Origin of the sequence: Pseudomonas sp. Z3-6, from assembly GCF_051131985.1 — a bacterium.
In the GTDB taxonomy this organism is placed as follows: Bacteria; Pseudomonadota; Gammaproteobacteria; order Pseudomonadales; family Pseudomonadaceae; genus Aquipseudomonas; species Aquipseudomonas zanjanensis.
In genome coordinates, this window is record NZ_CP071644.1 from 2,181,983 (window position 1) to 2,407,744 (window position 225,762).

General features: G+C 60.1%; 218 protein-coding genes, 10 tRNA genes and 6 pseudogenes (2 of these 234 only partly in view). 146 read left to right on the top strand and 88 right to left on the bottom strand.

All coding sequences use genetic code 11. From position 1 onward, the window contains the following. The 12 genes from J3P88_RS09840 to J3P88_RS09895 form a co-directional block, all read left to right on the top strand. On the top strand, positions 1-834 hold the 3' portion of the coding sequence (locus J3P88_RS09840) for a lysine N(6)-hydroxylase/L-ornithine N(5)-oxygenase family protein (RefSeq protein ID WP_434574935.1). 501 nt of this gene lie to the left of the window's left edge; 834 of the gene's 1,335 nt are visible here — the last part of the coding sequence; the start codon falls outside the window, past its left edge; its stop codon occupies positions 832-834. 336 nt (positions 835-1,170) lie between these two features. Next, positions 1,171-4,389 carry an ATP-binding protein gene (locus J3P88_RS09845; protein ID WP_434574937.1) on the top strand — a complete coding sequence of 1,073 codons (3,219 nt, stop codon included), beginning with the start codon at positions 1,171-1,173 and terminating at the stop codon, positions 4,387-4,389. A 280-nt stretch (positions 4,390-4,669) separates the two neighbouring features. Further along, positions 4,670-5,104 carry a response regulator gene (locus J3P88_RS09850; RefSeq protein WP_434574939.1) on the top strand — a complete coding sequence of 145 codons (435 nt, stop codon included), beginning with the start codon at positions 4,670-4,672 and terminating at the stop codon, positions 5,102-5,104. Positions 5,105-5,218: 114 nt separating this feature from the next. Further along, positions 5,219-5,833 (top strand): response regulator transcription factor, encoded by a 615-nt coding sequence (locus J3P88_RS09855; RefSeq protein WP_225917599.1) that lies wholly within the window; start codon positions 5,219-5,221, stop codon positions 5,831-5,833. Positions 5,834-6,089: 256 nt separating this feature from the next. Then, the gene (locus J3P88_RS09860; protein WP_434574941.1) at positions 6,090-6,956 is read left to right on the top strand and encodes a pirin family protein; all 867 of its coding nucleotides are present in this window, start codon (positions 6,090-6,092) and stop codon (positions 6,954-6,956) included. 185 nt (positions 6,957-7,141) lie between these two features. After that, complete coding sequence (locus tag J3P88_RS09865) at positions 7,142-8,584, top strand: mechanosensitive ion channel family protein (protein ID WP_186708697.1); 1,443 nt, start codon at positions 7,142-7,144, stop codon at positions 8,582-8,584. 290 nt (positions 8,585-8,874) lie between these two features. Continuing rightward, the gene (locus J3P88_RS09870; RefSeq protein WP_053123536.1) at positions 8,875-9,315 is read left to right on the top strand and encodes a carboxymuconolactone decarboxylase family protein; all 441 of its coding nucleotides are present in this window, start codon (positions 8,875-8,877) and stop codon (positions 9,313-9,315) included. A gap of 245 nt (positions 9,316-9,560) precedes the next feature. Beyond that, positions 9,561-9,983 carry an HPF/RaiA family ribosome-associated protein gene (locus J3P88_RS09875; protein WP_186730762.1) on the top strand — a complete coding sequence of 141 codons (423 nt, stop codon included), beginning with the start codon at positions 9,561-9,563 and terminating at the stop codon, positions 9,981-9,983. A 10-nt stretch (positions 9,984-9,993) separates the two neighbouring features. Further along, the gene (locus J3P88_RS09880; protein ID WP_434574943.1) at positions 9,994-11,169 is read left to right on the top strand and encodes a hypothetical protein; all 1,176 of its coding nucleotides are present in this window, start codon (positions 9,994-9,996) and stop codon (positions 11,167-11,169) included. A 204-nt stretch (positions 11,170-11,373) separates the two neighbouring features. Then, positions 11,374-11,874, top strand: a complete 501-nt coding sequence (locus J3P88_RS09885) for a sigma-70 family RNA polymerase sigma factor (RefSeq protein ID WP_186708703.1) — start codon at positions 11,374-11,376, stop codon at positions 11,872-11,874. Between the two features lie 37 nt (positions 11,875-11,911). Then, positions 11,912-12,895: a FecR family protein gene (locus J3P88_RS09890; protein WP_186708705.1), complete on the top strand. Its 984-nt coding sequence runs from the start codon at positions 11,912-11,914 to the stop codon at positions 12,893-12,895. Positions 12,896-12,992: 97 nt separating this feature from the next. Then, positions 12,993-15,431, top strand: coding sequence for a TonB-dependent siderophore receptor (locus J3P88_RS09895; protein ID WP_434574945.1), 2,439 nt, complete (start codon positions 12,993-12,995; stop codon positions 15,429-15,431). A gap of 208 nt (positions 15,432-15,639) precedes the next feature. Here the strand turns inward: J3P88_RS09895 and J3P88_RS09900 are convergent, their stop codons facing one another. Then, positions 15,640-16,791 carry an MFS transporter gene (locus tag J3P88_RS09900; RefSeq protein WP_186730766.1) on the bottom strand — a complete coding sequence of 384 codons (1,152 nt, stop codon included), beginning with the start codon at positions 16,789-16,791 and terminating at the stop codon, positions 15,640-15,642. 189 nt (positions 16,792-16,980) lie between these two features. Between J3P88_RS09900 and J3P88_RS09905 the strand changes: the two genes are divergently transcribed. Beyond that, positions 16,981-17,973: a diaminopimelate epimerase gene (locus J3P88_RS09905; protein WP_434574947.1), complete on the top strand. Its 993-nt coding sequence runs from the start codon at positions 16,981-16,983 to the stop codon at positions 17,971-17,973. Positions 17,974-18,181: 208 nt separating this feature from the next. Here the strand turns inward: J3P88_RS09905 and codA are convergent, their stop codons facing one another. The 5 genes from codA to J3P88_RS09930 all read right to left on the bottom strand — a co-directional run bounded on the left by codA (position 18,182) and on the right by J3P88_RS09930 (position 23,580). Continuing rightward, positions 18,182-19,429, bottom strand: coding sequence for a cytosine deaminase (codA, locus tag J3P88_RS09910; RefSeq protein WP_434574948.1), 1,248 nt, complete (start codon positions 19,427-19,429; stop codon positions 18,182-18,184). A gap of 12 nt (positions 19,430-19,441) precedes the next feature. Then, positions 19,442-20,713 carry a cytosine permease gene (gene codB, locus J3P88_RS09915; RefSeq protein WP_186708713.1) on the bottom strand — a complete coding sequence of 424 codons (1,272 nt, stop codon included), beginning with the start codon at positions 20,711-20,713 and terminating at the stop codon, positions 19,442-19,444. 279 nt (positions 20,714-20,992) lie between these two features. After that, positions 20,993-21,823, bottom strand: a complete 831-nt coding sequence (locus J3P88_RS09920; RefSeq protein WP_434574950.1) for an alpha/beta fold hydrolase — start codon at positions 21,821-21,823, stop codon at positions 20,993-20,995. Positions 21,824-22,061: 238 nt separating this feature from the next. Next, the gene (queD, locus tag J3P88_RS09925; RefSeq protein ID WP_003203918.1) at positions 22,062-22,418 is read right to left on the bottom strand and encodes a 6-carboxytetrahydropterin synthase QueD; all 357 of its coding nucleotides are present in this window, start codon (positions 22,416-22,418) and stop codon (positions 22,062-22,064) included. Between the two features lie 82 nt (positions 22,419-22,500). Beyond that, positions 22,501-23,580, bottom strand: coding sequence for a patatin-like phospholipase family protein (locus tag J3P88_RS09930; protein ID WP_186708715.1), 1,080 nt, complete (start codon positions 23,578-23,580; stop codon positions 22,501-22,503). A 228-nt stretch (positions 23,581-23,808) separates the two neighbouring features. Here J3P88_RS09930 and J3P88_RS09935 point away from each other — a divergent pair, with 228 nt between their 5' ends. The 6 genes from J3P88_RS09935 to J3P88_RS09960 all read left to right on the top strand — a co-directional run bounded on the left by J3P88_RS09935 (position 23,809) and on the right by J3P88_RS09960 (position 29,896). Next, on the top strand, positions 23,809-24,117 hold the full coding sequence (locus tag J3P88_RS09935; RefSeq protein ID WP_186708716.1) for a PepSY domain-containing protein: 309 nt from the start codon (positions 23,809-23,811) through the stop codon (positions 24,115-24,117). Beyond that, positions 24,117-24,428 carry a PepSY domain-containing protein gene (locus tag J3P88_RS09940; protein WP_434574953.1) on the top strand — a complete coding sequence of 104 codons (312 nt, stop codon included), beginning with the start codon at positions 24,117-24,119 and terminating at the stop codon, positions 24,426-24,428. Before J3P88_RS09935 ends, J3P88_RS09940 begins: the two co-directional genes overlap by 1 nt. Further along, a complete protein-coding gene (locus J3P88_RS09945; protein WP_053123507.1) occupies positions 24,428-25,096 on the top strand; it encodes a response regulator transcription factor in 669 nt (222 codons plus the stop codon). The genes J3P88_RS09940 and J3P88_RS09945 overlap by 1 nt, the downstream gene beginning before the upstream one ends. Then, positions 25,093-26,406: an ATP-binding protein gene (locus J3P88_RS09950; RefSeq protein ID WP_186730956.1), complete on the top strand. Its 1,314-nt coding sequence runs from the start codon at positions 25,093-25,095 to the stop codon at positions 26,404-26,406. Before J3P88_RS09945 ends, J3P88_RS09950 begins: the two co-directional genes overlap by 4 nt. 247 nt (positions 26,407-26,653) lie before the next feature. Then, positions 26,654-27,970 (top strand): Na+/H+ antiporter family protein, encoded by a 1,317-nt coding sequence (locus tag J3P88_RS09955; RefSeq protein WP_434576400.1) that lies wholly within the window; start codon positions 26,654-26,656, stop codon positions 27,968-27,970. 246 nt (positions 27,971-28,216) lie between these two features. Continuing rightward, on the top strand, positions 28,217-29,896 hold the full coding sequence (locus J3P88_RS09960; protein ID WP_186708719.1) for a methyl-accepting chemotaxis protein: 1,680 nt from the start codon (positions 28,217-28,219) through the stop codon (positions 29,894-29,896). Between the two features lie 272 nt (positions 29,897-30,168). On the opposite strand, the gene yegQ is transcribed toward J3P88_RS09960, so the two are convergent. Next, positions 30,169-31,494 (bottom strand): tRNA 5-hydroxyuridine modification protein YegQ, encoded by a 1,326-nt coding sequence (yegQ, locus tag J3P88_RS09965; protein WP_434574955.1) that lies wholly within the window; start codon positions 31,492-31,494, stop codon positions 30,169-30,171. A gap of 148 nt (positions 31,495-31,642) precedes the next feature. Between yegQ and J3P88_RS09970 the strand changes: the two genes are divergently transcribed. Continuing rightward, positions 31,643-32,704: an AI-2E family transporter gene (locus J3P88_RS09970; protein ID WP_186708721.1), complete on the top strand. Its 1,062-nt coding sequence runs from the start codon at positions 31,643-31,645 to the stop codon at positions 32,702-32,704. On the opposite strand, the gene J3P88_RS09975 is transcribed toward J3P88_RS09970, so the two are convergent. The 3 genes from J3P88_RS09975 to J3P88_RS09985 form a co-directional block, all read right to left on the bottom strand. Continuing rightward, positions 32,701-32,883, bottom strand: a complete 183-nt coding sequence (locus tag J3P88_RS09975) for a hypothetical protein (protein WP_434574957.1) — start codon at positions 32,881-32,883, stop codon at positions 32,701-32,703. The genes J3P88_RS09970 and J3P88_RS09975 overlap by 4 nt on opposite strands. 89 nt (positions 32,884-32,972) lie before the next feature. Beyond that, entirely contained in the window at positions 32,973-33,167 is a 195-nt protein-coding gene (locus tag J3P88_RS09980; RefSeq protein WP_434574959.1) for a hypothetical protein, read from the bottom strand. Positions 33,168-33,415: 248 nt separating this feature from the next. Further along, positions 33,416-33,491: transfer RNA gene (locus J3P88_RS09985), tRNA-Asn, on the bottom strand. Between the two features lie 235 nt (positions 33,492-33,726). Here J3P88_RS09985 and J3P88_RS09990 point away from each other — a divergent pair. Then, the gene (locus J3P88_RS09990; protein WP_014337443.1) at positions 33,727-33,954 is read left to right on the top strand and encodes a hypothetical protein; all 228 of its coding nucleotides are present in this window, start codon (positions 33,727-33,729) and stop codon (positions 33,952-33,954) included. A gap of 293 nt (positions 33,955-34,247) precedes the next feature. Here the strand turns inward: J3P88_RS09990 and J3P88_RS09995 are convergent, their stop codons facing one another. Next, positions 34,248-35,444, bottom strand: a complete 1,197-nt coding sequence (locus J3P88_RS09995) for an amino acid aminotransferase (protein WP_250965490.1) — start codon at positions 35,442-35,444, stop codon at positions 34,248-34,250. Between the two features lie 332 nt (positions 35,445-35,776). On the opposite strand from J3P88_RS09995, the gene uvrB reads away from it, so the two are divergent. The 11 genes from uvrB (at position 35,777) to J3P88_RS10050 (ending at position 44,284) form a co-directional block, all read left to right on the top strand. Beyond that, positions 35,777-37,792: an excinuclease ABC subunit UvrB gene (uvrB, locus tag J3P88_RS10000; protein ID WP_186708725.1), complete on the top strand. Its 2,016-nt coding sequence runs from the start codon at positions 35,777-35,779 to the stop codon at positions 37,790-37,792. A gap of 229 nt (positions 37,793-38,021) precedes the next feature. After that, positions 38,022-39,503, top strand: a complete 1,482-nt coding sequence (gltX, locus tag J3P88_RS10005; RefSeq protein ID WP_434574961.1) for a glutamate--tRNA ligase — start codon at positions 38,022-38,024, stop codon at positions 39,501-39,503. A gap of 146 nt (positions 39,504-39,649) precedes the next feature. Beyond that, positions 39,650-39,725, top strand: a tRNA-Ala gene (locus J3P88_RS10010). Positions 39,726-39,804: 79 nt separating this feature from the next. Further along, positions 39,805-39,880: transfer RNA gene (locus J3P88_RS10015), tRNA-Glu, on the top strand. Positions 39,881-39,933: 53 nt separating this feature from the next. Beyond that, positions 39,934-40,009: transfer RNA gene (locus tag J3P88_RS10020), tRNA-Ala, on the top strand. Positions 40,010-40,084: 75 nt separating this feature from the next. Next, a tRNA-Glu gene (locus J3P88_RS10025) sits at positions 40,085-40,160 on the top strand. Between the two features lie 179 nt (positions 40,161-40,339). Continuing rightward, complete coding sequence (locus J3P88_RS10030; protein WP_434574963.1) at positions 40,340-40,879, top strand: TetR/AcrR family transcriptional regulator; 540 nt, start codon at positions 40,340-40,342, stop codon at positions 40,877-40,879. A 28-nt stretch (positions 40,880-40,907) separates the two neighbouring features. Next, positions 40,908-41,741 (top strand): alpha/beta fold hydrolase, encoded by an 834-nt coding sequence (locus J3P88_RS10035; RefSeq protein ID WP_186708730.1) that lies wholly within the window; start codon positions 40,908-40,910, stop codon positions 41,739-41,741. Between the two features lie 45 nt (positions 41,742-41,786). Beyond that, a complete protein-coding gene (locus J3P88_RS10040; protein ID WP_186708733.1) occupies positions 41,787-42,236 on the top strand; it encodes an acyl-CoA thioesterase in 450 nt (149 codons plus the stop codon). A 515-nt stretch (positions 42,237-42,751) separates the two neighbouring features. Further along, a complete protein-coding gene (locus J3P88_RS10045; RefSeq protein WP_434574965.1) occupies positions 42,752-43,711 on the top strand; it encodes a tRNA dihydrouridine synthase in 960 nt (319 codons plus the stop codon). A gap of 120 nt (positions 43,712-43,831) precedes the next feature. Further along, positions 43,832-44,284 (top strand): Hsp20 family protein, encoded by a 453-nt coding sequence (locus tag J3P88_RS10050; protein WP_186707433.1) that lies wholly within the window; start codon positions 43,832-43,834, stop codon positions 44,282-44,284. A 230-nt stretch (positions 44,285-44,514) separates the two neighbouring features. Here J3P88_RS10050 and J3P88_RS10055 read toward each other — a convergent pair whose 3' ends face one another. Further along, entirely contained in the window at positions 44,515-47,793 is a 3,279-nt protein-coding gene (locus tag J3P88_RS10055; protein ID WP_434574967.1) for a PAS domain S-box protein, read from the bottom strand. A gap of 71 nt (positions 47,794-47,864) precedes the next feature. Next, positions 47,865-48,755: a LysR family transcriptional regulator gene (locus tag J3P88_RS10060; protein WP_186707435.1), complete on the bottom strand. Its 891-nt coding sequence runs from the start codon at positions 48,753-48,755 to the stop codon at positions 47,865-47,867. 157 nt (positions 48,756-48,912) lie between these two features. Here J3P88_RS10060 and leuC point away from each other — a divergent pair, with 157 nt between their 5' ends. From leuC to J3P88_RS10155, 19 genes are all read left to right on the top strand, one after another. Beyond that, the gene (leuC, locus tag J3P88_RS10065; RefSeq protein WP_186707436.1) at positions 48,913-50,331 is read left to right on the top strand and encodes a 3-isopropylmalate dehydratase large subunit; all 1,419 of its coding nucleotides are present in this window, start codon (positions 48,913-48,915) and stop codon (positions 50,329-50,331) included. An 11-nt stretch (positions 50,332-50,342) separates the two neighbouring features. Then, positions 50,343-50,987, top strand: a complete 645-nt coding sequence (gene leuD / locus J3P88_RS10070; RefSeq protein WP_003203864.1) for a 3-isopropylmalate dehydratase small subunit — start codon at positions 50,343-50,345, stop codon at positions 50,985-50,987. Positions 50,988-51,143: 156 nt separating this feature from the next. Beyond that, positions 51,144-51,908, top strand: a complete 765-nt coding sequence (locus J3P88_RS10075; protein ID WP_186707437.1) for a class I SAM-dependent methyltransferase — start codon at positions 51,144-51,146, stop codon at positions 51,906-51,908. Between the two features lie 66 nt (positions 51,909-51,974). Further along, positions 51,975-53,057, top strand: a complete 1,083-nt coding sequence (leuB, locus tag J3P88_RS10080; protein ID WP_207966796.1) for a 3-isopropylmalate dehydrogenase — start codon at positions 51,975-51,977, stop codon at positions 53,055-53,057. 54 nt (positions 53,058-53,111) lie between these two features. Beyond that, entirely contained in the window at positions 53,112-54,224 is a 1,113-nt protein-coding gene (asd, locus tag J3P88_RS10085; protein ID WP_053185893.1) for an aspartate-semialdehyde dehydrogenase, read from the top strand. Between the two features lie 311 nt (positions 54,225-54,535). Then, positions 54,536-55,546, top strand: a complete 1,011-nt coding sequence (locus tag J3P88_RS10090; RefSeq protein ID WP_434574971.1) for an aspartate-semialdehyde dehydrogenase — start codon at positions 54,536-54,538, stop codon at positions 55,544-55,546. A 209-nt stretch (positions 55,547-55,755) separates the two neighbouring features. Beyond that, positions 55,756-58,353 (top strand): FimV/HubP family polar landmark protein, encoded by a 2,598-nt coding sequence (locus J3P88_RS10095; protein ID WP_434574973.1) that lies wholly within the window; start codon positions 55,756-55,758, stop codon positions 58,351-58,353. A 308-nt stretch (positions 58,354-58,661) separates the two neighbouring features. After that, complete coding sequence (truA, locus tag J3P88_RS10100; RefSeq protein ID WP_003203852.1) at positions 58,662-59,486, top strand: tRNA pseudouridine(38-40) synthase TruA; 825 nt, start codon at positions 58,662-58,664, stop codon at positions 59,484-59,486. 63 nt (positions 59,487-59,549) lie between these two features. Next, a complete protein-coding gene (locus J3P88_RS10105; RefSeq protein WP_434574975.1) occupies positions 59,550-60,173 on the top strand; it encodes a phosphoribosylanthranilate isomerase in 624 nt (207 codons plus the stop codon). Between the two features lie 265 nt (positions 60,174-60,438). Next, positions 60,439-61,359, top strand: coding sequence for an acetyl-CoA carboxylase, carboxyltransferase subunit beta (accD, locus tag J3P88_RS10110; RefSeq protein ID WP_003179765.1), 921 nt, complete (start codon positions 60,439-60,441; stop codon positions 61,357-61,359). Continuing rightward, the gene (gene folC / locus J3P88_RS10115; RefSeq protein WP_434574977.1) at positions 61,356-62,663 is read left to right on the top strand and encodes a bifunctional tetrahydrofolate synthase/dihydrofolate synthase; all 1,308 of its coding nucleotides are present in this window, start codon (positions 61,356-61,358) and stop codon (positions 62,661-62,663) included. The genes accD and folC overlap by 4 nt, the downstream gene beginning before the upstream one ends. Continuing rightward, a complete protein-coding gene (locus tag J3P88_RS10120; protein WP_186707443.1) occupies positions 62,647-63,318 on the top strand; it encodes an SPOR domain-containing protein in 672 nt (223 codons plus the stop codon). Before folC ends, J3P88_RS10120 begins: the two co-directional genes overlap by 17 nt. 89 nt (positions 63,319-63,407) lie before the next feature. After that, positions 63,408-63,968: a CvpA family protein gene (locus J3P88_RS10125; RefSeq protein WP_030142022.1), complete on the top strand. Its 561-nt coding sequence runs from the start codon at positions 63,408-63,410 to the stop codon at positions 63,966-63,968. Between the two features lie 40 nt (positions 63,969-64,008). After that, positions 64,009-65,514, top strand: a complete 1,506-nt coding sequence (gene purF / locus J3P88_RS10130) for an amidophosphoribosyltransferase (protein ID WP_186707444.1) — start codon at positions 64,009-64,011, stop codon at positions 65,512-65,514. 57 nt (positions 65,515-65,571) lie between these two features. Next, positions 65,572-66,783 carry an O-succinylhomoserine sulfhydrylase gene (locus J3P88_RS10135; RefSeq protein WP_186707445.1) on the top strand — a complete coding sequence of 404 codons (1,212 nt, stop codon included), beginning with the start codon at positions 65,572-65,574 and terminating at the stop codon, positions 66,781-66,783. After that, a complete protein-coding gene (locus J3P88_RS10140) occupies positions 66,780-67,553 on the top strand; it encodes an SDR family oxidoreductase (RefSeq protein ID WP_434574980.1) in 774 nt (257 codons plus the stop codon). Before J3P88_RS10135 ends, J3P88_RS10140 begins: the two co-directional genes overlap by 4 nt. A 169-nt stretch (positions 67,554-67,722) precedes the next feature. Next, positions 67,723-67,798 (top strand) — tRNA-Val (locus J3P88_RS10145). Positions 67,799-67,856: 58 nt separating this feature from the next. After that, positions 67,857-67,933, top strand: a tRNA-Asp gene (locus J3P88_RS10150). Positions 67,934-68,022: 89 nt separating this feature from the next. Continuing rightward, positions 68,023-68,099: transfer RNA gene (locus J3P88_RS10155), tRNA-Asp, on the top strand. A gap of 191 nt (positions 68,100-68,290) precedes the next feature. On the opposite strand, the gene J3P88_RS10160 is transcribed toward J3P88_RS10155, so the two are convergent. Beyond that, positions 68,291-69,574, bottom strand: a complete 1,284-nt coding sequence (locus tag J3P88_RS10160; RefSeq protein WP_186707447.1) for an NAD(P)/FAD-dependent oxidoreductase — start codon at positions 69,572-69,574, stop codon at positions 68,291-68,293. Positions 69,575-69,757: 183 nt separating this feature from the next. On the opposite strand from J3P88_RS10160, the gene J3P88_RS10165 reads away from it, so the two are divergent. Further along, positions 69,758-69,834: transfer RNA gene (locus J3P88_RS10165), tRNA-Val, on the top strand. A 109-nt stretch (positions 69,835-69,943) separates the two neighbouring features. Here the strand turns inward: J3P88_RS10165 and J3P88_RS10170 are convergent. From J3P88_RS10170 to J3P88_RS10190, 5 genes are all read right to left on the bottom strand, one after another. Next, positions 69,944-71,080 (bottom strand): tyrosine-type recombinase/integrase, encoded by a 1,137-nt coding sequence (locus tag J3P88_RS10170; protein ID WP_434574982.1) that lies wholly within the window; start codon positions 71,078-71,080, stop codon positions 69,944-69,946. Continuing rightward, positions 71,080-71,313, bottom strand: a complete 234-nt coding sequence (locus J3P88_RS10175) for a hypothetical protein (protein WP_434574984.1) — start codon at positions 71,311-71,313, stop codon at positions 71,080-71,082. The genes J3P88_RS10170 and J3P88_RS10175 overlap by 1 nt, the downstream gene beginning before the upstream one ends. Before the next feature lie 80 nt (positions 71,314-71,393). After that, the gene (locus tag J3P88_RS10180; RefSeq protein WP_434574986.1) at positions 71,394-71,723 is read right to left on the bottom strand and encodes a hypothetical protein; all 330 of its coding nucleotides are present in this window, start codon (positions 71,721-71,723) and stop codon (positions 71,394-71,396) included. Positions 71,724-71,907: 184 nt separating this feature from the next. Next, positions 71,908-72,213: an Arc family DNA-binding protein gene (locus J3P88_RS10185; RefSeq protein ID WP_434574987.1), complete on the bottom strand. Its 306-nt coding sequence runs from the start codon at positions 72,211-72,213 to the stop codon at positions 71,908-71,910. Beyond that, the gene (locus J3P88_RS10190) at positions 72,210-72,452 is read right to left on the bottom strand and encodes a hypothetical protein (protein WP_434574989.1); all 243 of its coding nucleotides are present in this window, start codon (positions 72,450-72,452) and stop codon (positions 72,210-72,212) included. The genes J3P88_RS10185 and J3P88_RS10190 overlap by 4 nt, the downstream gene beginning before the upstream one ends. A 402-nt stretch (positions 72,453-72,854) precedes the next feature. Here J3P88_RS10190 and J3P88_RS10195 point away from each other — a divergent pair, with 402 nt between their 5' ends. Beyond that, positions 72,855-73,601, top strand: a complete 747-nt coding sequence (locus tag J3P88_RS10195; protein ID WP_434574991.1) for a HipA family kinase — start codon at positions 72,855-72,857, stop codon at positions 73,599-73,601. Next, complete coding sequence (locus J3P88_RS10200) at positions 73,598-74,431, top strand: DUF3037 domain-containing protein (protein WP_434574993.1); 834 nt, start codon at positions 73,598-73,600, stop codon at positions 74,429-74,431. Before J3P88_RS10195 ends, J3P88_RS10200 begins: the two co-directional genes overlap by 4 nt. 51 nt (positions 74,432-74,482) lie before the next feature. On the opposite strand, the gene J3P88_RS10205 is transcribed toward J3P88_RS10200, so the two are convergent. The 6 genes from J3P88_RS10205 to J3P88_RS10230 form a co-directional block, all read right to left on the bottom strand. Next, complete coding sequence (locus tag J3P88_RS10205; protein ID WP_434574995.1) at positions 74,483-75,076, bottom strand: hypothetical protein; 594 nt, start codon at positions 75,074-75,076, stop codon at positions 74,483-74,485. Between the two features lie 414 nt (positions 75,077-75,490). After that, positions 75,491-76,720, bottom strand: a complete 1,230-nt coding sequence (locus J3P88_RS10210; protein WP_434574997.1) for a hypothetical protein — start codon at positions 76,718-76,720, stop codon at positions 75,491-75,493. A gap of 286 nt (positions 76,721-77,006) precedes the next feature. Then, positions 77,007-77,669: a hypothetical protein gene (locus J3P88_RS10215; protein WP_434574999.1), complete on the bottom strand. Its 663-nt coding sequence runs from the start codon at positions 77,667-77,669 to the stop codon at positions 77,007-77,009. A 361-nt stretch (positions 77,670-78,030) separates the two neighbouring features. Beyond that, entirely contained in the window at positions 78,031-78,546 is a 516-nt protein-coding gene (locus tag J3P88_RS10220) for a hypothetical protein (RefSeq protein WP_434575001.1), read from the bottom strand. A 99-nt stretch (positions 78,547-78,645) separates the two neighbouring features. Further along, positions 78,646-79,020: a hypothetical protein gene (locus tag J3P88_RS10225; protein ID WP_434575002.1), complete on the bottom strand. Its 375-nt coding sequence runs from the start codon at positions 79,018-79,020 to the stop codon at positions 78,646-78,648. 112 nt (positions 79,021-79,132) lie between these two features. Beyond that, positions 79,133-79,534, bottom strand: a complete 402-nt coding sequence (locus J3P88_RS10230; RefSeq protein WP_434575003.1) for a hypothetical protein — start codon at positions 79,532-79,534, stop codon at positions 79,133-79,135. Positions 79,535-79,661: 127 nt separating this feature from the next. On the opposite strand from J3P88_RS10230, the gene J3P88_RS10235 reads away from it, so the two are divergent. Next, entirely contained in the window at positions 79,662-80,306 is a 645-nt protein-coding gene (locus J3P88_RS10235) for a hypothetical protein (protein ID WP_434575005.1), read from the top strand. 106 nt (positions 80,307-80,412) lie between these two features. Here the strand turns inward: J3P88_RS10235 and J3P88_RS10240 are convergent, their stop codons facing one another. Then, positions 80,413-80,871 carry a helix-turn-helix transcriptional regulator gene (locus tag J3P88_RS10240; RefSeq protein WP_434575007.1) on the bottom strand — a complete coding sequence of 153 codons (459 nt, stop codon included), beginning with the start codon at positions 80,869-80,871 and terminating at the stop codon, positions 80,413-80,415. A 142-nt stretch (positions 80,872-81,013) separates the two neighbouring features. On the opposite strand from J3P88_RS10240, the gene J3P88_RS10245 reads away from it, so the two are divergent. From J3P88_RS10245 to J3P88_RS10255, 3 genes are all read left to right on the top strand, one after another. Beyond that, the gene (locus J3P88_RS10245) at positions 81,014-81,175 is read left to right on the top strand and encodes an Arc family DNA-binding protein (protein ID WP_434575009.1); all 162 of its coding nucleotides are present in this window, start codon (positions 81,014-81,016) and stop codon (positions 81,173-81,175) included. A gap of 66 nt (positions 81,176-81,241) precedes the next feature. After that, complete coding sequence (locus J3P88_RS10250) at positions 81,242-81,553, top strand: DUF3077 domain-containing protein (RefSeq protein WP_434575010.1); 312 nt, start codon at positions 81,242-81,244, stop codon at positions 81,551-81,553. Continuing rightward, positions 81,550-82,401 (top strand): phage antirepressor KilAC domain-containing protein, encoded by an 852-nt coding sequence (locus tag J3P88_RS10255; protein ID WP_434575012.1) that lies wholly within the window; start codon positions 81,550-81,552, stop codon positions 82,399-82,401. The genes J3P88_RS10250 and J3P88_RS10255 overlap by 4 nt, the downstream gene beginning before the upstream one ends. Positions 82,402-82,445: 44 nt before the next feature. Here the strand turns inward: J3P88_RS10255 and J3P88_RS10260 are convergent, their stop codons facing one another. After that, entirely contained in the window at positions 82,446-82,871 is a 426-nt protein-coding gene (locus J3P88_RS10260; RefSeq protein ID WP_434575013.1) for a hypothetical protein, read from the bottom strand. A gap of 99 nt (positions 82,872-82,970) precedes the next feature. On the opposite strand from J3P88_RS10260, the gene J3P88_RS10265 reads away from it, so the two are divergent. From J3P88_RS10265 to J3P88_RS10315, 11 genes are all read left to right on the top strand, one after another. Next, positions 82,971-83,216, top strand: coding sequence for a transcriptional regulator (locus tag J3P88_RS10265; RefSeq protein WP_434575015.1), 246 nt, complete (start codon positions 82,971-82,973; stop codon positions 83,214-83,216). Then, positions 83,140-83,706, top strand: a complete 567-nt coding sequence (locus tag J3P88_RS10270) for a phage regulatory CII family protein (RefSeq protein WP_434575016.1) — start codon at positions 83,140-83,142, stop codon at positions 83,704-83,706. The genes J3P88_RS10265 and J3P88_RS10270 overlap by 77 nt, the downstream gene beginning before the upstream one ends. A 111-nt stretch (positions 83,707-83,817) precedes the next feature. Further along, positions 83,818-84,255, top strand: coding sequence for a hypothetical protein (locus J3P88_RS10275; RefSeq protein ID WP_434575018.1), 438 nt, complete (start codon positions 83,818-83,820; stop codon positions 84,253-84,255). Then, on the top strand, positions 84,252-84,725 hold the full coding sequence (locus J3P88_RS10280) for a hypothetical protein (RefSeq protein ID WP_434575020.1): 474 nt from the start codon (positions 84,252-84,254) through the stop codon (positions 84,723-84,725). The genes J3P88_RS10275 and J3P88_RS10280 overlap by 4 nt, the downstream gene beginning before the upstream one ends. Next, complete coding sequence (locus tag J3P88_RS10285; protein ID WP_434575022.1) at positions 84,722-85,303, top strand: hypothetical protein; 582 nt, start codon at positions 84,722-84,724, stop codon at positions 85,301-85,303. The genes J3P88_RS10280 and J3P88_RS10285 overlap by 4 nt, the downstream gene beginning before the upstream one ends. A gap of 217 nt (positions 85,304-85,520) precedes the next feature. Further along, complete coding sequence (locus tag J3P88_RS10290; protein WP_434575024.1) at positions 85,521-86,249, top strand: helix-turn-helix domain-containing protein; 729 nt, start codon at positions 85,521-85,523, stop codon at positions 86,247-86,249. Further along, a complete protein-coding gene (locus J3P88_RS10295) occupies positions 86,233-87,036 on the top strand; it encodes an ATP-binding protein (RefSeq protein WP_434575026.1) in 804 nt (267 codons plus the stop codon). Before J3P88_RS10290 ends, J3P88_RS10295 begins: the two co-directional genes overlap by 17 nt. Next, positions 87,033-88,421, top strand: coding sequence for a replicative DNA helicase (locus J3P88_RS10300; protein WP_434575028.1), 1,389 nt, complete (start codon positions 87,033-87,035; stop codon positions 88,419-88,421). Before J3P88_RS10295 ends, J3P88_RS10300 begins: the two co-directional genes overlap by 4 nt. Then, positions 88,414-88,701 (top strand): hypothetical protein, encoded by a 288-nt coding sequence (locus tag J3P88_RS10305; protein ID WP_434575030.1) that lies wholly within the window; start codon positions 88,414-88,416, stop codon positions 88,699-88,701. The genes J3P88_RS10300 and J3P88_RS10305 overlap by 8 nt, the downstream gene beginning before the upstream one ends. Further along, positions 88,698-89,081, top strand: a complete 384-nt coding sequence (locus tag J3P88_RS10310) for an antiterminator Q family protein (RefSeq protein ID WP_434575032.1) — start codon at positions 88,698-88,700, stop codon at positions 89,079-89,081. The genes J3P88_RS10305 and J3P88_RS10310 overlap by 4 nt, the downstream gene beginning before the upstream one ends. 534 nt (positions 89,082-89,615) lie before the next feature. After that, positions 89,616-89,882 carry a hypothetical protein gene (locus tag J3P88_RS10315; RefSeq protein WP_434575034.1) on the top strand — a complete coding sequence of 89 codons (267 nt, stop codon included), beginning with the start codon at positions 89,616-89,618 and terminating at the stop codon, positions 89,880-89,882. A gap of 276 nt (positions 89,883-90,158) precedes the next feature. On the opposite strand, the gene J3P88_RS10320 is transcribed toward J3P88_RS10315, so the two are convergent. Both J3P88_RS10320 and J3P88_RS10325 read right to left on the bottom strand, forming a co-directional pair. Next, a complete protein-coding gene (locus J3P88_RS10320; RefSeq protein WP_434575036.1) occupies positions 90,159-90,560 on the bottom strand; it encodes a type II toxin-antitoxin system HicB family antitoxin in 402 nt (133 codons plus the stop codon). A 37-nt stretch (positions 90,561-90,597) separates the two neighbouring features. Next, positions 90,598-90,780: a type II toxin-antitoxin system HicA family toxin gene (locus J3P88_RS10325; RefSeq protein WP_434575038.1), complete on the bottom strand. Its 183-nt coding sequence runs from the start codon at positions 90,778-90,780 to the stop codon at positions 90,598-90,600. A gap of 111 nt (positions 90,781-90,891) precedes the next feature. On the opposite strand from J3P88_RS10325, the gene J3P88_RS10330 reads away from it, so the two are divergent. The 9 genes from J3P88_RS10330 to J3P88_RS10370 all read left to right on the top strand — a co-directional run bounded on the left by J3P88_RS10330 (position 90,892) and on the right by J3P88_RS10370 (position 97,592). Continuing rightward, positions 90,892-91,221, top strand: a complete 330-nt coding sequence (locus J3P88_RS10330; RefSeq protein ID WP_028236772.1) for a hypothetical protein — start codon at positions 90,892-90,894, stop codon at positions 91,219-91,221. Continuing rightward, positions 91,218-91,538, top strand: a complete 321-nt coding sequence (locus J3P88_RS10335) for a hypothetical protein (protein WP_434575040.1) — start codon at positions 91,218-91,220, stop codon at positions 91,536-91,538. Before J3P88_RS10330 ends, J3P88_RS10335 begins: the two co-directional genes overlap by 4 nt. A 179-nt stretch (positions 91,539-91,717) precedes the next feature. Further along, a complete protein-coding gene (locus J3P88_RS10340) occupies positions 91,718-91,906 on the top strand; it encodes a hypothetical protein (protein ID WP_434575042.1) in 189 nt (62 codons plus the stop codon). 319 nt (positions 91,907-92,225) lie between these two features. After that, positions 92,226-92,696, top strand: a complete 471-nt coding sequence (locus J3P88_RS10345) for a proteasome subunit beta (RefSeq protein WP_434575043.1) — start codon at positions 92,226-92,228, stop codon at positions 92,694-92,696. Further along, positions 92,662-93,285, top strand: a complete 624-nt coding sequence (locus J3P88_RS10350) for a putative metallopeptidase (RefSeq protein ID WP_434575045.1) — start codon at positions 92,662-92,664, stop codon at positions 93,283-93,285. The genes J3P88_RS10345 and J3P88_RS10350 overlap by 35 nt, the downstream gene beginning before the upstream one ends. A 31-nt stretch (positions 93,286-93,316) precedes the next feature. Continuing rightward, positions 93,317-93,778: a DUF2280 domain-containing protein gene (locus J3P88_RS10355; protein WP_434575047.1), complete on the top strand. Its 462-nt coding sequence runs from the start codon at positions 93,317-93,319 to the stop codon at positions 93,776-93,778. Next, positions 93,765-95,066 (top strand): terminase large subunit domain-containing protein, encoded by a 1,302-nt coding sequence (locus J3P88_RS10360; RefSeq protein ID WP_434575048.1) that lies wholly within the window; start codon positions 93,765-93,767, stop codon positions 95,064-95,066. The genes J3P88_RS10355 and J3P88_RS10360 overlap by 14 nt, the downstream gene beginning before the upstream one ends. Beyond that, complete coding sequence (locus J3P88_RS10365) at positions 95,063-96,523, top strand: DUF4055 domain-containing protein (RefSeq protein WP_434575050.1); 1,461 nt, start codon at positions 95,063-95,065, stop codon at positions 96,521-96,523. The genes J3P88_RS10360 and J3P88_RS10365 overlap by 4 nt, the downstream gene beginning before the upstream one ends. Continuing rightward, positions 96,498-97,592, top strand: coding sequence for a minor capsid protein (locus J3P88_RS10370; RefSeq protein ID WP_434575052.1), 1,095 nt, complete (start codon positions 96,498-96,500; stop codon positions 97,590-97,592). Before J3P88_RS10365 ends, J3P88_RS10370 begins: the two co-directional genes overlap by 26 nt. Here J3P88_RS10370 and J3P88_RS10375 read toward each other — a convergent pair. Beyond that, on the bottom strand, positions 97,586-98,047 hold the full coding sequence (locus J3P88_RS10375; RefSeq protein ID WP_434575053.1) for a hypothetical protein: 462 nt from the start codon (positions 98,045-98,047) through the stop codon (positions 97,586-97,588). The two genes, J3P88_RS10370 and J3P88_RS10375, sit on opposite strands and share 7 nt — an antisense overlap. Positions 98,048-98,203: 156 nt before the next feature. Between J3P88_RS10375 and J3P88_RS10380 the strand changes: the two genes are divergently transcribed. From J3P88_RS10380 to J3P88_RS10490, 23 genes and pseudogenes are all read left to right on the top strand, one after another. Further along, positions 98,204-98,911 carry a hypothetical protein gene (locus J3P88_RS10380; protein ID WP_434575055.1) on the top strand — a complete coding sequence of 236 codons (708 nt, stop codon included), beginning with the start codon at positions 98,204-98,206 and terminating at the stop codon, positions 98,909-98,911. 11 nt (positions 98,912-98,922) lie between these two features. After that, on the top strand, positions 98,923-99,891 hold the full coding sequence (locus tag J3P88_RS10385) for a major capsid protein (RefSeq protein ID WP_434575057.1): 969 nt from the start codon (positions 98,923-98,925) through the stop codon (positions 99,889-99,891). Between the two features lie 53 nt (positions 99,892-99,944). Continuing rightward, positions 99,945-100,247 carry a HeH/LEM domain-containing protein gene (locus J3P88_RS10390; RefSeq protein WP_434575059.1) on the top strand — a complete coding sequence of 101 codons (303 nt, stop codon included), beginning with the start codon at positions 99,945-99,947 and terminating at the stop codon, positions 100,245-100,247. Positions 100,248-100,250: 3 nt separating this feature from the next. Next, positions 100,251-100,754 carry a DnaT-like ssDNA-binding protein gene (locus J3P88_RS10395; protein WP_434575060.1) on the top strand — a complete coding sequence of 168 codons (504 nt, stop codon included), beginning with the start codon at positions 100,251-100,253 and terminating at the stop codon, positions 100,752-100,754. A 124-nt stretch (positions 100,755-100,878) separates the two neighbouring features. Then, positions 100,879-101,127 carry a hypothetical protein gene (locus J3P88_RS10400; protein WP_434575062.1) on the top strand — a complete coding sequence of 83 codons (249 nt, stop codon included), beginning with the start codon at positions 100,879-100,881 and terminating at the stop codon, positions 101,125-101,127. 58 nt (positions 101,128-101,185) lie between these two features. After that, a complete protein-coding gene (locus J3P88_RS10405) occupies positions 101,186-101,554 on the top strand; it encodes a hypothetical protein (protein WP_434575064.1) in 369 nt (122 codons plus the stop codon). Beyond that, positions 101,551-102,207 (top strand): hypothetical protein, encoded by a 657-nt coding sequence (locus tag J3P88_RS10410; RefSeq protein WP_434575066.1) that lies wholly within the window; start codon positions 101,551-101,553, stop codon positions 102,205-102,207. The genes J3P88_RS10405 and J3P88_RS10410 overlap by 4 nt, the downstream gene beginning before the upstream one ends. Then, entirely contained in the window at positions 102,204-102,620 is a 417-nt protein-coding gene (locus tag J3P88_RS10415) for a DUF4128 domain-containing protein (RefSeq protein ID WP_434575068.1), read from the top strand. Before J3P88_RS10410 ends, J3P88_RS10415 begins: the two co-directional genes overlap by 4 nt. Before the next feature lie 69 nt (positions 102,621-102,689). Next, positions 102,690-103,337 carry a phage tail protein gene (locus tag J3P88_RS10420; RefSeq protein WP_431145040.1) on the top strand — a complete coding sequence of 216 codons (648 nt, stop codon included), beginning with the start codon at positions 102,690-102,692 and terminating at the stop codon, positions 103,335-103,337. Between the two features lie 9 nt (positions 103,338-103,346). Next, positions 103,347-103,730, top strand: coding sequence for a phage tail assembly chaperone (locus J3P88_RS10425; protein ID WP_149632443.1), 384 nt, complete (start codon positions 103,347-103,349; stop codon positions 103,728-103,730). A 47-nt stretch (positions 103,731-103,777) separates the two neighbouring features. Then, positions 103,778-104,050 (top strand): DUF1799 domain-containing protein, encoded by a 273-nt coding sequence (locus J3P88_RS10430; RefSeq protein WP_149632442.1) that lies wholly within the window; start codon positions 103,778-103,780, stop codon positions 104,048-104,050. A gap of 27 nt (positions 104,051-104,077) precedes the next feature. Further along, positions 104,078-107,125 carry a phage tail tape measure protein gene (locus J3P88_RS10435; protein WP_434575071.1) on the top strand — a complete coding sequence of 1,016 codons (3,048 nt, stop codon included), beginning with the start codon at positions 104,078-104,080 and terminating at the stop codon, positions 107,123-107,125. Then, positions 107,125-107,463 (top strand): phage tail protein, encoded by a 339-nt coding sequence (locus tag J3P88_RS10440; RefSeq protein ID WP_434575073.1) that lies wholly within the window; start codon positions 107,125-107,127, stop codon positions 107,461-107,463. The genes J3P88_RS10435 and J3P88_RS10440 overlap by 1 nt, the downstream gene beginning before the upstream one ends. Before the next feature lie 9 nt (positions 107,464-107,472). Then, positions 107,473-108,222 carry a phage minor tail protein L gene (locus J3P88_RS10445; protein ID WP_434575075.1) on the top strand — a complete coding sequence of 250 codons (750 nt, stop codon included), beginning with the start codon at positions 107,473-107,475 and terminating at the stop codon, positions 108,220-108,222. Positions 108,223-108,224: 2 nt separating this feature from the next. Next, on the top strand, positions 108,225-108,980 hold the full coding sequence (locus J3P88_RS10450; RefSeq protein ID WP_434575077.1) for a C40 family peptidase: 756 nt from the start codon (positions 108,225-108,227) through the stop codon (positions 108,978-108,980). Between the two features lie 244 nt (positions 108,981-109,224). Next, positions 109,225-109,725, top strand: coding sequence for a hypothetical protein (locus J3P88_RS10455; protein WP_434575079.1), 501 nt, complete (start codon positions 109,225-109,227; stop codon positions 109,723-109,725). Positions 109,726-110,081: 356 nt separating this feature from the next. Then, the gene (locus J3P88_RS10460) at positions 110,082-110,423 is read left to right on the top strand and encodes a hypothetical protein (protein ID WP_186707490.1); all 342 of its coding nucleotides are present in this window, start codon (positions 110,082-110,084) and stop codon (positions 110,421-110,423) included. 45 nt (positions 110,424-110,468) lie between these two features. Next, positions 110,469-111,065, top strand: a complete 597-nt coding sequence (locus tag J3P88_RS10465) for a tail assembly protein (RefSeq protein WP_186707491.1) — start codon at positions 110,469-110,471, stop codon at positions 111,063-111,065. A gap of 57 nt (positions 111,066-111,122) precedes the next feature. Further along, a complete protein-coding gene (locus J3P88_RS10470) occupies positions 111,123-114,689 on the top strand; it encodes a host specificity protein J (RefSeq protein ID WP_434575082.1) in 3,567 nt (1,188 codons plus the stop codon). Positions 114,690-115,014: 325 nt separating this feature from the next. Beyond that, positions 115,015-115,695, top strand: coding sequence for a hypothetical protein (locus J3P88_RS10475; RefSeq protein ID WP_434575084.1), 681 nt, complete (start codon positions 115,015-115,017; stop codon positions 115,693-115,695). Between the two features lie 12 nt (positions 115,696-115,707). Beyond that, positions 115,708-116,217 (top strand): annotated as a pseudogene (locus tag J3P88_RS10480) (tail fiber domain-containing protein); the annotation flags it as partial. A 912-nt stretch (positions 116,218-117,129) separates the two neighbouring features. After that, a complete protein-coding gene (locus J3P88_RS10485) occupies positions 117,130-117,555 on the top strand; it encodes a cell wall hydrolase (protein WP_434575086.1) in 426 nt (141 codons plus the stop codon). After that, positions 117,552-118,067 carry a lysis protein gene (locus J3P88_RS10490; protein WP_434575088.1) on the top strand — a complete coding sequence of 172 codons (516 nt, stop codon included), beginning with the start codon at positions 117,552-117,554 and terminating at the stop codon, positions 118,065-118,067. The genes J3P88_RS10485 and J3P88_RS10490 overlap by 4 nt, the downstream gene beginning before the upstream one ends. A gap of 389 nt (positions 118,068-118,456) precedes the next feature. Here the strand turns inward: J3P88_RS10490 and J3P88_RS10495 are convergent, their stop codons facing one another. After that, positions 118,457-119,170 (bottom strand): SOS response-associated peptidase family protein, encoded by a 714-nt coding sequence (locus J3P88_RS10495; protein ID WP_434575090.1) that lies wholly within the window; start codon positions 119,168-119,170, stop codon positions 118,457-118,459. 2 nt (positions 119,171-119,172) lie between these two features. Continuing rightward, entirely contained in the window at positions 119,173-119,913 is a 741-nt protein-coding gene (locus J3P88_RS10500; RefSeq protein ID WP_434575092.1) for a hypothetical protein, read from the bottom strand. Between the two features lie 285 nt (positions 119,914-120,198). Here J3P88_RS10500 and J3P88_RS10505 point away from each other — a divergent pair, with 285 nt between their 5' ends. The 6 genes from J3P88_RS10505 (at position 120,199) to J3P88_RS10530 (ending at position 125,056) form a co-directional block, all read left to right on the top strand. Beyond that, positions 120,199-122,247, top strand: a complete 2,049-nt coding sequence (locus J3P88_RS10505) for an acyltransferase family protein (protein ID WP_434575094.1) — start codon at positions 120,199-120,201, stop codon at positions 122,245-122,247. A 114-nt stretch (positions 122,248-122,361) separates the two neighbouring features. Then, positions 122,362-122,490: transfer RNA gene (locus J3P88_RS10510), tRNA-Ser, on the top strand. 200 nt (positions 122,491-122,690) lie between these two features. Further along, positions 122,691-123,092 (top strand): hypothetical protein, encoded by a 402-nt coding sequence (locus J3P88_RS10515; protein WP_434575096.1) that lies wholly within the window; start codon positions 122,691-122,693, stop codon positions 123,090-123,092. Positions 123,093-123,477: 385 nt separating this feature from the next. Next, the gene (locus tag J3P88_RS10520) at positions 123,478-123,609 is read left to right on the top strand and encodes a YHYH domain-containing protein (protein ID WP_208666147.1); all 132 of its coding nucleotides are present in this window, start codon (positions 123,478-123,480) and stop codon (positions 123,607-123,609) included. A gap of 204 nt (positions 123,610-123,813) precedes the next feature. Then, complete coding sequence (locus tag J3P88_RS10525) at positions 123,814-124,302, top strand: hypothetical protein (RefSeq protein ID WP_434575099.1); 489 nt, start codon at positions 123,814-123,816, stop codon at positions 124,300-124,302. Then, complete coding sequence (locus J3P88_RS10530; RefSeq protein ID WP_208666149.1) at positions 124,295-125,056, top strand: DUF1828 domain-containing protein; 762 nt, start codon at positions 124,295-124,297, stop codon at positions 125,054-125,056. The genes J3P88_RS10525 and J3P88_RS10530 overlap by 8 nt, the downstream gene beginning before the upstream one ends. Positions 125,057-125,129: 73 nt before the next feature. Here the strand turns inward: J3P88_RS10530 and J3P88_RS10535 are convergent. Together J3P88_RS10535 and J3P88_RS10540 are read right to left on the bottom strand one after the other, a co-directional pair. Next, positions 125,130-125,380: pseudogene (locus J3P88_RS10535) on the bottom strand (type II toxin-antitoxin system RelE family toxin). Continuing rightward, positions 125,370-125,655: pseudogene (locus J3P88_RS10540) on the bottom strand (type II toxin-antitoxin system Phd/YefM family antitoxin). The pseudogenes J3P88_RS10535 and J3P88_RS10540 overlap by 11 nt, the downstream one beginning before the upstream one ends. Before the next feature lie 975 nt (positions 125,656-126,630). On the opposite strand from J3P88_RS10540, the gene J3P88_RS10545 reads away from it, so the two are divergent. Then, entirely contained in the window at positions 126,631-127,062 is a 432-nt protein-coding gene (locus tag J3P88_RS10545) for a hypothetical protein (RefSeq protein ID WP_434575101.1), read from the top strand. 280 nt (positions 127,063-127,342) lie between these two features. Continuing rightward, the gene (locus J3P88_RS10550; protein WP_434575103.1) at positions 127,343-127,615 is read left to right on the top strand and encodes a hypothetical protein; all 273 of its coding nucleotides are present in this window, start codon (positions 127,343-127,345) and stop codon (positions 127,613-127,615) included. Between the two features lie 138 nt (positions 127,616-127,753). Here the strand turns inward: J3P88_RS10550 and J3P88_RS10555 are convergent. From J3P88_RS10555 to J3P88_RS10565, 3 genes and pseudogenes are all read right to left on the bottom strand, one after another. Then, positions 127,754-128,062, bottom strand: a pseudogene (locus tag J3P88_RS10555) (addiction module antidote protein). Positions 128,063-128,195: 133 nt separating this feature from the next. Then, positions 128,196-128,720: a DUF2867 domain-containing protein gene (locus J3P88_RS10560; protein WP_186707503.1), complete on the bottom strand. Its 525-nt coding sequence runs from the start codon at positions 128,718-128,720 to the stop codon at positions 128,196-128,198. Positions 128,721-128,744: 24 nt separating this feature from the next. Continuing rightward, positions 128,745-129,389 (bottom strand): DJ-1/PfpI family protein, encoded by a 645-nt coding sequence (locus J3P88_RS10565; RefSeq protein ID WP_434575105.1) that lies wholly within the window; start codon positions 129,387-129,389, stop codon positions 128,745-128,747. Positions 129,390-129,515: 126 nt separating this feature from the next. On the opposite strand from J3P88_RS10565, the gene J3P88_RS10570 reads away from it, so the two are divergent. The 4 genes from J3P88_RS10570 (at position 129,516) to J3P88_RS10585 (ending at position 132,314) form a co-directional block, all read left to right on the top strand. After that, positions 129,516-130,076 (top strand): TetR/AcrR family transcriptional regulator, encoded by a 561-nt coding sequence (locus tag J3P88_RS10570; RefSeq protein WP_186730732.1) that lies wholly within the window; start codon positions 129,516-129,518, stop codon positions 130,074-130,076. A gap of 113 nt (positions 130,077-130,189) precedes the next feature. Beyond that, positions 130,190-130,951 carry a hypothetical protein gene (locus J3P88_RS10575; RefSeq protein WP_434575107.1) on the top strand — a complete coding sequence of 254 codons (762 nt, stop codon included), beginning with the start codon at positions 130,190-130,192 and terminating at the stop codon, positions 130,949-130,951. A 481-nt stretch (positions 130,952-131,432) separates the two neighbouring features. Beyond that, positions 131,433-131,978, top strand: coding sequence for a DUF4410 domain-containing protein (locus J3P88_RS10580; protein ID WP_186707507.1), 546 nt, complete (start codon positions 131,433-131,435; stop codon positions 131,976-131,978). Positions 131,979-132,113: 135 nt separating this feature from the next. Further along, a complete protein-coding gene (locus J3P88_RS10585) occupies positions 132,114-132,314 on the top strand; it encodes a hypothetical protein (protein ID WP_013693816.1) in 201 nt (66 codons plus the stop codon). A 30-nt stretch (positions 132,315-132,344) separates the two neighbouring features. Here J3P88_RS10585 and J3P88_RS10590 read toward each other — a convergent pair whose 3' ends face one another. Next, positions 132,345-132,560 carry a DUF6434 domain-containing protein gene (locus J3P88_RS10590; RefSeq protein ID WP_186707508.1) on the bottom strand — a complete coding sequence of 72 codons (216 nt, stop codon included), beginning with the start codon at positions 132,558-132,560 and terminating at the stop codon, positions 132,345-132,347. A gap of 29 nt (positions 132,561-132,589) precedes the next feature. Then, a complete protein-coding gene (locus J3P88_RS10595) occupies positions 132,590-133,447 on the bottom strand; it encodes an AraC family transcriptional regulator (RefSeq protein WP_434575109.1) in 858 nt (285 codons plus the stop codon). 141 nt (positions 133,448-133,588) lie between these two features. Between J3P88_RS10595 and J3P88_RS10600 the strand changes: the two genes are divergently transcribed. Further along, a complete protein-coding gene (locus tag J3P88_RS10600) occupies positions 133,589-134,095 on the top strand; it encodes an AAA family ATPase (protein WP_434575111.1) in 507 nt (168 codons plus the stop codon). Between the two features lie 106 nt (positions 134,096-134,201). Here the strand turns inward: J3P88_RS10600 and J3P88_RS10605 are convergent, their stop codons facing one another. From J3P88_RS10605 to J3P88_RS10620, 4 genes are all read right to left on the bottom strand, one after another. Then, positions 134,202-134,396: a hypothetical protein gene (locus J3P88_RS10605; RefSeq protein WP_434575113.1), complete on the bottom strand. Its 195-nt coding sequence runs from the start codon at positions 134,394-134,396 to the stop codon at positions 134,202-134,204. 202 nt (positions 134,397-134,598) lie between these two features. After that, positions 134,599-134,931: a type II toxin-antitoxin system HicB family antitoxin gene (locus J3P88_RS10610; RefSeq protein ID WP_053123417.1), complete on the bottom strand. Its 333-nt coding sequence runs from the start codon at positions 134,929-134,931 to the stop codon at positions 134,599-134,601. Then, complete coding sequence (locus J3P88_RS10615) at positions 134,928-135,191, bottom strand: type II toxin-antitoxin system HicA family toxin (protein ID WP_331716618.1); 264 nt, start codon at positions 135,189-135,191, stop codon at positions 134,928-134,930. The genes J3P88_RS10610 and J3P88_RS10615 overlap by 4 nt, the downstream gene beginning before the upstream one ends. A gap of 195 nt (positions 135,192-135,386) precedes the next feature. Further along, a complete protein-coding gene (locus J3P88_RS10620; RefSeq protein WP_434575116.1) occupies positions 135,387-136,271 on the bottom strand; it encodes a LysR substrate-binding domain-containing protein in 885 nt (294 codons plus the stop codon). Positions 136,272-136,373: 102 nt separating this feature from the next. On the opposite strand from J3P88_RS10620, the gene J3P88_RS10625 reads away from it, so the two are divergent. The 3 genes from J3P88_RS10625 (at position 136,374) to J3P88_RS10635 (ending at position 138,256) form a co-directional block, all read left to right on the top strand. Continuing rightward, on the top strand, positions 136,374-136,823 hold the full coding sequence (locus tag J3P88_RS10625) for a PACE efflux transporter (RefSeq protein ID WP_186707512.1): 450 nt from the start codon (positions 136,374-136,376) through the stop codon (positions 136,821-136,823). A gap of 159 nt (positions 136,824-136,982) precedes the next feature. Continuing rightward, a complete protein-coding gene (locus J3P88_RS10630; protein ID WP_434575119.1) occupies positions 136,983-137,654 on the top strand; it encodes a hypothetical protein in 672 nt (223 codons plus the stop codon). Positions 137,655-137,662: 8 nt separating this feature from the next. Continuing rightward, positions 137,663-138,256, top strand: a complete 594-nt coding sequence (locus J3P88_RS10635) for a hypothetical protein (RefSeq protein ID WP_186707514.1) — start codon at positions 137,663-137,665, stop codon at positions 138,254-138,256. 199 nt (positions 138,257-138,455) lie between these two features. On the opposite strand, the gene J3P88_RS10640 is transcribed toward J3P88_RS10635, so the two are convergent. After that, the gene (locus J3P88_RS10640) at positions 138,456-139,232 is read right to left on the bottom strand and encodes an APH(3')-II family aminoglycoside O-phosphotransferase (protein WP_434576403.1); all 777 of its coding nucleotides are present in this window, start codon (positions 139,230-139,232) and stop codon (positions 138,456-138,458) included. A 266-nt stretch (positions 139,233-139,498) separates the two neighbouring features. Here J3P88_RS10640 and J3P88_RS10645 point away from each other — a divergent pair, with 266 nt between their 5' ends. Next, on the top strand, positions 139,499-139,651 hold the full coding sequence (locus J3P88_RS10645) for a hypothetical protein (RefSeq protein ID WP_434575121.1): 153 nt from the start codon (positions 139,499-139,501) through the stop codon (positions 139,649-139,651). Between the two features lie 99 nt (positions 139,652-139,750). On the opposite strand, the gene J3P88_RS10650 is transcribed toward J3P88_RS10645, so the two are convergent. Further along, complete coding sequence (locus J3P88_RS10650; protein WP_434575123.1) at positions 139,751-140,179, bottom strand: DUF2628 domain-containing protein; 429 nt, start codon at positions 140,177-140,179, stop codon at positions 139,751-139,753. Positions 140,180-140,482: 303 nt separating this feature from the next. Here J3P88_RS10650 and J3P88_RS10655 point away from each other — a divergent pair, with 303 nt between their 5' ends. Further along, positions 140,483-141,193: an AzlC family ABC transporter permease gene (locus J3P88_RS10655; protein WP_186707517.1), complete on the top strand. Its 711-nt coding sequence runs from the start codon at positions 140,483-140,485 to the stop codon at positions 141,191-141,193. Then, positions 141,190-141,498: an AzlD family protein gene (locus J3P88_RS10660; RefSeq protein WP_186707518.1), complete on the top strand. Its 309-nt coding sequence runs from the start codon at positions 141,190-141,192 to the stop codon at positions 141,496-141,498. The genes J3P88_RS10655 and J3P88_RS10660 overlap by 4 nt, the downstream gene beginning before the upstream one ends. Positions 141,499-141,551: 53 nt before the next feature. On the opposite strand, the gene J3P88_RS10665 is transcribed toward J3P88_RS10660, so the two are convergent. After that, positions 141,552-141,758 (bottom strand): hypothetical protein, encoded by a 207-nt coding sequence (locus tag J3P88_RS10665; RefSeq protein WP_434575125.1) that lies wholly within the window; start codon positions 141,756-141,758, stop codon positions 141,552-141,554. A gap of 222 nt (positions 141,759-141,980) precedes the next feature. Beyond that, complete coding sequence (locus J3P88_RS10670; RefSeq protein ID WP_434575127.1) at positions 141,981-143,192, bottom strand: MFS transporter; 1,212 nt, start codon at positions 143,190-143,192, stop codon at positions 141,981-141,983. Positions 143,193-143,320: 128 nt separating this feature from the next. Between J3P88_RS10670 and J3P88_RS10675 the strand changes: the two genes are divergently transcribed. Further along, positions 143,321-143,866, top strand: coding sequence for an anti-virulence regulator CigR family protein (locus tag J3P88_RS10675; RefSeq protein ID WP_186707520.1), 546 nt, complete (start codon positions 143,321-143,323; stop codon positions 143,864-143,866). Between the two features lie 127 nt (positions 143,867-143,993). Here the strand turns inward: J3P88_RS10675 and J3P88_RS10680 are convergent, their stop codons facing one another. Beyond that, positions 143,994-145,838 carry a sigma-54-dependent Fis family transcriptional regulator gene (locus tag J3P88_RS10680; protein ID WP_411385157.1) on the bottom strand — a complete coding sequence of 615 codons (1,845 nt, stop codon included), beginning with the start codon at positions 145,836-145,838 and terminating at the stop codon, positions 143,994-143,996. Positions 145,839-146,259: 421 nt separating this feature from the next. Between J3P88_RS10680 and J3P88_RS10685 the strand changes: the two genes are divergently transcribed. The 6 genes from J3P88_RS10685 to J3P88_RS10710 are packed head-to-tail and all read left to right on the top strand — an operon-like array spanning position 146,260 to position 152,213. Next, on the top strand, positions 146,260-147,354 hold the full coding sequence (locus J3P88_RS10685; protein WP_186730993.1) for an ABC transporter ATP-binding protein: 1,095 nt from the start codon (positions 146,260-146,262) through the stop codon (positions 147,352-147,354). Then, entirely contained in the window at positions 147,354-148,463 is a 1,110-nt protein-coding gene (locus J3P88_RS10690; protein WP_186707523.1) for an ABC transporter ATP-binding protein, read from the top strand. Before J3P88_RS10685 ends, J3P88_RS10690 begins: the two co-directional genes overlap by 1 nt. Continuing rightward, on the top strand, positions 148,460-149,326 hold the full coding sequence (locus J3P88_RS10695) for a carbohydrate ABC transporter permease (RefSeq protein ID WP_030142069.1): 867 nt from the start codon (positions 148,460-148,462) through the stop codon (positions 149,324-149,326). Before J3P88_RS10690 ends, J3P88_RS10695 begins: the two co-directional genes overlap by 4 nt. A 10-nt stretch (positions 149,327-149,336) precedes the next feature. Next, entirely contained in the window at positions 149,337-150,137 is an 801-nt protein-coding gene (locus J3P88_RS10700) for a carbohydrate ABC transporter permease (RefSeq protein WP_434575131.1), read from the top strand. A gap of 10 nt (positions 150,138-150,147) precedes the next feature. Beyond that, positions 150,148-150,420: a DUF2160 domain-containing protein gene (locus tag J3P88_RS10705; protein WP_186707524.1), complete on the top strand. Its 273-nt coding sequence runs from the start codon at positions 150,148-150,150 to the stop codon at positions 150,418-150,420. A gap of 50 nt (positions 150,421-150,470) precedes the next feature. After that, positions 150,471-152,213 carry an ABC transporter substrate-binding protein gene (locus tag J3P88_RS10710; RefSeq protein ID WP_186707525.1) on the top strand — a complete coding sequence of 581 codons (1,743 nt, stop codon included), beginning with the start codon at positions 150,471-150,473 and terminating at the stop codon, positions 152,211-152,213. Positions 152,214-153,420: 1,207 nt separating this feature from the next. On the opposite strand, the pseudogene J3P88_RS10715 reads toward J3P88_RS10710, so the two are convergent. Continuing rightward, positions 153,421-153,942 (bottom strand): annotated as a pseudogene (locus tag J3P88_RS10715) (methyl-accepting chemotaxis protein); the annotation flags it as partial. 387 nt (positions 153,943-154,329) lie between these two features. Then, a pseudogene (locus tag J3P88_RS10720) lies at positions 154,330-155,364 on the bottom strand (cache domain-containing protein); the annotation flags it as partial. 289 nt (positions 155,365-155,653) lie between these two features. Between J3P88_RS10720 and J3P88_RS10725 the strand changes: the two are divergent. After that, a complete protein-coding gene (locus J3P88_RS10725) occupies positions 155,654-156,697 on the top strand; it encodes a GlxA family transcriptional regulator (RefSeq protein ID WP_186709725.1) in 1,044 nt (347 codons plus the stop codon). Between the two features lie 159 nt (positions 156,698-156,856). On the opposite strand, the gene J3P88_RS10730 is transcribed toward J3P88_RS10725, so the two are convergent. Together J3P88_RS10730 and J3P88_RS10735 are read right to left on the bottom strand one after the other, a co-directional pair. Further along, positions 156,857-157,270, bottom strand: coding sequence for a hypothetical protein (locus J3P88_RS10730; protein WP_186709726.1), 414 nt, complete (start codon positions 157,268-157,270; stop codon positions 156,857-156,859). Positions 157,271-157,668: 398 nt separating this feature from the next. Next, the gene (locus J3P88_RS10735) at positions 157,669-158,391 is read right to left on the bottom strand and encodes a pirin family protein (RefSeq protein ID WP_186709727.1); all 723 of its coding nucleotides are present in this window, start codon (positions 158,389-158,391) and stop codon (positions 157,669-157,671) included. Between the two features lie 334 nt (positions 158,392-158,725). On the opposite strand from J3P88_RS10735, the gene J3P88_RS10740 reads away from it, so the two are divergent. After that, entirely contained in the window at positions 158,726-159,676 is a 951-nt protein-coding gene (locus tag J3P88_RS10740) for a GlxA family transcriptional regulator (protein ID WP_186709728.1), read from the top strand. A 184-nt stretch (positions 159,677-159,860) separates the two neighbouring features. Beyond that, entirely contained in the window at positions 159,861-161,339 is a 1,479-nt protein-coding gene (locus J3P88_RS10745; RefSeq protein WP_434575133.1) for an ATP-binding protein, read from the top strand. Here the strand turns inward: J3P88_RS10745 and J3P88_RS10750 are convergent. Further along, positions 161,286-164,090 carry an ATP-binding protein gene (locus J3P88_RS10750; protein ID WP_434575135.1) on the bottom strand — a complete coding sequence of 935 codons (2,805 nt, stop codon included), beginning with the start codon at positions 164,088-164,090 and terminating at the stop codon, positions 161,286-161,288. The two genes, J3P88_RS10745 and J3P88_RS10750, sit on opposite strands and share 54 nt — an antisense overlap. A gap of 357 nt (positions 164,091-164,447) precedes the next feature. Here J3P88_RS10750 and J3P88_RS10755 point away from each other — a divergent pair, with 357 nt between their 5' ends. The 7 genes from J3P88_RS10755 to J3P88_RS10785 all read left to right on the top strand — a co-directional run bounded on the left by J3P88_RS10755 (position 164,448) and on the right by J3P88_RS10785 (position 171,285). Then, positions 164,448-165,269, top strand: coding sequence for an alpha/beta fold hydrolase (locus J3P88_RS10755; RefSeq protein ID WP_411387047.1), 822 nt, complete (start codon positions 164,448-164,450; stop codon positions 165,267-165,269). Positions 165,270-165,401: 132 nt separating this feature from the next. Then, positions 165,402-166,343, top strand: a complete 942-nt coding sequence (locus J3P88_RS10760; RefSeq protein WP_186730306.1) for a LysR substrate-binding domain-containing protein — start codon at positions 165,402-165,404, stop codon at positions 166,341-166,343. After that, the gene (locus J3P88_RS10765) at positions 166,340-166,753 is read left to right on the top strand and encodes a DoxX family protein (protein WP_186709749.1); all 414 of its coding nucleotides are present in this window, start codon (positions 166,340-166,342) and stop codon (positions 166,751-166,753) included. Before J3P88_RS10760 ends, J3P88_RS10765 begins: the two co-directional genes overlap by 4 nt. Next, a complete protein-coding gene (locus J3P88_RS10770; protein ID WP_434575138.1) occupies positions 166,746-167,384 on the top strand; it encodes an antibiotic biosynthesis monooxygenase in 639 nt (212 codons plus the stop codon). Before J3P88_RS10765 ends, J3P88_RS10770 begins: the two co-directional genes overlap by 8 nt. Before the next feature lie 118 nt (positions 167,385-167,502). Continuing rightward, positions 167,503-169,341: an amidohydrolase gene (locus J3P88_RS10775; RefSeq protein ID WP_434576406.1), complete on the top strand. Its 1,839-nt coding sequence runs from the start codon at positions 167,503-167,505 to the stop codon at positions 169,339-169,341. A gap of 142 nt (positions 169,342-169,483) precedes the next feature. Further along, on the top strand, positions 169,484-170,113 hold the full coding sequence (ycaC, locus tag J3P88_RS10780; protein ID WP_186709752.1) for an isochorismate family cysteine hydrolase YcaC: 630 nt from the start codon (positions 169,484-169,486) through the stop codon (positions 170,111-170,113). A gap of 293 nt (positions 170,114-170,406) precedes the next feature. After that, positions 170,407-171,285: a LysR family transcriptional regulator gene (locus J3P88_RS10785; RefSeq protein WP_186709753.1), complete on the top strand. Its 879-nt coding sequence runs from the start codon at positions 170,407-170,409 to the stop codon at positions 171,283-171,285. A gap of 54 nt (positions 171,286-171,339) precedes the next feature. On the opposite strand, the gene J3P88_RS10790 is transcribed toward J3P88_RS10785, so the two are convergent. From J3P88_RS10790 to J3P88_RS10825, 8 genes are all read right to left on the bottom strand, one after another. Further along, entirely contained in the window at positions 171,340-171,816 is a 477-nt protein-coding gene (locus J3P88_RS10790; protein ID WP_053123224.1) for a hemerythrin domain-containing protein, read from the bottom strand. A gap of 230 nt (positions 171,817-172,046) precedes the next feature. Next, entirely contained in the window at positions 172,047-172,253 is a 207-nt protein-coding gene (locus J3P88_RS10795) for a CopG family ribbon-helix-helix protein (protein WP_434575140.1), read from the bottom strand. Next, a complete protein-coding gene (locus tag J3P88_RS10800; protein WP_434575142.1) occupies positions 172,250-175,579 on the bottom strand; it encodes an ImcF-related family protein in 3,330 nt (1,109 codons plus the stop codon). Before J3P88_RS10800 ends, J3P88_RS10795 begins: the two co-directional genes overlap by 4 nt. Positions 175,580-175,588: 9 nt before the next feature. Continuing rightward, positions 175,589-176,710, bottom strand: a complete 1,122-nt coding sequence (locus tag J3P88_RS10805; RefSeq protein ID WP_434575144.1) for a hypothetical protein — start codon at positions 176,708-176,710, stop codon at positions 175,589-175,591. A 113-nt stretch (positions 176,711-176,823) separates the two neighbouring features. Beyond that, positions 176,824-177,087 carry a PAAR domain-containing protein gene (locus tag J3P88_RS10810; RefSeq protein ID WP_434575145.1) on the bottom strand — a complete coding sequence of 88 codons (264 nt, stop codon included), beginning with the start codon at positions 177,085-177,087 and terminating at the stop codon, positions 176,824-176,826. 101 nt (positions 177,088-177,188) lie between these two features. Beyond that, the gene (locus J3P88_RS10815; protein WP_434575147.1) at positions 177,189-178,442 is read right to left on the bottom strand and encodes an SEL1-like repeat protein; all 1,254 of its coding nucleotides are present in this window, start codon (positions 178,440-178,442) and stop codon (positions 177,189-177,191) included. Further along, complete coding sequence (locus tag J3P88_RS10820) at positions 178,442-180,256, bottom strand: phospholipase D-like domain-containing protein (RefSeq protein ID WP_434575149.1); 1,815 nt, start codon at positions 180,254-180,256, stop codon at positions 178,442-178,444. Before J3P88_RS10820 ends, J3P88_RS10815 begins: the two co-directional genes overlap by 1 nt. Further along, positions 180,253-182,970 carry a type VI secretion system Vgr family protein gene (locus J3P88_RS10825; RefSeq protein ID WP_434575151.1) on the bottom strand — a complete coding sequence of 906 codons (2,718 nt, stop codon included), beginning with the start codon at positions 182,968-182,970 and terminating at the stop codon, positions 180,253-180,255. The genes J3P88_RS10820 and J3P88_RS10825 overlap by 4 nt, the downstream gene beginning before the upstream one ends. Before the next feature lie 610 nt (positions 182,971-183,580). On the opposite strand from J3P88_RS10825, the gene J3P88_RS10830 reads away from it, so the two are divergent. Next, positions 183,581-184,048, top strand: coding sequence for a GNAT family N-acetyltransferase (locus J3P88_RS10830; protein WP_434575152.1), 468 nt, complete (start codon positions 183,581-183,583; stop codon positions 184,046-184,048). Between the two features lie 137 nt (positions 184,049-184,185). On the opposite strand, the gene nuoN is transcribed toward J3P88_RS10830, so the two are convergent. From nuoN to J3P88_RS10940, 22 genes are all read right to left on the bottom strand, one after another. Next, positions 184,186-185,649: an NADH-quinone oxidoreductase subunit NuoN gene (nuoN, locus tag J3P88_RS10835; protein WP_003203388.1), complete on the bottom strand. Its 1,464-nt coding sequence runs from the start codon at positions 185,647-185,649 to the stop codon at positions 184,186-184,188. 7 nt (positions 185,650-185,656) lie between these two features. Beyond that, on the bottom strand, positions 185,657-187,189 hold the full coding sequence (nuoM, locus tag J3P88_RS10840; protein WP_053123219.1) for an NADH-quinone oxidoreductase subunit M: 1,533 nt from the start codon (positions 187,187-187,189) through the stop codon (positions 185,657-185,659). A gap of 39 nt (positions 187,190-187,228) precedes the next feature. Then, the gene (nuoL, locus tag J3P88_RS10845) at positions 187,229-189,082 is read right to left on the bottom strand and encodes an NADH-quinone oxidoreductase subunit L (RefSeq protein ID WP_186709762.1); all 1,854 of its coding nucleotides are present in this window, start codon (positions 189,080-189,082) and stop codon (positions 187,229-187,231) included. Beyond that, positions 189,079-189,387: an NADH-quinone oxidoreductase subunit NuoK gene (nuoK, locus tag J3P88_RS10850; protein WP_003180046.1), complete on the bottom strand. Its 309-nt coding sequence runs from the start codon at positions 189,385-189,387 to the stop codon at positions 189,079-189,081. The genes nuoL and nuoK overlap by 4 nt, the downstream gene beginning before the upstream one ends. A gap of 4 nt (positions 189,388-189,391) precedes the next feature. Next, positions 189,392-189,892, bottom strand: a complete 501-nt coding sequence (gene nuoJ, locus J3P88_RS10855; RefSeq protein ID WP_053123215.1) for an NADH-quinone oxidoreductase subunit J — start codon at positions 189,890-189,892, stop codon at positions 189,392-189,394. A gap of 9 nt (positions 189,893-189,901) precedes the next feature. Next, entirely contained in the window at positions 189,902-190,450 is a 549-nt protein-coding gene (gene nuoI / locus J3P88_RS10860; protein WP_003180051.1) for an NADH-quinone oxidoreductase subunit NuoI, read from the bottom strand. An 11-nt stretch (positions 190,451-190,461) separates the two neighbouring features. Then, on the bottom strand, positions 190,462-191,469 hold the full coding sequence (gene nuoH, locus J3P88_RS10865; protein ID WP_053123213.1) for an NADH-quinone oxidoreductase subunit NuoH: 1,008 nt from the start codon (positions 191,467-191,469) through the stop codon (positions 190,462-190,464). Then, positions 191,466-194,180 carry an NADH-quinone oxidoreductase subunit NuoG gene (nuoG, locus tag J3P88_RS10870; protein ID WP_186709764.1) on the bottom strand — a complete coding sequence of 905 codons (2,715 nt, stop codon included), beginning with the start codon at positions 194,178-194,180 and terminating at the stop codon, positions 191,466-191,468. Before nuoG ends, nuoH begins: the two co-directional genes overlap by 4 nt. Before the next feature lie 140 nt (positions 194,181-194,320). Continuing rightward, positions 194,321-195,679: an NADH-quinone oxidoreductase subunit NuoF gene (gene nuoF / locus J3P88_RS10875; protein ID WP_053123209.1), complete on the bottom strand. Its 1,359-nt coding sequence runs from the start codon at positions 195,677-195,679 to the stop codon at positions 194,321-194,323. After that, positions 195,676-196,173 (bottom strand): NADH-quinone oxidoreductase subunit NuoE, encoded by a 498-nt coding sequence (gene nuoE, locus J3P88_RS10880; RefSeq protein ID WP_186709765.1) that lies wholly within the window; start codon positions 196,171-196,173, stop codon positions 195,676-195,678. The genes nuoF and nuoE overlap by 4 nt, the downstream gene beginning before the upstream one ends. 2 nt (positions 196,174-196,175) lie before the next feature. Beyond that, the gene (gene nuoC / locus J3P88_RS10885) at positions 196,176-197,960 is read right to left on the bottom strand and encodes an NADH-quinone oxidoreductase subunit C/D (protein WP_434575155.1); all 1,785 of its coding nucleotides are present in this window, start codon (positions 197,958-197,960) and stop codon (positions 196,176-196,178) included. Between the two features lie 72 nt (positions 197,961-198,032). Then, entirely contained in the window at positions 198,033-198,707 is a 675-nt protein-coding gene (locus J3P88_RS10890; protein WP_030141322.1) for a NuoB/complex I 20 kDa subunit family protein, read from the bottom strand. A 10-nt stretch (positions 198,708-198,717) separates the two neighbouring features. Beyond that, on the bottom strand, positions 198,718-199,131 hold the full coding sequence (locus tag J3P88_RS10895) for an NADH-quinone oxidoreductase subunit A (protein WP_003203367.1): 414 nt from the start codon (positions 199,129-199,131) through the stop codon (positions 198,718-198,720). 662 nt (positions 199,132-199,793) lie between these two features. Further along, a complete protein-coding gene (gene aceA / locus J3P88_RS10900; RefSeq protein ID WP_014337679.1) occupies positions 199,794-201,119 on the bottom strand; it encodes an isocitrate lyase in 1,326 nt (441 codons plus the stop codon). A 458-nt stretch (positions 201,120-201,577) separates the two neighbouring features. After that, positions 201,578-202,339, bottom strand: a complete 762-nt coding sequence (locus J3P88_RS10905; protein WP_434575157.1) for a secretin N-terminal domain-containing protein — start codon at positions 202,337-202,339, stop codon at positions 201,578-201,580. 255 nt (positions 202,340-202,594) lie between these two features. Continuing rightward, positions 202,595-203,020: a GNAT family N-acetyltransferase gene (locus tag J3P88_RS10910; RefSeq protein WP_186709768.1), complete on the bottom strand. Its 426-nt coding sequence runs from the start codon at positions 203,018-203,020 to the stop codon at positions 202,595-202,597. Next, positions 203,013-204,179: a JmjC domain-containing protein gene (locus J3P88_RS10915; protein ID WP_434575159.1), complete on the bottom strand. Its 1,167-nt coding sequence runs from the start codon at positions 204,177-204,179 to the stop codon at positions 203,013-203,015. The genes J3P88_RS10910 and J3P88_RS10915 overlap by 8 nt, the downstream gene beginning before the upstream one ends. A gap of 84 nt (positions 204,180-204,263) precedes the next feature. Beyond that, positions 204,264-205,634: an adenylosuccinate lyase gene (gene purB / locus J3P88_RS10920; RefSeq protein WP_186730311.1), complete on the bottom strand. Its 1,371-nt coding sequence runs from the start codon at positions 205,632-205,634 to the stop codon at positions 204,264-204,266. A gap of 258 nt (positions 205,635-205,892) precedes the next feature. After that, a complete protein-coding gene (hflD, locus tag J3P88_RS10925; protein WP_434575162.1) occupies positions 205,893-206,516 on the bottom strand; it encodes a high frequency lysogenization protein HflD in 624 nt (207 codons plus the stop codon). Then, positions 206,513-207,637: a tRNA 2-thiouridine(34) synthase MnmA gene (mnmA, locus tag J3P88_RS10930; protein ID WP_434575164.1), complete on the bottom strand. Its 1,125-nt coding sequence runs from the start codon at positions 207,635-207,637 to the stop codon at positions 206,513-206,515. Before mnmA ends, hflD begins: the two co-directional genes overlap by 4 nt. 59 nt (positions 207,638-207,696) lie before the next feature. Then, complete coding sequence (locus tag J3P88_RS10935) at positions 207,697-208,143, bottom strand: NUDIX hydrolase (protein ID WP_434575166.1); 447 nt, start codon at positions 208,141-208,143, stop codon at positions 207,697-207,699. Between the two features lie 200 nt (positions 208,144-208,343). Beyond that, positions 208,344-210,569, bottom strand: a complete 2,226-nt coding sequence (locus J3P88_RS10940) for an NADP-dependent isocitrate dehydrogenase (RefSeq protein WP_434575168.1) — start codon at positions 210,567-210,569, stop codon at positions 208,344-208,346. A 482-nt stretch (positions 210,570-211,051) separates the two neighbouring features. On the opposite strand from J3P88_RS10940, the gene icd reads away from it, so the two are divergent. After that, complete coding sequence (gene icd, locus J3P88_RS10945; protein WP_053123183.1) at positions 211,052-212,308, top strand: NADP-dependent isocitrate dehydrogenase; 1,257 nt, start codon at positions 211,052-211,054, stop codon at positions 212,306-212,308. An 81-nt stretch (positions 212,309-212,389) separates the two neighbouring features. Here the strand turns inward: icd and J3P88_RS10950 are convergent, their stop codons facing one another. Continuing rightward, entirely contained in the window at positions 212,390-212,665 is a 276-nt protein-coding gene (locus J3P88_RS10950) for a cold shock domain-containing protein (protein WP_434576408.1), read from the bottom strand. A 242-nt stretch (positions 212,666-212,907) separates the two neighbouring features. Here J3P88_RS10950 and clpS point away from each other — a divergent pair, with 242 nt between their 5' ends. Together clpS and clpA are read left to right on the top strand one after the other, a co-directional pair. Further along, on the top strand, positions 212,908-213,270 hold the full coding sequence (clpS, locus tag J3P88_RS10955) for an ATP-dependent Clp protease adapter ClpS (RefSeq protein ID WP_003180089.1): 363 nt from the start codon (positions 212,908-212,910) through the stop codon (positions 213,268-213,270). Between the two features lie 29 nt (positions 213,271-213,299). Beyond that, the gene (gene clpA, locus J3P88_RS10960; RefSeq protein ID WP_024616766.1) at positions 213,300-215,570 is read left to right on the top strand and encodes an ATP-dependent Clp protease ATP-binding subunit ClpA; all 2,271 of its coding nucleotides are present in this window, start codon (positions 213,300-213,302) and stop codon (positions 215,568-215,570) included. 884 nt (positions 215,571-216,454) lie between these two features. Here clpA and infA read toward each other — a convergent pair. From infA to trxB, 4 genes are all read right to left on the bottom strand, one after another. Further along, the gene (gene infA, locus J3P88_RS10965) at positions 216,455-216,673 is read right to left on the bottom strand and encodes a translation initiation factor IF-1 (RefSeq protein ID WP_002553999.1); all 219 of its coding nucleotides are present in this window, start codon (positions 216,671-216,673) and stop codon (positions 216,455-216,457) included. A 122-nt stretch (positions 216,674-216,795) separates the two neighbouring features. Further along, positions 216,796-217,503: an arginyltransferase gene (locus J3P88_RS10970; protein ID WP_186710162.1), complete on the bottom strand. Its 708-nt coding sequence runs from the start codon at positions 217,501-217,503 to the stop codon at positions 216,796-216,798. A 57-nt stretch (positions 217,504-217,560) separates the two neighbouring features. Further along, positions 217,561-218,241, bottom strand: a complete 681-nt coding sequence (gene aat / locus J3P88_RS10975; protein WP_186710169.1) for a leucyl/phenylalanyl-tRNA--protein transferase — start codon at positions 218,239-218,241, stop codon at positions 217,561-217,563. Positions 218,242-218,317: 76 nt separating this feature from the next. Then, positions 218,318-219,277 (bottom strand): thioredoxin-disulfide reductase, encoded by a 960-nt coding sequence (gene trxB / locus J3P88_RS10980; RefSeq protein WP_186710171.1) that lies wholly within the window; start codon positions 219,275-219,277, stop codon positions 218,318-218,320. A gap of 319 nt (positions 219,278-219,596) precedes the next feature. Between trxB and J3P88_RS10985 the strand changes: the two genes are divergently transcribed. The 5 genes from J3P88_RS10985 to serS form a co-directional block, all read left to right on the top strand. Further along, positions 219,597-222,002, top strand: a complete 2,406-nt coding sequence (locus tag J3P88_RS10985) for a DNA translocase FtsK (RefSeq protein WP_434575170.1) — start codon at positions 219,597-219,599, stop codon at positions 222,000-222,002. Between the two features lie 58 nt (positions 222,003-222,060). After that, the gene (gene lolA / locus J3P88_RS10990; RefSeq protein WP_434575172.1) at positions 222,061-222,684 is read left to right on the top strand and encodes an outer membrane lipoprotein chaperone LolA; all 624 of its coding nucleotides are present in this window, start codon (positions 222,061-222,063) and stop codon (positions 222,682-222,684) included. A 153-nt stretch (positions 222,685-222,837) separates the two neighbouring features. Next, complete coding sequence (locus tag J3P88_RS10995; protein WP_186710181.1) at positions 222,838-224,163, top strand: replication-associated recombination protein A; 1,326 nt, start codon at positions 222,838-222,840, stop codon at positions 224,161-224,163. Continuing rightward, on the top strand, positions 224,160-224,534 hold the full coding sequence (gene crcB, locus J3P88_RS11000; RefSeq protein ID WP_434575174.1) for a fluoride efflux transporter CrcB: 375 nt from the start codon (positions 224,160-224,162) through the stop codon (positions 224,532-224,534). The genes J3P88_RS10995 and crcB overlap by 4 nt, the downstream gene beginning before the upstream one ends. A gap of 15 nt (positions 224,535-224,549) precedes the next feature. Then, positions 224,550-225,762, top strand: the 5' portion of a protein-coding gene (gene serS, locus J3P88_RS11005) for a serine--tRNA ligase (RefSeq protein ID WP_053185694.1). 68 nt of this gene lie beyond the right edge of the window; 1,213 of the gene's 1,281 nt are visible here — the first part of the coding sequence; its start codon is at positions 224,550-224,552; its stop codon lies off the right edge, out of view.

Here is a 225,762-nt window from a genome sequence, read left to right on the forward strand (position 1 = left end):
GCCGGCGGTACCGCGCGCATCCCCGAGGCGTTCAAGGCGTTCAGGGATGATGCGCGGGTGTTCCACCATTCCCAGTACCTGGAGCGCATGGCGAGCCAGCCGTGCGGGAAGGGCCAGCCGATGAACATCGCCATTATCGGCGGCGGGCAGAGCGCGGCGGAGGCCTTTATCGACCTCAACGACAGCTTCCCTTCGGTACAGGTCGACATGATCCTGCGCGGCTCGGCCCTCAAACCGGCGGATGACAGCCCGTTCGTCAACGAAGTGTTCTCTCCGGAATTCACCGACCTGGTGTTCCAGCAACCCCACAGCGAGCGCGAGCGGTTGGTCAACGAGTACCACAACACCAACTATTCGGTAGTGGACATCGATTTGATCGAACGCATCTACGGGATTTTTTACCGCCAGAAAGTCTCCGGCATCGCCCGTCATGCGTTCCGCACCCTCACCACGATTGAGAAAGCCACGGCCACCGACGCGGGCGTGGAACTGGCGGTGCGCAACAACGCCACGGGCGAGCTGACGGTGCGCCGTTATGACACCGTGGTCTTGGCCACCGGTTACGAGCGGCAGATGCACCGCACCCTGCTGGAGCCGCTGGCGCAGTACCTGGGGAATTTCGAGGTGGATCGCAACTACAAGCTGATCACCGACGAGCGCTGCAAGGCGGCGATCTACATGCAGGGCTTCTGCCAGGCCAGCCATGGCCTGAGCGACACCCTGTTATCGATCCTGCCGGTGCGTGCCGATGAAATTGCCGGCTCGCTGTATGAACATGGGAACAATCGTGGGCAGGCGCGTCCGGTGCGCGATCGGTTGCTCGCCGCTGTGTAGGCCAGACCTGCGCCAAGTGTCAATCAATGCAAAACCCCCTGTGGGGGCGGGCTTGCTCGCGAAGGCGGTGTGACAGTTGGCATCAATGTCACTGACCCACTGCCTTCGCGAGCAAGCCCGCTCCCACAGGTCATAGGTTTGGCCCTGAAGGGGGCGACCTGGGTCACTCGCAGGAAATTTTTCAGAAACTTCCTACACTCATGTCATGCGTCTGTTCGACAGGCGCATCGACGGTTCGCTGTTCCCTCGTATTGGCAGTCTGAACCCCCAACCGGTCACCCTGACTGAAGTCGGTGGTTTCCGGGCCGACTACGCCATGCGAAACACCTCGAACAGATGAAGCTCCTTCTACGCACGGGCCTGGTGGCGCTGCTGGGCTCATTGAGTATGGCGCCACAGGTGGGCGCGGCGCCTGAGTCGTTGCAGGTGCTCGGGCGCTCCCATGTGGATGATTATTCGGTGTCCCTCGCCGCCGCCGACTGGGGCTGGTTGCGCCAGAAGGGCACGTTGCTGCTGGGCGCCTCGGCGCCGGACTATGCGCCTTTCAGCATCACCGGCAATGGCCGCGACTACGAAGGCCTGACCGCGGACTACGCACAATTGCTGGGGCAACTCCTGCACATCAAGGTGCAGGTCCAGCGCTACCCGTCCCGTGCCGAATCGCTCCAGGCCCTGCGCGGCGGTGAGATCGACCTGCTCGGCACCGCCAATGGCTTCGAAGCCGCCGATCCGGACCTGGCGATGTCCCAGGCCTATGCCGATGACCTGCCCACCCTCGTGGCCCGCATCGACGACAGCCAGGATTTGCCCACGGACCTGGCCGGCAAGCGCGTGGCGATGCTCTATCACTACTTGCCGCCGGAGACGGTCGAGGCGTTTTATCCCGACGCTGCCTTTCAATTGTTCCCCTCGACCTTGGGCGCCATCGGAGCCGTGGCGTTCGGTCAGGCCGACGTCTACCTGGGAGACTCGATCAGTTCCAACTACCTCATCAGCAAGAATTACCTGAACAACGTCCAACTGGCCGATTTCTCGCGCCTGGAGGTGCAGCCGTTCGCCTTTGCGGTCAGCCGCGACAATGCGCGGATGCTGCGCATCGTCAACGCCGCGCTGCAAGCCATTCCTGCCAGCGAACGCATGATCATCCTGCGGCGCTGGAGCGCTGGCGGGGCGAGCATGCCGAGGCAGCAGGCCTTGCATTTCAGCGTCAAGGAACAGCGTTGGCTAGACGCCCATCCGCGGATCAAGGTGGCGGTCAACGAAAACTTCCTGCCGCTGACGTTCTTCGATGAACAAGACCATTTGCGCGGTATCGGCGCCGATGTGCTGGCCCGGATCAGCTTGCGCACCGGTTTGAAATTCGATGTGCAGCGGGGCGATTCGGTTGACGATTTGATCGGCCAGATCAAGAGCGGCAAGGCCGACGTCTTGGCCACCGCCATCCCCAGCGCCGAACTCGAAGATGAGTTGCGTTTTACCCGACCCTACCTGGCGAACCCGTTCGTGCTGGTGGTGCCGCTCAAGGCCAAGGCGCTGACCCTGGACCAGATGGCCGGCAAGCGCCTGGCGCTGGTGCGTGGCAACGTGCTGCGCGAATTCCTGCTGGAGCAGTTCCCCCGGGTGCAGTTGGTGGCGGCGCAGAACGCGGCCGACGCCATGGCCATGGTCGCCGCCGGCACGGCGGATGCGGCGATCAATCCGCTGATCAGTGCCCGCTACATGATCTCCCGCCAGTACCGCGACACCCTGCAAGTCACCAGTACCGTGGGCACCTTGCCCGCGTACGTTGCCCTGGCGACGAACCGGGACGCCTTGGCGCTTCATTCGATCCTGGACAAGGCGCTGTTGAGCATTTCGCCCGAGGAAATGGACGAGCTGACCAACCGCTGGCGCAGTGAAGTGGTGATCGACAACAGTTATTGGCTGCGCAACCGCACCACGATTCTGCGAGGGTTTACCGTTGCTGCGTTGCTGTTGCTGGTGGCCTTTGGCTGGGGCGTTTATCTGCGGCGGCTGCTGGAACAGTTGCGCGTGGCCAAGGAAAGCGCCGACGAAGCCAATCGGGCCAAGACCACCTTCGTGGCGACCATGAGCCATGAGATCCGCACGCCGATGAATGCGGTGATCGGCCTGCTGGAGCTGGCCCTGAAAAAAGCCGACCAGGGCGTCGTGGACCGCTTCGCCATCGAAGTCGCGTCGGGCGCCGCCCATGGCATGCTGGACTTGATCGGCGACATCCTCGACATCGCCCGAATCGAGTCGGGCAAGCTGTCGCTGGCGCCGCAACGGGCCAATCTACGCGGGTTGATCGAGTCGGTGGCGCGGATCTTCGAGGGCCTGGCCTGGCAGAAACACTTGCGTTTGCACTGGGTACTGGATGCTACGGTCGATTGCGACGTGTTGGTCGATCCGTTGCGTTTCAAGCAGGTCGTCTCGAACCTGCTGAGCAACGCCATCAAGTTCACCGACCAAGGCGAAGTGCGCCTGAGTGTGCGCGGCGAGTTGAACCCTGAGCACAAGCACTTGGGCATTTGCCTGCGGGTCGAGGACACCGGTTGCGGTATTTCCCCCGAGGACCAGCGCCGTCTGTTCAGCCCCTTTACCCAGGCCGGCCATCACCCCCAGTCGGCCCGCAGCGGTTCCGGGTTGGGGTTGGTCATCAGCCGCACGTTATGCGAAATGATGGGCGGCACCCTGGCATTACACAGCGTGCCAGGGGAGGGCACGCAGGTCGAAGTCTTGCTGGAGTTGCCCATGCTCGACGCGCTGTCGACGCTGCCGCCCAGCCAGGACGAGGCGCCGCCGGCGGTCCGGGCGCTGAGTATCCTGGTGGTCGACGACTACCCGGCCAACCGCTTGCTGCTGTCTCAGCAACTGGGCTACCTGGGTCATCGTGTCCAGGAGGCACAGAACGGTATCGACGGCCTGCAGGCTTGGCGCAGCGAACATTTCGATGTGGTCATCACCGACTGCAACATGCCCTTGATGAGCGGCTACGAACTGGCCCGGGCCATTCGCGACGAAGAGCGCGAGCGCAATTTGTCGCCCGTGGTGATCCTGGGGTTCACGGCCAACGCCCAGCCTGAGGAAAAGCAGCGCTGCGCCGAAGCCGGGATGGACGATTGCCTGTTCAAGCCCATCGGCCTCAGGGAGCTCAATGCGTGCCTGGCCTCGGTCACGCCGGATGCACTGGCGCCCCGGCCCCGCGATGGCATCGACTTGGCCGGCCTGGAACAACTGACCGGCAGCGACACGAGCGCCATGAAGGCGTTGTTGGAAGAACTGGTCAGCAGCAATGCCGAAGATCTCGTGCGACTGCTGCACTTGGCCACCCGACAAGACTTGCCGGGCCTGGCGGACCTGGCGCACCGGATCAAGGGCGGGGCGCGGATCATCCAGGCGCAACGCCTGATTGCTGCCTGCGAGGCGCTGGAAGAGGCTTGCCGAGAAGGCAACGTGTCGCTGCTCACCGAAGCCGTGGAAAACCTACGCCAAGCCATCGACCACCTGGCCGAACAACTGAAAACCTACATGGAAGGGGTAAAAACTGAGTAGGAGCTGTAGGAACTGTAGGAGCCGTAGGAGCTGACGAGTGCAACGAGGCTGCGATCTTTCCCCTGACACTTGAGTCCCAAGCGAAAGATCAAAAGATCGCAGGCTTCGCCAGCTCCTACAGAATCCGAGCAAAAAGATAAATGTCTTCGCCACAAGGGCTTCGTCTGGCTTCATTTTAGGAATAGTCCTACATCGCCCTTCAAACGCTTCCTCTAGCCTGAGCGCCCTTAATGTTCTTGAGCCGGTGCCTACCTGGCGCGTTGCTATTGGAAAGCTTGCCATGCCGAACAAAGCACTTCGTATCCTGATTGCCGATACCCAACACACCCATCGAATCGTGCTGGAACGTCTGTTCAATCAACAAGGCTACTTCCGGATTGTCCCCGTGAGCCATTTGCAAGAGTTGCTGACGCTGGTGGAGTACGGCAGCGAGCCGTTCGACCTGATTGTCGTCAACGCGCAGTTGGCAGGCGAGGCGCTGGATTTGCACGATTTTGTTGTCTATAACCCACAGGTTCGCCACGGGATGCTTTACAACGCGCAATCGGCCAGTCAGTCGCCGGTGCCTGTCGCGCGTCGATCGAACCTGCATCTGAGCCCGGCGCCACTGCCGGACCTGGCTTCGCTGCGGCGTTTGATGGAGCGGGTTGATCCTCAGGTCCATGAGCCGTTGCAGGCGTGGGCGCGCGCCCTCAGGCAGGGTCATGGACACTGAACCCGACCGTCGGTCCGCACTGTCAGGTCTGACAGGTGGCAAGGCCAGGCACTTGTGCAAGAGTCCGGTGCGGTCATGGCGCCGGTGCCGTTTGTATTGTTTTGGGGAGTTGCCTTGAAAGACGTGTTGATCGTGGATGACCACCCTGTCATACGAGGGGCGCTGCGGCTCATTTGCCAGAATGAGGCATTCACCCACATCCGGGACGCCAGCGGGGCGGCCGATGCCAGGGCCATCATCAAGGAGGGCGCGCCGGACCTGGTGATCCTGGACCTGGTGATGAACGGTTTCGATGGCCTCGACCTGCTGGTCTGGATCATGGCCCAGTTTCCTGAATGCAGCGTGTTGGTGTTCACCTCCCAGGACGCTCAGCACTTCTGCAACCGCTGCATCTCGGCCGGGGCCCGGGGGTTTGTGACCAAGAAAAGCGACTTGAAGGAGCTGACCAAGGCCATCCAGGCGTTGAAGTCCGGTTATGCCTATTTTCCCCAGACATCCGTCCGGCTGGATTTCCAACAACGCAGTGAACAGCAGGCCCTGGAAAGCCTTTCCACCCGAGAACTGTCCATCTTGCGCATGCTGGCCATGGGCATGCGTGGCAAGGACATCGCCGAAAGCCTGTTCTTGAGCCCGAAAACCGTCAGCACCTACAAGACGCGCCTGTTGGAAAAACTCGGCTTGCAATCCCTGGTGGGGCTATCGGAGTTTGCCAAGCGCAATCACCTTTGAATGAGTGACACCGAAACCTGTGGGAGCGGGCTTGCTCGCGAATGCGGTGTGTCAGCAAGCATTTACTTCACTGACACTCCGCATTCGCGAGCAAGCCCGCTCCCACAAGGGGAACTGTGGGGACATTGTAGTTTTTCCAGATGCTTAATCGTTCTCTGGATAGAACGCTATAGTCGGTTTTTGCCGTCTAGTGCTTCAAGGGTGTCGGTTTTAAGCTATCTCCATCGAGTTGCAACACCTGATTTGGAGACACGGCATGAAAAACATCATCGGCCTCTACACCAGCCCGCGGCCCCATTGGGTCGGCGATGGCTTCCAGGTGCGCACGCTGTTTTCCTACGACAACCTGGGCAAGCACATCAGCCCGTTCCTGCTGCTGGACCACGCCGCCCCCACCGAATTCACGCCCACCACCGAGCGGCGTGGCGTCGGCCAGCACCCGCATCGTGGGTTCGAAACCGTGACCATCGTCTACCAGGGCGAACTGGAGCACCGTGATTCCACCGGCAGCGGCGGCAAGATCGGTCCCGGCGACGTGCAATGGATGACTGCCGCTTCCGGCATCATCCACGAAGAGTTCCACTCCGAAGCCTTCGCCCGGCAGGGCGGCTTCATGGAAATGGTCCAGCTGTGGGTCAACCTGCCCGCCAAGGACAAAATGGCCCCGGCCGGCTACCAAACGATCCTCAAGGGCGACATTCCGAACATTGCCCTGAAGGACAACGCCGGCAGCCTGCGCCTGATCGCCGGGCGCTTCGAAGGGCATCAAGGCCCGGCACGGACCTTCACGCCCATCGACGTCTGGGACATTCGCTTGAATGCCGATAAGAACCTCACCCTTGACCTGCACGAAGGGCACAACACCGCCCTGGTGCTGCTGCGGGGCTCGGTCCAGGCCAATGGCCGCGAACGGATCGAGGCCGGACAGATGGCCCTGTTCGACCGGGCCGGCGACCAATTAAGCCTGCAAGCCAATAATGACGCGGTGGTGCTACTGCTCAGTGGCGAGCCGATCGACGAGCCCATCGTCGGCCATGGTCCGTTCGTGATGAACAGTGAACAGGAAATCCACCAGGCCTTCGAGGATTTCCATTCCGGACGCTTTGGCCGGATGCAAGACTGACGCTAGCCACGCAGGGCCAATGTGGGAGCGGGCTTGCTCGCGAAGGCGGTGTGTCAGTGAAGTAAATGTCTGCTGACACACCGCCTTCGCGAGCAAGCCCGCTCCCACAGGAGTCTTGTGGGGGATCTCTACAGCGTCTTCAATCTGTGCCAATCTTCGCCAATCGCCCTCCTGGAGCTGTTCCGATGCTGTTTCTGATCTCCGAGCACCCGTTGCTCTGTGCCCTGGCACTGCTGGTGTTCGACTTGTTGATGTGGCACTTGGTCAGTGCGGATCGGATCTATTGGAAAGTCGGTGCAAGGCTGGTGATTTTTTCGCTGTTCAGCGTGCTGCTGTTCAACGAAGGCCTCAACCCCATGGTGCCGGCGCAGTGGGTCGACGATGTGCCTCGGCACCTGGCGGCGACCGGTTTGCAGATCACCTGGTGGCTGTTCGCCGCGCGAACCCTGACCGTGCTGATCGTGGCGGCGTTGATGCAACGGGTCGGCCACACCGGGCGCTTGTTGCAGGATTTGCTCGGCGCGGTGATTTTCCTCATCGCCGTCATCGCGGCACTTGCCTATGTGCTGGATCTGCCGGTCAAGGGCGTGCTGGCGACGTCCGGCGCAATGGCGATCATCGTTGGCCTGGCCTTGCAGAGCACACTCAGCGACGTGTTTTCCGGCATCGTGCTCAATACCACCAAGCCCTACCAGGTCGATGATTGGATTTCCATCGATGGCACCGAAGGCCGGGTCACCGACATCGACTGGCGTGCCACGCGATTGCAAACCTCCCAAGGCAGCATGGCGGTGATCCCCAACTCGCTGGCGGCGAAAGCCAAGATCGTCAACTTCAGCCGACCCAGCGACATGCATGGCTTGGCCATCAGTCTCCAGGTCAGCCCCCATGCGCGTCCGCAAAAGGTGATCGACGCGTTGGAGCGGGCAATGATCGGTTGTCGTGCGCTGCTTGCCACTCCGGCGCCCTGTGTCACGCTCAAAAGCACCGGTAGCGGCGGGGCGGAATACGAGATCAGCGGATTCGTGGCGTCGATGGGGCAGAAGCGGGAGGTGCGCAATCAACTATTCGACCTGGCGTTCCGGCATTTGCAAGCGTCGGGCGTGAGTCTGTTGTCCACCAGCGAAAGCACGGCCTCCATCGGCGTGTCGCGCCCTCGGGCGCTGCTGGAAAGCTCGAGCATTTTTTCGACGCTACGCCCGGACGAAAAAGATGTTTTCAGCCAGAACATGACATTACAAAGCTTCCGCGCCGGCGATGTGATCCTGGCGGCGGGAGAGGTCAGCGATCATCTGTTCATCATTGAATCCGGGGTGGTCAGCGTGACCCTCATGCGCAACGGCCAGCCACTCGAGGGCGGGCGCATGGGGCCAGGGGAGGTGATCGGCGAAGCCGGGATCGTCGCCGAGCAGGCGGCGCTGGCTAATTTTAACGCCAAGACCTTCTGCACTCTTTACCGCATCGAGAACAGCTACCTCAAGCCGTGCCTCGAAGCCCGCCGCGACATCAACGACGCGATGAAAAACCTGCTGGACGTGCGCATGCACCTGGCCCAGAACCTGACCCGCGAAGCCCCCAAGCCGATCGCCAAGAAGCGCTTTTTGCAATGGTTGCGTAGCCGGGCCTGAAGCACTCTCGAACGCTCACGGCCCCCTGTGGCGAGGGAGCTTGCTCCCGCTGGGTGGCGCAGCCGCCCCAAATGACCTGACACCGTTTCCCTGTCGGACCGTGTCGGCTGGGTTACGACTGCTTCGCAGCCGAGCGGGAGCAAGCTCCCTCGCCACAAAGGCTTGCGTCCATTTCCAGGTTGAGCCTCGGCCTTCATTGGCCACCCGAACTTCCCAACAATTGGCTATTTGTACCGCGCCCCTGCACCGCTAACGTAGCGCTATACCCAATTGCTGTCCTGGAGTTCACCATGCAACCGCGCATCGATTTCTACACCGCTTCCCCCGACGCTTTCAAAGCCATGCTGGCCCTGGAAAATGCCGCCTCGAACCTGGGCCTGGAGAAGTCCCTGCTGGAGCTGGTCAAGCTGCGTTCCTCACAGATCAACGGCTGCGCCTTCTGCATCGACATGCACACCGCCGATGCCCGCAAGGACGGCGAGACCGAACGTCGCCTGTACGCCGTGACCGCCTGGCGTGAAGCGCCATTCTTCACCGGCCGCGAGCGCGCCGCGCTGGCCTGGACCGAAGCCCTGACGCGCCTGAGCGACACCCACGCGCCGGACGCCGACTATGCCTTGCTGAGCGAACATTTCAGCCCCAAGGAAATGGTCGACCTGACCGTAGCGATCAACGCCATCAATGGTTGGAACCGCTTGGCGGTGGGCTTTCGCAAGATGCCTGAGGCCTGAGACGCCTCGATCCAGAAAGGATGAGCCCTGTGGGAGCGAGCCTGCTCGCGATAGCGGTCTGACAGTTCATGCACCATTGACTGACACACCGCCATCGCGAGCAGGCTCGCTCCCACAGATTGATCATCGATAGGCTCTTTCCTAGGCGCCCAGGCTCCAGTCATCCCGCGCTGGGAACTTCGCCCGTTTGATCTTCTTCTACCTACAACAGGCGGCGTCAGCCGTCTTTTGCAAAGGAGTCGATCATGCAAGTTCAAGTCAATAGCAACGATATCGAAGGCAGCGCCCGCCTGCAGGAGTGGGTGGGCGGTACGGTGGTGGACACGCTGCAGCGTTTCGAGGGGCAACTGGCCCGGGTTGAAGTTCATGTCAGCGATGAGAATGCCCAAAAGGGCGGCGCTGCCGACAAGCGCTGCCAGATCGAGGCACGCCTGCAAGGGCTCTCGCCGATGTCTGTCTCCCACAAGGCCGCAAGCCTCGAACTGGCCGTGGAGGGCGCCGCCGATAAAATGCTGCACGCGCTCGATCATCAGATCGGCAAACTCAACCCCGCCATCGAACCGATGGGACGCGTGACTGCGCCCACTGATGAAGCACCACCCGAGGTGGTGGACGCGATGCTGGAGGAAGATTTCCTCGAAAACCAAGAGGCGCGTGGCAAAGAATAAGGAGGCGATCATGACCGCTCATCAACCTTTCAACCGGCAGGTATTGGCCGAACTCCTGGCGTTCGACGAACAGCCGAGTCTTTCGTTGTACATGCCCACGCACCGTACATTCCCTGAACGCAGCCAGGACCCGATCCGCTACAAGAACCTGGTTCGCGACCTGCAGGCGCAACTGGAACAACAGCACCCGGACCTTGACGGTGCGCCGTTGCTCCAGTCTTTTCACGCGTTGGTGGACGACCAGGACTTCTGGAACTCTAATCGGGACGGCATTGCGGTGTTCGGCGCCCGCGACTACTTCAAAGTCATTGCGGTGAATCAACGCTTGCCGCAACGCGCCGTTGCCAACAGTCACCCTTATCTCAAGCCGTTGTTGCGGCTGGTCCAATCCACCGACCGTTATCAAGCGCTGTGCCTGACCCGCAACGAAGTCTGGCTGTATGAAGGCTCCTCGGAGCAGCTAGAGAAAATCGAGCTGGCCGAGCAGGTGCCGCGCAACCAGAACGAGGCCCTGGGCGACGAGCTGACCCCGGGCAACCAACAGGGTTTTCCTAACGGTTTCAGCCGCAGTGGCGAGCGTGGCGATGCGATGATGCATGAGGCCGCCGGCGGCGGTAAGCAGGACGAAATCAACCTCGACCGCGAGCGCTTTTTCCGCGTCGTGGATAAAGCGATCCTGCAATACCATTCACAACCTTCAGGGCTGCCCATGATCCTGGTGGCCCTGCCGGAAAACCAGGCCGTGTTCCGTGCCGTCAGCCACAACTCGCAACTGCTGCCCCAGGGGATCGAGATTGACCCGTCCAGGCTTGGCGTCGAGGCGTTGCGTGTCCACTGCTCGAAGCTCATGGCCCACAGCTATGCCGATCACGTTGTCGACAGCTTGAATCGCTACGGCATCGCGGTGGGGCAGGGACGGGCACTGGATAACCTGGCCGACATCGCCAAGGCCGCCAGGGAAGGCCGCGTCGCGCTGCTGCTGGTGGAGGCCGAGCGCCAGGTTCCTGGCCAGCTCGACTTGGACAAGGGACGGTTGCTGATTGACGAGAGCGGCGATGAACTGGCCCCGGATGTACTGGATGAACTGATCCTGGCCGTGACCCGGCAGGGGGGCGAAGTGGTGGTGATTCCACCCGAGCATGTGATGCCGACCGGCACGGGCGCGGCGGCGGTGTGCCGGTTCTAGTTCAATCGTGGTTTAGCGCTAAACCCTGTGGGAGCGGGCTTGCTCGCGAAAGCGGCGTGTCAGGCGACATCATTCTCGAATGTGCTGCCGCCTTCGCGAGCAAGCCCGCTCCCACATTATTTTTATGTCAGGCGGTCGGACGGCGTTTGCTTCCTATTAATAGGAAGCATTACTATTCACGCCCCGTTTCCACAGCGCGCCGTGATGACCCCCAAGCTGCCCCGCAGACCCGGCTTTTTCGAGCATTACGAAGAGTTGATCGGCACCTGGACCCGTCGCCTGCGCAATCGCCAGCAGGCCGAGGACCTGGCCCACGACACCTTCGTACGGGTGCTTGAGGCCGATTCGAGCGGGGTCGAGCTGCCGCGGGCCTATTTGCATCAGACGGCGCGCAACATTGCAGTGGATGGCTATCGGCGCGAAGATCGACGGGGGGCCATGGAAGAGGCTGTCATCGACCCTGGTCAGTCGTTTTCGGGCGACCCGGAGCATTTCATGCACGCGATCCAACTGGCGGACTCCATCGAGCGGGCGCTTGCCGAGCTGCCTGCCAACTGCCGCACGGTGTTCGTCTGGCAGAAGATCGAAGGCCTGACCCAGGCGGAAATCGCCGAGCGCCTGGGCCTGTCAAAAAACATGGTGGAAAAGTATATGATCCGCACCCTGCGGCATCTGCGCGATCGCCTGGACGGACCAGGCCAATGATCCGTCGCCCTCTTTCACCTGAGCCACAGGACCTTCCATGATGGATAGCCGTGAATGCCCGTGCGGGCAGGACAGGGTTCGCGACGCGGCGGCGCATTGGTTCGTGCGTTTGCAAGCGCCCGCCATGAGTATCGAGGAGCGCCAGGCTTTCAACGCCTGGCTGGACGAACATCCCAACCACCGCGACGAAATCCAGTTGCTCCAGGGCATCTGGAGCGCCACCGACCTGCTGCCCAAGGAACGCCTGCAAGCCTTGTGCGAACCACCTGCCGAACGTCCCAAGCGTCGGCCGCTGTTGCGCTACGCCGTTGCCGCCGGATTGTTCGCGGTGGCCTTGGGGTTGGGGCTGTTCAGCGGCTTGAGTTCTTCCACCGACTACAGCGGCGAATACGCCACCGCCTTCGGCGAGCGTCGGCATATTGCCCTGCCGGACGGCTCGGTGATCGACCTCAACAGCCGCAGCCGCGTGCGGATTGAATTCGCACACCGTCAACGCCGGGTGGAACTGGCCGAAGGCGAGGCCTTGTTCACGGTCGAGCATGATGCGGGCCGGCCCTTCACCGTCGAGACGGGCAACGGCCAGGTGACGGTGACCGGAACGCGCTTCGATGTGCGCCGTGACGCCGACAGGACTCGGATTGCGGTGGCGCAGGGCAGCGTCAAGGTCCAGGGACGCGCCGCGCCGCCGGCTCGGTTCGTCAGCCTGACGGCGGGCCTGGGCACCCAGATTGATGCCCAGGGCCAAGTCGCCACGCCTTACGCGGTCAACGCCGAGGCGCTCACCGCCTGGCGCAGCGGCAAACTGGTGTTCGACAACGCGCCGCTCAAGGATGTGGTTGAAGAAGTTTCCCGCTATCGCACCCAGCCCCTGCGGGTCGGCAGCGCGGCGGTGGGCAACCTGCGCCTGACCAGCGTGTTCCGCGCCGACGATCCCGAGGCACTGCTCAAGGCGCTGCCGAACATTCTGCCGGTGGCCGTGCGCACGCTGGATGACGGCAGCCAGGAAATAATTTCGAAATAAATTCAGGTTTTTTCCGAGTTCATCGTCTTCTTGTCCAACTGCAACTGGTTTGCATTAACAGACGCGTATTCTTGCGATCAACAGGACAAGGTTCGACGTGAAAAAAACCGCCAAACACCACAACCGTACCCCGGCACGCTGGCTGCCGCTGGCCCTGACCCTGGCGGTCAGCGCCGCAGTGCCCCAGGCGTTCGCCGCCCAGGCCGCCACCGCCATTCACATCCAGGCGCAGCCGTTGGGCCAAGCCTTGAGCCAGCTCGGCCAGCAAACCGCGTTGCAGGTGTTCTTCAGCCCCGAGCTGGTGGCGGGCAAGCAAGCGCCGGCGGTGGACGGCAACCTGTCCCCGGAGGCGGCCTTGCGCCAATTGCTCCAGGGCAGCGGCCTGCAATACCAGATCGATAATGGTTCGGCGACCGTGTTGCCGGCGCCCTCGGCCTCCAGCGCTGGCCCGCTGGAACTGGGTGCCACTGAGATCCAGGTGGTCGGTGACTGGCTCGGCGACGCCAATGCCGAGGTGGTGCAGAACCACGCCGGTGCGCGTACGGTGATCCGCCGCGAAGCGATGGTGGAGCAGGGCGCCATGAATGTCGGCGATGTGCTGCGCCGCGTACCGGGTGTGCAGGTCCAGGACGCCAACGGCACCGGCGGCAGCGATATTTCCCTGAACGTCGGCGTGCGCGGCCTGACCTCGCGCTTGTCACCACGCTCCACGGTGTTGATCGACGGCGTACCGGCGGCATTCGCGCCCTACGGCCAGCCGCAACTGTCCATGGCGCCGATTTCCTCGGGCAACCTGGACAGCATCGACGTGGTGCGCGGCGCCGGTTCCGTGCGCTACGGGCCGCAGAACGTTGGCGGGGTGATCAACTTCGTGACCCGTGCCATTCCGGAAAAAGCCACCGGTGAAATCGGCACCACCCTGGAAACCTCCCAGCGCGGTGGTTGGAAACACATCGACACGGCTTTCCTCGGTGGCACTGCCGACAACGGCCTGGGCGTGGCGCTGTTGTATTCGGGCGTCAACGGCAACGGCTATCGCCAGAGCAACAACGGCAACGACATCGACGACGTGATCCTCAAGACCCATTGGGCACCGACCGACGTCGACGACTTCTCGCTGAATTTCCACTATTACGACGCCAAGGCCGACATGCCCGGCGGTCTGAAACAGGCCCAATACGATGCGGACCCGTACCAGTCCGACCGCGACTGGGACAACTTCAGCGGCCGGCGCAAGGACGTGTCGTTCAAATGGATCCGCGAGATCAACGAGCGCACCCAGGCCGAGGTGCTGACCTATTACTCCGACAGCTACCGTGGCAGCACCATTGCCTCCCGGGACCAGCGCAACCTGGTGTCCTACCCGCGCACCTATTACACCTTCGGCATCGAGCCTCGGGTCTCCCACGTGTTTGACCTGGGGCCCACCACCCAGGAAGCCAGCGTCGGTTATCGCTACTTGAAGGAAGGCATGCACGAAGAGGCTAGCCGCCTGGCGTTGGTGGATAACAAGCCAGTGGTGGGCCCGGGTTCCGACGGCCACGTCTACCAGGACCGTACCGGCGGCACTGAAGCCCACGCGGTGTATATCGATGACAAGATCGATGTCGGCAAATGGACCATCACCCCGGGCATCCGCTTCGAAAGCATCAGCACCGAATGGCACGACCGTCCGGTGCTCGACACCGCCGGCCGTCCCGTGGAGGAAAAACGCCGCAGCATCGACAGCAACGAGCCGCTGCCGGCCCTGAGCGTGATGTATCACCTGTCGGACGCCTGGAAGCTGTTCGCCAACTACGAAACCTCGTTCGGCAGCCTGCAATATTTCCAGCTCGGCCAAGGGGGCGACGGCAACAACACCGCCAACGGCTTGAGCCCGGAAAAGGCCAAGACCTACGAGATCGGTACGCGTCACAACGATGACGTGTGGGGCGGGGAAGTGACGCTGTTCTACATCGACTTCGACGACGAGCTGCAGTACATCAGCAACGACGTGGGCTGGACCAACATGGGCGCCACCAAGCACCAAGGCCTGGAAGCTTCCGTGCACTACGACATGGCCGCGCTCGACCCTCGCCTCGAAGGCCTCACCGCCACCGCCGGTTTCACCTACACCCGGGCGACGTATGAAGGTGAGATCCCCAGCTTCAAGGGCCGTGACCTGCCGTTCTATTCCCGCCAGGTGGCCAACATGGGCCTGCGGTACGAGGTCAACCGCTGGACCTACAACCTCGACGCCTTCGCCCAGTCCAAGCAACGCTCACCGGGCAACAGCGTGAACGCCGATGGCAGCTTCAGCGGCGACTACATCACCGATGGCACCGCCGATGGGCAATACGGCGACATGCCGGGTTACGTGCTCTGGAACGTGCGCGCCGGCTATGACTTCGGCGAGCAACTGTCGAACCTGAAAGTCGGCGCCGGGGTGAAAAACCTGTTCGACCACCAGTACTACACCCGCTCCAGCGACAACAACTCGGGCATCTACGTCGGCGCACCGCGCACGTTCTTTGTGCAGGCGAGTGTGGGGTTCTGATCTGGAACCCAGATTCCAGGGGCTGAAAACAGCTTTTGCAGCTCAATACCCTCCTGTGGCGAGGGAGCTTGCTCCCGCTGGGCCGCGAAGCGGCCCCAAAACCTACTGAACACCGCATCCACAGGTTTACGACTGCTTCGCAGCCGAGCGGGAGCAAGCTCCCTCGCCACAGGGAATGGGATGAGGCCTCAACAAGCGGTGCCAGGCCTCAGACCTTCAACACTTTCCCACTGGCCGCCACCGCCACCAGCGATAGCGCAATCAGCCCGAAGGCAATGCTCAAGCTGCTGCCATGGGCAACGAAACCGATCAGCGCCGGGCCGGCGAGGATGCCGGCGTAGCCGATGGTGGTGATGGCCGGCACGGCGATCGCTTCCGGCATCAGGGTCTGTTTGCCGACAGCGGTGTACAACACCGGCACGATGTTCGAACAGCCGGCGCCCACCAACGCATACCCCAGCAACGCTGCTTGCCACATCGGTGCGAGGGTCGCCAGCAGGAACCCCGCCGCAGCGATCGACCCGCCGTAGATGATCACGCGTCTGGCGCCCAGGCGATGCACCACCGCGTCGCCGGTCAGGCGGCCTACGGTCATGGTCAGCGCGAACGCGGCATAACCCAACCCGGCATAGGCGGTATCCACCGCGCGCTCGGTGGTCAGGAACACCGCGCTCCAGTCCAGCACCGCGCCTTCAGCCAGGAACACGATGAAACACAGGATGCCGATAAACAGCACCACGCCATGGGGAATGGCAAACGCCGGTCCCGAGCTTTCACTGCCATACGGCAACAGGTGCGGCGCCGCCTTGAACAACGCCACCAACAGCACCCCATTGACCACCAACGTCGCCCCCAGCGGCGAAAGTCCCAGGCCGAGCAGGGCGCTCACTCCGGCTGCGCCAATGATCCCGCCAAGGCTGAACATGCCGTGGAAACCCGACATCATGGTCTTGCCGCTGGCCCGCTCGACGATCACCGCTTGCAGGTTCACGGTCGAGTCCACGGTGCCGAGCCCGGCGCCAAACAGGAACAGCGCAGCCACCAGCCAGGGCAGGGAGGTCATCGTCGCCAGCAATGGCAACGCCAGGCAGATCAGGATCGTGCCGCCGCTGAGCACCCGACGGCAGCCGAACCGCGTCGCCAGCGCGCCGGAAATCGGCATCGCCAGGATCGACCCGACCCCAAGGCATAGCAGCAGCAAGCCGAGGGTGCCTTCATCCAGGTTCGCCCGCACCTTGGCGTAAGGCACCAGCGGCGCCCAGGCGGCGATGCCGATGCCGGCGATGAGATAGGCGATGCGGGTGGACATTTGTTCCAGGCGTCCGGGGACAAAGGTAGGCGGGGGCGTGATGGCAGTCATGAAACGTCCTTGGCTTTCGTGCGGTGCGGTGCGGTGATGCAGGCAGGGGGCCTATGCTTGCATATCCACTGACCGCACCGCGACCCCAAGGTGCCGACGGGAATGGCCGGGTTGCCCAGCCAACTTTGCTCCCCCGGCCTTTGCCGACATAAAGTAGCGGCCCTTGCTGGTTGATATTGGGTCTGGTCCATGACGCAGTTTTATGACGCACGCGGAAATATTTATGGGGTCGTTTCACCGCAGCAGGTGCGTGATCACGGCATTGCTCTGCCCCAGTCAGCCGCCCAGGCCGCACAGGCTCGCGAATCCTGGGCAACGGCGGTCGTGCACGCCTTCTGCGCCTGGGCGCCGGGCGAAGCGCCGCCGGATGCCAAGGCCCATCGCAGTGATGGTTTGCTGATTGGCCCGTTCCAGAACGAGCCACCCTTTGATCTGTTGATCGTCAATACCGACGGGACATTGGCCGAGCGCAGTGGCAATGGCTTGACGATTTTCTCCCAGGCCCTGCAAGAACAAGGCTTGATGGCGGCGCCTGGTGATTGCGTGCTGCAGGTTCATCACGATAAACCCGACGGCGTGTCACCGCTGCAAACCTCGGTTCGCGCCGCTGGATTCGAAGGGGTGCAAGGTTTCTGGCTGGACCTGGGCAAACCGCTGTTCGGGCCCCAGGCCGTTGGCGCCCAGGAGGTCGAGCGGGTGATGTTCAACCAGCGTGATGTCAGCCGTGTGGCGGCGCTTGAAAGGTTGGACCCGGCGTGGGGCAACAGTCAGTTCGTGAACATGGGCAATCCGCATTGCGTGACGTTGGTGGAGGGGGGCGAGGCGTTGCCAAGCAATGCGCAGATGCGTGCTGCGGCGCTGTCACGGGGCTTGACCCGCATCGCTTATGCGGTGCCCGGTGGGGCTGGTGTTCCATGCACCAGGGGGGTGAATCTGCAATGGGCCCGGCTCGAAGCCGAAGGGCAAATCGCCGCCCGGGTGTTTGAGCGGGGCGAAGGCCCTACCGCGTCCTCGGGCACCAGCGCCAGCGCCGTGGCCAGTGCCGCCTGGCGGGTGGGTTGGGTGAAGGCGGGGGCGGTGAGGGTGGTGATGCCCGGCGGTACTGCGCCGATCTTGTTGGAGGAAGAGGCGGGGGAACTGGTGCGGGTCAGGTTGTTTGGTGCGGCGCGGCTTGTGCCATAAGCGCTTCTGGAAGTTTTGCGGTGTGGCCGAGGCCGTCTTCGCGAGCAAGCCCGCTCCCACAGTGGACCGGTGTCGGACACAACATTTGTGATCACCGAAGGCCCCTTGTGGGAGCGGGCTTGCTCGCGAAGACGGCGGCACATCCAACCTTGATGCAACTGACCCACCGCCATCGCGAGCAGGCTCGCTCCCACAAGGTATTGGGGAGTCAGCCTGGCTGCTGGGCAAACTCCACCACCGGCATCTGCCGCTTCATCAGCACTTCGCCATTGCGAATCGAGTAGAGCGGCAACCCTTGGCTGCGAATCACTTCGTAATCGCTGTCCGCTGAAAGGATCAGCAAGTTCGCCGGGCGGCCCGGTTCCAGTCCGTAGCGCTCGCCCAGGTTCATGGCCTTGGCGCTGTTGTCGGTGACCAGGTCGAGGGCGCTTTGCAGGTTGCGATAGCCGAGCATGTGGCAGATATGCAGCCCCGCTTCCAGCACCCGCAGGATGTTGCCGTTGCCCAATGGGTACCACGGGTCGACGATGGAGTCCTGGCCGAAACACACATTCATCCCGGCTTCGAGCAGCTCATTGACCCGGGTGACGCCGCGGCGTTTGGGAAAGGTGTCGAAGCGGCCTTGCAGGTGGATGCTTTCGGTCGGGCAAGAGACAAAATTGATGCCCGAGTGCCCGAGCAGGCGGAACAGCTTGGCGCAATAGGCGTTGTCGTAGGAGCCCATCGCCGTGGTATGGCTGGCGGTGACGCGGGCGCCCATGTCGCGGCTGCGGGCTTCTTCGGCGAGCACTTCGAGAAAGCGCGAATGCGGGTCGTCGGTTTCGTCGCAATGTACATCCACCAGGCACCCGGTACGTTCGGCCAGGTCCATCAGGAACTTCACCGAGCTGACGCCTTGGTCGCGGGTGTATTCGAAGTGGGGAATGCCGCCCACCACGTCGGCACCCATGCGGATCGCTTCTTCCATCAGCTCGCGGCCGTTGCGGTAGGACTCGATGCCTTCCTGGGGGAACGCGACGATCTGCATGTCGATCAAGTGACGGCTTTGCTCGCGCACCTCCAGCATTGCCTTGAGGGCGGTGAGTTCGGGGTCGGTCACGTCGACGTGGGTACGCACATGCTGGATGCCATGGGCGGCGAGGGCCTGGATGGTTTTCTTGGCGCGGGTGCTGGTGTCTTCCTGGGTGATGGTGGCCTTGCGTTCGCCCCAGCACTCGATGCCTTCGAACAACGTGCCGCTCATGTTCCAGCGCGGCTCGCCGGCGGTGAGGGTGGCGTCCAGGTGGATGTGCGGTTCGATGAAGGGCGGGACCACCAGGTTGCCGCCGGCATCGAGGTCTTCCGGGCCGAGGCTGGGGGCCTCGGTCTGGCGGGCGATGCTGGCGATCAGGCCGTTTTCCAGGTGCAGTTCATGCAAGCCTTCGCGGTTGCGCAGGCGGGCGTTGATGATGTGCATCGGGCGAATCCTTTATAGGTCTTGTAGGGGCGCGTCAGCGGTGCGGGTACCCATTACGCCGATCAATAGCACATACGTTAGCGCGCCGGTGGCGATTCCTACCAGTGGCGCGACCCACGGCGAATTGAACGCGGCGAGCGTGCCGAGCCCATAGGCCGCCAGCCCCGGCCAGTTGAACGCTGGCAACCGGGCTTCGGCCAGGCGCGGATAACGGCCGCGCCAGCGGAAGAAGAAATCGGCCATGATCACCCCGCCAATGGGCGGGATCACGGTGCCCAGCAGAATCAGGTACGGAACCAGCAGGTCATACATGCCCAGCAGCGCCAGCAACGTGCCGATCACCGCGCCGCCGAGGGTCACGGCTCTGCGCCGGCGGGTGCGCAGCAGGTTGCAGCCGGCCACGGCGAAGTTGTAGATAGTGTTGTCCTGGGTGCTCCAGATGTTGAGCAGCAGCATCGCCATCGCCGCCATGGCGAAGCCCTGCAGCAGCAACACTTCGACCACGTCCGGTTGTTGATAGACGATGGCCCCGTAGGCGCCGATCAGCACCATCAAACCGTTGCCCAGGAAAAAACCGATCAGGCTCGCCAGCACCGCGACCTTCGCCGAGCGGGAGAACCGCGTCCAGTTGGTCGCCTGGGTCGCGCCGCTGACGAAGGTGCCGAACACCAGGGTGATGGCGGTGGACCAATCGAGGCTGCCGGTGGGCACCACCGCCAGCAAGCCCTCGAAGCCACCGACCTTCACCGTGGCGACCCACATCGACAGCATCAGCAGCAACATCATGGCCGGCACGGCGAGATACGAGAGAATTTCCAGGCCACGATAACCAACATAGGCCGTGGCACAGAACCCCAGGCCGAACAGCACCATCAGCCACAGCACCGTGCCCTGGCCCAATTCGAAATACTTGCCCAGCACCACCGCGGCTGTCGCCGTGCCCCAGGCGTACCAGCCGATCTGGGTGAACCCCAGGATCAAGTCACTGAGCTTGCTGCCCACCTCGCCGAAACAGAAACGGCCCATCAATACCGAATTGAGTCCGCTCTTGAAGGCGATGTAACCCAGGCCGGCGGCATAGAGACCCAGCAGCAGATTGCCGATGACGATGACCGTGAGCATCTCGGCAAAACTGAACGCCACGCCGAGCTTGCCACCGGCAAACATCGTGGCGGTGAAAAAGGTGAAACCCAGCAGCACCATGGCCGTGGAAGCCAGGCCCTTGCGCGCGTGCAGCGGTACTTCGCTCAGGGGATAGTCATTGCCCGGATCGTTCTGAGTCATGTGGCGGTCCTTGCGGAAGAGGGGATGTCGCAAGCGTGCAGCGGCCGTGCCAAACGGGTGAGCGTGAGGTTATTTATAGACAATCCTGGGGATTGGGTGGGCGAAGGGGGCGAAAGCGGTGCAGTGGTGATTCAAGTTGGAACACAGTTCTCTCAGTCTACGATCTCTCCCTTGTGGGAGCGGGCTTGCTCGCGAAGGCGGTGTGTCAGCCGATGTATTCATAACTGATACACCGCCTTCGCGAGCAAGCCCGCTCCCACAGGGGGAATGCAGTGTTCTTCAGGTCGGGGAACGCAACGCCAGAAACCGCAACACCGCCGCAACCACCGCTTCCGGCGCATCTTCCTGGACCAGATGCCCGGCATTCGGCACCGGGTGCAGTTGCGCCCCTGGAATCAGTTGGTGCAGGGCCCGGCCGCGCTCGATGGGGATCCACGGGTCCTCCTCGCCCCAGAGGATCTGGGTCGGGCAGCGCACGGTCGGGTACAGGCCTTCGACCTCGCGGGTATAGCGCTCGTCCATCTGGGCGATCTGCCGGTAGAGCGCCGCCTGGCCCGGTTCGCCAAGCCATGGTTGCACGTAGGGCGCCAGTTCGGCGTCCGGGATGTCCCGTTTGATCGCGCCGCGAATATAGGTCGGCACGATGGCCCGTTGGATGTAGTCGGGCAGGCCGCTGAAGGCCGCTTCGTGCTGACGGACATGCTGCACGAAGGGCGAACCCCAGGGCGATAGCGCCACAGGATCGATCAGGGTCAGGCTGCGATAGTCCTTGCCGTTGAGCAAATGCGTACGCAGGACCGTGGCGCCGCCGAAGTCATGGGCCACCACGTCCGGGCAATCCAGGCCCCAGTGCTCCAGCAATTGCGCAAGCAGATGGTTTTGCACACCGAGGGACACGTCGGCATCGGGCTGGGCGGACTGGCCATACCCCAGCAGGTCGAAGTAATGCACCCGGTGGGTGGCGAAGAACAGCGGGGCGATGCGGTGCCACACGTAGGAAGAGAAGGGCGTGCCGTGGACGAACACCAGCGGCGGGCCATCGCCGTGGATGGCATAGCGGATGGGGTGTCCGTTGAAGTCGTAAGTTTGATCCAGCGGCCAGTGGGTCATGCTTGATACTCCCCTGAAAATGGCTCAGGGGACCAAGCATAGGCCAATGCGATTCAGCAGGGGAGACACCTTTGTGGCGAGGGAGCTTGCTCCCGCTGGGGCGCGAAGCGGCCCTGAAACCTGGCGGCGCGGTGTTTCAGGCGGATTGAGTGGCCTTTTGGATGGGGCTGCTTCGCAGCCCAGCGGGAGCAAGCTCCCTCGCCACAGAAGGCTCCCAGGCCAGGAAGCAGCACCTGTCTTATTCGCCGTGGTAAATGCAACCGCTGGTGCAGGTCTCGTGGATGCGGATGGCGCTGAGTTCCGGCAGCAACGGCTTCAACTCATTCCAGATCCACTTGGCCAAGACTTCACTGGTGGGGTTTTCCAGGCCAGGGATGTCGTTGAGGTAGTTGTGGTCCAGGCGTTCGTAGAGCGGTTTGAAGATCGCCTTGATCTCCGAGAAGTCACGAATCCAGCCGGTGTGCGGATCGATATCGCCGCTCAGGTGGATCGCCACCTTGAACGAGTGACCGTGAAGGCGGCCGCACTTGTGGCCGTCCGGCACGTGGGGCAGGCGGTGGGCGGATTCGAAGGTAAACTCTTTGAAGATTTCCACAGGTTCGGGCTCTTTAGATATCGGTCGCGAGGCAGGCGGCGGAGTTTATCAGTTTGATCACGGCGTTGCGCGACCGTGCTGACTAAAGGGTCAGCAAACGCTCGCCCAAGCCACCGTTGGCCGTCAGCTCCAGAAACTCATCACCGAGCCGCCGGCTCTCATCCATCGCCGTGCGCCAATACTTGCGGCGGCTCGAGTCATCGCCCATGAAACGCTTGAAATCGTTGCGGTCCGGCAGCTTGCCGTAGGGCAGGCGCGCCAGGTATTCCCGGGACGGTGCCAGCAGCAACACGTCTTGCAGGCGTTCGACGTTGCCCCGGCGCCACGGCAGGCCCTTGTCGAACCAGCCGGGAATGACCCGGTCGGTGAAGTGCGGGTACAGTACGATATCCTCGCCGCTGTACGGCAAGTCCAGGTGATAGTCCAGCAAACCGCCGTCGCGAAAGGTGCCGGCACCGGCACCCGGCAGGTCGCGCACGCCTTCCATGACCATCGGGATCGAGCCCGAAGCCAGCAGGGCCTGGCGCAGGTTGCCGGCCGCCAGGGGCACGAAGCGCGACGGAAAGTCATTCAGCGGATGCAGGGGTGGGGCCAGGCGCGGGTCATGGATGATCAACCGTTCGAAATGCCGCGACAACCGCCCACGGCCCCGCAGGTTGTCGGCGATCACCGACGACAATCCCAGGCCCAGCCGGCCGCGATGATCCTGGGCGAGCAGACCATGGCTCTTGACGACCATGATGTTGAGCCGGTATCGCGGGTTGTCGAGGATCGAAGTGTCGCGGCCGTCGAGCAAGTCATCGAGCATGCGCTGCGAACTCTGGCTGACCCCGGCCATGGTCACGCCTTTGGCGAAGCTTTGTTCGTTGTACAAAGTGCCCAGGCGTCGGATCCCTTCGGCGGCATCCGGCAGGCAGGCGCTGGCGAAGCGCCACGCCCCCACCGAGGCCCCGATCAGCGAGCGCTCCCGGGGCGCGGCGGGTAGCCATTCGCCGAACAGCGCAAGATCGAGCCCCTGGATGCCCAGGGCCTTGGGGCCGCCGGCGGCGCCCGGCAGGATGCCGACGTCGACGGCGTTCAAGCCGGCCTGGCGAATCCGTCCGAACGCACGGGGGCCGGCCTTGAGGGTGAGGGCGGGAAACTTGATGTGGATAGCGGTCATACCGGGCTCGAATACGGGTAGGCGGCTGATTATAACGACACAAGTCAATGTGGGAGCGAGCCTGCTCGCGATAACGTCGGTTCAGCTACATCGATGCCAGGCAGAGAGACCGCTATCGCGAGCAGGCTCGCTCCCACAGAGGATTTTTCACGCATGATGGCCATTCAGTTTCAGTTAAGTTCACCCCGATACAGTCCCCGGGCAAAGATTATAAAAAGGAGACAACCCATGAACCGCCTGACTGCCTTTTTCATCGCGACCCTCATGGCCCTCGGTACGAGCCTGGCTCACGCACGAGACCTGGGCGTGGACGAAGCCCGTAAGCTGCAAGACGCTGGTACCATCCTGTCCGTCGAAAAGCTCGATGCCGCCGCCCTGGCCAAGCACCCTGGCGCCACCTTGACCGAGACCGAGTTGGAAGAAGCGTACGGCAAGTACATTTACCAGGTGGACCTGCGCGATACGAAGGGCATCGAGTGGGATCTGGAATTGGACGCCACCAATGGCAAGGTACTCAAGAATCATCAGGATCTGTAATGAAGCTTAATTTATGCGCCCGCAGCCGATGGGCGCTGGCGTTGCTGGCGTTTTGTTCGCTGGCCATGGCCCGTGACCTGGACCAGGACGAGGCCCTGCAACTGCGCCAGCAGGGCGTTATCCTGCCGCTGGAGCATCTGTTGCAACAGGCGCTGGACCGCCACCCGGGCGCCAAACTGCTGGAAGCCGAGTTGGAGGAGAAACACGGCGTCTATATTTACGAAGTCGAGCTGCTGGACACCGACGGCGTCGTGCGCGAACTGGACCTGGAGGCCACGACCGGCCGTTTACTCAAAGATAAGGAAGACTGATGCGCCTGCTTCTGGTGGAAGATCACGTGCCCCTGGCGGACGAATTGATGGCCGGGCTTGCACGGCAAGGGTACGCCGTCGATTGGCTCGCCGACGGGCGCGACGCGGTGTACCAAGGCAGCAGCGAGCCCTACGACTTGATCATCCTCGACCTCGGCCTGCCAGGTGTGCCGGGGCTCGACGTGTTGGCCCAGTGGCGTGCTGGTGGCCTGGCGACGCCGGTGTTGATCCTCACCGCCCGAGGGTCCTGGGCCGAGCGCATCGAGGGGCTCAAGGCCGGCGCCGATGACTACCTGACCAAGCCGTTTCATCCTGAAGAACTGCACTTGCGGATCCAGGCACTGCTGCGCCGCTCCCATGGGCAGGTCAACCAGCCGACGCTAAAGGCCGCCGGGTTGCACCTGGATGAGAGTCGCCAGTGCGTGGTCCGCGACGGCACCGACATCCAGCTCACGGCGGCCGAGTTTCGCCTGTTGCGCTATTTCATGCTGCATCCCGAACAGATCCTTTCCAAAAGCCATCTCGCCGAACACCTGTACGACGGTGAGACCGAGCGCGATTCCAACGTACTGGAAGTTCATGTCAATCACCTGCGGCGCAAGCTGGGACGCAGCGTGATCGAAACCCGTCGCGGCCAGGGTTACCTGTTCGGCGGGCAGGCGCAGTGAGATCCATCCAGCGGCGCCTGAGCCTGGGCCTGATCGGTGTAATGCTGGTGGTCGGCCTGATCCTGGCGCAAACCAGCCTGTGGCTGTTCGAGCTGGGCTTGCAGCGTTACCTGGAAGCCGGCCTGCGCAACGACAGTGAAAACCTGCTGGTGGCCCTGGTGCGCGGCCCGCTGGGCTTGCAACTGGATGAACGGCGCCTGTCGCCGGCCTATCAGCGACCGTTCTCCGGGCATTATTTCCGCATCGATTTTGCCGATGTGCATTGGCGTTCCCGCTCGCTGTGGGACCAGGAGTTGCCCCGGCTCGACCACCCAGGCTTGCACAGCAATCTGCAACTGGGCCCGGAGGGCCAGAAGCTGCTGGTGCTGCGTACCGACTATCGGCGGCTGGGCCAGGCGATTTCCATCAGCGTGGCCCAGGACTATACGCCGGTGCGTGACAGCTTTCGCCGGATGCAACAGGTTGGCCTCGGGCTCGGGTTGGCGGGGCTGTTGCTGATCCTGTTGCTGCAACGCCTCACCGTGCGCCGGGCCTTGCGTCCGCTGGACCGGGCCCGGGAGCAGATTGCCCAGTTGCAGCGCGGGCAGCGCACGCAACTGGACGAACAGGTGCCACGGGAGCTTGAACCGTTGGTCGCGCAAATCAACCATCTGCTGGCCCACACCGAAGACAGCCTCAAGCGTTCGCGCAACGCCCTGGGCAACCTCGGCCATGCCTTGAAAACCCCATTGGCGGTGCTGCAAAGCCTGGCATCGAACGAGAAGCTCGACCCCTATCCCGAGCTGCGCAAACTGTTGCTCGACCAATTGGAGCAGGTCCGCCAGCGCCTCAACCGCGAACTCAACCGTGCCCGGCTGTCCGGCGATGCCTTGCCCGGCGCGCACCTGGACTGCGACGCCGAACTGCCAGGGCTGCTGGCCACGCTGAACATGATCCATGGCGAGCACCTGCACCTGAGCTACGTCGCCCCACCGGGCCTGCACCTGCCCTGGGACCGTGAAGACTTGCTGGAACTGCTGGGCAACCTGCTGGACAACGCCTGCAAATGGGCCGATGCCGAGGTGCGCCTGACCCTGACCGAAACCGCCGAAGGGTTCAGCCTGGCGGTGGAGGACGATGGCCCGGGCATTCCCGCGGACCGCCGCGAGCAGGTGTTCAGCCGCGGCACGCGATTGGACGAACAGACCGATGGCCACGGCCTGGGCCTGGGCATCGTGCGGGACATCGTCGACACCTGGGGCGGGCTGTTGGCGTTGGATGACAGCGAGTGGGGTGGGTTGAAGGTTGTGATCGAGTTGCCCAGGCGCTGACAACTACTTCATGGCACCGCCCTCCTGTGGGAGCGGGCTTGCTCGCGAAAGCGGAGTGTCAGTCATGAGTTTTTAGCTGACACATCGCATTCGCGAGCAAGCCCGCTCCCACAGGGGGAGTGGTGGCTGCAAACATTGCGAGACTTGAAAACCCGCCCCAGGGCCCTTGCAGCTTGCCGCCGCTTGCTGCAAAGTCGCGACCTTTTTGTCCGGTGGCTTTCCATCGCTGTGCGTTGAGGTAACGATGATAAATGCAGTAATTGCCGCGGTTGGCGTCATGCTCGTGCTCAGCCTGTCTCGTGTGCACGTGGTGATCGCGCTGATTATCGGCGCGTTGGTGGGCGGCCTGACGGGCGGCCTGGGGATCGAGGCGACGCTCAAGGCGTTCAATGCCGGCCTGGGTGGCGGTGCGACGGTGGCATTGTCCTATGCCTTGCTCGGCGCCTTCGCCGTGGCGATTGCCAAGTCCGGCATGGCCCACGCCCTGGCGGACAAAGCCCTGGCCCTGGTGGATCGCCAGGACGTCGCCGGTGGCTCGGGCGTCAAATGGGTGCTGATCGGTATGCTGGGCACGGTCGCGGTCGCTTCCCAGAACATCCTGCCGATCCACATCGCTTTCATCCCGCTGCTGGTGCCGCCGCTGCTCTACGTGCTGACCAAGCTGCAGCTGGACCGTCGCTTGATCGCCTGCGTCATGACCTTCGGTCTGATCACCCCCTATATGTTCCTGCCGGTGGGCTTCGGCAACATCTTCCTCAATGAAATCCTGCTGGCCAATGTCGCCCGCAGCGGCGTCGACATCAGTGGCATCAATATCACCCACGCCATGGGCATCCCGGCGCTGGGCATGGTGTTTGGCCTGGCGCTGTCGTTCATCACGTACCGCAAGAAACGCGTCTATGACCTGAAGAAGATCGCCAAGGCCGAGCAAGTGGCCGTGCGCTACAACCCGCTGAGCCTGATCGTGGCCGGGGTTGCGGTGGCGGCGGCATTCGCGATCCAGCTGCTGGTGGACTCGATGATCATCGGCGCCCTGGCCGGGTTCCTGATTTTCTCGCTGTCGGGGGTGGTGCGCTGGCGTGAGACGGACGACCTGTTCACCGAAGGCATGAAGATGATGGCGATGATCGGCTTCATCATGATCGCCGCCTCAGGGTTCGCCGAGGTGATGAAGGCCACCGGTGAAGTCCAAAGCCTGGTGGAAGCTTCGGCGGCCTGGATCGGCCACAACAAGGGCATCGGCGCGCTGATGATGTTGCTGGTGGGCCTGCTGGTGACCATGGGCATCGGCTCGTCGTTTTCCACGGTGCCGATCCTGGCGACGATTTTCGTGCCGCTGTGCCTGCAGCTGGGCTTCAGCCCGCTGGCAATCGTCTGCATCGTCGGCACCGCCGGCGCCCTGGGCGATGCCGGCTCGCCTGCCTCGGACTCGACCCTGGGCCCGACCTCCGGCCTGAACATCGACGGCCAGCATCATCACATCTGGGACACCGTGGTCCCGACCTTCATCCACTACAACCTGCCGCTGCTGGCGTTTGGTTGGGTGGCGGCGATGGTGTTGTAAGGCTGATTCAACAAGACTCTAGGACTGAGTCGCAACCTTCGCGAGCAAGCCCGCTCCCACACTGGATCTGCTGTGAACACGGAATGTGTGCACACCAGCAATCCCTTGTGGGAGCGGGCTTGCTCGCGAAGAGGCCCTTGAATCCAGCGACTCTGCCAACTGACTGTTCACCTTGTCCTACAGTTTTGCCGTGCGCTGCCGTTAATACAGCTAACCACGCCAATAACACCAACAAGAGTGAACAGCATGCGCCTGAGCCTGAAGGCTAAAGTCCTGTCCCTTGCGATACTGCCGGTATTGCTGTCCGCCGTGATCATCAGCCTGACCACGGCTTTCATCTTGAAGGAACAAGCGAGTAAAGAAGTCCAGCAAACCCGCGAGCGCCTGCTCAGCGAGGCCAAGGCCACGCTGCAGAACTACGTGGCGGTGGGCCTGACCGCGATCAAGCCGCTCTACGATGCCGCCGCGCCGGGTGATAACGAGGCGCGCGCCCAGGCCATCAAGCTGCTGTCGAACATCAGCTACGGCAAGGACGGCTATTTCTTCGGTTACGACTCCGAGACCATTCGTCTGTTCAAGGCCAACAGCCCCGATGGCGTGGGCAAGAGCTTCAAGGACAACCGCGATCCGAACGGTGTCTATGTCAACCGCGACCTGGTGAAAGTCGCCAAGGACGGCACGCATTACCTGGAATACAGCTCGCCGCTGCCCGGCAGCAAGGACCTGGTGCCCAAGCTCGGCTACACCGAATACCTGCCCAAGTGGGACTTGGCGGTCGGTAGTTCAGTCAACCTGGACGGCATCGAAGCCCAGGTGGCGCTGGTGGAAGCCAAGGTCCACGATCGCCTGCAAGGCGTGGTACTGAGCATCGTCGGGATCGCCGCCGTGGTGTTGCTGGTGATTGCGGTGGTGGGCCTGGTGCTCGCCAACACGATCCTGCGCCCCCTGCACCTGATGAAAGACAACCTCGATGACATCGCGGCGGGCGAGGGTGACCTGACCCGGCGCCTGGCGATTACCAGCCAGGATGAACTGGGCCAACTGGCCGGTTCGTTCAACCGCTTCGTCGACAAGATCCACGGCCTGGTGCGGCAGATCACCGACATGACCTCGCAACTGACCGGCCTGGTGACCCAAGTCTCCGAGCAGGCCCAGCGCTCCGAACAGGCGATGGAGCGTCAACGCCACGAAACCGATCAGGTCGCCACGGCGATCAACGAGATGTCCTCGGCGGCCCAGGAAGTCGCTCGCAGTGCCCAGGGCGCTGCCGTCGCGGCCCAGCAGACCGACGAAGAAGGCCAATCGGCCAAGCGCGTGGTGGCAGGCAGCATCCAACAGATTCATGCGCTGGTGAACGATATCCGCAGCAGCGGCGTGTCCTTGGACAGCCTGCAGCAAGACGTGGCCTCGATTGTCAGTGTGCTCGGGGTGATTCGTTCGATCGCCGAGCAGACCAACCTGCTGGCCCTCAACGCCGCCATCGAGGCCGCGCGTGCCGGCGAGGCGGGGCGTGGGTTCGCGGTGGTGGCCGATGAAGTGCGGGCCCTGGCCAGCCGGACCCAGCAAAGTACCCAGGAAATCCAGGGCATGATCGACCGGCTGCAATCGGGCACCCACGCGGCAGTGGAAGCGATGCGTCGTTCCAGCGAGGCCGGCGATGGCACCTCGGAACGGGCCAACGAGGCGGGCGCGTCCCTGGACACCATGGCGCAGCTGATCGGCACCATCAACTCGATGAACGCCCAGATCGCCAGCGCCGCCGAAGAACAGACTGCCGTGGCCGAAGAAATCAACCGCAGCGTGCATCAGATCGCCGTGGCCGTGGACAGCGTCGCCGACGAAACCCAACTCGGCGCCCAGACGTCCCGCAGCCTGGCCGACCTGGGCCAGCGCCTGGGTCAACTGGTGGGGCAGTTCCGCATCTGACCCGGAGCAGCAGGAGCTGCCGAAGGCTGCGATCTTTCGCTCTCGATCCAGATGTTTTCGCCTGGGCTACCAGGCCCTATCGGAAGCGGAGGATCGCAGCCTTCGGCAGTTTCTGCCGGGAGCTAAAGATTTGTGGCATGCAGAATCTTGTGTCCATCACAAATCCCCTGTGGGAGCGGGCTTGCTCGCGAATACAGTGTGTCAGCCAATGTATTCACTTCTGACACACCGCCTTCGCGAGCAAGCCCGCTCCCACATTTGTTCGGTGGCGACTATGGCTCACGCACATCCCGCATCAACAACCCAAACCGCAGATCCACCGCATCCGGGATCGGCACGTACACCACATGCCCATCCCCCGGTGCCACTTCGATGGCCTGGCCCTTGATGTCCTGCAACTGATGCAGGTCGAAGTGAAAGTTGCCCTTGGGGGTCATCAGTTCCATGTGATCACCCAGGCCAAAACGGTTCTTCACCCGCACTTCGGCCAGGCGTTCGCGCCGTTCGCCGGTCAGTTCGCCGACGAACTGCTGGCGCTCCGACACTGAGCTGCCGTTCTGGTAGTTCTGGTATTCGTCATGCACGTGGCGTCTCAGGAAGCCTTCGGTGTAGCCACGCTGGGCCAGGGACTCCAGGTCGGTCATCAGGCCGCGATCGAATTCCCGGCCGGCCACCGCATCATCGATGGCCCGGCGATACACCTGGGTGGTGCGCGCGCAATAGAAGTGCGACTTGGTGCGGCCTTCGATCTTCAAGGAATGCACGCCCATGCGCGCCAGGCGCTCGACGTGTTGCACGGCCCGCAGGTCCTTGGCGTTCATGATGTAGGTGCCGTGCTCATCCTCGAAGGCCGGCATGGACTCGTCCGGGCGATTGGCTTCCTGGAGTAGAAACACCTGGTCGGTGGGCGCGCCGAGGCCCAGGGTCGGTTCGGGCTGATAGCTCTGCACAATGTCGCCCACGGCATTTTCCACCGCCGGCTGCGCCGAGTATTTCCAGCGGCAGGCGTTGGTGCAGCTGCCCTGGTTGGCATCGCGCTTGTTCATATAACCGGACAGCAGGCAGCGCCCCGAATAGGCCATGCACAGCGCCCCATGGACGAACACTTCCAGCTCCATGGCCGGGACTTGCTCGCGAATCTCGGCGATTTCTTCCAGGGACAGTTCCCGGGACAAGATGATCCGACACAGACCTTGCTGCTGCCAGAACTCAACGCTCGCCCAGTTCACCGTGTTGGCTTGCACCGACAGGTGAATTGGCATCTGCGGAAAATGCCGGCGAACCAGCATGATCAACCCCGGGTCGGACATGATCAGCGCGTCCGGTGCCATGGCAATCACCGGTTCGAGGTCTTTGAGAAAGGTCCGCAGCTTGGCGTTGTGCGGGGCAATGTTCACCACCACGTAGAAGCGCTTGCCCATGGCCTGGGCCTCGGCGATGCCCAAGGCCAGGTTCCCGTGGTCGAATTCGTTGTTGCGCACTCGCAGGCTGTAGCGCGGCTGGCCGGCGTACACCGCGTCGGCACCGTAGGCGAAGGCATAACGCATGTTTTTCAGGGTGCCGGCGGGCGCCAGCAGTTCGGGGGCGGCGAGGGTCATGGTGGGGGCGGGTCGCAAAAAGCGCGGAGGGTACGCCAGGGTCGGCCAGGCCTTATTGACTTGGATCAAGGGCACAGTGCAAGCGTGACGGCACTCCGGCGAGTCCTGGCTGACTAATGTGTATCTCGCCTTTGGACATGGAAAGCTGATGAATCGAAAGATGCTGCAAAACAAAGCCCAGATGTTGCTGCTGGTGCTGGTCACGGTCGCCTTTATCTGGATTCTGCTGCCGTTCTACGGGGCGGTATTCTGGGCGGTGATCCTGGGTATCGTCTTTGCGCCGATGCAGCGCCGCCTGCAGTTCAAGTTCGGTTGGCACCGCAATCTCACGTCGTTGTTCACCTTGAGCATCTGTGTGGTCATCGCGATCCTACCGGTGATTGTCATCAGCATGTTGCTGGTCCAGGAGGGAGCGGCGCTGTACAAGAGCCTGGAAAGCGGTGAGCTGGACATTGCCGATTACCTGGCCCGCTTCAAGGATGCCTTGCCGCCGTACTTCCAGCACCTGCTGGACCGCTTCGGCCTGGGCAACCTGAACGGCTTGCGTGACAAGATCGTCAAGAGCGCGATGCAGGGCAGCGAATTCTTCGCCACCCAGGCCTTCAGTTTCGGCCAGGGTACCTTTCAGTTCCTGGTCAGTTTCTTCGTGATGCTCTATCTGCTGTTCTTCTTTCTGCGCGACGGTGCGGAGCTGGTGCGCAAGGTGCGCACGGCCATTCCCTTGGCGGAACATCAAAAACGCCGCTTGCAGTTGAAATTCAATCGGGTGGTGCGGGCTACCGTGAAAGGCAACCTGTTGGTCGCCATTACCCAAGGTGCGCTGGGTGGGCTGATCTTCTGGATTCTGGGGATCCCTACGGTATTGCCCTGGGCGGTGCTGATGGCGTTCCTGTCATTGTTGCCTGCGGTGGGGGCAGGTCTTGTCTGGGCGCCGGTGGCGGTGTATTTCCTGCTCTCGGGAGCGATTTGGCAGGGCGTGGTGCTGACGTTGTTCGGGGTGTTCGTGATTGGCCTGGTGGACAATTTCCTGCGGCCGATCCTGGTGGGCAAGGACACCAAGATGCCCGACTACCTGGTGCTGGTCTCGACACTGGGTGGGCTGGCGGTGTTCGGACTGAACGGCTTCGTGATCGGGCCGCTGATCGCGGCGCTGTTCATGTCGTGCTGGGCCTTGTTTGTCGAAGGCTCACCGCGGGTGCAACTGCCCTAGGCGTTCATCAGGTAGGGGCCGATACGTTGTGACAGCGCCTCGGCGGCGGGCAGTGAAGTCAGCGGGCCGCTGATGGCCACGCCGTCCTGCACCAGATACCAGCAGGCCAGCAACCCGAGCTCCCGGAGTGGGGCGGGGACGGCGCTGCCAATGACAGACATGATTTGAACCTTGGGCATGGGAAACCTCCATCAATCGATGGGGTTACCTTAAGGCTCAGGGGGAAGGACGGAAAATCAACTGGCTCAATAGTAGGAATCGATGCCGCTCAATCGACGACCAGATCGAGCATGTGCACCAGTTCCTGCTCATTGAGCAGGCCCTTGCGCACCAGGTTTTCCGCCAGCAGGGAAAGGAATTTGGCGCTGCGGTGGCCTTCCAGTTGCTTGAGTTCGGTCAGTACGTTGTACACCTTGCTGGAGGTGCACAGGCCGACAATGCGATGGGGGTTTTGTGTGGGCATACCTTCGTCCTTGTTTTTATGAAGCTGTTGTTGGCGGACAGGACCAGTGTGCGGCCCTGTCATGACGCTCACGTGACAGCTTGGGTTGTCGGAAAAAGAAAGCAGGATCCGGACCATATTGCCTTTTTGGTGTCGGATTGTTGTTCCGGCAGCGACCTCGGCCAGGCTTATATGGCCATCCACCTGTTTTTTGCCCACAAAAAAGCCCCTGGATCTTTCGAACCAGGGGCTTTTTGTGTGTTGCTGTCTGGCTCCACGACCTGGACTCGAACCAGGGACCCAGTGATTAACAGTCACTTGCTCTACCAACTGAGCTATCGCGGAATGGCGCGTATGTTACTGATTGGAAAAGAGAAGTCAAGCGTCTATTGCCGGGCGGCGCATTCCTGCTGCCCATTGAAGGACAATCAACGATTGGCAGTTACCGCAACGGCGGCAGAGGGCTACCATGGTTGCCCGGAAGTGGCAGGACGCGCTGCCGGCCATTCGCCGACATTGAGGTACGCGCCATGAATCATCTGTTACCCCTTCACACAGCCCCTTGCGCGCAGGTGTGCCTGTGAGTACCGCCCAGATCAGTTTGCCCAAGGGCGTGGGGCCTCATGCCGAGAAACTGTACGACGCCATTACCCAGGCCAGCACCGCCGAGGCGCTGAATCGCGCCGGTGGCAAGGCCGAGGGGTTTGTCCTGGGGCTGGAAAGCACCAAGGCGATCAAGAGCCAGGTTGCCGAGTCGTTGTATGTCATCTATGACGATGCGGCGAGCCAGCGGGCTACGGAGCTGTAGCTTCAGCCAGAGTGTCGTGCCCGGTGCTTTTGTGGTCTTGTTTTTGTGGTTTTGCTTTTGTGGTTTTGCTTTTGTGGCGAGGGAGCTTGCTCCCGCTGGGCTGCGAAGCAGCCCCAAAATGCTTGGTTAAATCAGTCTGAAATACCGAGGTGGTTGGTTTTAGGGCTGCTGCGCAGCCCAGCGGGAGCAAGCTCCCTCGCCACAGAAGCAGGCTACAGAAGCAGGCCACAAAAACATCGGGTCAAAAAAAGGGAAGCCAATGGCTTCCCGTTTTTTCATCCAGCGTCGAGGCGTCAGATCACCTGGACGATGGCCTTGGTCACCGCATCGATGTTGTTCTGGTTCAGCGCGGCCACGCAGATGCGACCGGTGTCCAGGGCATAGATGCCGAACTCGTTGCGCAGGCGCGTCACTTGTTCAACGGTCAGGCCGGAGTAGGAGAACATCCCGCTCTGGCGGGCGACGAAGCTGAAGTCGTGGTGCGGCGCGGCCTTGGCCAGCATGTCGACCATCTGGTCGCGCATGCCGCGAATCCGCAGGCGCATTTCGGCCAGTTCGGCTTCCCATTGCGCGCGCAGCTCGGGGCTGTTGAGCACAGCGGCGACGATGCTGGCGCCGTGGGTTGGCGGGTTGGAGTAGTTGGTGCGGATCACGCGTTTGACCTGGGACAGCACGCGGGCGCTTTCTTCCTTCGATTCACTGACGATCGACAGGGCGCCAACGCGCTCGCCGTACAACGAGAACGATTTGGAGAACGAGCTGGAGGCAAAGAAGGTCAGCCCCGACTCGGCGAACAGGCGCACGGCCGCCGCGTCTTCGTCGATGCCTTCGCCAAAGCCCTGGTAGGCCATGTCCAGGAACGGTACGTGGTTCTTGGCCTTGACGACCGCCAGCACGTTTTTCCAGTCTTCCGGGCTCAGGTCCACGCCGGTCGGGTTGTGGCAGCAAGCGTGCAGCACAACGATCGAACGGTCGGGCAGGGCGTTGAGGTCTTCCAGCAGGCCGCTGCGGTTCACGTCGTGGGTGGCGGCGTCGTAGTAGCGGTAGTTCTGCACCGGGAAGCCGGCGGTTTCGAACAGGGCGCGGTGGTTTTCCCAGCTCGGGTCGCTGATGGCGACGACGGCGCCAGGCAGCAGTTGCTTGAGGAAGTCGGCACCGATCTTCAGTGCGCCGGTGCCGCCCACGGCCTGGGTGGTGATGACGCGGCCGGAAGCGATCAGCGCCGAGTCCTTGCCGAACAGCAGGGTCTGCACGGCCTGGTCGTAGGCGGCAATGCCGTCGATTGGCAGGTAACCACGGGAAACGTGCTGAGCCACGCGAATCGTCTCGGCTTCGACAACGGCGCGCAGCAATGGAATGCGCCCTTCCTCGTTGCAGTAAACACCCACCCCCAGGTTCACCTTATTGGTACGGGTGTCGGCGTTGAAAGCTTCGTTGAGGCCCAGGATGGGGTCGCGGGGTGCCAATTCGACAGCGGAAAACAGGCTCATTAGTGCGCGGCTCTGAATGGAGAGTGAGGGGACGTGTGGCGCTCCAGCCGAATGCACTAGAGCGGTGCACAAACGGGGAGCTAGTATAGAGGCCATCACCCGGCACGGCGACAGGCGATTCGGCTTTTACGGTAAGTTTTTTCGATTTTTTTCGACCGTTAGTCCTCTCGCCGCGTCAAAGTCTTCAAGGCGTGTAGGACGTTCGTCTTGAAAGCGAAGGCATTCACCTCCACATTGTGTGCATCCCAGCTTTTTCCTCGGACGACATCAGTCGTTTCGGTCTTTCTCGTTCCTGTCGGCTGGCCGACAGGGGTGAATCCAGAGGTTATGTCATGTCTGAATTCCAGCTAGTCACCCGCTTCCAGCCCGCCGGCGATCAGCCGGAAGCCATCCGCCTGATGGTCGAGGGTATCGAGGCCGGGCTGGCGCACCAGACGTTGCTCGGTGTGACCGGTTCGGGCAAGACCTTCAGCATCGCCAATGTGATCGCCCAGGTGCAGCGCCCGACCCTGGTGCTGGCGCCGAACAAGACCCTGGCGGCGCAGCTCTATGGAGAGTTCAAGGCGTTTTTCCCGAACAACGCCGTGGAGTACTTCGTTTCCTACTACGACTACTACCAGCCCGAGGCCTACGTGCCGTCCTCGGACACCTTCATCGAGAAGGATGCCTCGATCAACGATCACATCGAACAGATGCGACTGTCGGCGACCAAGGCGTTGCTCGAGCGCAAGGACGCGATCATCGTCACCACGGTGTCGTGCATCTACGGTCTGGGCAGCCCGGAAACCTACCTGAAGATGGTGCTGCACGTGGACCGTGGCGACAAACTCGACCAGCGTGCCTTGCTGCGGCGCCTGGCGGACTTGCAGTACACCCGCAACGACATGGATTTCGCCCGGGCGACGTTCCGGGTGCGCGGCGATGTGATCGACATCTACCCGGCGGAATCGGACCTGGAAGCGATCCGCATCGAGCTGTTCGACGATGAAGTGGAGAGCCTCTCGGCGTTCGACCCGCTGACCGGCGAAGTGATCCGCAAGTTGCCCCGCTTCACTTTCTACCCCAAGAGCCACTACGTGACGCCTCGGGAAACCCTGCTGGACGCCATCGAAGGGATCAAGGTCGAGTTGCAGGAGCGCCTGGAGTACCTGCGTTCGAACAACAAATTGGTGGAAGCCCAGCGCCTGGAACAGCGCACCCGCTTCGACCTGGAGATGATCCTGGAGCTTGGCTACTGCAACGGCATCGAGAACTACTCGCGCTACTTGTCGGGTCGCCCGGCGGGTGCGCCGCCGCCGACGTTGTATGACTACTTGCCCGCCGATGCCTTGCTGGTGATCGACGAATCCCACGTCAGCGTGCCCCAGGTCGGCGCCATGTACAAAGGCGACCGTTCGCGCAAGGAAACACTGGTGGAGTACGGTTTCCGCCTGCCCTCGGCCCTGGACAACCGGCCGATGCGTTTTGACGAATGGGAGAGCGTGAGCCCGCAGACGATTTTCGTCTCGGCCACGCCTGGCAACTACGAGGCCGAGCATGCCGGTCGCGTCGTCGAGCAAGTGGTACGGCCGACTGGGCTGGTGGACCCACAAGTCGAGGTGCGTCCGGCCCTGACCCAGGTCGATGACCTGCTGTCGGAGATCACCAAGCGCGTGGCGGTGGAGGAGCGGGTGCTGGTCACCACGCTGACCAAACGCATGGCCGAAGACCTCACCGACTACCTGGCCGACCATGGCGTGCGGGTGCGTTACCTGCACTCGGACATCGACACGGTGGAGCGGGTCGAGATCATCCGTGACCTGCGCCTGGGCACCTTCGATGTGCTGGTGGGCATCAACCTGCTGCGCGAAGGTCTGGACATGCCGGAAGTGTCGCTGGTGGCGATTCTCGATGCGGACAAGGAAGGTTTCCTGCGTTCCGAGCGCTCGTTGATCCAGACCATTGGTCGCGCGGCACGTAACCTCAATGGCCGGGCGATTCTGTACGCCGACCGCATCACCGGTTCCATGGAGCGGGCCATCGGCGAGACCGAGCGCCGCCGCGACAAGCAGATCGCCTTCAACCTGGCCAACGGCATCACCCCCAAGGGCGTGTTCAAGGACGTCGCCGACATCATGGAAGGCGCCACCGTGCCCGGCTCACGCAGCAAGAAGCGCAAGGGCATGGCCAAGGCCGCCGAAGAGAGCGCCCGCTACGAGGCCGAACTGCGCTCGCCGAGCGAAATCACCAAGCGTATCCGGCAGTTGGAAGAGAAAATGTACCAACTGGCCCGGGACCTGGAGTTCGAGGCGGCGGCGCAATTGCGCGATGAGATTGGCAAGTTGCGGGAGCGGTTGCTGACCGTTTGAGTTTTGCGGTGGTTTCGATGGTCTCTTCGCGAGCAAGCCCGCTCCCACAGTTGACCGAGTCTTTCAGGCTGCATGCGATCTCCTGTGGGAGCGGGCTTGCTCGCGAAGGAGGCGACTCGGTCTGGGAGATGCCACACAAATCCCGCTCTCACTGGAGCCCGCCCGCCATCGCCTGTTACCATTCGCCCCCTGTTCGATCTTCGCTTTTATATTCTTTCCGAGACATGCCATGACCACCGTCCGCACCCGCATCGCGCCTTCGCCTACTGGCGATCCCCATGTCGGCACCGCCTATATCGCTTTGTTCAACTATTGTTTTGCCAAGCAGCATGGCGGCGAGTTCATCCTGCGGATCGAGGACACCGACCAGTTGCGTTCGACCCGCGAGTCCGAACAGCAGATCTTCGATGCCCTGCGCTGGTTGGGGATCGACTGGAGCGAAGGCCCGGACGTCGGCGGCCCGCACGGCCCGTATCGCCAGAGCGAGCGCGGCGAGATCTACAAGCAGTACTGCCAGCAGCTGGTGGACATGGGGCACGCGTTCCCTTGCTTCTGCACCGCCGAAGAGCTGGACCAGATGCGTGCCGAGCAAATGGCCCGTGGCGAAACCCCGCGCTACGACGGCCGGGCGCTGCTGCTGTCCAAGGAAGAAGTCGCCCGTCGCCTGGCCGCTGGCGAGCCCCACGTGATTCGCATGAAAGTACCGACCGAAGGCGTCTGCGTCGTGCCGGATATGCTGCGTGGCGATGTCGAGATCCCGTGGGATCGCATGGACATGCAAGTGCTGATGAAGACCGATGGCCTGCCGACGTACTTCCTGGCCAACGTGGTCGACGATCACTTGATGGGCATCACCCACGTCCTGCGCGGTGAAGAATGGCTGCCGTCGGCGCCGAAACTGATCCTGCTCTACGAATACTTTGGCTGGGAACAGCCGCAGCTGTGCTACATGCCGCTGCTGCGTAACCCGGACAAGAGCAAGCTGTCCAAGCGCAAGAACCCGACCTCGGTGACCTTCTACGAGCGCATGGGCTTCATGCCCGAGGCCATGCTCAACTACCTGGGCCGCATGGGCTGGTCGATGCCGGACGAACGCGAGAAGTTCTCGCTGCAGGAAATGGTCGAGCACTTCGACCTGTCGCGCGTCTCCCTGGGCGGGCCGATCTTCGACGTCGAGAAGCTGTCGTGGCTCAATGGCCAGTGGCTGCGGGACCTGCCGGTGGAAGAGTTTGCCGCTCGCGTGCAGAAGTGGGCGTTGAACCCTGAGTACATGATGAAGATCGCTCCCCATGTGCAGGGCAGGGTAGAGACCTTCAGCCAGATCGCTCCGCTGGCCGGCTTCTTCTTCGCCGGTGGCGTGACGCCGGACGCGAAGTTGTTCGAATCCAAGAAGCTCTCCGGCGACCAGGTGCGCCAGTTGATGCAACTGATCCTGTGGAAGCTGGAAAGCCTGCGTCAGTGGGAGAAGGACAGCATCACCGCGACCATCCAGGCCGTGGTGGATTCGCTGGAGTTGAAATTGCGCGATGCCATGCCGCTGATGTTCGCCGCCATTACCGGCCAGGCCAGCTCGGTTTCGGTGCTCGATGCGATGGAAATCCTCGGGCCGGACCTGACCCGTTTCCGTCTGCGCCAGGCCATCGATCTGCTCGGTGGCGTGTCGAAGAAGGAAAACAGGGAGTGGGAAAAACTGCTGGGCGCGATCGCCTAAGCGCTCCATGAGGCAGGACATACCCCGGTTTTCCGGGGTTTGTCGGTAAGTGATTGTTATCCCGGCAAAAAATTTTCAAATTTGTTGAAAATAAATTTGACAGCCCTCCGATACGCCCTTAAGATTCGCCCCGTCCTCAGCGATGAGGGGCTATAGCTCAGCTGGGAGAGCGCTTGCATGGCATGCAAGAGGTCGACGGTTCGATCCCGTCTAGCTCCACCAATTTACACTTCAAGGCCTGGCCACACCGGCCTTGAAGCGATCAACACTCAGCGTTGATCAGTTGTATAGAAGGGTTTGCGTCCCCTTCGTCTAGTGGCCTAGGACACCGCCCTTTCACGGCGGTAACAGGGGTTCGAGTCCCCTAGGGGACGCCAGTTTTACAGAAGCGATGTTGCAAGATGTCGCTCCGCCGCGAGGCGAAAAATCCGGGGCTATAGCTCAGCTGGGAGAGCGCTTGCATGGCATGCAAGAGGTCGACGGTTCGATCCCGTCTAGCTCCACCAATTTACACTTCAAGGTCTGGCCACACCGGCCTTGAAGCGATCAGTTCTCAGCACTGATCACGTTAGAAGGTTTGTGTCCCCTTCGTCTAGTGGCCTAGGACACCGCCCTTTCACGGCGGTAACAGGGGTTCGAGTCCCCTAGGGGACGCCACGATTACCCGCTCTGCGGGATTTTATAAGGGTCATTCAATTCTTGAATGGCCCTTTTGTTTGTCTGGCGTTCGGCCAATTTCCTATCCTTGAAAAACACTTCTGACCGGCGGTCAAAATTTCCGCTTGCGGAAAATTATTACATGGATAATATTTCAATCGTAATATTCGGAGGCGACGATGAGCGATAAAAAGGCACAAACCCGTGAACGCATTCTCAAGTCCGCTAGCGACGCGCTGATCCAGCGTGGGCCGGCAGAGCCGAGCGTGGGCGAGGTGATGGGCGCAGCCGGACTGACGGTGGGCGGTTTTTACGCCCATTTCGAAAGCAAGGATGCCTTGATGCTGGAGGCTTTCAAGCAATTGCTCAATCGCCGCCGCGGCTTGATCGCCGATATGGACGGCGAGCTGACAGGCGAAGAGCGGCGCGCCCTGGTCGCCGCGTTCTATCTGTCACGCAAGCACCGCGATTCCACCGAGCAAGCCTGCCCGATCCCGGCGTCGGTCGGTGAACTCGGGCGGCTGCCGGATGCGTTTCGTGAAGTACTCAATGAGCACATCGAGTTGATGGTCGCGCAATTGGCGGCCAGCCCGGAGGACGCCGACAAGGCTTTGGCCGACATCGCCTTGATGGTCGGTGGCCTGGCCCTGGCACGGGCATTGGGCCCGGGAGAGTTATCGGATCGTTTGCTGCGTGCCGCCAAGTCGGCGGTGCGTTGAACTGAGGCGCAAGCCCTGGAGATGAGCGATGGACAGGTTGAGCTGGATTCGTGGCGTCAATGGCACGCTGGGTTGGGTAGCTCCGGGCTTGGTGGCAAAACAGATGCGCTCGCTGTTCATGCGCCCTCGAAACTTGCCGCCACGGGATTGGGAACTGCCGCTGCTGGCGACGTCCCAACGAGTCACCTTGCGCTTCGGTCTCTCGGCCTTACGCTGGGGCAAAGGTCCGGCAGTCCTGCTGATGCACGGCTGGGAAGGGCGGCCCACCCAGTTCGCGGCGCTGATCACCGCCTTGGTAGACGCCGGTTACACGGTCGTGGCACTGGACGGTCCGGCCCATGGTCGCTCGCCGGGTCGCGAGGCGAATGTCCTGTTGTTCGCCCGGGCCATGCTCGAAGCCGCCGCCGAGTTGCCGCCGTTGCAGGCGGTGATCGGGCATTCCATGGGCGGCGCCAGTGCCATGTTGGCCGTCCAGCTGGGGTTGCGTACCGAGACGCTGGTCAGCATCGCCGCGCCTGCGCGCATTCTTGGGGTGCTGCGCGGTTTCTCCCGGATGATGGGCCTGCCGCCCAAGGCGCGTTCGGCCTTCATTCGCCAGGTGGAAAACGATGTGGGCATGCCGGCCTCGAAGATGGATGTAGCGCATTATCAGCTGGACGTGCCGGGGTTGATCGTCCATGCCGAGGACGACACATCGGTTTCGGTCAAGGAGTCGCAGTTGATTCATGAGGCCTGGTTCGATAGTCGCTTGCTGCGACTGCCGCAGGGCGGGCATCAGCGGGTGCTGGCCGATCCTCGTGTCATTGATGGCGTGTTATCACTGCTGGCCGGTCGCAGCCTGCAAGCGCGGCAATCGGCTTGAGCATCCGGTACACTGCCCCCATCCAAATTCGATCGGGAGAGGGGCATGGGCTGGGATCGGGCAACGCCATTCATCATTGATCTTCAGGTCAATGCCGAAGACATCGACGGGCTGGGCCACGCCAACAACGCGGTGTACGTCACCTGGCTCGAGCGCTGCGCCTGGCGCCATTCCCAGCGCCTGGGCCTGGACCTGGTGGAGTACCGGCGCCTGGATCGAGCCATGGCGGTGGTGCGCCATGAAATCGATTACCTGGCGGCCGCCTATGAAGGCGACGAGTTGCAATTGGCGACCTGGATCGTCGACTGGGACCAGCGCCTGAAAATGACCCGGCATTTCCAGCTGGTCCGTCCCAGCGACAACACCACGCTGCTGCGGGCCCAGACCACCTTTGTTTGCATCGAACTGTCCAGCGGCCGGCCCAAGCGCATGCCGCCGGAGTTCATCGAAGGCTATGGCGTGGCGCTGAACTCATCTGGCCTCCTCATGGACTGACCCACCGCCATCGCGAGCAAGCTCGGCTCCCACAGGGGATTTGTGGTGAGTGCAGGATTTTGAACGCTCCAGGATCTGTGTGGGAGCGAGCTTGCTCGCGAAGACGGCAGCACATCCAACATCAATGCAAGCTGACCCACCGCCATCGCGAGCAAGCTCGGCTCCCACAGGGATTGATGGTGGACTCCAATTCCGTGAACACCTCGGAACCCTGTGGGAGCGGGCTTGCTCGCGATAGCGGCGGTACATCCAGCATCTTCGCAAGCTGACCCACCGCCATCGCGAGCAGGCTCGGCTCCCACAGGGATTGATGGTGGACTCCAATTCCGTGAACACCTCGGAACCCTGTGGGAGCGGGCTTGCTCGCGAAGACGGCAGCCCATCCAGCATCACTGCAAGATGACCCACCGCTTTCGCGAGCAAGCCCGCTCCCACGAGGGATTTGTGGTGGATGCCGGAAATGTGAGCAAAATCCGGTAAACTGCCGCACGTTTTTCGTTCGAGTGTGTGTTTCCATGCAAATTGCCCTGGCGCCCATGGAGGGGTTGGTCGACAACATCCTGCGGGATGTCCTGACCCGTGTTGGCGGTATCGACTGGTGTGTCACCGAGTTCATCCGCGTCAACGACCGTCTGCTAACGCCGGCCTATTTCCACAAGCTCGCTCCTGAGCTGCTGACCGGTGCCCAAACGGCTGCCGGCGTGCCGTTGCGGGTGCAGTTGCTCGGCTCCGATCCGGTATGCCTGGCGGAAAACGCCGCGTTGGCATGTGAATTGGGCTCGGAGGTGATCGACCTGAACTTCGGTTGCCCGGCCAAGACGGTGAACAAATCCCGGGGCGGGGCGGTATTGCTCAAGGAACCGGAACTGCTTAACGAAATTGTCGAGCACGTGCGCCGCGCCGTGCCGAAACACATTCCTGTCACGGCCAAGATGCGCCTGGGTTTCGATAGCCCGGACGGCGCACTGGTCTGTGCCACGGCGTTGGCAGAAGGCGGCGCGGCGCATATCGTGGTGCATGCGCGAACCAAGGTCGACGGCTACAAGCCCCCAGCCCATTGGGAGTGGATCCCCCGCGTCCAGGAAGTGGTCAAGGTGCCGGTGTTCGCCAATGGCGATATCTGGAGTGTCGAGGATTGGCGCCGTTGCCGCGAAATCAGCGGTGTCGAGGACATCATGCTCGGTCGCGGCCTCGTTTCCCGCCCTGACCTGGCCCGGCAGATCGCCGCCGCCCGGGCTGGCGAAGAGGTGGTCGAGATGTGCTGGGCCGAGCTGCAACCGATGCTCCACGACTTCTGGGTGCAAGTGGTCGAGCAACTGACTCCGCGCCAGGCGCCGGGCCGTCTGAAGCAGTGGCTGGCGATGTTGACCCGCAATTACCCCGAAGCGGTGGTGCTATTTACCGCCCTGCGCCGGGAAACCGACCTCGACGCGGTGGGGCATTTGCTGGGAGTTCAGCGCACCGAAGCGGCCTGAAAAAAAATTCAGAAAAACCTCTTGAAAAGTATTTGGCGGACCCTAGATAGGGGTTACGCGATGCCGAATTCGGGTCGCGGAGACAAAAAACCTTGCTGAATTTTTCAGGAGATTTGAATCATGAGTACTGCATTTTCGCTGGCCCCCCTGTTCCGTTCCTCGGTAGGCTTCGACCGTTTCAACGATTTGTTCGAAACCGCCCTGCGCAACGAACCAGGCAGCAGCTATCCACCCTACAACGTGGAAAAACACGGTGATGACGAGTACCGCATCGTGGTCGCCGCCGCCGGGTTCCAGGAAGAAGACCTGGACCTGCAAGTGGAAAAAGGTGTGCTGACCATCAGTGGCGGCAAGCGTGAAGCCAGCAACGACAGCGTCACTTTCCTGCACCAGGGCATTGCCCAGCGTGCGTTCAAGCTGTCCTTCCGGTTGGCGGACCATATCGAGATCAAGTCCGCTGGCCTGCGTAACGGTCTGTTGAGCATCGACCTGTTGCGAGTGGTTCCGGAAGAGGCGAAAGCCAAGCGCATCCCGATCAACGGGACGCAGCAGCAACCCGCGCTGCAAAACTGATGCATCGCAACTGAAGAAGGGCGCCATATGGCGCCCTTCTTCATTTTTTGGTGGGGGTATGGAAGATCAATTGTGGCGAGGGAGCTTGCTCCCGCTGGGCGCGAAGCGACCCTGAAACCAGTCAACTCGGTGCGTCATGCTGGTCTGAGGCGAATCTTCTATTTTTGGGGCCGCTGCGCAGCCCAGCGGGAGCAAGCTCCCTCGCCACAAAAGCTCCCTATCCCGAACACCTACGGCAACAACCGCTCAAACGCCTCCAGCGGCAACGGCCGACTGTGCAGGTAACCCTGGTACAAATGGCAATCGAGCCCTTGCAGGAAGTGCAATTGCTCCAGGGTCTCCACGCCTTCGGCAATCATTATCAGGTTGAGGCTGCGGGCCATGGCGACGATGGCGCGGATGATTTCGGCGTCGTTGGGGTCGCTGGTGGCGTCGCGCACGAATGACTGGTCGATTTTCAGTGTGTCCACCGGCAGGCGCTTGAGGTAGGTCAGCGACGAATAACCGGTGCCGAAATCGTCCATGGCGAAGCTCACCCCCAATTTCTTGAGCCGGCGCATCTTGGCGATGGTGTCGTCGAGGTTCTGGATCACGATGCCTTCGGTGATCTCCAGTTTCAGCAGCGAGCAAGGCAGGCCGTGGTGGGCCAGGCTGTTTTCGATGCGTTCGACGAAGTCACTCTGGCGGAACTGCCGTGGGCTGATGTTGACGCACAGGCTGAATCGCTGCGGGTCGATCTTGCCCTTGGCGATCAGTTGCTTGAAGCCGTCGCAGGCTTCATCGAGGATCCAGGTCCCGACTTCGAGGATCAGGCCGCTGTCTTCCAGCACTTTGATGAATTCATTGGGCGATTGGGCCCCGAGCTCCGGGTGGTGCCAGCGCACCAGGGCTTCGGCGCCGACGATGCGGTTGTCCCTGGCATCGACCTGAGGCTGGAAATGCAGGCTGAACTCGCCGCGGGCCAGGGCCTGGCGCAGATCGGTTTCCATGCGCAGCCGTTCGCTGGCAGCTTTTTGCATGGTGTTGTGAAACATCTGCGAGGTGTTGCGTCCCGAATCCTTGGCGCGGTACAGCGCGATGTCCGCGCGCTTGAGCAAATCGGTGGGCGTGGAACCGTGGTCGGGGATCAGCGCGATGCCGATGCTAGGCGTGACCTGCAGGCGTTGGCCATCGAGAAACATGGGTTCCGAGAGCAGTTCACGCAGGGTGTCGGCCAGGGTCTGCACTTGCTTGCTGACCTGGCTGCGCGAACCTTCCAGGCCGCTGAGCAAGACCACGAACTCGTCGCCACCCAGTCGTGCAACGGTGTCTTCCAGGCGCACGCTGGCTTCCAGGCGGGCGGTGATGATTTTAAGCACGGTATCGCCCACCGGGTGACCGAGGGAGTCGTTGATGTGCTTGAAGTGGTCCAGGTCGAGAAACAGCAGGGCACCCCGCAAGTTGTGACGCTTGAGCAGGGCGATCTGCTGGCTCAGGCGGTCCAACAGCAAGGCCCGGTTGGGCAGGTTGGTCAGCGAGTCGTGATAGGCCAGGTGACGGATCTGGGCTTCGGCGTTGCGCAGCAGGCTGACGTCCCGGGCGGTCAGCAGCAGGCAGGCGGTTTCATTGAGGGTGATGGGCTCGACCGAGACCTCCACCGTAAGGATTTCCCCTCGTTTATTGCGCCCGAGCATTTCCTGGTGGACTACACGACCCTTGAGTTGCAGTTCGGCCAGCAGGGCGGCGCGCTGTTTTTCTTCGGCCCAGATGCCCACTTCGTGGACCGTACGCCCGATCACTTCGTCGGCGCGGTAGCCGGTCAGCCGGCAGAAGCCGTCATTGACCTCCAGGTAGCGACCGCTTTCGAGTTCGGTGATGGTGATGGCGTCGGGGCTGGAATGAAACGCCTTGGCGAATTTCTCCTCGCTGGCCTTGAGGGCGGCTTCGGAGCGTTGCTGCTGCGTGATGTCGCGCAAGGTCGTGACGATGCACGGCTGGTTGCCAACGTTGATTTGCCGGCTGGAAATCACGCAGGTCAGCGGCTGGCCGTCCTTATGGTGAACGACGATGGCGACATTGTTCAGCGATTGTTCACGGATCACCCGTTCGATGCGTTGCAGGCTGCTGCCCGAGGCATCCCAGAGGCCAATTTGGTCGGCACTGAGGCCGATCACGTCGCGGGTGGTCCAGCCAAAAGTCTGGGTGAAGCTGGAGTTGATCTCGAGGAACCGACCACTGTCCTGGTGGGTGACGCAGATCGGGTCGGGACTGACCTGGAACAGCGTGGCGAATTTCTCTTCCGAAGCGGCCAGGCTCTGTTCGCGTTCCACCTGGTCGGTGATGTCCAGCAAGGTCCCGGCCATGCGCAAGGGGCTGCCGTCGTTGTTGCGGTAGAGGCGGGCGCGGCTTTCCAGGTAGCGCGAGCTGCCGTCCGGCAGTTGCACGCGGTAGGTCAGCTGGTAGTTGCCCGCCGGGCCTTCCCGCAGGCTGCGGTAGGCGTTGCGCATGTTATTGCGTTCTTCCGTGGGGACCCCTTCGAAAAACGCATCAAACGATTCGTGGAACGGCTTGGGTTCCAGGCCATGGAGCTGCGCGGCCCGGGCCGAGCCGTAGAGCATGCCGCTGGGGATGTGCCAGTCCCAGGTGCCCAGTTGCGCCGAATCGAGGGCCAGGTCCAGGCGTTCCTGGCTGTCCTTGAGCGCCTGCTCGGCGAGTTTGCGCTCGGTGGTGTCGAGGAAGGTGCTCAGCAGGTACGGCTGGCCTTCGAGTTCGACTTTCTGCGCACTGAGAATGCCGTTATGGATCTGACCGTTGCTGGCCCGGAATTCCACCTCCATGCTGATCAGTTCACCTTTGGCCTTGGTCGCCTCCACCAGTTTCGCTCGCTGTTTGGGGTCAACCCACAAGCCCAGCTCCAGCGTGGTGCGGCCGATCACGTCATGCACCGGCCAACCGAACAGGCTTTCGAAATACTGGTTGGCCTCGCTGATCAGGCCGTCTTCCTGGCGGGTCAGCAGGACCATGTTCGGGCACAGATGAAAGAGCGTGGCGAAGCGTTTTTCCGAGCTGCGCAGCGCCTGTTCCCGCTCGCGCTGATGGGTGATTTCGCGAATCACCCCGATCATGCGCGGACGACCGTGTTTGTCGGGCAGCACGCTGCCACTGATCTCCAGCCAGTGCAGGCTGCCGTCGGGCCAGACGATGCGATGGTGCATCGCCTGTTCCAGCGGCGCCCCGGCCACTGCCGCATGAAAGGCGCGCACGGCCCTGGCCCGGTCTTCGGGCAACAGCAGGTCGAGGTAGTCCACGTCGGCTGGCAACGGCTGGCGCGGATCGAAGCCGAACAGCGCCTGGGTGCCGCGGGACCAACTGATCCGTCCGCTCTCGATGTCCCACGACCAGGCGCCCAGCCGCGCGCCGTTCAGGGCGGCCAGCAACTGTGGCGCGCTGTCCCAGCTTTGCTCGGACCGCTTCGGGTCGAGCGCCTGGATGCGCGGCAGGGGCGGGAGATGGTCAGCGGGTTTGGGCATTTTTCTAGCGAGCCTTGAGCGGGTGTGGGCATTAAGCACAAGCATTCAAGGCCCTACAGGCGTGGCACAACCTATGCCTTTTTCCTTGGCAAATCGATTTGTGCGTCCAGTAAGGCCATGAAAGCCCGTGCGGCGTTCGATAGCGTCCGTTCGGTGTGCAAGATATAGCCTAGCTGGCGACTGAGCTGTATGCCCGGTAAAGGAATGCGCGCCACCTGTTCATCGAGCATGGTGCGCGGCAGGACGCTCCAGGCCAGGCCGATGGAGACCATCATCTTTATGGTTTCCAGATAATTCGTGCTCATGGCGATGTTCGGCGTCAGGCCCTGGGCCTCGAACAGCCGTTGAACGATGTGATGGGTAAAGGTGTTGCCCCCGGGGAACACCGCCGGATGCAAGGCGATGTCCGCCAGGCTCACCGCGCCCTTCTCCAGCAAGGCATGCTCCGGGGCGACCACGAAATCCAGGGGGTCGTCCCACACCGGCGTGGCCCGTACCAGCGTGTGGGGTTCGGGGGCGAGGGTGATGACGGCCAGTTCCGCCCGGCCATGGAGGATTTCTTCGTAGGCCACTTCCGAATCCAGGAACTGGATGTCCAACGCCACCTGGGGATAGCGGCGGGTGAACTCTCTCAATAAAGGCGGCAGGCGATGCAGGCCGATGTGGTGACTGGTGGCGAGGGTCAGGCGCCCGGTCACTTCGCCGGTCAGGTTGGTCAGGGCGCGGCGGGTGTCGTCGAGCACGTTGAGGATCTGATAAGCCCTTGGCAACAGGGCTCGGCCGGCCTCCGTCAGGCCCACTTCACGACCCAAGCGGTCGAACAGGCGCACCTTGAGCTGCTGCTCAAGACCGGCAATACGCTTGCTGATGGCCGGCTGGGTCAGGTGCAGGCGTTCGCCGGCGCCGGAGAAACTGCCCGTCTCGGCGATGGCAATAAAAGCATTGAGGTTGGCGAGGTCCATGGCGGTTCCGGTCGGATTCCAGTTGGTTATGCAAAGCATGAAAAATATGAATTTGAGTTATTTAATGTAACCCCATAGGATCAGCCTCACAAGCCAAGGGGTTATTGATTCGTTCAAGGCCCGGGGCATAGAAACAAGCTGATGAGGAAACCGTCTGATGGCCGGCAAAACGCTCTACGACAAGCTCTGGGATTCGCATTTGGTCAAGCAGCGCGACGATGGCTCGGCGCTGATCTACATCGACCGTCACATCATTCACGAAGTGACGTCGCCGCAGGCCTTCGAAGGCCTGCGCCTGGCCGGGCGCAAGCCGTGGCGCATCGATGCCAACATCGCGACCCCGGACCACAACGTACCGACCACGCCGGAGCGCAAGGGCGGTATCGAAGCGATTGCCGACCAGGTCTCGCGCCTGCAAGTCCAGACCCTCGACGATAACTGTGACGAATACGGCATCGTCGAATTCAAGATGAACGATGTGCGCCAGGGCATCGTCCACGTCATCGGCCCGGAGCAGGGCGCGACCTTGCCCGGCATGACCGTGGTCTGCGGCGACTCGCACACCTCGACCCACGGCGCTTTCGGCGCCCTGGCCCATGGCATCGGCACGTCCGAGGTGGAGCATGTGCTCGCCACCCAGTGCCTGGTAGCCAAGAAAATGAAGAACATGCTGGTGCGCGTCGAAGGCAAGTTGCCGTTCGGGGTGACCGCCAAGGACATCGTCCTGGCCGTGATCGGCAAGATCGGCACCGCCGGCGGTAACGGCCATGCCATCGAGTTCGCTGGCAGCGCGATCCGCGACTTGTCCGTCGAAGGCCGCATGACCATCTGCAACATGTCCATCGAGGCCGGCGCCCGCGTCGGCCTGGTGGCCGCCGATGAAAAAACCGTGGAATACGTCAAGGGCCGCCCGTTCTCGCCAAAAGGCGCGGAATGGGACATGGCGGTCGAGGCCTGGAAAGACCTGGTCTCCGATACCGATGCCAAGTTCGACACGGTGGTCGAGCTCGACGCGACGCAGATCAAGCCGCAAGTCAGCTGGGGCACGTCCCCGGAAATGGTCTTGGCCGTGGACCAGAACGTACCGGATCCGGCCAAGGAAATGGACCTGGTCAAGCGCGATTCCATTGTCCGCGCCTTGAAATACATGGGCTTGAGCGCCAACCAGGCGATCACCGACATTCAGCTCGACCGCGTGTTCATCGGTTCCTGCACCAACTCGCGGATTGAAGACCTGCGCGCCGCAGCGGTGATCGCCAAGGGCCGCAAGGTGGCCTCGACCATCAAGCAGGCCATCGTGGTGCCGGGCTCGGGCCTGGTGAAAGCCCAGGCCGAAGCGGAAGGGCTGGACAAGATTTTCCTCGAAGCCGGTTTCGAGTGGCGTGAGCCAGGGTGCTCGATGTGCCTGGCGATGAACCCAGATCGCCTGGAGTCGGGCGAGCATTGCGCCTCCACCTCCAACCGTAACTTCGAAGGCCGTCAAGGCGCCGGTGGCCGTACGCACCTGGTGAGCCCGGCCATGGCCGCCGCGGCCGCCGTCAACGGCCGTTTCGTCGACGTCCGCGAATTGATCTGAAGGAGCGCAGCATGAAAGCTTTTACCCAGCACACCGGTCTTGTCGCGCCTTTGGATCGTGCCAACGTCGACACCGACCAGATCATTCCCAAGCAGTTCTTGAAGTCCATCAAGCGCACCGGTTTCGGCCCGAACCTGTTCGACGAATGGCGCTACCTGGATGTCGGCCAGCCGTACCAGGACAACTCCAAGCGGCCGCTGAACAAGGATTTCGTGCTCAACGCCGAGCGCTACCAGGGCGCCAGCGTGTTGCTGGCCCGGGAGAACTTCGGCTGCGGTTCGAGCCGCGAGCACGCGCCATGGGCCCTGGAAGAATACGGTTTCCGCAGCATCATCGCGCCGAGCTACGCCGACATCTTCTTCAACAACAGCTTCAAGAACGGCTTGCTGCCGATCATCCTCAGCGATGCTGACGTGGATGAACTGTTCCAGCAGGTCGAGGCCAACCCTGGCTATCAACTGCAGATCGACCTGGCCGCCCAGACCGTGACCCGTCCCGACGGCAAGGTGCTGGGTTTCGAGATCGATGCGTTCCGCAAGCATTGCCTGCTCAACGGCCTGGATGACATCGGCCTGACCTTGCAGGACGGCGAGGCGATTGCCGCGTTCGAAGCCAAGCACCGGGCGAGCCAGCCTTGGTTGTTTCGCGATGCTTGATTGACCTGAGATTGATGTAGTCAGCGCTGGCCCCTTCGCGAGCAAGCCCGCTCCCACACTGGATTTGCGGCGTTCACAAAGCCCCTGTGGGAGCGGGCTTGCTCGCGAAGGCGGCAGTACCGACACCACAAGGCTACACCCCAAAAGGAAGTCCCCATGACCAGCACCGCCCACAGCCAAGTCGTCCAAAAGCAATTCGGTGAACAGGCCTCGGCCTACCTGAGCAGTGCCGTGCACGCCCAGGGTGCTGAATTCGCGCTGCTACAGGCTGCGCTGGCCGGGCGTGGCGATGCCCGTGTGCTGGACCTGGGGTGCGGCGCTGGCCATGTGAGTTTCCATGTGGCGCCACTGGCTGGTGAAGTGGTGGCTTATGATTTGTCCCAGCAGATGCTTGACGTGGTCGCCACGGCGGCTGCCGAGCGTGGCTTGGGCAATATCAGCACGGTTCGTGGCGCCGCCGAACGCCTGCCGTTCGCCGACGCTGAGTTCGACTTCGTGTTCAGCCGTTATTCGGCGCATCATTGGAGCGACCTCGGCCTGGCGCTGCGGGAAGTACGGCGGGTGCTCAAGCCGGGCGGGGTGATGGCGTTCATCGACATCCTGTCGCCGGGCATGCCATTGCTGGACACGTACCTGCAAAGCATCGAAGTGCTGCGCGACACCAGCCATGTGCGCGATTATTCGGCCGACGAATGGTTGCGCCAGGTCAGTGACGCGGGGCTGCACACCCGCAGCACCTCGCGCCAGCGCCTGCGCCTGGAGTACCGCTCCTGGGTCGAGCGCATGCGCACGCCCGAGGTGATGCGTGCGGCGATTCTCCAGCTGCAGCGTTCGATGGGCGACGAAGTGCGTGAATATTTTGAGATTGAGGCCGATGGTTCGTTCAGTACAGATGTACTGGTGCTGTGGGCCGAGCGATAGCATTTTTCCCGGGCCGGCCTTGGGTACGAAGCCCGGGCCCGTGTCGACAGAGCAAATGAGGAAAGCATGAGCAAGCAGATTCTGATTCTCCCAGGTGATGGCATTGGTCCGGAAATCATGGCCGAGGCGGTCAAGGTCCTGGAACTGGCGAACGACAAGTACGGCCTGGGCTTCGAACTCAGCCACGACGTGATCGGCGGCGCCGCCATCGACAAGCACGGCGTGCCCCTGGCCGATGAAACCCTGGATCGTGCCCGTGCCGCCGATGCCGTGCTGCTGGGCGCCGTGGGCGGCCCGAAATGGGACAAGATCGAACGCGACATCCGCCCTGAGCGCGGCCTGTTGAAGATTCGCGCGCAACTGGGCCTGTTCGGCAACCTGCGCCCGGCGATCCTTTACCCGCAACTGGCCGATGCCTCCAGCCTGAAGCCGGAAATCGTCTCGGGCCTGGACATCCTCATCGTCCGTGAGCTGACCGGCGGTATCTACTTCGGCGCCCCGCGTGGCACCCGTGAGCTGGAAAACGGCGAGCGCCAGGCCTACGACACCCTGCCGTACAGCGAAAGCGAAATCCGCCGTATCGCCCGGGTCGGCTTCGACATGGCCCGCGTGCGTGGCAAGAAGCTGTGCTCGGTGGACAAGGCCAACGTGCTGGCTTCCAGCCAACTGTGGCGCGAAGTGGTCGAGCAGGTGGCCCAGGATTACCCGGACATCGAGCTGAGCCACATGTACGTCGACAACGCCGCCATGCAGCTGGTGCGTGCGCCGAAGCAATTCGACGTGATCGTCACCGACAACATGTTCGGCGATATCCTGTCCGACGAAGCGTCGATGCTCACCGGTTCCATCGGCATGCTGCCGTCGGCCTCCCTGGACGCCAACAACAAGGGCATGTACGAGCCGTGCCACGGTTCAGCGCCGGACATCGCCGGGCAAGGCATTGCCAACCCATTGGCGACCATCCTGTCGGTGTCGATGATGCTGCGCTACAGCTTCAACTTGAACGATGCCGCCGACGCGATCGAGAAAGCCGTCAGCGTGGTCTTGGACCAAGGCTTGCGCACCGGTGATATCTGGTCGCAAGGTTGTACCAAAGTCGGTACGCAGCAAATGGGCGATGCAGTAGTCGCGGCGCTGCGGAATCTGTAATCTTTCGGGCCCACCGCTTCGACGGTGGCCCACTTTTGTATAGGTGTAGTTGCGATGAAACGTGTAGGTCTGATCGGTTGGCGCGGCATGGTCGGTTCCGTGCTCATGCAGCGAATGCTGGAAGAGCAGGATTTCGATCTCATTGAGCCGGTGTTTTTCACCACGTCCAATGTCGGTGGCCAGGGCCCGTCCGTGGGCAAGGACACCGGTGTGCTCAAGGATGCCTACAGCATCGAAGAGCTCAAGACCCTCGACGTGATCCTGACCTGCCAGGGCGGCGACTACACCAGCGAAGTATTCCCCAAGCTGCGTGAAGCCGGCTGGCAGGGTTACTGGATCGACGCCGCTTCCAGCCTGCGCATGCAGGACGACGCGGTGATCATCCTCGACCCGGTGAACCGCAAGGTCATCGACCAGCAGCTGGACGCGGGCACCAAGAACTACATCGGCGGCAACTGCACCGTCAGCCTGATGCTGATGGGCCTGGGTGGCCTGTTCGAAGCCGGTCTGGTGGAGTGGATGAGCGCCATGACCTACCAGGCGGCGTCCGGTGCCGGCGCGCAGAACATGCGCGAGCTGATCAAGCAGATGGGCGCGACCCACGCCGCCGTCGCCGATGACCTGGCCAACCCGGCCAGCGCCATCCTCGACATCGACCGCAAGGTCGCCGAGGCGATGCGCAGCGATGCCTACCCGACCGAAAACTTCGGCGTGCCGCTGGCCGGCAGCCTGATTCCTTGGATCGACAAGGAACTGCCTAACGGTCAGAGCCGTGAAGAATGGAAGGCCCAGGCCGAAACCAACAAGATCCTGGGTCGCTTCAAGAGCCCGATCCCGGTGGACGGCATCTGCGTGCGCATCGGCGCCATGCGCTGCCACAGCCAGGCGCTGACCATCAAGCTGAACAAAGACGTGCCGATCGCCGACATCGAAGGCCTGATCAGCCAGCACAACCCTTGGGTCAAGCTGGTGCCGAACAATCGCGAGACCAGCATGCAGGAGCTGAGCCCGACCAAGGTCACCGGCACCCTGAATGTACCGGTGGGCCGTCTGCGCAAACTGAACATGGGTTCGCAATTCGTCGGTGCCTTCACCGTCGGCGACCAGCTGCTGTGGGGCGCGGCCGAACCGCTGCGCCGCATGCTGCGGATCCTGCTCGAGCGTTGATCGATTGTCGCTGTGAAAGAACCCGTGCCTTGTGAGAGGTGCGGGTTTTTTTATGGAGCTGGATGCATGGGATCAATTGTGGGAGCGGGCTTGCTCGCGAAAGCAGAGTGTCAGTCACTAGTTTTTAGCTGGCACACCGCATTCGCGAGCAAGCCCGCTCCCACATTGGATCTTCAGTGGTCACAAAACCTGTGGGAGCGAGCCTGCTCGCGATGGGGCCAACCCAGGCACCGCAAATCCCCCTGCCCAATTGCCTGCCTACCCACCACCCGGTAAAGTGCCGCTCCCCACGTTTTACCTGAGGTAGACCCATGAGCCAGTCCTTTGATATTGCCGTGATCGGCGCCACCGGTACTGTCGGCGAAACCCTTGTCCAGATTCTCGAAGAGCGGGACTTCCCGGTCGGCAACCTGCACCTGCTGGCCAGCAGCGAATCGGCAGGCAGCTCGGTGATGTTTCGCAATAAAAACGTGCGGGTACGCGAGGTCGACGAATTCGATTTCAGCAAAGTCCAACTGGTGTTCTTCGCCGCCGGTCCGGCGGTGACCCTGAGTTTCGCCCCGCGAGCCACGGCGGCCGGCTGTGCACTGATCGATTTGTCCGGCGCGTTGCCGCCCGAGCAGGCGCCGCAGATCGTGCCGGAAGCCAACGCCCAGGTCCTGGCTGGCCTGGGCAAGCCGCTGCAGGTCAGCAGCCCCAGCGCATCGGCCACGGCCTTGGCGGTGGTGCTCGCGCCGCTGCGCGAATGCCTGGATCTGCAGCGCATCAGCCTGACCGCCAGCCTCGCGGTATCGGCCCAGGGCCGCGTGGCCGTGAGCGAGCTGGCGCGCCAGACCGCCGAGCTGCTCAACGCTCGTCCGCTGGAGCCAGCGTTCTTTGACCGGCAAATGGCGTTCAATCTGTTGGCCCAGGTCGGTGCGCCGGACGAGCAGGGCCATACGTCGCTGGAAAAGCGCCTGGTCCGTGAGTTGCGCCAGGTGCTGAATCAACCTTTGTTAAAGATTTCCGTCACTTGCATTCAAGCCCCGGTGTTTTTTGGCGATAGCTTTAGCGTGACCGTGCAGTCTGCCAATGCCGTCGACCTGGCCAAGGTGAACGCGGCCTTGGAAGCGGCGCCCGGTATCGAGTTGGTGGAGGCGGGCGATTACCCGACCGCGGTGGGTGATGCAGTGGGGCAGGATGTGGTCTACGTTGGTCGGGTACGCGGTGGGATCGACGATCCGGCTGAACTAAATATGTGGCTGACGTCAGATAACGTGCGCAAGGGCGCGGCGCTCAATGCCGTGCAGGTGGCTGAGTTGTTGATAAAAGAGTTGCTGTAAAAGATACTTGGCGTCAATTTGTCGAATGATTCTAGCTGGGCGCTATGCTTGGTCGGAATGCTGAAGGCGAACATCCCTCTGGGGGACTTCCCGGGGCATGAGTGAAATGATCGCGCGCACCGTCGCTTCGGGGCTGCGCGCAATGCCTTACGGCAGCGGCATCAATACCTTCTCGCTGGCCGAGGAATGTTCAAACAAAGGAAGAGGCTATGGTTCAAGTTCGCAAACTGGTGTTAGCAATAGCGGCCGCCTCGGCGCTGTCCTCCGGTATGGCGCAAGCGCTCGGGCTCGGGGAATTGACCCTCAAGTCGCCGCCGAACCAGCCCCTGGTCGCCGAAATCGAACTGCTCGATGTCCAGCAACTGACTGCCGCCGAAGTGGTGCCGAGCCTGGCTCCACCCGAAGAATTCGCCAAGGCGGGCATTGATCGCCAAGCCTTTCTCAGCGACCTGAGCTTCACCCCGGTGATCAACGCCAACGGCAAGAGTGTCCTGCGGGTCACGTCCAGCCGGCCGTTGTCCGAACCGATGGTCAAGTTCCTGGTGCAAGTGATGTGGCCCAACGGCCGCCTGTTGCGCGACTACAGCGTACTGCTCGACCCATCCAAATTCTCGCCACAGGCCGCCGATGCCGCCCGGGCGAAACCGCCCCAGGTCGTGTCCACGCCGGTCACCGGGGCCACCAAGCCTTCCCAGTACACCACCACGCCGCGCGATACCCTGTGGGAAATCGCCGCGAAGGTGCGCAACGGTGGATCGGTCCAGCAAACCATGCTGGCGATCCAGGCGTTGAACCCGAACGCGTTCATCAATGGCAACATCAACCTGCTCAAGACCGGCCAGGTGTTGCGCCTGCCTGACCCGGTACAAAGCACAGCGTTGCCGCAACCCCAGGCCATCGCCGAAGTGGCGGCGCAGAACGCCGCCTGGCGCTCGGGACGGCGTGGCGTGGCGGGTGCCGGCAAGCAGCAGTTGGACGCCACCAAGCGTGGCCGTGGTGAAGGCGCGCCGGCCCAGGCGGCCGGTCGCGACAACTTGAGCCTGGTGTCGGCCGATGCGGCGAAGGTGGGCGGCAAGGGTGCTGCCGGCGATGCGCAGGCGCTTTCCAACAAGCTGGCGGTTACCCAGGAAAGCCTCGATTCGGCGCGCCGGGATAACGAGGAACTGAAAAGCCGCATGGCGGATCTGCAGAGCCAACTGGACAAGCTGCAGCGCCTGATCGAGCTGAAGAACAATCAACTGGCGAAGATGCAGGCCGAAGGCGCCGCCATTCCTCCGGCTGGCGAGGCACCCGTTGGCGAGGTGCCCCCGGCGATGTCCGCCGAGTTGACCCCTGCGCCAGCGCCACAGGCCCCGGCAGCTGCACCCACGCCGGCCCCGGAAGCGACCCCGCCTGCCACAGCGGTCGAGCCGACGCCTGCCGCGTCCAACGAGCAAAAATACAATGACCTCCTGACCAATCCGATCCTGTTGGGTTTGATTGGCGGTGGCGCGCTGCTCCTGCTGTTGCTGCTGTTGTTGCTCGCCCGTCGCCGCAAGGCCCAGCAGGAAGCGGAAAAACACTTGCGCATGGCCCGGGCCCTTGAGGAGGAGGCTGACTTCTCCCCGGAGCTCGATCTGCCCCCGAGCAGCTTCGAGGGCATTGATGTTCCACCGCCTAGCGTAAAACTCGAGCCAAAACCCGCGCCGGCTCCTGCACCAGTGCCCAAGCCGGCCCCGGTGGTCGCGCCCGTGGTGGTCACGCCGCCTATCGCCGCGCCCTTGGTGGCCCCGGCCGCCGAGCGCTCCGACGACGTGCTGCCCCAGGCCCAGTCCCATATCGACCGCGGCCGCTTGAACCAGGCTGCCGACCTGCTCGAACAGGGCATCAAGGCCGAACCCCAGCGTAGCGACCTGCGCCTGAAGTTGATGGAAGTCTACGGTCAGCAGGGCGACCGCGACGCCTTTGTCGCCCAGGAACGCCAATTGGTGGCCAATGGCGACAACTTCGCCCAGGTCGAACAGCTGAAAAGCCGTTTCCCGGCCATGGTGGTCGCGACCACCGCTGGCCTGGCCGCTGCGGCCGTTGCTGCAGAACTGGACGCGCAGTACGTCAAGGACTTGCTGGAAGACAAATCGCCGACCGATGAGGAGCTGGACAGCGCCTTCGACCTGAGCCTGGATGACCTGGAGACGACCCCGGTCGCGCCGGCACCGGAGCCTGTCGCCGAACTGGACGCGTTCCCGGAAGACGACGACCTGAGCTTCGAATCGGTGCTCAAGCAGCAGACCGAGGCCAACGAAAGCCTGGATGACTTGTCGGAATTCGACCTGGACCTGGGCGCCGATGCGCCGACCCCGATCCCTGCGCTCGACGATGAAGACTTCCTGCTGGACCTGGACGACGACCTCAAGGGCCTGGATGTGCCTGCGACTGAAACGCCGGCCTTGGCCGATACGCCAGCCGACGATCTTGAGCTGCCGGCGGATTTCGATCTGTCCCTGTCGGACGAAATGGATGCGCACGATGCGCCCAAGGATGCCTTCGAGTCCGAGCTGGATGATGTCAACGCCGAGCTGGATCGCCTGTCCGACAGCCTGGGCCAGCCGACGTTCACCGCCGAAGATGCCCTGGTTGGCGCTGAAGACGAACCGGACTTCGACTTCCTCAGCGGCACCGATGAGGTGGCGACCAAGCTCGATCTGGCCCAGGCCTACATCGACATGGGCGACAATGACGGCGCCCGCGACATCCTCGGCGAAGTCCTCAGCGAAGGCGACGCCACCCAGAAGAGCGAAGCGCAGGAGATGTTGTCGCGCTTGGCGTGAGATTGTCGGGTTTAAGCCGATAGGTGTGGGAGCGGGCTTGCTCGCGAAGGCAATGTGTCAGGCGACATCAATGTTGACTGTACCGCCGTCTTCGCGAGCAAGCCCGCTCCCACATTGGTTTGCGGCGTTAACAAATCCTTGTGGGAGCCGAGCTTGCTTCGGGCGGCGATCCGACGATGGTGTCACTCCATTCACCACAGGGCCATCTATTGCACTGGCATCCCGCCCAGCCGGCCTTATAATGCCCGCCTTTGCGTACCTCAGCAGGCTGTAATTCCTTGGCAAACATAGACAACCCGGCCGCCGAAATGGCGGCCGACGGCTTTTTCCGGATCGCCCTGGGCGTTGAATACAAAGGCTCGCGCTACCGTGGCTGGCAGCGCCAGGCGTCTGGTGTATTGACGGTGCAGGAAACCCTCGAAAACGCACTGTCCAAAGTCGCCGATTCACCCGTGTCGCTGCATTGCGCTGGCCGTACCGATGCCGGTGTGCATGCCTGTGGCCAGGTGGTGCATTTCGACACCCAGGTCGAGCGCTCGATGAAGGCCTGGGTCATGGGCGCGAACATCAACTTGCCCCACGACGTCAGCGTCAGTTGGGCCAAGGTGATGCCGGCGCATTTTCACGCGCGCTTCAAGGCCATCGCCCGGCGTTACCGCTACGTGATCTACAACGACCAGATCCGCCCGGCGCACCTGAACGAAGAGATCACTTGGAACCACCGCCCACTGGATGTCGAGCGCATGGCCGAGGCCGCGCAATACCTGGTCGGCGTCCACGACTTCAGCGCCTTCCGTGCCGGCCAGTGCCAGGCCAAGTCGCCGATCAAGGAGTTGCATCACCTGCGGGTGACCCGTCACGGCAAGATGATCGTGCTCGACATCCGCGCCAGTGCCTTCTTGCATCACATGGTGCGCAACATTGCCGGCGTGCTGATGACCATTGGTGCCGGCGAGCGGCCGGTGGAATGGATCAAGGAAGTGCTCGACAGTCGCATTCGCCGTTCCGGTGGCGTCACGGCGCACCCGTTTGGCTTGTATCTGGTGCAGGTCGAATATCGCGATGAATTCGAACTGCCAGAGCGTTACATCGGGCCACATTTCCTCACGGGCTTCTCGGAACTTGACGGCTGACGCCCTCCGCAGCATTTGTTACCATCCGGGACTTTCAAGGATTTGCCCGAGGTTTTAGCCACCATGCCGGTCGTTCGCAGCAAGATTTGCGGGATCACTCGCGTCGAGGACGCGTTGGCGGCGGTCGAGGCCGGGGCCGATGCCATCGGGCTGGTGTTCTACGCCAAGAGCCCGCGGGCGGTGACGGTGCAGCAGGCGCGGGCGATCATCCAGGCCCTGCCACCGTTCGTGACCCCGGTAGGGTTGTTCGTCAATGCCAGTCGTTGCGAGCTGGGTGAGATCCTCGATGCGGTGCCGCTGGGCCTGTTGCAGTTCCATGGCGATGAAACCCCGGCCGATTGCGAAGGCTGGCATCGTCCGTACATCAAGGCGTTGCGGGTCAAGGCCGGTGACGACATCGCCGCCGCTTGCGAAGCCTTTGCCAGTGCCAGCGGCATCTTGCTGGACACCTATGTGGAAGGCGTGCCCGGCGGTACCGGCGAAGCCTTTGATTGGTCGCTGGTGCCACAAGGGCTGAGCAAGCCGATCATCCTGGCCGGTGGCTTGACGGCGGAAAACGTCGCCTCGGCCATTCGCCAGGTTCGTCCGTATGCGGTGGATGTGAGTGGCGGGGTGGAGCAGGGCAAGGGCATCAAGGATCCGGCAAAGGTTCGTGCATTCCTGGCTGCTGTTCGCAACAGCCAGTAGTCAATGTGACGGCTGGCAGACTGCCGCCGTCCATACCTGCACTGTACAAAGCAGGCAGGCACCGCCCTCGGGTGGGCCGATAGCGTAGGGGCAACCGCGGTGCAGCGGTTGCCGGGATGGCAGAGGAGGTTGGGCTGCAGGCAGGTCATGTTTCGCGCTGACCGTGGTGGCCGTTCGACCCTCGCCGCACAATGAATTTAGCTCAAGGGCATACGCGGGGCCGCGAACCAGAGCGTTCGGGCCGCCGGTACTGGAGAAAGAAAGCATGAGCAACTGGTTGGTAGACAAACTGATCCCTTCGATCATGCGTTCCGAGGTGAAGAAAAGCTCGGTGCCTGAAGGTCTGTGGCATAAATGTCCCTCCTGCGAGGCGGTGCTGTACCGTCCCGAGCTGGAAAAGACCCTGGACGTTTGCCCCAAGTGCAACCACCACATGCGCATCGGCGCGCGTGCCCGTATCGATATCTTCCTGGACGCGGAAGGCCGCGTGGAGCTGGGCGCCGACCTGGAGCCGGTGGATCGCCTGAAATTCCGTGACGGCAAGAAGTACAAGGATCGCCTGACCGCTGCCCAGAAGCAGACCGGTGAAAAAGACGCCCTGGTGTCCATGAGCGGCACCTTGCTGGGCATGCCGGTGGTGGTATCGGCTTTCGAGTTCTCCTTCATGGGCGGTTCCATGGGCGCCATCGTCGGCGAGCGTTTCGTTCGCGCCGCCAACCATGCCCTGGAAAACCGTTGCCCGATGATCTGCTTCGCCGCTTCCGGTGGTGCGCGGATGCAGGAAGCACTGATCTCCCTGATGCAAATGGCCAAGACCTCCGCGGTGCTGGCGCGTCTGCGTGAAGAAGGCATTCCGTTCATTTCGGTGCTGACCGACCCCGTCTACGGTGGTGTTTCCGCCAGTCTGGCGATGCTGGGCGACGTGATCGTCGGCGAGCCGAAAGCCCTGATCGGTTTTGCCGGGCCGCGTGTGATCGAGCAGACCGTGCGTGAAAAACTGCCGGAAGGCTTCCAGCGCAGTGAATTCCTGTTGGAGCACGGCGCCATTGACATGATCATCCATCGTCAGGAGCTGCGTCCGCGCCTGGGCAACTTGCTGGCGCAACTGATGGGGCTGCCGACGCCGAAGTTCGTCGCCGCGCCGATCGAGCCGATCGTCGTTCCGCCAGTGCCTGCCGGGCTATGACCCAACGCACCTTGGGCGACTGGCTTGCCTACCTCGAGCAGTTGCATCCAACAGCCATCGACATGGGGCTGGAGCGCTCGCGAACGGTAGCGTCCCGCATGGGACTGGCCAAGCCGGCACCCCGGGTGATCACCGTCACCGGCACCAATGGCAAAGGTTCGACCTGCGCCTTCGTGGCCTCGCTGCTGCGGGCCCAGGGGCTGAGCGTCGGTGTCTACAGCTCGCCACATCTGCTGCGCTACAACGAGCGGGTGCAGGTGAACGGCGTCGAAGCCACGGACGCCCAGCTGTGCGAAGCCTTTGCCGCGGTGGAAGCCGGGCGAGGCGATACAACCCTGACCTATTTCGAGATGGGCACCCTGGCGGCGTTCTGGTTGTTTGCCCGTGCCGGTCTCGATGCCGTGGTGCTGGAAGTCGGCCTGGGCGGGCGCCTGGACACGGTCAACCTGGTGGACGCCGACATCGCACTGGTCACCAGCATTGGCGTGGATCATGCCGATTACCTGGGCGATACCCGCGAATCCGTGGCCTTCGAGAAGGCCGGCATCTTTCGCCAGGGAGCGCCTGCACTCTGTGGCGATCTCAATCCTCCCCAGCCATTGCTGGACAAGGTCCGCGAGCTCAGTTGCCCGTTCTTTCTGCGTGGGCGGGATTTCGACCTGGCGATGACCGAACAGCATTGGCAGTGGCGCGGCACTGACCCGCGCGGCAATCCGGTGGAGTTACGCGATCTGCCACTGCTGGACCTGCCGATGGAAAACGCCGCGCTGGCGCTCCAGGCCTACCTGTTGCTCGGCTTGCCCTGGGAAGCCGGGCAAATTGTCCAGGCGTTGCAGGCGACCCGTGTGGTCGGGCGCCTTGATCGCCGTCAGTTCGATTGGCAAGGCAAGCGCCTGAACCTGTTGCTGGACGTCGGCCATAACCCCCATGCGGCGCAGTACCTGGCCGAGCGCCTGGCGCGACGGCCCGTGGCAGGGCGGCGCCTGGCGGTGTTCGGACTGCTGTCCGACAAGGATCTGGATGGCGTTGTCGAGGCGTTGAATGCTAGTGTCCAGCACTGGGCGGTGACGCCGCTGGATTCGCCGCGCACGCGTACGGCCGCTGAGTTGCACGGCGCTTTGCAGCGTCATGGCGCTCCAGTGCAAGCCTACGCCAGCGTAGCCGCCGCCCTGGAAGGGCAGTGTGCCCTGGCGACGGCCGATGATGAAATCCTGCTGTTCGGATCATTTTTTTGTGTTGCCGAGGCCCTTCAATGGTTGGCCCGGCGCTCCACGGAGGAAGCTGCAGATGGCATTGCTGGATAAGGCGTACAAGCAGCGCATGGTCGGGGCCCTGGTGTTGGTGGCCCTGGCGGTGATTTTCCTGCCGATGCTGTTTTCCCGTCAGGACGAGCAGCGCCAGGTCACGGTCGACGCGCCAGCCGCGCCCCAGGCGCCTTCGATGCCGCCCGTACAGGTCGAGCCCGTGGTCGTGCCTGAGCCCCAGGCGTTGCCTCAAGAGCCTGTGCCAAGCGACGAGGAACTGGCTGAGCAACCTGTTGTGCCTTCCACACCGATTGCACCTGCGCCTGCCACGCCGGCTCCCGCCGCGCCAAGCAAACCGTCTGTCGCACCCGTGCCTGTTCCGGCGACGCCGGCGGTCAAGCCGGCCCCGAGCCAGCCGATCACCGCTGCTCCGGCCAAGCCGGACACGACCCAGAGCCGTGTGGATGCCAATGGCCTGTCGGTCAGTTGGTCGGTACAACTGGCCAGCCTGACCAGTCGCGAAAGTGCCGAGAACCTGCAGAAAACCTTGCGCAGCCAGGGCTACAACGCCTATATCCGTTCCGCCGATGGCAAGAACCGGGTGTTCGTCGGTCCGCTGATCGAGCGCGCCGAGGCCGACCGCCTGCGTGACCTGCTCAGCCGCCAGCAGAACCTCAAGGGTTTCGTGGTGCGCTTCCAGCCAGAGCGCGGCTGACAGCGTTTTAGCTGATTTGAATCACGCAGCTTACCGACAGCCCTGCGCTCTGCTAAAATGCGCCGCCTTATCCGTCTGTAGGCTGCACCGTGCCATTTACCTGGGTTGACTGGGCGATCGTTGCGATCGTCGCCATCTCCGCATTGATCAGTCTGAGCCGCGGCTTCGTCAAGGAAGCCCTCTCGCTGCTGACCTGGATCATCGCGGGAGTCGTCGCCTGGATGTTTGGTGGTTCGCTGTCCCAGTACCTCGCCGGATACATCGAAACTCCCTCGGCCCGCGTGATCGCGGGCTGTGCCATCTTGTTTATCGCCACCTTGCTGGTGGGCGCAATGATCAATTATCTGATCGGCGAACTGATTCGCGTCACCGGGCTTTCCGGGACGGACCGGTTCCTGGGCATGGCCTTCGGCGCGGCGCGTGGCGCGTTGCTGGTGGTTGTGGCCGTCGGGCTCTTGAGCCTGGGGCCGGTACAGCAGGATACGTGGTGGCAGGAGTCCCGGCTCGTGCCACAATTTCTATTGGTCGCAGACTGGTCCAAAAACCTGATCCTGGGTTGGAGCAGTCAGTGGCTTGCCAGCGGTATCAGCGTACCCGCTGAAATACCGTTCAAGGAACACCTCTTGCCGACGGCCAAAACGCCGCAGTAAGTGTGTTCAGTTCAGATCCATTAAGTAGGGGTTGCGTCGCATGTGTGGCATCGTCGGTATCGTCGGTAAGTCGAACGTCAATCAGGCGCTGTATGACGCGCTAACCGTGCTCCAGCACCGCGGCCAGGACGCTGCCGGTATCGTGACCAGCCATGACGGCCGGTTATTCCTGCGCAAGGACAACGGCCTGGTGCGTGACGTGTTCCACCAGCGTCACATGCAGCGCCTGGTCGGCCACATGGGTATCGGCCACGTGCGCTATCCGACCGCGGGCAGCTCGACGTCGGCTGAAGCCCAGCCGTTTTACGTCAACTCGCCTTACGGCATCACCCTGGCGCACAACGGCAACCTGACCAACGTCGAGCAGCTGGCCAAGGAGATCTACGAGTCTGACTTGCGCCACGTCAACACCAGTTCCGACTCGGAAGTGATGCTCAACGTGTTCGCCCATGAGCTGGCCCAGCGCGGCAAGCTGCAGCCGACCGAAGAAGACGTGTTCGCCGCCGTGACCGACGTGCACAACCGTTGCGTGGGCGGCTACGCAGTCGTGGCGATGATCACCGGCTACGGCATCGTCGGTTTCCGCGATCCCCACGGCATCCGTCCGATCGTGTTCGGCCAGCGTCACACCGACGAAGGCGTCGAGTACATGATCGCCTCGGAAAGCGTGTCCCTGGACGTGCTGGGTTTCACCCTGATCCGCGACCTGGCCCCGGGCGAAGCGGTCTACATCACTGAAGATGGCAAGCTGCACACCCGTCAGTGCGCGACCAACCCGTCCCTGACCCCGTGCATCTTCGAACACGTCTACCTGGCGCGTCCGGACTCGATCATCGACGGCATCTCGGTCTACAAGGCGCGCCTGCGCATGGGCGAGAAGCTGGCCGACAAGATCCTGCGCGAGCGTCCGGAACACGACATCGACGTGGTCATCCCGATCCCGGACACCAGCCGCACCGCGGCCCTGGAACTGGCGAACCACCTGGGCGTCAAGTTCCGCGAAGGTTTCGTGAAGAACCGCTATATCGGCCGGACCTTCATCATGCCGGGCCAGGCCGCACGGAAAAAATCCGTACGCCAGAAGCTCAACGCCATCGAACTGGAATTCCGCGGCAAGAACGTGATGCTGGTGGATGACTCCATCGTCCGTGGCACCACCTGCAAGCAGATCATCCAGATGGCCCGTGAAGCCGGCGCCAAGAATGTGTATTTCTGCTCTGCGGCCCCGGCCGTGCGCTACCCGAACGTCTACGGCATCGACATGCCGAGTGCCCACGAGCTGATCGCGCATAACCGCACGACCCAGGACGTGGCCGACCTGATCGGCGCCGACTGGCTGATCTACCAGGACCTGCCGGACCTGATCGAAGCGGTGGGCGGCGGCAAGATCAAGATCGAGCAGTTCGATTGCGCGGTATTCGACGGCAAGTACGTCACCGGCGACATCGACGAGGTCTACCTGAACAGGATCGAGAACGCGCGTAACGATGCGTCCAAGGCCAAGACCCAGGCGGTCAGTGCGATCATCGATCTGTACAACAACTGAGTCACCAACCGGCCCCGAGGGGCCGGTTTGCGTTTAACCGATTACAGGAGTGGCAGCATGAGTCAGGATTGGGATGCCGGTCGGCTGGACAGCGACCTTGAAGGCGTAGCGTTCGATACCCTGGCGGTTCGCGCGGGTCAGCACCGTACACCGGAAGCCGAACATGGCGACCCGATGTTCTTTACCTCCAGCTACGTGTTCCGCACCGCCGCCGACGCCGCGGCGCGGTTTGCCGGCGAGGTGCCGGGCAACGTCTACTCGCGCTACACCAACCCGACCGTGCGTGCATTCGAAGAACGCATCGCCGCGTTGGAAGGCGCCGAGCAAGCCGTGGCGACCGCCACCGGCATGGCCGCGATCATGGCCGTGGTGATGAGCCTGTGCAGTGCCGGCGATCATGTGCTGGTATCGCGCAGCGTCTTCGGTTCGACCATCAGCCTGTTCGAAAAATACTTCAAGCGTTTCGGTGTGGAAGTCGACTACGTGCCCCTGGCGGACCTGTCCGCTTGGGATGCTGCCATCAAGGCCAATACCAAGCTGCTTTTCGTCGAGTCGCCTTCCAACCCCCTGGCCGAACTGGTGGACATCGCCGCATTGGCGGAGATCGCCCACGCCAAGGGCGCCATGCTGGTGGTCGATAACTGCTTCTGCACCCCGGCGCTGCAGCAACCGCTGAAGCTGGGCGCGGACGTGGTGGTGCATTCGGCAACCAAGTTCATCGACGGCCAGGGCCGTTGCATGGGTGGCGTGGTGGCCGGTCGTGGCGAGCAGATGAAAGAGGTGGTGGGCTTCTTGCGCACCGCTGGGCCGACCCTCAGCCCGTTCAACGCCTGGATCTTCCTCAAGGGCCTGGAAACCCTCGGCCTGCGCATGAAAGCCCATTGCGCCAACGCCCAGGCACTGGCCGAGTGGTTGGAGCAACAGGACGGCATCGAGAAGGTGCACTACGCCGGCCTCAAGAGCCATCCGCAACATGACCTGGCCTTGCGTCAGCAGCGCGGTTTTGGTGCGGTGGTGAGCTTCGAGGTCAAGGGCGGCAAGGAAGGCGCCTGGCGCTTCATCGACGCGACCCGGTTGATTTCCATCACCGCCAACCTGGGCGACAGCAAGACCACGATTACCCACCCGAGCACCACGTCCCACGGTCGCCTGTCGCCCCAGGAACGTGAATCGGCGGGTATTCGTGACAGCCTGATCCGCGTTGCGGTCGGCCTGGAAGACGTGGCGGACCTGCAAGTCGATCTGGCCCGCGGGTTGGCAGCCTTGTGATCGAGCTGGCTACGCCGCCGAGCGGCACTCATGGCCGGGTTGCACTGGTTACGGGCGCCGCACGGGGCATTGGCCTGGGCATTGCCGCCTGGCTTATTTGTGAAGGCTGGCAGGTGGTGCTGACGGATCTGGATCGCGAGCGCGGGTCCAGGGTGGCGAAGAGCCTGGGTGACAATGCCTGGTTCATTGCCATGGACGTGGCGGATGAAGGGCAGGTTGCCACCGGTATCGCCGAGGTGCTTGGACAGTTCGGGCGGCTGGACGCGCTGGTGTGCAACGCGGCAATCGCCGACCCGCACAACATCACCCTCGAAAGCCTGGACCTGGCTTATTGGAATCGGGTCCTGGCGGTGAACCTGGGTGGGCCGATGCTGCTGGCCAAGCACTGCGCACCGTACCTGCGCGCCCATAACGGCGCCATCGTCAACCTGGCCTCGACCCGCGCTGCGCAATCGGAACCCGACACCGAAGCCTATGCGGCGAGCAAGGGCGGCCTGTTGGCCCTGACTCATGCCCTGGCGATCAGCCTTGGGCCGGAGATCCGGGTCAACGCTGTCAGCCCCGGCTGGATCGATGCACGGGATCCGTCCCAACGTCGCGCGCAACCCCTGACCGACGCCGATCACGCCCAGCATCCTGCCGGCAGGGTCGGTACGGTAGAGGACGTAGCGGCGATGGTGGCGTGGCTGTTGTCGCGCAATGCCGGTTTTGTCACGGGGCAGGAGTTCGTGGTGGACGGTGGCATGACCAAGAAAATGATTTATGAGTGAGGGGCAGCTGCAAGCGGCAAGTTTTAAGCTGCAAGCAGCGTGGTGCGGGTCCGGTGCTTTTACTTGTAGCTTGGCGCTTGCCGCTTGAAACTGTTATTGAAAAAAATCCAACGCTGCTATTGACTTAGCTTCGGTACCTGCGTAAATTTCGCGGCCTCAACGAAGCAAAGGGTGATTAGCTCAGCTGGGAGAGCGTCTGCCTTACAAGCAGAATGTCGGCGGTTCGATCCCGTCATCACCCACCATGTTTTACGAGAGTTTTGCGAAAGCAAGACGGAAGCTGTCAAAAGCCTCCACCGACGCGCAGCGGTAGTTCAGTCGGTTAGAATACCGGCCTGTCACGCCGGGGGTCGCGGGTTCGAGTCCCGTCCGCTGCGCCATATTTTCCGAAGCAGGTTCGCCTGGTTCGAGATCCAGACCCAAGGGTTTTGATCAGACGAGTTAACTGGACGCAAGTCCATAGCGATACGCAGCGGTAGTTCAGTCGGTTAGAATACCGGCCTGTCACGCCGGGGGTCGCGGGTTCGAGTCCCGTCCGCTGCGCCATATCTGCTTCGAGGCCCACTGAACGCCTTGAAGCTAGGAAGAAAGCTGCAAAGCTCCTTCTAGTCGATAGCAAAGACCCTGGTCGAAAGACCGGGGTTTTTTGTTTTCGGGATTTGAAAGATTGGAACAAACCCCGTGGCGAGGGAGCTTGCTCCCGCTGGGCTGCGTAGCAGCCCTTGTTGTAGGTGGCCTCAGAACCCCAATTTATCCCGCAACCCGTAATACCAAGCCCCCAACGCCGCAAACGGCGTACGCAACAACTGACCGCCGGGGAAGGGGTAGTGGGGCAGGTCCGCAAACGCATCAAAACGCTCAGCCTGCCCACGCAGCGCCTCGGCCAGGACCTTGCCCGCCAAGTGCGTATACGTCACGCCGTGACCGCTGCAGCCCTGGGAATAATAAATGTTATCCCCCAGCCGCCCGACCTGCGGAAGACGCGACAGCGTCAGCAGGAAATTGCCGGTCCAGGCGTAATCGATCTTCACGTCCTTGAGCTGCGGGAACGCCTTGAGCATCTTCGGCCGAATGATCGCCTCAATGTTCGCCGGATCCCTCGCGCCATATACCACGCCACCACCGAAGATCAGACGCTTGTCGCCTGTCAGACGGTAGTAGTCGAGCAAGTAGTTGCAGTCTTCAACGCAATAATCCTGTGGTAACAGGCTACGAGCCAGCTCATCGCCCAACGGCTCGGTGGCGATCACCTGGGTACCACAAGGCATCGACTTGGCCGCCAACTCCGGCACCAGGTTGCCCAAGTAAGCGTTACCGGCCACGATAATGAACTTGGCCCTCACCTTGCCCTGCGGCGTATGCACAACCGGGCTGGCGCCACGCTCGATGCGCACCGCGGGCGATTGCTCATAAATCACCCCGCCCAGCGACTCCACCGCCGCCGCTTCGCCCAGCGCCAGGTTGAGCGGATGAATATGCCCGCCGCTCATATCGAGCATGCCGCCCACATACTCGTCGCAAGCCACCACCTCGCGAATGCGCCGCTGGTCCAGCAGTTCCAGCTGGGTATGACCGAAACGCTCCCATAAACGCTTCTGCGACTCCAGGTGGCCCATCTGTTTAGCGGTCAGGGCGGCGAATACACCGCCGTCCTTCAGATCACACTGAATCTGATACTTCGCCACCCGCTCGCGAATGATCCGTCCACCCTCAAACGCCATGTTGCCCAGCAACTGCGCCTGCTGAGGACCGACGCTGCGCTCGATCACATCAATGTCGCGGCTATAACTGTTGACGATCTGCCCGCCGTTGCGACCCGAAGCGCCAAAGCCAACCTTGGCCGCCTCAAGCACGGTGACCTTGAAACCGTTCTCCAGCAAAAACAGCGCAGAAGACAACCCCGTATACCCCGCACCGATCACGCACACATCGGTTTCGACATCGTCCTGCAGGGCAGGGCGCGACGGCGCCGGGTTGGCCGATGCGGCGTAATAGGACGCTGGGTAGGATGTGTTCGTCATTCTGGAACCTCTGTTTTATATTTTTTACGAATGCGACGATCCTACCCGAGATAAAAATCGGCCGCCAGCCACCCCCGATTCTTCGTTGCGGTAGGGAAATTAAATATTTTGCATATTCATAGGGTTAGGTGAAAAAAAGGTGTTGACACCCCTCCGGAATTCCGTAGAATGCCGCCTCACAGCAGGCACGTAGCTCAGTTGGTTAGAGCACCACCTTGACATGGTGGGGGTCGTTGGTTCGAGTCCAATCGCGCCTACCAAACAAAATCCGCTCTGCTGGGCGGTCTAGAAGGGCTCACCGAAAGGTGGGCCCTTTTTTGTTGTCTGCGATTTGTAAAACTTTTGCAAAACTTTTGCAAAACCCCCACCTCACAACGCCAATTCGGCTCCCACCTCGACGTACTCAATTGTCTTGTTGCCGTGCCCCTCCTGGTAGTGCCTGGTCATTTTCTCATCCGCATGGCCCAGCAGCGCCTGGATATACTCCTGTGGGAAATTCTGCTGCTCGTACAACCATGCGCCCAAAGCGCGGATCTCATGAAAAGTGGGGCGCTCGCCGGACGGCACATGGTCGTAGGCGTGTGCCGCGTCTCGGGCCTTGCTGAACTCCTTGGTCAGGTAGTCAGGCGTTACTGAGGTCCAATGGTCTTTCGCGTCGATCTGCTCGCGCCGGCGCGCCTTCGGCTTGTAGTGGATCAGGTAAGGCGAAGCCAGAGGCGAACGCAGGCACTCGCCAACCACCTCCCGGAGCGCGGCGCCCATCTTGATTTTCAGGTGGACGGGGTTGTCATAACCCTGGGTCTTGCCGGGCGATACCGTCAGAGTGTTTTTCTCCATGTCTGCAGCTGATTTCAGCCATGTCACGATATCTTCGCGCCGTTGTAGGCTGGTCAGCGCCAGGCGAATTGCTCGCTTCAGCCAGGGTGGCGTGGTCGCCGCGTCGATGATCGACTTCAACCCCTCCAGCGTGTGCCGCTGCCGCTTCTTCTCCGCCTCCTTTTTCACCAGAGTCAGCTCGGCGTTATTTCGCTCGGCCAGGCCCTTGGCCACGGCAAACGCGAATATCTGCACCCACAGCCCCCGGTGCTTGGTGTAGGCGTTGTTGCTGAACTGGTCCAGATACTCGGCCATAGCCAGCACGTCCATCTGCCCGATAAGCCTATCTCCAAGGTCCTGCCGGTAGCGCTCGATCTTGAATTTGATCTCTTCCAGGGTGCGAGCGGCGTAGCCCTTATCCACCAGCCATTCATCGTGGAAGCGCTGCAGCAGGTTGCTGACAGTCGGCAGGCGATCACCCGTAAGCAGGGTGAGCAGCGCGCCATCGTCCACAACGAGCGCCGCCAGTTTCAAATTTGCCGCCCGGGCTAGTTTTATTGCCTCCTCTATAGGGCGATTGATGCTCGTCATCAGTCCGGTGATTGGGTTGCGATACCGCCAATACTTCCCGTTGGGGTAGAGGTTTGGCGGTAACTTCCTGTTTTTCAGTGTGCGCGGCCGGGCAGCCATCAACCGATCTCCATCATCTGGGCCAGCAGCGGATCAGTAGAGCCCATCACTGCGGCCTGGACGTCCACAAAATACATCCCGCCTTTCACTTCTCCTGCCACTTCGCCTTCCTCAATCCATTTCTTTAGCTGCTGCACGCTAGGCTTTCCCCCGACGTAGCGCAGCTTCCTGTATTCGCTCACCTCCATGAGGCGGGGGAGCTTTATCGTAATTTGGGCAATGACTTTCGCCATGATGATGCTCCGGACCGTGCTCGGCTCTATCTTCGGATTTGTCTTGCGACACGTGTTCGATATTCGCGATTTGTGTCGCGTCATGGCCTATTCGTCACGCGAAGCGGGAACGCCTCACCTTCCCATTTACCCGGCTGACCGCGTATATCGCCGTACTGCCCGTATTGATGAGGCTTCTTGCTCAAGAACAGTTTCTCGCACGCCTCGAATCTGGCCCGATCAGTATCGAATGCAACGAGTTCCTGGCCCGCCGTCGAGCCGACCTGTATCCACCCCAGCTTGTCCCGCCCGTAGTTATCGGTCTTGAACAGGCGGTACCTGTTTCTGTGTCCGGTACTTGGAGAGGAGGATTCGGTGTTCAGGTAAAACGATGTGGCGCCCAAGCGGACGCGCAGGACTGTTTTAGCCATCTGATCGTCCCTCCGATTCAGCCGCCATGCGCAACTTGAGGTTGATCCCACATGCCTGGGCCAGCAGCATCAGCTCGCTGAGCGTTGTGCTGGGCTCTTGCATGGCCTGACCGAACCAGGCGGGAGCCGAGCTGGTTGAACTCGCTCTGAAGAGCAATCCGGCCGTCACTGGGTGTTGTGGCTGTCATGGCTGCGCCTCCGTTTCTTCGACGAAGGAGTCGACAGGGTTGGCTTTAATGGAAAGGTCGCGCGGATCTGTGCCGGGGTTGTTCCTTTCCTGTCCTGGAACGGCCCGCTCAAGTGCATCGGCCAGCGCATCCAGCATCAGCCCTTGGCGTCGATTGCAGTCAAGGTGGTTTCGGATTGCTTGGACAATCACGCTGTTCATGCTGCGGTCTTCGAACACAGCCAGTGCCTCGACATCGGCCCGCATATCGCCTGGTAGGCGCACCACAAATTTGTCGGCGGTGCGGGAGTCGTACCGCTTCATGGTTGTTTCTCCGTGTTTTTGGCTGAATGCCATTTGTTGAGGATGTGGATGACGACGCAGGTGGTGCAGATGAGCCACAGGACCGAGCCTGCGAACCCTACAAGTACGGCACTGGTGGACGGGCTGCTGACCATTTCCGGCGCAGCAAAGCCAAACCAGGCAACCGTGAGCGCGACGTAGAAGAACATGAACGTCAGCGCCTCAAACAGGCGCATCGCTGATAAGCGTTTAGGGGGCATCACTTTCTCCAGGCCGAACGAATCCCGGCCGCGTTATTGGCGTTTGCAAAAAGATGGATTGGTTTCTCGGTCGCCTGGGTGGCGAGGGAGTGGAATTAAAATTAGCAAAAGCTAAACAATAAATCAATACGTTTTGCTAAACATCGAAATGCTAATTTTCGTAGAAAGGCCAGAGCCTGCCTTCGGGCTCGTAGTGGCGAAGTAATGGTGATAGATTTCGGCAGCACGTGCTGGATGTCATATTTATTTCTGCCACGACGGAAGCTCGACGAGCCTCAGGAGCATCAAATAGCGTTCCTGAGGGCTCCGCGCTGGTAAGTGATGCATTCGCGCAGAGACAAGCTGGTGCCGGGTCTCAGCTATGTGTCCTTCAACATTAAATTCGCTTCGCAGGGATTGCTTATGCCGGAACGTGTTACAGCAAAAGAAATCATAAGGCAGAGCAGTCAGGGTATTTCAGTTCAGCCATTTCTCATCCGGGCTGATGACAATCAAACCTATTTCGTAAAGGGGCTTTCCCGGGCCCTCGGAGCTGGCCTCGTTTCCGAGGCGTTGGCTGCGGAGCTCGGTGCGCATCTCGATCTGCCGATACCCCCATGGCGAGTCGTCGATATCCCTCAGGAGCTGATCGATTTCAGTGTTATGGACAATGTCAGAGATCTGGAGGGAGGCCCTGCATTCGGGTCCCTCCAAGTAGAAAATGCCTCAGACCTCTTGTGGGCAAAGGTGCCTGATATCCCAGCAGAAATTAAGAAACGTGTCTTGCTTTTTGACTGGTGGATAGGAAATGGTGATCGAGGTCTTGGTCCTATGGGTGGTAATGTAAATTTGATCCTTGATCAATCGGGGGCGCTACAGGTCATAGACCATAACGTGGCCTTCGACAGCAGTCTCACGGCTGAGGAGTTTAGGATGTACCACGTCTTCCGGGACCAGCTAAGCGCCCAGACAGGGGAACTGCTCGCTCGTCTGGAATATTTGCCTATGCTTGACGCAGCTATGGCTGACTGGGGTAGGATCACGTCCCTTTTGCCAGAAGAATGGGTAAGGCGTGACTCGGGTCACGGTGATGAAACTGAGCCGACCCTCGAGCAGAGGCTTCAACTACTGGAAAGGTTCAAGGAAGATCAGTTCTGGGGGCAGCTATGAAATATATTTGTAATTATTCGATCTTGAGATTCCTCCCCTATCCTGAAACCGGGGAGTTTGTGAACATTGGCGTTGTGCTATTGGCGAACAATGGCGAGTTTCATTACAAAATTGAGCCGACCCGTAAGCGCGTGACTCAATTTTTCAAAACTCTTGACCACAAGGTCTATATCCGAGCTCGTGACGAAGTACAGGATGAGTTTAAAAGGCTTGCGGAATTTTTTTACGGACATCGTGGCGAGGTCCCGCTGCTCGCTAGTACCTTCAAACATCTCATTCACCCACGTGAAACGATGATGCGTTTTAGCAAGCCAGGCTCTGTCGCAACCGATGATGTTCTTGGTGTTGTTCAGGAGCTGTATGACCATTATGTCAACCATAGCTTCGCAAACAAAGAGTACCAAGAGCGGGTTCTTGAACGACAGTTGGGGAACCTTCTGGCTATGTCCAATCTCAAGCAGCGATACAAGGAGCAACGCTTGGGAACAAAGGATTACGAGGTTCGCTTCCCGTTTGTTGTCTTGGATGACGGCGACGCAGCCCAAGCGATAAAGCCCCTTTATCTAGGGCAAGCTGAACCTTCCAAAATCCTGGATCATGGGGATGCTTGGGTGGCTAAGGTAAAAAGACTTATCAAGGCAGATCACTTAGCAAAGGATACGTTATTTATCGTAGAGCCGCCTGAGAGTGGTAATCCTAAGCTGCAAGGTGCCTACGGTGAGGTTGTTGGAGCTTTAATTGAGTTCCAGGGCGTGAGAGTTGTCAGCAATCGCGAATCTAACGCCGAAATCGTCCACGAGATAAAACGCGGCTTACCTACAGTGCATTGAGTTAAGCCCGGCCCAGCGCCGGGCTTCTTGTATCTGCCCCTCCAGCCCGGCTTATAGACTTCTCGGATCAACCCCGACCGATCTGAGCGATTGAGAAAGCGACTCATCCAGAACCACTTCTTCGGCCGGGGACGCGACCTGATCGAAACCAACCGTCCTAAATCTTAAAACTCGGCCAGTAAGCATCTGTTTGAGAATCGCCTTGGCTTTGTCCCCTCCGGCTACTGTGTAACCGCCCATTATTTTGTGTACATTCAGGCCCTGCGCCTGGGCCTGCTTTGTGACCTCAGGACTCAGCCCCAACAACAACTCCCAGGATGGGAGCGCCAAGATTATAGGGGTCTCCTGCGATGAAATCGTCCATGCCTCGTTCTGATCAATCCAGATTTGAGCTGTCACAATTGGAATCCGAATATCGCTATTGGACATCAATCCGACGTATATCTCTTCGCCTTCTTTACGCACAACTGGATATAGTTTCGAAGGACTAATAAGGATCGAGTTGCCCGCGGTGTAATCTCCAGAAGTGACCATCATGCTGGTTCTTTGAGTGAGCGCATCAGTTGCGCTTGAGATCTTCCAGGCTGGCCCCGCGCACCCGCTCAGCATAGCAACCGCAATCGCAACAACCGCAGTCCGTTTCATACCTGCTCCCTTCCGAATGATGACAGGCTTTACCAGAGCTCTCTCTGGCTGCGGCTGCCAGGTTCCGATTGTATCGCAATAGTGGCGGCGAGCCACTAATGGTAAAGCGCGGGCTTTTTTGTGCCTGTCAGAAAGGCGCTGCCTCCTCCACCCTTTCGATAACCTCAACCGGCCGATCCTCTTCAGCGCACGCCTACCACCTCAACGTCACCGACTCATCGTCGTTGAACGTTATGTCTATTCCGTCCGTCTCGGATGCTGCATTGAGATAACCGCACTGTCGCTGCCGCGATTATTGTTTTCATCGCTCAGTCCAGTCGCGGAATACAACAGGTGCCATCATGCATCGAACCCGACATTGGCCGAGCTTTTCATATCTCGATTTACGTCTTTTTCATCCTTGAATAGCTGATTTTAGGATGATGGGAGGAGGGCGATCAGTTCATCCAAGGTAGCGATGTCTGCTTCCAGATAAGAAGCTCCAGAGTATGTCAAAGCGAGCTGATAACCCCTCACCTCCACGATGTCCACCAGCCCAAACAGAGAGAGTAAATCGATTCCTTCTGCTCGACCTATCTCTGGGGCTGCGAAGTCATCCTCATCGGCAAACTGAGCTGCTAGCTCTTGAGCTTCATCGCAGGACCCAAGCAGCTCAATGCCGGTCGAAGGCCAGTGGATGGAAGACCCGGAGTAGGCGATGGTATCGGGCTGTCCGGAGGTCATGAGGTAGTAAGCGTGTTTGCCTTCAAGGGCGTTGCGGTCCGGGTGTTCTGGGCCGCGACGGATTACCCAGGCGCCGTTTGGCCCTCTGGCGCTGATATGGGGTATCAAGAGCAGTTGGCGTACCCAAGGCGTATTCTCAAAGAATCTTATCGGGATCGCGGGGCGGCCCAGGTGTACTTCGGAACTGCCGCATCTGAATTTTGCTCGGTGGCTGTCCGCAGAGGACCAAGAACCGAACGGCTCCTGTTCTCTCATCAGCTTGACAATCGCCGGGACCAGTTCCTGTGATTTACGTCCTATTATCGATGTACACCGCCTGAAGTACGCTATGTCTTCCGCGGTGTCATCGGGTGGTATCGGGGCAAGCAGCTCGCTCCCAATTTCTATAAATTCCCATTCCCAAAGACCGTCGCGTTGCATATCCACCGCAGCGTGATATTCGTCATTGCAGGTACGCAGCTGTTCGTCCCGGAGCGGGATGGCATCCGTTTCGCGTGCTGCTCTGCCTGCGTTGGGATCTGGTTTGATCGACGCAAGAGCTCCTTTCCAATCGCATCCAACGCCGGACCAGATCAGGATTGCCTCGGAGAACGGTACACCTGAGGCGTTCTCGGTTGGATCACCTGGGTAGTAGCGAACGAGTGAGGGGGCGCCGAAGAACGACCTGGCCCAAACCCTTGTTGAGGGTAGGGCCCCTTTGGTTTGCACGCCTATAACCATGTCCAGATCGCCACAGGTCATCGCACCGCGGGCATAGGATCCCACGACCCACATCGAGGTGATTGTGATCTCGCCAGTGAACTCGCCATAGATGTCTTGGTGCGTGATGGTGCGGACAAAGAACTCATCAAGCCTCTGGCACATTCGGATCAGCTTCTTGGTAAATGATTCTCGGGGATACCGTTTCTCAGATGCGGACATGCTCTGGTCTCAGCAGGTAGGCGGGAGACCGAACGTATCACTCCTGACATTCAAATCACCATTAGCAACCAGTACATGAGAGTTGCAGCATGGCGGGTACGGCTTAGCGGTCGATATCTAGTGTGGTAGGAGCCGCCAAACCGTCTACGAGATAACTGGTCGCCACCACCGGTCAGCGGAACTGGACGAGCAGCTCATGACTGATACAAAGCAGCAACTTCCGCACGCAGCGCCAAAAGCGGGACGGTCTAGGCAGCCCCGAAGAGCAATTATTCGAATCAGGCGCCTAACTCTTAAGTTCCCTCTTTAGTGCATAGAGAGATTCCATTTCTGCTAAGCGACCTTTTACGAAGTTCGTGTAATGCCCCCTAAAGTCTTCTCTCTCGTCTCTCGCGACCAAGGTTCTTGATATTCGATCTGGATCAAGTAGCTCAGCTGCAACTTCCGCAAAAGAGGATTCCAGTGACAAAGCGTTGGAAGATGTGTAACTTCGATTATAGGCTGTCCGGTACAGGTCAAATAGCATGCGATCAATATAGGGTAAGAGCATCGGTTTAAGCGAATCAATCGCGCCGATACGCTTTGCCTCAGAGACAATGTCCCAAAAATCCTTATCAATCGCTAAATGACCAACATCGTATGATATTTGTTGATCCAAGTAATCTCTTGAGCGCAGCATCAATCGCAATACTTCCGCCTGGGTTTTTTTTAGCACCTCAATGGACTTTAAAGCGTCGTTTTTAACTTCTCTCAACTTAACGACATTACCAGCTACAGAGAATTCTTGAATTTCTGGTGCAAATGCAACGACCCCACCGATTAAGGTGAAGGCTACTACGAACGATACAAACTCTGTGCCTGAGAGATTTTTCTCTAGCAGCAACCACAGCCCTAAACCCGAAGCTGAAAAGAACATTACAAAACCCACCCCACCCAACAATTTCCGCATGTGTCACCTCCCCAAGACGATCGGGGAACTATAGCCTGGGGAAGGTCAATATGTCCGCATAATTCAGAAAAATACCCCTTCGGTTTCACCACCTGTCGAGGATTCGACCTTAACCCTGAGTGTGAAAAATTTCTGGTTGGCTCATTCAGCGGCGGCATACGTAGCAATCTAGTAATAGAGACAAGCAAAGACGGTAACTTGAAGATTGGCAGCCTTGGGAGAGGTGTCCAAGATACGCCTCAGGCCCGTTCAACTGATCCACTGGAAAATGCTTCAGATTCGCCGAGCCATCATGAAAAGGGCCATCGATTTCAGGCTTTCTTGTCGATTCACTCGATGAGGAGGCGACTCGTCCCGATCGTTAGTTGATAACGAAAGGGCTATTTATATGGATTATCAGAAGGGCATTCATGCGATTCTGTATGTCTTGGTCTGCCGCCACCGAACTCGCCCAATTATCCACGGCATCAGCCATCTCGCTACAAAAAATATCTACTTGTAGCTGTAGAGTTCGATCGATCATGTTTCGATGAACCTCCCAGCCAGGAGGCGGCGTTGAAACGAAGTGGAAGTCATTCAGTGCCTGGCGAGCCCGCTGAGCAGTGATATTCGCGCCACCTTCGTGAAGATAGCTGCATCTAAGTGCATAGCAATCTCCGCCGGATAAAAAAACTGTCGGCCCGCCTTCTGGCATATCGACTGTGTACAATGGCTCCATCCAATGTTTAAACCATTTCGTATATCTCTTTTCGCTGCTTTTTTCATATGGCTCAACTATACGAGCGCACACATCAGGAAGCGTGAGTGCAGAAGAAAGCGCGACATACCAGTCGCCATGAGCAATGGCTGATCGCAGACTTTTTGTAAATCGGTCCATCTTCTATCTCCTTGATCCGGCTTTATGCCGGGCCATCAATCAATAGCCCATAAACTCGAATCACGCCAACCGGCAAGACGTCCCGATTGGTATTGGCACTCAATTAGATTTAGTGAAGATCGCCTTCAGCCGCTTCTCCGCGGTTTCCCTGCTCAATTCGTGTTCAGCTTCGTCAAGACGAGCGTTGTAGTCCGCAAGCAGTTGCTCCGTTACCTTCGATGATTTTTCGGCCTGAAGCGCTCGGTAGAGCGCGAGCCCGCCGACCCCAATCATCACCGCCCAGTGCCAGCGCAACCCCTCCATGAGCACCCCCATCGCACCCGTGGCGCCGACGAAGCAAAGGGCCATGCATAGCAATATCTTCGCTTTGCCGATCCATGACCTGCGGGCATCAATCGATGAATGCAAAGCCGCGACAAAAGTCTTCAGCTCATTGATTTCTGCTTCAAGCCTGCGAGCTTTCGCCTCATCCATTTGCATATACATCCATAAAAAATACGCAGTTTTTAATCGCGCCTAGGCCCGAGGTTGCCGTTCGGCTTGCGGTTGATGCGGTCTCACCCGATTGACGCGCTATCTGATCGCCTCAGGACATGCTCGGGCATTTGTAGAGGTTGATCGCTGAGCTATCGAGGCGGGACCCAAGCACATACAGCGTTTGGACCTGATTCTTCTGCGCGATAAAGCCCTCGCAGGAGAAGCCGCACGACACGTTCGCCGTGAAGCAAATGTTCTGCATGCTGAATTTGTATAGGTCATGCGGCCAGGTCAGGCAGTCATATTTGCCACTGACGGGGCAGTGCACCTGTTCGAGTTCGCCGGACGCCACAATCGTCGACCCCGTGAGGCGGTCAACATCCCCGTATCCCCACGCCACCTGGCTCAGCCCAGTAACGAACAGCAGAAATACCCAGCGCATCGCGGTCATCATCTTTCCATGATTCAGGTGGTAGGGTGTCGACGCTAGCAACGCCGAGCTCAGGTTCAACGGGCGTCACCACGACCGTTCGGATTGTGTGCCTAGACAGGCCCTTCGACTATTACATTTTGCTAACTGGCGATAGACTGGATGCTATTGCGCGCTCCCGTAATAGGCGAAATGGAGGAAAAGGCGAATGAGCGAGAATTTTGCGAAAATTCGTGAGCTGTTTATCAGCGCAGCAGAGGATTTTACCGATGCATCTAAGGAATATGATTTCCTTAGTGATGACTTTTTAAGGGTTCAAAATGAGGTTGTCGGATTACTTGCAATGATCTCAGCTGTGGGTTTGTCGCGTAAATTTAAATCGGAGGAGGAGCTTTTTAATCTAGCTTTAGATCTCGGTGGATTTGTTCTTGGCCCCTTGAATAAAATTCAGGAACACTTGATTGACGTTTCAGATCGACGTCCGGAAGCCGTGGAAGATTTCACCGAGTTTATGTTTAGCATTGCGCAGTTGTTTTTTATACCCTCTCGAAATCTCAAAAGCCGTTATAGATCAGAAAGTGCTGCATTTAGCTCGTCGCTTGCGGTTGTCAACGAGATAAAAGATGCTGTTAAAGAGAGAGCTAGGGTTATCGCAAACGAGAAATGGAAATCAGATGCGACAAAAAAAGAATATCCCCGTCTTTCGGATATGGCTGTGTACGTTAGGACTCGGTTAGAAACTGAAGGGTGGGCTGAGGATATGCCCAAAACTATCGAAACGGTTAAGGGCTGGCTAAGGCCGATCGCCCCTGCATACGCAAAGCAGCCCGGGCGCTCACCTAAATCATCTTGAGCGCTACGCTTAAGGGGTTTTACGCTTGAGTAAACCCCCGTCAACGTTACGTACGTTATGTTTTTCTCTGCATTTTTTTCGAGTCAAATGCACGCTCATACTTTGACTAAGAGTTAGGAGCGTTTCCGATTTCCTGTTCGCCGTCGTCGTCAAGAGCGTCAATTCGATCCAGTAGGCCTGGTGCTTCTGTGTCGATCATCTTGCGCATCTCAGGATCTTTGGAGTGCTCCCTCAAACCGAACATGGTTAGCTTACGCACCAACTCTTCAGTGGATATTCCGAGACTAGCCGCTGTGGAGTCGAGGAATTGCGCTTCTTCAGAGGAAAATTCAATTTCAATTTCGTGAGTGGTTTTCCGCAGCTCCGGCATCAAATCATACGCATCCATTTTGAGGACGCGGGCCAGTTTCAGCGCCCCGCCGAGACGTGGTTTAGATCGACCAGCCTCATATCGTACGATTTGAGGGAGGCTGATACCGCTCTTCTCCGAGAGTTCTTTTTGAGTCAATCCTGCTTCAGATCTGGCCCATAAAAGGCGCTCAGAGAAGGGTCTGGAGTCGGTCATCAGAAATAGCTGCCCTTTCGAATATACGGTTTCATATCACTATACCAGACAAGAAATGATCTCCTATGATCGGTATTGACAGGTGATCACAAGAGGTATCAAATGATCACAAGTGATTATCTCGGCTAAGCCCGGAGGCAAAGTGAAGCAAGAGAAAAGTCCGCTGTTGATCCGATTACCGGCGCAGCTCAGAGAGTGGTTGGACGCGCAGTCGGCGGTAAACGGGAGGTCAACGAACGGGGAGGTGGTTTTCCGCCTAAGAAAAATGATGGAGCAGGAGTTAGATGAAAACCAACGGGCATGAAAAAGCCCCAAGCGCGCCAACGCTTGAGGCCATGAAGCAGAACGTCAATCTACTAGGAAAAACGTCATGGATAAGCATACCGAAGTAAACGAAAAACTCAATGCTGGCGCTGTTAAAGGGCCCGTAACAGAGGAGCTTCTTTTCGGCTTCTGCAATATCGAACGGCAGGGGCTGTTTGCCGTTCGGCCTGGCATTCCCGCCGAGGACGCGCTTGATGAGGTGATTTGCATTCTGGCGGAGGTGAGATCTTCGCTGGAAGGAGCAGGCACAGGGCAGGAGGGCATTTCGCCAAGCCAGACTTGGGGTCTGTTTCGATCGTTGGGAATGGCGATGGCCATCGTGGAATCCACAAACCTGGGCTTGGAGAAATTCTCATGAATATCTTATCCAGCGAACCAGGCCTGCGAGCAGGTGTCGCGACACAATTTGTCGAATCGCCAAACGTGTCGCGCGCTGAAATTGTCAGTCTTGTAGATGGCGAAGCGGTGACCTCCACTCTCGCTATCGCAGCCGGGTGCGAAGTCGACCATGCCAGTGTCATGAAGCTGGTGCGTACCTACCGGGCTGATCTTGAGGAGTTTGGCCCTTTCGGATTTGAAATCCAGAAGGGTTCCTCTCTTCCCCAGGGCGGCTTCGCTAAGGCAACCGAGTACGCAGTGCTCAATGAGCAGCAGTCCACACTGCTCCTTACCTATATGCGCAACAGTGCGATCGTCCGCGACTTCAAAAAACGGTTGGTCAAAGGGTTTTGGCGGATGGCGCACGCCAAGCCCGCCTTCGACATCGCCAGCCTCAACGACCCGAAAGTCCTCCTGGCCCTGCTAACCGACAACGTGCGCAAGGTCGTCACCTTGGAGGCCGACAACACCGAATTGACCAAAGAGAACCATCTCTTGGAAGTGAAGGTGGAGCAAGACGCTCCCAAGGTGGCCTTTCACGACATGGTCACGGTATCCCACAAGAGATACAACGCCGCCCAGGCCGCGAAGATCATCGGTACCGGCCGCACCAGATTGCTGCAGTTTATGAGGCAGAAGGGGTGGGTGACCAGGACCAACGAGCCGTACCAGGCGAAGATTGAGGCCGGCCTGCTCGATGTGAAACTGGGCACTTTCGAACATCCAATAGACGGCATCGTCCCAACGTGCTCGACGCTGATCACTGGCAAGGGGCTGACCAAGCTTCAGGCGATGTGGCAGAACAGGGGAGAGGATTTGCTGACATAGCAGTGAACAGAGCCCGGCCTAGCGCCGGGCTCTTTTCATCTGGCTCAAGGCTTTTCGGCGTTGGCCTTCTCAAGCAGAGCGGCGATGCCCTCCAGGAGCACGAGGTCCGACTCCTTCAGCCTTCCCTTCGCAGCGGCCCTGGCCAGCTTCTCGATGACTGCGATCGCCTTGGGCGAAGCGCTTTGTTGCATTGCCTGATAGGCCGGTGACTGGTCACGCACAACATCCTGGCGAGTGAACTCACCTTCAATGACGTTCGAACCGTACCCACCCGGGTTGACCAGAACGCCTGGCGCAAGCCCGATCTTTTTCTCGAGGTTGAGCGCCGCTTTCTCGCCCAAGCCTCGATGCCCGTTGAGGATCTGGGACAAATAGGAAGCGTCCAGATCGTGCTGGTCGGCGAATTCTTTCTGACTGATTTGGCCGATTACACGCCGCAGCGCTTCGACCCGAAGGGTTTTCATGTCCATCAGCGAATAGTGTCCGTGCATTAGCAATCTGTAAATTATAAAATGCTATTGCTATTTAATTTAGCAATATGTAATGTGGAGTCTCTTAGGAGGAAAACCATGACGCTAATTGAACACATGCGCTCCCTGGACGCTGTTTCGCTGGACTCCCTGGCTAAGCGTTGCGACACCAGCGTGGGCCAACTCAGACAGGTCGCTCTCGGCTTTCGCCGTGCCAACCCCGCCCTTGCTATCAAGCTTGAGCGCGAGACGAAGAGGGTGGTGGTCTGTGAAGACCTTCGACCGGATATCGATTGGGCGTACCTGCGTAATTCATCCGCTAGCTCCGAGCAATCTGTCGCCTGATCCGATGAGCAAAGTTTCGCTCATCGCCAGGATGTACGGCCACGACAACCGCCAAGAGATTTCCCGAATGGAACAAGTACATCGCGCGATTCATGAGGCAGTGCTCGATGCTGGGCCAAAACAACTGGCTCACCTGATGGGGATGAGCCACACCGCGCTGCTCAACCGCAGCAACCCAAACGACGATTCGCATCGGCTGAACCTGGAGCAGTTTTTACAAATATTGGTGCATAGCAAGAACCCCGAACCGCTGCAGCTTCTGGCGAATGCCTTGGGCTATGCACTGGTGCCGCGGGTTAAGCCTGACGGGGTCAACCTGGTTCAAGCGTTGGTGCACTTGGCGGCCGAGTCAGGCGATGTCTCTCGTGTTGTGCACGACGCTGTGGCAGATGGCCGAGTAACGCAAATCGAGAAGGCAGGAATTCAACGAGAAATCGGCCATGTTCGGCAGAGCTTGCTGGTGCTGGAGGAGTCGGTGAAAGCGGCTTGAGCAGCCGGCGAATGAATTTTGCCTGGTGCAGAAAGCAATAAACCCGGCGGGAACCGGGTTCATCAATCGTCCTGTGCGACCAGGACAACACATCTCAAAGAGGTACTAATCATGGCACATGCAATCCGTAATGAACAAGCCCGTTCGAATGCGAGCGTCTTCGGGACGCTGCAGGCTCAAGCGTATCCGATTGATGAAGTGGGCTTCGATATAGGGTGCATCGGTTTCTGCATCGAAGGTTTTCATCGTGAGCGCGGTATCAAGCGCTTTATGACTCATGAAATGGCGCGAACTGACGCAGAAATGGCTCTGGAGTTCCTGACTCCCGAAGTCCCAGAGGCAGAGCTGTCCCTTTCCGCGAAAGGATTTTTCAGCCAGGAAGTACCTGAGTTTGAAAGGACTGCCTCGATTATGCGTGCCATCGTTAGGTCGGCCAAATATGAGGCGCGGCCGGGCCGTTTCATTCTTGAGGCGGTGGGTTGGTACGGCCAAGCTGCCAAAGAGATGGCTCAGCCGATTTGGATGCCTACCTGGAGGGCCGAACAATGAATATCGCCCTCAAACACGACTTTCAGGTAGCAGAGCCAAGGGCATGCTTGGTGGGTTGCCCGAAATTTTACTTGATCGAGGTCTTCGACGGCCGCGGCTCCTATGGTTTCGGCTTTGGGCTGACAGATGAGCAAGTAGCTCGCGATCTATTCGAAATTTTTGGAAGGGATCTGCTGGGCAGAGTTTCGAAGCTCTACACATTGGAGGAACCTCCGAGGGAAGCGCGGGGCGAGGAAAACCTTCGTCGTTTTTCAGCCCAAACTCAGCGAATCAAGTCGCTGTTGAACCGCTGTATTGATGAGCCTTCACCTGGTCGCGCCTTCCTGGTTGCCTTCGTTCAAGCGCATAGAGCATCAATGCCGCTCAGCCATGTCGCGTCCATGTTGGAACACGCCAAATACGAACCAGATTTCGATGAATTCACTTTCATCCCCCTGCATCAGTCAGCTATCGGGCGGGCTTACCCATGAGCGATATTCACCAAGAGATGCCAGTTACTGTCATCGACGAAGCCCACTTCGAAAATTACTCCGATGCAGCCCTGTTGCTGAAGTGCTTCGAGGTCGTCAAGGACGCCCTGGATGTTATCGACGAGCCTGAATATTCCATTGAAAAGGAGGATGAAACGCACATTGATCTGTATCGCGCCTATTACGCACTCATGGTGCTGTTCAGGCGCAGGACCGGCCACGATGCGAGGGAAGTTGCTCAAGATCACTGGGAGGCAATGACCCGACACCTGCTGGCGGGTGAGCCGCGCCCTGAAAACAAAATCCCCGTCGTCGTGTACCCGGTCGAGTGCCTGCCTGATGAAGCGTTCGAAGGCCTGACTGACCAACAGCTGGCTTGCGCAGCGTTCAACTACAGCGATCGCGTTCGAATCTTGATCATGGACCACTCCCCGCAGGCCTTGGCGCTGGATGAGGCTCGCACTTTTTCAATTGATGCCACAACCGCTCTGCGCAAACTTGTGCTGCGTCTGTTTGGTGGCTCTGTGGAGTCCATGGGCGCCCGGATTAGTCGCAAACCAGGGGAGACTCTGCAGTGAATACGCGCCCGAGAACGTTATCTGCCGAGAAGGGGCCTGCGTCGGTAATTGCCGGTCCGTGGCCCAGCTATGCCTCGTTCAGCACTCTTCCAGAGCGAGAGCGCTGGGTGCTGTATGGCAGCGCCAAAGCGTACCGTGAAGCGCTTGAAAGCCAAGGCCTGATCATGGCAGAGGAATACGACGAGTTCGTCCGTCGTGTGACTGGGGAGCTTGACCTATGAGCATGGAATTAATGGTCAAGGCCATGAAAACCAAAGTCGGAAATCCGCTGCGCAAGCTGGTGCTTATCAAGCTAGCGGACAACGCCAGCGATCAGGGCGAATGCTGGCCGTCATACCAGCATATTGCCGACCAGTGCGAGATCGGACGCTCCACCGTGAAACTGCATATCCGCGAGTTGGAAAAGGCGGGGCTTCTTCGGCGAGAGTACCGCCGAAAGGGCGAGTTGAATCAGTCGAACGTTTTTCACTTGTCGCTTGATGGTGGGGCAGCATCTGCCCCAGGGGGTGGGGCAAGAGATAACCCACCTGGGGCAGGAGATAACCCAGGGGGTGGGGCAGGAGCTGCCCCCAGAACCAGTCACTCTTATGAACCAGTCAAGGAACCTAAACCTACGGTCATTCCAGATGGGGTAGAGGGTTTTGAGCAATTCTGGAAGCTGTACCCGAAAAAGAAGGGGCGCAAGGACGCTGCCAAAGCCTGGGCGAAGTTGAAACCGAACGATGAACTGCGTCAGACCCTGATCACCGCCCTGGGTAGACACTGTCTTTCTGAAGACTGGACCAAAGACAGCGGGCGATACATCCCGAACGCTTCAACCTGGTTGAACGGAGAGCGATGGACCGATGAGTTGAAGCCCGCAATGCCCACCAAGCAATCAGCCTACACCGGCCTGCCGAACCACACCCTCGAATACCCGGAGGTAGCACATGGCTCGAACTTCTAATTTCTGCCCCCAGCCGCGTGTCCGCTTCTTCGACATCGAATGCTCGAAGCATGGCCAAGTCAGCAGTTCAGAGACCGAGCAGTTCGACGGCTCCATGCTTGCTCGCGGGTGCAAAAGTTGCCACTGGGAGGCGTTGAACATCGCTCCTGCTGAGAGCGAGGAACATATCCAGGCTCGTGATCGAAAAAAGGCAGAGGAGCTGAACAAACTGCTCGTAGGTTCGGGAATCACGCCTCGGTTCAGCAACTGCACCTTCAGCAACTACAGAACCTCCGGCGGTGTGAGCGCCATGGCGAAAGCCCTGAAGCTTTGCGAGGGTTACGTTGATCAGTTCCACGAGAACTATGAGGCCGGCCGCTCATTGATCCTCTCCGGAAACGTGGGTAACGGGAAAACACATCTGGCATGCGCGATAGTCCAGGCCGTGATACGGGTACACCGGGCCAAGGCCGTGATCGTGTCTGCAGCCGAAATAATCCGGGTGTTCAAAGGCGCTATGGACCGTGGTGCTGAATACACCGATAGGGACGTTTTGAGCGAGCTTGCCAGTTTCGATTTGTTGGTCGTCGATGAGGTCGGAGCCCAGGCCGGTACCGCCTACGAACTGGGTGTGCTCCATGAGGTAATTGATCGGCGATACCAACTCGTTTTGCCTACAGTGGTGGTGTCGAATCTGGCGGCAGCGGACCTAGGACGCTACATCGGAGATCGCGCGCTGGATCGACTTCGTGAGGGAGGAGGCCAAGCTGTTGGATTCAGTTGGACCTCGGCGAGAGGTGCTGTATGAACAACTATCGCGAGCTGTACAGCGACGAGGCGGAACATGCACTGCTCGGCGCTTTAATGCTGGATGGCGATCTGTTCGACTCGATCACGGCCAGCTTGACCACGGCCGACTTCCACGATCCTGAAAATGCGGCGCTCTTCCAGGTGATGATTGATCTGCACGCCACTGGTGCTCCGGTGGACCCTGTCACCCTTCACGACTTCAAGTCGATCCTGCCGAGTGGCAGGGCGACCATTGCATACGCTGGCGAGCTGGCGAAGAACACGCCAAGCACAGCGAATTGGCGTGCATACGCGAGAACCGTGGCCGAGCGGGCAGTACTGCGTCGCCTGGTGGAAGCGGCTGATGCAGTGCGTGACTCGGCCAGTGAGAACCGCCCATTGGCCGAGATCATCGCCAGCGCCCAACAGGCTATGGCAGACGTGCGCGATCTTGAGGGCGATGAGCCAAAGTATCGTCGTCTTGACGAGTGGATGGGTGACGCTGCCAGCACCGTCAACGATAAGCACCTCGGCTTGATACCGGACTGGCCTTCGTTTGGGTTGACCGATCTCGACGAACTGGTCGATGGAATACGCCCCAAAAAGATCACCATCATCGGCGGCTTGCCTGGTAGCGGGAAAACCACCCTCGCGCTACAGGCGGCTCAGTACAACGCGATCAAAAGGAATGACCCGTGGCTAGTCTTTTCACTGGAAATGCCTGGCGAAGAACTCGGGCTTCGTGCAATAGCCTCGCTCGGGGGTATTGAGCTGCAGCGCCTTTCAAAGCCTGCCAGCAAACGCGGGATGCGAGACGAAGACTGGCGCGCGATGGTAGGCGCGGTTGCTCAAGCGAACGGTGCGCCACTGTTCGTGGTTGAAGACCCCGTTCAAACCCCTTCGAGCATTCGTGCAGAAGCGCGCAGGTGCCAGCGTGAGCACGGTCTCGGTGGGATCGTCGTCGACTACCTGCAATTGGTCAAAGCTGAAACGAAGGGCAGGACACGCAGCGAAGAGGTCGGCGCTATCAGCAAGGCCTTTTTGCGAATCTCGAAGGAGCTCAATGTTCCGGTGGTGCTGCTTTCCCAGCTCAATAGGGAATCCACGAAACGCACAGGCAAGAAACCTCAGTCGAGTGATCTTCGCGACTCGGGCGAAGTGGAGGCAGATGCCAGCTGCATCATCTTAGTTCATCGCGATATGGATACCGAAGAAGGCCAAAACGGCCTAACCGAAATGCTCATGACCAAGTGCAGGCACGCCCGGGTTGGCAGCTGCATCGTGCAGCAGCAAGGACAGTACGGGCGTTTCGTCAACTTTGCAGGCCGCGAGCCAACGCAGGAGGAGGTCGAAGCAAATCGCCCCTTCGCTGGCCGCATCAAGGGGAGAGCAAACCATGAGTAACGTCAGAGCGGCACTGCCGCGCAAAGCTATGAGCGACGTCGAGTGCCAGTTCCTGAAAATCGCCGGCGAGGAGTTGGCCAAGGTCAAAATGGGCGGCCCGGCCGCGTTGGCAGCTCTATTGGATATGGTCGCCAGTTGGCACTCGAGTCGGTTGCAGATCGGCTTTCATGATTACGGCCAGCGTTGGCTTCTTGAAGGTAATGCAAAGAAGACAGCTGCTGATCGGTTGCTTCGAGATCTGTTTGGCCTGAGTGATCCTGACCCGAGGAAAGCAGCATGATGATTCGCAAGCCATTGCAGCGCCCCCTGGGCGACACCGAGTACATGCTGGAGCAATGGGGCTGGTGGCGCATGGATGGGATGGGTATTCCCTGCTACGCCTCGCCGATGATGGTGATCATGCGGGAAGTTATACCGTCCACCACCAAGTCCTATGTCATCACGGACGAACTTGCCGGCGTGGTGGATGGAGCGGTGGCCAGGCTCTGTAAGCGAGATCAGCAGATGGGCGACATGATCTGGCTGTACTACGGCGCGAAGTGGGCGGCGGTGCGTGTTGGGCGCCACTACGGCGTGAGTGAAGGCAAGGCCCGCGAGCTGATCAAGGCCGGCGTCGCTTGGGTGGATTGCGTCCTGGAGCGGGTGAGGGAGGCCGCATGAAAAAAAGAGTTGTCCATATGGAATAGCTCTGTTTTCATAGCACCGTGTTCAGCTTTCAAGCGCGACACCACAGAGAAAGCCCGGCCATTGCGCTGGGCTTTTTTTCGTCCGCTCGTCGAGTTCGTTGCACTTCCTGTCCAAGCTGGCTCTCCCACGTATATGCGCAGATGTGCGCCTCAGAAAGGAGAGATGCCCTGGTAGACAACAACGGCCCGCAAGCTCCATACCCCAGGCCAGACGAAGATGCGCCTGATACAGGTGAGAGTCATGGTTCCTGCCTTGAACAGGCCGAGTCAGAGCCTCAGCAGGGAACGGCCGAGAGGCCCGTAGATTGGGACCCTCCGCCCGGTAATCCTGGGTCTGATCAAGACGCTCAGACGGATCGCGGGAACGGCGGCGCGAAGTAGATCCAGCGAACGCACACGAAACTCTGAACCCGGCCAAGCGCCGGGTTTTTATTGATTAATGGCATTAAGCCATTGAAGTTTTCTCGCTAATTGATAAGACTCACTTCTTCATGAAAGGAGTCTTAAAGTGGCGAAAATATCTATTGCAGCTTTCGAACAAAAAGTTTTTGAAATCGAAGAGATGCGCGTTGTCGTTCGTGGCAACCCCAACGAGCTCGTCGAGGATTACGACTATGATCGGGCCACTAGCGCTCGCACCAGCATTACAAAGTGGCTTGAGAATCGCATCAGGCCCTGCGTTGGAGAGCATGTTGTGGTTGTTATTGCCGGAGAAGGCACCATTCCTAACGGTCGAACTCACGTTAGTAACCTCCGCAAAAGTTACGTGGAGTAATGCTGCATAAGCCCGGACAGCGTGCCGGGCTTTTTTATGCCTGAAATTAACCTGTAGCCAAGACAGCCCTCGGGAGGGCCTGGACGTCGATAGCCGGACAGTGCGACGTACGGAATCAACACCGGCAGCCCGCGCACCCTGACCCCACATGCTTTCCGGGTGGCGCGAGACTTGAGCAGCGAGATCGATGCAATAGGGCGTCGACGTTGCGAAGGCCTTCGGCAGACAGCGGGAAAGACTGCACACCTATTCAGGGCCTCAGCTGCTGCTGAGTTGTTATCGCCCCAGCTTTTCCATGGCTGCATCGGCCAGGAAAGAAGACCGGCTTTTGATGTTGTGATCGCGAACAAAGCGGTCAATCTGCTGGATCACATAGCCAGGCAGCGTGACGTTGACCTTCTCGGTTTTGCCGAGGTAGGGCGTGATGTCGATTTCCAGCATGCCCCATCCCATACCATCGAACTCGGGATTGTTCCGGTGGGCGTTGATAGAGGTTGGGAGCGGGATGCCTTTCTCAGAACCCGCCAGCTCTTCCAGCATGATGTGCGCGATTTCGATGGCAGCGCTGTACGCCTCCTCGAATGTGTCGCCGGCTGTAATTGCCCCGGGAATGTCAGGGATCTGGATGCCGGTAGCGGTTCTCTCGTCGCCCCACTCGATGCAGATTGGATATTGCATATGTATCTCCTCAGGAGGTGCAAAGGGTGAAGCCGGGCTAGATCAACCCGGCTAGTTTCTTGATGGCCCTTACGGTTCCGATTGGTAGGTCTTTCTTCGGGTGTGGCACTGGAACCGTTTGGGGTCTGTTTGGATGCTTGAACATGTGGTGGCTTCCGGTTACTCGATCTAGAACCCATCCAGCGGTTTCAAGCTCCTTTATCAACTGCCTGCTTTGCACCTCCATCTCCTTGTTTAGTTGATGAGCAAATTATAACTCTAGGCGCATAACTACGCAACAGTAATTGTGCGCCTAGAGTCACCTTTTAGTCATGCCCACGGAGTCGAGCGCATGGAGTTTCTACAGCGCCTGTTCGATAAGCTCGACTGGGCTTTTGCCGGACTGCTCGGCGCAATCGCCGCCAGTTTCTGGCACCGCGACGACCTGGTAGACCGAAAGGCCTGGGCCATCTTCATTTTCTCGGGTGCAGTCTGTGCCCATTACCTGACGGGCCTGATCAGTTCCTATTTCGGAGTGGTCGAGCCGCGCAGTGTTGCCGGCGTGGGCTTCCTCCTGGGGACCTTCGGCGGATCGCTTATCGCCGCCATTACCCGGGCCATCAAAGCCGCTGACCTCTGGGCGTTCATCCGCCAGCGGTTCGGGGGAGGCAATCCACCATGAATCTTGAACTGATCAACTCCATCGCCTGCGGCATGATCGCCTTGTGGGCGTTCTGGTGCGTGGTGAGCGGGAAGGTGAGGGACGGCATCCTCGGGAAGCTGATCTACTCGACGATCGCCATCAGTGCCTACGTGGTCACAACCCGGCACGACAGTTTCCTGTTCGGCCCGACCACAGCCGGCCTGACCCTGCACATCGCCCTGGCCCTGGCCGGCATCCGTCACCTGTTCATGGTCACGTACTGGCAGCGGGTGAAGGGCTGGATCTGCCGCCACCTGAACTGCGAGCACTGCATGGGCTGCGAGAAGAAACGGTAACGCGCGACACGTTTCGCGAATCAGCAAATTGTGTCGCGACACTGGAGAGGAATCCTTATGGGGCAGTTACCCGATATGACCGGCGCATTCATCATGCTCGGTGTCCTGTGCGCCGTCGGAGGCTGGGCTGTGATCGAGGGCTTGATCTGGATCGCCTCACACTTCCGAGTGGTGCTGGCATGACCAACGTAACCCGCCTTCGCCACGCTCTCCCTATGAGCCAGGACATCAACAAGGCCCTGACTGAGTTGGATAGCACCATTGCCAAGGCGGTGGACGCTGCCCGGGCCGCCGGTCTTCCCCAGGGCCTGATCGTCGCCGAGCTACACGGGCACGCTCATGCACAGACCCACATCATGGTGACCTGAATGACCGTCAAGGTGCTGGAGTTCAAGCGGCCTGAAGCTCCGCACTCAGCTGGTGAGGCCATCTGCACCCATTGCAAACATGAGTGGGTGGCAGTTGCGCCTGCGGGACAGAGGAATCTGGAGTGTCCGGCATGTAGTTCGCACAGGGGCGTGTTCAAGTGGCCCTATGGGCCCGCCGAAGGTGATGAGGGTTATCAGTGCAACTGCGGTTCCGACGACTTCTTCATCATGCGTCGGGGCAAGCAGGCGAATGGTGCCGTGTACTGCCGAGGTTGCGGTACAGAGGCCACTGGCTGGTTCCAATAAATCAGGAGGCCTCATGACCACCATCGCCTACAAAGACGGCGTGATCGCCTATGACACTCGCCAGACCAGAAGCGGCGCCATCGTTTCTGACGATTGCTCGAAGTGCCAGGTTGTCGATGGGGTCAGCTTCCTCTTGGCGGGCACCGTGTGCGATGAGAAGGCTTTGATTGCGGCCTACTTCGGGACATCTTCCAAGGTCCCAGTGGATTGCTCAGGATACGTTGTCGATGGCGGCAAGCTGATGATGGTCGGCCATGACGACGAGACGGGCATCTGGAAGCAGGATCTCGATCCGGCCAACCCTGACGCAATTGGCAGTGGTGCACCGTACGCTCTGGCTGCAATGGATATGGGCGCGAGTGCGGAACACGCAGTACGCGCAGCCATGAAGCGAGACATCTACACCGGCGGCACGGTTCGCACATTGATCATTGACGAGGGGAGAGCAAATGCAAAGGCCGCTCCCGCCGGCGTCACTGCTTGAGCTCTCGGAGCTATCCGATTTCGGTATCCGCCTGACCCCGGCACCTGAAGTGTGGGAATGGCTCCAATCAGAGATCCTTGCCGACTCCGGCAGCATTCACAACGAAGACCATGCTCACCTACTGGATGCAGACATCCGGGTCATGTGGGCATCGTCGAGCTTCAACAAGCAGGGCCGCACAGTCCTGGGTCAGGCCGAGCAGGTGGCATTTCGCGCTGGTGGCTGGCAGAAGGCCCGGATGGAGCAACAGATGCGTGATTGGTTTGGCGATGTGCCGGCCTACATCATCACTCTGGCTGCCGACTACTGCGCCCAGTGCAGCGACACGGACTTCTGCGCGTTGATTGAGCACGAGCTGTATCACCTGGCTCACGCGACCGACAAGTACGGTCAACCAGCCTTCACCAAAGACGGTGCGCCGAAGATCAAGCTCCAAGGCCACGATGTTGAGGAGTTCGTCGGTGTGGTCCGCCGCTACGGTGCGAGCCTTGACGTTCAAGCGCTGGTGGATGCTGCAAACAGTCCTGCCGAGGTGGGGAAATTGAACATTGCGAGGGCCTGCGGAACCTGTCTGCTCAAGCTGGCTTAATCCCTGACAGCCCTTGACGGAAAACGAATCTATGGCAGCCCTGAAAGATGAGGTGAAGGCCTTTATTGTCCAAGCCCTAGCCTGCTTCGACACCCCCAGTCAGGTTTGTCAGGCCGTCAAGGAGCGATACGGCATCGATGTATCCCGCCAACTGTGCGAGCGATACGACCCAACGAAGTATTCAGGACGTGATCTCGGCCAGAAGTGGAAGATCTTTTTCGAGGAGTGCCGCAAGCGCTTCAGAGAGGAGACGGTCGACATTCCAATCGCCAACCGTGCCTATCGACTGCGCGCCATGAACCGATTCGTGGAGCGAGCGGAGTCGATGAAGAACATTGGTCTCGCAATGCAGATATTGGAGCAGGCAGCGAAAGAGACGGGCGATATGTTCGTCAACCGCTCCCGCAAGGAGGAGGTTGGCGACGAGCCGGTGATCCCGACCCGCATCCAGGTCGACGTCGTGGATGCGAGGAAGCCGAATGCCGAGCCTTAACGTTCCCCAGGCTCAGTTCCTCACGCTGCCCCACAAGTTTCGCGCGTTCGTAGCTGGGTTCGGCTCAGGAAAGACCTGGGTAGGCTGCTCGGCGCTGAGCAAGCACTTCATGGAGTGGCCTGGCGTCAACGCCGGATACTTCGCGCCGACATACCCGCAGATCCGGGACATCTTCTATCCAACCATGGATGAGGTGGCCTATGACTGGGGGCTGAAGACCAAGATCAACCAGGCGAACCATGAGGTTCACATCTACAGCGGCCGGCAGTATCGCGGCACTGTGATTTGCCGGTCGATGGAGAAGCCTCAGACTATCGTGGGCTTCAAGATCGGCCACGCCCTCGTGGATGAACTGGACGTGCTGACTGCCATCAAGGCGCAGCAAGCCTGGCGCAAGATCATCGCCCGGATGCGCTACAACTTGCCCGGGCTGAAGAACGGGGTAGACGTCACCACGACGCCGGAAGGCTTCAAGTTCGTCTTCCAGCAGTTCGTGAAGCAGTTGCGCGACAAGCCGTCACTCAAAGAGATGTACGGCCTGGTCCAGGCGAGCACGTTCGACAACGAGCTGAACCTGCCTGACGACTACATCGAATCGCTGATGGAGTCATATCCGCCTCAGTTGATCCTGGCGTACCTGAAGGGCCAGTTCGTCAACCTGACGTCCGGCACCATCTACACGGCCTATGACCGAAAGCTAAACCAGTGCTTCGATACCGTGCAGCCCGGAGAGCCCCTGTTTATCGGGATGGACTTCAACGTTGGCAAGATGGCGGCGATCACGCACGTCAAGCGCGAGCACGGCATGCCCAGGGCGGTCGATGAGCTGATCGACGGCTACGACACGCCCGACATGATCCGCCGCATCAAAGAGCGGTACTGGCAGCACGACGGCAACGACTTCAATAAGACGTGCGAGATCAGAATCTACCCGGATGCCTCGGGAGATTCACGCAAGTCCGTGAACGCCAGCATCACTGACCTTGCCATGCTCAAGCAGGCTGGGTTCACGGTCATCGCTCCAGCGGCAAACCCGCCGGTGAAGGACCGAATCAACGCCATGAATGCCATGTTCTGCAATGCGCAGGGCGAGCGGCGTTACCTGGTGAACCCGTTCACTTGCCCAACCTACGCCGACGGCCTGGAGCAGCAGGTGTGGGGCGCAAACGGGGAGCCAGACAAGACTGCCGGCATTGATCACGCGAACGACGGCGGCGGCTACTTCATCCACCGCGAATACCCGATCGTCAAACCGATCACCACAATGAAAATGGGAGTCGCCCGATGACGGACGTCACTTTCACCCGTCCCGAGTACACGGCGGCGCGATACCGCTGGCGCTTGGTGCGCGACGTCTGCAAAGGGTCAGAGACCATCAAGGCTGCCGGTGACCATTACCTGCCACGGCCGAACGCCACTGACACCAGCCAGGACAACAAGGGCCGTTACGAGGCTTACAAGAAGCGAGCGGTGTTCTACAACGCTACCGGACGGACGAAGCATAGCCTGGTAGGCGCTGTGTTCCGCACCTGGCCGACGCTGACTGTTCCTGCGGCGCTCGACTATGTGTCCAAGGATATCGACGGCCAGGGTGTGAGCATCTACCAGCAGTCGCAGTCGGTCATCGGGCACCTGCTTGAAGTCGGCCGGCATGGGTTGCTGGTGGATTACGCTGCTGTTAAGGCTGGCACCGTGAGCAAGGCGGACGAGCTTTCCGGTCGGGCCCGGGCAAACGTTGCCAGCTACCCAGCCGAAGCGATCATCAACTGGAAGACACGTCAGATCGGTGGCAGACATCTGTTGAGCCTAGTGGTCCTCCGCGAAGAGGTCGATGTCGATACTGCAGATGGATTTGGCATTGAGCGGGCGGTTCAGTATCGGGTGCTTCGCCTGGACGCCTTCGGCATCTACACCCAGGAAGTCTGGAAAGATGGTTCCAGCGAAACGGCGATGATCGTCGCGCCTTTTGCTCCGCTGAACGGAACCGGCCAGCCCTGGCAGGTAATCCCGTTTCAGTTCCTTGGCAGTGAGAACAACGACTCGAGCATCGACGATTCGCCGCTATACGACATGGCCGAGGTCAACATCGGCCATTACCGGAACAGCGCGGACTACGAAGAGGCAGCCTATTTGGTTGGGCAGCCTCAGCCGTGGATGGCTGGATTGGATGAGCAGTGGCGCGATCACATGGAGAAAGGCGGCATCTTCTTGGGCTCTCGTGCGCCTTGGATACTTCCGGTCAATGGTTCGTGCGGTGTTTGGCAGGCCCAGCCCAACACGGTTGCCAAGGAGGCCATGGACGCCAAGAAGGAAGACATGGTGTCTCTCGGTGCCAGGCTGATCGAGCGGGGCAGCGCGGTGAAGACCGCAACCCAGGCCGATAACGACAGCGCGGCAGAGCACAGCGTTCTCTCCTTGGTGGTGAGCAATGTCAGTGAGGCCTACAGCCAATGTCTTGTCTGGATGGCTGAGTTCGTGAATGCCACGGGCGAAACGTTCTACAAGCTCAACCAGGACTTCAGCCAGATCAGCCTTGACGCGACGATCCTGGTCGCGCTGTTCAACGCAGTGCAGGGCGGCAAGATGCCGGAGGGAGACTTCTGGCAATACCTGCGTGATCGCGGCGTGATCAACCCAGAAAAGACGGACGACGACATTCGGGGCGAGCTTGAAACGCAAAGCGCTGGGCCTGACCTGGATGATGACGAGGCGAACCTAAATGGCGGCAAACCAAGCAATCCTTGACGCCACCATCCGGCATGCTGTCTTCCTTGAGCAGCTGAAGTCGGGCGAGGTGAAGAAGTTCGCACCCTTCCTCAAAGAGATCGACCGCTCGATTCGTGAGCGGCTGACCCGGGCGGACCTGACGGATTACACCGCCGCCCGCCTGGAGCGGCTGCTGAGCGAGGTTGATAGCCTGCTGCTGGGCATCTTCGACCGGTACAGCGAAAAGCTGAACCTGGATCTGGTGGACATCGCCAACTACGAGGCTGAGTTTGAGGCAACCAGCCTGACTCGGGCTGCGCCGGTAGGTGTGTCGTTCGATGCAGCGGTGCCAGGTGCTGCGGCAATCAGGGCGGCAATCCTCACAAACCCGCTCAGCGTGCGAGGCGCGGACGGCGGTAAGCTGCTCAAGTCGTTCATTGATGGCTTCACCGCGACCGAGCGGCAACGCCTCACAGGCGCGATCCGGCAGGGCTTTTTCGAAGGCCAAACCAACTTCCAGATCATTAAGAACATCCGCGGTACCACGGCACTCAAGTACAACGACGGCATCCTGGCTACGACCAACCGCAATGCAAGCGCCATCGTGCGTACAGCGGTGCAGCACGTCGCCACCCAGGCGCGTATGGAGACGCTGAAAGCGAACTCCGATGTCGTGCCGTCGGTGGAGTGGGTAAGCACGCTGGATTCAAAGACGACAAGCCAGTGTCGGACGCTCGATAAACGCAGGTTCAAGCTGACTGAAGGGCCGAGGCCGCCGATCCACATAAATTGCCGTTCGACGGTGGTGGCGGTAACTCGCTTCAGCGCGCTCTTTGCCGAAGGAGCCACGCGGGCATCCATCGGCGATAGCGGCGCCCAGCAGGTGAGGGCAGACCTCAGCTATTACGACTGGCTCAGGCAGCAGCCGGCGGCGTTTCAGGACAAGGCCATCGGCCCGGTCCGAGCCAAGCTGTTCCGCGAAGGCGGCCTGAGTGTTGAGCGCTTCGCCGAGCTGCAGCTTGATCGAAACTTCGCACCGTTGACTCTTGTGCAAATGAAGGTACTAGAGCCGTTGGCTTTTGAGCGAGCCGGTGTGTTGGCTCATTGAAGGCAGTTTAACCTGCTCTGTTCGAACTCATTCATCAATTTGACGTAATTAGGGGACCAGCCGTTGAGTGCGGTTCGGGCGTTTTTAACCGATTCAATTTTTTGCTCCGGCGTTTCGGCGATTAAGCCTTCGAGTATGACGACAGCAAGATGTATCGAAACCAGATTAAGTTCAGGTGGGCCATAGGCGGTTAATTCGAACGCAGATTTAATGATCTTCTGGCCTGGTTCGAGCATTTTTGAATCGTCATTTGTTGCCGTAACGCCAATGAAGTGTCCGATATCCCCAAGCAGCACCTCAGCCTTCTCTCGGGTCCTCTGCTCCTGATCGTCGATCCTTTTTATACAGCTCTCAATTCGCGCCTTCTCGGATGAGGCCAATGTCGCGTAGGCGCCAATTCCAGCCCCGACGATCCCTGTCACCGCAGCTAACACAGCAGATGCAATCGAGTTCATAGGAAGTCCCCTTCCTCCGAGGGTGCCGTGACTGGATTCTCCAACGGGTTCTGGTTGCTCACTTGAGTGCTTCCTCGTTCTGTCTTGAGTTAGCGGACTCTACAGTTTTTTCTTTCCGCAGGCAGGGCCTGCACCAACGTCTCTGGGAGACAACCAATGCTGAAATTCCAACTGGATACCCTGGAAGGGGTAGATGAAGCCGTGCGCGCTCTTTACACCGAGAAGGACGGCAAGTTCGTACTCGGCATTGAAGGTCTGCCGCAGCAAGAAGATGTATCCGGCCTGAAAGCCAAGGTTGATGAACTGCTCGGCGAGAAGAAGCTGGCCGAGAAGAAGGCGCGTGAGGCTGAAGAAGCTGCACGACTGGAGCGTGAAGAGGCTGCTCGCAAGTCCGGCAACGTCGAGGAGCTCGAGCGCTCCTGGACTGAAAAATTCAACCGCCGTGAAGCTGAGCTGAACGGCATGCTGGAACAGGAGCGTGGAACGCTAAGCACTCAGATCCGGGATCTGACCGTCGGCCGCACCGCTACTGACATCGCGTCTGCTCTGGCAATCCCAGGCAGCGCCAAAGCCCTGTTGCCGCACATCGAGCGCCGTCTGAGCGTCGAGCAGCGCGATGGGAAGCCTGTTGTGGTCGTCCTCGACCAGCAGGGCAAGCTCTCCGCGGCAACGCTGGATGAGCTGAAAGCAGAATTCGCAAACGACACGGCCTTCGCGCCGTTGATCGCGGGTAGCAAGGCATCTGGCGGCGGGGCTGCTGGTGCTGGAGGTGGCGGCGGGGCCGCAAAAGGAAAAATCGGCGGCACCAAAGAGGAGCGACAGGCCGCAATTGCGAGCCGGTTCCCTGATCTCCCTCAATCGTAAGGAAATAACTCATGTCCCTGTCGCAAATGCAGGTTTTTAACGAATACATCATGCCGGCGACTCTCGAGACGCTGGATCAGTATCTCGCCGCTTTCAACGCCGCCAGCCGCGGAGCAATCGTGCTGTCTCCGGACGGCTTCACCGGCGACTTCCTCCAAGAGTCGTTCTTCCAGACTCTGGCAGCGGCCCAGCGTCGCGTGGATCGCTACAGCGCAAACACCGCGGTTGCTGCTACCGACCTGACCGAACTGAAGAACACCTCGGTGAAAGTTGCCGGCGGCTTTGGTCCGATCCGCTATGAGCCATCCCAGATGACTTGGTTGCAGCGCCCGACCGCGCAAGGCATCGAGGTTGCGAGCCGCGCATTCGCTGAAATCCTGCTGAAGGACCAGTTGAACACTGCAATCGCTGCCCTGGTAGCTGCGGTCACTGCCCAGGCCGCTGCGGTCAACGATGTGTCGGCTACCGACGGCATCACCTACGCGGGCCTGAACAACGCTCACGCGAAGTTCGGCGACGCAAGCCAGAACCTTGTCACCCAAGTGATGCAGGGCACCAGCTACCACAAGCTGGTCGGCCAGAACCTGGCGAACCAACAGCAGCTTTTCCAGGCAGGCAACGTCCGCGTTGTGGACATTCTCGGCAAGATCTCCGTTGTGACGGACGCACCGGCGCTTATGCAGGCCGGCACCCCGAACAAAGAGATCATCCTGTCCTTGGTTCAAGGCGCAGCCCTGGTCCACGACGGCCGCGACATCATCTCGAACGTTTCGACCGACAATGGCAAGGAGCGTATCGAAACCACGCTGCAAACCGACTACACCTTCGGCCTGGGCCTTAAGGGTTACACCTGGGACACCACCACCGGCGGCAAGTCGCCAACCGACGCTGAACTGGCGACCGGTACCAACTGGGACAAGACCGCCACCAGCATCAAGCACACCGCTGGTGTTGCTCTGATCGGTGACGCTTCCAAGTAACCCCTCAATGACTGCGCCGGGGCAATGGGCTCTGGCGCAGCGGAGTAGCAACGATGACTGATAACAACATTTGGTACCTTCCCGGGCCATTCCACCGCTACGAAGACGATGTGAAGGCGTTGGCCAAGAAGGCCGGTCTGCGCATCATCGATGCGAGCGCTACCGAGAGCCGCGACAATGAAGCCGATAGCCCGCCCAAGGCTAAGCTGAAACCCGAGTATGCGGCGGACGAAGTCGAAACCAATCCCGCGAAGATGGGTGTGGCAGAATTGCGCGACTGGCTGACTGCCCGAGGCGTCGAGTTCGACCCGAAAGCCCCGAAAGCCGATCTTGTAAAACTCATTCCTGCGGAATAACTCATGACACTCATCATCGAGGACGGCACCGGCAAGCCTGACGCCGAAAGCTACGCGAGCGCTGAGGACCTGGCCCTGTATGCCGTGAAGTTCGGCACGGTCATCCCCGCAGGCGTTCCCGAGCAGGAAGCGTTGCTGCGCCGGGCTGCCTTGGCGATGGATGGCAAGACCTGGAAAGGCCGCAAGATGAGCAGCGAGCAGGCGCTGGCCTGGCCGCGCCGGGGTGTTGAGCTGGACTGCCAGATCAAGCCAGACAACTACCTTCCGGCGCGGATCCAGTACGGCCAGATGGCCCTGGCCGCCGAGATTCATCAGGACGACATCGACCCGGTGGAGAAGCGCAAGGGTGCTGTGACTCTGGAGCGTGTAGAGGGCGCGGTAACTCGCGAGTACGCGACGATCCCAAACACCAGCGGCCGACTCCTACCGGCGGCGCCTGACCGACCGAGTGCTACGCAGTTTGCCGACTACCTACAGAAGCGTGGACTGTTCGCTGTGAGAGCGTAATGGTGGTCCCCAGTTGACGCGGTGAGAGAATCAGAAGATCTTTGCTCCTCCCCAAGTGAGTAGAGCCGCAAACGTGGTGGCTGAAAACGGTCGGGGTTATCAGATAACGACAGAGGTTATAAGTATGTTGAATAGCACCAACAAATTTAAGGTACAGAGCATCATTTTCAACAATGGTGAATTTGCGATCGCTTCGGGATTTTGGGATGGTCAATCCGATCTGAGTGTCGCGTGTCGCTGGTTTGAAGAGGGCGGGATGGGATATCCGCAGACTTTTGGCAAACCTCAATGGATGTTGCTCCCGGAAGTTGGCGTGGACATCCTGAATGCGTTAGATCCATCCAAAGCGAAAGTTACATTAACCTTCGGTTGATCCGAGGTATTTGAAGAAGCCCAGCCCCCGCGCTGGGCTTTTCACATTTGGAGCCACCATGGCCTTCTACGACGAAATGGCCGTGATGGCTCTGGAGATGATCACAGAGTTCGGCCAGCCTGTGACCATCAGCAGGACGGAGCCGGGCGAATACGATCCCGATCAGGGCGTCGAAGTGCCAGGCGCGACTATCGAACAAACTGCCCAGGGCATCCTGCTCGACTTCACTGGACAAGAATTCCAAACCAACAGCCTCATCAGGCAGGGCGACAAGAAGCTGAAGATCGCCGCGCAGGGCCTGGCCTGGGTGCCTGGATTGCTGGACAAGGTGGTCGCGAAGAACCGCACCTGGTCAATCGTTCCGCCGTTGAAAGAGATCAACCCAGCCGGCACGCCGATCCTGTATGAATTGCAGGTGCGTTCATGAGCCGCGCGGGCGCGGGCCAGTCCGGCAGTTTCGCGCTGAGCCTGGCCGAGTTCGCCGCCCAGGCCAGTGAAGCAATCGACGCGAGCCTGCGCGAAATTATCATCGAGACTGGCAGCAGCATCATCCGCATGTCGCCGGTGGGCAATCCTGAAGTATGGGCTGCCAACGTTGCTCATCGCGAGGCCAGTTCCCGCGCTGCTGATGACTACGACTTCAAAGTCGCGGTCCGCAATACTCTCATCAACCTGAACGAATCGAACTTCACGAAGGCGGGCAACCTCAAGCGCGGCGTGAAATATGCCAAGCCGCTGACGAAGACCGAGCGCGACCAGAACTTCAACGTGAACGGGCTGGTTGCCGGTCAGGATTATGTGGGCGGTCGGTTCCGCGGGAATTGGAATTTCTCCATCGGCTCCCCGGACAACAGTTTTCGAATTAAACCAGACCCGACGGGCGAGGCCGCCACGGCTAGGCTGGTCAATGGTGCGCTTGAATTCAAAGCGGGGCAGACGGCTTTCATCGTGAACAACCTACCGTACGCCATCCCGCTCGAGTTCGGGCATTCGACCCAGGCCCCGGGCGGCATGGTCCGTATCACCGTGGCCCGCTTCCAGCAGATCGTGCTGGAGGCCATCAGGAACAACCAGGTATGAGCCACAAGATAATCCGCGCGTTGCTGGAGTCGCGCCTGAAGGCCTGGGCATCCGCTCGAACGCCGACGTTGCGCATCGCCTACCAGAACGTGCCATTCACTCCGAACAGCGGTGAAACGTACCTCAGGGCGTTCCTTCTACCAGCAGGTACCGACAGCAACGACCTGGCCGGTGCGCACCGGCTGTACACCGGCGTATTTCAAATCACCATCGTGACACCGACAGGCAATGGCCCCTCGGGTGCAGAGACGATCGCTGACGAACTCGCAGCGCTATACCCCCTCAACGACCGGTTGATTCGCAACGGCCTCACAGCCCTGATCATGACTCCGGTTGAGCCAGGTCCCGAACAAACTGAGAACACCGCGTTCGCCTTGCCCGTCTCGTTCCAGTACCGAGCCGACACCACTTAATCCGCCCGTTGGGCAACCCAGAAACCCGCCATCGAGCGGGTTTCGTCATTTCTGCACAGAGGAAAACCCATGAGCGTCTCGATTCCCAACGGCACTACCTTCGAAATCGCCAGCGTCATGAGCGCTGCGAAGCCGTTCACTGCAATTTCCAACGCCAATCCGGCTGTCTTGACCGCAGCGGCTCACGGCCTGGCCGATGGCGACATTATCGTCGTTGACTCGGGCTGGGCAAAACTCAACGGCCGCCCGGCTCGGGTAATTGACTCCGATGTCGGCGACTTCGCCGCGGAAGGGATCAACACTACCAGCGTCAAGAGTTTCCCGGCTGGTTCTGGGGCAGGCTCTGTCCGAGCCGCCTCCAGTTTTATTCAAATTTCCCAGATCACTGAGCCGGCCGCCAACGGTGGTGAACAGCAATTCCTGACCTACGGCTTCCTGGAGGATGACGACGACCGTCAGCTCCCGACCACCAAATCGGCCAGCAGCATGACGCTGCCAGTGGCAGATGATCCCAATCAGCCGTTCGTTGCGGTCGTTGAGGCTGCGGACGAAGACAAGGAGCCGCGGCTGATCCGCGCAAATCTCCCGTCTGGCTCGACCATCCTCTACTACGCCTACGTGTCGATCACTGCGACGCCGACGCTGAGCCGGAACAACATCATGACCCGGACCATCACCCTGTCGTTCGCGTCCCGTCCAACTCGCTACAACGCCTAAGGAGGCCTCATGGCAAAGTTTTCAATCGCGCCGAAGCCGACCTTTACGGTCGACGTAGCGATACCCCAGGTGGGCGGCAAGCCGGTCATGGTCCCGTTCACGTTTCAATACCGCGACCGCACCGCCCTGGCTGAGCTGTTTGACGCCTGGAGTGCAAAGGCTGAAGCCTTGAACGAACGTTTCAAAGGCACTGAGCCAACCATCTCCGATATCACCCAGGCGGAAGTCGAGCAGGGTGTCGATCAGGTTCGGGATCTGGTCGTGGCCTGGGGTTTCAGCGACAAGCTGAACGACGAATCCATCACCGCGCTGGTGAAGAGCTGCATCGGTGTTTCGGATGCTGTTGTGAAGGCGTACAGCGACGCCTTCGGCAAGGCTCGCTTGGGAAACTGACGGCCGCCGCCCGGGCGCTCTACGAGCCAGCCGCAACCGCCGAGCAATTGGCGGTATTCGGATTTTCCCCTGAAGACTATGACGAGACGTTCGAGGTCTGGCCGGACGCCTGGCATTCGTTCCTCGTCATGGACGCCATGGGGACGCAGTGGCGCACCGGAGCGTGCGGTGCTACCGGGCTTGATTATGCCGTGCTGCCAAGCGTGATGCGCCTAATTGGTGTGCCTGCAAAGGATCGGTCGACAGTTTTCCAGGACGTCAGAGTGATGGAGTCGGAAGCGATCGCAGTAATGGCTGAGCTACGTGATAACCGCCCGTGAGAGCGGGCACTTATTCAAGGTGAGTCGATGAACATTGCAGAACTCGGCGTCAAAATCGACTCGGCCGATGCAATCCAGGCTAAGACGAGCCTGGATGAAATGGCGAAGGCCGGCGGCCGGGCCGAGCAATCTGCTGTTTCGCTGATGAACGAAATGCAGGCCCTGGAGAAGTCGCTGTCCACCGGTGCAAAAACCACCCAGGACCTAGCAAAGCAGAGAGACGCTCTCACCAAACTGACCAAGACCGGGGCCTATGGCGAGGCTGAATTCACCAAGATTACCGCTCAGCTCGACAAGCAACAGGTAGCCCTTGCGAAATCCACCATGGATGAGCAGAAGGCCCTGAACAGCCTCCTGGGCGCCATTGACCCGGCCCGCGCGGCACTGGCGAAGCTGGACAAGCAAGTTGAGGATTTGGGCAGGCATCTGGACGCCGGTCGGATCAGTCAGGATGAGTTCAATTCCTCGCTGAGCAAGATCGACAACGACTACGCGAAGCTCGAAAAGACCGCCACCGGATTCGACAAGCTGCGCCTTGGCACCCGCCAAGCCCAGGAAAACGTTGTTCAACTGGGTAATGCGCTGTCCTCGGGTGACTGGGGCAGCGGCGTGCGCGCTGTCGCCCAGCTGGGAGCGGGCGCTGGCGCTTCGGCTGCCGGCCTCCTTGCCATCTTGGCCCCGATCGCTCTTGCTACTGCCGCGGTTGGCGCGCTCGGGGTGGCCTACTACAAGGGTAGCGAAGAGCAGGATAGCTTCAACAAGTCGCTGATACTGACCGGCAACTATGCGGGCGTGAGCGCTGGGCAGCTTGGGAATTTGGCGCGCCAGGTGGGCGCTACAGTCGGCACAACCGGGCAGGCCGCCGAAGTTCTGGCGCTGCTGGCCGGGAACGGCAAGATCGCTGGCGAAAGCTTCCTGGGCATAACCCAGGCCGCTGTGTCGATGCGGGAAGCCACCGGCAAAGCAGTCAAGGAGACGGTAGCCGAGTTCGAAAAGATCGCCGATGAGCCGGTGAAGGCCTCGGCTGCGCTCAATGAGCAATACCACTATCTGACGGCCTCGGTTTATTCGCAGATCATTGCGCTCGAGAAACAGGGCGACCATGCCGGCGCGGTGAAGCTGGCAACCGAGCAGTACGCCGACGCTATCAACGAGCGGACTCCGAGAATTCTGGAGAACCTGAGCTTCTGGGAGAAGGGGTACAACGCGGTAGCTCGGGCAGCGGATGGCCTGAAGAACCTGGGGCGTCCCGATATCGATGCTGACATCGACCAGACCCGACGAAACCTGGAGCAGGCCCAGTCAGGGAATGTCGGGGCGTTCCAGAACCAGAAGGAAATGGTTGAGCTCTATGGCAACCAGCTCAACATGCTCGAGGATCAGAAGGCTGCGGCGGAGGACATCGCCAAGTGGGAAGGTGAGCAGGCCAAAGCTCAGCGGAATGCTGTCACGGCGATGGGCAAAGTTGATGCCTTGAGCAAGTCCGCCTGGACGAATGAGCAAAAGCGCGCCGACGCACTGAAGGAGTACAAGCGGCAGCTCGACGATATTCGCAAAGTCAGCCCCAACGATGCGCGTCTGAATCAGGCCGTGGTCGATAAGAACATTGCGAATATCAACGACCAGTTCAAGGATCCGAAGGCGGCTGCAGGTGCTGTCGACCTGACCAGCTTCAACAACTCGAAAAACGCGCTCAACGAAATTCTGTCCGATTACAAAAACGCCCAAAAGGAACTGGACGCAGCCCAAAAAGCTGGTCTTGTCTCGCAGTCTGACTATCTGCTGAAACGCCAGGCGATGATCGGCAATCAGCGCGACGAAGTAACCGCCGCTTACGAGGCGGAAATCTCGGCGCTTGAGGCGACCAAGGGTAAAGCCGGTACGTCAGCCGCCCAGCGTATCCAGTTGGACCAGAAGATTGCTGACGCGCGCTCGGCGATGGTCAAGGCTCAGAAGGAATCCGATTCTGAGCTGGCCGTGCTGTCCGCGAACGAAGAGGGCCGCCTAAAGAAACAGGCCCTGGCCGTCAACACTTATACCGGGGCACTGCAACGCCAAGTTGAAACGCTTCGAGAGCAGGGGATTCGAGCAGCATCCGGCCTGGGTCAGGGTGATCGGCAACGTGGGCTGACAGATCAGCAGAACGGCATCGACGATCGCATCAACCAGCAGCGGCTCGAACTGGCGAATCAGTACGGCGACGGCTCGCGCGGCATGAGCCTCGACGAGTACACGCAGAAGCTCAACGCACTGAAAGCCACGCAGCAGGATCTGCACGACACAGTGCAGGCCAACTACGACGATATGACCGCAGCCCAGGGCAGCTGGAGCGCTGGAGCATCGTCGGCCTGGCAGAACTACCTGGAGTCGGCGCGGGACGTGGCCGGACAGACGAAAAGTCTGTTCACCAATGCCTTCAGCTCGATGGAGGACGCCATCGTCAACTTCGCCATGACCGGGAAGTTGTCCTTTGCGGATTTTACCAAGTCCATCCTAGCGGACATGGCGCGTATTGCGACCCGGGCCGCGGCGTCTTCAGCAATGGAGGCTCTGTTCGGCCTTGCGGCCTCTGCCGCCGGATCGTATTTCGGTGGCGGCGCAACGTCGGCCGGCTCCACCCAGGCAGGCTACTCCGGCGACCTATCAGGCTTCACCCCGGGCAGCATTCAGGCCAAGGGCGGTGCGTGGTCGGGCGGCGTGCAGATGTTCGCCAATGGCGGAGCCTTCACCAACTCCATCGTGAGCAAGCCGACCGCGTTCGGCATGTCCGGTGGCGGTATTGGGGTAATGGGCGAGGCCGGGGAAGAGGCGATCATGCCGCTGACCCGCACGGCTGGCGGCCAACTGGGCGTTCGCGCTATCTCGGGTGGCGGTAGCGGTGGCGGGAACGTTTACAACTTCCCCGTCGCCGTCTCCGTGCAAACCACCGGTGATGGTGGCGCAACTACCACGGAAGACACCACGCAGCTGGGTAGGGGCATCCAGCTAGCGGCCAAGACCGAAGCCGAAACAGCAATTGCCAGGGGCTTGCAGCCAGGCGGCGCCATCTGGCGCGTTATCAATGGGAGGGGCTGATGGCTATCGAAACATTCACCTGGCCCACCCAGCACGGAGACGCACCCGAGATTACCTATCGGGTGCGCACCTCCCGGTTCGGCAGTGGTTACAAGCAGACCGCCGGCGACGGGCCGAATAACAAGGAAGATTCCTACCCGATCACCTACACCGGGTCGAAGACCAGCGTGCTGCAGATCATGGACTTTCTGGACCGGCACGCCGGCACGAAGGCCTTCCTCTGGACGACCCCGCTCGGCGAGTTGGGTCTTTTCGATTGCGTCAATCCTGTGCCAACCCCGGTGGGGGGCGGTGTTTTCAAACTGACGGCCACGTTCACGCGGGCCTTCCATCCATAAGGGGCAACCATGCCGCTGATCAGTGACATCCAGGTTCTCGAACCTGGCAGCGAAGTGCTGCTCTTTGAATTGGATGGCTCCGACTACGGCGCGGACATCCTGCGCTTCCACGGACACGCGATTCCACACACCGAGGCCGAGTTGATCGCCGCCGGCGCTGCGGCCGATGAACTGCCCGCAAAGCCGATCTACTGGCAGGGCAACGAGTACAGCGCTTGGCCGATGCAGATCGACGGCATCGAATCCAACGGCGACGGCACGGCGGTTCGCCCCACGCTGTCGGTGGGTAACGTCAATGGCCGGATCACAGCCTTGTGCCTGGCCTTCGACGACCTGCTGGAGTTCAAGTTGACCATGCGGCACACGCTGGGCACGTACCTGGACGCTGAGAACTTCCCTGGCGGGAATCCCCAGGCAGATCCGACCCAGGAGACGATCGAGGTCTGGTACATCGACCAGAAAACGAACGAGGACGGGGAGACGGTCACCTGGGAACTTGCCAGCCCGGGCGACGTGGGCGGGGAGTCCATCGGGCGCCAGGCCACGACGTTGTGCCATTGGTGCCTGACCGGCGGCTACCGTGGGCCTAACTGCGGCTACACCGGGCCCTACGTGACAAAGGACGGGGTGGGCACGGACAACCCGGAGCTGGATGAGTGTGACGCTACGCTTGGCCGGGGGTGCATTCCACGCTTCGGCGAGGGCAACGCCTTGCCATTCGGCGGTTTCCCTGCTGTTTCCTTGATCGCCCGGAGCTGACCATGCGCAAACACATCTTGGGCGCTATTCAGGCGCACGCAGCGGCCGAGTACCCGAAAGAGTGCTGTGGGCTGCTGCTGGCCCTGGGCCGGAAGCAGCAGTACTTCCCCTGCACGAACACCGCGACCGAGCCGAACGAGGAGTTCCGCATAGATCCTGAGGAATACGCCGCGGCTGAAGACCTGGGCGAAGTGATCGGCATCGTTCACTCGCACCCGGACGCCACCAGCAGACCGTCACCGCGCGATTTGGCGATGTGCGAAGCAACGGCAATGCCCTGGCACATCCTGAGCTGGCCGGAGGGCGACTTGCGGACGGTGGTGCCCACTGGTGAGACCCCATTGCTGAAACGCCCATTCGTACACGGCGCTTGGGACTGCTGGCAGGTCTGCGCCGATTGGTACAGGCGCGAGTGGGGGCTTGAGTTCAAAGCCTTCAAACGCGCCGACGGCTGGTGGGAGAGCAAGACCAACGCCAGTCTGTACGAGGCGAACTACGAAGCTGCCGGATTCTACCGGGTCGACCAGCCACAGCGCGGTGACATGGTCGTCATGGAGGTGGGCCGTACGGTTCACCCGAACCACGCCGGGATTTTCCTTGACGCCAACCCGGCACTGCCCGGTGAGGAGTCGGCGACCTTCGGCCCAGGGCCGTTCCTGCTGCACCACCTATATGGCCGCCCGTCGGAAATCATTGTGTTCGGCGGGCCATGGCTGGATCGAACGCGACTTGTTCTCCGGCACAAACGGGCGCAGTAGGCCGCAGGCGGACGACCGAATACCCAGTCATTTGACTGAAATCAATTCAACCTATCGTATTGAGAGCCGATACGCTTCATGAACCAGTTGTTTGTGTGGCCGTCTGATCTATAGTCACCGTACGAGCGACACGCAATCGTTAGTAATGGTTTTGTGTCGCGGATTTCTGTTGACATGGACATCAACGAAGAGATAATCGCGCTCCGGCGAACCCTTCGCCAGGGTTTCAATAAAGGAATTTATGATGAATTCGGCAAACCATCACCATTTAGCGGATGCGCTTTTTGCAGCGGAGCTGATGGGTGTTGGCGCTGTTCGTACTCTTGACCTGTTAAGAGATATTGACGGCACAATTGAAGCCATCTCCCATCACTGCCGGCTTCTCAACGCAGCCGCAACTGCTTTTCTTGGAGTCAAAGAATCCATTGCTTCTGGAGAGGCCTCAAAGCTGATTCCAGAAGAGAACGTGGTTCCTGTTCTGGAAAAGCTGCAAGACAGCCTGGTTAAATCCTACGCGGAATCGAAGGCAAAAATGCAGTGCGCCATCAACGATACACGTCTCAGTGATGAAGACGGTGTTGTGGATGCGTATGCGAATTTGCTTAAAGAACTGACTTCGCTGAATGCGCTGACCGAGGATCTCCGCTGGAGCATTCTGGAGAGTAATGCGGATAAAGAGGTCGCTCACACCCCAGCGGTTATGAGTGATCCAGCCGAAATCGACAAATTCCTCGACGATCTGTGAGGCTGGAGATTGCGGCCATCGACATGGGCCGGAAGTCGTTTAAGAACTCCTACAAGGCGCTACCGGAGGACGTAAAGAGCGCTTTTAAGGAAGCGTATCGACTGCTCCTGCAAGACCCTCAGCCCAAAAAGCTGCGCCTGGAAAAGCTGTCTGGCTATAAAAGGCCGGGTATTTATACGATTCATATCACTGCGAATCACAGCCATAAGCTCAGCTTTGAGTTGATTGGTACCGTAGCGGAGTTGAGGCGTATAGGTACACATAAAGAAATCGACAGAACCCCCTAATAGCCCAGCCATCCCGCTGGGCTTTTTCATTTCTGATATCTTGTGGCCATCTTCCACAGGAGTGACCCCATGAGATTGTTCGTAGGCGCGGTAGCTGTCGCTTTGCTGGCGGGGTGCTCATCGCCATCCGACCTGATGTCATCAGCCCCGGCAGTCACTGTTACATCCACCAAGGCGCCGAAAGCCTTCGCCCTCTGTGTGTTCCCTGAATGGCAGGAGCACAACTCCAATGCGAGCATGAGCGAAACGCCGGCCGGATATCGCCTTGTAAGCGGTTTCGCGCAGCAAACCGACGATGTGCTGGACATAAGCCATGCCAAGTCTGGCAGCGTCGCCAAGCTATACCAGCGTGTTGCATGGTCGCAGCTGGGACGAGGAGCTCTTCGAGACTCGCTTCAAAAATGTCGATAAAAACGAAACCGCCGAGAGGCGGTTTTTTTATGGAAGGAGAAGGCGATGGCCGACGCTGTTTCATTCAATTCAGGCATGACTATGGTCAAGCTGTCAGGGTCGCTGGCCAGGAAGTTTGGACGCGATCATCCCAAGCAGATCGACTCTGGAACCTCTCGTGAGGTGTTCAAAGCGTTGAATTGCACCATTGATGGATTCGAAAAGGAAATCAAACGGCTCGCCTCCTTGGGGATGCGCTTCGCTGTGTTCCGCAATCGTAGGAACGTAGGGGAAACAGAGTTTGACCTGGGCGGAACGCGCGAGATTCGAATCGTTCCAGTGGTTGAAGGCAGCAAGCGAGGCGGCGTATTGCAGACTGTAGTGGGTGTGGTTCTGCTGGCGATTTCCTATGTATTTCCGGTTACTGCACCATATTTGACTCCTGCGGGCATTGGCCTCATCGCCGGCGGCGTCATCCAGATGCTCAGCCCCCAGGCCTCTGGACTCAAGCAAAGTGCCGGACCTGAGAACGCACCGTCCTACGCCTTCGGCAGCGCCAAGAACACCACGGCCAGCGGCAACCCTGTCCCGATCTGCATCGGCGAGCGCCGGTGGGGTGGGATGATCATTTCCGCCTCGATCTACGCCGAAGACAAAACGTAACCGTACCGCAACAAGCAGGCCGCCCACGAGGCGGCTTTTTTTCGCCTGGAGGAAAGCATGGGCGCAGCACAGCAGATAGAAATCCACGGCGCGAAGGGCGGAGACAAAAAGCCTAAGTCCCCGACCGAGGTCAGCGACAACCTGCGCTCGACGAACGTCGCGAAGCTGCTCATTGCTGTGGGAGAGGGCGAGTTTGAAGGGGTGCCCACGGCTGCTGACATCTACCTGGACAACACGCCGATCAACGACGCCAGCGGCAACGTCAACTTTCCAAACGTCAAATGGGACTGGCGCCCGGGCTCCGTGGATCAGGCCTATATCCCAGGGATTCCATCGGTAGAGAACGAAACCTCGTTGAACATTGAGCTGCGCAGCGATGCGCCGTGGGTTCGCTCGGTGACGAACATTCAGCTGTCGGCCGTGCGCCTGCGCTTCGCCTGGCCCGCGCTTCAGCGGCAGGATGACCAAGGCATTGGTGGCTACCGGATCGAGTATGCCATTGACGTAGCTACCGACGGCGGGTCCTACCAGCAAGTGCTTATCGCCGCTGTCGACGGCAAGACGACCACCCGTTACGAGCAGTCCAGGCGCGTTGATCTGCCAGAGGCAACCACCGGCTGGCAGATCCGCGTCCGGCGCCTCACACCCAACCAGAACAGCAACAAGATTGCCGACACGATGCTGATCGCCGGCTTCACCGAGGTAATCGACGCAAAGCTGCGCTACCCAAACACCGCGCTGCTGTACATCGAGTTCGACGCCGAGCAGTTCACCAACATCCCGGCCGTTACCGTGAAGTGCAAGGCCCGGAAATGGCAGGTCCCGAGCAACTACGACCCGATCAGCCGCACCTATACCGGCACGTGGGACGGCAGCATGAAGCTGGCCTGGACCAATAACCCGGCCTGGATCACGTACGGCGTTTGCACTGAGGACCGTTTCGGCCTGGGCAAGCGCATCAAGGCGTTCATGGTCGACAAGTGGGAGCTATACCGGATCGCTCAGTACTGCGACCAGCTCGTTCCCGATGGCCTGGGCGGCACAGAACCGCGCTTTCTCTGTGACATGAACCTGCAAGGCAAGGCCGACGCCTGGACGCTGCTGCGGGACATCTCCGGCATCTACCGCGGGATGACCTACTGGGCTCAGGGCCAATTGATCATGCAGGCCGACATGCCGCGTGCGCAGGACTTCGACTACGTCTTCACCCGGGCGAACGTAATCGACGGGAAATTCTCCTACGGCAGCGCCTCAGCGAAGACCCGTTATACCCGGGCCCTGGTCAGCTACGACAACCCGGCGAACAACTACGACACCGACGTCATTCCGTTTTCTGATCTGAGCCTTCAGCGCCGCTATGGGGACCGGCCAACCGAGTTGAGCGCCATTGCCTGCACCCGCGCCTCCGAGGCCCAGCGCCGGGGCAAGTGGGCGGTCCTAAGCAACAACCTGGACCGCACCGTCACCTTCAAGACCGGGATGGAGGGTGTAATACCGCTCCCGGGCCACATCATCCCGGTGGCCGACTCGCTGCTGGCCGGCCGGGAGATTGGCGGGCGTATCTCAGCCGTGGCCGGTCGCGTGGTGACTCTGGACCGTGACACCCAGGCGAAGGCCGGGGACCGATTAATCATCAACCTGCCCGGCGGGCGCGCAGAAGGGCGCACCGTACAGAGTGTCGCTGGCCGTGCCGTGACCGTGACTGTCGCCTACAGCGAGGCGCCACGGGCGCAGCTTCAGTGGGCGCTCGATGCTGACGACCTGGCAATTCCGCTGTACCGGGTACTGCGGACAAAGCGCACCACCGAGGGCAATTTCGAAATCAGTGCTCTGCAGTACGAACCAAGCAAGTTCGCTTTCATCGACACCGGCGGACGTCTGGAAGACCGGCCAATCAGCGTGATCCCGATCACCGTCGTTCCGGCGCCTGCTAGCGTCACCCTGACGGCGAACTCGGTTGTTTCCCAAGGCATTGCCGTGTCCACGATGACCATCACCTGGCCTCCCGTTGAAGGGGCTGTGGCGTATGACGTCGAATGGCGCAAGGACAGCGGCAACTGGATCAAGGTCCAGCGCACTGGCTCAACCAACGTGGATGTGGTTGGCATCTACGCAGGCGCCTACGTGGCCCGCGTCCGCGCGGTGAGTGCCTTCGATATCTCGTCGATCTGGCGTAACTCCATGCTGACCGAGCTCAAGGGCAAGGAAGGCCTGCCGCCGGCGGTCACGCACCTGACGGCGACCTCATTGCTGTTCGGCATCGGCCTCAAATGGGGATTCCCTGCTGGCGCCGAAGACACCCAGCGGACAGAGATCTGGTATGGCCCGACCAACGCGCTGGAGAACGCCACGAAGCTGGCCGACCTGGCGTATCCCCAGAACGACTACAACCTGCAAAGCCTGCTGGCCGGGGCCACGTTCTTTTTCTGGGCGCGCCTGGTGGACCGCACCGGGAACATCGGGCCATGGTACCCAGTCGGCAACGGGGTGCAGGGCCAGGCCAGTTCGAACGCCGGGCCGATCCTTGATTTGATCAAAGGGCAGATCACGGAAACGGAGCTCGGTGAGGATCTGCTCACGGAAATCGAGAAAATACCCGGCCTCCAGGACCAGATCGACGCGCTCGACGACATCCTGCTCTATGATCCGGCCAAGACCTATGTCAAAAACGACATCGTTCGTCAGGGACAGCGGCTGTACCAGGCCAAGGGCCCCGTGCCGATTAACAAGCCGCCGCCAAACACCACCTACTGGCTCGATGTGGGGCAGTCGGTCGAGACGGCCAATGGTCTGGCGCAGCAGGTGGCAACCAATACCGCCGATATCACCGAGATCGACGGCGTGGTCACCGCACAGGCCACGGCCTTCGAGGCCTTGCGGGCTTCGTATCGCGACGACAACGGGGAAGGCGAGCTGGCCGATGCCATCAAGGGATGGACCAGCACGGCGGCGATTGCCTCGGAGAGCAGCGTTCGAGCCTCTGAAAACGAAGCTTCCGCCCGGCGCCTGACCACCTTGGATGCTCAGGTGGCCGACAACGCGGCGAACGTCACCTTGCTGGAGGAGGTGGTGGTCACCAACCAGCAAGCCACGGCTCAGCAGCTCAGCCAACTGAGCACAACCGTCGGCGAGCAGGAAACAGCTATCCAGCAGAACACGTCGATCATCAATGACGTGAACGGGAAGGTGAACGCGAGCTGGTCCGTGAAGATGCAGTACAACTCCGGAACAGGCCAGTACATCACCGCAGGCGTTGCCTTGGGCATTGAGAACGGCCCGGCCGGCCTGCAAAGCCAGTTCTTGGTGAGCGCTGACCGGTTCGCCATCGTCAATACCATCGCCGGCGGAGCCGTCTCGGTTCCGTTCGCGGTCCAGGGCGGGCAGGTGTTCATGAACTCGGCATTCATCCAGGACGGCAGCATCACGATGTTGAAGATCGGGCAGTACCTGCAATCTGACAACTATGTTGCCGGCTCGCAGGGATGGCGCCTGGATAAGGCCGGTAATCTGGAGTTCAACGGGCCGGCACCTGGTGGCGGACGCCTGACCATGACCAACCGCGCGATCAAGGTATATGACGCGAGCGGCGTTAAGCGCGTGCAACTTGGGGATTTGTCAGCATGACTTTCGGCCTTGAAATCCGGGATGAAGATGGAAACGTCACCTTAGATCCATCGTCGTTCACGATGCGGGTTGTTTATAGCGGTGTTGTTGCTGGAAGCAATTCCAAGACTTTCCAGACAATCTCAGTACCCGGTTTAACCCCTACAAACGGGGCGGCGTTCGTCGTCCCAATCGGGGGGTGGGTAGATGGTACAGACAAACAACTTGAAACTGAGGTTATCTCAGGTGCAGTTAGGGTCTATAGCTATATTAGGGGTGCGCCCTATGAGCAGTACAGCAGTACAACTAGTTCAACTATGCGTCTAATTGTAATAAGGTTCTTATAATGTCATATGGATTAGAGTTTACCAATGACAGCGGTGTTGTAACTGTAGACTCCGAATTCACAAGACTCGTTGTATTGGCGAAAGGGACTTATCAGCCAACTCAAGAGTCAGGACTTGGTTCAGTTACAAACTTTCCTCGAACTATTACCAGTCAAGAGCCGCCGCTTGTTTTTGTACGTCCCACGGGAAGTACTGGTATCGCCGGTTTGTGTTTGATGCGGGTTATAGGGTCGCCTGGAGCGTGGACTGGATTTTACGTAAGGGCCTACAACGAACTCACGCTACAGCCGAACGGCTCTTATTTTGCTTGCGGCTTTGCTGCAACTGCGCTTGCTAACTTCGGGATGCGATTATGGGACTCTAGTTCTAAATTGCTGTTCGACAGCGGAACACCTTATGCAAGGTTTACCCGAGTATTTCAGAATTGGACTTACGTTAAAAATGATTCCACTGATCAAGGGCTGTCGCGGAACTACTATCGGGTTGATTTCAATTTTCCGGTTGGTGAATATATGCTGATAAATACTTTCAGCATGCCGATGCTCGCATATGAGCCCTTTGATAGAAAACTGTATTGTTGGTGGGATTTTTCGGGAGGGAATCTTTATGCGATAGTGATTGGTTCCCCAGGCTATAACCCGTTCGCCTTCTTCCTTCCAGCAGTGTTCGCAAAACTATAAAGGAAATTTTATATGCCCTGGTACAAAACTGGGACGGTTTCCGTCACCCTCAATTCCAATGCTGTAACAGGCACAGGCACTGCTTTCATCGTGAACGGGCGAGTCGGCGATGCGTTTCGTGGGCCCGATGGCCGGTGGTATGAGGTCACCAACGTGGCGAGCAACACCGCTATTTCCATCGACCCTCCGTATATCGGCGCGGCGGCATCCGGTGGCAGCTATGCGCTGGCGCCAATGCAGGGCTATGTTAAGGATTCGGCTGACGCACTCCGGGCAATTGTCACGGCCTATGGCGCCCAGCTCGCAGCACTCAAGACCACGGGCAACTATGACCTGCTACCTGTGAGCAAGGGCGGTACCGGTATTACGGATCTGTCGACCTTCATGCAGGGGATGCTCAACGACCCCGACTCAGCGGCAGGGCGGGCCACCCTGGTAGCGGCGAAGTCCGGGGCGAACTCGGATATCACCTCTCTCACGGGCCTCACCACAGCTCTGAGTGTTGCCCAGGGAGGCACAGGAGGGAATTCCCAGGTAACGGCTCGGAATGGCCTTGGCCTGGGGACTGCTGCAACGGTAAACACTGGCACCAGTGCTGGTAATGCAATGCTTGTGGGAGCATTTGGACTTGGAGCGAGCTTCACCACCGGGATTGCCTCCACGCCGGATATTAACGGCGCTCTGATTTCGCAGACAGGCATCTATCGATACATCAGCAGCACAACAGGGCGACCTACTTTCAGCAACTTCGGCTCGCTGTTCAATGTGGCATTGGCCAATGATGCTAATGGCAACTATGGCACGCAGCTCGCTGTTGACTATGCTGCCGACAAAATCGGTTTTCGTCGTATTACCGGCGCTTCTGGCTGGAGCTCCTGGAATGAGATTTACCATACGGCGAATACCACCCGAGGATCGGGCGGTGCGCTGTCCGCCGCTTCGCCCATTGTCCGTATTGCCAGCGTCACGGGAAGTCAACGAGGTGACTTGCTGGAGCAGACTTTCGAGCAAGCAGGGGAGTGGGGAGTGGCGAATGACGAGGCACGTGGTGTAAGCGTGCAGCGTATCGCCGTCGGCGAGTACCGCATCACGGGAGCTCAAGGTCTGGCATTGGAAGGGTGGAGGACACAGGATCCATGCTCGCCAGATGGGGGTCGAACCCTGGGTATGAGCGTAAGCGACGAGGCCGCAGACGGCACTGTCACCATAAAGCTGTTCAAGCAGCGCTGGACGCTCTCTGAAGACGGGGAAATGATCCCCGGTCCAGGCGCCCCAATGGACGTCCCGCTCAACAGTTGGATCGATGTGCGCCTCAATATGCCATATGTTGAGCCGCCGCCAATGCCAGAGAACCTTGCGGCAGAAGCAATCTAGCCCTAGCCCAACACCGCACCCCGCCATTGAGCGGGATTTTTTTTTGCCCGGAGAAAAGTTATGACTGCAACCGAGAAGGGCCGCGATATCCTCGCGCGCACGCTGTGGGGTGAGGCCCGTGGTGAGGGCCTGTCCGGCCAGATCGCCGTCGCCTGGACCATTCGCAACCGCGTATTCGACGGAAAGGCCAAGTCATGGTGGGGGGAGGGCTATGCCGGTGTCTGCCTGAAGCCGTACCAGTTCAGCTGCTGGAACCAGAACGACCCGAACTATCCCTACCTGAGCGGTGCCAAGCCGATCCCGCCGAAGCAGTTCGCCCAGGCGCAGCGGGCGGCCGACCTGGTGATCTCCGGCCAGGAGCCTGACATCACCCGCGGCGCGACCCACTATTACGCCACGACCATGCCGAAGGCGCCGGACTGGGCCAAGAATGCCCAGCAGACCCTGCGCCTGGGCAATCACGTGTTCTTCAAGGATGTGCCATGAACCCCCTGGGGCTGAAGGCCTGGGTGGTCGCCGTCCTGGTGCTGTTGGTGCTTGCTGTGGGGGCGACATGGAAGGTCCAGGGCTGGCGCTACGGGAAACTGTTGGCAGAGAAGGATGGCCTGCACCAGGCCGACCTGGACGAGATCAGTAAGGCGGCCGCCGCCCAGGTCCAGAAGGAACTGGAAAAGCGCCTGTCGCTCGAGCAGAGCCTTGCCACCAGCGAACAAACCCACCATCAGGTACTGACCAATGAAGAGAAAAAACAGGCTCGCCTGCGCGATCGCCTTGCCACTGCTGATTTGCGGCTGTCAGTCCTCATCGCCGAGGATTCAACCAGTTGTAACGCAGTGCCTGCCGCCTCCGGCGCCGTCGGCATGGTTCATGGAGCCCGCCGAGCCCAACTTGACCCAGCGCATGCTCAAAGAATTATCGGAATCACCGACGATGGCGACCGGGGGCTGATCAAGCTGTCGGCTTGCCAAGCGTACGCCAGGGAGCTGAATCGAAAATAGTACTAATCGTTTGACCGTGAGATACGCGTCCAATAAAAAGCCCGGCACCAGGCCAGGCTTCTGTGAGCACTAGATCTCAGCCGAAAATAGAAGCCATGGCCGCGTCGAGGCGAGCATTCTCTTCATCGGTAGGTTCCGAAAACATAGAGTCGCAGGGGGCTTGGATTTCTACCGATCCTTCGGCGATTTTCTTCAGCCACTCAGCAACGCGCGGGTCACTTCTATCGGCCAGCTACAGCGCTGACTTTAGACCAACCGGGCAGAAACTCAACGCCCCTAGGATGAAGATTGTGTTGCAGGACCTTAATCTAGGTGAGTGTAATCGAGCCCATGAGGTTTGGCTCCGGCGATTTCTGAAGTGTTCGCCTATAGGTTGTGTAAGAGAATGCTTACATGTTGGATCCTATTTTACGGAAAATCGAATCAGCGATAGGCCTGACCAGCTCGGGGCCTTGGTTGCGCACGTTGCCCACGGCGCGGTCCACCTTGAACCACTCGAAGACCTCGGCGGGCTCTCCCTGGTGCAGGACGATCTGCTCGGCTCGTTCCTTGGACGTGGCCGGATCCAGCCACTCGCGGGCCAGGTCCGCGCCCAGCACCACCGGTCGGCGGTCGTGGATGTCGACCATGCCACCCGCGCTGTCGGCAGTGATGATGACGAAGCCATCATGTTCGCCAGGCTCCCGCCCACCAGTTGGGAACTGGCCGATGGACGCGCACAGGACAGGTGCCTGGTCTCGCCGGCGGATCAGGTAGGGCTGTTTCTTCGGCCCGCCCTCATCGACCCACTCAAACCAGTTGTTGATCGGCGTTATGGCGCGGTTCGGCCAGATCGGGCGGTAGAAGGGGCCGTGGGCGACTTTCTCCACCCGGGCGTTGATAGGTGCGGCGCGGTCCTTGGCCCAGGCCGGCCGCCAGCCCCAGCGCACCAGATCGGCGTGTAGGACATCATCCTCCAAGTGGAAGAGGGCGAGCTGCTGCGACGGCGCGCCGTTGTACCTCTCCAGCGGCAGGTCGCCGGCGGAATTGACCAAAGCCTTGGGCATGCTCAGGGCCGCCACGAAGTCGTGGATGCCGGAGTACTGCGAGAGTCGTCCACACATATTCAGCCCTCTGAATTATGAAGATAGCTACGGCTCAAGATCTTGGGAACGAAACCCAGGCCGTCGCATACAGCGCAATCCTCTCGTTTGCCAAAGCGGTCTAGGCACGTCGAGCACTGACGGAATCTCGCCAGTTCCAGAAAGGGCCTGATTCTCTCCACGATGTCGACGTCCCGGGTTTCAGTAGCGACCTGGACGACATCGACCATCCAGCGATACACGTCCGGATCTTCAATGGCCGTGTAAACCTTTCCCTGGACCATTCGCCTGGCCTCGACCAGGTCGAACTGCCTTCCGTCTGCCATCGTCAGGACTAGCCCCTCGATGCTCCCGGTTTCCGTCGAGTAACTGTATTTCAGCACCAACCCAGTCTCGTCCCGGTAAACCTTCCCGTCATAGGGCTGGAGTGAATCGCTACTGCTTGCATCCAGGCGTAGAACAGAATGGAAAATCGTCCCGATCCTTGGCCCGCCGTCCCGGGGGCAGACGTCATAACCATATGAGGGCCGGAAAATTGTCGGGTTCGATTGTAGTTCCTCCACGGCGTGCCAGTACGCGGCATTCGCCATTTCATCCATGGCGAACTGTTCCATTCGATCAATCAGCTTTTCCTCGGCGAGCTGGGCGGAGGATTCAAGAAGGCTTGAGCGATGCGCTTCCGGGTTCCTCATTCGAAAATCGTGGTCGTCGAGGTTTTTTTGCCATAGCTGAAGCCGAAGCGCTTTGGCTTGTTCAAAGTTCATGATGGGGATCGCTTGCCGAATACTGTTTGGATATACAGTAATCGAGGCGAGGCTACCTGGGCGAGGTTGAAGCGACGAGCTGTAGGGTTTCCGTTGTTTCCGGGACGCTCGTTGCTACTGGCGCCGGGCCAACTGCAGCCAGCGCCGAAACAAACCTGTGCGTCCAGCCTCTTGGAGGCCGCTTCATCTAACCAGCCATGCGCCGCCAGGACCAGCAGGGCTTTTTGGCGGCGCTTATTGTGCAATAATGTATCGATATCGGTACATCATTGGTCAGGAGGCGCAGTGTCGTCGAAATACATATCGGGGATTGATGGTCTTAGGGCTATAGCGGTCCTTAGTGTTCTTCTTTTTCACGCCGGGTTTACTTCTTTTGCAGGTGGGTATGTGGGGGTAGACGTTTTTTTTGTCATAAGCGGCTACCTCATAACAAATCTGATCTACTCAGAAATAAGCTCGACAGGTAAATTTGATTTTGTTCGGTTCTATTTGCGTAGGGTAAGGCGTCTGTTTCCTGCGCTATTTGTTATTTTCGTGTTCTGCTTGATTGGCGGCTTTCTTTTGTTCACTCCGCAGCATTTCATGCGAAGCGCTGGCGAGTTGATCTATTCGATTTTCTCACTTTCGAATTTTTATTTTTGGAGCGAAAGCGGTTACTTCAATACCTCATCAGAATTCAAACCCCTCCTACACACTTGGTCGCTTAGTGTCGAAGAGCAGTTCTATTTGATCTGGCCGCTGTCCCTTTTCCTGCTGATGAAATACCTGCCCAGGGCGCTCCTGATTCCCGCTGTTGTGGTTGGCGGGCTTTTCAGTCTTGGGCTAAACCTCGTGCTGCAAGACGGGCATAGCAGTACGCTTTCAACCATCAGTCCGATGATCGCGTCATGGTTTGCAGACGGTCAATCGTCGATCTTCTATTTGACTCCGTTCAGGATTTTTGAGTTTGCCATCGGCGCTCTGTGCATATGGCTGCCTGCCGTAAAGTCTCGCGACTCCATTCTGCTTGATGTGCTCCTTGCCATTGGCTTGGCGTTGATTTCCTACTCGATATTCGCATTCGATGAAAGAACGGTTTTTCCTTCTTACAATGCACTGATTCCGTGCATCGGCACCGCCATGGTAATTTATTCATGCGGGTCTAAAAGACTTGGATTTCTGGTCAGCAACAAACTGTCGATCAAGATCGGTCTTATCAGCTACTCGGTATATCTTGTCCATTGGCCGATAATCGTTTTTTACAAGTATTACACCATGAGTCCGCTCGGTCTGGCGGAAAAGTGCGCGATAGTGGCTATTTCGATATTGCTTGGGTGGCTGCTCTATACCTTCGTTGAGACTCCTTTCAGAAGGAGTAAATCAGACAGCCCCTCATCAGATGGCTACCGGTTCGGTCTTGTGTGCACGATGCTATCGATGGCCCTCATCTTGCCAGCGGCTACCGCATGGGGTGGTGGTGGATGGGCTTGGCGAACCGGGGCAATGCCCGCATGGGTGACCGCTCAGCTAAATAATTCAAAACAGTTCCACGTCGACCAGTACGGCGGCGCTAGCTACCCATACAACGGCTGGATCAGCGGCGGGGCCTCTTCAGTTGCTGATCTCGTGGTCCTGGGTGACAGCCATGCCCGCCATTATGCCGAGGGGCTGAACAAGGTCATTGGTGGGCCAAAGTCGAAGAGCATCTACATCAGCTCCACCAGCTGCATCCTTCTGCCGGGGATTACCCGGCTAACGCCTGGCGAGGATTGGGACAAGCTTTGCGCCGGCGCCCTGAACTCTGCCATTCAGGTGATAAAGAAGAGCCCGGGCGCGGCGGTGATGCTTAGCGAGAGCTGGGGCGAACAGCTCCAGATGGGCGGGATCATGGAGTCCCGGACATCAATCCCTGGGGGAAATACCGATCAGGGCTACCGCTTCATCGCGGGCAAGATCGACGAACTGAGGGAGGCAATTCGCGGGCACCAGTTGATTCTGGTAGGCAATGTCCCGGGCGCAGGAAACCCGGACGTCATCGGCTGCTTTGCCAGGCCCAAGTACCTGCCAGTCGATTGCGCGTCGAAGCTTGTGCGGCGAGAAGCAGATATCCCTACCCGGTCAGGGAACTTGATCCTCGAGGAGTATGCAGGTTCGAAAGACGGCGTGACGTACCTGAATCCGTATCAGGCCTTTTGTTCGGGTGGCTACTGCCGGGCCATTGGTGATGATGGCGTTTTCTACAGTGACACATACCATCTGTCCAAGCGCGGATCGATCGAGTTCGTCAGGCACTTTGAAGGGGATATCTTGGGCGTGCTCAACCAGAAGGCCAAGGTTTCCAGCTTGGGTGAATAACCCAGGCCAGGCTGGCATGGTGCCCGTATTGAATGAGGGGTGTGTTCGGTCGGCAGGACGCCGGAGGAGGGGCAATACTGTAGGAATATACAAGGCTAAGTTATTGATTCTTATAGGGTGATACGTCGAATTTAAAACACTCGGCAGGGGTAAACTTTCCTTTATTTTTCATGACGTTACACTTGCTTCACGGTCACCTTGACATGGTGGGGGTCGTTGGTTCGAGTCCAATCGCGCCTACCAAACAAAATCCGCTCTGCTGGGCGGTCTAGAAGGGCTCACCGAAAGGTGGGCCCTTTTTGCGTCTGGGGGTTTTTAACGCTGCGACGTAGGAAGTTTCTGAAAATGTCTTCAAGGGCACTAATCTGACCCCAAGCCCCTCGCCGGAGGTTTTTTATCGCGTTACGCTCTGAGCGTTTTCAGGAAAGAGGTTTGGTAAGGCGATGGATAGGCGTATCGGTGGCGTTAATGTGCAGTTTCTTATGAAACGTGTTGTTGCCGATCTGAGCAAGCTCGATACAGACATGAGTCAATGCACCAAGATTTTATGCGAGGAAAGCGTTCCCGAACGTTATCTGGAAGGCCACCCTTTTGGCCTGGTCGCAGATAACCTGAGGTTCGCAGAGAAGAAGCTCCGTGAAGTTGGCGCTCCGCTTGGGCGCGAAAAAGAGCTCAATACGCTGCTTCGAGCTGTAGCTAAGGCACGCTCGGTCGCGGCGATGAATGATTCCCTTATACGCCAACGCACCATCGTTCCGAATATCATCGAGAGCGATATCGACTTGGAAGGGCTGAAAACCCTGACGACACGCAACACTCAGCGTCTGATCGATCAAGTCGGATAGTGGTTATTCGAGTCGAAATCCATCCTGAATTGCGGGCTGATATCGAGTTGGCACTCGCAGCCCATCCTTTTGCACTAGACCAGATAATCAAGGATTTTACCGTTTGAGGGAAAACGGGGGCCGACCACGATTGTGATACGGTCCGATTACCAGCTCAAACGTGGTCTGTCCTCGATTTTCCGTCGGCAAAGCCAAACCAGGCAGCCGTGAATGCGACGTAGACGAACATGAACATCAGCGCCTCAAACCGGCGCATCGCTGATAAGCGATTAGGGGGGGCACGTTCTCCAGGCCGAACGAGAGGGCTACCTTCATCTCGTAGTGGCGAATTAATGGTGCTAAATTCTGCGCATCCGTCAAAGGAAACCATCACAGGAAGTGGACTATGAAAATCATCACCCTTGTACTGGCCGCAGTTCTCGCAGTCGCCTCTGTTTCTGCAATCGCTCACGGTGGCCGCACGGACAGCCAGGGCTGTCATAACGACAAGAAAGCTGGAACACGTCACTGTCACTGATCGCCTTAGAACTCTTGACCCAGGCACGGTTAACCGGGCCGAATCAGGAGGCTGCGTCTCGGCCTTCAAGAGGATCGCCCCTTTCAAGCGGTCTAGCGCAGATCTGACGTTGCGGTCGACCATAAACTAGGGGATGGAGATAGGCGAAGGCGGGAATGACTGCGCGGGTGAGGCTGAGTACGTCAACAACATCAAGGAGTGGTAATGCACAAAGACACCTGGCTAGACGACTGTCGCCAGTGGTGCCAGCGGATAAAATTTCTATCGGAAGATGTGGAGTGGTCCGAAAAGCCCTCCCACAGCGGATGGCTTGAAGCTACCAGCATGCTGCTGGATGATCGTCGCGTTACCATTCCGCATCTATACTTCAAGGGCGAGTTTCAGCCTGGGAGGATGGGCGAGCGGGTTAGTTATGGGCTTATGTACCGGGAGGGCAAGGAAAAGCGCCGCGTTTTCATGCTTGAGGTTTGGCCAGAGCATGAGCGATCCCATAGAGAAAAAGGAATGGACATGTTCGGGCCTCACCTTCATCTTGGTGACGAGCGTTTGGCTCAAGTGACGAAAAAGGTCCGGTCGTCTATCAGTGGTGCCACCGAGCGCCGGTGGGTTGAGCGATTCGTGCGCCACGCTAGAATTGTAAGCAGCAGTGGTCGTTCAATATCGACTCCTTTCGAGGACGATCTATTTGGGTGAGGGTATGTGCAGCATTGGATGCGGAGATTTTTTCTCAAAATCGGGATGGCATTGCCAGACCGTTAATGTAGGTAGCGGACCGGCTACCTACATAAGCACGCCTATAACCTTGCCAGGGGGAAAGCCTCTCGATTTCTACCTGATTAAGCGTGGAAACCATATTGAATTTACCGATGACGGAATAACAATTTTCGCGCTTCGCTCGCTTGGCTACGCTCTCGGCGACAAGAGAAACTGGAAAGGTCTCGAGAATCTTGGCGTCCGCCACGGTTTTGAATTGACCAGCGCAGGCGCCTTTGAATGCGTTTTTCCCGAAGATGATCTCGATATTTGGGGAGCGAAGATTCTTCGGCTTATGGCTGCGATTGCTACCTGGGAGGAAGACAGGTTTTTTGAAGGAGATACTGACTTCTCGTTGACTGAGGAAGTTGAAATGCTGCTTCGGGCCAAAGACCCGGAAAGGAAGCTGCTCAGAAATGCTGCTCTCAGGGTAGGCAAGGTTGATGTCACCTTCGACTTCTTGTGGGGAGATACATACGTTGATGCTGTCGCTCCGGTGCAACAGTCAATCAATGCTCGGCTCAGGAAGGCCGTGATCATCAATAAATCCGAAGAGCCAGTTGATGTATTGTTCATAGTTGATGATCGGGACAAGAAACAAAAAGCCGAGGACGAAATCAATGTTCTTGGCGGACTGTCCCCAACGATATTGTTCAGTGACTTCCAGGCGCATTACAGCTCCGCCGTTCACTGACTCCAGCCCGGCCCTGCGCCGGGCTGCTTGTATCTGCCTACCGATTCCTGGCCGAATCATAGACGCCGCTTCGTTACCGCTTGCCGACAGTCGCACCAGAATGACAATCCGTGCATTCTCAACGCGGTACACGAGTCGGTAGCCGGCTCCGCGCAATTTGATCTTGTAGAAATCCTTCTTCCCGTGAAGCGCATCTCCTTGCTCTCGTGGCCCGGCCTGCCGTTCTTGGAGCTTTCAAAAGAACTGGAGGCGGATGGTGCCGTCGAGTTTGCGCAGTTCCTTCAGCGCTTTCGGATCCCACTCGACTCCGTACTCAACGGCCATTGGCGATATCTGCCTCGGCCTCGCTGATGAGATCGTCGAGAGATACTCGAACGGGTGTTTCGTTGGCGTCGAGCCGTGCCTTGACCAAGTGAACCAGTTCCAGTTCGTCCAAGCGCTCAACCATCGCCTCGTACACGTTGGCAGGGACCATATAGCCCATCGCGGTTGTGATTCAGCACGGCCACGGGCAAGCCGTTGGCGCCGCTCAGGACGGCAGAGGGGTTCTTCTTGAGTTCGGATACGCTGACGGCCACATCGGCCAGGATATTCTGCATAGATAAGACTCCGATTTAGGTCGTTATTCTGGTCTTTTGGTGCTGTATAGGCAAGCGTTCAGCGTTCCAATCCCTCGTTCTAAGGTTGGATGGAGCTTGACTGCGCCGGACGTTTTTGTTTCGGGAGAAAGGGGGGCGCGGAAAGCGGGGGACAGACCACGAATATGAGATTGGCCGATTATAGACGGACCAAAATTGTGGCCTGTCCCCCTCGCTTCCTGTCCCCGGTTTCACTAAGTGGTGGGCGGCAAGCTTGGTTCACCGAGCCCAAGAGCGTTACCGGCGTTGGCGGGAACCTTCTGCTGGTTCCGCATCAACACCGAGGTGGTGTCGAGTCCGATCGTAAGAAGCACAGCAGTGTGAGGAGCAGGATGAAGCGAAAAATGAAGCGGGATAGCTTGGACATTGTCGACACCTGAAGTTGAAGTCGACTCCTATTGTCTATATCCGCTCTCGCTGTTCCACTCAACTCGGTGCAATTACGCTGTGCTAGCTTTTGACGGCCAACAATCGAAGAAGCGAGGACAGACCACAACTATGGGGAGGCTGAGTACAGGTGAGCTCTAATCGTGGTCTGTCCCTAATTCAGTCCCTAATTCATGCAGTCGGGCGACATGGTCACATCGAAACCAATTTGCGGACACAAGGGGAAATGCATGCTAACCAATATCAAACCGGGACCTAAGCCAGCGCGCGACGATGGTAAGGATGATAGAAGGCGCCACGTAAACCCAGAAAATAAGCCGAAACATCCAACCCTGCCGGTGCACAAACCTTCTAAATAGAGAAAGCCGGAAAGAGAAAACCGGGACAGGCCACGATTGTGAGAGCCAAGTAAAGTTATTTCATATCGTGTTGTTCCCGATTTTTTTCCGTTTTTTTTGGAACGGTGCCGCCCTCAGTGGCCGGTGGTGGCAATTCGGTTTTTGGTGGGGTTCACGGGGACCGGCATAGGGCCGGTTTGAGGATAAGTCGATGCTTTATCGGGGCGAGTGCAAGGCTGTGCATGATTCAAACAATGGAAAGATTTTTCCCAAGAATATGAATGGTGAAAAAGAGGTCGTTGCACGGATGGATGGACGAATCCGTTATGACGGGCGCTTCACATGCGGGCCAACCGAAGCCAACAGGGTTGCAGCGCACCAGATTGAAACGGGACTTTATGGCGGCTGCTCCGTTTCCACTACACGCTCACACGATGAGGCTAAACGATTCGCTTTGTATGCTGATGACCAAGGCGTTATCTACTGGATTGACGATAATGAATTTGAGGCGCATGGCGTTCTAGCGATAGAACCAGAAAACCCAGAGATCCCGAGTGAGCAGGAAGTGACCATTCGCGCTGGCGACGGCGGAGAAATTCCTGCTGCACTGATCGTTCGTGTTGAACTAGTGGAGCGAAGCTGACCCGCCTGGTAACCCCTGGATGAATTGGAGGCGCGAAAAAGGGGACATGAAAAAGGGATTTTTTACGTCTGCCCCTCCGCAGCGGCTTATGAGGGCTCAAACGAGCGCCGCGAGAGGCATTGACGCAAATTCCTACACAAACCTCGGAAACCAGCGCATTGCAGCATCTGGAATGGCGACTTATTGTCTCCCTGTCGCCCAGATGGCGATTCGGGTTTGGCGACTCGATTGAATGAAGCGCAGAAGCTCCTGCTCCTTATCAATTGAAGAGGTACTGCTCATGACCCGATACATGCCCATCACCGGCATCGACTGCATCCCCGCAACCCTGCTCATCGACACCGAAGCGCCTCTAGACGTCCTTTTCGAAACCGCCGATTACCGCATCCGCACGGTGACCCAAGTCTTGGAAAATATCGCGTTTCGCTCGGACATCAGCTCAGACACCGTGGTGCTCACTGATTTTTGTAAATTGCTGACCACATCGTTACGCGATGGTTGTGATGTCATGGATGTGATCGGAAGACGATTGCAGGCGCAGGTGGCGGAATAATGAAAACGGGCGACTAATCAGTCGCCCGTTTTCATAAAGCTTGGGAAAAAATTCAAGAGGGCCAGGGAATGTGTCCCGATTGACTGCTGGGCATGGGTCAAGAAGAGGACAAGCCAAAGAACAAGAAGGAACCCACTCTCAGGCTGGTGAATGATTACCTGCATGCCCAGGCTGCGCATGAAGATCAATGCCTAGCGCATGAATGACCTTGAGTACGGTATCGAATCTCGGCTTTGATCCAGGTGCGAACGCCTTCTACAAGCTTTCTCGGCCCCTGCCAGAGTCTTTAGCGATCTGCGCCATGCCTTGGGCCTTGGCGACATAACCGATCGCTCGGAGAAACTCCTCGCTATCACCATCAGTCAGCACTTGAGAAAGGTACTCACTGATTGCTTCGTCGCTATCGAGCAGTGCCACCATGTCAAATGTCGTCAAGTGTTGGCTCATGTTCAAATCTCCTTTGCCAATTTCTTAGCTCAGAACCCTGGTCTGTCCCCAAGTCTTTCGCCATCCCTTTTTGGGGCGGCTTCGCCACCCAGCGGGAGCAAGCTCCCTCGCCACGGGGTTTGTGGTGTCGGCCTCAGGCAGCCAAAGGCCAACCAATACGCGCTGCACGGCGCAGGCTCGCCTTAACAACCAAGCGATGAAATGGCGCAATCACGAAGATGTAGGCCCGGCCCAGTCGGTTGTGGCACTGCACCACGGTTGAAAAAACCAGTTGGCGACTGCCTTCCTGCTCTACCTCTCCAGAACACAGGATCGATATGCGGAAGTCGAGGTGCTTGTCGTCCTCTCCCAACACGATTTCAGTCTGGTCGGTGCTGTAGACCTTGAAGATTTGAATCCGATGAGCAAGTGTTGCCAAATGCCTGGCTGTCTTGAGCCCAAAACAGGCAACGACAGTGTCTCGGACTTTCATGAGCCATCCGATCCAGGATGGCTGGTGGGAAAGGATGAATCGAGCGAGCACCTCTGGATCGCTGGATGTGCCCGCAGGGAGTCGAATCGCAAAAGCGTCCGCCAGGTTCGTCGACTTGTAAAGGTGGGTGACGCCGGACCTCGAGGGGACCGGCACAGACATAATGAGCTCAAATTCTCGGGGCATCGGGGATCTCTTCCTGAGTACTAACTACCAATTAGATGACATGCCTTGTCGCGTTTCTTGTTGGGAGGCGGCCACTTCTCCTTGTCGGATACTGAGCCCGATCAGCGCATCATACAGCGCCTGCTGCCCAGCGGGCAGGACAGGGAGCAGCGTCGCACGGCGCTTGTCGGCATCGAACCAGGATTCAACCAACCATCCCACCAGATAGAGCGCCGAAAGGCATCCGCCAGCGGTTGCGACGTTGCCCTGGCATACAAGGGGTTGATCCACGGGCTCAAGTCCCAGGGCTTGCAAGCCCGATCGTGCATCCGGGTGTGTCGTTGCTCGGCCGCTGAGCAGCCCAAGCCGTTGGAGAATGAAAGCGCCGGCGCAGATGGAGCCGATTCGCTGGCGTCTGGGGTCAAGTTCAAACGACGGCAGGAAATCCGGGGAGGCCAGTGCGGCGGGTATTCCTTCCTTGCCGCTGGCGAACAATACCGCGTCGGCACTATTGGCCTCGGAAAGCGGACCGTGCACCGAAACAGGCAGGCCATGCGCCGATCGTACGACAGGGCTGGAACCCAATATTCGGACGTGCCAGTCCTCGGTGTTGCGGCCTAAGATGTCCCACATCAGGAATAGGTCGATATCGGTGAATTGGTCGAAAGCAACCAGGACGATTTTCTTCAAGACGAGCTCCATGAAAAGTGCTGGCGTGCAAAACGCAACGGCCATCTTTGCTGGTGTTCGCAGGGTATCGATCGGTTGCGCGCCATACACAGCCTGTATGGCGATAAATAAGGAGCGAAATAACGGATGGAAAAACTAACGCGTCACCATTGGATCGCGGCTGGTTTCGAGGCCCTCGACCAGACAGGGCATATTGGCGTGTCAGCCGAGAGTCTATCGCGCCGATTGAATGTGACCCGCGGATCGTTCTATCACCATTTCCGCAATCGCGAAGACTTTGTCCGCACCTTGCTGGCCGCTTGGGAAGAAGACTACACGGAGCGCATGCTCGCTTTTGCGGCGCAAGGTCGTAGCGCGGGCGAAATCTTGAAACGCTACTTGAGTATCGCTGCTGAGAAACAACCTGGGCGAGAAGTTTCCATCCGGGCCTGGTCGCTGCACGATCCGTTGGTAGGCGAGGTTCAGCAGCGTGTTGACGCACGACGATTGGACTTCGCGATACGGACGTGTCGTCGCTTGGCCCATCGGCCAGGCGAAGCAGAAGTGATGGGGCAGGTGGCCCACCTGTGCTTGATTGGGGGGCAGCAGGCGGGGCTGCGGCGTGATGCCGCTCGCTTCAACCGTTTCGTGCATCGAGCCTTTTCGCTTTTCGAAGGGGTTCTTCCACCGTGGCGGTCCAGGTCGTGAGAAGAAATGAGCAGGGGAGTGCCTGACCTGATAGCGTTGTGGGAAAAGGCCATGAATGAGCTGCGAATGGGCAAGCCATGTGTTTCGATGTCTATTCGGGATGAGGGCCGATAATGCCGTACAACTACACGAACGGCCGCTACCTGGTCTTCAAAGGCAATGGCAGCGATGGGGCGCCCTTGGGCCGGCTTCATCAGGACGGAATAGTTCGAAATCTTCAGGGTGAGCCGCTGTATTACGTAAACACGGACGAACATGCGTTCAGTTCGGTGGATTTTATCTTTCAAGGCGGTATACAAAAATGTAGGGGCACGTTTTATGTGCTCGGCGACAAAGTTCTTTTCACGTTTTCCGAGATGACGGTTAAGCCACAGGGAAACGAGACCGAGGAGGAGGCGCTTCACAGGGAATTCAAAAAAAGGGCGTTAAGTTTGGCAGGGCAGATCGTCCAGGCGAAAAATGAGATGGTGCAGGCACGCCTGGATATGGCCTGGTCCAATTTAAATCTTTTCCGCCGTTTTCGTGCTTTCTTGACGAGCCGAGCCCGTAGGGAGCGAACATCACCAGGGTGGCGTTACAGCGGGCTCGACAGTGATCATGAGCTCAAATCGAATGTCTCTTCATCGTCACTTGCGACAATGGTTTTGTGCGCTGCGGACGCCAGGAAAACGCGGGCAGACCGCGATTATGAGGCGGTCCGATTACACGTGAACTCAAATCGCGGTCTGTCCTCAGCCTTCTGGTGTCCGCCGTTTGAGGTGGGTTCTATAGCTGCACTTGCAGGAAGTCCTCGTCGTAACTCGCGCTGGGAAAACATCCAGTCAATCTATACGCCGCGTTTTGCCCGGACACTCGTCAAATTGATTGGGAATTAAATGAAACAGGTAGTGTTGGCACTTTCGCTGGTCACATTGGCAGCCTGTATGCCTTATCAATCAGTGAGCTCGCCAGATCCAAATTGGATGCGTCTGGGTGGATATGAACCTGAAGGCTATCCGAGGACGTTTGTCGAGAACCTAAGCGGCGATTGCTCTTTGGTTACCGAGTCATGGTCTGACAGTAGAATCAACGGTCGTATTCTGTGGAAGAAGCGGCAGTCTCGAGAGCCTGTTGCCTGTCCATAGGCGCCTGTGTAAGGGCTGACTTCGCGTCGAAAAAAGGGGACAACCCACGATTTGAGACCGACAGATTAATGTACGCAATATCGAGGGCTGTCCCAGTTGCTCTGACTCCCGCCCTTGGCTCGTAGCAGCGAAGCGATGGTGCTAAATTCTGCGCGTCCAGCGTGTGGGCCCATCTGGCTCGGCGAGGATATTTAACGCCTCTCTCAACCGATTTTGTGGATATGGAAATTCAATGAACACACCTAAGCTTTCGATTGCGCTGTCCTGTGCTGTTGCAGTTTTGATGTTGAGCGGGTGCGCTGCCTCTGTAAAAAGCGGCGGAACTGAAACGCTCGTCATTCAGGAGTCAGCCAAGCAGAACCTGGTCGTAAACTTTGAGGGGAATAGCAAGGTTCAACAAAACGAGGACTGGCCTCGCTTGAAGCGGGAGTGGAATGACGCTCTGCAAGTCGAAGCAACTCGCGCCGGCTACAGGCTTACAGAGGCTCAGGCATCAAGCCAAGAGGGTAAGGAGGGTGTCGGTATCAAGATCAACGTGACCAATTTCCGTTACCTGACCCCAGGCGCTCGTTACGGAGCAGGGGTCATGGTGGGAAATGCATGGGTCAATTCCAGTGCCGATTACTCGGACCTGAAATCAGGCCGCCTGATTGGAACTCGCACCTATGACACCTCCTCGTCGGCTTGGGAAGGCGTTATGTCGGCCATGACCCAAGAGCAGGTTCAGGCTATTTCTCAGAAAATCATAAGTGACATCAAGAGCGCAAAAGCCAAGTAATGCGATCTTGGGTTTGCCAGTGTTGGTTAACCGGGGCATCGGCGGTGAAAGGTGCGGAGCTCCAGCCTAGCGTCCTGCCGTGCGATGTATTCGTGTCGAAGCTGATGAAACAACGCGCCCAAGGACGATTAATCAATGCCAAAGAAACTTCAGGAAAGCAAAGCAGCGACGGCTGCTGACATTGAGCGCTCCATCCAGGCACTGAACAAAATGGCAGAGCGCCTCTGGGGCGACGGTCGGGAGGCTGAGGCGAAAGCCTTGCTCGATGCCCTAGATGCTTTAAACAGGGCGCTCGACAGGATCAGGATTGGGGAGAGCCGCAGGGTTCTTCATTGAGCATCAGAGTGTTTACGAGATGCCCGCTCATCAACGGTCATCGCGATTGCGCAGCAGCCACTCATCGACGGCGTCTCCGAGCGTTTTCGGGACGCCATCACGTATCCAGGCCATGAAGTCCCGGTCAAATTTAAAGTTGTCGCCGCAGTGCTCCACCATGAATCGGCGGACGTTCTGTGTGTTTCGGTAGTGCTTGCAAACTGGCGTATCTCTTGTGAGCTGGTCACTGTGCCAATTAAAACTCATGGGACGGGCTCCGTACTGGATGGTCAGACCTATAAATCCATGACACCGGCTGCTTGGCGTCTTGCAAGCGGTATCCACACGTCCACGTAGCCCTTCCCTCGGGAGGGTTCGAAATCCGCGCTGTACTGCTCGAACTCAGGCGCGTCGGCTGTCTCATATTCAGACTCAGGCAACCAGTGATTGAAAATGGTGAAGAACGTCTGATGGATCGTCGAGATATGGCCTTGGTGTCGAAACACGCCATAGTTTTGCTGCGGCACCCTGAAATAGCGAAAAGCCGGAGGAAGACCATCGACGCAGGACACTTCTGTGCCGGCAATGTATTCAAAACTACCGTCCAGTCCAGGGTTACAGCACAGGCCATAGCTCCAGTTGTTGACCTGATCGGGTACCTGTCCCAGGTAGTGGGAGAAAGCTTGCCACAAACCGACGATGCCTTCGTTCTTATCGAAGGTATAACGATCCCCCAGACCTGCGATGAAAAACGCTGCCCTGGTTTCAAAGCGAGGTTCGGAGAGTGTTATGAGCTTCCTTTCTTTCATACGTAAAGGCTCCACCAGCGAGAGATGTTCATCCTCGTGCCCACGCACTTGCTTCGGCGTGACCCCAAACAGATCGCAGAAGGCGCGCGTAAACGCTTCATGGGAACCGTAGCCGGCATCCAGCGCTACTTGCAGAATGTCCGGCGCACCTCGACGCAAGGCCAGTGCTGCTTGGCTCAACCGCCGAGCACGGATGTACCGCATCACCGACCAGCCCGTCGACAGCGCAAACAAACGGGCCAAGGCAAAGGGAGACAGGTTGCAATGGCGCGCGACACGTCCCAGATCGAGTTGGGATCCCAGCTCCAACTCGATGTACCACAGGGCCCTTTCGATATTCAGCATGACGGTCCTCCATGAATGCTGAAAGCGACGTTATCAAATGCATGGGGAGAACATTTGATCGTTCTTGCGGTTTTTGCTTTCTACTGCCGTATAACTGGCTGCTGCCTATACGGGATTAACTCACTCATTCAAGGACCTGGAATGCTCATCGTCTTCAGCGGCCTTCCCGGCACCGGGAAAACGACTATCGCCCATGATCTCGCCGCTACGACAGGCGCCGTGTACCTGCGGATCGATACGATTGAACAGGCGATTCGAAACTCGGGGGCGCTTGCGCAAGATGTGGGGCGCAGTGGTTACATGGTTGCCAACGAGCTGGCCCTGAGTAATCTTCGTTTGGGCCGCACGGTTGTCGTTGATTGTGTCAATCCGGTCCTCGACAGCCGAACCGCGTGGAGCGAAGTTGCCTCACGGGCGGGTAGTCGGTTGGTAAATATTCAAGTGATTTGCTCCGATAAAACTGAACATCAGCGCCGGGTAGAAACGAGGAAAGGTGACATCCCCGGGCTGACGCCACCTACCTGGCAATCTGTACTGGATCATGAATTTGAGCCATGGGACGAAGCTCCGTTTTGCATAGACACAGCCATGGCCTCTGCGGCGCAAGCGGTCTCGATGATCATCAAGCGATTTCTGTCCAGGGAGTAGGATTGGGACCGGTAGAAGGTTGGCTTCGAAATGAATTGACCGGCGGTCCGACCGTTTGGAATTACCGCCGCCCGGGGAACTCCATTCATCGAGGAATATGTATTCCTCAATGGCGGTGAACACCGCCCGAGGCAAATGGAATGACGTCGTTCGAAGAATTCAGGGCCACATCCCATGAGCTTCTCAAAGAGCTGGATGCCGCGACGATTAAGATGATGATGTTGGTTTCTGCGAAAGAGGTATCCGGTCCTTTTTGGAAGATGCCGCCCAACGGCATCATGACGCTGTAGATGCCTGGCATTCCTTTCTCAATATCCCTACGGATTTCGCGGCGAGTCCGCCTCTTCCCTGAGGGCGAGGAAAGGAGGGGCGCGAGTCGCGCTCCGCTGTCCTACTGCGCTGAAGGCGCTACAGGGATCCGTTGTGCTCGGACGGCCACAGATTCAGAAGATGGATTTTCCTTCTTGGCCTGGGGTGGGCTGGCAGGAGCATCCGGTTTATCGTCAGGCGTGTGCTGCGCGCTCAAACACCTCGTCGGCCCATTGGTTCAGGCTCTTGCCAGCAGCTTGGGCGGCAATGGTCGCGGCAGCATGCACTTCAGGACGAATGCGCAGCATCACCTTTCCAGAGGCAGGCTTCTCGGGGCTTACCCCTTGTTCGACACAGTCCGCCAAATAATCCTCGATAGCACTAGCAAGTTCGGCGCGCAGTTCTGTCACTGAGGCGGCGTGAAAGCTGATGATGTCACGTACTCCCAGAACTCGACCGACGAAGATGTCGTCACGCTCATCAAACTCAACACGGGCTGTGTAGCCCTTATAGGTCATGCTGTTCATAGTTCAACTCCTGCCCGCTGGAGAAATTCTCGAGCTTCTTCTACCTGATACTTCTTGGCTTCCTTTCCAGGATGCGGCCGATGGCAGCGCCACTGGGTCTCTCGTAACACGAGCTTGACCCGCGATCCTTGGCGCTCCAGTATTTGGCCGCCCAAATGAACGACTAAGGCCTCAATGTCAGCAAACACTACTGCCGCGCTGGTTGGCGTGCGGTAGATCGCTTCTAGGATTTTCCGGTGCCTGTTCTTCATTTCGCTCATGCTATCAAAAAAAGATAGCAGGATCCTATCAGTACAAATCCACCAAGGCTTGGACCAGAGACGAGATTTTCATTTCTGCCTTTTTCTAAAGGAACAAATCTGTCCATACCCTACGCTCTGGTGCGGCTTCCTATGCAGGGATCCAAAAAGCCGCTCTTTAATCGGACAGCAAACGATCTTTCATGCTGATCCAATTCAACCAATACTCCACCCCAATAACCACTCACTAAAAGCCCTCACCTCCACCTGCCGCTCCCGCCCCGGCACGCACACCACCGTATATCGCGCGCCCGCCAAACGAACCTCAGGCCGGTAATCAATCAACTCCCCCCGCGCAACCGCGTCGGCAACCAGCACATTGCTGGCGAGCACCAGCCCATGCCCGGCGATCGCCGCTTGCAGGGCGTGCTGTTCCTCGTCATAACGCCGAAAACGCGCATTTTCCAGCCAGCCCAGGGTACCGGCCTTGGCGCACCATGCCGGCCAGTCGATCGCCACCTTGGCGCTGCTCAGCCATGGCACGTCGATCAGTTCAACAGGCGAGCCTGCTGCGGGTGGTTGCCAGCCGGGGCGGCAATACACACCGAAATACTCATCCAGCAACGGCTGTTCGAACAGCTGTGGATCCGGCGTGAACAGGGCGCGGATCGCCAGGTCGATGCTGGCGTCACGTCGCAGGTCCACTACGTCGTTGCTGCTGTGCAGGCTGACGTCGATCTCCGGATGCAACCGGTGGAAATCCCCGAGCCGAGGGATCAGCCACAGGCTGGCGAACGCCGGCGTAGTGCTCACCACCAGCGACTGGGCGGCACACGAGGGCGACAGTATTTGCAGGCCCTGTTGGATATCGAGCAGGGCGCGGTGCATGTAAGGGTGAAGGCGCTCGCCGTCGGCGCTCAGGCGCACGTTTTGGCTGGAGCGTTCGAACAGGCGCACACCGAGGAAGGCTTCAAGGCTTTTGACTTGATGGGAGATCGCCGCCGGGCTGACGTTCAGTTCCTGGGCCGCGGCCTTGAAGCTGCCCAGCCGTGCGGCGGACTCGAAGCCGCGCAACGCGGTGAGGGGCAGTTTGGCGAACATGCGGGTGGGTTACTCAGGTTGAGCGTGGCTCAATTTAGCTCAATTGTGCGCGGGGGCTCAACTTGCCAGGCTGTGGTTCCAACCCAGCCAAGGAGCCCAGCAATGCAAGGCACGCCCCGTAAAATCCTCCAGGCCATCCTCTATGAAGCCGGCGGTGTGCTGTTCGTGGCACCGGCGCTGGCGCTGACCTACGAACAAGGAATGGGCTATTCAACCCTGCTGTCCCTGGTGATTTCCGCCGTTGCGCTGGCCTGGAACATGCTTTTCAACGGCCTTTTCGAATGGTGGGAGCGTCGCCAACCCAGCCGCCATCGCAACTGGCAGCGGCGGTTGCTGCATTCCCTTGGTTTTGAAGGCGGCTTGACGCTGATCCTCACGCCGGTGATTAGCGCATGGTTGGGCATCAGCCTGTGGCTGGCGCTGGTGACCAACCTGGGGTTGTTCGTGTTTTTCTTTTTTTACTCGCTGGTTTTTCAGTGGGTGTTTGATCGAGTGTTTGATGTTCCGCTTTCGGCGCAGGCAGATCAGGGTTCCGTCTCTAGCGCCCGCTGAGTCAGAGTTATGAATTTGTATGGGCCAACCGATATTGGGAATCCAGGTCTTTCGAGCCGCTAATAGATGCCCGGATGGTTTCGTTCGAGAGGCAGCAGACTGCTCTCCCAGATAGTGGCGATTAAATGGCATGATTAGCGCTCACCTAGGGAGAGACGCATGCAATTTTTACAAAAGGAAAAACGCCATTATCTGACTGACGAGTTCATCGGCACGGAGCAGGGGTGTGGCATATTCATACCGGCCAACAAAGCGCTCTACCGTTTCGTGCAAGAAAATCCCAGCCACACCGATCACGCGCAGGTGGCTTCAAAGGCGCTGATCATTGGTCGCAGTCTGGCGGCATCGGTCGAGCGTCGCACCAAGGATGAGGAGGATGGCTATGAAGGCTCCACAGGAGGCTTCTATTCGCGGTTGGCTAAATCTATTTGCAGCTCAGATGTAGGTTTGGAAGCGTCCCTTCTTCCAGTCGGGGAAAGGCTTGCCGGATCTGTCTGTACCGCGGTGGATAAGGTGCATTCCCGGCTCTGCGAGGCCATCAGTGCCGTCACTAACAAGGACGCGAGCAGCTTCGCTTCGAAGTATCTGCACTTCCATTATCCGACTTTGTTTCCAATGGTTGATTCGCGAGCCAGGGAAGCGCTGAAGTGGATCGCGGATGAGGAGGGGCTGGTTTTTGCTCCGACTACGGCGGGCATGTCAAAAAATTACGCGACCTACGTAGATTTCTACATACGCGTTCGTAGCCTGTTTGAAGAAGAACTTGGCCGGGAAATCAGCCTTAGGCAGATGGATAATATTTTGCTTAATCGCTACGACAATTGGGTTTAGGGGACCGTATGAAATGGACTGTGGTCGTTGCGATTGCAATCGCGATTCTGAGCGGGTGCACGACGGCGCCCGCCTGGAAGATATCCAGTGAAAGTGATGTATTCCCCAAAAGAACCAGTTTGGTCGTCACGACTGGAAATTACACAGCGGGTAACTCGTTTCTTAATACATTGAACATATTTCCAGTTGTACGTAAAGAGGGCGAGGAGATCTATGTCGGACTGATGTCCAATGGAGATGTTCGGATTCCGATCGTAACGGCTCAAATATGGATTGATCAGAACGAGGTATGGACAATCTCGTCTCAGGAGACCCCTATGATCTTGGGGAAGCCATCCCTGTATGATGTGTTGAGGCCACGCTCGGAGCTCACAAGGCAAGCCCAGGCGCAGGGTTTGAATATTCACAAAATATTGGGGGGTTGCGCAGTGACTGGAGGGGACAAGGCCAAGGCAATCCTTAAGCAGATGCTCAGGGGCAGCGTTTTAAAATTCAGGACGATTGGTATCGATAAAAACGTGTCTCCGACTCAGGAAGTCGTCTTGGACGAGTCGTTTTCTCAATCGCTCGGATGGGCAGGGATTGATCAGAAGAGTTTATAAACCTCTGCATTGCGTCTGGCCTTGGTTGTATCTAGCGCCAGCACTAGCGGTCCCGGTGGTGATTAACCGATTCCAATCGAATGCGTAGACCGAAAGGGGAATGGATTCTAGTGCTGTGCTGACGCTTTCCTGAAAGGGAGGGCGGTTTTGCTTGGGTCAGTTGAGACTGCCCGGGAAATCCGCCCCCTTGTTTCAGGTGCTAGAAGAACTCATCCAGAAGCCGATAAAAATAAATTCGATCTTGATCGATCTCGATCACTCCATATCGCCGCAGAAACGGCGCCACCCATTGTTCTCCCAACGCCTCGGCGATGTCCCGAGTTGCCAACGCCAGGTCCTGATATCGATCCGCAACCCCCAGCCGACCGCAATCAATGAAACCCGTAAAACGACCGTTGTCGACGATGATATTGGGCAGGCACGCGTCGCCGTGGGTCACGACGAGATCTTGTTCGGCTGGTTGGCGGTTTAGCAATCTTTCAAAGAGTAGGGCGAGGGCGAGTCCCCGATGCTCTTCGTCCAGTTCCTCCTGATCGACAAGCCCGGTTTCCATCCGGGCTCGGGCCTTGGTAATGCGATGGTGGGCGCGATGGTCGAAGGGACAATCGGTCGGGTCGAGTTGATGGAGTTGGCGCAGAGCGCCGGCCATGACGTTGACCTTGGTCGCCTCGTCGATGGGAGCAGACAGCAGGTCAACCCCCGGCACTGCGCTTAACAACAGCCAGTCCCGGTCTGCTTCGTGGGCTTCATCAAGGGCATGAGCGCAAGGGGTGCCGGTAGAGGCCAGCCAACGCAGCCTTGCCGCTTCGTCGCGTAGCTCGTTTAACGCTCCGGCAGGTTCTGTCTTGATGAACACGGCGGGTGCACCGGGAGCATCCAGCCGAAAGACTGCGGCATCCGAACAGCCGACGGTCATTGGCTGCCAGCTGTGATGCTTGAAGCGCTCCCGCCAGCGGCTCGGGAGTTTCGTGATCATCTCTGCGTGTAACGGGGTGGTGGTTGATTCGTCCTGAGTGTTCACCACAGCTCCTTGAAGGGTCTGGATAGACCGTTATGAAACCACACATTGGCCCGCCGGGGCAGGGTGCCATGGGGCGGCGACTCGTCTAGACCGGGGTTCCATGCCGGGCTAAGGGTTGCCACACAGATGGTTGGCGACTACCCTGAAAATGTTTGGATTGTTACGGGAGATCTCAAGCGTGGCGATTTTTGGTCAACCCACTTAAGGATGAGGTGAGCACAATGTTTTCTCATGAAGGTACTGCAATAGAGGTATTGCTCTTCATTTTTGGCTTTGCCGGGTTTGCCCTGGCACTGTGGTTTGTTCATGCCTATTTTGAGCGGAAGGCTCAAAGTGGTGTAAAAAAACAACATTCGGGTCGTCAGGGCGGTTGAGCCTTGGCTGATGCAGCCTCCCCAACTATTTAACCCTCAGAAACAACAAGCCCGCACACTCATGACAAGGTGCGGGCTCTTGATGACCCAAGCCTGCAATCAGAGACGCATACCTTTGAACGGATTCCAGCCTTGCTCGCCTTTCACTTCCTTGAGGTAGTACGCGTAGTTGGCCATCAGCGCGTACATCATCGACATGGCAACGCTCAGCCCCGTGCTCAACGACCGCGGAAACTCCATGCCAATGATGGCGAAAATGACGCTCAAGGCGATGTTGATCGCCAGGAAAATACCCAGCAGGGCCAGGTTCTTCTTCCAGAGGCCCAGGACGAACAGGTAGATAGGGCCGAAGAAAAATGCGATCACGTTTGCATTGATGAGGATTTTTTTCTTGAAGCCAGGCAGCGCCTTGAAGGCTTCCTTGTAGCGCGGGTCGCTTGGCGCACCGTAGGTGTCAAAGAAGTCGAAGCGTTCCTGCCACTTGGCGCTGTATTTACCGTTGCTTTGTACTTGTTCAGTCGTGCTCATTTTCAAGGCTCCTGTTTTCCATAATTAACTTTTTCTTTCTTCCAAGAAATCCTGTGCTCTGGTTCAGAGCATTGGCTGCTTTGGTTTTTGTCGCAGAACGCGCGTGAATCTTCAGGGCGCCCATTTTGCCGCTTTATGGCTGGAGGTGTGGAACATTCCGCACTGGCCGCTTGTACGGTCGCCTGGTCTGTGACGGGCTTCACTCTATTGATTCGCTGGATTGCCCGGTAAAAAGTTTTCGGCATACAGAATCAGCCTCATACTCCCAGTTTTACACCGTGGATAACCAGAAGAGGCGATGTTTTGTCGAGCGATCAACCCCATTTGCATGAGCTAACGCTGAAGCACATTTACGACGGTTTCAAGCAACTGATCCCCATTTCTCTTTTTGTCGTCGTGTTCGGCGTTGCTTTCGGCCTGGCGGCTGCGCAAACGGGCTTGAGCGATGCGTCAGCCGTGCTCATGAGCACCCTGGTTTTTGCGGGCGCTTCTCAATTTGCCGCGCTGGATCTGTGGGGGCAGCAAGTGCCGGTCGTTCCGCTGATGATCACCGTTTTCGCGATCAACGCCCGGCACCTATTGATGGGCGCGACACTTTACCCGTGGTTGCGGGAGCTGCCCGTCGCCAAACGCTACGGTGTCATGCTGGTTGTTTCGGACGCCAACTGGGCCATGGCGATGCAGGCGTTCAGTCGGGGCAAGCCGGGGCTGGGGATTCTATTCGGCGGCGGCATTGCGCTCTGGGTCACTTGGATCCTGGGCAGTTGGCTGGGGCTTCACTTTGGCAGCGCCATCGAGAACCCGGTCAGTTTCGGGCTCGATATGGTGATGGGCTGTTTCTTGTTGGCGATGGTCGTGGGCGGGAAAAAGAACCTGCGCATGTTCATCATCTGGACGGTGGCGGCCTGCTCATCGCTATTGGCCTTCTGGTATTTGCCGGCTAACAGCCATGTCGTGGTGGGCGCTTTGGCGGGAGGCGTTCTGGGCGCCGTGTGGATGGAGAAACAACGATGAACATTGAAACGGCGGGTTATGGCACCTTGCTTGTCATCTTGATCATGGCCGCAGTGACCTTGGCCACTCGGTGGGGCGGTGTTTTCGTGATGTCGTTCGTGCCGATCAACTATCGGGTGCAGCAGTTCATCACAGCCATGTCCGGCTCGGTGTTGGTGGCGGTTCTGGCTCCGCTGGCGGTTAAAGGTGACAACGGCGCACGCCTGGCTTTGCTGGCCACCGCAATCGTCATGCTGACCCTTAAAAAGCCGTTGCCGGCAATTGCGGCCGGCATACTTGCAGCGGCTTTAGCCAGACAGTTTTGAACGGCCGAGTCGCCCGCTTACTAACGGGCGACGGAGGCTCAACAACGCCCAGGTCAAAAACTCAGCGCAGCCGCTTCGCCGAACGAGTGATCTTGTACACCTTTCATAAAATGCAGCGACATCTCTTGGGGCGCCTCGATGGGGGGAATTTCAAAACTTCCCACCACCTGTCCCTGAAGCGCACTCAACCGCATCGACTCTTCTTCCTTTAACTTTGCCATTCTCGCGTGGTTCGCTGCGATTTCGTTGAGAGTTGACACGGTACATCTCCGTTTGCTGACCAAGCATTGATTAATTTGCCGCCGCGTCAGAATTATGTCGTTCTTGGCTGCTGAGACAGGCCAGTGCAAACCCTGAGCCAGACATGGTCGCCTGCAGATTCCACCATTTAACAGGTGACGAATGGTGGGAAGACGCGCATCGACGCTGGCAACGATGCAACCATGCCTCAAGAATAAGTCACTGATAATACAAGCCGAGGGTCAATCTGCATCGGTGCGGTAGACGCTTGTCCCCTGTGTTGATTGCCTGTTCATCACGACCACACCGACTCCGATCAGGCTGGTGACCACCGCCAGCAGCAGAATCACTTCCTGCGTCCCAACAGGCGCCGCCAACACCGCGACGAGCAAGCCCGCGAACGGTTGCGACAGGTTGTTGAGCAGCGTAATCACGCCGACGGTCTTGCCAAAGTCCTGTGGGGGAATGACCTGCTGACGGATGCTGCGCATGTACACGTTGAACATCTTGTCGAAGCCGACGATCAGCAGGAAACCGACGACGTAGCCCCAGAGGGTCGGGCTGAGCGCGGTGATGAAAGCGCCGACGGCAATCAGCGTGTAGGAGAGGGCGCCGAGAAGTTTCAAGGGCAAGGTGACCCGGGCCAGGAGAAACAGGATGACGATGGTGGTCACGGCACCGGCCGCCTGCAACCCGGCGTAATCATCTTTTCCGGCGCCATAATGGCCGATGACCATGGCTGCCGACGTGGCGAGGGTGACGCCGATGATCAGGTTGACGCCCACCGCCAGGCTGATGACTTTTTTCAGTTCCGCCAGGTTGCAAATGTGGCCCAGGGCAATGCGCAGCGGGTTCAACCAGAGGTCATGGTGTTGCTCGAAGGACTCAAGGGTGACCGAGCTGGTGCGCTGCCAGTACAACATGGCCAGGTCTGCCAGCAGGAACAGCCCGGCGATCGCCAGCACCACCCAGTGCCACGCCCACACCTCAAGCAGCAGCGCAGCGACCAGCGGGCCCAGTACCAAGCCGGTCTGGTCGGCGATTTGCGAATAGGACAGCGTCTTGGTGTAGGTGTAGTGCTTGAAGATGTAAGGCAAGACCACTTCGCGGGCCATGATGCCTTGGGTGGTCAACACGCCACAGAGGGCCGACAGTGCCACGATCCAATAGACACCGCCGAAGACGCCATAGAGCACGACTGCGACACCGCAGGCTGCGGCGCGATAGACCTGGCTGATGTGCAGGATGCGAATCGGCGGGAACTTGTCGCACAGCGCGCCGCAGATCGGGAACGCCAGGTAGCGCGGCAGGGATTCGACAAAGAACGCCAGGCCCGCCCAGGAGACGCTGTTGGTGGTCTGGAAAACAATCAGCGGGACGATGAACAGCAAGATCTGATCGGCCAACCGCGAGAGGAACATCGAGACGAAAAAAGCCAGGTAATCCTTGCGCATGGAGCTCCTTGATTGCGGTGTTCAGGTGTTATCCGTCCAAGCAAGCGACGCGAAGCGTGATATGGAACTAATATCACCGTTAGTCTCTATATCTTTACAGGGGATGTCCCTTTTTCGAGAGAACTGCCATGTTCAAATCGCGCTCGTTGATTGCTGCTGTTACCTGTTTCGCCTTGGCGGCGGGCCCAGGCATTGTTGTCGCGGACCCGGGAAACGGCAAGGGAAACGCTCAATTCGATCAAGGGCCCGGTCAAGGGCAAGGAGGCAAGGGCGGGCAGGGCAACAAAGGTGGGCAAGGCAATCCTGGTAACAAGGGTAATCAGGGCGGTCAAGGCAATCCCGGCAACAAGGGCAACCAAGGCGGCAAGGGAAACCAAGGCGGTGGCGGTGATTGGCATAATGCCCCCAGCATCGACCGGGGCGGCATCCTGGGTGTGATTGGCGGTTATCGCGATTATTGGAGCCCCGGCCCGGCATTGCCGCCGGGCATCCAGAAAAACCTGGCCCGAGGCAAGCCGTTGCCACCTGGCATTGCCAAGAAGCTCGATGGCCGGCTGTTGGGGCGCTTGCCGCACTATGATGGTTATGAATGGCAGCAGGTCGGCACGGACCTGATCCTGGTGGCGATTGCCACTGGCATCATTTATGAAGTGCTCAACGGTGCGTTCGACTGAGTCGGTACTTCCAGTTAGGAAATGAAACCTGTGGGAGCGGGCTTGCTCGCGATAGCGGTGTGTCATTCAACGTTGATTTGGCTGACGCGACGCCTTCGCGAGCAAGCCCGCTCCTACAGGTTTTGTATCAGCTCTCCAACTGCCGCAGGCGTTTGTACAAGGTATTGCGGCTGACCCCCAGTCGTCGCGCCAGGTGCGAGATATTCCCGCCCACGGCTTGCAACTGGCGGTTCAAGTCCTCGGCATCGTTGAGGTCCACCGTCAGTGGTTCAGGCGTTTCCACCGGTTCCATTTCCAGGTCGACAAAAAAGTCGTCGGGCAGGTGTTCCGGACGGATCGGCTGTTCCTCGGCCATCGCCAGGGCCACTTGCAGCACGCTGCTGACCTGTCGCAGGTTGCCCGGCCAGGGGTGGCGTTCAAACAGGTCCAATACCTCACGGCTCAGGCCGGCCCATTGGGTCGGTTCGCGGTGGTGTTCCCACAGGCGCTTGAACAGGGCCTGCTTGTCGCTGCGTTCGCGCAAGGGCGGCAGTTCCAGGGTCAGGCCGCCGATGCGGTAGTACAAGTCTTCGCGAAACCGCCCCAGTTGCACCTGTTCGCGCAGTGAGCGGTTGGTGGCGGAGATGATGCGGATGTCCACCGGGAACAGCTCGGCGCTGCCCACCGGTTGCACACAACGTTCCTGCAACACCCGCAGCAGCCGGGCCTGGGTCGGCAGGGGCATGTCGCCGATCTCGTCGAGGAACAGCGTGCCGCGGTCGGCCTTGCGGATCAGGCCAATGCTGCCTTTCTGGTTGGCGCCGGTGAACGCGCCTTTTTCATAACCGAACAATTCCGACTCCACCAACTCGGCGGGGATCGCGGCGCAGTTCACGGCAATGAATGGCTGCTTGGCGCGCGAACTGGCCTGGTGCAGGGCCTTGACGAACACTTCCTTGCCGACGCCCGTCTCGCCATGGATCAACAGTGGAATGTCCTTCTCCAGCAAGCGCTCGGCCTGGCGCACGGCTTTCTCCACGCGGCTGTCACCGAAGTGCAGGGTGTTGAGGCCGATGGTGTTGCTGGCGGGGGCCGGCGCAGGCGTTGCTTCGGTGAACACGCGTGCCCTGATCGACACCTGACTCGGGCGCCTGAGCAGACATTGGAATCGATTGCTGCCAGACGCTTGCAGGGCGAATGGCAGGCCGTCGGGTTGGTTCAGCAGTTCCAGCAGCGACACCTTGAACAGGCTTTCGATGCTGACCCGCGACAAGCTCAGGCCCAGCAGGTTATCCGCACGTCGATTCGCCGAGAGCACCTGGCCGCTTTCATCGAAAATCAACAGCCCGGCCCACTGGCTGTCGAGGTTGTTCAAACCGGTGTTGAACGTCAGTTGGAAGTGTTCACCGCGAAACAGGTTGAGGATCAACCGGTTCTCCACGGTCTGGCTCATCATCTTGACCATGCCCAGGGTGTGGGACGGCGGCAGGTAGCTGTCGCTGGAGACGTCCAGCACGGCGATGACCTTGCGCTCGGCATCGAAGATCGGCGCGGCGGAGCCGGTCATGAAGCGGTTGGCCTTGAGGAAGTGTTCATCGTGCTCGATGTGCACCGCCTGTTCGCAGGCCAGCGCGGTGCCGATGGCGTTGGTGCCGGTGCAGCGCTCCATCCAGCTCGCCCCGGCGCTGAAGCCATGGGCCAGTTTCGGCTCGATGAAGCGCTGGGTGCCCCAGGAGGTCAGCACTTGGCCCTGGTTGTCGGCCAGCATGATCAGGCAATTGGAGTTGCTGAGGATGTTCTCGTAATACGGCAAGACCTCCTGATGGGTGGTCTGCACCAGCGAATGCTGGCTTTCCAGCAAGTGGGCGATGCCTTGGGCGGGCAACTGATCGAAGGCCGGCACGCTCTGGTGATTCAGGCCGAAGGCGCGGCAACGGGACCAGGAAGCCTGGATAATGGCCTCGTGGGACAAGGCAGGAGCAGGTGCGGCCATGGGGCACTCTCGCAGGAGCTGTTTTTATTGTTGTGGCAAGTCTCGCACAGACTCCTTGTGCTGGGGCAGGCCTGAATACCACTTCATACACAGATCCTGTGGGAGCGGGCTTGCTCGCGAAAGCGTCGTGACAGTCGACATTTGTGCTGGCTGACACACCGCCTTCGCGAGCAAGCCCGCTCCCACAGGATCGCAGCCAGGCTAGCCGAAAACGTTCTTTCAGTGTTGTTCAAAATTGTTCATTGTCAACCCGTCCATTGTTCAGTTGTTCATTCCTGATTGTTCACTTCTGTTCATCAACGAACGCCTTTTGCCTGCCAATCCAGTAAAAAATCAACCTGATCAAGGGTTTGTGATTTCTGGCACGGCTTTCGCTTTGAAGCTCGGGTCGCTTGACTCCAAATAATAAAAAGGCCGAGCCATGTCATTAAAGCTTGAGCACATCTGTCGCACCGTCGAAGGCCAGACCTGGATCGACGATGCCAATCTGAGTTTCGAACCCGGATCCTTCAACGTCCTGTTGGGCCGCACGCTGTCCGGCAAGACCAGCCTCATGCGCCTGATGGCGGGTCTGGACAAGCCCGACAGCGGCCGCATCCTGATGAACGGCGTCGACGTCACCCACCGTCCGGTGCGGTTGCGCAACGTGTCGATGGTTTACCAGCAGTTCATCAACTACCCGACCATGACCGTTTTCGAAAACATCGCCTCGCCGTTGCGCCAGGCCGGTGTGTCCGAAGAAATCATCCAAAGCAAGGTCCTGGAAACCGCAAAAATGTTGCGGATCGAGAAGTTTCTCAAGCGCCATCCACTGGAATTGTCCGGCGGCCAGCAGCAGCGCACGGCCATGGCCCGGGCCTTGGTCAAGGACGCCGAGCTGATCCTGTTCGACGAGCCTTTGGTGAACCTCGACTACAAGCTGCGCGAAGAGCTGCGCCAGGAAATGCGCGAGCTGTTCCAGGCCCGCCACACCATCGCCGTCTACGCCACCACCGAGCCTAACGAGGCACTGGCCTTGGGCGGCACCACCACGATCCTCCACGAGGGCCGGGTGATTCAGAGCGGCAAGTCGTCTTCCGTCTACCACCAGCCGCAAACCGTGCTGGCCGCCGAGCTGTTTTCCGAGCCACCGATCAACCTCATGCCGGGTCGTATTGCCGGCAATGAAGTCAGCTTCGCCAATTTCGTGCATTTCCCGCTGAACGTCGACCTGCGCCCGGTGGGCGAGGGTGAGTTTCGTTTCGGCGTGCGCCCCAGCCATATTTCCCTGGTGCCAAGCAATGACGACGACCTCGAACTGGCGGTGACCGTCGAGGTAGCCGAGATCAGCGGCTCGGAGACGTTCCTGCATGTGCGCAACGAACATTTCCTGCTGGTGCTGCACTTGCCAGGGGTGCATGAGTACGACGTGGACGCGCCGATCCGCATCTACATTCCGACCCATAAACTGTTTGTCTTCGATGCCCAAGGCAAGCTGGTCCAGGCCCCGGGCCTGCGTATTGCGAGGGTTGCCTGATGGCTGAAATTCGTTTGCAGAACCTCGCCCACAGCTACACCAGCACCCCGGCGGGCCCCGAGGACTATGCGATCCGCGAGATGAACCATATCTGGGAGCAGGGCGGCGCCTATGCGCTGCTCGGCCCTTCGGGCTGCGGCAAATCCACCTTGCTCAACATCATTTCCGGCTTGCTCAGCCCTTCCGAAGGGCAGGTGATGTTCGACAGCAAAGTCGTCAACGACCTGACCCCGGAACGCCGGAACATCGCCCAGGTGTTCCAGTTCCCGGTGGTCTACGACACCATGACGGTGTTTGACAACCTGGCGTTCCCGCTGCGCAACCAGGGCATGGCCGAGGCGAGGGTCCACACCAAGGTGCAGGAAATCGCCGAGGTCCTGGACCTGCAGAACCTGCTGGACAAAAAGGCCCGCAACCTCACCGCCGATGAGAAACAGAAAGTCTCCATGGGCCGCGGGTTGGTGCGCGACGATGTGTCGGCGATCCTGTTCGACGAACCGCTGACGGTGATCGACCCGCACCTGAAATGGAAACTGCGGCGCAAGCTCAAGCAGATCCACGAGCAGTTCAACATCACCATGGTCTACGTCACCCACGACCAGTTGGAAGCCTCGACGTTCGCCGACAAGATCGCGGTGATGTACGGCGGCCAGATCGTGCAGTTCGGCACGCCTCGGGATTTGTTCGAGCGCCCCAGCCACACCTTTGTCGGCTACTTCATCGGCAGCCCGGGGATGAACCTGATCGAGGTCACGGCGCAGCCCGGTGGCGTCGGCTTCGCCTCGACCCATTTGCCCCTGTCGGACACCTTGCAACGGCGTATCGCCGAAGCCGAGGGCAAAAGCCTGAAGGTCGGCATTCGCCCCGAGTTCGTGCATGTCTGGGATGGCCCTTACGACGACGCGATGCGGGCCGACGTGGTCCACGTCGAAGACCTGGGCACCTACAAGATCCTGACCCTCAACCTCGATGGCGCACCGCTGAAGGTCCGCCTGGCCGAAGACAAGCCTGTACCGGAAGGCACGGCGTACATCAGTTTCCCGGCGCAATGGCTGATGGTCTATGCCGATGAATATCTGCTCGAATCCACTGGCGAGGTGCAGCCATGAACAAGGTGCAGAACAACAAGGCCTGGTGGTTAGTGCTGCCAGTATTCCTGCTGGTGGCCTTCAGCGCCGTGATCCCGATGATGACGGTGGTCAACTATTCGGTGCAGGACATCTTCGATCAGTCCAGCCGCTACTTCGTCGGCGCCGATTGGTACAAGCAGGTGCTGCTCGATCCACGGCTGCACGATTCGCTGCTGCGCCAATTCATCTACTCGGCGTGCGTGCTGCTGATCGAAATTCCCCTGGGCATCGCCATCGCCCTGACCATGCCGACCAAGGGCAAGTGGTCGTCCCTGGTGCTGATCATCCTGGCGATTCCGTTGCTGATCCCGTGGAACGTGGTTGGCACCATCTGGCAGATTTTCGGCCGCGCCGACATTGGTTTGCTGGGCTCCACCCTTAACGGCCTGGGCATCAACTACAACTATGCGGCCAACACCATGGACGCCTGGGTCACCGTGCTGGTGATGGACGTCTGGCACTGGACGTCGTTGGTGGCGCTGCTGTGTTATTCGGGGCTGCGGGCGATTCCCGACGTCTATTATCAAGCGGCGCGGATCGACCGGGCGTCCAACTGGGCGGTGTTCCGGCACATCCAGTTGCCGAAGATGAAGAGCGTGCTGCTGATCGCCGTGATGCTGCGCTTCATGGACAGCTTCATGATTTACACCGAGCCGTTCGTGCTCACCGGCGGCGGGCCGGGTAACGCCACCACGTTCCTCAGTCAGACCCTGACGCAGATGGCCATCGGCCAATTCGACCTGGGCCCGGCGGCGGCGTTTTCCCTGGTGTACTTCCTGATCATTCTGTTGGTGTCCTGGCTGTTCTACACCGCCATGACGCACTCCGACGCCAACCGTTGAGGCCCGCACAATGAGCAAGAGAAAGCTGATACCCCTGCTGATCTACATCCTGTTCCTGCTGGTGCCCATCTACTGGCTGCTGAACATGTCGTTCAAGAGCAACACCGAGATCCTTGGCGGCCTGACCCTGTGGCCCCACGATTTCACCTTCCACAACTACAAGGTGATCTTCACCGACCCGAGTTGGTACACCGGTTACCTCAACTCGCTGTACTACGTGAGCCTGAACACGGTGATTTCCCTGGGCGTTGCGTTGCCGGCGGCCTATGCGTTTTCCCGTTATCGGTTCCTGGGGGACAAGCATCTGTTCTTCTGGCTGCTGACCAACCGGATGGCGCCACCGGCAGTGTTCCTGTTGCCGTTCTTCCAGCTGTATTCGTCCATCGGCCTGTTTGACACCCATATCGCCGTGGCCCTGGCTCACTGCCTGTTCAACGTGCCGTTGGCGGTGTGGATCCTCGAAGGGTTCATGTCCGGGGTGCCGAAAGAAATTGACGAGACCGCCTACATTGACGGCTACAGTTTCCCCAAGTTCTTCGCCAGGATCTTCATTCCGTTGATCGGCTCCGGCATCGGCGTCACGGCATTTTTCTGCTTCATGTTTTCCTGGGTCGAGCTGTTGCTGGCCCGTACGCTCACCTCGGTGAATGCCAAGCCGATCGCGGCGGTCATGACCCGTACGGTGTCGGCGTCCGGTATCGACTGGGGGGTGCTGGCGGCGGCGGGGGTGTTGACCATCCTGCCGGGCATGCTGGTGATCTGGTTCGTTCGCAACCACGTAGCCAAGGGCTTTGCCCTGGGCCGGGTCTGAGGAGTCGATGATGGAATGGATGAACTGGACCGTCCCGACGGCGGCGTTTTTTGGTGTCATCGCCTTGCTGCTGGTGGGCATGACGACGTGGGAATTGCGTTCGCCGAGTATCCCTCGGCGTGGTTTCCTGCCGATTGCCACGACCCGTGGCGATCGGTTGTTTATTGGTCTTCTCGGTAGCGCCTATCTGCACCTGCTGGTGATTGGCGTGACCGATTGGAGCATCTGGATAGCGTTCGCGTTGTCTTTGGTGTGGCTGTTGGCAGTGATGCGGTGGGGCTAATCGCGACAACGCGACGATCAGGCTCTTAAACCCAAACAGGAGAGGTCTCTATGTTCGATAAAAACAATAAGCTGCGACATAGCGTTTCATTGGCAGCCATGCTGGCACTCAGCGGGCTGAGCGCTACGGCCTGGGCCGACGCCTATGAAGACGCCGCTAAAAAATGGATCGGCAGTGAATTCAAGCCGTCGACCCTGACAGCCGAGCAGCAGCTTGAAGAATTGAAGTGGTTCATCAAGGCCGCCGAACCGTTTCGCGGGATGAAAATCAACGTAGTGTCGGAAACCATCGCCACCCACGAGTATGAATCCAAGGTATTGGCCAAGGCCTTTAACGAAATCACCGGGATCCAGCTGACTCACGACCTGCTTCAGGAAGGCGACGTGGTGGAGAAGCTGCAGACCCAGATGCAGTCGGACAAGAATATCTATGACGGCTGGGTCAACGACTCGGACCTGATTGGCACGCACTTTCGCTACGGCAAAACCGAGTCGATCACCGACCTGATGGCCAACGAAGGCAAGAACTTCACTTCGCCGACCCTGGACCTGAAGGACTTCATCGGTATTTCCTTCACCACCGCGCCGGACGGCAAGGTTTATCAACTGCCCGACCAGCAGTTCGCCAACCTGTACTGGTTCCGCGCCGACTGGTTCGAGCGTGCGGACCTGAAGGCCAAGTTCAAGGAAAAGTACGGCTACGAGTTGGGCGTACCGGTGAACTGGTCGGCCTATGAAGACATCGCCAAGTTCTTCTCCGAAGACGTCAAGGAAATCGACGGCAAGCGCGTCTACGGCCACATGGACTACGGCAAGAAAGACCCGTCCCTGGGCTGGCGCTTCACCGATGCCTGGTTCTCCATGGCCGGTGGCGGCGACAAGGGCCTGCCCAACGGTTTACCCGTGGACGAGTGGGGCATTCGTGTCGAGGACTGCCATCCGGTCGGTTCCAGCGTGACCCGTGGCGGCGACACCAATGGTCCTGCGGCCGTGTTCGCCACCACCAAATACGTGGATTGGATGAAGAAATACGCGCCACCGGAAGCGGCGGGCATGACCTTCTCCGAATCCGGCCCGGTGCCGTCCCAAGGCAACATCGCCCAGCAGATTTTCTGGTACACCGCTTTCACCGCCGACATGACCAAGCCGGGCCTGCCGGTGGTGAATGCCGACGGCACGCCGAAATGGCGCATGGCGCCGTCGCCACGCGGTCCGTATTGGGAAGAGGGCATGAAGCTGGGGTATCAGGACGTGGGTTCGTGGACGTTCATGAAGTCCACGCCTGAGAAGCAGAAACTCGCGGCCTGGCTCTATGCGCAGTTCGTGACGTCCAAGACGGTATCGTTGAAGAAGACCATCGTCGGCCTGACGCCGATTCGTGAGTCGGACATCAACTCCCAGGCCCTGACCGACCTGGCGCCGAAGCTCGGTGGCCTGGTGGAGTTCTACCGCAGCCCGGCCCGCGTGCAATGGACCCCGACCGGGACCAACGTGCCGGATTATCCACGCCTTGCGCAACTGTGGTGGAGCCACATCGCCGAAGCGGCCAGCGGCGAGAAGACCCCACAGCAAGCCCTCGATGGCTTGGCCAAGGACCAGGACGCGATCATGACGCGTCTGGAACGCTCCAAGGCCCAAGCCACCTGCGCACCTAAGATGAACCCTGAGCGCGACGCGCAATACTGGTTCGACCAGCCGGGTGCTCCGAAGCCGAAACTGGCGAACGAGAAGCCGAAAGGCGAAACCGTGAGCTACACCGAGCTGTTGAAGTCGTGGGAGGCGGCCCGCAAGTAACTCCCCCTGTGAGCGTGAAAACGGCACCGAAAGGTGCCGTTTTTTTTGCCTGGGCTTACGGCGACAGGCAGGCCCACCGCCTTCGCGAGCAGGCTCGCTCCCACAGGGTTTTGTGGTGAATGCAGGTATTGCTGGCACCATAAGTCCACTGTGGGAGCGGGCTTGCTCGCGAAAGCGGCGTGCCTGTCACCGGAATGCTGAATGTCCCGCCGCCATCGCGAGCAAGCTCGGCTCCCACAGGGTTTGTGGTGAACGCAGATATTGCTGGCACCACAAGTCCACTGTGGGAGCGGGCTTGCTCGCGAAAGCGGCGTGCCTGTCACCGGAATGCTGAATGTCCCGCCGTCATCGCGAGCAAGCTCGGCTCCCACAGGGTTTTGTGGTGAATACAGATATGGCTGACATCACAAGTCCAGTGTGGGAGCGAGCCTGCTCGCGAAGGCGGTGGGTCAGCTTGCATCAGTATTGACTGTGCCGCCGCCATCGCGAGCAAGCCCGGCTCCCACAGGGTTTTGTGGTGAACGCAGATATGGCTGGCACCACAAGTCCACTGTGGGAGCGGGCTTGCTCGCGAAAGCGGTGTACCTGTCACGGGTATGTTTGAATGTCCCGCCGCCATCGCGAGCAAGCCCGGCTCCCACAGGGTTTTGTGGTGAACGCAGATATGGCTGGCACCACAAGTCCACTGTGGGAGCGGGCTTGCTCGCGAAAGCGGTGTACCTGTCACGGGTATGTTTGAATGTCCCGCCGCCATCGCGAGCAAGCTCGGCTCCCACAGGGTTTTGTGGTGAACGGAGATATGGCTGGCACCACAAGTCCACTGTGGGAGCGGGCTTGCTCGCGAAAGCGGTGTGCCTGTCACCGGAATGCTGAATGTCCCGCCGCCATCGCGAGCAAGCTCGGCTCCCACAGGGTTTTGTGGTGAACGCAGATATGGCTGACATCACAAGTCCACTGTGGGAGCGGGCTTGCTCGCGAAAGCGGTGTGCCTGTCACCGGAATGCTGAATGTCCCGCCGCCATCGCGAGCAGGCTCGGCTCCCACAGGGTTTTGTGGTGAATGCAGGTATTGCTGGCACCACAAGTCCACTGTGGGAGCGAGCCTGCTCGCGAAGGCGGTGGGTCAGCTTGCATCAGTATTGACTGTGCCGCTGCAACCGCGAGCAAGCCCGCTCTCACATTTGATCTTCAGTGGACGTAAGCCCGGTTTAGAACTTGAAGCGCCCCACCAACCCCTTGAGCTGTCCAGAAATATCCGTCAAGCGCCCCGAGCCGGTCTGCGCCGTGTGAGCAAACTCTTCAACCAGCTGCGCATCGGCATGAATCTGCGCGATGTGCCGGTTGATGTCCTCGGCGACCTGGTGCTGTTGCTCTGCCGCCGTGGCGATTTGCGTGTTCTGGTCGCGAATCGAGTCCACCGAGTTGCGGATCTTGTCGAAGCTGTCCCGCGCCTGCTGGATGCGCTCGACGCTGGTGTGTGACACCTGCAGGCTGCTTTGCATCTGCTGGGTTACTTCCTGGGTGCGCCGTGCGAGGTTGCCCAGCAGGCTGTCGATCTCGCCGGTGGAGTCGGCGGTGCGGCGGGCCAGGGCCCGTACCTCATCGGCTACCACCGCAAAGCCGCGACCCTGGTCACCGGCGCGCGCGGCCTCGATGGCGGCGTTGAGGGCCAGCAGGTTGGTCTGCTCGGCGATGGAACGAATGGTGTCGAGGATGGTGTTGATGTTCTTGCTGTCCTGCTCCAGCGCCTGCATGGTCTGGGTCGACTGCTGCAGGTCCTCGCTCAGTTTCAGCACGCTGCCCGTGGCTTCGCCGATATGGTGCTGACCATCGTGTACATCGCGATAGCCCTCGTCCGCACTGGTGGCGGCCTGGCTGCACGAGCGGGCCACTTCGTTGGCGGTGGCAACCATTTCGTTGAATGCGGTGCTCACCAATTCAACTGCCTGGCGTTGGCGCCCGGCGGCGTCGTTCATGTTCTGGGCCACGTGGCTGGTATCGGCTGCGGCGGTCTGCAAGTCGGAAGAGGCGCTGCCGATGCGCTGCATCAGTTGGGCGATCATGCCCAGGAATTGGTTGAACCAGCCCGCCAGGGTGGCCGTTTCGTCCTTGCCTTGCACCGAGAGTTTACGGGTGAGGTCGCCTTCACCCTCGGCGATTTCCTGCAGGCCGTTGGCTACGCCGCGAATCGGCCGCACGATGACGCTGGCGAAACTGGCGCCCACCACAGCGAAGACCGCGGCCAGCGCGGCGGCGATGATGGCGATCAGCCAAGTCAGGCTCGAAGCCTCGGCCATCACTTCATCGCGTTTGATCAGGCCAATGAAGCGCCAGCCCAACCCTTTGGAACTGACCACGTTGGCCATGTAGGGCACGCCGTCGATCTCGATCTGGGTCACGCCATCGCTGCTTTTGGCCAGCTCGGCATAGTTGGGGCCCAGGTCGGCCAGCGGCTTGAAGTTGTGCTTGGCATCGGCGGCGTCCACCAGGACGTTGCCGTTGGCTTCCACCAGCATCAGGTAGCCACTGTCGCCCAGCTTGATGTTCTTCACCAATTCGGTCAGTTGCTTGAGCGACACGTCCAGGCCGACCACGCCCACCAGCTTGCCGGCGGCGTCGGAAACCGTGTGCACGATGCCGATCAACGACACATCATCCGGCGCCCAATAATAAGCGTCGGTGCGCACGGTGGTGCCCGGCGCGGCGATGGCCGCCTTGTACCATGGACGCACCCGTGGGTCGTAGTTGGAGATTTTGGGGTCGTCAGGCCAACTGGCATAACCGCCGTCGGCCAAGCCCAGGGAAAGGTAGGCGGTCGTCGGGTGACTCTTGGCGAATCGGTCGAAGATCTCCAGCAGCTGTTTATTGTTCTCGGTAAGCGGGGTTTGTGCGGCGTCGGCACCGGAGTAGTTTTTCAGATCCTTGGCTGCGACGATCCGTGGATCCTTGGCGAAGTATTCGACGTTCTGGCTGATGCCATCGAAGAACTGCTTCATGCCGTTGTCGATCTGGCGGATTTCTCGGCCGCTGCTGTCCAGGAAGTTGGCTTTCGCAGCGTCGCGCAGGTTCAGTACGACAAGCACCGCCACCAGGATAACGGGAAGGCAGGCGATGGTCGCGAACGCCCATGTCAGCTTCTGTTTGATATTCATGACTTCTCCCGCGGAATATTTTAAGTGTTGGAACGGCGGAAACGGCTGTGGTTGGCGTTGCGAGTCTCTGGAAGGGAAAAGCGCCCATGCCTACTGCCAGTGTATCGACCAAAGTCTTAGGCACTTGAGGCTTGCCTTTTTTGGCGCGGGCCGACCGGTAGACGGCGCAGGTGCGAATGCAGCCGGCTTGACTTGTCTGGAAGATAACGTGGTCTGTGCTGCGCCTTCGCCCTTCGGCAGGGCACCCACGTGCAGCCAATCCTCATCTTTAATGTACTAACGAGGCCCTATGCCAAGCGCATTCGAGAGCGTACTCAAAAACAAGAACATGGCTTATCGGCCACTCGGATCGGCACCCGCCAGCCAGGCGCCGATCCGCGTCGCGTTTGTATTGATGGACAACTTCTCGATGATGTCTTTCACCGGCGCCGTGGACGCGCTGGTGACCGCCAACCTGATGAGCGACATGCCCCTCTACGAGGTGCTGACGGTGGGGGTGTCGGGTGGGCAGGTGACGAGCGACCTGGGCATTGTCATCTCGACGGACATCGAACTGGCGCAGATACCGGAAAACCAGGATGTGCTGATCGTTGCCGGGGGCTTTCGCGTGAAGTTGCAAGGCCATCCATTGCTGCGCCGCAAGCTGCGGGCCAACGCGACGTCCGGGGCGATCCTGGGCGGGCTGTGGAACGGCGCCTTCTTTGTGGCGGATGCCAATCTGCTGGATGGTTTCGAATGCGCTGTTCACCCCGAAAGCCGCGCCATGATGGCGGAGGTGTTCCCCCATGTGAAGGTGTCCAATCGAGCCTATGTGGTTGACCGGGAGCGGGTCAGTTGCGCGGGGGCCAACAGTTCGCTGCGCATGATGCTCCAGTTGATCCGCCAGACGGGCGGGGCGATGTTGGTGGGGGCTATCGAGGAAATCCTGCGTTGCGATGAGTCCGGCGAGGATGCGACAGACTTGCCGCCGGTTTTTGTCGAGACCGACCCGACGCTGCCGGAAAGCCTCAAGTTGGCGTTGGAACTGATGTGGCAGAACGTAGAAGAGCCCTTGACCATCGATGAACTGGCGGCGTGCGTAAAGATTTCCAAGCGCCAGTTGGAGCGGCGCTTCTGCAGTTTTCTCGGTGCGACCCCCACACGTTATTACCTGGAGCTGCGCCTGACGCGCGCGCGCCAACTCATCCAGCAGACCAATCGGTCCGTGACCGAAATCGCCGTGGCGACAGGTTTCGTCAGTTCGCCGCACTTCCAGCGTCGTTTTCGGGATTTCTTCGGTGTACCGCCTGGCAGCTACCGTTCGAAATCGGAGCGCAAGCAAGCCTTGCGATGAAGACGCTGGTTGATCAGGGATGAGTATCTGGGGCGGGGATAGGGCATTGCCGGGGAGCTATGTGGGAGCAAGGCTTGCCCGCGATGAAGATGACGCGATCTTCTGGGAAAACGAGGCGCCTGCATCGCGAGCAAGCTTTGCTCCCACACAGCTCACGCGTCAGCTGTTATCGTCGGTTTGTGTTTCGGTAGGCAGGTCTTCGGTTTGCGGTGCGGCTTGCGATGCGGTCAAGGTCGTCTCCTTGCACAGCGTCTTGCCGACTTCGTCGGCGATCGAGCCGTCGATGATTCGTCCTTGCATCTGGTCGAACTCGGCTTTCTCCAACCCTGCGAGACTGTTGTACATGCCCATGTGCCGTACATTGCGGCTGGCACAGTCGAGTTCCAGTTTCGTGTAGTTGGTGAAGTAAGTGCCCTTTCTCTGCACGGTGGCCTGGATGGCTGAACCGCTGTCGACAGACGAGACGATGGAGTACACGGCGTCCGAATCATCATATAGGTATTTGATGTTCTGAACGTCCGCGGTCGCACTGCACGCAATCGAGATTAAAGCGAAGGATATGGCGGTTTTCATGCTTTCTTCCGTGAATAAGCAAGTCGGGAGAGAATTGGTGGCAAAGTGAAATCATTTTGCCTAGGCTCTTGCGTTGGGTCAATTTACTTCAGACAGTATCAATGACCGTCGGTCAGAAACGAAATATTTTCGGGAACTTTATAGTTCGCCGTGCTTCGTGGCAACAGACGAGCGCGTTCAGATTAGACGATGATGCTGTCCGAAGCGTGCTGTAGCTCCAAATAGATCAAAGCCTGAATTTGACCCATCGTTAATCCAATGTGGGAGCGAGCTTGCTCGCGATGGCGTCAGGTCAGCTGATACTCATGTGATTGACACTCCGCTATCGCGAGCAAGCTCGCTCCCACAGGGGTTAAAGGTTGATCCATGTCATCTGTGGCAGTTTCTCCCACGGTGCTTCATGGCATCTGCGGCAATTCCTGCGGCCGCAGATCGAACACCAGCACCTCGGCATCCTGGCCATTGCTCAAGGTCAGGGCCTGCTCCTGGCGCACCCGCACGCCATCCCCTTCCTGTAATTGCACGCCGTTAAGCTCGACAGCGCCCCGGGCCACGTGCACGTAGGCATAACGATCCGCTGCCAGGGCCAGGGTGGCGCGTTGCTCGCCATCGAACAACCCGGCGTAGACCCGCGCGTCCTGGCGCACCTGGAGCGAGCCGTCGGCGCCATCCGGGGAGATGATCAATTGCAGGCGTCCCTGTTTCTGCTCGCGGCTGAAGTGCTCCTGTTGATAACGGGGGGTGGCACCGCTGACGTCGGGCACGATCCAGATCTGCAGGAAGTGCACCGGCTCGTCCGCGCTGTGGTTGAACTCGCTGTGGGCCACGCCGCTGCCGGCGCTCATCAACTGCACGTCACCGGGGCGAATGACCGAGCCCGTGCCCAGGGTGTCCTTGTGTTCCAGCGCCCCTTCGAGCACATAGGAAAAGATCTCCATGTCCCGGTGCGGATGCTGGCCAAAACCCTTGGCGGCGGCGACCCGGTCGTCGTTGATGACCAGCAGGTCGGAGAAGCCCTGTTCGTTGAGGTTGCGGTAGCTGGCGAACGAGAAGGTGTGGAACGAGGTCAGCCAGCCGTGGCGAGCAATGCCGCGGTCCGAAGCTTTGCGAAGGGTCAGCATGATGAATTCTCCTGATGTCTTTGGGCGGCGGCTGGGGCCGTTCGCCGGGTTCAGAAGAAGGTTAATGGTTACCGAGATATTCAATAAGCAGGTGGAAAATGAAAGACTGTCCGTTTTGAGTGGACAATCGAGAATGCCTACCGGCGGATGCTTCGCTTCGACATAATGCTAATCGTCAGCCCGACGATGAACCTGTGGGAGCGGGCTTGCTCGCGAAAGCAGCGCAACAAGCAGTATTTTCGTCGACTGACACACCGCTTTCGCGAGCAAGCCCGCTCCCACATGGGATCATCTGTGGCCTACAGTTCCCCTCGATTTTTTGGCGTCTTTCTTGATGAAAACCGTTGCAATGGTGCTGTTCCCGGATTTCTTGCTGCTCGACATGGCCGGGCCGCTGGAGGTGTTTTCCATCGCCAATCGTTACCTCGAGACGAACCAGCGTTATCAACTGCTGACCCTGGGGACCGAACGCGGGCCGTTGCGCGCATCCAACGGCGTGGCGGTGCAGGCCGATATCCATATCGACCAGGCCTGGGCGGCCTATGACGTGTTGTTGGTGCCGGGCGGGCCGGGGGCCTATAACGACCAGCATCCGGGGCTGCACACCTGGCTGCGCGCCGCGGCGCAACGGGCGACGCGCTACGGTTCCATCTGCACCGGCGCCTTTGTGCTCGGTGAGGCGGGCTTGCTCGACGGTTATCGCGTCACTACCCATTGGCATTACACCGAACGCCTGATCCAGCGTTTCCCCAAGGCCCTGGTGGAAACCGACAAGATCTTCCTGCAGGACCGCCGCCTGATCACCTCGGGCGGCGTCACCGCCGGGATCGACCTGGCCCTGTCCATCGTCGCCCAGGACCATGGCCGCAAAGTCGCGTTGGACGTGGCCAAGGTGTTGTTGGTGGTGATGAAACGCCAGGGTGGCCAGGCGCAGTTCAGTCCCTCGGTGGCGGCGGTGTCGACACAGGAATCGGCCATCACCCGGGTGCAGAATCATGTGATGGAGCACCTGGAAGAGCCCTTCACCATCGAACGCATGGCCGCGCTGGCCGCCATGAGTGCGCGGCATTTCGCCCGGGTCTTTGCCCGAGAAGTGAAGATGACGCCCATGGAGTTCCTGCAAGGCGCACGCATCGACCGGGCGCGTCAGTTGCTGGAAACCACTGACCTGCCACTCAAGACCGTGGCGTTTCGCAGCGGCTTCGGCAGTGTGCGGCACATGCGTTTTCTGTTCGGTGAAAAGCTCGGCCTGACTCCGGTGCAATATCGTCAGCAGTTCAGTTGAGCCGTCGGTGTCCGTCCAAGGCACCGTGATGTCCGTGGTGCTCCCTGTGCCAGCATTGTCCTGCGGCGTGCGCCTGCCAAGATAACGGCGAACCCCTTGGAAAGGATGCGCAGGAGCCCAGGGCAGACGTGTTCGGTGATCCGCACGCTGACGCCCGCACCGGTTTTCCGGCACTGGATCGCCCATGAACAGTTTCGTCAAACCCGACAGCGAGCCGGCGGTGAGCTTCGGTCCGTTTGCCTTCTACCGGCAGCAGCGGCTGGTCACCCGTGACGGCCAGCCACTCGCATTGGGTGGTCGCGCCCTGGATGTTCTGCAGGTGCTGGTGGAGCACACCGGCCGTTATGTCAGTAAGCAAACCCTCATCGCCCACGTCTGGCCTGACAGCGTCGTGGAAGACATCAACCTGCGGGTGCACATTGCGGCGCTGCGGCGGGCCTTCGGCGACGGGCGGGACGGCGCGCGCTATATCCTCAACCATCCACGACAAGGCTATTGCCTGGCGGTTCACGAGGACATCGAGACGCCGTTCAGTCCCCCAGCGGAGCGACACAACTTGCCCACGCGCTTGAGCCCGGTGGTCGGCCGCGACAGAATCCTGGGACGGTTGTTGGCGCAAGTACCTCGTCAAGCGCTGACCACCATGACCGGCCCGGGCGGGGTCGGCAAGACCACCGTGGTGCTGCGGGCGGCAGAGCTGTTGCTTGAACATTTTGACGACGGTGCCTGGTTCGTTGACCTGGCCGCCATCAGCGAACCCTCGCAAGTGACGGCTCAGGTGGCCGGCGCGCTGGGCCTGGCGCACGGAGCTTTAGGCCGGTGCCTGGAATCCTGCCGGATGTTGCTGGTGCTCGATGGCTGCGAGCATGTGCTCGGCGCCTGTCGGGAACTGGCCCAGGCGCTGGCTGCGACGGCACCGGGGGTGGCGCTGTTGTGCAGCAGCCGCGAACCGCTGGAACTGTCGGGCGAAAAAATCGTGCCACTGCCGGGCCTGGCCGTGGCATCGCCTCTCGAGCCGGAGCACCAGATCGTCGCATGCCCGGCGGTGCAACTGCTGGTTGAACGGGTTAGCGCCCGGCAGCAGGATTTCAAGCCCCATGGCCGCGACTGGCTGATCCTCGCCCAGATTTGCCAGCGCCTGGACGGCTTGCCGCTGGCGCTGGAATTGGCGGCGGCCCAGGTCGACGCCTTGGGGGTGGCTGGGGTGCTCGAACAGTTGGACTACGGTTTGTCCCTCTTGAGCCATGGGCGGCGTACCGCAGTGGCCCGGCATCGGAGCCTGGAGGCGGTGTTGGATTCGAGTGTCGAGCGTTTGAGCGCTGACGAACGAACCGCGTTCCAGCGCCTGGCGGTGTTCGAGGGACCGTTTACGCTCAAGGCGGCACAGGCCGTGATCAGTTGCGCTGAACTGAGTGTCGGGCAGGTGCCCAGGTTGCTGTTGCGGTTGGCGAGCGTGTCACTGCTGATGGTCGAGCCGTTGGCCGAGGGCGGGCGTTTTCGACTGCTGCACACCACCCGCGCCTACGCCATGGACAAACTGCGGCGCAGTGGACAGTGGCCTGTGTTTCATCGGCGTTACGTACTGCAAGGTGCTTGGGGGGCGCGGCGTTCACGGCCCCAACCGGCGAGTCAGCGTTTGGAGCAGCGCGTCGGCTTTCAATAGATCGGGAGTGTCGAAGCCCTCGCTGAAGCGGCGGTAGACCGGCCCGAGCAGTTCCTGCGCGGCATGCACCTGCCCTTGACGTTGCCACAAGCGGGCCAGGGAGGTCGCGCTGCGCAGCTCCCAGGCCAGGGCTTGTTGACGACGGGCCACGGCCATGGCGTCCAGCAGTTGCGCTTCGGCGGCTTCCTCCAGGGACGGCTCGTTCCGCGCCAGCAAGGTTTCGGCGCCGGCCCGCAGGATCTCCGCCGAACACCAGCCCGCGGCGCCACTGCGGGCCCGTTCCAGTTGCGCGGGGCTGACCAACTCAGGGCGCAGAGTGACCGCGATGTCTTGGATCAGCCCGTTTTTCGTGCTCGTCTCCAGCGTCTCGCCATCCAATACGCAGCCGTAATGGCAGGCCCAGTCATGGAACAGCATCACCGAATGTTTCTTGGCCTGTTGCTTCAACAGATCGAGCCTTTCCCGCGTGGTCGAATGCTCGCCGGTGTAGTGGGCGATCACGCAACCGGTGAGTGCCAGGGTGTAGCAGATCGAAATGCCGTGATTGATCTGCAAGGCGATCTGCAACGCCAGGTTGGCGGTGCGCCGGGCTTTCTCGGCAAAACCTTGTAGCCAGAGGATCCGCGCCAGAATCGTCAGCGCCGCCACGCTCTGGTCGTATTGCACGCCGAAGCCATGACTGAAGCGGCTGAGGTGGCCGCTCTGGGCCAGGCGCTGGATCACTTGCTCGGCTTCATGCCGCGCCGCGCCCTGGTCGCCGATGAAATGCAGTGCCAGCACCCGCAGGCGTTGGGCGCTCAAGGACAGGGTCGGGTCGCCCTGCAAACCCAACCGATCGAAATCCAGGCTGTGGTCCAAGGCCTGTTGGTAGTGGCCGCAACTGAGGTCGACGGTCATTTGCCCGGACACGGCCCGCAGCTCGCCGGCCAGGTCCTGGCATTGCCGGGCCAGTTGTCGGGCGGTGGCAAAGGCCCGCACGGTGGCCGCTGTACCGCCCTCGGTGTGGTAGTTGAAACTGGCGTGGGCCAGTTCCAGGGCCAGGGTCAAGCGTGGGCAGGGACTGGGGCTGGCCCGCAGCAAGTTCAGCGCCCGGTTGACGTAGAGGCCGTGTTCCTTGAGCAGCGACAGTTCCTGCCAGAGGGGCAGGGTGCGAGCAGTCAGGCGAATCGCCACGGCGTGTGAACCCTGCGGGCCCAGGCCTCGGTCGAGCGCGGCGCGGATGTCATCGCGATAGTCGGCGTAGCGGGCGATCCACAATCGGGTAGGGGTGTTTTCCCAATCGCGTTCCGCTTGTCCCATGAGCGCCAGGCAGCGTTCGGCGTGGCGTTCCTGGCTGGCCGCCAGTTCCCCGGCTTCGGCGAGTTTTTCCAAGGCATAGCGGCGGGTGGTGTCCAGCAGGCGATAGCGCACCTCTTCATCGCCAATCTCAACGTTGAGCAACGACTTGGCGACCAACTGGCTGATCGACACCAGCACCTGTTCGGGCGCCACATGCTGGCCAACGATCACCGCCGCGGCCGAGGCCAGGTTGAAACTGCCCATGAACACCGCCAGCCGCCGCAGGCAGGTCTGCTCGCAGGCCGTGAGCAGCGCGAAGCTCCAGTCCAGCGTGGCGCGCAGGGTTTGCTGGCGCGGTGCGGCGCCGGTGTCGTTGTGGAGCAGGGCGACGCTGTCCTGCAGTTGCCGGTGAAGTGCTTCGAGGGTGAAGCGGCCGAGTTGTCCGGCGGCCAGTTCGATGGCCAGGGGAATGCCGTCCAGCCGCTGGCAGATGTCGATCACCAACGGCACCTCGCGGTCGGTCAGTTCGAAGTCGTCACGGCTGGCCATCGCACGCTCGGCAAACAGTTGCAGCGCCGGGTACTCCAGGGCGGGATAACCCTCGATGGGCATTTCACGGGGCGGGAACGCCAGGGCGTCCAGGCGCTGCATGTGTTCACCTTCGGCGCGCAGGCCTTCGCGGCTGGTGGCCAGGATGTGCAGGTGAGGGGCACCACGCAGCAAGGTTTCGCTGAGCTGGGCGATGGCGTCGATCAAGTGCTCGCAGTTGTCGAGCACCAGCAACAGATGTCGTTCCTTGAGCTGTCGGCCGAGGGTGTCCAGCGGATCGCCGTCTTGCAGGGGCAGGTCGAGCAACGCACAGAGGTTGGGAGCGATCATCGCCGCGTCGTTGAGCGACGCCAGGTCCAGCAGGTGGGTGCCGTCACGGTAATGGCCGATCAGCCGTTCAGCGACCCGCAGGGCAACGGTGGTCTTGCCGATGCCGCCGGTGCCAACCAGGGTAATGAAGCGTTTTCGCGGCAGCTGGGCCACCAGGTTTTCCACCAGGGCCTGGCGGCCGATCAGGCGCGTGCGCTGCAGTGGCAGGTTGCGCGCCAGGGATGGATGGGGGATGCGCGCCAATGGGTCAAGGGATTCGAAAGCCAGCGGCGCGACAAAGCTGTAGCCACGCTGCGCCACGGTGACGATGTAGCGCTGCCCGGCCTGGCCGTCCCCGAGGGCCTTGCGCAGGGCTGCGACGTGTACGCGCAGGTTGGTGTCTTCCACCACGCTTTTGGGCCAGACCCGGGCGATCAGTTGCTGCTTGCTCACCACCTCGCCAGCATGTTCGAGCAACACCAGCAGGATCTCCACGGCCCGCCGCCCCAGGCGCAACGGTTGCTCGCCTTCCAGCACCAGGCGCTGGCGCGGATGGACCCGGTAAGGGCCGAAGTGCACCGTCTGTTCGACGGGCAGGCTGAGGTAGTGGCTCATGGTGCTCTCAATGTTCTGGTCCCGATGCCCGGGCTTTACCCGAGCATATTCCTCAGGTTTGGTGTCAAGCGCAACGGTGCAGGCTCTACTCCCGGCCTTCCAGACGCCGAACCTGTGGCGAGGGAGCTTGCTCCCGCTGGGCCGCGAAGCGGCCCCAAAGGCCCCACCTCCCAATCAATCTGACACTCCGAAGTGACAGTTCTGGGGCTGCTGCGCAGCCCAGCGGGAGCAAGCTCCCTCGCCACAAAAGCGGGCTTTTAACACCGCCGTTCCGAAAAAATTAACAACGTTTAACTCACGCAAACGCCTCCTCTGACCGGACCATGAAGCGCTCCACCCACCTCAAGGAACCCTGTCATGAGCACCTTCATCACCCGCGACGGCACCGAGATTTACTACAAGGATTGGGGCACTGGGCAACCGGTGGTCTTGAGCCACGGCTGGCCGCTGAACTCGGACAGTTGGGAGGGGCAGATGATGTTCCTGGCGTCCAACGGCTACCGGGTGATCGCCCACGACCGCCGTGGACACGGGCGCTCCAGCCAACCCTGGGACGGCAACGACATGGACACCTACGCCGATGACCTGGCTGAGCTGATCGAACGGCTGGACTTGAAAGACGCGGTGTTGATCGGCTTCTCCACGGGCGGTGGTGAAGTGGCGCGCTACATCGGCCGCCATGGCGCGGCCCGCGTCGCCAAGCTCGGCCTGATCTCGGCGGTGACGCCGTTGATGCTCAGGACCGCGGCCAACCCCGGTGGCTTGCCCGTCGAAGTGTTCGACGGTTTCCGCCAAGCCTCCCTGGCCGACCGTTCTCAGCTATACAAAGACGTGGCCAGCGCGTTTTTCGGCGCCAACCGCCCGGGCGCCAAGGTCTCCCAAGGCATGATCGACTGGTTCTGGATGCAAGGCATGCAGGCCGGCCACAAGAACACTTACGACTGCATCAAGGCATTCTCGGAGACCGATCTTTCCGAAGACCTGCGCAACATCGACGTGCCGACCTTGGTGGTGCACGGCGATGATGACCAGATGGTCCCCATCGAAGCGGCCGGCATTGCCGCTGCCCAGTTGCTCAAGAACGCGCAGTTGCTGGTCTACCCCGGCGCGCCCCATGGCCTGACCGATACTCACAAGGACCGGCTGAACGCGGACCTGCTGGCGTTCATCCAGGGTTGATCAAGCCATGAAACTGTGGGAGCGGGCTTGCTCGCGAATGCGGTGGCACATTCGACATAAGTGCCAACTGACCCACCGCTTTCGCGAGCAAGCCCGCTCCCACAAGATCGGCATTCAACAGGAACAACACCCATGAACCGCAACGATTTACGCCGTCTCGACATGAACCTGCTGGTGATCTTCGAGGCGCTGATGTTCGAGAAAAACCTGACCCGCGTCGCCGAAAAGCTGTTCATGGGCCAGCCGGCGGTGAGTGCGGCGCTGGGGCGGTTGCGGGATCTGTTCGATGATCCGTTGCTGATCCGTCACGGTCGCGGCATGGAACCGACGCCGCGGGCCCTGGCGATCCTGCGAGAGCTGCAACCGGCCATGGACACCATCTCCGGCGCGGTCAGCCGGGCCAAGGCGTTCGATCCGTCCACCAGTTGCGACGTGTTTCGCATCGGTCTGTCCGACGATGCCGAATTCGGCCTGTTTCCTCCGCTGCTGAGCCAACTGCGCGAAGAAGCGCCGGGGATCATCGTGGTGGTGCGCCGGGCCAATTTCCTGCTGATGTCCTCGCTGCTGGCCAGTGGTGAAATCAGCGTCGGCGTCAGCTACACCACCGACCTGCCGGCCAATGCCAAGCGCAAGAAACTGCGGGACATTCCCTGCAAGGTCTTGCGCGGCGACAAGCGCCCGGGGCCGCTGACCCTGGACGAATACTGCTCGCGCCCCCATGCCATGGTTTCGTTTTCGGGCGACCTGAGCGGCAACATCGACTTGGACCTGGCCCGCATCGGCCGGTGCCGCAAAGTGGTGTTGGCGGTGCCGCAATTCAGCGGGCTGCGAGCATTGTTGGCGGGCACCGAGCTGATCGCCACCGTGCCCGACTACGCCGCCTGCGCACTGGTGGAAGGCTGCGCCTTGCGCGCCGAGGACCCGCCGTTCGAGATCAATGCCGCCGAACTGTCGATGGTCTGGAGCGGCGTGCATGACAACGACCCGGCCGAACGCTGGCTGCGTTCGCGCATCGCCAGCCACATGTCGCAACCACTGCCGGCCGCTGCGGCCGCGGACGGAGCCCACCGATGAACCTGACCGATGAGCGCCCGTTGCAGGACCTGGGCTTGTTGTTCCTGCGCCTGAGCGGCGGGTTGTTTTTGCTGTGGGTCCACGGCTTGCCGAAGCTCTTGAATTACAGCAGCGAGCTGACCCGCATCGAAGACCCGTTCCACCTCGGCGCCGCGCCGACCCTGGTCCTGGCGATTTTCGCCGAGGTGCTGTGCCCACTGTTGATCATGGCCGGTGTGCTGGTGCGCCTGGCGTGCCTGCCGATCCTGTTCCTGCTGGCCGTGGCGCTGCTGGTGGTGCACCCGCAGTGGAGCCTGGAAGAAGGCCAGTTTGGCTGGTTGCTGTTGATTGTATTTACCAGCGTGTTCATTGCCGGCCCTGGACGCCTGGCGCTGAACGCGCGTTTTGATGGAGTGCTGCGTCATGCCTGAGTCCCAAACCCTCGGATCCACCGCGAGCCCGGCGGTACCCGGTTTCGATGAAATCGTCACCTTGGTGGTCAAGCACCGAATCAAAGCCGGGCAGAACGATGCCTATGAGGCCTGGTTGCGGCGCATCGTCACCGTGGCTGGCCAGTGGCCGGGCCATCTGGGCGTCGACGTTGTGCGGGGCAAGCAGGACGGATTGTCATTGTTTACCTGCGTGCTGCGTTTTCGCTCCACCGAGGCCATGCAGCGCTGGCTGGACTCCCCCGAGCGGCGTGAATTGGTGGCCGAGGCTGCGCCACTGTTGGTCGACGGTGATCAGATCGAGGTCGGTTCGCACAAGGAATTCTGGTTCGCCCCGTTGGCCGATGCCGCCACGCCACCGCCGCGCTGGAAGCAATCGGTGGTGACGCTGCTGGTCATCCTGCCGCACACCTTGCTGGTGCCGTTGCTCTGGGGCCCGTTGCTGCAACTCAACGCCTTTCTGTCCAACTACGTGGTCGCCACGTTTTTGATCACCGTGACCATCGTGCTCTCGGTGGTGTACGTGTGCATGCCGCTGGCGACCCGGCTGTTCGCGCCGTGGCTGGAAGCCTCCACAACCCACGAACACTTGGAGCCCGGCCATGGCCGATAAGGACGACCCAACCGATCCGCTGCGCCGCCAATTGCTCGCCGCCGGGTCCTTGCTCAGTGCGGCGGCGGCCTTCTGGCCACGCCTGTCCCTTGCTTCTTCCTCTTCACAAGGAAATCCGATGAACGCCGACCTGATTCTGTTCAATGGCCAATTCCACACCGTCGATCGCGAGAAGCCTCGCGCCAGCGCGGTCGCCATCAGCCAGGGCCGCTTTGTCGCCGTGGGCACCGACGCCGAGGCCATGGCCCTGCGCGGCAGCGGTACCCAGGTCATCGACCTCAAGGGCCGCACCGTCATTCCCGGTCTCAACGACTCGCACCTGCACTTGATCCGGGGTGGCTTGAACTACAACCTGGAGCTGCGTTGGGAAGGCGTGCCGTCGTTGGCCGATGCCTTGCGCATGCTCAAGGACCAGGCCGACCGCACGCCAACGCCGCAATGGGTTCGCGTGGTGGGCGGCTGGAACGAATTCCAGTTTGCCGAAAAGCGCATGCCGACCCTGGAAGAACTCAACCAGGCCGCCCCCGATACGCCCGTGTTCGTGTTGCACCTGTATGACCGCGCCTTGCTCAACCGCGCCGCGCTGCGTGTCGCCGGCTACACCCGCAACACGCCGAACCCGCCGGGTGGCGAGATCGTACGCGACAGCAAGGGCGAGCCCACCGGCATGCTGGTGGCGCGGCCCAACGCGATGATCCTGTACTCGACGCTGGCGAAAGGGCCGAAGTTGCCGCTGGAATACCAGGTCAACTCCACCCGCCAGTTCATGCGCGAACTCAATCGCCTGGGCCTGACCAGCGCCATCGACGCCGGCGGCGGCTACCAGAACTACCCGGACGACTACGAGGTCATCGAGCAGTTGGCCCGCGAGCAGCAGTTGACGGTGCGCATCGCCTACAACCTGTTCACCCAGAAGCCCAAGGAAGAACTCACCGATTTCAAGAACTGGACCGGCAGCGTCAAGCTGCACCAGGGCGACGATTTCCTGCGGCACAACGGTGCCGGGGAAATGTTGGTGTTCTCGGCGGCGGACTTCGAAGACTTCCTCGAACCGCGCCCGGACCTGCCACCGGGCATGGAACAGGACCTGGAGCCGGTGGTGCGTCACCTGGTGGAGCAGCGCTGGCCGTTCCGCCTGCACGCCACCTACGACGAATCCATCAGCCGCATGCTCGACGTGTTCGAGAAGGTCAATCGCGACATTCCGTTCAATGGCCTGCCGTGGTTTTTCGACCACGCCGAAACCATCACGCCGAAAAACATCGAGCGTGTACGGGCACTGGGCGGTGGTATTGCGATCCAGGACCGCATGGCCTTCCAGGGCGAATACTTCGTTGACCGCTACGGCGCCAAGGCCGCCGAAGCCACGCCACCGATCAAGCGCATGCTCGCCGAAGGCGTGCCGGTGGGCGCCGGCACCGACGCCACCCGCGTGTCGAGCTACAACCCGTGGACTTCGTTGTACTGGATGGTCAGTGGCCGCACCGTCGGCGGCCTGTCGTTGCACGAAGAGGGCCTGCCGCGCCTGACCGCGCTGGAGTTGTTCACCCACGGCAGTGCCTGGTTCTCGTCGGAGCAGGGCAAGAAAGGCCAGATCAAGGTCGGCCAACTGGCGGACCTGGCGGCCCTGAGCGCGGACTTCTTCAGCGTCGAGGAAGAAGCCATCAAGTGGATCGAGTCGGTGCTGACCGTAGTGGACGGCAAAGTGGTGTACGCCGCTGGCGACTTCGAAAAACTCGGCCCGGCCAGCGTCCCGGTGCTGCCGGACTGGTCGCCCGTGGTCAAGGTCCCGGGCCACTGGCGCCCGGCCTCACCGCTGCAGGCGCAAGTCCACCAGTGCAGCGGGCCGTGCAAGGTGCATTCCCACAGCCACGAACGGGCGCGACTCTCGAATGTGCCGGTCAGCGATTTCCAGGGTTTCTGGGGCGCGTTTGGTTGTTCCTGCTTTGCCTTTTGACTAACACATTTTCCCCTGTGGGAGCGGGCTTGCTCGCGAAAGCGGTGTGTCAGCTTGCAAGGCTGTCGGATGTGACGACGCCTTCGCGAGCAAGCCCGCTCCCACAGGGGGCCTGTAACATCCATCCCAAAGGAGTCACCCCATGAGCAACGTTCCCGCCTACAACCGTCTGAACAAAGACGACGCGGTCGTCCTGCTGGTCGATCACCAGACCGGTCTGATTTCCCTGGTCCAGGACTTCTCGCCCAACGAGTTCAAGAACAACGTATTGGCGCTGGCCGACCTGGCGAAGTTCTTCAACTTGCCGACCATCCTGACCACCAGCTTCGAACAGGGCCCCAACGGCCCGATCGTGCCGGAACTCAAGGAAATGTTCCCGGACGCGCCGTACATCCCGCGTCCAGGCCAGATCAACGCCTGGGACAACGAAGATTTCGTCAAGGCAATCAAGGCCACCGGCCGCAAGCAACTGATCATCGCCGGCGTGGTCACCGACGTCTGCGTGGCGTTCCCGACCTTGTCGGCGCTGGCTGAAGGCTTTGACGTGTTCGTCGTCACCGACGCTTCGGGTACCTTCAACGAAACCGTGCAACAAGCCGCCTGGGTGCGCATGACCGCCGCTGGCGCGCAGATGATGAACTGGTTCTCGGTGGCCTGTGAGCTGCACCGCGACTGGCGCAACGACATCGAAGGCCTCGGCAACCTGCTGTCCCAGCGCATTCCGAACTACCGCAACCTGATGAACAGCTACTCGGCGCTGACGGCCAAGTAAGCGGTTCATGTTGTATGACGCCCGCCTTGTGCGGGCGTTTTTGTGCAGGGCATTAAACCCTTGCAAACCGAACCACCGCTATCGCGAGCAAGCTTTGCTCCCACATGGGATCGGGAAAAACCTGTGGAAGCAGCTTGACCAGATCAGCCTTGCTTCCACATGGGATCGAGGGAAAGCCTGTGGGAGCAAAGCTTGCTCGCGATGACGGTGGCACATCCGACACCTTTCCAACCTGCATTACACCACCCACAATGCCCAACTCATCTCCCTGACTGTCCACTCCAGGAATGACAATGAATCCCTTCGAAGAAATGCGCATCTTTGCCCAGGTCATGGAGTCAGGCAGTTTCACCGCCGCCGCGGACAAGCTCGGGCTGTCCAAGCAGTTCGTCAGCCGCAAGCTCATGGCACTGGAGCAGCGCCTGGGCGTGCGCCTGCTCAATCGCTCGACCCGCCGGCTGGACGTCACCCCGTTGGGCCAGCGTTACTACGAAGCGGCGCTGCGCCTGCTCAATGACGTCGAACAAGTGGAGCAGGGCATCAGCGGCCAGACCAGCGAGCCCCGCGGCACGATTCGCCTCAGCGCACCGCTGTCCTTCGCTGTGGCGCACCTGGGCAGCCTGTTGCCGCTGTTTCTGCAACGCTATCCGGGCGTCAGCGTCGAGGTGGACCTGAGCGACCGTTCGGTGGATCTGCTGGGGGAGGGCTATGACCTGGCGCTGCGCATCGGCGTGCTGGAAGATTCGACCCTGATTGCCCGGCGCATCGCGACCATCGAGCGGGTGTATTGCGCCAGCCCCACCTACCTGGCGCAAAAAGGCACACCCGCGCGGCCTGAAGACCTGCGCAGCCATGACTGCCTGCCCTATGGTCACAGTCGTCAGGTGCAGTGGCGTTTCGCGGGGGCGGGCAAACCGTTGACGCTGGAGGTCACGGGGCGCATGCGCGCCAATAACGGTGATTTGCTCAGGGACGCGGCCATTGCCGGCATGGGCATCACCTATCTGCCCGCTTTCATCCTCGGCGATGCCTTGAAGGATGGTCGGCTGATCAAGGTCCTGGAAGGCTTCGAGACCGAACCGTTGGCGCTATCGGCGGTGTATCCCCAGCATCGGCAAAGTGCACGCCCAGTGCAGGCGTTGGTGGAATTCTTACGCGAACAAATGCAGTAAAGGGGCGCAACGCATTCAGCCGCCACATGACGGCTGAAGCATCTGGCGCTTTGATCAGGCGGCGAGGTTGGCGCTGCTCAGTTCTTTTTTGTACTGCGCTTTCATGGTTTCCATTTCCGCGCCCAAGGCGTCGAGCTTGGCCTTACCCAGCAGTTTTTTCGCGTGGGGGAACATTTCCTTTTCTTCTTCTTCGATGTGGTGCTCAAGCAGTTCCTTGACCACCTTCACCCGACCGGCGAATTCCGGCTGGGTTGGATCGGTGGTTTTCAGGTCCGGCAGCACCAGCGAGTCGACGGTGCGGTGTTCTTCCTTGGCCTCGTAATACATTTCAGCCTCGTCCTTGCCACCGGCTTGCTTGAACGCCGGATAAAGAATTTCTTCTTCCAGGCGAGTGTGGATGGAAATTTCCATTTCCAGTTTCGCCAACAGGTCGGTGCGTTTTTTCACGGCGCGCTCGGTCGACTCGCTCAGTTGAGTCAAGATGGCTTTGACGCGCTCATGGTCGGCTTTCAACAGATCGATGGCATTCATGGGGAGCTCCTCGGCAATTCACGGATGCGGGCAGGCTTCGAGCGCCGACGCCGCGTAAGAGCTGAATTGCATGAGCTGTGCCAGCCGAGACGGGTTTTAAAACGCTTTAAAAACAATGGGTTGAAATGTTCTTGATTTTCACCGTCGTGCAAGCTGCATGAGCTGGGGAAAAAACGCGTTGCAGTTTGCGCTGATGGCTAGCCACGGCGCGTTCAATATCGACATTCATCTCAGCCGATCACCAAATGGAAAGGCCACTGCGCTTTGGCAGTCAGGTGGGGCGAGCCAACGTTGAGACTATCGGCCCAAGCCTGGACTATCTGGTGGTCAATCACTCGGCCAGCGTCAACATCGGTCAAGGCCTCACGAGTCAGACGATTACGCTTCTGCTGGTTTGTACAGGCCGTTAGAGCCTGTTTGGAAACTCGATTGCTCATCCCCCCGCAGCCCCACGCCCCTCCAGAAATACCCGCCCCGGCAACGTAAACCCCCGCAACCTGAGCAACGCCATCGGCCCGGCATCCAGCTCGGTGCGCAGGTGCCAGGTCAAGCCCAGTCCATCGGGGGCCTTGAGCACCATGCGGTAGCGGCTGTCGCCGTCATCCAATGCGGTGAACGTGGCTTGCTCCAGCAAGCGGATCAGTCCCCAAGTGCCGGCGTAATCCGCGAACAACCGCTCGCCGGTGTGGACGCTGGTCCAGGTCAGGCTCACGCCGGGGTAGTCGCTGCGTCCCGGCCAGCCAAAGCGCTGCCAGCGTTCCTTCTGGTTGAAGTACTCGTGTTTTTCACCGTTGAGGATGAAGGTGGTCTGCACCACATCGCGCACGCCTTTGCCGCTCAGTTCAAAACTCAAGCCCAGGTTGCCGTCGGTGAAGAGCACGTCGGCCAAGTCGCTCAGTTGGTTGATTGCCGCGAGGAACTGCGGGTTGACCCGCAAGCCTCGACCATGGCGCGGGTCGGCCACCCAGCGGTTGCCTTCCTTGCGCAGCACGCCGCTCAACTGGCTGTGCAGGAAGCGTTCGATGCGCCCCGTGTCGGCGCGGATCATCTGCCCCAGCATCGGCAACGAGGCATCGCTGGCGGTCGCGGCGAACGGATAACGGCCGGTGAAGGCGGTGTTCCAATGCGCGACGATCGAGCGCTGCCACTGACTGTTGAGCCCTGCCGCCGAGGGTTGCAGCACGCGCTGCCAGGCCTGTTCCAGCGGCTGCACGAACAGCGTCTCGCCGATGCCGGCCCATTGCGCGCCGAGGCTGGCGGCCATCAGCCGGCCATAGGATTGGGTGTCGGTCAGGTCGATGCCGCGGCCTTGGAATACCGTTTGCGCCAAGGCCTGGGTCATTTCCAGCGGGTCGCTGGCGCTGCTGACTTGTTGCAGTTTCAGGCGCACGCGGGTTACTTGGGTGAGGTAGGCCTGGAGGCTCAAAGTGTCATTGCCGCCCTTAACCAGTGTCAGCAGCGGCCCGAAGGTGGCATCCAGCGGGCCGCCCGGCAAATCCACGAGTTGATCGATCACCGGCGCCTTGTCCGGTCCGATCAGCTTTTGCGCGGACTTCATCAGCGAGTCGCCCAAGGCCTGACCGCGAGTGCCGGCCTGCCCTTGGTAGGCCAGGGTGTTGATCAGCGCGATCAGCGGCGATTGGCGCACGTCACTCATCAGCGTCAGTTGGTCGACCACCCCATCCAGGCTTTTTGCTTGATTGGCACGCAGGCTGTTGAGAAACCCCAGCCAGGCGCCGGCGTATTCCTGAAAATAACGCTCGGTCAGGCGCGCCTTGAGCACATCGGGGGTCAAGCGGCCATCGACATCGCCGGGTTTGTCGCTGAGCACCCAGTCGATTTCTTCACGGCGCGCCTGGGCGATTTCATCGATAGCCCGGCGCACCTGACCCTCCCAGGCCTGGCGAGTGAATACACCCGGCACACGGGCCTTGCTGGAAAACAGCGCGGCGGCCTCGGTGTCGCCGACCATCTGTTGCAGGCCCAGGGCCGGATAATGCTGGGCGGCCTCGTCGAGCACGCGTTTGTACAGGCCGGCCTCGGCGTTGCGTTGGCCCATCTGGTCGAGCAACACCTGGCGCACCTGTGCCACCAAACGTGGGTCGGCCTCGATGCGCCAGTCCGGGTGCGCGGGCAATTGCTCGGCATAGAACTGCCACAGGTTCGGTGCGAAAGTTTGCCAAAAACCAGGAGAGATGCCGTCACGCGTGGGATCGACGTGGCCCAGGGTCTTGACCAACAGGTCCACCTCGGCTTTTTCCGGGCGCGCCATCATCAGGTACGCCTTGAGCTGATCGTAGGCGTCACGGGTGCGCTCGATGCGTTCGGGGCTGCCTGGCGCGAGCTGGACCAACGCGCTCAATTGCTCGCGCAAACGGGCCGCCGCCGGGTCGCGGACCAGGCGGTTATTGGCTTCGACGTAACGGGGCCACAGCGCTTCGAGCAATGTTTCATTGCGGTTCAAACCAAAGCGCTGGTACCACGGCGCACCGTGCACGACACGGTGATCCAGCCGCGCCAACTGGTGCACCAGTTCATTGAGTGCCAACAGGTGTTCATCGCCCTGGGACGATTGCCGCAACGTCGCCAACACCGACTGCACCTGGACGATCTGCGCCCGATTGCTCACGAAGGACAGCACCGTCCCCGCGATGCCCACCAATGCCAGGCCCATGAACAGCGCATAAGCGACTCGCGGTACGCCCCAGCCCAGGCGAGCGCCGACCGCCTTGTCGCGCTGCACGCCATGCCAGGCCGGATCCGGCCACCAGAAGTGCAGGTTTTCACTGCTGTGCGCCACGGGCAGCGGCAAGCTGAACCACAGCCCGCGCAGCAGCACGCCCGGGTTCATCCCACCCCACAACGGCGCCAACGCCTGACGCCAATGGGCAATGCCCTCGACCTTCAGATCCCGGGACAGGCGCAGCAGGAAATCGTGGTGCATCTGCTTGTTGACCTGCATCTGCTCCAACCCCTCATGGCGCAAGGGGCCCAGCAGGTTGTGCAGGTTCGTCTCCAACATCGGCGCCGTGACCGGCGAGCGCAACAAACAGCCCACCGGTTGGGTCTCGCGCCCGTCCTGCGGCCAGGCGCTCTCGCAAACCTGCCACACATGCAAGGGCAACTGCCGCCGCACCCGCCGCGCCAGGTCGTGCACGTGGCGCAGGGCCTTGGCCATCGCCGCGTCGTCGGTGCTTTGCGGTTTATCCAGCGCCCAGACCACCCCATCGAACGCCCGCCCATGGCGTAGGGTGAGCCATTGGTTCAGCAGTGTGGTTTCCAACGTTTCCTGAAGGCCGCCGCCCCACAGGAGCACGGTGCGTTCGCCTTCAAGCCATTTCTTTTTTTCCAGTTCCGGGGCGATGGCGGTGATTTGGGCGGGTTCGCCGATGATGAGCAGGAGGCGGACTTTGTGGCGCCAGAAGAAGCCGTATTGGAAGCGCAGGTGTTCGCGCAGCCCGGTCGATGCTTCTTCGTTTACCGGGTGAGGTTCGACCTTATCGACAGTCGGGCCATTGCCCGTCTGATACGTTCGATAAGCCGAACGCCCCATCACATTGCCTAGAAAATGGAAGCCACCCAGGAACAACACCGATAGCAGGGCCATTGTGGATATGCCCAGCAACCAGAGCGCCTGATGGTCGCTGCCAGCCTGAATGCCCAGCCATTGGCGGTACCGCCACACCATGGCGCCCGTGATCGCGTCGATCAGCAGTAAACCACTGGCCACCACCCACACGACTATAAAACTTCGCAGATGCATTCGAATGTCCTATTCCGATAATGAAGGCGCAGGCGTCAACGCCATGCTCCAAAGCCTGGAGTCAGCGCAACCATTGCCGCTAAAAATGAACTGGGCCCCCGAGCCCACCTGGATGGCTTGCGTCGCCGCGACAATCGCCAGCCATGGCGAGGCTTTGCCTGGGTTCCCCAGCACCGCGTCCAAATCACGAAGCCCTTGTTCATGCTGCATCGGCATCGCTAGTTGGGTTGAAACGCTGGTCAGGGCTGCATGACGTTGTGCATTCACACCTGCTCGCCAGACATGCCGGATCGACTCAGCCTCCAACGGTACCCAGGCAAGCGCCTGCGTTGCGGCATCGCCCAATGCGTCGGAGCAAGGTTGCCGCTCCTGTTCCGGGCGATGAAGAAACGCGACCGGCGCCAAGGTGGTTTGCGCCAGGGGATTGCCCAGGAGCAAACCGGCGACCACTTCCGCCGTGCCTTCGGGTTGTCGCGGCGCAAACTGCAACGCGATGACCAGCAGCACGGCCCGCTCATCGAAGCGTTGGTCGAGCCAATGGTCCAACGCATCCAAACCATCGCCTTCGAGGGAGACCGGCGCCTGGCGGATGGCGGACGCTTGCCATGCCTGCGCCCATGTCCGATCCCACGCTGGGCCCGACAAGCCGCTGTCGCACTCCAATAACAACGCCAGCGGTGTATGGACAGGCAGTTGCGCCAAGGTGGGGGCCAACTCGCCAAGTAATTGTTGCAACGTACGCAGCAACACCGGTTCGAGCTCTTCAGCCGCATCGCCCTGTAGACGGCTGTGGCATGACGACGACGAGGCGAGCCTCGAAGGTTGCACCCTCTGCACCTTGATGCCGCTCTGCAAAGCCTCCTGTTGTACCGCCGGTTCTTCGCCTGGGACGCGCAGGGCGGTGTGCAGGTCGACCTTCAACACCCGTAGAAAACGACGTCCCTGACGAGTTTTCTGGAACAAATCCTCTTCGCGTGCCTGATCCCAGCCATCGGCCACAGCTCGTTCGCCGAGATACAGCAACGCCCGCCCGAACCCCAGGGCACACCAGCCCAGGAAGGGCATGCCCAAGGTCAGGCTCCAGAAAACCTCAGGCCTCTGGTGTAACGCTTCGGGAGCGAACGACAGCATGCCCCCAGCGCCGAGCAGCAAACAAAACGCCAATAACCCGAGCCACCGCCAGGCGCGGGGTCGCACAGGCCTGGGCGCCAAGGCCGGGACGTCATCCATTCGCACCGGCATGATCAACGTGCCCTCGCGCCAGGCATCGACGAAATCAGCGCACAGCCACAGGCGCAACGATGACCGTCAAAAGCCACCGGCACGCCATTGTCCTTGAGCGTAGGGTGGCCTTCGGCGATGACCGTCCGGCCGTGGCCTGGCATTGGGCAGTCCACTGGATCGCCTTCCCGAGCGACCCCGATATCGCCGAACTTCATGATGGTTGAGCCTGATTGGACAGTACCGTCTCCGGTTGTTTTGTCGCCGATGCGGATGATGTTTTTCATGTCGTTTTCCTTGTTCAAAAAGCCCGTCCATGGGCAAAATTCGGCACAGCCCAGTTGACTGATGCCTTTCACGTCTCATCCCATCAACAGCCGTCGATAGCTCATCCGTAAAATATCCAGTCCACCTTTTCTGGGCCGACCGTCACCCGGTCAGGGAGCAGGAAACGGTACTCGCGATGACGCACGTTCAGCGTCGGCAGGGTCTGCCCCTCTTCGAAGCGGCGGATGACGGCGTACCCGGCGGCGATCCAGTAGCCGGTTTGCGTACAGGCCTGGCCGCTTTGGCAGGTTGTCGAGGGTTGCTCGGCCTTGATGAAGGCGGGTGAATCGGGCGTGGGTTTGCCGGTGGCGGGTTCAAGACCCTTGGCCTTGGCCAACTCGCGGATCAGCGACTCGCTGGGTTTTGGCGGCGGGACGTTGGCCAGGCGGGCTTCGAGCCATTGGAGCTTGCCGTCCCATTCAGGCAGTTCGGCGGGCGGCAGGGGGAGGATTTCGTTGATTTCGGGGACGGTGGGGTTGGCGTAGGAGTAGTTCGCCAGGATTCGCCAGATGGTTTTGTAGCGCTCGGCGCGTTCGAGGTCTTCTTGTTGGCCGAGGTAATATAATTTGTCGGTAATGGGATGAGCTCGAAATGCCTCTTCCAGCCAACCGGACGAGGCTTCATCACCAGCAACCACTCCTAATTGGAATGCCTCTATGGCCTGTTGATACAGGCCCTTGTTTTTAAGATTGATACCTAAGGCCAGGGCTGCCTTACCATTACCCTGTTCAGCAGCGCAACGACGCATCTGGCGGGCGATGTCCGGCGCAACGTCGCTGGGTGCCAGCCTATCGCCAACAAGATACTGGGCCTGGGCGTTGCCCTCGTCAGCCGCCTTACGGAAGTAACGCAACGACATCTCGGCGTCCTGCCACAACCCCGCCGAGCCTTGTTGCAGGAAGATCCCGACGAAGTAATAACCCGTCGCCACGCCTGCTTCGATTAATTGTTGGCTCATACGCAAGTGCTGGGCGCCACTGAGCTCGAAACGACCGCGCATTGCACCGTTCTGCAGATTGATATTGGCCTTGTAATGGCCGTTCTCGGCGGCGATGCGATACAGCCGTTCAATCTCGGCATCGACGCTCTCGTCTTGCTTGAGCTGGTTATTTTTTTGCAACCAGCGCGCATATTGAAACAGCACATCGCTCTCGGCGGATGGTGCGGGGATCGTTTCGTGTTTGCAGGTAAAGGCCAGCTTGGCCTTGATTTCAGTTAAAGGCTTCACGGAGGGGTCCTTCTTGGGAAAATTAAACGTGCCAGCAGTGCCGCAAGCGGCCAGCAACAGGCAGGACAGCAGAAAAGCCCGGCGCATCAGTCGAGGTCCTTTAAAATGGCTTTGTCGTAATAAAACTCAACAAGCGAAGCCTCAGGCACCCCATTTTCTTTATCTTCCTGGCGCTCTTTGTTGTTGTTGATAATCTCCTGCCAAGCCTTAAACGCCTCCCCCGCATCATCCTGCGACCCCTTCTTTTTCGTATGCAGATCCCACAACCGCCGCCGCAACGCCTGGGTCACGCTCATCCACTCATGGGCAATGTTCAGCTCGCTGTCCACCTGCATGCTGCGAGTGTTGATGTTGGCCGAACCCAGCGTGGTGAACACGTCATTGACGATCATTAACTTGGAGTGGATGTACACCGGCATCCAGGTTTTGCCCGCCGGTGAATCGGGGGCAACCAGCGAGCATATGTGGACCTTCAAGCCGGGTATTTCCTCGGGCACAACGGTGCTGTCGAGGATTTTTTGTTTCTTACGTTCGAGCTCGGCCTTCCATCGGGCCTGTTCCAGTTGGCCAATACGGTCGTTCGGGTCGGCGCGGGGCATGGGCGGGGTTTCCTGTTGCATTTTTTGGATACGCCGCAGTTTGGTAACGCCGGGGATGGTATTGGCGCGCCCGAGGCTTGCGAGCATGCGTTGGGTGTTCACGGTGCCGGCGCCGATGCCATCGTCGGTGGCGTTGGTGACCACGAACAGATGCAACGCACCGTGCAGGCCGGGGTCGCGCCCGCCCTTGGTCTGGGTGGCGGCGACCGATTTGATGAACTCGGCCAGCGGCGGCCAGCGAAAGTACTGGTTTTCGATGTAGATGAACTGGGTCGCGTTGTTGACAGCCTTCATGTAGAGCTGCTCGATATCGCGTTTGCCCTCCTGCGGTTGGGTTCGCAGGATCTGAGCGATTTGCGGCATGCCGTGGGTGCGCAGTTGCGGCCCCACTTTCATGGACTGGCGCGAGGCGAGCAGGTCTTCACCGGTTTCCTTGCGCCAGGCGGTGGCGAAGTTGTGGTGCAGGTGTTCCAGGATCGGCCCGCTGAGCTGGCTGGAAATGTCCTGGCGCGGTGTATCGCCGCGTGGGCCACGGTTGGGCGCGGGTTTGCTGTCCTGGGTGCGGTTCAGTGCCGAATGTTTGTCCGTGTCCCAGTACTCGTCGAGCATGTTGTGGCCCATGATGAAGCCGACCGCGCAGTCCGGTAACTCATAGTCGACCAGGACACTTTTCTGGTGGTGGGTGGCCGTCCACCTCAGCGTCTGGCGCATCTTGGTACTGATTTCACTGTCCAGGCTTGCGTATTTCACCCAGTGGGCGATCTCGCCCCTTTCATCCAGGTTGAAACCACGACTGACAAACACCGGAAGTCCTCCCTTGGCGGTGCGTTGCGCGGCTTCGTGGTCGGCGACTGCACAGGTCGCAAACCACTGGCGATCGAAGGCGTACTGCTCTTCGGTGGCGCGCTGCATTACTCGGTCCATGAGGCGGATCGAGCCTTTGCCGGGCAAGTTGGCTTCACCGCCAAAACCGGCGGTATTGAAGGGCATCTCCCACCCCAACAGCCGCACCTGGACGCCTTCCCGGGCCTTGGCCATGAGCAGTTCGCCAATGCTCGGCGCCATGCCGTCGCGGATGAAATACATGGACGGTTGGAAGCCCCAGCAAATGATGTCGATGCTCTTTTGGGCCTGGGCAATGGCCTGGTGCACGGCCGTGAAAGTTTCCTCACCATTGACCAGCGCTTGATAGCTGGCGATCACGGGATGGTATTCAGTGTTGTGGACGTACCACGGCGCAGTGCAAATGGCTTCATTGGTGTGCCGTAGGCAAATGGGGACCACGATGTCGGGTTGCATCATTGCTCTGTCTCTTCCTTGTTATGGTTGGGGCCATTCGTTACGACGGCATATAGCGCACGGTGATCCGTGCGCGCAGAGGGCGCAGTCACTTCGGCATTGGTCTGTACGGAGTGGTTATGCAAACCACGATTGGCCAAGTGCGCCTGCTCGGCGTTGCGGTACTCGGTGGGCACGGGCAGTTGGTAGCTCACGCCGTTGACCATCGTCAGTTGGTAACTTCGGGTGACGACCTGATGGGCGATCGTGAGTTGCCCACTGCCATCGAGCACGCCTTGCTGGACCGGTACGCCATCGGCCTTGAGTGTGTAAGGCATACCCGCCCAACCTTGACCCGATGCATTGGGTGTTTGCGGTAGGCGCAGGCGCAGCGGTTGTTTGAACAAGCGCTGCGGGTAGTCCGGATGTGCGGCTTTCATGCTGGCAGCGCCTTTTACATATTCGAAATTCGCCGACCTGACGACAAAGTCCCCCAGCGTCCCCGACTCGATGACGCCCTCATCCAGCGTGATGTAGCTGCCGCCTGCGTTAAGGGTGATTTTCTTTTTCGCGACGATGCGGATCTCGTCCTCGGTGCTGGTGATGTCCAGCCCATGGCGGGCCATCAGTTCCAAGCTGTCGTTCTGCGCTTGCACGGTCACCGGGCCTTGGTTGGCAATCAACTTGAGGCCCAGCTTGCGCACGAACAGGCTCAGCCCCTGGCCCACCCCGATGAACAGGCGCTTGACCACGCTGAGATCGGCTTCGCCACCGGCGTTGAGCATCAGGTTGTGTTGCGCCGCCAGTTGCAGGTGTTTGCCGCTGGTAAGCGCGATGCCGTGCGGGGCGCTGAGCAGCAGGACGGAGGACTTGAGTTGTTCCAGATCCTGGCGTAGCAGTTGCAGTTGCGCGGCCACATCGGCCGGATCGGCCCGGCTCGCCTGGGCGTCGTTGGACAGGCTTTCCAGCTGATCGGTCGCTTGCTGCAAGCGGTCTGTTGCCGCGTTCATTTCTAGCACCTGGCCTTGGGCGCGGGGCTGCTCATCCGCACTGATAAACACCCCCTTGCCACCCCGAATCGCCCCCCAACCATCCGTGCGCAACTCAAACCCTTCCCCTCGTTTCTTGCGCTCGGCATCCACCAGATGCCCCAGGTTCAACTGGCTCTTGCCACTGTGCTCGGTACTGAGCTTGACGTGCTCCTGCCCCCGCGTGTCGTCCATGCGCAATTTGTTGTTGGTCGGGGTGCGCAGCACGTTGCGTCTTTCATTGCGCGCCGTGACCAGGTCGGGGTGTTCGTTGTCGTGCAGGGCGTGGGCGATGTAGGGGCGGTCGGGGTCGCCTTGTTCGAAGGCGACCGCCACTTCGGTGCCGGCCTGCAGCGGAAAGTGCAGGCCGTGGGTGTCGCCGCCGTAGGGCCGGGCCAGGCGCAGCCAGGCGCTTGAGCGGGCGGATTCCCAGGTGTCGCGGTCGAACAGAAAACGCACCTTGTAGCGGCCTTCGAAGTCAAGGTCCGCGTACGGCGGGTTGGTTTCCGGGTGGTTGACACGGGCGGGAATGGTGCCGCTGATGCGTGGCTTGGGCAGCAGCGCCGGGCGAAAGCACACGGTTTCCGAGTAGGGAATGGCCTGGAAAGTGGCGATGAAACTGCGGTCGCGGGCGGCTTCGGTGCGCAGGCCGACGATCACCGCGCCGGGGTCAAAGGCCTGGGGGGCGCCGCCGGTGATCTTGAGCAGTTGGGCTGGGGCCAGGGTGGCGCTGGTGGTGGTGCCGCTGAGGCGGACGTGGTCGTTGAGGTAGCGTTCGTGGCGCAGGCGGGCGTAGAAAAAGCCGCTTTCGCTTTGCAGATCTTCGTCCAGGGCATAGCGGTCGCCCAGCACCGTGTAGGGTTCGGCGTAGTGATAGGCCTCGCCGTAGGTGCCCTTGGCGCCTCGGGTGTGGTCGACTTCGCCGTCCAGAAACGCGTAGGCCTCGCGGTGGTTGTAGGCGCGAAAGTTAATGTGTTTTTCCACCACCTGATGGGCCGTTTGCAGCTGCCAGACCGCATCCTGTCCGTTGCTGGTCAAGCCTGACGGCGGGCGACACGGCAACTCGACGCCGCGCTGGTAGTGGCGCTGATCATCGTGGAATTCCACCACGTCGATGCCCAGGCGATCGTCGCTGACGATGCGATACCAGATGCCGACCTCGGCCAGCAGGCGCTCGATGAACGCCAGGTCGCTTTCGTCGTATTGCATGACCTGTTCGCGGCGAGGGTATTTGCGCACCACATTGAAATAAAAGTGCTGGCCGAGGAAATCGTGGCGCGTGCGCAGGATGTGTTCGACGATCTCCGGCACCGACTGGTACTGGTAGATCCGAAACTGTTTGCCCCGGTCCAGCAGCGCGAAACGTGGTTGCAGGGTGATTTCGTAGCGGGCTTCGTCGTGGGAACCGGACAGGCGCTTGAACTCGGTGACCGCACCGTGGAAGGTGCGCAGCGGCTTGATCACCGGGGGCTTGAAGCCCTTCGGTGTCGGCGGTGGCGGCATCGGGTACAGGCTGAAATGGGCGTCCCGCTTGAGCAGGTCGGTGGGGACCAGATCGCGCTCGGTGCAGGTGAACTCGATGCGGTAATGGTAGGGGCGGCTCAGGTGCTCCTCGCCGACGAAGGCCAGGACGTCGAGGTGGGCCTTGAGGTCGTAGACGCTGAGGGTGTGGCGGCTGTGGTCGAAGAAGGTGGGGCGTTGGCTAGACATGTTGCCGATCTCCCCAAGTGTTTCCCGCCGCTTGTTTCAGGTGGGAAGGTGACGGGGACAAAACCTTGTCGGCGTTGTTTCGATTGAAATCGACTTTGCGTTTTTCAGAGCGGTTTGCTGGCATGACATCCCTTGCTGCCTGCGTCTTTGCGCAGGGATTGGTTTCTCAAGGGTAGTCAGCGTGAATCAGCTCAAAGGATGGTTCCATCTTTTCGCATGGGGTTCGGCGACGTTTGGGAAGCGTCCTATAGGGGAGGGGCGCAATTTCTTAGGAAACGGCCCACACGGGATCAAAAAAAAGCCCATATCTCGCGATACGGGCATTTTTTCTGCTCGGACTCTCAGGTCTTCAACCCGTCAAGCCGCCTCCTGATCTTGCCCAAAAGCGCGGGTTCCGCAAAGTCGCTTTGAAATTGACTTGTCTGGCCACCCACAGCACTATCTGCCCATGATTTACATACGCCGAATGAACATGATGTATTCCTCCATGACCGCTACTGGCGGGCCATGAGGTCATGCGTGCATAGCATTTGACGTGTTACCCCAAGCCCCGCCAGAGATGGACGGGGCTTTTTGGTTCTCCGTCCGAACATGGCTGACGGAGAGTGAAATGTTCGAGATTAGACGAGCCAGCCACAGCGATTCCCAGACAGCATTCGACATTCGCCTGTTAGCGATCCGGCACCAATGCATCGGCGCCTACAGCGAGACGCAGCTATTGGCCTGGACGGCCGGTGCGGCCGATGATGGCTATTACACACTGATGGAGAAGCACTTCTATCTGGGCTGTATGAATGGAGAGCCGGTGGCGACAGGCATGCTTGACTTGGAGAACAGCGAAATCGGCGCAATCTTTGTGCATCCTGGCTTTATGCAGCAGGGTATCGGCGGGAGAATCCTGAAGCACCTTGAATGCCTGGCGCGAGAGTTGGGTCTGAAAGAAGTCAAGCTTGATGCGACATTGAATGCGGCTGACTTTTACCGACGCTGCGGTTTCGTGGGGGAGGAGCCTGCAATTTACCATTCCCCTTCGGGGCTTCAATTGGCATGTATTCCTATGGTGAAGCGGTTTTTATAGTGCAGGTTGATTTGATTGCTCAGGAACGGGAGCAAGGAAAAGGCAGTGATCACGGCTTCTGAAAACCATCATCGCCCAAACGCAGAAACGGCACCCAAAGGTGCCGTTTCTGTTTTCTACGATCCATCGCTACACGATCAACCCGTCAGCCCAGCCTGCTGAACCAACGTCAGCAACGGCTGCGGGTACACACCCAGGAAGAACGCCAACACGGCGATGGCCAGCAGCATCACGCCGCCTGCCTTCTGTTCCCAGTGCAACTCGGCGTCGTGGCGACGCAGGTTCGGTTCCATCAGGTACAGGGTGACCATGACGCGCAGGTAGTAGAACACGCCGATGGCACTGCCCAGCACCAGGGAGCCGACCAGCCACCATTGGTGGGCCTCGACGCCGGTGGCGATGATGTAGAACTTGCCGATGAAGCCGGCGGTCAGCGGAATGCCGGCCAGGGACAGCATCATCACGGTCAGCACGGCGGTCAGGTACGGACGGCGCCAGAACAGGCCGCGGTATTCGTACAGGGCGTCGGCGTCGCGGCCGTTGTACGGCGAGGACATCAGGGTGATCACGCCGAAGGCGCCGAGGCTGGTGATCACGTAGGTGACCAGGTACACGCCGATGGCTTCCACGGCCAGGCCCTTGCTGGCGATCAGGGCGATCAGCAGGTAGCCGAAGTGGGCGATGGACGAGTAACCCAGCAGGCGCTTGAGGTTGCTCTGGGTCAGCGCCAGCAGGTTACCGAACAGGATCGACGCGATGGCGATGATGGTCAGCACGTTGCTCAGCACGCCGCTGCTGGCCACTGGCGAGATCTGGAACAACCGCACCATCACTGCGAACACCGCCACTTTCGACGCGGTGGCCAGGAACGCCGCCACTGGCGCCGGGGCGCCTTCGTAGACGTCCGGGGTCCAGAGGTGGAACGGGACCAGCGACAGCTTGAACGCCAGGCCGATCAGCATCATGCCCAGGCCCAGTTGCGCGATCGGGCTAGGCAGGCCGGTGGCGGCCAGGGCCTGGCCGATGCCGACGAAGCTCAGGGTGCCGGCTTCGGCGTAGAGCAGGGCCATGCCGAACAACAGGAACGCGGAACCGGCCGCCGACAACACCATGTACTTGATGCCGGCTTCCAGGGAGCGCTTGTTGAAGAAGGCGTAGGCCACCAGGCCGTAGACCGGTACCGACAGCAGTTCCAGGCCGATGAACAGGCTGGCCAGGTGCTGCGCGCTGACCAGGACCAGGCCACCGGCAGCAGCCATCAGGATCAGCAGGTACAGTTCTTCGCGGTTGCCCGGGTAACCCGAACCGCCATCGCCGAGGTAGGCGTGGGCGAGGGTGACGCAGGCCAGGGTGGCGACCAGGATCAACGCCATGTAGAGGCAGGCGAAGCTGTCGATCTGGATCAGCGGCGTGACCGCCAGTGGCGCGACTTTCAAGGCCGGCAAGATCGACAGCAAGGCCAGGTTCAGCCCCGCCACCGACAGCAGGAAGGTCTGTGAGTGATTGCGCCGCCAGGCGATCGCCAGCATCACCACGATGATCGTGGCGCTGGTGATCAACAGCGGCGCAAGCGCGATAAAGTGTTGAATCGTGAATTCCATAGCGCTCTTACCGGGCCGAAGCGAGTTGAGAGAAGGCGGTGCCGAGCCACTGCTGCACGCCATGCATCGTGGCGGCAGAGGTGTCGAGGAACGGTTGCGGGTAGACGCCGAGGTAAACCAGCAGCACCGCAAGGCCGAGCACCATGATCAGTTCGCGACCGTCCATGCCACGCAACACTTCATCCGACTTGGCCGGACCGAAGTAGGCGCGGTGGATCATGATCAGCGAGTAGACCGAACCGAACACCAGGCCGGACGTGGCAATCGCCGTGATCCATGGCGCGCTGACGAACGAGCCGATCAGGATCAGGAACTCGCCGACGAAGTTGCCGGTACCCGGCAGGCCCAGGGAAGCGGCCGCGAAGAACAGGCTGATGGCTGGCAGGTAGGCGATGCGCGACCAGATGCCGCCCATCTCACGCATGTCCCGGGTGTGCAGGCGCTCGTACAACTGACCGCTGAGGATAAACAGTGCGGCGGCCGACAGGCCGTGGGCGAGCATCTGGATCACCGCGCCTTGCAGGGCCAGCTGGCTGCCGGAGTAGATCCCGATCAGCACGAAGCCCATGTGCGAAACGCTGGAGAAGGCGATCAAGCGCTTGATGTCGGTCTGGGCGAACGCCAGGAACGCACCGTAGAAAATCCCGATCAGGCCCAGGGTCATGGCAATCGGCGCGAACTCGGCCGAGGCATTGGGGAACAGCGGCAGGGCGAAGCGCAACAGGCCGTAGGCCGCCGTCTTCAGCAGGATACCCGCCAGGTCCACGGAACCGGCGGTCGGCGCCTGGGCGTGGGCGTCCGGCAGCCAGGAGTGGAACGGCACCACCGGCAGCTTCACCGCGAAGGCGATGAAGAAGCCGAGCATCAGCACGTACTCGGTGGTCTTGGACATCTGCACTTTCAACAGGTCGGCGTAGTTGAAGGTAATCACGCCAGTGTTGTTGAAGTTCACCAGGACCAGGCCAAGGATCGCCACCAACATGATCAGGCCGGAAGCCTGGGTGAAGATGAAGAACTTGGTCGCCGCGTAGATCCGGGTTTTCTTTCCGTCCGAAGAACTGTGACCCCAGAGCGCGATGAGGAAGTACATCGGCACCAGCATCATTTCCCAGAAGAAGAAGAACATGAACAGGTCCAGCGCCAGGAACACGCCGACGACGCCGCCCAGGATCCACATCAGGTTCAGGTGGAAGAAACCGACGTGACGCTGGATCTCTTTCCAGGAGCAGAGCACCGAGAGGATACCCAGCAGGCCGGTCAGCAGGATCATCAGCAGCGACAGGCCGTCGAGGGCCAGGTGCACGCTGATGCCGAAGCGCGCGATCCAGGCGTGCTTGAACTCAAGCGCCCAGGTCGGATCGGCGCCAGGGGCCGGTGCAAATGAATAGTCACCGGTCGCCCACAGCCAGAGGCCGAGCGCGAGTTCCAGGGACATGGTCAGCAGCGCAATCCAGCGCGGGAGCGTGGAGCTGGAGCGCTCCGCGATCCAGCACAGCAGGCCGCCGATGAAGGGGATCAGGATTAGCCAGGGCAGAATCATGACGGGCTCGTTTCCTTTCGCAAGTTCGCAAGGTTCATATCAGACCGCTACCAGCACGATGGCGCCGATAACCAGCACGGCGCCAGCCGCCATGGAAGCCGCATACCAACGCAGTTGACCTGTCTCGGTACGGCTCAGGGCAGTGTGGCCGCCCTTGGCCATGCGCGGGATCAGGCCAATGGTCTGGTCGAGCGGGTCTTTGCGCAGAATGTGGCTGATCGCAAGGTATGGCTTGACGAACAGTTTGTCGTAGATCCAGTCGAAGCCCCAGGCGGCGAACCACCAGGCCGAGAGGAAACGCCCGATGCCGCTGTTGGCGATTGCCGTGACGAAACGGCGCTTGCCGAGGAACAGCAGGGCAGCCAGCAGGATCCCCGCCAGGGCGATGGCGCCCGAGGCGATTTCCAGGCTGTGCTTGGCTTCGCCGCCGGCATGGCCGACGCTTTGCGGCAGCACATCGGCCAGCGGTGGGGTGATCATGGCGCCGACGAAGGTCGACAGCACGATCAGCACCGACAGCGGCAGCCAATGGGCAATGCCGTGGCCTGCATGGGCTTCGGTCTTGGCTTCACCGTGGAACGCGATGAAGATCAGGCGGAAGGTGTACAGCGAGGTCATGAACGCACCCACCAGGCCCGCGTAGAGCAGACCCTGGTTACCGCTGGCGAACGCTTCCCAGAGGATCTCGTCCTTGGAGTAGAAACCGGCGGTGACCAGTGGCAGGGCCGCCAGGGCCGCGCCGCCGACGATGAAGCTGGCGTAGGCCAACGGCAGTTTCTTCCACAGGCCGCCCATCTTGAAGATGTTCTGCTCGTGGTGGCAGGCCACGATCACCGCACCGGAGGCAAGGAACAGCAGCGCCTTGAAGAAGGCATGGGTCATCAGGTGGAAGATCGCGCCTTCCCAGGCACCGACGCCCAGGGCCAGGAACATGTAGCCGATCTGGCTCATGGTCGAGTAGGCGAGGATGCGCTTGATGTCGGTCTGCACCAGGGCGGCAAAACCGGCCAGCACCAGGGTCACACCGCCGACGATGCCGACCAGGTGCAGGATGTCCGGCGCCAGGGCGAACAGGCCGTGGGTACGGGCGATCAGGTAGACACCGGCGGTCACCATGGTCGCGGCGTGGATCAGTGCCGAGACCGGGGTAGGGCCGGCCATCGCGTCCGCCAACCAGGTTTGCAGCGGCAGTTGCGCGGATTTACCGACAGCGCCGCCCAGCAGCATCAGGGTCGCCAGGACGATCCAGAAGTCACCGACCTTGAAGTGCTCGGGCGCCTTGACCAGCAGTTCCTGGATGTTCAGCGTACCCAGTTGCTGGAACAGGATGAACAGGCCGATGGCCATGAACACGTCGCCGATGCGGGTGACGATGAACGCCTTGAGCGCGGCGTTACCGTTGTTGCGGTTGCTGTAGTAGAAACCGATCAACAGGTACGAGCACAAGCCCACGCCTTCCCAGCCGAAGTACAGGAACAACAGGTTATCGCCGAGCACCAGGAACAGCATGCTGGCGATGAACAGGTTGGTGTAGGCGAAGAAGCGCGAGTAACCGGCTTCACCGCGCATGTACCAGGAAGCGAACAGGTGGATCAGGAAACCCACGCCGACCACCACGCCGAGCATGGTCACCGACAGGCCGTCCAGGTACAGGGCGAAGTTCGGCGTGAAGCCCTCCACCGCCATCCACTGCCACAGCACCTGCACGTAACGGCCACCTTCCGGTGGGGCGACGTTGAATTGCCAGATCACGTAGGCCGTGACGATGGCGGACAGGCCGATGGAACCCACGCCTACCAGCGCCGACAGGTTTTCCGACCAGCGTCCACGGGAGAACGACAGCAGCAGGAAACCGACAAGGGGAAATATGAAAGTCAGGAAGAGAAGGTTCATCCGCGCATCTCGCTGGCAGCGTCAATATCGAGAGTGTGGAAGCGGCGATACAGCTGCAACAGGATCGCCAGGCCGATACTGGCCTCGGCGGCTGCCAGGCTGATCACCAGGATGAACATGATCTGTCCATCCGGTTGCGCCCAGCGAGCGCCCGCGACGATGAAGGCCAGGGCGGAGGCATTCATCATGACCTCCAGGCTCATCAGCACGAACAGGATGTTGCGGCGGACCATCAGGCCGACCAGACCGAGGCAGAACAGGATGCCGGCAACCGCCAGGCCATGTTCGAGAGGGATAGCAGGCATGTGATTACTCCTTCGCCTCGTTACGGCCCAAATGGAACGCCGTGACGGCTGCGGCAAGCAGCAGCATCGAGGCGAGTTCGACCACCAGCAGGTACGGGCCGAACAGGCTGATGCCCACGGCCTTGGCGTCTACGGTAGTGTGGCCGATGGCCTGGCCGCTCTGGTGAGCGAACAGCACATACAGCAGTTCACCCAGCAGCAGGGCGGACAGGATCACCGGCCCCGCCCAGATGCCGGGCTTGAGCCAGGTGCGTTCCTGCTGCACCGCGGCCGGGCCGAGGTTGAGCATCATCACCACGAACACGAACAGCACCATGATGGCGCCGGCGTAGGCGATCACTTCCAGGGCACCGGCGAACGGCGCGCCGAGGGCGAAGAAGGTCATGGCCACGGCGATCAGCGAAATGATCAGGTAGAGCAGGGCGTGCACGGGGTTGGTGTTGGTGACCACACGAAGCGTGGACACCACCGCGATACCCGATGCGAAATAGAAAGCGAATTCCATCTTTCTTCCTTAAGGCAGCAAGCTCTTCACGTTGATCGGTTCGGCTTCGTTCTGCGCGGCGCCTTTTGGCTTACCGGCAATGGCCATACCTGCAACACGATAGAAGTTGTAATCAGGGTTTTTACCGGGACCGGAAATCAGCAGATCTTCTTTCTCGTACACCAGGTCCTGACGTTTGAACTCGGCCATTTCGAAATCCGGCGTGAGCTGGATCGCGGTGGTCGGGCACGCTTCCTCGCAGAGGCCGCAGAAAATGCAGCGCGAGAAGTTGATGCGGAAGAAGTCCGGGTACCAGCGACCGTCTTCGGTTTCAGCTTTCTGCAGCGAGATGCAACCCACCGGGCACGCCACGGCGCACAGGTTGCAGGCCACGCAGCGTTCTTCGCCGTCGGGGTCGCGGGTCAGGACGATGCGGCCACGGTAGCGGGGCGCTAGATAGACCGGCTCTTCCGGGTATTGCAGGGTGTCGCGTTTGCGAAAGCCATGGCCGAAGATCATGACCAGGCTTCGCAGTTGGGTACCGGTACCCTTAACGATGTCGCCAATATATTTGAACATGGGTCAAATCCTCACTGAACCGCGGCCGCAGGCGCGTTCATCAAAACGATCGCAGCGGTCACCAGCATGTTGATCAGGGTCAGCGGCAGGCAGAATTTCCAGCTGAAGTCCATCACCTGGTCGTAGCGTGGGCGCGGGATCGAGGCGCGCAGCAGGACGAACAGCATGATGAAGAACGCGGTCTTCAGGGCGAACCAGACGAAGGACAGTTGCGGCAGGATGCCGAACGGACCGTGCCAGCCACCGAAGAACAGCGTTACCAGCAGTGCCGAGATCAGGATGATGCCGATGTATTCACCGACGAAGAACATGCCCCACTTCATGCCGGCATATTCAATGTGGTAACCGTCGGCCAGTTCCTGCTCCGCTTCCGGCTGGTCGAAGGGGTGACGGTGAGTCACGGCCACGCCAGCGATGAAGAAGGTACAGAAACCGAAGAACTGCGGAATGATGAACCACAGGTTCTGGGCCTGGTACTCGACGATGTCGCGCATGTTGAACGAGCCGGCCTGGATCACGATGCCCATGAGCGCCAGGCCCATGAACACTTCGTAGGACACGGTCTGGGCCGAGGCCCGCAGGCTGCCCAGCAGGGCAAACTTGTTGTTGCTCGACCAACCGGCGAACAGCACCGCGTACACCGACAGGCCGGCCATGGCGAAGAAGAACAGCAGGCCGATGTTCAGGTCCGCCACGCCCCAGGTCGGGGTGATCGGGATGATCGCGAAGGCGATCAGCAAGGCGCTCATGGCCACGATCGGCGCCAGGGTGAAGATCACCTTGTCGGCAAACGGTGGTGTCCAGTCTTCCTTGAAGAACATCTTGATCATGTCGGCGGCGATCTGGAACATGCCGAACGGGCCGACGCGGTTCGGACCGTAGCGGTCCTGCCACCAGCCCAGCAGGCGACGTTCGACGAAGCTCAGCAACGCGCCGCAAACCACCACGGCCAGCAGGATCACGATGGCCTTGAGGACCGTCAGGATCACAGCGATCACTTCAGGGGTGAACCAGCTCATTGCGCTGCCTCCTGCAGACCGTCGACAGTCTTGCCGAAAATCGCCGGTGGAATACCCGCCAGGCCAGCCGGCAGGGCCACCAGGCCGGCGCCCAGTTCTTCATTGATGCGCAGCGGCAGACGCAGGGTCTGGCCGGCCACGTTCAGGCTCAGCAGGGCGCCGTCGTTGACGCCCAGGCGATCGGCTTCCGACTTGGCCAGCGACACGTAGGCGGCGGGGATGCGTTCCTGCACCGGTGCGGCTTTGGAAGAGTTCTCTTCGCTGCCGAACAAGTGATGGAACGGCACGACCTGCCAGGTGCCCGGTGCCGGGTTGAAGGCGCGTGGCACGCTGGCGAACCAGCCCAGGCCATCGCCCTGGCTTTCGATCAGGCGGGTGCCCGGGTCACCGGCACGCAGGTGTCCACCGACTTCGTCCTGGAACTTGTTCCAGGCTTGCGGCGAGTTCCAGCCCGGCGACCAGGCGAACGGCACTTGCGAGCGCGGTTCGGCGGAGCCCGAGTAACCTTCCATGGAGAACGAGAACGCGGTGTCCTTGTCCTGGGAAGTCCGGGGTTCGTGGACACTGATGTTGGCGCGCATCGCGGTGCGACCGGAGTAGCGCAGCGGTTCGCGGGCCAGCTTCAGGCCCTTGATGCGGAACGCGGCCGATGGCGCGGCATCGACGATGCGAGCCAGTTGCGGGCTGCTCGACGCGACGGCGGCGGTGACGTGGTCCAGTTGCGTCCAGTCGATCGGCTGGTCCAGCAGGGTGGCGCGCAGGGCATGCAGCCAGCGCCAGCCTTCATGGACCAGGATGCTGGCGTCCAGGTAAGTCGGGTCGAACACCTGGAAGAAGCGCTGGGCGCGACCTTCCTGGCTGACCAGCGTACCGTCGCCTTCGGCGAAGCTCGCCGCCGGCAGCACCAGGTGGGCGCGGTCGGTGGTGGCGGTTTTCTGATGGTCGGCGACGATCACAACCTTGGCGGCGTTCAACGCGGCATCGACCTTGGCCTTGTCAGTGCGGGTGAACAGGTCGTTCTCCAGCACGACGATGGCGTCGGCGTTGCCGTCGATCACGGCTTGCAGGGCTGCATCGACGGATTCGCCACCGAGCATGGCCAGGCCGAGGCTGTTGGCTTCCGGCACGATCAGGCTGATGGAACCGTTCTTCTCCCGCAGCTTCAAGGCCTTGGCGATGTTGGCGGCGGCTTCGATCAGCGCCTTGGAACCCAGGGAGGTGCCGGCGATGATCAAGGGGCGCTTGGCCGCCAGCAGGGCGTCGGCGATGCGTTGGGCGAGGGCGGCCGCTTCGCTGTCCAGGCCGTCGACGGCCGGGGCGCTGGCGTCCAGGGCGTGGGCCACGGCGAAACCGATGCGGGCCAGGTCGTCCGGGGCGGCGTGGACGCATTCTTCGGCCACGTCGTCGAGCTTGGTTTCAGCGAGGCTGGCGATGAACAGCGGGTTCAGCGCGTCCTGGCCGATGTTCTTCACGGCGGCGTCGAGCCATGGCTGCACGCGCATGGCGTCGGCCATGGCCTCGGCCTTGCCCTTGACCGACTGGCGCAGGGCCAGGGCCATGCGGGCGGCGGTTTGGGTCAGGTCTTCGCCAAGGACGAACACCGCGTCGTGGTCTTCGATGTCGCGCATCGTCGGCACCGGCAGCGGGCTGTCCTTGAGCACTTGCAGCACCAGGCGGATGCGTTCCAGCTCGCCGGCTTCGATGCCGCTGTAGAAGTGCTCGGCGCCGACCAGCTCACGCAGGGCGTAGTTGCTTTCCAGGCTGGCGCGAGGCGAACCGATGCCGACAATGTTGCGACCGCGCAGCAGCTCGGCGGCCTTGTCCAGGGCCTCGTCCAGGCTCAGCGTGGCGCCGCCCGCCAGCAGCGGCTGGCGTGGGCGATCCTTGCGATTGACATAGCCGTAGCCGAAACGGCCACGGTCGCACAGGAAGTACTGGTTGACCGAACCGTTGTAGCGGTTTTCGATGCGACGCAGTTCGCCGTAGCGTTCGCCCGGGGAAATGTTGCAACCGCTGGAGCAGCCATGGCAGATGCTCGGCGAGAACTGCATGTCCCACTTGCGATTGTAGCGCTCGGAGTGGGTCTTGTCGGTGAACACACCGGTCGGGCAGACCTCGGTGAGGTTGCCGGAGAATTCGCTTTCCAGGGTGCCGTCTTCAACGCGACCGAAGTACACGTTGTCGTGGGCGCCGAACACGCCCAGGTCGGTGCCGCCGGCGTAGTCCTTGTAGAAACGCACGCAACGGTAGCAGGCGATGCAGCGGTTCATCTCGTGGGAGATGAACGGGCCCAGTTGCTGGTTCTGGTGGGTACGCTTGGTGAAGCGATAACGGCGCTCGTTGTGACCGGTCATCACGGTCATGTCTTGCAGGTGGCAGTGGCCGCCTTCCTCACAAACCGGGCAGTCGTGAGGGTGGTTGGTCATCAGCCATTCGACGACGCTGGCGCGAAACACTTTCGCTTCTTCGTCGTCGATGGAGATCCAGCTGCCGTCGGTGGCGGGGGTCATGCAGGACATGACGATCCGACCACGCTTGTCGTTTTCGTCGGTGTACTGCTTGACCGCGCACTGGCGACAAGCGCCAACGCTGCCAAGGGCGGGGTGCCAGCAGAAATAAGGGATGTCGAGGCCCAGCGACAGACATGCCTGTAACAGGTTGTCTGCGCCATCGACTTCGAGCTCTTTGCCGTCTACGTGGATAGTGGCCATGGTTCAAAGTTCTTCGTTGGCCCGGTGTCAGCGGGCGTGGCTAATGGAATCTTGTCGTTCGTCCGAATCCAAACAGCCTGGTAAAAGGCGTCATCGGACGAAAGGCGCAGGGCACGGACCCTGCGCCTTTTTAAGCGTCGTTACGCGCCGACCATGGTCGGCGTGACCACCTGATTAAGGTCGCCCGCGCGGGTTGGCGCGATGCCGGCCTCGAATTCAGGGCGGAAGTATTTGATCGCGCTGCCCAACGGCTCCACGGCACCCGGTGCGTGAGCACAGAAGGTCTTGCCTGGGCCGAGGAAACCCACCAGACCCAGCAGGGTCTCGATGTCGCCGGGCTGGCCTTCGCCGTTCTCGATGGCCATCAGCAGCTTGACGCTCCAGGGCAGGCCGTCGCGGCAAGGGGTGCAGAAACCGCAGGATTCGCGCGCGAAGAACTGCTCCATGTTGCGCAGCAGCGAGACCATGTTGACGCTGTCGTCCACCGCCATGGCCAGGCCGGTGCCCATGCGGGTGCCGACCTTGGCGATGCCGCCGGCGTACATTTGCGCGTCCAGGTGTTCCGGCAACAGGAAGCCGGTACCGGCGCCGCCAGGCTGCCAGCACTTGAGCGTGTAGCCGTCGCGCATGCCGCCGGCGTAGTCCTCGAACAACTCGCGACCGGTGACGCCGAATGGCAATTCCCACAGGCCAGGGTTCTTGACCTTGCCGGAGAAGCCCATGAGCTTGGTGCCCATGTCTTCGCTGCCGTCGCGGGCCAGGGATTTGTACCAGTCCACGCCGTCGGCGATGATCGCCGGCACGTTGCACAGGGTCTCGACGTTGTTCACGCAGGTCGGCTTGCCCCACACGCCGACGGCGGCAGGGAAGGGCGGCTTGGAGCGTGGGTTGGCGCGGCGGCCTTCCAGGGAGTTGATCAGCGCGGTTTCTTCACCGCAGATGTAGCGCCCGGCGCCGGTGTGGACGAACAACTCGAAGTCGAAGCCTGAGCCCAGGATGTTCTTGCCCAACAGGCCGGCGGCCTTGGCTTCTTCCACGGCACGGTTCAGGTGCTTGGCGGCAGTGGTGTACTCGCCGCGCAGGAAGATGTAGCCACGGTAGGTCTTCAGCGCACGGGCGCTGATCAGCATGCCTTCGATCAGCAGATGGGGCAGTTGCTCCATCAGCATGCGGTCCTTCCAGGTGTTGGGTTCCATTTCATCCGCGTTGCACAGCAGGTAGCGGATGTTGATGGATTCGTCCTTGGGCATCAGGCCCCACTTCACCCCGGTGGGGAAGCCCGCGCCACCACGGCCCTTGAGGCCGGCGTCTTTCACGGTCTGGACGATGTCGTCGCCGGCCATGTCGGCGAACGCCTTGCGCGCGGCGGCGTAGCCGTTCTTGGCCTGGTATTCGTCCAGCCACACCGCTTCGCCGTCGTCACGCAGACGCCAGGTCAGGGGATGGGTTTCGGCCGAACGCTGGATGCGGTTGGCGGGCCCGAAGGAAGTCAGGGTCATACGTAGCCCTCCAGCAGTTTGGCGACGCCGTCAGGCTTGACGTCACCGAAGGTGTCGTCGTCGATCATCAACGCCGGTGCCTTGTCGCAGTTGCCCAGGCAGCACACCGGCAGCAGCGTGAAGCGGCCGTCGGCGGTGGTCTGGCCCAGGCCGATGCCCAGTTTGCTCTGGATCTCGCCGACCACCGATTCGTGGCCGCCGATGTAGCAGACCATGCTGTCGCAGACACGAATGATGTGACGGCCGACTGGCTGGCGGAAAATCTGGCTGTAGAAGGTGGCTACGCCCTCGACGTCACTGGCCGGGATGCCGAGGATCTCGCCGATGGCGTAGAGCGCGCCATCAGGCACCCAGCCACGTTCCTTCTGGACGATCTTCAGGGCTTCGATCGACGCCGCGCGCGGGTCTTCGTAGTGATGCAGCTCGTGCTCGATGGCCGAGCGCTCGGTTTCGCTCAGGGCGAAACGGTCAGTCTGGATAAGCGTGCTGTTCATGCTTAGCGGTCCACGTCGGCCATAACGAAATCGATACTACCCAGGTACGCGATCAAGTCCGCGACCATGCTGCCTTTGATCACCGAAGGGATCTGCTGCAGGTGCGGGTAGCTTGGGGTACGAATCCGGGTGCGGTAGCTCATGGTGCCGCCATCGCTCGTCAGGTAATAACTGTTGATGCCCTTGGTCGCTTCGATCATCTGGAAGGATTCGTTGGCCGGCATGACCGGGCCCCACGAAACCTGCAGGAAGTGCGTGATCAGGGTCTCGATGTGCTGCAGCGTGCGCTCCTTGGGCGGCGGCGTGGTCAGCGGGTGATCCGCCTTGTACGGGCCTTCCGGCATGTTGCGCAGGCACTGGTCGATGATCTTGAGGCTCTGGCGCATTTCCTCGACGCGGACCATGCAGCGGTCGTAGGCGTCACCGTTGGCCGCCAGCGGAACTTCGAACTCGAAGTTCTCGTAGCCGGAATACGGACGCGCCTTGCGCAGGTCGAAGTCGCAACCGGTGGAACGCAGGCCGGCACCGGTGACGCCCCATTCCAGGGCCTCCTTGGTGTTGTAGGCGGCGACGCCGATGGTACGACCCTTGAGGATGCTGTTCTGCAGGGCTGCCTTGGTGTATTCGTCCAGGCGCTTGGGCATCCACTCGACGAAGTCCTTGACCAGTTTCTCCCAGCCGCGGGGCAGGTCGTGGGCCACGCCACCGATGCGGTACCAGGCCGGGTGCAGGCGGAAGCCGGTGATGGCTTCGATCACCGTGTACGCGCGCTGGCGGTCGGTGAAGGTGAAGAACACCGGGGTCATCGCGCCGACGTCCTGGATATAGGTGCCCAGGAACAGCAGGTGGCTGGTGATGCGGAAGAACTCGGCCATCATGATGCGGATGACATCGACCCGGTCCGGCACCTTGATCCCGGCGAGTTTCTCGACCGAGAGCACGTACGGCAGGTTGTTCATCACGCCGCCGAGGTAGTCGATGCGGTCGGTGTACGGAATGTAGCTGTGCCAGGACTGGCGCTCGGCCATTTTCTCGGCGCCACGGTGGTGGTAGCCGATGTCAGGCACGCAGTCGACGATCTCTTCGCCGTCCAGCTGCAGGATGATGCGGAAGGCACCGTGGGCCGAAGGGTGGTTCGGGCCCAGGTTGAGGAACATGTAGTCCTCGTTGGCGCCCGAACGCTTCATGCCCCAGTCTTCAGGCTTGAAGCGTGCGGCTTCTTCCTCGAGCTGTTGCTTGGCCAGGGACAGGCTGAACGGGTCGAACTCGGTGGCACGGGCCGGGAAGTCCTTGCGCAGCGGGTGACCTTCCCAGGTCGGCGGCATCATGATGCGGGTCAGGTGCGGGTGGCCGGGGAAATCGATCCCGTACATGTCCCACACTTCACGCTCGTACCAGTTGGCGTTCGGCCAGATGCCGGTCACGGTCGGCACGCTGAGGTCGCTCTCGGACAAGGCGACCTTGATCATTACGTCACTATTACGCTCGATCGACATCAAGTGATAGAACACGGTGAAGTCGACGCCGTCGGGCAGCCCTTGACGCTTGGTGCGCAGGCGCTCGTCCACGCCGTGCAGGTCATAGAGCATGACGTACGGCTTGGGCAGGTTGCGCAGGAAGGTCAGGACTTCGACGAGCTTGGCACGGGCAACCCAAAGCACCGGCATGCCGGTGCGGGTCGGCTGGGCGGTGAACGCCTCGGGGCCAAAACGGTTGTTCAGTTCGACGACCACATCCTGGTCGTCTGCCTTGTAAGGCGGGATGTACAGAGCACTGCCTGTAGTCATGGTTATTTATCGCTTTCGGTCAACGTAAAGAATGAAGCCAGGTTCTCGTTTCTTGTACAGAGCAGAGCTGGATCAGACTTCGTCGGGGCTGCGCAGGTTGGTGACTGCGATACGCTGTTCGCGGCGCTGTTCCTTTTGCGACGGCATCTCGGCGCGATAGACGCCTTGATCGCCAACGACCCAGGACAGTGGGCGACGCTCCTGGCCAATCGACTCCTGCAACAGCATCAAGCCTTGCAGGAACGCTTCAGGGCGAGGTGGGCAGCCAGGCACGTAGACGTCCACGGGCAGAAATTTGTCCACGCCTTGAACGACGGAATAGATGTCGTACATGCCACCGGAGTTGGCGCACGAACCCATGGAGATGACCCACTTGGGTTCGAGCATTTGCTCGTAGAGACGCTGGATGATCGGCGCCATCTTGATGAAGCAGGTACCGGCGATAACCATGAAATCCGCCTGGCGCGGCGATGCCCGGATCACCTCGGCGCCAAAGCGCGCGATGTCGTGGGGCGCCGTGAAGGCGGTGGTCATTTCCACGTAGCAGCACGAAAGGCCGAAGTTGTACGGCCACAGGGAGTTCTTGCGACCCCAGTTGACCGTGCTGTTCAGCACGTCTTCGAGCTTGCCCATGAAGATGTTCTTGTGGACTTGATCTTCTAACGGATCGGCGACGGTTTCCCGCTTGCCAATCGGATACTGCTCGTTAGGAGCATCGGGGTCGATCCTGGTGAGATTGTATTGCATTGCCAAAGCCTCATTGTTTCAGCTTCGCTTGCCGCTTGCGCCGAGCTTCCGGAGCCCAATCAAGTGCCCCCACCCGGTAAAGGTAGACAAGACCTGCCAACAGAATTGCTATGAAAACGAGAGCTTCGACGAATCCGGTCCAGCCGCTTTCGCGGACGGACACAGACCATGCAAAGAGAAAGAGGGCTTCGATATCGAAGATCACGAACAGCATCGCGACCAGATAGAATTTGGCTGAGAGCCGCAAGCGGGCGCCACCGGTAGGTAGCATGCCGGACTCGAACGGTTCATTTTTGCTGCGGCCCCAGGCTTTTGACCCAAGCAGGCTCGACACGCCGAGCATGAAAGCACACAGGCCAACAACGCCCAGAAGGAAAATGGCAAAGCCCCAGTTGTGGGCCATGAGTCCTGTCGCTTCGGACATGTTGGAAATCCTTAACAGAGAGCAAAGGTCTCTGAGCTTGAATGAAATAACGCAGTGACGATATGTCGCAGCAATCAATCGCGGTGATTTTATGGCTAAACACCGGGCAAGTAAAATTCCTATAGCGAAATTATTTATTGGAATAAGGACATAGCGCGCCTCCATGACCCCGCAGCCCCGGCGGGGCGGGCATTGATCCGTTATTCAACAATTATATTTCGTGCAGGTTGTAACAAGGAAAGCCTCAGCTAAATGATAATTATTATTGTTTGGCGTGGCTTTTGATCAATGCTGCGCCGCAGTGGCTGAGAACTTTTCTTACATGCTCGTTAACTGCAGTTGTCAGCGCCGGCCGTTTTACTCTTTTTCAGACTGCCTGATACTGCGTTCGATCAATTTTTTTGTCTTTCCTGTAGGAACGCTTCCTTAAGACTTGTCTGAATCTTGTGGCGAGGGAGCTTGCTCCCGCTTGAGCGCGAAGCGCTCACAAAAAGGCTGCTGCGCAGCCAGCGGGAGCAAGCTCCCTCGCCACGGAATCATTTCATGCGACTACATTGCTGCCAAAGCATAGGCAAAAAAAAGCCCCGAACCAGTCGGGGCGTCAGATCGTCGGCTTTGCGGTTAGCTTTTATTCGGTCCGCAAGGGCCGTTTAGCTCATGGATCAGTGGAACTGTTCTTCTTCGGTGGAGCCGGTCAGTGCGGTCACCGACGAAGTGCCGCCCTGGATCACGGTGGTCATGTCGTCGAAGTAGCCGGTGCCCACTTCCTGCTGGTGAGCCACGAAGGTGTAGCCCTTGGCGGCGTCAGCGAACTCCTGCTCTTGCAGCTTCACGTAGGCAGTCATGTCGTTGCGGGCGTAGTCGTGCGCCAGGTTGAACATGCTGTGCCACATGTTGTGAATGCCGGCCAGGGTGATGAACTGGTGCTTGTAGCCCATGGCGGACAGTTCGCGCTGGAACTTGGCGATGGTCGCGTCGTCCAGGTTTTTCTTCCAGTTGAAGGAAGGCGAGCAGTTGTACGACAGCAGTTGGTCCGGGTATTCCTTCTTGATCGCTTCGGCGAAACGGCGGGCTTCGTCCAGGTCCGGCTTGGCGGTTTCGCACCAGATCAGGTCGGCGTACGGCGCATAGGCCAGGCCGCGGGCGATGGCTTGGTCGAGACCGGCGCGCACTTTGTAGAAGCCTTCCTGGGTACGGGTGCCGGTGACGAACGGCTGGTCGTACGGGTCGCAGTCCGAGGTCAGCAGGTCGGCGGCGTTGGCGTCGGTACGGGCCAGGATGATGGTCGGTACACCGGCAACGTCGGCGGCCAGGCGGGCAGCGGTCAGCTTCTGCACGGCTTCCTGGGTCGGCACCAGGACCTTGCCGCCCATGTGGCCGCATTTCTTCACCGAAGCCAGTTGGTCTTCGAAGTGAACGCCAGCGGCGCCTGCCTCGATCATGCTCTTCATCAGCTCGTAGGCGTTCAGGACACCGCCGAAACCGGCTTCAGCGTCAGCCACGATCGGTGCGAAGTAGTCGATGTAGCCTTCGTCGCCGGGGTTCTTGCCGGCTTTCCACTGGATCTGGTCGGCGCGACGGAACGAGTTGTTGATGCGCTTGACCACGGTTGGAACCGAGTCCACCGGGTACAGCGACTGGTCGGGGTACATCGACTCGGCGGAGTTGTTGTCCGCGGCCACTTGCCAGCCCGACAGGTAGATCGCCTGGATGCCGGCCTTGACTTGCTGTACAGCCTGGCCGCCGGTCAGGGCGCCCATGCAGTTGACGAAATCTTTCTCGGGACGGAAGGCTGGCTTGGCGCCCTGGGTGACCAGGTTCCAGAGCTTCTCGGCGCCCATCTTCGCAAAGGTGTGCTCAGGTTGAACCGAGCCACGCAGACGGACGACGTCAGCAGCGGAATAATTGCGCTTCACGCCTTTCCAGCGCGGGTTTTCAGCCCAGTCTTTTTCAAGGGCTGCAATTTGCTGTTCGCGTGTCAGTGCCATGGAGATAAACCTCGTCGCATAGGTCTTGGTGGAAAATTCCGGCTCCTGCCGACCAGGGGGCTGGCGTACAAGTCGGTTCAGGCGGGGTGGCGACGGGATGAACGATGGGCTCGAGGGGGAAAGTGAGCAGGTAGGGGCGAACTGCGGGCGCATTCGGGCGTCGTGGGCCTTTCATACGAACTCAGAGTGATGCCGGGTTACCTAGTTACGCTTCCGTCCCTCGGGACAACTTCGTTCCAGTCGCAACCTCGTCAAACACACCTTGTGGGCGGTACAGACACGAATCGGCTCGCAGGGTAGTTGCAAGCGTCGACCCGAAGGCCCTTGCCAGGGCCCCTGATTAGCGGGAGCGAGGCCATCATGCCTTCGGTTTTTTGCCTCGTCAAACGTTTTGTAGTGCTTTTTTTATGGCACTACATCTTTGGTCTAATACGACTCATCAGTCAGTTTTTGGTGCTTCAGTTCAGGGTATCGACCTTGACCCGCAAAATCATGTCGTCGCGTCCCTGGGTCGAGTAGCTGCGGGTCAGGCCCTGTTTATCGGCCTGAGTCTGGCGATTCACGCCGGCCAGGGTGATCCATTCGCCCAGGCGTCCGCTGACCGTTGTGTCGGTACTCTGAACGTTCACTACATCGGGACGCTCCTGGCTCATGCGGTCACGGTTGGTACTGATGCTCAGGTGAACGGTTTCGCCGGTGACGCTGGCGGTGACATAGAAACCTTGGGTGACGTTACGGTATTCGGTCTGGCTTTGCAGGCGACCATAGTTGTCGGTCTGGCTGCTGGTGAACGGTACGCTCTGGCCGACCTGAATCAGCGCCGGCTGGCCTTCGCTGGCCTGCACCTGCTGCACGCCGCCGTCACGGCTGGCGGTGCTGCGGTTGATGATGCGGGTCTGGCTGGGCGCGGCGCCGTTGATGGAATAACCCTGGTCGCCCTGCAGGTTGTTTTCGTTGGTATCGACCGTGATCAGCAGGCGCTTGGGCGCGGTGTCCAGTTGGGCGAGGAATTGCCGGAGTTCTTCGATCTTGCCGGGCTCGGCATTGACGATCAGTTGGTTGCCGTAGGCACTGACCTGGCCGTCCTTGCCGATGAAATTCTGTGCCACCGACAACAGGTCGGCGCTGGTGCGGTAGTTCAGTGGCACGATTTGCGTGTCGGCCATGGCTGACAGGCTGCCACCCAGCAGCAGGAGGGTCAGCAGGGTACGTAGAAGCATGTCCATTTCTCCGTGAGACAAAGGCCTGATATTGCCAGTTTGTCGGCCTCGGGTGGGGCAAGTTGAATGGTAGACGGCAAAACGCCCCGGCATCGGTGGATGGCGGGGCGTTTTGTGGTGTTGATGGTGCTCTTGTGGCGAGGGAGCTTGCTCCCGCTGGGCTGCGCAGCGGCCCTCTTTTTTTGGGGTCGCTGCGCGACCCAGCGGGAGCAAGCTCCCTCGCCACAGGGTAGTGTGTTGCTGCTTCTGGCAGTGTCAGGCCGAGCGCCGCACCATGTCCACATGAGGAATGCCGGCCTCCAGGAACTCCTCGCTGACCACCGCAAACCCCAGCCGCTCATAGAACGGCGTGGCGTGCACCTGGGCGCTGAGCATCTGTTGCTGGAGCCCACGCTTCTCGGCTTCGGCGATCACGGCGTGCATCAGCGCATCGCCCACCTTCAGGCCGCGCCAGTCCTTGAGGACCGAGACCCGGCCGATATGGCCATCGGTCAGTAGGCGCGCGGTGCCGATGGGGAAGTCGCCTTCGAAGGCCAGGAAATGTACAGCGTCCTGATCATCCGAATCCCATTCCAGTTCGGGTGGTACGGATTGTTCGGCAATGAACACGGTCTCACGAATGCGCCGGATCTCGGCGTTATCCTTTTGCCAGTCTGCGACACGAACGTGAATTTTATTCATCGGCGAACCCCAGGCTGCCTTGCTTGACCAGCTCGCAGACGAGGCCGCGACCGTCTTCGTCGGCCAACCATGGGCCGAGGTTTTCGATGTGCAGGGCGTCGGCGGCGCAGATCATTTTCAGCAATTCACGCAGCTTGCCCGGCAGGTAGCGGCTCTGGCCGCTGGCGAACAGCAGCAGGTCATCGTCGACTTCCGACCAGGCCAGGCGCGCGCTCGGGTTGCGGATGATCACGGCGCCTTGTTCCAGGCTGGCCAGCAGGTCGTCTTCTTCCAGTTCCGGGCCCACCACCAACTCCGGGTAGCGTGGCTCGGTCATGAACTGGCCGAACCAGGTCAGCAGCAGGCGCTCGTCGCTCATGTGTTCGGCCAGCAGGCCCTTGAGGCGGTCGAGGGCGTCGTGCTGGATTTGGTGCGGGTCGCTCACCGGGCGCGCGTCGGCGTCGGTGTAGCGTTCTTCGTCCGGCAGGAACTGGCTCAAGAAGTCGGTGAAGTGGGTCAGCACTTCAGCGGCGCTCGGCGCACGGAAACCCACCGAGTAGGTCATGCAGTCGTCCACGGCCACGCCGCAGTGGGCCAGGCGCGGCGGCAGGTAGAGCATGTCGCCGGGTTCCAGGACCCACTCGTCAGTGGCTTCGAAGTCGGCGAGGATGCGCAGGTCGGCGTGTTGCAGCAGTGGGCTTTCGGAGTCGCACATCTGGCCGATTTTCCAGTTGCGCTGGCCATGGCCTTGCAGCAGGAACACGTCATAGTTATCGAAATGCGGACCCACGCTGCCGCCCGGGGCGGCAAAGCTGATCATCACGTCGTCGATGCGCCAGCTCGGCAGGAAGCGGAAGTTCTCCAGCAGTTCGCTGACTTCCGGTACGAACTGATCCACCGCCTGCACCAGCAGGGTCCACTCGCGCTCCGGCAGCTTGCTGAATTCGTCTTCGGCGAACGGGCCGCGACGCAATTCCCAGGGGCGCTCGCCGTGCTCGATCACCAGGCGCGATTCGACTTCTTCTTCCAGTGCCAGGCCGGCCAGCTCGTCGGCATCGATCGGGCTTTGGAAGTCAGGAATCGCCTGACGGATCAGCAGGGGTTTTTTCTGCCAGTAGTCGCGCAGGAACTCCCGTGCCGTGATGCCGCCCAGGAGTTGCAGAGGAATATCAGGATTCATGTGTAACCTATTGAAAAAATATACTTTTCAGACGCGAATAAAAACGCCCGGCGCGGCCGGGCGTCTCAAAGGTAAAGCGATGGATCAGATGCGCTTGGCTTGTGCCGCCGCGTTGCCGATGTAGCTGGCTGGCGTGAGCTTCTTCAGCTCGGCCTTGGCTTCGGCAGGCATGTCCAGGCCATCGATGAAAGTCTGCAGCGCTTCAGGGCTGATGCCCTTGCCACGGGTCAGTTCTTTCAGCTTTTCATACGGGTTTTCGATGTTGTAGCGACGCATCACGGTCTGGATCGGCTCGGCCAGGACTTCCCAGCAAGCGTCCAGGTCGGCGGCGATCTTCTGCTCGTTCAGTTCCAGCTTGCTGATGCCCTTGAGGCTGGCTTCATAGGCAATGACGCTATGGGCAAAGCCCACGCCCAGGTTGCGCAGCACGGTGGAGTCGGTCAGGTCGCGCTGCCAGCGGGAGATCGGCAGTTTGCTCGCCAGGTGCTGGAACAGTGCGTTGGCGATGCCCAGGTTGCCTTCGGAGTTTTCGAAGTCGATCGGGTTGACCTTGTGCGGCATGGTCGAGGAGCCGATTTCGCCAGCGATGGTGCGCTGCTTGAAGTAACCCAGGGAGATGTAGCCCCAGATGTCACGGTCGAAGTCGATCAGGATGGTGTTGAAGCGTGCGATCGCATCGAACAGCTCGGCGATGTAGTCGTGCGGTTCGATCTGGGTGGTGTACGGGTTGAAGCTCAGGCCCAGTTCGTCTTCGATGAAGGCGCGGGCGTTGGCTTCCCAGTCGATGTCCGGGTAGGCCGACAGGTGGGCGTTGTAGTTGCCCACGGCGCCGTTGATCTTGCCCAGCAGCGGCACGGCGGCCACTTGGGCGATCTGGCGCTCCAGGCGGTAGACGACGTTCGCCAGTTCCTTGCCCAGGGTGGTCGGCGAAGCCGGTTGACCGTGGGTGCGCGACAGCATCGGCACGTCGGCGAAGCGTATCGCCAGCTCGCGGATGGCCTGGGCGGTCTGGCGCATCAGCGGCAGCATCACCTCATCACGGCCTTCGCGCAGCATCAGGGCGTGGGACAGGTTGTTGATGTCCTCGCTGGTGCAGGCGAAGTGGATGAACTCGCTGACATTGGCCAGTTCCGGCAGCTTGGCCGCCTGCTCCTTGAGCAGGTATTCGATGGCCTTGACGTCGTGGTTGGTGGTGCGCTCGATCTCTTTGACGCGCTCGGCGTGCTCCAGCACAAAGTTTTCCGCCAGGGTGTCGAGCACCGCGTTGGCTTCGGCGGAGAACGCCGGGACTTCAGGGATGGCAGGGTGAGCGGCCAGGCGCTGGAGCCAGCGCACTTCAACCAGGACGCGGGCACGGATCAGGCCGTACTCGCTGAAAATCGGGCGCAGGGCCTGGGTTTTGCCGGCGTAGCGGCCGTCAACAGGGGAAACCGCAGTGAGCGAAGAGAGCTGCATGGGGTGTTCTCGGACAGTCGGGCAACGAAATGGGGCGCGTATCATACATGAAAACCAGCGCCGGTCCGTCGCCAACTGACCGGCGTGTTACGCGTAACAAGATAAAGCTAAAGCTATTGAACACCTGTGGCGAGGGAGCTTGCTCCCGCTGGGGCGCGAAGCGGCCCTGAATCCAAGCCGCGCGCTAGATCCGCCGGGCTCAGGGGGGGGGCTGCGTTGCAGCCCAGCGGGAGCAAGCTCCCTCGCCACAAAGGCGACTTATTCGTTGCGCATCAACGGGTAAAGCTCTTTGAGCAATTTGCGTCGGCTGATCACCAGTTGCCAGCGGTGGCCACCCAACTGCCGCCACAGCCGTGCCGAGCGGATCCCGGCCAGGAGCAGGGCGCGGATCTTCGAGGCATTGCTCGGCTGTTGCAGGTTACGCATGTCGCCATGCACCTGGATGCGCTGGCGCAAAGTGCTCAAGGTGTCCTGGTACAGCGAGCCGCAGGCCGCGACGACGTTTTCGTGAGCCGGGCCGAAGTGTTCGACCTGGGACTGGATCTGCGGCAAGCGTTTGCCGATGGTTTCCAGCAGGTCGTCGCGTTTGGCCAGCTGGCGCTCGAGGCCCAGCATCGACAGGGCATAGCGCAGCGGTTCGCGTTGCAGGGCGCTGGGGTCGCGCTCCAGGGCGCCAATCAGTGCACGGTAACCTTCACGCAGGTTCAAGTCGTCGCCGCCGTAGACCTCCAGGGTGTCCTTGGGGTCGCGAACCAGCAGGCTGCCGAGCATGCAGGCCACGCCTGCTTCGGAGGCCTGGCCGGTCTTGGCGATCCGGTCCACCAGCACGGCGGCGAGAAACACACCGCCCAATGCCGTCAGTTGTTCCTGGGTAGGGGTCATGCCTCGCTGCTCCAGGGTTGCGCGACTTCGATCACGCCGCCGCCCAGGCAGACGTCGCCGTCGTAGAACACCACGGACTGGCCGGGGGTGACCGCCCGCTGCGGGTCATCGAAGGTGGCACGGTAGCCCGTGGCGGTTTTTTCCAGGGTGCAGGGCTGGTCGCTCTGGCGATAGCGAACCTTGGCCGTCAGGCGGCGAGGTTCGCTGAGGTCGATCGGGTTGACCCAATAGATGTCGGAGGCGAGCAGGGCGCGGGAAAACAGCCAGGGATGGTCGTTGCCCTGGCCGACGATCAGCTCGTTGTGTTCCAGGTCCTTGACCAGCACGTACCACGGCTCTTCGCCGGCGTCTTTCAGCCCGCCAATGCCCAGGCCTTGGCGCTGGCCGATGGTGTGGTACATCAGGCCATGGTGACGGCCGATGACCTCGCCTTCGGTGGTCTTGATCTCGCCCGGCTGGGCCGGCAGGTATTGCTTGAGGAAATCGCTGAAACGACGTTCGCCAATGAAGCAGATCCCAGTGGAATCTTTCTTCTTGGCTGTGGCCAGGTCATGTTTCTCCGCAATTGCCCGTACTTCGGGCTTTTCCAGTTCGCCCACCGGGAACAGGGTCTTGGCGATCTGCTCGCCGCCGACGGCATGCAGGAAGTAACTCTGGTCCTTGTTCGGGTCCAGGCCCTTGAGCAGTTCGGTGCGGCCGTCGATGTCGCGGCGACGTACGTAGTGGCCGGTGGCGATCAGATCCGCGCCGAGCATCATGGCGTAGTCGAGGAACGCCTTGAACTTGATTTCGCGGTTGCAGAGGATGTCCGGGTTCGGCGTGCGGCCGGCCTTGTATTCGGCCAGGAAATGCTCGAACACGTTGTCCCAGTATTCGGCGGCGAAGTTGGCGGTGTGCAGCTTGATGCCAATCTTGTCGCACACGGCCTGGGCGTCCGCCAGGTCGTCCATGGCGGTGCAGTATTCGGTTCCGTCGTCTTCTTCCCAGTTCTTCATGAACAGGCCTTCCACCTCGTAACCCTGCTCGATCAGCAGAAGGGCGGAAACGGAAGAGTCCACGCCGCCGGACATGCCGACAATGACGCGTTGCTTGGGAGTGTTCGAAGAGGCTGGATCACGCATAGGAATTCAATGAGTGTCTTGAAAAAGGACGCGATTCTATCAGGCCCGGGCGCGCAAGGCTAAAGAGAAGGACGGATAAGCTCCAGGCTATGGCGATGGCCGGCCAGATAATCGTCGATGCAGCGGATGATCAGCTCGCTGCGCCAGTGTTCGCGCTGTTCGAGCAGTTCGTCGCGGGTCAGCCATTTGGCGCCGAGGATGCCGTCGTCCAGTTGGTATTCGGGATGGTGTTTCAGGGCCTTGGCGGCGAAGCAGACCCGTTGGTAAGTCACACCGTTGCTAGGGGCGGTGTAGAGGTAGATGCCGGTGACGCTGGTGGGCTCGACGTCCCAGCCGGTTTCTTCGAGGGTTTCGCGCACGGCGGCTTCGATGAGGGTTTCGTTCGGGTCCAGGTGGCCGGCGGGCTGGTTGAGTACTGCGCGTCCGCCCTTGGATTCTTCCACCATCAGGAAGCGGCCGTGGTCTTCGACGATGGTGGCGACGGTGATGTGGGGGTGCCAGTTCATGATGGTTCCTCTATTTTCAGATTGGAATGCCGATCTTGTGGGAGCGAGCCTGCTCGCGAAAGCGGAGGAACATTCAACATTGATGCTAAGCGATACACCGCTTTCGCGAGCAGGCTCGCTCCCACAGGGGATTGTTATCAGGGACGGCAGAAACACAAACCCCGGCACAAGGCCGGGGTTCGTGGTGCTTCCTTACAACCTTACACCAGCGCAGCAATCGCCGCGTTGAAGGTGTTGCTCGGGCGCATGGCCTTGCTGGTCAGTTCCGGGTTGGCGGAGTAGTAACCGCCGATGTCCACGGGCTTGCCTTGCACGGCATTGAGTTCGGCAACGATCTTTTCTTCGTTGTCGGTCAATGTCTTGGCCAGGGAAGCGAACTGGGCCTTGAGGGCTGCGTCGTCATCCTGGGCGGCCAGTGCCTGGGCCCAGAACAGGGTCAGGTAGAAGTGGCTGCCGCGGTTGTCGATGCCGCCGACCTTGCGCGAAGGCGACTTGTTGCGGTCCAGGAACTCGCCGGTAGCCTGGTCGAGGGTCTTGGCCAGCACCAGGGCTTTCGGGTTGTCGTAGGTCACGCCCAGGTGTTCCAGGGACGCGGCCAGGGCCAGGAACTCGCCCAGGGAATCCCAGCGCAGGAAGTTCTCTTCCAGCAACTGCTGAACGTGCTTGGGTGCCGAACCGCCGGCGCCGGTTTCGAACAGGCCACCGCCGTTCATCAGCGGCACGATGGACAGCATCTTGGCGCTGGTACCCAGTTCCATGATCGGGAACAGGTCGGTCAGGTAGTCGCGCAGCACGTTGCCGGTCACCGAAATGGTGTCCTTGCCTTCGCGGGTACGGCCCAGGGTGAACTTCATCGCGTCGACAGGCGACATGATGCGGATGTCCAGGCCGCTGGTGTCGTGGTCCTTCAGGTAGGCCTGGACCTTCTCGATGACCACGCCATCGTGGGCGCGCATCGGGTCCAGCCAGAAGATCGCCGGGGTGCTGCTGGCGCGGGCACGGTTGACGGCCAGCTTGACCCAATCCTGGATCGGCGCGTCCTTGGTCTGGCACATGCGGAAGATATCGCCAGCCTCGACGTTCTGCTCCAGCAGGGTCTGACCGTTGTTGTCCGAAACACGTACCACACCGGCGACCTTGATCTGGAAGGTCTTGTCGTGGGAGCCGTACTCTTCGGCTTTCTTGGCCATCAGGCCGACGTTCGGCACGCTGCCCATGGTGGTTGGGTCGAAGGCGCCGTGTTGCTTGCAGTCTTCGATCACCGCCTGGTAGATGGTGGCGTAGCAGCGATCCGGGATCACGGCCTTGGTGTCGTGCAGCTGGCCGTCGGTGCCCCACATCTTGCCGGAGTCACGGATCATGGCCGGCATCGAGGCGTCGACGATGACGTCGCTCGGCACGTGCAGGTTGGTGATGCCTTTGTCGGAGTTGACCATCGCCAGGGATGGGCGCGCCGCGTAGACCGCCTGGATGTCGGCTTCGATCTGCGCCTGCTGTTCGGCCGGCAGGGCCTTGATGCGGGCGTACAGGTCGCCGATGCCGTTGTTCAGGTTGAAGCCGATCTGCTCCAGCACTTGCGCGTGCTTGGCCAGGGCGTCTTTATAGAACTCGGCCACGATCTGGCCGAACATGATCGGGTCGGAGACCTTCATCATGGTGGCCTTGAGGTGAACCGACAGCAGCACGCCTTTTTGCTTGGCGTCTTCGATTTCGGCGGCGATGAACTCGCGCAGGGCGTTTTTGCTCATCACGGCGCAATCGAGGATCTCACCGGCTTGTACGGTGGTCTTTTCCTTCAGGACAGTGGCAGTGCCGTCCTGGGCGATCAGCTCGATTTTCACGCTGCCGGCGGCGTCGATCAGGGCGGCTTTTTCGCTGCCGTAGAAATCGCCGGTGATCATGTGGGCTACGTGGGACTTGGAGTCCGCGGCCCAGGCGCCCATCTTGTGCGGGTGCTTGCGGGCGTAGTTCTTGACCGACAGCGGCGCGCGACGGTCGGAGTTGCCTTCGCGCAGGACCGGGTTCACGGCGCTGCCCTTGACCTTGTCGTAACGGGCGCGCGCGTCTTTCTCGGCAGCAGTGGTCACGGTTTCCGGGTAGTCCGGCAGTGCGTAGCCCTGGGCCTGCAACTCCTTGATCGCGGCCTGCAGTTGCGGCACCGAGGCGCTGATGTTCGGCAGCTTGATGATGTTGGCTTCAGGCGTAACGGCCAGGTCGCCCAGTTCGGCGAGGTGGTCGGCTACGGCTTTGTCACCCAGTTGCTCGGGGAAGCTGGCCAGGATGCGCCCTGCGAGGGAGATATCGCGAGTTTCCACGGCGATATCGGCCGAAGCGGTAAAGGCTTCGACGATCGGCAGCAGCGAATAGGTGGCGAGGGCAGGCGCTTCGTCGGTGAAGGTATAGATGATCTTCGAGCGGGTGGGCATATTCGGATTAACTCTCTTCTTTGCTAAAGCATGCGCAGAAACTCGAGGGGCGCCGGGTAAGCGCGTTCGTTCAAAGTCATCCGTGAGCCGAATGTCGAGGTTTCTTCGCGGTGATGTTGGGTGCATCAGTCGAGCGTCAAGCGGTCGGGCCGCGGTAACGGTCCGGCTTTCAAAATGGCGGAAAGTCTCGTAATAGAGCCATCAGCCGTCGTGACCCTGTGGTCAGCGGCGGCATTATACATAGGTAGCTGGCGATCTGCCGATGGTTCATAGACTTCCGTACACGTCCATTGGTCTAAACGTCGCAGTACTCCTGAGGCGGACTATGCTCATGTTTGGCGCTTTTCCCTTGGTTTTCAGGCTTGTACACGGCGAAGTGCAAGGCTTTGCCATGGATGGGCCTAACGTAGGGTTTGCGTGCCGATTCAACTGGGGTACGCTCGAACGCAGCCAGATGTTCAATCCAAGCAATGGAGTTCAGCATGGGGTATCAAAAGATTCAGGTTCCAGCCGTCGGTGACAAAATCACCGTCAATGCAGACCATTCTCTTAATGTTCCCGACAACCCGATCATCCCCTTCATCGAAGGCGACGGCATTGGCGTCGATATCAGTCCGGTCATGATCAAGGTTGTGGACGCTGCGGTTCAGAAGGCCTATGGCGGCAAGCGCAAGATCTCCTGGATGGAAGTCTATGCGGGTGAGAAAGCGACCCAGGTCTACGACCAGGACACCTGGCTGCCCCAGGAAACCCTGGATGCGGTCAAGGACTACGTGGTGTCCATCAAGGGCCCGCTGACCACGCCGGTCGGTGGCGGTATCCGTTCGTTGAACGTAGCCCTGCGCCAGCAGCTCGACCTGTATGTCTGCCTGCGCCCGGTGCGCTGGTTCGAAGGCGTGCCAAGTCCGGTCAAGAAGCCTGGCGACGTGGACATGACGATCTTCCGTGAGAACTCCGAGGACATCTACGCGGGTATCGAGTGGAAGGCCGGTTCGGCCGAGGCCACCAAGGTCATCAAGTTCCTGAAAGAAGAAATGGGCGTGACCAAGATCCGCTTCGATGAGGATTGCGGCATCGGCGTCAAGCCGGTTTCCAAGCAGGGCACCAAGCGCCTGGCTCGCAAGGCCCTGCAATATGTGGTCGATAACGATCGCGATTCGCTGACCATCGTGCACAAAGGCAACATCATGAAGTTCACCGAAGGTGCCTTCAAGGAATGGGCCTACGAAGTGGCGGCCGAGGAATTCGGCGCGACCCTGCTCGACGGTGGGCCGTGGATGCAGTTCAAGAACCCGCGGACCGGCAAGAACGTCATCGTCAAGGACGCCATCGCCGATGCGATGTTGCAGCAGATCCTGTTGCGTCCAGCTGAATATGACGTGATCGCCACCCTGAACCTGAACGGTGACTACCTGTCCGACGCCCTGGCGGCGGAAGTGGGCGGCATCGGCATCGCGCCGGGCGCCAACCTGTCCGACACCGTGGCGATGTTCGAGGCCACCCACGGTACCGCGCCCAAGTACGCTGGCAAGGACCAGGTCAACCCGGGTTCGCTGATCCTGTCGGCGGAAATGATGCTGCGTCACATGGGTTGGACCGAAGCGGCCGACCTGATCATCAAGGGCACCAATGGCGCGATTTCGGCCAAGACCGTGACCTATGACTTCGAGCGCTTGATGGAGGGTGCCAAGCTGGTGTCGTCCTCGGGCTTCGGTGATGCCCTGATCTCGCACATGTAAGCGAATCGGCCCTCTGCGCGAATGCCCGGCTCGAGTGATCGAGTCGGGCATTTTCATTTGTGGAGGGGCGGTGACTGCCGGTCAGTGGGTCTCGGTGACCTTGATCTTGACTTTGGTCTTGGCCTTGTCAGGGGCGGTCGCTTCTTCTTCGATGGGTACAGTCCTGATGCCGACCGCATGCAGGCCCCTGGGGCCCTGGATGACGTTGAACATCACGGGTTGCCCGGCCTTCAGGGTCTTGTAGCCTTCCATCTCGATCGCCGAATAATGGGCGAACAGGTCTTCGTTATCCCTGCCGTCCGCGAGAATGAAACCGTAGCCCTTGGCATTGTTGAACCATTTCACCTTGCCTTTCATCTTGCCGACCGACATAACCCATTTCCCTCTGCAACGCACTCCATCACTGGAGTATCATCCAGTCCATCCGCAGGCTAATCTTGTTATCAGGATAGATTCCACGGACCTTTTTAACCCACGATGGGCTCTATTGGTTGTAACACCGATTTCCCGATAGTCAAGGTGGCTCCGGTGGTCGTGGTTGAAATCACCCACAAGCGCCCCCATCACTGTATTCGCCAACTAAACGAACCTTTCTTTCCATGCATGCAGTCAGCCAGATTCGACTAACATTCAATCAGGATCGCCCGGATCTACACGACGACGATTCCGCAGGCATTGCTGTTCAGGAAGCAAAGCCCGCATTACAGGCGCCACCGATGTACAAGGTGGTTTTGTTCAACGATGACTACACACCGATGGATTTCGTCGTCGAAGTGCTCGAGGTGTTTTTTAACCTGAATCGGGAGCTGGCGACCAAGGTCATGCTGGCCGTCCATACAGAGGGACGGGCAGTATGTGGAGTGTTTACCCGCGACATCGCCGAGACTAAGGCCATGCAGGTCAACCAGTACGCCCGGGAAAGCCAGCATCCGCTACTCTGTGAAATCGAGAAGGACGGTTAACGCCGACCACTTGGGTATGAGGTGAAGCTATGTTAAACCGCGAGCTCGAAGTCACCCTCAATCTTGCCTTCAAGGAGGCTCGTTCGAAGCGTCATGAATTCATGACCGTCGAGCACCTGCTGCTGGCCCTATTGGATAACGAGGCTGCCGCCACCGTTTTGCGTGCCTGCGGCGCGAACCTCGATAAACTCAAGCATGATCTGCAGGAGTTCATCGACTCCACCACGCCATTGATCCCCGTGCATGACGAGGATCGCGAAACCCAGCCAACCCTGGGCTTCCAGCGTGTCCTGCAACGTGCTGTCTTCCACGTGCAGAGCTCGGGCAAGCGTGAAGTCACCGGCGCCAACGTGCTGGTTGCGATTTTCAGCGAGCAGGAAAGCCAGGCGGTGTTCCTGCTCAAGCAGCAGAGCGTTGCGCGTATCGATGTCGTCAACTACATCGCCCATGGCATCTCCAAGGTGCCGGGGCATGGCGATCATTCCGAGGGTGAGCAGGATATGCAGGACGACGAGGGCGGTGAGTCTTCTTCTTCAGGCAACCCGTTGGATGCCTATGCCAGCAACCTGAACGAACTGGCGCGCCAGGGACGTATCGATCCGCTGGTCGGGCGCGAGGCGGAAGTCGAGCGCGTGGCCCAGATCCTGGCCCGGCGTCGCAAGAACAACCCGTTGCTGGTGGGCGAGGCGGGCGTGGGCAAGACCGCGATTGCCGAAGGCCTGGCCAAGCGCATTGTCGACAACCAGGTGCCGGACCTGCTGGCCAACAGCGTGGTGTATTCCCTCGACCTGGGGGCCTTGCTGGCCGGTACCAAATACCGCGGCGATTTCGAGAAGCGCTTCAAGGCGTTGCTCGGCGAACTGAAAAAACGTCCGCAGGCGATCCTGTTCATCGACGAAATCCACACCATTATTGGTGCCGGGGCCGCGTCGGGCGGGGTCATGGATGCGTCCAACTTGCTCAAGCCGCTGTTGTCGTCGGGTGATATCCGTTGCATCGGCTCGACCACGTTCCAGGAATTCCGCGGGATCTTCGAGAAAGACCGTGCCCTGGCCCGGCGTTTCCAGAAGGTCGATGTGTCAGAGCCTTCGGTGGAAGACACCATTGGCATCCTGCGCGGCCTGAAGGGGCGTTTCGAGCTGCACCACAACATCGAATACAGCGATGAAGCCCTGCGCGCGGCGGCTGAACTGGCCTCGCGCTACATCAATGACCGGCACATGCCGGACAAGGCCATCGATGTCATCGACGAAGCGGGTGCCTACCAGCGCCTGCAACCCGTTGAGAAGCGGGTCAAGCGCATCGAAGTGCCGCAGGTCGAGGACATCGTCGCGAAAATCGCGCGTATTCCGCCCAAGCACGTCACCAGTTCCGACAAGGAACTGCTGCGTAACCTGGAGCGTGACCTGAAGCTGACGGTGTTCGGCCAGGATGCGGCCATCGACTCGCTGTCGACCGCCATCAAGCTGTCCCGTGCCGGTCTCAAGTCGCCGGACAAGCCGGTCGGTTCGTTCCTGTTCGCCGGTCCTACTGGTGTCGGCAAGACCGAGGCGGCACGGCAGCTGGCCAAGGCGATGGGCATCGAGCTGGTGCGCTTCGACATGTCCGAGTACATGGAGCGCCACACTGTATCGCGTCTGATCGGTGCGCCTCCGGGTTATGTCGGTTTCGACCAGGGCGGCCTGTTGACCGAAGCCATCACCAAGCAACCGCACTGCGTATTGTTGCTCGACGAAATCGAGAAGGCGCATCCGGAAGTCTTCAACCTGCTCCTGCAGGTCATGGACCACGGTACGCTGACCGATAACAACGGGCGCAAGGCGGACTTCCGTAACGTGATCGTCATCATGACCACGAACGCCGGTGCCGAAACCGCGGCTCGCGCTTCGATCGGTTTCACCCATCAGGACCACTCGTCCGATGCGATGGAAGTGATCAAGAAGAGCTTCACGCCTGAGTTCCGCAACCGCCTGGACACCATCATCCAGTTTGGTCGCCTCAGCCATGAAGTCATCAAGAGCGTGGTGGACAAGTTCCTTACCGAGCTTCAGGCCCAGCTCGAAGACAAGCGTGTGTTGCTGGAAGTCACCGACGCGGCCCGCAGCTGGCTGGCGGAAGGTGGTTACGACGTGACGATGGGGGCGCGGCCGATGGCTCGCTTGATCCAGGACAAGATCAAGCGTCCGCTGGCGGAGGAGATCCTCTTTGGCGAGCTGGCCGAGCATGGCGGTGTGGTTCACATCGACATCAAGGACGGCGAGCTGACCTTCGACTTCGAAACCACGGCCGAAATGGCCTGATCGTTAGCTGCAATAAAGCAAAAGGCGCCGAAAGGCGCCTTTTTGCTGGCTTCAGAAACACGCCGACTTCCTGTGGGAGCGGGCTTGCTCGCGAATGCAGTTGCACATTCAACATCTATGCAAGCTGACCCACCGCCATCGCGAGCAAGCCCGCTCCCACAGTGTGTCTTGGGCAGGGCGCAAGATTAGGTTTCACCCCAGTACCCTGTGGAAGCCGAGCTTGCTCGCGATGGCGTCGGTCCGGTCGACATTGATGTTGGCTGACGCTCCGCTATCGCGAGCAGGCTCGCTCCCACAGTTTGTCTTGGGCAAGGCACAAGATTAGGTTTCACCCAATACCCTGTGGGAGCCGAGCTTGCTCGCGATGGCGTCGGTCCGGTCGACATTGATATTGGCTGACGCTCCGCTATCGCGAGCAGGCTCGCTCCCACAGTTTGTCTTGGGCAAGGCACAAGATTAGGTTTCGCCCCAATACCCTGTGGGAGCCGAGCTTGCTCGCGATGGCGTCGGTCCAGTCGACATTGATATTGGCTGACGCTCCGCTATCGCGAGCAGGCTCGCTCCCACAGTTTGTCTTGGGCAGGGCACAAGATTAGGTTTCGCCCCAATACCCTGTGGGAGCCGAGCTTGCTCGCGATGGCGTCGGTCCAGTCGACATTGATATTGGCTGACGCTCCGCTATCGCGAGCAGGCTCGCTCCCACAGTTTGTCTTGGGCAAGGCACAAGATTAGGTTTCGCCCCAATACCCTGTGGGAGCCGAGCTTGCTCGCGATGGCGTCGGTCCGGTCGACATTGATGTTGGCTGACGCTCCGCTATCGCGAGCAGGCTTGGCTCCCACAAACAAAAACGCCCGGCATCAGCCGGGCGTCTTGTATTGACTTGTTAGCGAGCGCGGTAAGTGATGCGCCCTTTGCTCAAGTCATAGGGCGTCAGCTCGACGCGCACTTTGTCACCGGTAAGAATACGAATGTAGTTCTTGCGCATCTTGCCGGAGATATGCGCGGTTACGACGTGCCCATTTTCCAACTCCACACGAAACATGGTGTTGGGCAGGGTGTCGACGACAGTGCCTTCCATTTCGAAGCTGTCTTCTTTCGACATGCAGTAAAGCCCTCGGTATCCAGTGAATGGCCCGGTGCAACTGCGCCAGGCAAAAGCGGCGTGCATTGTGCCCGAAAAAGGGGGTTCAAGCCAAGGGGTTCTAGCTTTTAAGCCGAAGGGGGCTAACTCAGGACAACCCACCGCTGGTTAACCAGCAATTCGATAGGCCGATATTGGGTCTTGTAGTTCATTTTCTTGCAGTTCTTGATCCAGTAGCCCAGGTACACCGCTTCCAGCCCCAGGCGCCGCGCTTCGTTGATTTGCCAGAGAATGGCAAAGCGCCCCAGGCTGCGCCGTTCCTCTTCGGGCTCATAGAAGGTGTACACCGCTGAAAGGCCGTTGGGCAGCAGGTCCGTGACAGCGATGGCGACCAGTCGCCCCTCGAGGCGGAATTCATAAAAGCGGGAAAACGGCAGGTCACGCACCAGGAAGGTCGAAAACTGATCCCGGCTGGGCGGGTACATGTCGCCATCGGCATGGCGTTGTTCGATGTAGCGTTGATACAGGTCGAAATATTCTTCGGTGAATTGCGGCTTGGCCGGGCGGACCTGAAGGTCGGCGTTGCGCTTGAAAATGCGCTTCTGCTGGCGATTGGGCAAAAATTGCGCCACGGGGATCCGCGCCGGGACGCAGGCGTTGCAATGTTGGCAGTGGGGCCGGTAAAGGTGGTCGCCGCTACGACGAAAGCCCATTTCCGACAGGTCTGCGTAGACATGCACATCCATGGGCTGGCTAGGGTCGAGGAACAGCGTCGTGGCCTGCTCCTCCGGCAGGTAACTGCAAGAGTGGGGCTGAGTGGCATAGAACTTCAAACGCGCCAACTCGGTCATGAATCAACCCTCGGATGAGCTTTAAATCTAATTGTAAGCCAGGAGCGCGGATGTCGCTCAGCAAACCCAAGTCGCACGGTTGGGTTGGTCCAGGTGCGCCTCCAGATACTCGGCGAACCGCGTACGCGGGATCGAGCGGGCGCCGAGGCTGTGCAGGTGCTCGGTGGGCATCTGACAGTCGATCAGCACGAAACCGGCGGCCTTGAGGTGTTGGACCAACATGGCGAAGCCGAATTTCGACGCATTGTCGGCCCGGCTGAACATGGATTCGCCAAAGAACAGCTGGCCCATGGCCAAGCCGTACAGGCCGCCCACCAACGCCCCTTGGTCCCAGACTTCCACCGAGTGGGCGAAGCCGCGCCGGTGCAGTTCCAGATAAGCGGTTTGCATGGCCTCGGTGATCCAGGTGCCGTCGGCGTAGTCCCGTGGCGCGGCGCAGGCCTGGATAACCGCGGCAAAATCCTGGTCGAACGTCACTTCATAACGCTGCTTGCGCAACAGCTTGCCCAGGCTGCGGGAGATGTGCAGTTCGTCGGGAAATAACACCGTGCGGGGGTCTGGCGACCACCACAGGATCGGTTGCCCCTCGGAAAACCAGGGGAAGCAGCCGTGGCGATAGGCCTGGATCAGCCGGTCGGCAGACAGATCGCCACCGGCCGCCAATAACCCGTTGGGATCGCGCATGGCTTTTGCCAGTGGCGGAAATTCGAAGCTGTTGCGTTGTAACCAAGTCAGCATGGGTGTCCGGCTTGTAGAAGGGGAGGGCGGGTGACGGGGCTCGTCCGTCACGAGCACCCGCCGGGAAGGTTAACCGTCAAACGGCCGGGATGTCATCGAGATACTTCTCCGCGTCGAGCGCGGCCATGCAGCCGGCGCCGGCGGAGGTAATCGCCTGGCGATAGACATGGTCGGCCACATCGCCAGCGGCGAATACGCCTTCGATATCGGTCGCGGTGGCGTTGCCTTCGCTGCCGCCGCGCACGAGCAGGTAGCCGTCGCGCATCGCCAACTGGCCCTGGAACAGATCGGTGTTGGGTTTGTGGCCGATGGCAATGAACACCCCGGCCAGAGACAGGGTGCTGGTTTCACCGCTCTCGCTGTGTCGCAGGCGCGCGCCGGTCACGCCGCTGGCGTCGCCCAGGACTTCATCCAGGTTCTGGTTCCAGTGCAGCTTGATATTGCCGCTGCTGGCCTTTTCGAAGAGTTTGTCCTGGAGGATTTTCTCGGCGCGCAGCTTGTCGCGGCGGTGGACCAGGTGCACTTCTCGGGCGATGTTCGACAGGTACAGGGCTTCCTCGACCGCGGTATTGCCGCCGCCAACCACCGCCACCACCTGGTTGCGATAGAAAAAACCATCGCACGTCGCACAGGCGGAAACCCCTTTGCCGGCGAAGCTTTCTTCCGAGGGCAGCCCCAGGTACTGGGCCGAGGCGCCGGTGGCAATGATCAGCGCATCACAGGTGTAGGTGCCGCTGTCGCCGATCAATTCGAACGGGCGCTGCTGCAACTTGGCGGTGTGGACATGGTCGTAGACGATCTGCGTGTCGAAACGCTCGGCGTGCCGTTGCATGCGCTCCATCAATACCGGGCCGGTCAGGCCTTCGACATCGCCGGGCCAGTTGTCGACTTCCACGGTGGTGGTGAGCTGGCCACCGGCCTGTATGCCGGTTATGACAACGGGTTTGAGGTTGGCGCGGGCGGCATAGACAGCGGCGCTGTACCCCGCAGGGCCGGAACCGAGAATGATCAGGCGTGAATGCTTCACTTCGCTCATAAAAAACACCTCATAAGCCTTTGTCACAAAAGAGAATGCATGGTCCAATTGACGCGTGTGCACCTTGAGTCCGGCTATGCTGCTACCCAGCGCGCGGCCAATGCCTTGGCGTCGACAAACCCGTACAATGCATGGGTTTTGAACGCAGGGTGACCCAAAGATCAAAATTTTCCGCCGCGCCGGCAGTTTTCTGGATGCACCTCACAGTGGTAAAAGTAGTACCGGTTGTGCACATTCACTTTTTTACCTGCTCGTCATGGGCAGTTTTTTATAGTCATTCAACAGATGGACGCGCCATTGGCGCAGGAAAAGAAGCGTTTTGAAGAAATCCACCGCAGCACCCAAACCAGTCGTTCCGCTCTGGCGCCAGCAATTGCACTACCGGCTCAAGGAAGGTGCGTTGATCGCCATCGGCGCCCTGTGCCTGTTCCTGATGATGGCCTTGCTGACCTACGGCAAGGACGATCCGGGCTGGAGCCATAACAGCAAGATCGACGATGTGCAGAATTTCGGCGGTCCGGCCGGCTCCTACAGCGCCGACATCCTGTTCATGGTGCTGGGCTATTTCGCCTACATTTTCCCGCTGCTGCTGGCGATCAAGGCCTACCAGATCTTCCGTCAGCGCCACGAGCCGTGGCAGTGGAGCGGCTGGCTGTTCTCCTGGCGCCTGATCGGCCTGGTGTTCCTGGTGCTGTCGGGGGCCGCGCTGGCCCATATCCATTTCCATGCGCCCACCGGCTTGCCGGCCGGGGCGGGCGGCGCCCTGGGGGAAAGCCTCGGCGACCTGGCCAGGAACGCCCTGAACATCCAGGGCAGCACGTTGTTGTTCATTGCCCTGTTCCTGTTCGGCCTGACGGTGTTCACCGACCTGTCCTGGTTCAAGGTCATGGACGTCACCGGCAAGATCACCCTCGACCTGATCGAACTGATCCAGGGCGCCGTCAACCGCTGGTGGGCGGCGCGCACCGAGCGCAAGCAACTGGTGGCGCAACTGCGTGAAGTCGACGACCGCGTCCACGACGTGGTGGCCCCGACCACACCGGACAAACGCGAGCAGGCCAAGGTCAAGGAGCGCCTGATCGAGCGTGAGCAGGCATTGAGCAAGCACATGTCCGAGCGCGAGAAACAGGTGCCGCCGGTCATCACCATGGCCCCGGCCAAGCCGCCGGAGCAGAGCAAGCGCGTGCAGAAAGAGAAGCAGGCGCCGCTGTTCGTCGACAGCGCGGTGGAAGGCACCTTGCCGCCGATTTCGATCCTGGACCCGGCCGAGAAGAAGCAGCTCAACTATTCCCCCGAATCCCTGGCGGCCGTCGGCCACTTGCTGGAGATCAAGCTCAAGGAATTCGGAGTCGAGGTCTCGGTGGATTCGATCCACCCGGGCCCGGTGATTACCCGTTATGAAATCCAGCCGGCCGCTGGCGTGAAGGTCAGCCGCATCGCCAACCTGGCGAAGGACCTGGCGCGTTCCCTGGCCGTGACCAGCGTGCGGGTGGTGGAAGTGATTCCCGGCAAGACCACCGTGGGCATCGAGATTCCCAACGAAGACCGGCAGATCGTGCGCTTCTCCGAAGTGCTGTCGACGCCTGAGTATGACAACCACAAGTCGCCGGTCACCCTGGCCCTTGGCCACGACATTGGCGGCAAGCCGGTCATCACCGACCTGGCGAAGATGCCCCACCTGCTGGTGGCCGGTACCACCGGTTCCGGTAAGTCGGTGGGGGTGAACGCGATGATCCTGTCGATCCTGTTCAAGTCCGGCCCGGAAGACGCCAAGCTGATCATGATCGACCCGAAAATGCTCGAATTGTCGATCTACGAAGGCATCCCGCACTTGCTATGCCCAGTGGTCACCGACATGAAGGACGCCGCCAACGCCTTGCGCTGGAGCGTCGCCGAGATGGAGCGCCGCTACAAGCTGATGGCGAAGATGGGCGTGCGCAACCTGTCGGGTTTCAACGCCAAGGTCAAGGAGGCCGAAGAGGCCGGTACGCCATTGACTGACCCGTTGTATCACCGCGAGAGCATCCACGACGAAGCGCCGCTGCTGCACAAGCTGCCGACCATCGTGGTGGTGGTGGACGAATTCGCCGACATGATGATGATCGTCGGCAAGAAGGTCGAAGAGCTGATCGCCCGTATCGCCCAGAAGGCCCGTGCGGCCGGTATCCACCTGATCCTCGCCACACAGCGGCCGTCGGTGGATGTGATCACCGGCCTGATCAAGGCCAACATTCCGACCCGCATGGCGTTCCAGGTGTCGAGCAAGATCGACTCGCGGACCATCATCGACCAGGGTGGCGCCGAGCAATTGCTGGGTCACGGTGACATGCTCTACATGCCGCCCGGCACCAGCCTGCCGATCCGTGTGCACGGCGCGTTCGTCTCCGACGACGAAGTGCACCGCGTGGTGGAAGCCTGGAAACTGCGCGGCGCTCCTGAATACAACGACGACATCCTCAACGGTGTCGAAGAAGCCGGCAGCGGTTTCGAAGGCAGCAGTGGCGGCGGTGACGACGATGCTGAAACCGATGCGCTCTATGACGAAGCGGTGCAGTTCGTCCTGGAAAGCCGTCGGGCCTCGATTTCCGCCGTACAGCGCAAGCTGAAGATTGGCTACAACCGCGCCGCCCGCATGATCGAAGCCATGGAAATGGCCGGGGTGGTGACGGCCATGAACACCAACGGTTCGCGCGAAGTACTGGCGCCGGGCCCGATGCGCGACTAATGACCCGGGCGGCCTGCTGAAGCGCCGCCCGCCCCCCCACGACTTCATGAGGACTCCCATGCGCCTGATTCGCATGCTGCTGTTGCCCGTACTGGCCTTGTCTACTTTGTCGGCCCACGCCGGCGAAAAGGACGTGGCTCGCCTGACCCAGTTGCTGGGTGGCTCCCAGACCCTGACCGCACGTTTCTCCCAGCTGACCCTCGATGGCAGCGGCACCCAGTTGCAGGAAACCGCCGGCGACATGGCCCTGCAGCGTCCGGGCCTGTTCTACTGGCACACCGATGCGCCAGCCGAACAGCTGATGGTCTCCGATGGCAAGAAAGTCTCCCTGTGGGACCCGGACCTGCAACAGGTCACCATCAAGACCCTCGACCAGCGCCTGACCCAGACCCCGGCGCTGTTGCTCTCCGGTGACATTTCCGAGATCAGCCAGAGCTTCGACATCACCTCCAAGGAGGCCGGTGGCGTGATTGACTTCACCCTCAAACCCAAGACCAAGGACAGCCTGTTCGACAGCCTGCGCCTGTCGTTCCGCAATGGCCTGGTCAACGACATGCAGTTGATCGACAGTGTCGGCCAGCGCACCAATATCCTGTTCACCGGGGTCAAGGCGAATGAGCCGATTGCCGCGTCCAAGTTCAAGTTCGACATCCCCAAGGGTGCCGATGTGATCCAGGAATAAACCCCGGATCCCTGTGTGTGGGAGCGGGCTTGCTCGCGAATGCGGTGTATCAATCGACATTATTGTTAACTGGCACACCGCATTCGCGAGCAAGCCCGCTCCCACAAAGGCATCTTGGTACAGACCAAGACCAGCGGAGGTTTTGTCGTAATCATGGACCTGTTTCGAAGCGCCCCGATTGCCCAGCCATTGGCCGCCCGCCTGCGCGCGACCAACCTGGATGAGTACGTCGGCCAGGAACATGTGCTCGCCCGCGGCAAGCCGCTGCGCGAGGCCTTGGAGCAGGGTGCGTTGCACTCGATGATTTTCTGGGGCCCGCCGGGCGTGGGCAAGACCACTTTGGCGCGGCTGCTGGCGGAGGTCTCGGACGCGCATTTCGAAACGGTGTCGGCGGTGCTGGCCGGGGTCAAGGAAATCCGCCAGGCGGTGGAAGTCGCCAAGCAGCAGGCCGGGCAGTACGGCAAGCGCACGATCCTGTTCGTCGACGAGGTGCACCGGTTCAACAAGTCCCAGCAGGACGCGTTCCTGCCCTACGTCGAAGACGGCACGCTGATTTTCATCGGTGCCACCACCGAAAACCCCTCGTTCGAACTCAACAACGCGTTGCTGTCGCGGGCACGGGTCTATGTGCTCAAGAGCCTCGACGAAACGGCGATGCGCAAGCTGGTGCATCGGGCGCTGACCGAGGAGCGCGGCCTGGGCAAGCGGCATTTGAGCCTCAGCGATGAAGGCTTCCAGATCCTGTTTTCCGCCGCCGATGGCGACGGTCGACGCTTACTCAATCTGTTGGAAAACGCCTCGGACCTGGCCGAAGACGACAGCGAGATTGGCGTCGAGCTGTTGCAAAGCCTGCTGGGCGATACCCGCCGGCGTTTCGACAAGGGCGGCGAGGCGTTCTACGACCAGATTTCGGCGCTGCACAAATCGGTACGCGGCTCCAATCCTGACGGTGCGCTGTACTGGTTTGCGCGGATGATCGACGGCGGCTGCGATCCGCTGTACCTGGCGCGGCGCGTGGTGCGCATGGCCAGCGAAGACATCGGCAATGCCGACCCGCGGGCCCTGAGCCTGTGCCTGGCGGCGTGGGACGTGCAGGAACGCCTTGGCAGCCCGGAAGGCGAACTCGCCGTGGCCCAAGCCATCACCTACCTGGCCTGCGCGCCGAAGAGCAACGCCGTGTACATGGGCTTCAAGGCGGCGATGCGCAGCGCCACCGAACACGGCTCCCTCGAAGTGCCGCTGCACCTGCGCAACGCGCCAACCAAGCTCATGAAGCAGTTGGGTTATGGCGATGAATACCGTTACGCCCATGACGAGCCGGACGCCTATGCGGCTGGCGAAGACTATTTTCCCGATGAACTCGACCCCCAGCGCTTCTACCAGCCGGTGCCCCGGGGCCTTGAGCTGAAGATCGGCGAGAAACTCAACCACCTGGCGCAACTGGATCGCCTGAGTCCACGGCAGCGGAGAAAACCTTGATCCCCTTGATACTGGCCGTTTCCGCTGGCGGCGTTGTCGGCACCTTGTTGCGTTTCGCCACGGGCAACTGGATCAATGCAAATTGGCCGCGGCACTTCTATACCGCGACGCTGGCCGTTAATATCGTGGGCTGTCTGCTGATCGGCGTTCTATACGGTCTGTTTTTGATTCGCCCGGAAGTGCCCATCGAGGTGCGGGCCGGGCTGATGGTTGGCTTTCTCGGCGGCCTGACGACTTTTTCATCCTTTTCACTGGATACGGTGCGCCTGCTGGAAAGCGGGCAGGTGCCGCTGGCCCTGGGCTATGCGGCCATCAGCGTATTCGGCGGGCTGCTCGCCACGTGGGCCGGCCTGTCCTTGACCAAACTTTGATAACGAGAGACCGACATGCTCGATTCCAAACTGTTACGTAGCAACCTCCAGGACGTAGCGGACCGCCTGGCTTCCCGTGGCTTTGCCCTGGACGTCGCGCGCATCGAAGCGCTGGAAGAACAGCGCAAGACCGTCCAGACCCGCACCGAAGCCCTGCAGGCTGAACGTAACGCGCGCTCCAAGTCCATCGGCCAGGCCAAGCAGCGTGGCGAAGACATCGCGCCGCTGATGGCCGATGTCGAGCGCATGGCGGGCGAATTGAGCGCGGGCAAGGTCGAGCTGGACGCGATCCAGACCGAGCTGGATTCGATCCTGCTGGGCATCCCGAACCTGCCTCACGAATCGGTGCCGGTCGGTGAAGACGAAGACGGCAACGTCGAAGTGCGCCGTTGGGGCACGCCGACCACCTTCGATTTCCCGGTGCAGGACCACGTGGCATTGGGCGAGAAGTTCGGCTGGCTCGATTTCGAAACCGCCGCCAAGCTGTCGGGCGCGCGTTTCGCCTTGCTGCGCGGGCCGATCGCCCGTCTTCATCGGGCCCTGGCACAGTTCATGATCAATCTGCACGTGACCGAGCACGGCTACGAGGAAGCCTATACGCCGTACTTGGTCCAGGCCCCGGCGCTGCAAGGCACCGGCCAGTTGCCGAAGTTCGAGGAAGACCTGTTCAAGATCAGCCGCGACGGCGAGGCCGACCTGTACCTGATCCCGACCGCCGAAGTCTCGTTGACCAACATCGTCGCTGGCGAGATCGTCGACGCCAAGCAACTGCCGATCAAGTTCGTTGCCCATACGCCGTGCTTCCGCAGCGAAGCCGGGGCGTCGGGCCGCGACACCCGTGGCATGATCCGCCAGCACCAGTTCGACAAGGTCGAGATGGTCCAGGTCGTCGAACCTTCGAAGTCCATGGAAGCCTTGGAAAGCCTGACCGCCAACGCCGAGAAAGTCCTGCAACTGCTGGAACTGCCGTATCGCACCCTGGCGCTTTGCACCGGCGACATGGGCTTCAGCGCGGTGAAGACCTATGACCTGGAAGTCTGGATCCCGAGCCAGGACAAGTACCGCGAGATTTCGTCGTGCTCCAACTGTGGTGACTTCCAGGCCCGCCGCATGCAGGCGCGCTTCCGCAACCCGGAAACCGGCAAGCCGGAACTGGTCCACACCCTCAACGGCTCCGGCCTGGCGGTGGGGCGTACCCTGGTGGCCGTGCTGGAAAACTACCAGCAGG

Bases quoted from the DNA above. Each gene is read 5' to 3' on its own strand.
- J3P88_RS09845 (WP_434574937.1), top strand. From the start codon at position 1,171: ATGAAGCTCCTTCTACGCACGGGCCTGGTGGCGCTGCTGGGCTCATTG.
- J3P88_RS09850 (WP_434574939.1), top strand. From the start codon at position 4,670: ATGCCGAACAAAGCACTTCGTATCCTGATTGCCGATACCCAACACACC.
- J3P88_RS09860 (WP_434574941.1), top strand. From the start codon at position 6,090: ATGAAAAACATCATCGGCCTCTACACCAGCCCGCGGCCCCATTGGGTC.
- J3P88_RS09865 (WP_186708697.1), top strand. From the start codon at position 7,142: ATGCTGTTTCTGATCTCCGAGCACCCGTTGCTCTGTGCCCTGGCACTG.
- J3P88_RS09870 (WP_053123536.1), top strand. From the start codon at position 8,875: ATGCAACCGCGCATCGATTTCTACACCGCTTCCCCCGACGCTTTCAAA.
- J3P88_RS09875 (WP_186730762.1), top strand. From the start codon at position 9,561: ATGCAAGTTCAAGTCAATAGCAACGATATCGAAGGCAGCGCCCGCCTG.
- J3P88_RS09880 (WP_434574943.1), top strand. From the start codon at position 9,994: ATGACCGCTCATCAACCTTTCAACCGGCAGGTATTGGCCGAACTCCTG.
- J3P88_RS09885 (WP_186708703.1), top strand. From the start codon at position 11,374: ATGACCCCCAAGCTGCCCCGCAGACCCGGCTTTTTCGAGCATTACGAA.
- J3P88_RS09890 (WP_186708705.1), top strand. From the start codon at position 11,912: ATGATGGATAGCCGTGAATGCCCGTGCGGGCAGGACAGGGTTCGCGAC.
- J3P88_RS09900 (WP_186730766.1), bottom strand. From the start codon at position 16,791: ATGACTGCCATCACGCCCCCGCCTACCTTTGTCCCCGGACGCCTGGAA.
- J3P88_RS09905 (WP_434574947.1), top strand. From the start codon at position 16,981: ATGACGCAGTTTTATGACGCACGCGGAAATATTTATGGGGTCGTTTCA.
- codA (WP_434574948.1), bottom strand. From the start codon at position 19,429: ATGCACATCATCAACGCCCGCCTGCGCAACCGCGAAGGCTTGCATGAA.
- codB (WP_186708713.1), bottom strand. From the start codon at position 20,713: ATGACTCAGAACGATCCGGGCAATGACTATCCCCTGAGCGAAGTACCG.
- J3P88_RS09920 (WP_434574950.1), bottom strand. From the start codon at position 21,823: ATGACCCACTGGCCGCTGGATCAAACTTACGACTTCAACGGACACCCC.
- J3P88_RS09930 (WP_186708715.1), bottom strand. From the start codon at position 23,580: ATGACCGCTATCCACATCAAGTTTCCCGCCCTCACCCTCAAGGCCGGC.
- J3P88_RS09935 (WP_186708716.1), top strand. From the start codon at position 23,809: ATGAACCGCCTGACTGCCTTTTTCATCGCGACCCTCATGGCCCTCGGT.
- J3P88_RS09940 (WP_434574953.1), top strand. From the start codon at position 24,117: ATGAAGCTTAATTTATGCGCCCGCAGCCGATGGGCGCTGGCGTTGCTG.
- J3P88_RS09945 (WP_053123507.1), top strand. From the start codon at position 24,428: ATGCGCCTGCTTCTGGTGGAAGATCACGTGCCCCTGGCGGACGAATTG.
- J3P88_RS09960 (WP_186708719.1), top strand. From the start codon at position 28,217: ATGCGCCTGAGCCTGAAGGCTAAAGTCCTGTCCCTTGCGATACTGCCG.
- yegQ (WP_434574955.1), bottom strand. From the start codon at position 31,494: ATGACCCTCGCCGCCCCCGAACTGCTGGCGCCCGCCGGCACCCTGAAA.
- J3P88_RS09970 (WP_186708721.1), top strand. From the start codon at position 31,643: ATGAATCGAAAGATGCTGCAAAACAAAGCCCAGATGTTGCTGCTGGTG.
- J3P88_RS09975 (WP_434574957.1), bottom strand. From the start codon at position 32,883: ATGCCCAAGGTTCAAATCATGTCTGTCATTGGCAGCGCCGTCCCCGCC.
- J3P88_RS09980 (WP_434574959.1), bottom strand. From the start codon at position 33,167: ATGCCCACACAAAACCCCCATCGCATTGTCGGCCTGTGCACCTCCAGC.
- J3P88_RS09995 (WP_250965490.1), bottom strand. From the start codon at position 35,444: ATGAGCCTGTTTTCCGCTGTCGAATTGGCACCCCGCGACCCCATCCTG.
- uvrB (WP_186708725.1), top strand. From the start codon at position 35,777: ATGTCTGAATTCCAGCTAGTCACCCGCTTCCAGCCCGCCGGCGATCAG.
- gltX (WP_434574961.1), top strand. From the start codon at position 38,022: ATGACCACCGTCCGCACCCGCATCGCGCCTTCGCCTACTGGCGATCCC.
- J3P88_RS10030 (WP_434574963.1), top strand. From the start codon at position 40,340: ATGAGCGATAAAAAGGCACAAACCCGTGAACGCATTCTCAAGTCCGCT.
- J3P88_RS10035 (WP_186708730.1), top strand. From the start codon at position 40,908: ATGGACAGGTTGAGCTGGATTCGTGGCGTCAATGGCACGCTGGGTTGG.
- J3P88_RS10040 (WP_186708733.1), top strand. From the start codon at position 41,787: ATGGGCTGGGATCGGGCAACGCCATTCATCATTGATCTTCAGGTCAAT.
- J3P88_RS10045 (WP_434574965.1), top strand. From the start codon at position 42,752: ATGCAAATTGCCCTGGCGCCCATGGAGGGGTTGGTCGACAACATCCTG.
- J3P88_RS10050 (WP_186707433.1), top strand. From the start codon at position 43,832: ATGAGTACTGCATTTTCGCTGGCCCCCCTGTTCCGTTCCTCGGTAGGC.
- J3P88_RS10055 (WP_434574967.1), bottom strand. From the start codon at position 47,793: ATGCCCAAACCCGCTGACCATCTCCCGCCCCTGCCGCGCATCCAGGCG.
- J3P88_RS10060 (WP_186707435.1), bottom strand. From the start codon at position 48,755: ATGGACCTCGCCAACCTCAATGCTTTTATTGCCATCGCCGAGACGGGC.
- leuC (WP_186707436.1), top strand. From the start codon at position 48,913: ATGGCCGGCAAAACGCTCTACGACAAGCTCTGGGATTCGCATTTGGTC.
- leuD (WP_003203864.1), top strand. From the start codon at position 50,343: ATGAAAGCTTTTACCCAGCACACCGGTCTTGTCGCGCCTTTGGATCGT.
- J3P88_RS10075 (WP_186707437.1), top strand. From the start codon at position 51,144: ATGACCAGCACCGCCCACAGCCAAGTCGTCCAAAAGCAATTCGGTGAA.
- leuB (WP_207966796.1), top strand. From the start codon at position 51,975: ATGAGCAAGCAGATTCTGATTCTCCCAGGTGATGGCATTGGTCCGGAA.
- asd (WP_053185893.1), top strand. From the start codon at position 53,112: ATGAAACGTGTAGGTCTGATCGGTTGGCGCGGCATGGTCGGTTCCGTG.
- J3P88_RS10090 (WP_434574971.1), top strand. From the start codon at position 54,536: ATGAGCCAGTCCTTTGATATTGCCGTGATCGGCGCCACCGGTACTGTC.
- J3P88_RS10095 (WP_434574973.1), top strand. From the start codon at position 55,756: ATGGTTCAAGTTCGCAAACTGGTGTTAGCAATAGCGGCCGCCTCGGCG.
- truA (WP_003203852.1), top strand. From the start codon at position 58,662: ATGGCGGCCGACGGCTTTTTCCGGATCGCCCTGGGCGTTGAATACAAA.
- J3P88_RS10105 (WP_434574975.1), top strand. From the start codon at position 59,550: ATGCCGGTCGTTCGCAGCAAGATTTGCGGGATCACTCGCGTCGAGGAC.
- accD (WP_003179765.1), top strand. From the start codon at position 60,439: ATGAGCAACTGGTTGGTAGACAAACTGATCCCTTCGATCATGCGTTCC.
- folC (WP_434574977.1), top strand. From the start codon at position 61,356: ATGACCCAACGCACCTTGGGCGACTGGCTTGCCTACCTCGAGCAGTTG.
- J3P88_RS10120 (WP_186707443.1), top strand. From the start codon at position 62,647: ATGGCATTGCTGGATAAGGCGTACAAGCAGCGCATGGTCGGGGCCCTG.
- purF (WP_186707444.1), top strand. From the start codon at position 64,009: ATGTGTGGCATCGTCGGTATCGTCGGTAAGTCGAACGTCAATCAGGCG.
- J3P88_RS10135 (WP_186707445.1), top strand. From the start codon at position 65,572: ATGAGTCAGGATTGGGATGCCGGTCGGCTGGACAGCGACCTTGAAGGC.
- J3P88_RS10160 (WP_186707447.1), bottom strand. From the start codon at position 69,574: ATGACGAACACATCCTACCCAGCGTCCTATTACGCCGCATCGGCCAAC.
- J3P88_RS10170 (WP_434574982.1), bottom strand. From the start codon at position 71,080: ATGGCTGCCCGGCCGCGCACACTGAAAAACAGGAAGTTACCGCCAAAC.
- J3P88_RS10175 (WP_434574984.1), bottom strand. From the start codon at position 71,313: ATGGCGAAAGTCATTGCCCAAATTACGATAAAGCTCCCCCGCCTCATG.
- J3P88_RS10180 (WP_434574986.1), bottom strand. From the start codon at position 71,723: ATGGCTAAAACAGTCCTGCGCGTCCGCTTGGGCGCCACATCGTTTTAC.
- J3P88_RS10185 (WP_434574987.1), bottom strand. From the start codon at position 72,213: ATGAAGCGGTACGACTCCCGCACCGCCGACAAATTTGTGGTGCGCCTA.
- J3P88_RS10190 (WP_434574989.1), bottom strand. From the start codon at position 72,452: ATGCCCCCTAAACGCTTATCAGCGATGCGCCTGTTTGAGGCGCTGACG.
- J3P88_RS10195 (WP_434574991.1), top strand. From the start codon at position 72,855: ATGCCGGAACGTGTTACAGCAAAAGAAATCATAAGGCAGAGCAGTCAG.
- J3P88_RS10200 (WP_434574993.1), top strand. From the start codon at position 73,598: ATGAAATATATTTGTAATTATTCGATCTTGAGATTCCTCCCCTATCCT.
- J3P88_RS10205 (WP_434574995.1), bottom strand. From the start codon at position 75,076: ATGAAACGGACTGCGGTTGTTGCGATTGCGGTTGCTATGCTGAGCGGG.
- J3P88_RS10210 (WP_434574997.1), bottom strand. From the start codon at position 76,720: ATGTCCGCATCTGAGAAACGGTATCCCCGAGAATCATTTACCAAGAAG.
- J3P88_RS10215 (WP_434574999.1), bottom strand. From the start codon at position 77,669: ATGCGGAAATTGTTGGGTGGGGTGGGTTTTGTAATGTTCTTTTCAGCT.
- J3P88_RS10220 (WP_434575001.1), bottom strand. From the start codon at position 78,546: ATGGACCGATTTACAAAAAGTCTGCGATCAGCCATTGCTCATGGCGAC.
- J3P88_RS10225 (WP_434575002.1), bottom strand. From the start codon at position 79,020: ATGGATGAGGCGAAAGCTCGCAGGCTTGAAGCAGAAATCAATGAGCTG.
- J3P88_RS10235 (WP_434575005.1), top strand. From the start codon at position 79,662: ATGAGCGAGAATTTTGCGAAAATTCGTGAGCTGTTTATCAGCGCAGCA.
- J3P88_RS10240 (WP_434575007.1), bottom strand. From the start codon at position 80,871: ATGACCGACTCCAGACCCTTCTCTGAGCGCCTTTTATGGGCCAGATCT.
- J3P88_RS10250 (WP_434575010.1), top strand. From the start codon at position 81,242: ATGGATAAGCATACCGAAGTAAACGAAAAACTCAATGCTGGCGCTGTT.
- J3P88_RS10255 (WP_434575012.1), top strand. From the start codon at position 81,550: ATGAATATCTTATCCAGCGAACCAGGCCTGCGAGCAGGTGTCGCGACA.
- J3P88_RS10260 (WP_434575013.1), bottom strand. From the start codon at position 82,871: ATGGACATGAAAACCCTTCGGGTCGAAGCGCTGCGGCGTGTAATCGGC.
- J3P88_RS10265 (WP_434575015.1), top strand. From the start codon at position 82,971: ATGACGCTAATTGAACACATGCGCTCCCTGGACGCTGTTTCGCTGGAC.
- J3P88_RS10275 (WP_434575018.1), top strand. From the start codon at position 83,818: ATGGCACATGCAATCCGTAATGAACAAGCCCGTTCGAATGCGAGCGTC.
- J3P88_RS10280 (WP_434575020.1), top strand. From the start codon at position 84,252: ATGAATATCGCCCTCAAACACGACTTTCAGGTAGCAGAGCCAAGGGCA.
- J3P88_RS10285 (WP_434575022.1), top strand. From the start codon at position 84,722: ATGAGCGATATTCACCAAGAGATGCCAGTTACTGTCATCGACGAAGCC.
- J3P88_RS10290 (WP_434575024.1), top strand. From the start codon at position 85,521: ATGAGCATGGAATTAATGGTCAAGGCCATGAAAACCAAAGTCGGAAAT.
- J3P88_RS10295 (WP_434575026.1), top strand. From the start codon at position 86,233: ATGGCTCGAACTTCTAATTTCTGCCCCCAGCCGCGTGTCCGCTTCTTC.
- J3P88_RS10300 (WP_434575028.1), top strand. From the start codon at position 87,033: ATGAACAACTATCGCGAGCTGTACAGCGACGAGGCGGAACATGCACTG.
- J3P88_RS10305 (WP_434575030.1), top strand. From the start codon at position 88,414: ATGAGTAACGTCAGAGCGGCACTGCCGCGCAAAGCTATGAGCGACGTC.
- J3P88_RS10310 (WP_434575032.1), top strand. From the start codon at position 88,698: ATGATGATTCGCAAGCCATTGCAGCGCCCCCTGGGCGACACCGAGTAC.
- J3P88_RS10320 (WP_434575036.1), bottom strand. From the start codon at position 90,560: ATGCAATATCCAATCTGCATCGAGTGGGGCGACGAGAGAACCGCTACC.
- J3P88_RS10330 (WP_028236772.1), top strand. From the start codon at position 90,892: ATGGAGTTTCTACAGCGCCTGTTCGATAAGCTCGACTGGGCTTTTGCC.
- J3P88_RS10335 (WP_434575040.1), top strand. From the start codon at position 91,218: ATGAATCTTGAACTGATCAACTCCATCGCCTGCGGCATGATCGCCTTG.
- J3P88_RS10340 (WP_434575042.1), top strand. From the start codon at position 91,718: ATGACCAACGTAACCCGCCTTCGCCACGCTCTCCCTATGAGCCAGGAC.
- J3P88_RS10345 (WP_434575043.1), top strand. From the start codon at position 92,226: ATGACCACCATCGCCTACAAAGACGGCGTGATCGCCTATGACACTCGC.
- J3P88_RS10350 (WP_434575045.1), top strand. From the start codon at position 92,662: ATGCAAAGGCCGCTCCCGCCGGCGTCACTGCTTGAGCTCTCGGAGCTA.
- J3P88_RS10355 (WP_434575047.1), top strand. From the start codon at position 93,317: ATGGCAGCCCTGAAAGATGAGGTGAAGGCCTTTATTGTCCAAGCCCTA.
- J3P88_RS10360 (WP_434575048.1), top strand. From the start codon at position 93,765: ATGCCGAGCCTTAACGTTCCCCAGGCTCAGTTCCTCACGCTGCCCCAC.
- J3P88_RS10365 (WP_434575050.1), top strand. From the start codon at position 95,063: ATGACGGACGTCACTTTCACCCGTCCCGAGTACACGGCGGCGCGATAC.
- J3P88_RS10370 (WP_434575052.1), top strand. From the start codon at position 96,498: ATGGCGGCAAACCAAGCAATCCTTGACGCCACCATCCGGCATGCTGTC.
- J3P88_RS10375 (WP_434575053.1), bottom strand. From the start codon at position 98,047: ATGAACTCGATTGCATCTGCTGTGTTAGCTGCGGTGACAGGGATCGTC.
- J3P88_RS10380 (WP_434575055.1), top strand. From the start codon at position 98,204: ATGCTGAAATTCCAACTGGATACCCTGGAAGGGGTAGATGAAGCCGTG.
- J3P88_RS10385 (WP_434575057.1), top strand. From the start codon at position 98,923: ATGTCCCTGTCGCAAATGCAGGTTTTTAACGAATACATCATGCCGGCG.
- J3P88_RS10390 (WP_434575059.1), top strand. From the start codon at position 99,945: ATGACTGATAACAACATTTGGTACCTTCCCGGGCCATTCCACCGCTAC.
- J3P88_RS10395 (WP_434575060.1), top strand. From the start codon at position 100,251: ATGACACTCATCATCGAGGACGGCACCGGCAAGCCTGACGCCGAAAGC.
- J3P88_RS10400 (WP_434575062.1), top strand. From the start codon at position 100,879: ATGTTGAATAGCACCAACAAATTTAAGGTACAGAGCATCATTTTCAAC.
- J3P88_RS10405 (WP_434575064.1), top strand. From the start codon at position 101,186: ATGGCCTTCTACGACGAAATGGCCGTGATGGCTCTGGAGATGATCACA.
- J3P88_RS10410 (WP_434575066.1), top strand. From the start codon at position 101,551: ATGAGCCGCGCGGGCGCGGGCCAGTCCGGCAGTTTCGCGCTGAGCCTG.
- J3P88_RS10415 (WP_434575068.1), top strand. From the start codon at position 102,204: ATGAGCCACAAGATAATCCGCGCGTTGCTGGAGTCGCGCCTGAAGGCC.
- J3P88_RS10420 (WP_431145040.1), top strand. From the start codon at position 102,690: ATGAGCGTCTCGATTCCCAACGGCACTACCTTCGAAATCGCCAGCGTC.
- J3P88_RS10425 (WP_149632443.1), top strand. From the start codon at position 103,347: ATGGCAAAGTTTTCAATCGCGCCGAAGCCGACCTTTACGGTCGACGTA.
- J3P88_RS10435 (WP_434575071.1), top strand. From the start codon at position 104,078: ATGAACATTGCAGAACTCGGCGTCAAAATCGACTCGGCCGATGCAATC.
- J3P88_RS10440 (WP_434575073.1), top strand. From the start codon at position 107,125: ATGGCTATCGAAACATTCACCTGGCCCACCCAGCACGGAGACGCACCC.
- J3P88_RS10445 (WP_434575075.1), top strand. From the start codon at position 107,473: ATGCCGCTGATCAGTGACATCCAGGTTCTCGAACCTGGCAGCGAAGTG.
- J3P88_RS10450 (WP_434575077.1), top strand. From the start codon at position 108,225: ATGCGCAAACACATCTTGGGCGCTATTCAGGCGCACGCAGCGGCCGAG.
- J3P88_RS10455 (WP_434575079.1), top strand. From the start codon at position 109,225: ATGAATTCGGCAAACCATCACCATTTAGCGGATGCGCTTTTTGCAGCG.
- J3P88_RS10460 (WP_186707490.1), top strand. From the start codon at position 110,082: ATGAGATTGTTCGTAGGCGCGGTAGCTGTCGCTTTGCTGGCGGGGTGC.
- J3P88_RS10465 (WP_186707491.1), top strand. From the start codon at position 110,469: ATGGCCGACGCTGTTTCATTCAATTCAGGCATGACTATGGTCAAGCTG.
- J3P88_RS10470 (WP_434575082.1), top strand. From the start codon at position 111,123: ATGGGCGCAGCACAGCAGATAGAAATCCACGGCGCGAAGGGCGGAGAC.
- J3P88_RS10475 (WP_434575084.1), top strand. From the start codon at position 115,015: ATGTCATATGGATTAGAGTTTACCAATGACAGCGGTGTTGTAACTGTA.
- J3P88_RS10485 (WP_434575086.1), top strand. From the start codon at position 117,130: ATGACTGCAACCGAGAAGGGCCGCGATATCCTCGCGCGCACGCTGTGG.
- J3P88_RS10490 (WP_434575088.1), top strand. From the start codon at position 117,552: ATGAACCCCCTGGGGCTGAAGGCCTGGGTGGTCGCCGTCCTGGTGCTG.
- J3P88_RS10495 (WP_434575090.1), bottom strand. From the start codon at position 119,170: ATGTGTGGACGACTCTCGCAGTACTCCGGCATCCACGACTTCGTGGCG.
- J3P88_RS10500 (WP_434575092.1), bottom strand. From the start codon at position 119,913: ATGAACTTTGAACAAGCCAAAGCGCTTCGGCTTCAGCTATGGCAAAAA.
- J3P88_RS10515 (WP_434575096.1), top strand. From the start codon at position 122,691: ATGGATAGGCGTATCGGTGGCGTTAATGTGCAGTTTCTTATGAAACGT.
- J3P88_RS10520 (WP_208666147.1), top strand. From the start codon at position 123,478: ATGAAAATCATCACCCTTGTACTGGCCGCAGTTCTCGCAGTCGCCTCT.
- J3P88_RS10525 (WP_434575099.1), top strand. From the start codon at position 123,814: ATGCACAAAGACACCTGGCTAGACGACTGTCGCCAGTGGTGCCAGCGG.
- J3P88_RS10545 (WP_434575101.1), top strand. From the start codon at position 126,631: ATGCTTTATCGGGGCGAGTGCAAGGCTGTGCATGATTCAAACAATGGA.
- J3P88_RS10550 (WP_434575103.1), top strand. From the start codon at position 127,343: ATGACCCGATACATGCCCATCACCGGCATCGACTGCATCCCCGCAACC.
- J3P88_RS10560 (WP_186707503.1), bottom strand. From the start codon at position 128,720: ATGCCCCGAGAATTTGAGCTCATTATGTCTGTGCCGGTCCCCTCGAGG.
- J3P88_RS10570 (WP_186730732.1), top strand. From the start codon at position 129,516: ATGGAAAAACTAACGCGTCACCATTGGATCGCGGCTGGTTTCGAGGCC.
- J3P88_RS10575 (WP_434575107.1), top strand. From the start codon at position 130,190: ATGCCGTACAACTACACGAACGGCCGCTACCTGGTCTTCAAAGGCAAT.
- J3P88_RS10580 (WP_186707507.1), top strand. From the start codon at position 131,433: ATGAACACACCTAAGCTTTCGATTGCGCTGTCCTGTGCTGTTGCAGTT.
- J3P88_RS10585 (WP_013693816.1), top strand. From the start codon at position 132,114: ATGCCAAAGAAACTTCAGGAAAGCAAAGCAGCGACGGCTGCTGACATT.
- J3P88_RS10590 (WP_186707508.1), bottom strand. From the start codon at position 132,560: ATGAGTTTTAATTGGCACAGTGACCAGCTCACAAGAGATACGCCAGTT.
- J3P88_RS10595 (WP_434575109.1), bottom strand. From the start codon at position 133,447: ATGCTGAATATCGAAAGGGCCCTGTGGTACATCGAGTTGGAGCTGGGA.
- J3P88_RS10600 (WP_434575111.1), top strand. From the start codon at position 133,589: ATGCTCATCGTCTTCAGCGGCCTTCCCGGCACCGGGAAAACGACTATC.
- J3P88_RS10605 (WP_434575113.1), bottom strand. From the start codon at position 134,396: ATGCCAGGCATCTACAGCGTCATGATGCCGTTGGGCGGCATCTTCCAA.
- J3P88_RS10610 (WP_053123417.1), bottom strand. From the start codon at position 134,931: ATGAACAGCATGACCTATAAGGGCTACACAGCCCGTGTTGAGTTTGAT.
- J3P88_RS10615 (WP_331716618.1), bottom strand. From the start codon at position 135,191: ATGAGCGAAATGAAGAACAGGCACCGGAAAATCCTAGAAGCGATCTAC.
- J3P88_RS10620 (WP_434575116.1), bottom strand. From the start codon at position 136,271: ATGTTCGCCAAACTGCCCCTCACCGCGTTGCGCGGCTTCGAGTCCGCC.
- J3P88_RS10625 (WP_186707512.1), top strand. From the start codon at position 136,374: ATGCAAGGCACGCCCCGTAAAATCCTCCAGGCCATCCTCTATGAAGCC.
- J3P88_RS10630 (WP_434575119.1), top strand. From the start codon at position 136,983: ATGCAATTTTTACAAAAGGAAAAACGCCATTATCTGACTGACGAGTTC.
- J3P88_RS10635 (WP_186707514.1), top strand. From the start codon at position 137,663: ATGAAATGGACTGTGGTCGTTGCGATTGCAATCGCGATTCTGAGCGGG.
- J3P88_RS10640 (WP_434576403.1), bottom strand. From the start codon at position 139,232: ATGATCACGAAACTCCCGAGCCGCTGGCGGGAGCGCTTCAAGCATCAC.
- J3P88_RS10645 (WP_434575121.1), top strand. From the start codon at position 139,499: ATGTTTTCTCATGAAGGTACTGCAATAGAGGTATTGCTCTTCATTTTT.
- J3P88_RS10650 (WP_434575123.1), bottom strand. From the start codon at position 140,179: ATGAGCACGACTGAACAAGTACAAAGCAACGGTAAATACAGCGCCAAG.
- J3P88_RS10660 (WP_186707518.1), top strand. From the start codon at position 141,190: ATGAACATTGAAACGGCGGGTTATGGCACCTTGCTTGTCATCTTGATC.
- J3P88_RS10670 (WP_434575127.1), bottom strand. From the start codon at position 143,192: ATGCGCAAGGATTACCTGGCTTTTTTCGTCTCGATGTTCCTCTCGCGG.
- J3P88_RS10675 (WP_186707520.1), top strand. From the start codon at position 143,321: ATGTTCAAATCGCGCTCGTTGATTGCTGCTGTTACCTGTTTCGCCTTG.
- J3P88_RS10680 (WP_411385157.1), bottom strand. From the start codon at position 145,838: ATGGCCGCACCTGCTCCTGCCTTGTCCCACGAGGCCATTATCCAGGCT.
- J3P88_RS10685 (WP_186730993.1), top strand. From the start codon at position 146,260: ATGTCATTAAAGCTTGAGCACATCTGTCGCACCGTCGAAGGCCAGACC.
- J3P88_RS10690 (WP_186707523.1), top strand. From the start codon at position 147,354: ATGGCTGAAATTCGTTTGCAGAACCTCGCCCACAGCTACACCAGCACC.
- J3P88_RS10695 (WP_030142069.1), top strand. From the start codon at position 148,460: ATGAACAAGGTGCAGAACAACAAGGCCTGGTGGTTAGTGCTGCCAGTA.
- J3P88_RS10700 (WP_434575131.1), top strand. From the start codon at position 149,337: ATGAGCAAGAGAAAGCTGATACCCCTGCTGATCTACATCCTGTTCCTG.
- J3P88_RS10705 (WP_186707524.1), top strand. From the start codon at position 150,148: ATGGAATGGATGAACTGGACCGTCCCGACGGCGGCGTTTTTTGGTGTC.
- J3P88_RS10710 (WP_186707525.1), top strand. From the start codon at position 150,471: ATGTTCGATAAAAACAATAAGCTGCGACATAGCGTTTCATTGGCAGCC.
- J3P88_RS10725 (WP_186709725.1), top strand. From the start codon at position 155,654: ATGCCAAGCGCATTCGAGAGCGTACTCAAAAACAAGAACATGGCTTAT.
- J3P88_RS10730 (WP_186709726.1), bottom strand. From the start codon at position 157,270: ATGAAAACCGCCATATCCTTCGCTTTAATCTCGATTGCGTGCAGTGCG.
- J3P88_RS10735 (WP_186709727.1), bottom strand. From the start codon at position 158,391: ATGCTGACCCTTCGCAAAGCTTCGGACCGCGGCATTGCTCGCCACGGC.
- J3P88_RS10740 (WP_186709728.1), top strand. From the start codon at position 158,726: ATGAAAACCGTTGCAATGGTGCTGTTCCCGGATTTCTTGCTGCTCGAC.
- J3P88_RS10745 (WP_434575133.1), top strand. From the start codon at position 159,861: ATGAACAGTTTCGTCAAACCCGACAGCGAGCCGGCGGTGAGCTTCGGT.
- J3P88_RS10750 (WP_434575135.1), bottom strand. From the start codon at position 164,090: ATGAGCCACTACCTCAGCCTGCCCGTCGAACAGACGGTGCACTTCGGC.
- J3P88_RS10755 (WP_411387047.1), top strand. From the start codon at position 164,448: ATGAGCACCTTCATCACCCGCGACGGCACCGAGATTTACTACAAGGAT.
- J3P88_RS10760 (WP_186730306.1), top strand. From the start codon at position 165,402: ATGAACCGCAACGATTTACGCCGTCTCGACATGAACCTGCTGGTGATC.
- J3P88_RS10765 (WP_186709749.1), top strand. From the start codon at position 166,340: ATGAACCTGACCGATGAGCGCCCGTTGCAGGACCTGGGCTTGTTGTTC.
- J3P88_RS10770 (WP_434575138.1), top strand. From the start codon at position 166,746: ATGCCTGAGTCCCAAACCCTCGGATCCACCGCGAGCCCGGCGGTACCC.
- J3P88_RS10775 (WP_434576406.1), top strand. From the start codon at position 167,503: ATGAACGCCGACCTGATTCTGTTCAATGGCCAATTCCACACCGTCGAT.
- ycaC (WP_186709752.1), top strand. From the start codon at position 169,484: ATGAGCAACGTTCCCGCCTACAACCGTCTGAACAAAGACGACGCGGTC.
- J3P88_RS10785 (WP_186709753.1), top strand. From the start codon at position 170,407: ATGAATCCCTTCGAAGAAATGCGCATCTTTGCCCAGGTCATGGAGTCA.
- J3P88_RS10790 (WP_053123224.1), bottom strand. From the start codon at position 171,816: ATGAATGCCATCGATCTGTTGAAAGCCGACCATGAGCGCGTCAAAGCC.
- J3P88_RS10795 (WP_434575140.1), bottom strand. From the start codon at position 172,253: ATGAGCAATCGAGTTTCCAAACAGGCTCTAACGGCCTGTACAAACCAG.
- J3P88_RS10800 (WP_434575142.1), bottom strand. From the start codon at position 175,579: ATGCATCTGCGAAGTTTTATAGTCGTGTGGGTGGTGGCCAGTGGTTTA.
- J3P88_RS10805 (WP_434575144.1), bottom strand. From the start codon at position 176,710: ATGCTGTCGTTCGCTCCCGAAGCGTTACACCAGAGGCCTGAGGTTTTC.
- J3P88_RS10810 (WP_434575145.1), bottom strand. From the start codon at position 177,087: ATGAAAAACATCATCCGCATCGGCGACAAAACAACCGGAGACGGTACT.
- J3P88_RS10815 (WP_434575147.1), bottom strand. From the start codon at position 178,442: ATGCGCCGGGCTTTTCTGCTGTCCTGCCTGTTGCTGGCCGCTTGCGGC.
- J3P88_RS10820 (WP_434575149.1), bottom strand. From the start codon at position 180,256: ATGATGCAACCCGACATCGTGGTCCCCATTTGCCTACGGCACACCAAT.
- J3P88_RS10825 (WP_434575151.1), bottom strand. From the start codon at position 182,970: ATGTCTAGCCAACGCCCCACCTTCTTCGACCACAGCCGCCACACCCTC.
- J3P88_RS10830 (WP_434575152.1), top strand. From the start codon at position 183,581: ATGTTCGAGATTAGACGAGCCAGCCACAGCGATTCCCAGACAGCATTC.
- nuoN (WP_003203388.1), bottom strand. From the start codon at position 185,649: ATGGAATTCACGATTCAACACTTTATCGCGCTTGCGCCGCTGTTGATC.
- nuoM (WP_053123219.1), bottom strand. From the start codon at position 187,189: ATGATTCTGCCCTGGCTAATCCTGATCCCCTTCATCGGCGGCCTGCTG.
- nuoL (WP_186709762.1), bottom strand. From the start codon at position 189,082: ATGAACCTTCTCTTCCTGACTTTCATATTTCCCCTTGTCGGTTTCCTG.
- nuoK (WP_003180046.1), bottom strand. From the start codon at position 189,387: ATGCCTGCTATCCCTCTCGAACATGGCCTGGCGGTTGCCGGCATCCTG.
- nuoJ (WP_053123215.1), bottom strand. From the start codon at position 189,892: ATGGAATTCGCTTTCTATTTCGCATCGGGTATCGCGGTGGTGTCCACG.
- nuoI (WP_003180051.1), bottom strand. From the start codon at position 190,450: ATGTTCAAATATATTGGCGACATCGTTAAGGGTACCGGTACCCAACTG.
- nuoH (WP_053123213.1), bottom strand. From the start codon at position 191,469: ATGAGCTGGTTCACCCCTGAAGTGATCGCTGTGATCCTGACGGTCCTC.
- nuoG (WP_186709764.1), bottom strand. From the start codon at position 194,180: ATGGCCACTATCCACGTAGACGGCAAAGAGCTCGAAGTCGATGGCGCA.
- nuoF (WP_053123209.1), bottom strand. From the start codon at position 195,679: ATGACCCTGACTTCCTTCGGGCCCGCCAACCGCATCCAGCGTTCGGCC.
- nuoE (WP_186709765.1), bottom strand. From the start codon at position 196,173: ATGAACAGCACGCTTATCCAGACTGACCGTTTCGCCCTGAGCGAAACC.
- nuoC (WP_434575155.1), bottom strand. From the start codon at position 197,960: ATGACTACAGGCAGTGCTCTGTACATCCCGCCTTACAAGGCAGACGAC.
- J3P88_RS10890 (WP_030141322.1), bottom strand. From the start codon at position 198,707: ATGCAATACAATCTCACCAGGATCGACCCCGATGCTCCTAACGAGCAG.
- J3P88_RS10895 (WP_003203367.1), bottom strand. From the start codon at position 199,131: ATGTCCGAAGCGACAGGACTCATGGCCCACAACTGGGGCTTTGCCATT.
- aceA (WP_014337679.1), bottom strand. From the start codon at position 201,119: ATGGCACTGACACGCGAACAGCAAATTGCAGCCCTTGAAAAAGACTGG.
- J3P88_RS10905 (WP_434575157.1), bottom strand. From the start codon at position 202,339: ATGCTTCTACGTACCCTGCTGACCCTCCTGCTGCTGGGTGGCAGCCTG.
- J3P88_RS10910 (WP_186709768.1), bottom strand. From the start codon at position 203,020: ATGAATAAAATTCACGTTCGTGTCGCAGACTGGCAAAAGGATAACGCC.
- J3P88_RS10915 (WP_434575159.1), bottom strand. From the start codon at position 204,179: ATGAATCCTGATATTCCTCTGCAACTCCTGGGCGGCATCACGGCACGG.
- purB (WP_186730311.1), bottom strand. From the start codon at position 205,634: ATGCAGCTCTCTTCGCTCACTGCGGTTTCCCCTGTTGACGGCCGCTAC.
- hflD (WP_434575162.1), bottom strand. From the start codon at position 206,516: ATGACCCCTACCCAGGAACAACTGACGGCATTGGGCGGTGTGTTTCTC.
- mnmA (WP_434575164.1), bottom strand. From the start codon at position 207,637: ATGCGTGATCCAGCCTCTTCGAACACTCCCAAGCAACGCGTCATTGTC.
- J3P88_RS10935 (WP_434575166.1), bottom strand. From the start codon at position 208,143: ATGAACTGGCACCCCCACATCACCGTCGCCACCATCGTCGAAGACCAC.
- J3P88_RS10940 (WP_434575168.1), bottom strand. From the start codon at position 210,569: ATGCCCACCCGCTCGAAGATCATCTATACCTTCACCGACGAAGCGCCT.
- icd (WP_053123183.1), top strand. From the start codon at position 211,052: ATGGGGTATCAAAAGATTCAGGTTCCAGCCGTCGGTGACAAAATCACC.
- J3P88_RS10950 (WP_434576408.1), bottom strand. From the start codon at position 212,665: ATGAAAGGCAAGGTGAAATGGTTCAACAATGCCAAGGGCTACGGTTTC.
- clpS (WP_003180089.1), top strand. From the start codon at position 212,908: ATGCATGCAGTCAGCCAGATTCGACTAACATTCAATCAGGATCGCCCG.
- clpA (WP_024616766.1), top strand. From the start codon at position 213,300: ATGTTAAACCGCGAGCTCGAAGTCACCCTCAATCTTGCCTTCAAGGAG.
- infA (WP_002553999.1), bottom strand. From the start codon at position 216,673: ATGTCGAAAGAAGACAGCTTCGAAATGGAAGGCACTGTCGTCGACACC.
- J3P88_RS10970 (WP_186710162.1), bottom strand. From the start codon at position 217,503: ATGACCGAGTTGGCGCGTTTGAAGTTCTATGCCACTCAGCCCCACTCT.
- aat (WP_186710169.1), bottom strand. From the start codon at position 218,241: ATGCTGACTTGGTTACAACGCAACAGCTTCGAATTTCCGCCACTGGCA.
- trxB (WP_186710171.1), bottom strand. From the start codon at position 219,277: ATGAGCGAAGTGAAGCATTCACGCCTGATCATTCTCGGTTCCGGCCCT.
- lolA (WP_434575172.1), top strand. From the start codon at position 222,061: ATGCGCCTGATTCGCATGCTGCTGTTGCCCGTACTGGCCTTGTCTACT.
- J3P88_RS10995 (WP_186710181.1), top strand. From the start codon at position 222,838: ATGGACCTGTTTCGAAGCGCCCCGATTGCCCAGCCATTGGCCGCCCGC.